Source organism: Halarchaeum grantii, assembly GCF_014647455.2.
Classification (GTDB): Archaea; Halobacteriota; Halobacteria; order Halobacteriales; family Halobacteriaceae; genus Halarchaeum; species Halarchaeum grantii.
Genome location: NZ_BMPF01000002.1, coordinates 107,374 through 325,665, shown reverse-complemented (window position 1 = coordinate 325,665; position 218,292 = coordinate 107,374). Strand labels below are relative to the sequence as shown.

Sequence of the window (218,292 nt, the reverse complement as noted above, 5' to 3'; positions counted from 1 at the left end):
ACCATCACCGACCCGACCACCACCGGCGTCGGCGGCAACGGCGGCAGTGGCGGTCTCGGTGGCGGTGGCGTCCTCGGCAGCGAGCAGAACGCGAGCGGTGCGTCCGGCGGCGGCCCGCCGCCGATTCCGGTCGGGACGTGCGTCCCCGCGCTCCTCACGTGGCAGTTCAAACTCGGCGTCCTCCTCGCCACGCTCCTCGTCGGCGCGCTCCTCGTCTATCGCTACGACTGGCTGACGCTGGTCGCCGTCTACGGCGTCCTCCTCCTCCCCGGCCTCGTCGCCTACGCGCTCCTCACGAACTGCGGCCCGCTCGACTACCCCACGCAGCAACCGCCGCCCGTCTCGACGAACGTCTCCAGCACCCCGCTCCCCTTCACCGGGAACGGCTCCGGCGGCGGCGGGGCCGTCGGCGCCGTCAGCACGCCGCCCGCGCTCGCGCTCCTCCTCGTCGGTGCCGTCCTCGTGCTCGCCGTCCTCCTCCTCCGCGCCAGCGGCGACACCGACGCGACCGCCGGGTCGGACGACCCCGCGACCACCGACGACGACGCGCCCGACGAGGAGACGCTCACGGACGTCGGCCGCGCCGCCGGCGCGGCCGCCGACCGCATCGACGACGCCGGCACCGACGCCGAGAACGAGGTCTACCGCGCGTGGCGCGAGATGACCGCCCTGCTCGACGTCCCCAACCCCGAGTCGAGCACGCCCGAGGAGTTCGCGGCCGCCGCCCGCGACGCCGGCATGGCCGCCGAACACGTCGACACCCTCACCGAGCTGTTCAACGACGTCCGCTACGGCGGCGCGGCGGTCGACGACGAGCGTGCTCGGCGCGCCCGCGACGCGCTGCGCGCCATCGAGGCCGCCTACGGCGACGACGGGGGTGATGGGGCGTGAACGGTCGCCGCCTCCTCCCGCTCGTCGGCGTCCTCGTCGCCCTCGGCGGCGCCGCGGCGGCGTTCGTCCCCGGCCTCGTCGCCGGTATCACCCTCACTACCGCCGCCATTACCGTCGTCGGCGGCGTCGCGCTCCTCGTCGCCTACCTCGTCTACCGGGACGCGCGCGCGACACGCGCCGCCGTCCGCCGCCCCACGACGCCCGACGTCGAGACCCGCCGAGCGGCCGACCGACCCGGCCGCGACTTCGACCGGACGTACGCCAACGCGCGCGCCGGCACCCGCGTCAGTGCCCGCACCACCGCCCGGGAGCGCCTCCGTCGCCTCGCCGTCGACACCCTCGTCACAGCCGACGGCCTCACCGAAGCCGACGCCGAGGCGCGCCTCGAGGCGGGGACATGGACGGACAACCCGCACGCCGCCGCGTTCTTCGCCGCCGACCCGCCCGCCCCGCCGCGACGCCTCCGCCTCCGCGAACTCCTCGGGCGCGCGTCCGTCTTCGACGTCCGCTTCCGCCACGCGCTCGCCGAAATCGAGCGCATCGCCGGCCTGCACGACGACGGGTCCGGCGCGAGCGCTGACGCCGCCGGCGACGCGTCCGACCGCACGGAGGTGGCGCCGTGAGCGACCCGCGACGCACCGAGCGCTGGACGGGCGTCACCGCGCTCGCGTTCGCCGCCGCCGGCCTCGCCGCGATACTGCGCTCGCCCGCCGTCCTCCTCGTCGGCGCGCTCGCGGTCGCCGTCGCCGGCTACGCCGACGCCGCCGACGCCCCCGACCCCGCGCTCACCCTCGAGCGCACGCTCTCCGAGACCGACCCCGACCCCGGCGAGGACGTGCGCGTCACCGTCACCGTCACGAACGACGGCGCGTTCCTCCCCGACCTCCGCGTCGTCGACGGCGTCCCCGACGCCCTCGACGTGGTCGACGGCTCGCCGCGCGCCGCGAGCGCGCTCCGCAGCGGCCGCACGCTCACCTTCACGTACACCGTCGAGGCGACGCGCGGCCGCCACGAGTTCGCCCCGCTCACCGCCTACGCGCGCAACCTCCCGGGGTCGCTCGAACGCGAGACGCGCGTCGCCACCGAGACGGCGCTCACCTGCGTGCCCCCGCTCACCGTGATCGACGCGCCGCCGCTCCGCCCGCAGACGCTCCGGCGCGTCGGCCGCGTCACCACCAGCTCCCCGGGCAGCGGCGTCGAGTTCAACGCCGTCCGCGAGTACCGCCCCGGCGACCCGCTCTCGCGCGTCGACTGGCGCCGCCTGGCGCGCACCGGCGACCTCTCGACCGTCCAGTTCAGCGAGGAGCGCGCCGCGAGCGTCGTCCTCGTCGTCGACGCCCGCGCGCACGCCTATGCCACCGACGCGGAGGGGGTCGCCGCGCTCGAGCACGAACTGCGCGGCGCCGGCGACGTCGCCGCCGCCCTCCTCGACGCCGGCGACCAGGTCGGCCTCGCCGCCTACGGGCCGACGTGGACGTGGCTCGCGCCGGGGAGCGGGCGCGACCACCGCCTCCGCCTCCGCGAGCGCCTCGCGCTCGACGACGCCTTCCCGCCGAGCGACCCCGACGTGTCGACGGCGGACGCGCTCGCGTTCCGCCGCCTCCGCAAGAACGTCCCCCGCGACGCGCAGATCGTCCTCGCCACGCCCCTCCTCGACGGCACGAGCGCGTTCACCGCGCGCCGCCTCGAGAGCCACGGCTACCCCGTCACCGTGCTCAGTCCCGACGTCACCGGCCGCGAGAGCGTCGGCGGGCGACTCGCCGCCGTCGAGCGTCGCGGCCGCGTCCGCGAGCTCCGGAGCGCCGGCGTCCGCGTCGTCGACTGGGACCCGGTGACCCCGCTCGCCGTCGCGCTCGCCCGGACGGCCACGAGGTGGTCGCGGTGAGCGACCCCGTCGCGCGCGCGCCGACGCGACTCGGCGCGACGCTCGCCGTCCTCGCTGGCGTCCTCGGCGTCGCCGTCGCTGCCGTCGGCGGCCTCTACCCCGTCACGGCAGCTATCGCCGGGACGGCGGCGCTCGCGGCCGGCGTGCGCCGTGGCCGCCGCCGCGACCTCGCGGTCGGCGCGGTCCTGCTCGCGCTCGCCGCCGTCCTCCTCGGGGCCTTCGACGCCGGGCCGCTCCCCGCGCTCGCCGTCGCGGCCGCCGCGCTCTTCGCGTGGGACGTCGGGGAGAACGCGCTCTCGCTCGGCGAGCAACTCGGCGTCGAGGCGCGGACGCGCGACGCCGAACTCGTTCACGCCGCCGCGAGCGCCGGCGTCCTCGCGCTCGCCGGGGCCGCCGTCTACGGCGTCGCGCTCGGCGGCTTCGGGGGCCGGCCGGTCGGCGCGCTCGTCGCGCTCCTCGTCGGCGCGCTCGTCCTCGCGTGGACGCTGCGCTAGTCGACGGTCGGTACCGCGACGCGCTCGAGGACCGAATCGACCACGGACGCCTTCTCCGTCCCGCTCACCGTCGCGTCCGGCGTCAGCACGAGGCGGTGGGCGAGCACGGGCGTCGCGACGCGCTTCACGTCGCTCGGCGTGACGTACTCGCGGCCCGCGACGACGGCGTAGGCGCGCGCCGCCTCGAAGAGCCGCTGGGTGCCCCGCGGGCTCACGCCGACCTCGACGCGGCGGTCCTCGCGGGTCGCGCGCGCCACGTCCGCGATGTAGTCGAGGACGTCGTCCTCGACGCGGACGGCTTCGGGGGTGGTCTGGAGGTCGCGGACCCCCTCGATGGAGAGGACGCGCTCGACGTCCGGCGACTGGCTCGTCCGGCCGGCGCGCCGGCGCAGTATCTCGCGCTCGCCCTCGAGGTCGGGATACCCCACCGAGGACTTCACGACGAAGCGGTCGAGCTGGGCTTCGGGGAGTTGGAAGGTTCCCTCCTGCTCGACGGGGTTCTGGGTGGCGACGACGAAGAAGGGGTCGGGGAGGGCGTGCGTCTCGCCGTCCACCGTCACTTGGCCCTCCTCCATGGCCTCGAGGAGCGCGGCCTGCGTCTTCGGCGGCGCGCGGTTGATCTCGTCGGCGAGCACGACGTTCCCGAAGATCGGCCCCTCGTTGAACTCGAACTCGCGTTCGGCCTCGTCGAAGACGTGCGTCCCGATGACGTCCGAGGGCAGGAGGTCGGGGGTGAACTGGATGCGCGAGAACTCGAGGCCGAGCGCGCGCGTCAGCGAGCGCGCGGTCAGCGTCTTCCCCGTCCCGGGGACGTCCTCGAGGAGGACGTGCCCGCGCGCGAGCAGTCCGACGGAAACCGTTTCGAGAAACGACCGGTCGGCGACCACGGCGTCCGCGACGGCGTCCAGCACCGATTCGACGTCCGCACTCGCCTCCTCGACGTTCATGGTCTATGCGGTGACACGTATCACCATAGGGTTGCCGGTCGTTCGGACACGTCGGGGTCGACCCCGCCGCGTCGCTCGCCCGCGAATCGAAACGGCTAAAGTCGAACCCCGAATAGGGGGAAGTGAGCCGAGGTAGCCTAGCCTGGCCAAGGCGGTTGCCTCGAAAGCAACTGTCCATACGGACTCGTGAGTTCAAATCTCACCCTCGGCGTCTTCTGACGAACCCGCACGCGATAGCGACGGGTCCCTCGCTCGCATCCGGATAGCGGTCGCTCCGTGCGGCGCCGCCGGCGTCACGTCGCGCCGTCGAGGACGTCACGGACGGCGATCGCGACCTCCTCGAAGCGCGCCGTCGAGAGCGGGTCGGTCGTGACGAAGACGCCCTCCTCGCCGAGGATGACGCGCGTCAACGCGCCGTCCGCGTGGCTGTGGATGGTGTAGTCGTACGGCCCCAACTCGGAGTTCGCGCCGGTCTCCCGGCGTTCGAAGCCGCTTCGCTCGTTCTCCACGAACGACGCCAGGTCCGCGCTTCGCTCCAAGTCGTCGCGGAGGTAGACCTGTTCGTAGTCGTCTTCGGTGAAGTAGACGACGCTGCGCAACGAGTCGCCGATGGCGCTTCGACACGCGCGCGTCAGTTTCTCACTCGGTGGGTCGCTCATCCTGCATCACCATGCAGGGTGTTGGCACGCGACACGTAAAGTCGGTCCGGCGGACCGAGGGTGCCCCGTGGCGAGTCACCGACGTGCGTCGCGACTCGCGTCAGTCGTCGGCGGGGACGGTCTCCTCGTTCTCGACCTCGGGGAGGAGGCGGTCGAGCGCGTCCAGCACCGCCGTGACGCTCGCGACCGTGATGTCGGCGTCGCTCGCGGAGACCGACACCGAGCGGTCGCCGCGCGAGACCTCGACGTCGACCGTGACCACGGCGTCCGTCCCGCCCGTGATCGCGTCCACGTGGTAGGACTCGAGGTGGAAGGAGAACTCGGAGCCGAGCGCCTGGCGCGTCGCGGAGAGCGCGGCGTCGACCGGGCCGCTCCCCGTCCCTGCGGCCGTGCGCTCGTCGCCGTCAACGCGCACGCGCACGCTCGCCGACGGCGTCCCCGACCCGCTCGCCGCCGTCAGGTCGAGGAGCTCGACGCGGCGCTCGCGCGAGCGCCCGCGGACGTCCTCCGCGATGGTGAGGAGGTCCGCGTCCGTGACGCGACGGCCCTTCTCGCCCAGCGTCTTCACGCGCTCGACGACCGCCGCGAGCGCCTCGTCGTCGAGGTCGACGTCGTGCTCGGCGAGCGCCGCGCGGACGCCGGCGCGCCCCGCGTGCTTCCCGAGGACGAGGCGGCGCTCCCGGCCGACGGCCTCCGGGGGATAGGGCTCGTACATCCGCTCGTCCTTCAGGGTGCCGTCCGTGTGGATGCCGGACTCGTGCGCGAACGCGTTCTCGCCCGACACCGCCTTGTTCGGCGGGAGCGGGATACCCGTCGCCTCCGCGACGTAGGACGCGACCTCGTAGAGGTGCTCGGTCTCCATCGGCTCGACGTCGTAGCAGTGCCAGAGCGCGATCGCCATCTCCTCCAGGGCGACGTTGCCCGCGCGCTCGCCGATGCCGTTGATGGTGCCGTGCACGAGGTCCGCGCCCGCCGCGATGCCCGCGAGCGCGTTCGTCACCGCGAGCCCGAGGTCGTCGTGCGTGTGCACGCCGACCGGGCCGTGCTCGGCGAGGCGACTGACGCCCTCGTAGACTTCCTCCGGGGAGGCGTGCCCGACCGTGTCCGCGAAGCAGAAGCGGTCCGCGCCCGCCTCGAAGGCGGCCTCGGCCTGCGCTTCGAGGTAGTCGTAATCGGCCCGGGACCCGTCCTCGCCGATGACCTCGACCCAGAGGTCGTTCTCCTTCGCGTACGCGACGAGCTCGCTCGTCTTCTCGACGACCTCCTCGCGCGTCGAGCCGACCTTCCCCTCGACGTGCCGGTCGCTCGCCGGAACGACGATGTGGACGCCGTCGACGCCGCAGTCCATCGCGAGGTCGACGTCGCGCTGGACGCCGCGACAGAAGCTCGTGATGCGCGCGTCGAGGCCGAGGCCCGTGACGCGCCGGATCGTCTCGCGCTCCGCCGCGCTCGTGCAGGCGCTCCCGGCCTCGATGGCCGCGACGCCCGCGTCGTCCAGTCGGCGGGCGATACCCGCCTTCTGGTCCGCGCTGAGGGAGACTCCGGGCGCCTGCTCGCCGTCCCGGAGCGTCGTGTCTAGGAACTGTACGTCGCCGTCGCTGAGGGTGTCGTTCGAGAAGAAGTCCATCGAGAACTCGCTGGTTGTGTTCGGGGTTTCGTTACCGTCGGATTTCACGGCCAGCCGCCTTGCGGCGACTTCCTCTATCCTCCGACGACTGTGGTGTCGTCATCGTGTCTGCACGAATACGCCCGAACTACATAAACCGGTCGGGTCCGACACGAACGACCGTCAGGGTTCGACGCGAACCCTGTCGCCGACGCGGACGCCGTCGGCCCGGCCGGCCGGGAGTTCGATCAGCCGGTCCGCCTCCGCGCTCGCGAGGCCCGTCCACGCCGCCAGCGTCTCCACGCGCTGGACCTCCTCATCGACGAGCCAGAGCACGTCGATGGCGAACGGGACGAAGACCATGTGGACGCCCCGGCGTTTTCGCCCCCCGAACTCGAAGACGAGCGCGTACCCGTGCGGTATCGAGCGCCGGAACATCAGCCCGCGCGCCCGCGAGAGGACGGAGTCCGCGACGTCGACGTCGCTCGCGAGGACCGACTCGCCGCCGCGCTCGTGGACGACTCGCACGTCCACCGAGAGGCGACGCGACGGCTTCACGCTTTCCGTCCGGCGCACGGGAAGCGCTTTTGGCGCCGCGACGCGAGGCGACGCGTGTGAAGAAGACGCCGACCGGGACCGCCGTGGGCGTCGACGACCCCTACGAACACGCCGGGGTCTGCGACCACGTCACGGGCGACGGAAAGTGCCGCTACGCCTTCGACTTCCCCCAGCACGACCCCGCGTTCGCCGACCGGCGCGCCGCCGACGACTACCGCTGTCCGGTCGCGGCCGACGACGCGGCGTGGCGCGACTGCCCGCACTACCGCTCGACGGCGAACGCGGGGCCGGGTGACACGGCCGAGAGCGACGGCCACGAGTGCGCGCGCTGCGGCCTCGCGGAACGCCGGAACGCCCACGACGACAGCCGCCCGCTCCTCGAAGAACACCATCTGGCGTATGCGGACGAGCGACGCGAGTCCGCAGACGAAGCGAGCGCTGGAGGCGCGAGCAACGCCGGCGAACGTAGTGAGCCGGCAGAACACGCGAACGGTGAAACCGTGAGCAGTACGGACGAGCGAAGCGAGTCCGCGGACGAAGCGAGCGGCGACGACGGCGTCAGCCACGAGATAACCGTCACGCTCTGTCGGTGGTGTCACAGCGCCGTCCACGACTCGTGGGCGCGCATCGACGACGACGCGAGCCCGTCCGCCGAGGCGCTCGCCGAAGCGGAGGGCCGACGCAGCGACGAACTCGACGAGCTCGGCTTCGAGACGGCGGCTACGCGGTTCCGAACGGAGTGAGGAACCGCGACGAGAGCGAGCGCTGAAAGCGCGAGCCACGCAGGCCGAACGGGGGGCGGCGACGCGTCGCGGGCCGCGAGAGCGACGATACCGACACGCGACTGACGCGGACGACGTATTGATGCCGCTTCGCTCCCGCCCTCCCCCCGAGCATGAGCCAGAGGCGCGACCGGTTCGAGCGCGGCGTCCGCGAACTCTACGGGCGGGCGGTGCGCGTCCCCCTGCCGGACCCCGAGGCCGAGCGGACGCACTACGAGAACATGACGCGCGTCGCCGACGGCCGGGACCGGCAGGCCGCGTTGCTCGCCGACCCGGACGCCCCGCTCTCGGCGGCGCTCGACTACCTCGTCGACGAGATGGGAAACGGCTTCGAGCACCGCCTCCGCCGGCTCGTCGGCGACGACTACGACGGCGTCGCGGACGCCTACGCCGCCGGCGAGCGCGACGACTGGGTCGGCGAACTCGCCGTCTATTACCGCGAGTGCCTCCACCGTATCGAGGAGCACACCGCCGTCGACGACCAGGTCTGCGTGCTCGTCGTCCTGCGCTATCCCGACTCGTTCACGGTGAACTTCTGCTTCGCCGAGGGCGCGCTCCCGGAGGGCGGCGTCCGCTTCGAGTCCCCGACCCACGCCGGCGTCGACGCCGACGACGAGTACGCCGAGCGCTACTACGCGGAGAGCCAGTACGCCCAGCGCGAGGCCGCCGACTACGTCCGCGAGGGCGGCGATGTCGTCCGGGAGCAGTTCCCCGACCCGGGGACGACGCCGCTCACGGAACGCGGATACGGTGGCTTCACCTACATGACCGGGCGGCGAGACGACGTCTTCGCCGACCTCCTCGAACCGGTCGCGCCCGACCCCGAGCGCTTCGCGGACGCCGTCGACGCGCCGTGTCTCGTCCCCGAAGGCCCCGAAGCACGGCGCGTCCGCGAGACTCACCTCCCGGACGCCGACGTCGTCGCCTAACTCCCGTCGGACGGTCGGCTTCCGCTCCGACGGGACTACGAGGACTTTTTAGGCCGACGCACTCTACCGTGAGCCATGACTCGAATCGCCGTCGTGGACAACCACGGCCAGTTCACGCATCTGGAACATCGCGCCCTCCGCGACCTCGGCGTCGACACCGACCTCGTCGACAACGACACCGCGCCGAGCGACCTCGCCGCGTACGACGGCCTCGTCCTCTCCGGCGGCCCCAGTATGGACCGGACGGGCCGCTGCGACGAGTACCTCGACCTCGACGTGCCGATCCTCGGTATCTGCCTCGGCATGCAGTTCATCGCCGCCGAATACGGCGGCGAGGTCGGCGGTGGCGAGTACGGCGGCTACGCCGACGTCACCGTCGAAATCGTCGAGGCGGACGACCCGCTCGTCGGCTCGCTCGCCCCCGAGACGCGCGTCTGGGCGAGCCACGCCGACGAAGTGAAAGCGGTCCCCGACGGCTTCACGCGCACCGCCACCAGCGACGTCTGCGACGTCGAGGCCATGAGCGACACCGAGCGCGAGCGCTACGGCGTCCAGTGGCACCCCGAAGTCGCCCACACCGAACGCGGCGACGTCGTCTTCGAGAACTTCCTCGCGCGCTGCGAGTAAGCGCCCATGACCGAGACGCAGGGCGACCTCGCGGCGCTCTCCCGGTTCATCTTCCGCGCCCCGAACTGGTACGTCAGCGTCGGCTTCAGCCTCCTCGTCGCCGCGCTCGCGGGTATCGGCGCCTTCGACGCCTCCTACATCCTCGAGGACGCCTGGCAGGGCGTCTTCTACATCGGCCTCCCCACCGTCGCCGCCAGCCTCCTCACCACGCCCGTGGACCGGTGGCTCGACGGCCAACTCACCTACAACCGCTCCTCCCTGCTCGCCCTCTGCTGTGAGCTCATCGTCATCGCGCTCCTCGCCGTCGCCAGCGTCATCGCCGTCCTCACGAGCCTCGGCCAGAACTTCGTCTTCGACGTCCTCATCGCCGCGCTCGCGCTCATCTTCGCGCTGCGTCTCCTCGTCGTGCTCGCCGTCTCGCGCAACAGCCTCCCGCTCGCCGCCATCCCCGCGAGCATCCAGACCGCCACCGCCGGCCTCCTGCTCTTCGTCTACAGCGGCGCGATGCGCTACGTCTACCAGGGCGGCGGCCCCCTCTTCACCGCCCTCCTCTCGCGCCCCCAGAGCGCGCCCTCCCGGCTCCTCCTCATCACGCCCGACGACCTCCTCCTCCTCGTCGGCATGAGCGCCCTCTACGCCCTCGTCGCGTACGGTTTCGTCCGCACCGTCGACCGCCCGTGGCGCCAGAGTCTCGGGGTGTCGGGTCTCGACTTCCTCCGCGGGTTCATCGGCCACATCGCCGAGGGCTCGCGCGAACTCGAGGACTTCTTCGAGCAGATCGGCGAGGACGCAATCGTCCCCGTCACCGTCCTCTCCTTTCGTCGCCTCGGCGGCGCTGAGAGCCAGCGAAGCGACGCCGAACGAGCGAGCGGAGCCAGCGGCGAGCCCGACGGCGACGAGAAAGCGCGCTTCGTCCTCCCGATGATCCACCCCGGGCCGATGGGCGAAATCGGCGGCGGCAACCTCCCCCAGCGCATCGCCGAGACCGCAGACGGCCTCGCCTTCCCCCCGCACGCCACCGCCGGCCACGACTTCAACCTCGTCACCGAGCGCGAAGTCGACACGCTCGTCGACGCCGCCGAGCGCGCCGCCGCGAACGTCGAGTACACCCGTGACGCCACGCGGAGCACGCGCGTCCAGCGCGGCGACGCGAGCCTCATCGGGCAGGGCTTCGGCGACGACGACGCGTTCATGGCCGTCACGTTCGCGCCCGCGTTCGCCGACGACATCGAGTACGCCGTCGGCCTCGCCGCCGCCGCCGAAGCGCGCTGCGCCGGCCTCGGTGACGTCCTCCTCGCGGACGCGCACAACTCCAACAACGGCCTACAAGGCGAGGACCTCGGTCACGTCGTCCCCGGCTCGCATCGCTCCTTCAACCTCATCGAGGGCGCCGGCGACCTCGGCGAGGCGCTCGCCGACGCCGACACCGCCCCGCTCGAACTCGGCACCGCGTGGGACCGCACCGTCTGGACGCCTACGGAAGGCATCGGGCCGCTCGGCGTCCGCGTCGCCGTCACCGCCGTCGACGGCCAGCGGACGTGCTACGTCCTCGTCGACGGCAACAACATGGAGCCCGGCCTCCGGGACGCGCTCGTCGACGCGCTCGTCGACGCCCACGGCTTCGCGCGCGACGCCGTCGAGATCATGACGACCGACACCCACATCGTCAACACCGTCAAGTCCGAGAACCAGGTCGGCGACGCCCTCGATCAGGACGCCCTCCGCGACGTCGTCCTCGACCTCGCCGGCGACGCCGTCGCCGACCGCGAACCCGTCGAGGCCGGCGTCGCCACCGAGCACGCCGAAGTTACCGTCTTCGGCAACGACCGCACCGAGACGCTCGCCAGCCACGCCAACGCCGTCATCGCCCTCGGGAGCGTCCTCGGCGCCGTCGTCGTCGCCGTCACCGTCCTCATCAGCGCGCTCATCTTCTTCCTGACGTAGGACTTTTTTGCCGTGATGACGAGAGAGCCCGCTCTCTCGAACCACACCGCTCGCGACAAAAACCTCCACTAAAAAGGCCGCGAGCGCCGGCGGCGCTCGCGGTGGATGCGTCGCAGTTCCGCACCCACTGCATCGCCCGCGTCCTGGAGTGAGGGTTCTTCAGCGATGACGGCACCACCCCCGTACGTGTAACCGAGCGACCGCGCGGCGGCCCCGCGAGACACCGCCGCGCGACCCACCGAGGCCGGCCGTTTCGCCACACCTCCGGCTACGCGGGCCGTGAGAACCGGAAGAACGGAGGGGCTACTCTTCCGCCGCGAAGAGGTCGTCGACCGCTTCTTGGCCGACGCGTGCCGCCTCGTCCGCGAGTTCGTCCGCCTCGACGTCCGCCTCCGGCGCGTTCAGGTAGACGTCCATCGTGAGGACGCCGTCCTCGAACGACACCGCGACGTCGAGGTCGCGAACGTCCGACTGTTTCACCCGCGAGAAGATGTAGCCCTCTGCGGCTTCCGCGGCGGTCTGAACGACTTCTTCGTCACTCGGCATGGGTGGCTTACGCGCCGCCCGCGCCGGGACCGCCCATCATGCCGCCCGCGCCGCCGAGCATGTCCTGAAGCTCCTCCTGGAGCTCCTCGAACTGGCTCTCCACGCGCTGCTCCTGCTTCTCGAGGGACTGCACGCGGATCTCGAGGTTGTCGACCTTGTCCTCGAGGTCGGCCTGCGCCTCCTCGTAGTCGGTCTCGACGAGCAGCTCGCCGACCTCGCGGTACATAACGGTGTCACCGTCGATGTCTTCGAGCTCCTCGAGCGCCGTCTCGGCCTCGGTGAGCTGGGTCTCGGCCTGCTGCTTCTGCGTCGCGACAGTCTGGGCCTTCTCCTGAAGGTCCTGCAGCTCCTCGAGCTTCTCCTGTGCCTCGGGCGGAAGGTTGCCCTGCATGCGTGGATGGTGCACGCCCGGAGGTAAAAACCCCCGCTTTGCGTTCCGTCGCGCCCCGTCAGCGGGCGGGCTCGTCGAGGCGCTGAGAGACGGCGTCGTCGGCTCGGGCTGTGGACTCGTGTCGTCGCGACGGACCCGACCCACGAGAGCCCACGACCTAGCTGTGTTGGGTCGCCGTGCGCCGCCCGGTCTCGTAGGTCGATTCGGCGACGCCGACGAGCGTCGTCCACGTGTTCACGCCCGCCCGGAGCGCCGTCAGGTCCGCGCCCTCGACGGTGACGCGGACGGTGTCGCCGTCGCGCTCGACGGCCGCGTCCGTCCGGTCGCCCTCGATGTCGCCGGCTTCCACGCGAACCGCGCCGTACACGGCTGCCGCTACGCGGGGCGTGTCGTAGGAGAAAACGAGGGACGTCCGATGTGTCATTGTCCCCCTCGTGTCGACTTACTGGACGTCGACTTCCTTGACGTCTCGGCTCCGCTCCTTCAGCAGGACGCGGTGCCCGCAGTAGGGGCACCGGACGCCGCCGTAGGCGTCGAGTTCGACGTCGCGCTTACAGCGGGAGCACTTGTAGGACATGCTTACGCCTCGGTCTCGTCCTCGGCGAGCGCGGTCCGGATGGAGCGCGTGACGGCCTCGCCACCGGGCGTGGAGGGGCGGTACGCGCCGCCGGCGTACTTGTAGCCGCACTTGCCGCACTGCCAGATGCCCGTGCCCTTGCGGTCGACGGCGTCCGTGCCGCAATCGGGACAGGTGTGGTCGTCGTTCGTGTCGCTCTCGATGTCGCTGACGCGGCGTCGGGCGACGCGACCGTAGCGTGCACCGAACCGGCCCGCGCTTCCGGTGTTACTGGAGCCCTTGCTGGCCATGATATCGACCACTAGCCCCAGCGCGCACATAAGCCCTGCGAGTCGCGTCTCCTATCGGTCGAGGTCCGCGTCCGCGAGCGCTTCGTTCAGGTCGTCGCGCACCCGCTCGCCGGTCTCGCGGTCCATCGCCGTCGTGACGACGCGGTTCTCCTGCACGCTCGACCCGTCGCGGATGAGGAGGCGGACGTTCCCGTTCGCGTCCGCGCGCGTCACCTTCGCGCGGACGCCGCCGCGAGCGCCCGAGCCGCCCGCCTCGATGGGGCCGGGAATCACCTTCTTCACGTGCGGGTGCGCGGCGACCTCGCGGATGGCGCGCTGGCCGACGCGCCCGCCGATGAGCGTGCTGTGCGTGCCGCCGATCTTCTCCGCTGGCGCCTTCTCCACGACGTCGAGCTCGCGCTCCCCGCGGCGTTCGAGGACGGCCGCCACGGGGTCGTCCTCGGGGACGCGGTAGACGGTGTAGTGGAGGTCGGCGCGCACCGCCTGCACGACCGACCGGTCGCCCGCGACGTACACCTCCTCGGGGCGCTTGCGGCGCACCTCGTCGGCGATCCGGCCCGCAAAGTTCCGCAGGCGTCGCCCCTCGAGGTCGGCGTCCTCCTCGGGTGTGGTGGCGATGTCCGTCCGGCCGACGACGTCGTCCTCGTCGAGGAACGTCAGCGTCGCGTGGTCGGGGTCGGCGTGCACGACGACGGTGTCCGCGTTGCGGGTCTCGCAGACCAGGCAGTAGTCGCCCGGTTTCTCGAGAGGCGTCCCGCAGCGCGAACACTCCATACCGCCGGGAAGGCGACTCGGACGTAAAACCCGTGTGGGTTCAGTGGGGGTCGGTGCGGGTGCGAGCGCTCAGAGGTCGAGCGGGCCGGCCTTGAGGTACTCGCGCAGGAGCACGGTCGCGTAGCTCCCCTTCGGGAGCGCGAAATCGAACGTCAGCGGGTCGCGCGTGACGTCGAGGTCCGTGGTGAGGAGGATCGCGCGCCGCGTCCCCGTGGAGTCGAACGCGCCCGGGAGGTCGAAATCGCCGGGCTCGACGCCGACCGTCTCGCAGACCCCGCGCTCGATCTCCCCGGGTTCGCCGTCGCCGAACTCGGTGTCGGTGCCGACGAGGGGCGCGGTGACGAACGCGCGCCCGCGCTCGACGTGGCGGTTCACGACGTCGACCCGCCGCCCGGTGACGCGCTGGCGGCGGTCCGTGTCGGGGAGGACGGGGTCGCCGTCGTCGTCGGCGAAGCAGACGACGTCGCCCTCGACCGCTCGGTCGAACGGCAGGCCGCGCTCGAGGCGCTCGGAGAGGATCAGGTTGAAGACGTAGGACTGGGCGGCGTGCACGAAGAGGCGCTGGAGGTTCGACGGGAACGTCTCGAGGGCCTCGCGGAAGTCCCCCGCACTCCTTCCGCCGTTCTCCGCGAGCGTGTTCAGGACGGCGCGCTCGTAGCGCAAGTGGCGCGGGAACGCCTCGATGGCCGCGCTCCAGTCGCGCTCTTCTTCGACGCGCGCGCGGGCCTCGCGGGTCTCCGGCGGTTCGTGCTCGGAGGGGTTCCCGACGTACGTCATCACGGCGTCCTCCCACTCCCCCCGGAGGACGTGGAGGCCGACCTCGTGGGTGATCGCGCGATAGCTCCCGAAGCGCTGCTGGCCGAAGTAGTTCGGGACGCCGACGGTCGTGCTCGTCCCGGCGTCGCCGTCACCGCAGTCACCGCCGAACGCCGCGAGTTCGTCGGTGACCGCCGCCACGGGCTCCGAGTCGGCGTCGCGGACGACGATGGTGAAGTCGTTCCCCCGGAGGTCGCCGAAGCGGATGGGGCGGCCGGCGCGCCCCACGACGTCGAGTTCCGCGTTCGAGACCTCGGGGAGGTCGTCGGCGGCGACGCCGCGCACGCTGAAGAGCTGTGTGGTGACGGCGTTGCGGTCCTTCGTCCCCGCCCACGAGACGCGCTCGCGGCTGATACCGAGCTTGTTCGAGAGGTCGCGCGCGAAGCCGTTCGTGTCCCAGTTCGTGAGCGTCGCGCGGAAGACGAGGTGCGGGTAGTCGCCGGTGTCGGCGTCCGCGGGTTCGGTGTCGAAGGCCTCGAGTTCGCGCACGCGGAAGTCGGCGGCCGACTCGCGCAGCGACCCGCCGGTGCCGGGCGCGTCGCTCGCGTAGTACTCCATGCCGACCGCGCGCTCGAGCGGGTGGGCCTCGCGCATCAGTAGAGCGAGAGGTCGCCCGTGACGGCGTCCACCTGATTGCCGGGCGCGGGGCCGACCGCGCACGTCGTCGCGGTGCCGGGTTCGAGCTCGGTGCGGCCGGCGTCCCGGACGATCGCGCTCGGGAGGCCGGCGCGCCGCGCCTCCTCCGCGACGCCGAGGAGTTCGTCCTCGGAGCCGACCTTCACGACGATCTTCGGCTGCCCGGCGTCCTTCCACGCGCGGACGGCGTCGGGGTCCGCTTTCTCGGCCGCCTGGAGGGCGGCGTGAGCGACCTGCGCGGCGAGCTTCCCCCGCCCCATCCCGAGGTCGGTCCGGGCGGCGATGACCTGCTTCATACCGAGAGACGGGGGTCGCGCGGACATAGGCGTGGCGACCCGCGCCCCGAGAGAGGGTCGTTTAACAGCCAGCGGCTCCTCGGGTCCGATATGATACTCTCCGACGCCGACCTCCTCGACCGGATGGAGGCCGGCGACCTCGTCGTCGAGCCGCTCGACGACCCCGAACTCCAGATACAGCCCGCGAGTATCGACGTCCGACTCGGCAAGCGCTTCCTCGAGTTCCAGCACGCGAACATCCCCTGCATCCACCCGACCGACGAGACCGAGGTCGAGGAGTACGTCGACGAGACCTACATCGAGGACGACGAGGAGTTCATCCTCCACCCCGGCGACTTCGTCCTCGGGACGACGAAGGAGCGCGTCGAAGTCCCGCCCGACCTCGTCGCGCAGGTCGAGGGGCGCTCCTCGCTCGGCCGACTCGCCATCGTCGTGCACGCGACCGCGGGCTTCATCGACCCCGGATTCCGCGGGAAGATCACGCTCGAACTCTCCAACCTCGGTACCGCGCCCGTCGCGCTCTCGCCCGGCATGCGCATCAGCCAACTCGTCTTCACGGAGCTCGCGACGCCCGCCGACCGGCCCTACGGGAGCGGGCGCGGCTCGAAGTATCAGGATCAGGACGGCCCGCAGGCCTCGCGCATCCAGGGCGACGAGGAGTTCGGCGGCGACCAGCACGACCGCAGGGGTGGGCGCTAGATGCGCTTCCTCGAAGAGGTCGTCGTCGAGGAGTTCCTCCCGACGTATCGCTCGCTGCTCGCGGCGGCGCTCCGCGAGCGCGGTCTCACGCAGCAGGCGGTCGCCGATCTTCTCGGTGTGAGCCAGAGCGCGGTCTCGAAGTACGCGAAGGGCGACGTCGGTGTTCGCGACGCCATCGCCGACGATGAGCGCGTGCAGGCGCACGTCGCGGAGGTCGCGGACGGCCTCGCGGACGGCACGCTCTCCCGGGTCGGCGCGCTCGCGGAGGCCGAAGCGCTCGTCCGCGACCTCGAAGCCCCCGGGGACGTCCTCGCGGACATCCACGCCGAGCAGATGCCGGAGCTCGCGGGGATGGACGTCGACTTCCGGGGGACGGGCGAGGACGCCCTCCGCGAGCGCGAGCACGTCCTCGCAGACGTCCGTCGCGGCGTCCGCCTCCTCGAGCGCACCTCGGGGTTCGCGACGCTCATCCCGGCGGTCGGCTCGAACCTCGTGGAGTGTCTCGCGGACGCCGAGACGCCGGAGGACGTCGCGGGCGTCCCGGGGCGCATCTTCGACGTGATGGGGCGCGCTGAGGTCCCCGCCGACCCCGAGTTCGGCGTCTCCGAGCACGTCGCGCTCGTCCTGCTCGCCGCCCGCGACGCGGGGAGCGACGCGCGAGCCGCGCTCAACGTCGCGTACTCCGAGGAGACGATAGCGGCGCTCGCCGAACGCGGGCTCTCACCCGTCGAGTTCCCGGCGGAGGCCGAGGACCTGCGCGCGGAGATACGCGCGGTCGTCGACGCGAACCCGGAAGCGCGCGTCCTCTACCAGACCGGCGGCTTCGGCGTCGAGCCGAACGTCTACGTGCTCGGCGACGACGCGCCCGACGCCGTCGCGGCCGTCCGCGACCTCCTCTAGGGCGCGGCGACGCGGAAGAGCCCGCGCGGCTGGTGGCGCGTGCGGTCGGCGAGCGCCACGCGGAACCCGGGGCGGTCGCCCTCCACCGGCGTGAACTGGACGTCCGTCCCCGGACGCCGCCGCAGGAGCTCGACGGCGACGGGGAGCGTCAGCACGTGCTCGCGCTGCCCGAGCGCGTAGCCGTCCAACTCGACCGTGTACGCGCCCGCGTCGTCGGCGTCGTCCTCGACGCGATAGTCCTCGATGAGCCCGGCGTCCGCGACGCTCGTGAGGCTACTCACGAGGGCGTCGTCACGCCCGCCGGTTGGTGTGAGTCGGCCGGCCGCGCGGTTCAGCACGACCTCCTGTTCGTGGTCATCGAGCGTCGCGTCCAGCACCGCGCCCATGCTTCGCAGGAGGAGCAGACAGAGGTCGTCCGGGTCGGTGACGGTCTCGGCGGCGTCGAGGTAGGCGTCCATGACGGCGCGCTCGGCGTCGCGAAACCCACCCCCGGAGAGCGTCTCGAAGACGGCGGCCGCGACCTCGTGACAGAACTCGCTCCGCGAGGGTGACGCGGGCGCGACGACGTCGCGCTCGGCCGCCGGCGCGGGGAGCTCGCGGACGATGACGTCGTAGTGCGGGAGTCGCGGATCGTACTGGCGGAGCTCGTCGCGGTAGGCGTCGACGAGGTCGGCGGCGCGCGCGGCGCTCTCCCGGTCGGGGAAGCGCCGGTCGCCCGACGGTACGGGGCGCTCGCCGGTCCGGGCGCACGCGAGATAGTAGCGCCCGTCGCGGGTCGCGTGCCCGTCGAGACGCTGCCGTATCTCGTCGAGCGTCCGTCCGACCATCTACGCCACCTCCCGGATGCTGCTCCGACGCATATCTTTTAGGCTGGCCTAAAACAACTTAGCGGTTGCGGTGTGCGACGGTATCCCGCAACCAGCGTGCTCGTCCACCGCACACACCGTCTCGCCCGCGACTCACTCCGCTCCGTCGCGTCCCGCCTCCCCGTCGCGGTCGAGCGACCCCTCACGCAAGCGACGCTCCGCCGCCGCTAAGGCGGCCTCGCGGTCGAACCCCTCCACGATCGCCTCCAGTTCCTCCCGGGACGCCCCCCGGAGGTCGCGGGCCTGCGCCGCGATGTTCGGAACCGCGCGCACGACGTTGTCGATGATCGGCACCGTCGCCGTCTGCGCGCTCCGCGAGAGCGGGTTCAGGTCGATCACGACCTCCGTCTTCCCCATCTCCCCGAGCGCCTCCGCGCGGTCGCCGTCCTCCAGCGGCACGAGCACCACGTCCGCGTCGTAGATGCCGTCGGAATCCACCTTCGCGCGCTCGTGCGACAGGCCGGGGATGCGCGCGTCCGCCGTCACGCCCTTCACGTCCTCTGCGCCGTGCTCGCGCAAGTGCTCGGCGATCGCCCGCACCCGCTCCTCCGTCCGCCCGAAGAGGTTCACCTCGACGTCCGCGCCCGTCGCCTCGGCGAGGTCGACGACCGCCTCGGGCACGAGCGCCGCGACGTTCCCGTTCACGCTGATGACCGGGTGCTCCGCGAGCAGGAAGTGGGCCGCCGCGACCCGCTCGGCCTCCTCGGCGCTCGGAATCGTCTCCTCGCCCAGCAGGTAATCGAAGGCCTCGCCGCGCCCCTCCGCGATCAACCCCTGCTGGCTCGTGATCCCCTTCTCCACGCCCGCCTCGATGCGGTGGCGCGTCAGCAGTGACTGATACCGCGGGTGGTCCTCCGGGACCTCGACCTCGTCGCTCATACCCTCACTCGACGCGCTCGCGCCAAAAACGCCGCGTCTCCACGCCCGTAGTCAACCTACTCGCCGCGCTCGCCTGCACCGTTCGCTCCGTCCGCCGCAGTCAACCCCGCACCACCCGGGTGGACGCGCGTCGCCGCCGCGTCGTAGCCCGCGTCCGTCAGGCCGTGCCCGAGCGCGAACACCGTGTGGCCGAGCATCGCCATCGACGCCTCGCCACCCGCCTCCACGACGTCGTCGACGATGCCCGACACCTCGTCCGTCAGCAAGCCCGCCTGCTCCGCGAACCAGCGCGAGCGCTCGACGAACGTCGCGAGCGTCGGCTCCTCGCGGACCTCCTCGAGGGCCTGTACGCCCGCCGTCGAGAGGCGCGCCGTCGACCCCTCGAGCACGTCCGCCGTCGAGAGCTCGCCCAGCGAGACGTACTCGACGCGCGCGGCCGCCGGCACGCCGTCGAGCTCGCCGTGCGGCGGCGCGCCCGGGTCGAGACGCAGCGGCACGCCGCCGCGCGCCTGCGCGACGACGTCGCCCAGCCCCGTCCCGGCCTCCACCTCGCCCTCGTGTGCGACCCGCACGAGGTCGTTCTCCGTGCGCGCCGCGCCGAACACCTCGTTCGCCGCGAGCGCCGTCCCGAGCGCCATCCCGCCCGAGACGCCGAACCCCGCGCCGACCGGGAGCGCCGTCTCCGCCGCGACCGCCGCCGTCACGTCCAGCGCATCGAGGACGTACTCGACCGCCGGCACGGACGTCTCCCGGCCGTTCAGCGTCACCCGTCGCTCGTCCGCCCGCTCGACGCGGACGTCCACGCCGTCCGTCAGCGTCAGCCCCCCGCCCCGCGACCCCGCCTTCGCGGGCGTCGCCGCGCGGTGTACGGAGAAGAACCCCGTCACGTGCCCGGGGACGAACGCCGTCGCCTCGTCACTCATTGCGCCACCCTTCCGCACCGTCGCGGTTAAACGATTCGAGAAGCAGTCGTCCGCGCCCACGCGGTCGGCGAAACGGTACGGCGACACCGCGCGACGTGCGGCGTGTCCCTACTGGCTCGTCGACGTTCTCGCCTACGGCGAGAGCCGTTGCCGATCACGGACGACGCTGGCGCGTCTTCCCCGTCCGGAAAGTCTTCCCCTTACGGGCTCAGACGCTGCCAATCACGTGAGACACGCTCCGCGTGCCTCACTCGCTCGTCAGCGTTCTCGCCTATGGCGAGAGCCGCTCCCGATCACGCGGGAACTCAGTCGTTCCGCTTCGCTTCACTCCTTGCTCCCACTCGCCGAACAGCGCCGTCGCCTTACGGCGACAGGCGCTGTCGGTCTCGCGGGAAGAGGACCGCTTCCCGGATGTTGTCGAGGTCGAGCATCGTCATCACGAGGCGCTCGACGCCGTACGCCCACCCCGCGTGGGGCGGCATCCCGTACTTGAACATCTTCGTGTAGTAGTCGAACTGGTCGGGGTCGAGGCCCTGCTGGCGGAACCCCTCGACGAGCGCGTCGTAGCGGTGCTCGCGCTGTCCGCCGGAGACGAGCTCCATGCGCGGATGCATCAGGTCGAAGCCCTTCGAGAGCTCCGGGTCGTCCTCGTAGTCCTGGATGTAGAAGGGCTTGATCTCGGAGGGCCAGTCCGTGATGAAGTAGTGCCCGCCGACGTCGTCGCCGAGCGCGCGCTCGGCCTCCGTCGAGAGGTCGTCGCCCCAGACGAGCTGCTCGTCGAGCTCGCCCGTCGCGTTGATGCGCTCGATGGCCTCCTCGTAGGTGAGACGCGGGAAGTCGTCGTCCGGCGACGCGAAGTCGTCGTAGCCGAGGAGTTCGAGCTCCGCCGCGCAGTTCTCCTCGACGGCCTCGTAGGCCGCCTTCAGGGTGCCCTCACAGACGTCCATCGCCTCCTCGTGGTCGATGAACGCGGACTCGAAGTCGATCATCGTCGCCTCGTTCAGGTGGCGGGGCGTGTTGTGCTCCTCCGCGCGGAAGATGGGCCCGACCTCGAAGACGCGCTCCAGCCCGCTCCCGACCATCAGCTGCTTGAAGAGCTGCGGGCTCTGGTTCATGAACGCCTCCTCGCCGAAGTACGTGATCGGGAAGAGCTCCGTGCCGCCCTCGGTCCCCGTGGCGACGATCTTCGGCGTGTTGATCTCCGTGCTCCCGATGCTGCGGAAGTAGTCGCGAACCGCGCGCAGGATCTCCGCGCGGATCTCGAAGACCGCCTGCACCTCCTCCTTGCGGAGGTCGAGCGTGCGGTTGTCGAGGCGCGTCGAGAGGTCGGCGTCGACCTTCCCGGAGGGGTCGAGCGGGAGCTCCGCGTCCGCCTCGTTCAGGACGTCCACCGACTCGGGGAGCATCTCGACGCCCGTGGGCGCGCGGTCCTCCTCCTCGACGTCGCCCGTCACCGCGATGACGGACTCGCGGTGGACGCCGAGGCCCGTCTCCACGAGCTCCTCGTCCATCTCGTCCTTCTCGAACTTCACCTGGATCTTCCCGGAGGTGTCCCGGAGGATGAGGAAAGCGATGCCGCCGAGGTCACGGACCTCGTGCACCCAGCCCGCGACCGTCACGTGGTCGCCCGGCTCGGCGTCGGCCGTGTACGTTCGGTTCTCCATGCGCGCCACTACCGGCGTCCCGCGCTTAAATTGCGGCCTTTCGCCGCGCGTGTGCGAGGCCGTCGCGCACCCGCGACGCTCGGCGCCCGACGGGCTACTGCTCCGCTTTGCCGTCGCGCGCGCCCTCCACCGTCTCGCGGACCGCCTCCACGCCCTCGTCGTGCAGGAGGTCGCCGACGACGACGACGTCCGAGCGCTGGCCCATCAGGTAGGCGTCGTCGTAGTCGTGGACGCCGCCGCCGTAGAACAGCGTCGCCTCCTCCAGAGCGTCGTGGGCGGCCGCGACCTTCTCCGGGTCGCCCAGCGTCCCCGAGTACTCCACGTAGACGACCTCCTGTCCGAGCATCCGCTCGGCGACTTTCGCATATGCCGCGACGTCATCCGCCGTCTGCTCGCAGTCCGCGTCCGTCAACTCCGCGACCGACGCCTCCTCGTTCAACACGATGTAGGCCTCCGTCGTCGTGCGCGACCAGTCGATGGTGTCGATGCGGACCCACTCCTTGTGCGCGCCCGTCACCCACGCCACGTCGCCCGCGTTCAACACCACCGGGACGAGATAGCCGTCGAGGGCGTCGTCGTCCACGACCACCGCCGGGTTCGACGGCTCCTGATAGAGCGGGACGTCGTGCGTCCGGCAGGCGTCGATGACGCGCCGCATCTTGTCGCTCGTCACGTCGAGCGTCCCGCCGATCTCGATGGCGTCCGTCCCGGTCTCGCAGACGTCGTCGAACGTCTCGTCGTCCACGAGGTCCTTGTCCGGGTCGACCTTGAGAACGTGATCCCAGTCGGCCCACGGGGAGTTCATGCCTCGGGGTATCACTCCGGGCGAGCAAAACCCCTTCGGACCGCCGCGAGCGCGACGCTCGCTCTTCGTTGGACTCCGGGTGCGTCCCCCCCCGATGGCGCCCGGCTGCCGCGCGGCTCGCGGCTTCGCCGCTCGCTCTGGGTGCGGCGCCCTCACGTTCGTTCGGTTGCCGCGTGACTCACGGCTTCGCCGCTCGCCGTATCGAGGCCTCGCTACGCTCGGCCTCGCACCGAACGACAACCCATTTACTCGCCGCCGCCCCACGATACACCGAATGCCGGTCATCGACTGCGACCCCGACGTCGCCCGCGAGCGCCTCGACGCGGCGGACGCGGACGTCACCGAGGGGAACACCGAGCACGAGCGCTGGCGCGCCACCGTCGGCGACGCCACCGTCGTCGCCTACGACGACCAAGTGGTCGTGCAGGGCGCGAGCCCGATGGACGCCCTCGCCGTCATCGAGGAGCACGGCGGGCGCGTTCACGGCTACTTCGACGGCGCGTCGCGCGGGAACCCGGGGCCGGCCGCCGTCGGCTGGGTGCTCGTCTCGCCCGGGGACGGCATCGTCGCCGAGGGCGGCGCGACCATCGGGACGATGACGAACAACCGCGCGGAGTACGAGGCCCTCCTCGCCGTCCTCGAAGCCGCCGTCGACTTCGGCTTCGACGAGATCGAACTGCGCGGTGACTCCCAACTCGTCGCCAAGCAGGTGACCGGCGAGTGGGACACGAACGACCCCGACCTCCGCGAGCGCCGCGTTCGCGCCCGCGAGCTCCTGTCCGAGTTCGACGACTGGTCGATAACGCACGTCCCGCGCGAAGTGAACGAGCGCGCGGACGAACTCGCCAACGATGCACTCGACGATGCTTGACCTGCCGGACGACACGGTCGAGGAGGCCGAACGGCTCACTCGGCTCGCGCGCCGCGCGACCGACGAGGACGAAGCGAGCGTCTACCGCGAGGAGCGCGCAACCCTCCTCGGCGAACACGGCTACGTCGCGCGCGAGCGCGAGGACGACGGCCACGTCACGCTCGTCTGCTACCCCGAGTCGTGGCTCGACGACTCCGGGACGATCCGCATGGACGCCGTCGACCCCACGGACGCCGTCGAGCGACCGCTCGGCGGCCCCGGCGACCCCGAGCGCTGGGACGACGTCGCCGAGCACAACCGCGAGATCGCCCGGCGCGTCCACGAGGCCCACGGGAGCCTCCACGGCGAGACGGCGACGGCGCTCGCGGCGTTCGCGAGCAACCACTACGCGAAAGCCGTCGAGGAACTCACCGCCGAGGAACTCGCGGAGTTCCGCGAGGACTACTTCGTGCGCAACGCGTGGCCGAGCGCGGACCAGCGCGACGCCGTCACGGAGTCGCTTCGCTACGCGTTCGAAGCGGCCGGAAAAGAACTGCCGACGTAGACGACGGCCCCGGCGTCGTCCACGCGTCGATACGTTACTGGTTCTCGGCGACGACGTCGCGGACCGTCGCGGCGCGCTCGTCGTTCACGATGAACTTCCCGAGCGCCCACGAGAGGTCGTCGAGGACGGCCTCGAGGCCGTCGTCGGTCAGCGCGTACTGGTTGGTGCGCTTGTCGAGTTCGCTCTTCTCGACGAGCCCCTTGTTGACGAGGTCGTCGAGGTTCGGGTAGAGCCGCCCGTGGTTGACCTCCTCGTCGTAATAGTCCTCGAGCTCGCGCTTGACGGCGAGCCCGTATCGCGGTTCTTCCGCGAGGACTACGAGGATGTTCTTCTGGAACGCTGTCAGATCACGGGCGACGGTGCGCACCGTGGGTTGTGCCTCTGACATACCTAATTTAATGACATGCAGTGTATTTAAACGCTTCTCAAGCGAACGGGAAGTTTTATCATGGCTCTGTAACCCGAAAGGCCCTTTACGGCGTCCGACACAGACAGAACCGCCATGGTCAATCTCTGGGAAGACCTCGAAACCGGGCCCGACGCGCCCGACACCGTCTACGCGGTCGTCGAGTGCCTGAAGGGCGAACGCAACAAGTACGAGTACGACAAGGACATCCCGGGCACGGTGCTCGACCGCGTCCTCCACAGCAACGTCCACTACCCCTCGGATTACGGCTTCATGCCGCAGACCTACTACGACGACGGGGACCCCTTCGACGTCCTCGTCCTCGTGAAGGACCAGACGTTCCCCGAGTGCGTCATCGAGGCTCGCCCCGTCGCACTCATGAAGATGGACGACGACGGCGAGCAGGACGACAAGGTCATCGCCGTCCCCGAGGAGGACCCGCGCTACGACCACATCGAGGACGTCGAGGACCTCACCGACCAGAAGAAGGCCGAGATCGCGGAGTTCTTCGAGACGTACAAGAACCTCGAAGAGGGCAAGGAGGTCTCCGTCGGCGACTGGGAGGACGCCCGATCCGCCAAGGACGCCATCGAACACGCCCAGGACCTCTACGAGGAGCACTTCGAGTAGTCCGACGCGGCGCGTCGGACGAGCTCGCGAGCGGGGAACGAAGTGACCCGCGAGTAACACGACTCCGGCGGTCCTCGGAACGCACGACCGCCGAGAAACGCCGAACCGTATGGTCCCGCTCTCACGTTTCTCCCGTCCCGATTACCGGTAGGAATCGCGCCGCCCCGACCGATTCGTTATGCGTATGGGTAATCTTTTGCCCGTATCCGCCCTTCGAACACGTATGTCCACGGAGCACGCCACGGCGGGTCTCGACCACCTCACCGTCGTCCCCGAGAACTTCGATCCCGACGCCGACGAGGACGGCGACCGCGAGGACGCGTAACGCCACCGGGGCCGGCGCGACACGCGCCGACGGGTTCTGTGCCCCGGTAGCGGTGTGGCGCGAGTCGTAGGCAGAGGCGAAACGTCGTCACGAACGAAGGTTCTTATGGCGCTCGGTGAAAGGAACCGTATGGGACTCTTCGACCGACTCCGTGGTGACGACGGGCCACGGGTCGCCTTCATCGGTATCGACGGCGTGCCGTACTCGCTCGTCGCGGACAACCCCGGGGTGTTCGAGAACCTCACCGAGATCGCCGAGAACGGTGCCGGCGGCGCCATCGAGAGCATCGTGCCCCCCGAATCGAGCGCCTGCTGGCCCTCCCTGACCACCGGCGTCAACCCCGGAAAGACCGGCGTCTACGGCTTTCAGGACCGCGAGACAGGAACCTACGACACCTACGTTCCGATGGGCCGCGACGTGCAGGCGACCCGGGTCTGGGACCGCGTCACCGACGCCGACCGCTCCGCGTCCGTCTTCAACGTCCCCGTCACCTTCCCGCCCCAGCGCAACGTCGACCGGATGGTCTCCGGGTTCCTCTCCCCCGGCGTGAAGAAGGCCTCCAACCCGAGCGACGTCGCCGACTACCTCGACGAGCAGGGCTACCGCATCGACGTCAACGCCAAACTCGGCCACAAGGAGGACAAATCGGAGTTCATCGACGACGCCCACCGCACCCTCGACAAACGCTACGAGGCCTTCGACCACTACCTCACCGGAGACGACTGGGACCTCTTCTTCGGGGTCTTCATGACCACCGACCGCGTGAACCACTTCCTCTTCGAGGACTACCAGCGCGACGGCGAGCACAAGGAGGAGTTCCTCGACTTCTACCGGCAGGTCGACGAGTACATCGGGAAGCTCCGCGACGCCGCGCCCGACGACGTCACCTTCGTCATCGCCTCCGACCACGGCTTCACCACGCTCGACTACGAAGTCCACCTCAACCAGTGGCTCGAGGACGAGGGATGGCTCTCCTTCGAGTCCGACGAGCACGACAGCCTCGGCGATATCGACAACGACACCCGCGCGTACGCCTTCGTCCCCGGGCGCTTCTACCTCAACCTCGAAGGGCGCGAACCCGACGGGAGCGTCCCCGAGGAGGACTACCACGAGGTCCGCGACGAACTCAAGGCGGCCATCGAATCCCTCGAAGGCCCGGACGGCGAACCGGTCGTCGAGCGCGTCGTCGAGAAGGAGGACGCCTTCGCGGGCGCGCACGACGAAATCGCGCCCGACCTCGTCGCCATCCCGAACCACGGCTTCGACCTGAAGGCCGGCTTCCGTGGGTCCGAGGAGATATTCGAGAAGGGCCCGCGTAACGGCATGCACTCCTTCGAGAACGCGACGCTCGTCACCGACGACCCCCGCGTCTCCATCGACGAGGCCAACCTCTTCGACCTGACGCCGACGATGCTCGACCTCATGGAGATCGACTTCGACGCCACCGAGTTCGACGGCGGCAGCCTCGTCCGGGGCTAACCTTCTTGTAGGGTCGCGGGCCCACCCCGGCGCATGCCGCCCGAGACACCCCGCCCCGAAACCGCCCACCGCGAGACCCGACGTGACGCCCGCGCTCCCGACGTCGCGTCGCTGGACGCGCGCCTCCGCGCCGTCGAACGCCTCGCGCACGACACCGACCCCGGCGGCGACACCCCGGCCGACGACATCGCCGCGCTCGCCGACCGCCTCGACACCGTCGAACGCCGCCTCGACGACCTCGACGCGGCGACGCAGGCCCTCCAGGGGTACGTCGGCGACTTTGAGGCGGTGAACGAGTCGGTCGAGCGCCGCGCGAACGCCGCGCTCGCCGCCGCCGAGCGGCCGCCCGCCGCCCACCCGATTCCCGACCTCCCCGACCCGGACCCCACGCCGGAACCGGCGCAGAATGCCGATAGCCGTGACGCCGGGTTCCTCGCACGTCTCCTCGGGAAGTGACGCCGCTCCGCGTCGCGCTCGCCGTCGTGCTCGCCGCCGCCCTCACCGTCGCCGCCGCCCCCGCCGTCGAGGACGCACGCGCGAGTAACGCCGCACACGCCGGCCAGACCGCCGCCGACGACGTCCGTGACGCCGTCGTCGCGCTCGCCGCGAGCACGCCCGCACCGCCCGGTGCGCCCGCCGCGACCCGCACCGTCACCGTCTCCGTCCCGCCCGCCGACGTCACGACGGCGCGCGCGGCGCTCCTCGTCGGGACCGGTCACGGTGACGCCGCGACGACCGACGTCCTCGTCGTCCGTGCCGGCACTCGGACGCACACTACTCCTCTGCCCGTCGACGTCCGCATCGTCGCGAACGGCACCGTCGCACCCGACGACACCGGCCTCGCCGTCACCGACCGCGCGACGCTCGGCCTCCGCTACGTCCGCTACGACGGCCGCCCGACCGTCCTCGTGACCGCGCAACGCGGCGCGCGGGTTTATACGTGAGGGCGCGCCCACGGCGACGCATGACGCTCCGCGACCTCCTCCCCACCACGGCCCCCGACACGCCGGCGTGTACGTGCGTCCCGACGTACGCCGACGGCGCCCTCCGCATCGACGCGAGCGACTGCCCCGGCCGTGGGTCGCTCGCCGAGGCCCCCGACTGCCGCGAGGCCGCCGTCACTGCCCTCGACGGCCGGCGCACCGACACCGTCCGCGTCGAATCCGCCGGCCTCGAACGCCGCTACGCCGACCGGACCGCCGCGCTCCTCGGCGCCGCCGGGTCGTTCGCCGCGCGGGTCGCCGCCACCGACCCCGGGCTCGCCGCGCACGCCCGCCGCGACCCGCTCGCCGCCGCCCGCGAAGCCGCCGGCCGCGTCGGTCCCGTCGCGTCGCTCCTCGACGAGAGCGGCCTCGCGGACGCCGCCGCCGTCGACGATCCCTACGCCGCCTACGTCGGGCCGGCCGTCGCGCTCGCGCGCGTCGATCCGTCGCCGCCCGGTGACGCCGCGCTCCGTGACGTGAGCGACGTCGCCACCGAGACGACCGTGCGCTGCTACGACCGGCCGGGCGCGCTCCCCGTCTACCACCTCGACCCGCCCGAGGCGCGGCTCACCGACGCCGACTACGGCGTCCTCGACGCCGCCACCGACCGACTCGTCGCCGGCGACGAACCCCGAGCCGACCGCGCCGTCGCCGCCGTCTGCGACGACCCGGCGCGCGTCCAGTCGCTCGCGCGCGTCCTCCGCAAGCACACGCAGGGCTACGGCGTCCTCGACGACCTCTTCGCCGACGAGCGCGTCACTGACGTCTTCGCGCCCGCGCCCGCCGACGCGACGCCGCTCTACGTCCGCTGCGCGGGCGAGCGCCACCGGACGAACGTTCGGCTCACCGCCGAGGGCGCCGCCGCGCTCGCCTCGCGCTTCCGCGCCGGGAGCGGCCGCGCGTTCTCCAGCGCCGACCCGACGCTCGACGCTGTCGCCGAGGACGTCGCGGGCCGCCGCGTCCGCGTCGCCGGCGTCACCGGCCCCGCCAGCGACGGACCCGGCTTCGCGTTCCGCGCACACGGCGACGACGCGTGGACGCTCGCCCGCCTCGTCGCCGCCGGCTCGCTCCCCGCCGAGGCGGCCGCGCTCTGCTCGCTCGCCGTCGAGCGCGGTGCCGCCGGCCTCGTCGCGGGCGCCCGTGGCGCCGGGAAGACCACCCTCCTCGCCGCGCTCCTCCGCGAGCTCCCGCGCGACGTCCGCACCGTCGTCGTCGAGGACACCCCCGAACTCCCGGTCACCGCACTCCAGCGCGACGGCCGCGACGTCCAGGGCCTCATGACCGACCTCGACGGCGACGGCCTCACGCCCGACGACGCCCTGCGCACCGCGCTCCGCCTCGGCGAGGGCGCACTCGTCGTCGGCGAAGTCCGGGGCACCGAAGCCGGGACGCTCTACGAGGCGATGCGTATCGGCGCACACGTCAGCGCGGTCCTCGGCACCATCCACGGCGAGAACGGCGACGCCGTCCGCGAGCGCGTCGTCTCCGACCTCGGCGTCGAGCCCTCGGCGTTCGCCGCGACTGACCTCGTCGTCACCGCCGGACTCGTCGACGGCGTCCACCGCGTCGTCAGCGTCGAGGAGTACACCGGTGAGGCGTTCCACGCGCTCTACGCCCTCGACGGCACGCGCCTCGCCCCGACCCGCCGGCTCGTTGATGGCCCGAGCCGGCTGCTCGAGTCGCTCGCCCATCCCGGCGAGACGGAGGCGGACGTCCGCGACGCGCTCGCGGCGCGCGAGGACGCGTTCGCGAACACGGTGGTCTCGTGACCCGCCCCTTCCCCGCCATCGACGACGCGCTCGGCCGTGCCGCCGCCCGACTTCCGGACTGGCCCGTCCCCGCCCCCGACGGCCTCGCCGCGACGCTCGACGACCTCGGCTGGCGGACGGCGCCCGAGGGCCTCGCTCGGCTCGCCGCCGCCTGCGGTCTCCTCGCCCTCCTCGCTTTCCCCGCGCTCGCCGTCGCCCCGCTCGTCGGCCTCGTCGCCGTGACGTACGCCGTCGCCGTCGGCTACGCCGTCCTCCGCGTCCCCGACCTCGCGCTCGCCCTCCACGGGAGCCGCGTCGTCGGCTCCGGGCCGGCGTTCGTCGCGCGCCTCGCGCTCCGCGTCCGCCTCGACCCGTCCGCCGAAGCCGCCGCCGCGTTCGCCGCCCGAACCGGCGACGGTCCGCTCGCGGAGGCGCTCGCCCGTCGGATTCGGGCCACGGCCGGCACGCCCGAGACGGCGCTCGACGCCGTCACCGACGACCTCTCGGACCCGGGACTCCGGCGCGCCGTCGCGCTCGTTCACGCCGCCGTCGAGACGCCCGCAGCCGACCGTGGGCGCGTCCTCGACCGGGCGCTCGCCGCCGCCCGCGACGCCACCGAACGCCACGTCCGCGAGGGGGTTCGCGCCGTCCGCGGCCCGGTGAACGCCGTCTACGCCTTCGGCGTCGTTCTGCCGCTCGCGCTCGTCGGCCTCGTTCCCGTCGCCCCCGCCGCCGGCGTCGCGCTCCCGCTCGGCACCGTCGCGCTCGTCTACGACGTCTTCCTGCCGCTCGCGCTCGTCGGCGCCGCCGCGTGGGTGCTCGCGCACCGCCCCGCCGTCTTCCCCGCCGGCCGCGCCGACACCGCCGCCGGCGTCGACCGACGCCGCGCCGCCGGACTCGGCCTCGGCGCCGCCCTCCTCGCCGCCGTCGGAACCCTCGTTCTCGACGTCGCGTGGGCGCTCCCCGTCGCCGCCCCCTGCTGCGGCGTCGGCGTCGCGCTCGCCGTCGCCGCCCGCCCGGCCGTGGACCTCGACGACCACGCGCGTGCCGTCTCCGTGGGTCTGCCGGACGCCGTCGCGGTCGTCGGCCGCCGCCTCGCCGGCGGCGATCCGCCCGAGACCGCCGTCGCCGCCGCCGGCACGACCATCCCCGGACCGACCGGCGAGCTGTTCGCCGCCGCCGACCGCACCCGCCGCGCGCTCGGCCGGCCGCTCGAGGACGCCTTCTTCGGCCGCCACGGCGTCGTCGGCCCCGAGCACGGCACGCGCGTCTCCGGGACGCTCGGTCTCCTCCTCGACGCCGCATCCGGCGGCCGAGCGGGCGGGCGCGTCCTCGCGGAAGTCGCGGACGGCCTCGACGCCGTCCAGCGCCTCGAAAACGACGCCCGCGCCGACCTCGCGGACCTCGCGGACACACTCGTCCGGACCGGCGGGCTGTTCGCGCCCGTCGTCGCCGGCGTCACCGTCACGCTCGCCGGCCACGTCGGCTCGCTCGAAGACGCGACCGGGAGCGTCCTCCCCGTCGCCTCGCTCGGCCTCGTCGTCGGCGTCTACGTCGCGTGGTCTGCCGTCGTCCTCACCGCGCTCGGCGTCTGCCTCGACGGCGGCGTCCGGCGCGCCCAACTCGCCTTTCGCGTCGGCACCGCGCTCGCCAGCGCCGGCGCGTGCTACGCGTGCGCCGCCGCGGCCGCCGCACTCCTCCTCTAGTTTATACGCGATGACCGCCCCACTCGGGTCCTATGACCGACACGTTCGGCGACACGCTCCCCGTTTGGATCGCTCTGACAGCCGTCGGTGCCGTCGCGCTCGGCGCCGTCCTCGCGATCCCCGGTACGCCGCCGCCCGACACGACTGCCGTCGCCAACGCCGTTAGCGTGGTCGCCGCCGGCGAGCACGCCGCCGCACGCACCATCCCCGTCGACGCGTCCGCCGTCCGCGTCCGGCCGACGAGTCTCGGCCTCCGGAACGACGCCGGCGCCGCGCACGCGTCGCTTCCGGGGGTCACGCCGGCGAGCACGCCCGCGCTCCGGCGCGTCCTCCACGGCGATCCGCCGCTCGCCGTCTATCCCTCGTCTGCGGCGTTCCGGGCCGCCGTCGCCGACGCCGGCGCGAACGCGACCGACGCCGACTGGCGATCCACTGACGGACCGCTGACTGTTCGCCACGTCGTCAACGGAGGTGTCGATGTCACGCTCCTCGGGTAGGGCACAGGTCGAGCCCACGGCCGCGCTCGCCGCCGTCCTCGCACTCACCGCCGCGCTCGGCGTCTATGGCGTCGCGTACGCGCAGGTCCCGCTCGACGCCGCCTCGCCCGCGCATGCCGACGCCGCGCTCGCGCACGTCGACGGCCACCTCGGCCCCGGCCCCGCCGACCCAGCGGGGCTGGCGGCCGCCGTTCGCGGGGTTCCCGGTACGTACTCGATGAACGCGACGCTCCGCACCGCGACCCGGACGTGGGCGGTCGGCCCGCCGCGTCCCGCCGCGCGCGCCGACACCGCCGCGACGGCGCTCCCGGTCCGCGTCTCGAACGCGACCGTCCGCCCCGGCCGGCTCTCCGTGGTGGTGTGGCGATGAGCGACGACCGCGGCCTCAGCACCGTCCTCGACGTCGCCGTCTGCGTCATCCTCGTCGCCGCCGGCGTCGTCGCGCTCACGACCGTCGTCCCCGACGACAGCGCGCCCGACACGACGGACCCGAGCGCGACGGCGCGGGCCGTCCTCGACAGCACGGCGTCCGTCACCGTCGCGAACCGAACCGTCCACGGCACGCTCGCCGCGCTCCTCGTCGACGCCGCCGTCGCCGACGGCCGCGACCGCGTGCCCGGCTACGCCGACGCCGTCTCGACCGCCGCGACGCGCTCCCTCGCGGACACCACGCGGACCGCCGCGCTCACCGCGACGTGGCGGCCCGAGGACCCCTGCCGCGCGGTCGACGTCACGGCCGGCCCGACCCCGCCCCGTGGCGTCGGCGTCGACGCCGTCACGCTCTCCGTTCCGACCGCTGACGACGCCTGCGGGGACGCGCCCGTCCACCTCACCGTCCGGACGTGGTCGCCGTGAGAGTCGATCCGTTCCCCGACCAGCGCGCTCGCATCCCGTTCGCGGTGATCGGCGCGCTCCTCCTCGTCACGAGCGCGACGCTCGCCACCGGCATCGCCGTGAAGCCGTCGCAGACGGGCTACGACGCCGGGCCCGCCATCGGCGCGTCGTGGAGCGCCGCCGGCGCCGCCGCCGAGCGCGCCGCCCTCACCGCGAGCGTCGACGCCGCGCGGTCGCCTGTCGTGGCGGTCGCGAACACGTCCTACGGGCGCGCCCTGAACGCGAGCCAGCCGTTCCGCGACGCGCTCCGCCTCCGCATCTACGTCGGTGTCCGGGACGCGCTCGCGGCGAGTCCCGTCACCGTCGAAGGCGTCCGCGCCGTCGCGTCGCTCCCGCCGATCGAGACGCCGGCCGACGCTCGTGCCGCCGTCGAGCGCGTCACGCTCGCCGGCGTCGACGACGGGAGCGCGCTCCGCGTTCACGTCCGGGACGTGACCGTCACCGCGACGCGGAACGGCGCCGTCATAGAGCGCATCGCCCGCCCGCTCGTCGTCACCGCTCCCACGCCCGTGCTCGCCGTCCACGGGCGCGTCGCGACGTTCGAGGAGCGCCTGAACACCGGCGTCTTCGCGGGGTCCGGACTCGCGCGCCGCGCCACCGCCTCGCTCACGGTTCTCGCGGAGACACGCGGCCTCGCCCAGTACGGCGGCGCGCCGGTCGACAACGTCGTCGCGAACCGCCACGTCGCGCTCGTGACGAACCGCGGCGTCGTCGCCCTCCAGCGAGCGGCGTTCGGCGCGGCGGACCCGGACGCCCGCGCCGCGACTCGGCGCGCGGCCGTCGCCACCGCCGGCCGCGACGCACTCGCCGGCGTCGGCGTCGCAGCGGCGAACGCGAACGTGACCGCGGCGAACGGTTCGTCCGCGGCCGCGACCGTCGCGGACGCGACTGCCGACCTCCACCCCGGCGCGGCGAGCCCCCAGCCGGTGCCGCTCGCACCGGTCGCGGACGACGCGTTCGTCGCGTCCGTCGACGGGGGCGGGTTCGACGCCGCGCTCTCGCGGGCGTACGCCGTCGACGTCCGCCTCGCGACGCGCGTCGGCGACGCGAACGCGAGCGTCGCCGCGCCCCCGACGCCCGCCGGCTACCGTCATCACGCGACGCTCCACCGCACCGTCTCGCGCGACAACCGGACCCGCGCGGTCGCCGTCACCGTCGGCGTCCGCCTCCACACGGACGCGGCCCTCCCGGTCGTCGGCGACGACTCGAGGTGGCTCGCGTCCGCTGCCGTCCGCCGCGCCGTCCGGAGCGCTCTTCCCGACTCGGTCGGCGAGCGCGCCCTCGACGGCGCACTCGACGACTCGTTCACGGTCGAGCCGACGGTCTCGGGCGCGCGGCGCGCGGCGGCGCTCGACGCGCTCGCGGAGACGCACGCGACGCTCCGGACCGTCACGAGCCACGTCGACCGGCGCTCGTTCCTCGACGGGGAGCCGCTCGCGTCGCTCACCACGGCCGTGGACGCGGCGGTCGACACCGACACGGCAGGCGCGACGACGCTGCGCGAGCGGGCGGCCGTCGCCGTCCGCGCGTCGTACGCCGACCGCGTGCGCGCGCTCGTCGAGGACCGGCGCTCCACGCTCGCGCGGGCCCAGTCCCGGATCGGTGACGCGCTCGCCGAGCGCGACGTCCCGACGACGCCGCCACCGGTCGCTGGACCGGCCGCGCCCCCGGTCGCGATGCGCGTGTCGAGTGAGCCCGCGTACCTCTCGCTCGCACGCGTCACGCCGACCGACGCGGCGGTCGAATCGGCGCACTACCCGCTCGGTGCGCGGAACACGAACCTCGCGACGATTCCCTCCGAGGACCTCGCGGACGCCGTGCTCGACATCGTCTTCGGGGACCGCCGCGAGCGGGTGGCGCTCGCGACCGCCGCCGGGACGCTCCGGGCGGCCGACGAGGTGCCCGTCGCGGACGCCGGCCTCCGTCGCGGCGTCTCCGCGTCCGTCGAGAGCGCACGCGACGGGCTCGACACCGCGCTCGATACCCACACCGCGCTCTCCGCGAACGAGCGCGAACAGGCGCTCGATGCGGGGTTCGGACAGTACGGAACGGTAGCGGCTCGCGGACTCGCCGTCGCGAACGGGTCGGTCGCCGAGTCGGTCGCGGCCGCCGCGAACGAGCGCGAGGGTGGCCGTTCCGGTGTCCTCGCCGCGCGCCTCCGCGTCGCGCTCCGCGACCTCGAGTCCTCGGGCGCGCTCTCCGTCGGCGAGTCGACCGTCTCGTCGGCGCGAGCGTCCGTCGAGTCCTCGGTTCGCGACGCTGCGCACCGCGCCGTCGCGGACGCCACCCAGAGTGCGGGCGAGCGCGCCGTCGAGCGCTCCGCGCTCCGATTGCTCCCGGCGGGGATACCGCTGCTCCCGCTCCCCGGCCAGTGGTACGTCACGGTGAACGCGTGGGACGTCGCCGCGCACGGCGGCTACGAGCGCTTCGAGGTGGCGGCGGCGCTCGGCCGCCCGGGCGTCGGCGACGGCTCACTGCGGTACGTCCGCGAGGACGCGCCGGTCGCCGTCGACGTGGACGGCGACGGCGTCCCCGAGACGCTCGGCCGGAACGCGCGACTCGACTTCGCGTACCGGACGGGCGTCGTGGTCGTCGTCCCGCCGGGCCCGCGCGGCGTCGGCGACGTGGGCGACGCGGACGAGCGCTCTGCCGGCTGGTAGCACGCGCCCCGATGGGGAAGCCCCTTTTAGCTCGACCCGCTAGTTCCGCACATGCTCACCGAGGAAATCGCGGACCCGGAGGCGACGTCGGCAACGGAGATCCGAACGCGGTATCTGGCGGCGCTGACGGCTGTCACCGAGGAGCGCGGCGTGGACGCCGTCGCGGGCGAAACGGACCTCTCCGCGGAGCGCGTCGAGGCCATCGTCGCGGGGGACGCCGACGACGTGACGCTCGAGGAGGCGGCAGCGCTGCTCGCCTGCTCGCCGGACTACCCGTCGGCCGAGGACTACCTCCTCGAGGTCCGCGACCACCTGATGCTCCAGATGAGCTCGGCGGTCGTCGACGTCGACTCGCTCCGTCGCGGCATCGAGACGGAGCTCGACGCGAAGGAACTCCAGCAGAAGGTCGAGGGCCGACGCGCGATGTCGCTCTCCGAGTACGCGCGCGTCACGCAGTATCTGGCGTCGGAGAACCCCTGGTAGATGCGCGTCGCGATACTGGGCTGTGGCTACGTCGGCATCGAGCTCGGCCGCCAGCTCCGCGAGTCGGGCCACGACCCCGTGGGCGTCCGGCGCTCCGAGTCGGGCGCCGCCGCTATCGAGGACGCGGGCTTCGAGGCCGTCCGCGCGGACGTGACGGACGCGGACGACCTGACGAGGGTCCCGGACGTCGACGCGGTGGTCTTCGCGGCGTCCTCGGGCGGGCGCGACGCGGCGGCCGCGCGCCGCGTCTACGTCGAGGGGCTGCGTACCGCCATCGACGCGTTCGGCGAACGCGACAGCCCGCCGGAACAGTTCGTCTACACGTCGAGCACGGGCGTCTACGGCGACCACGGCGGCGACTGGGTGGACGAGGAGACCGACCTCGAGCCGACGACGGCGAAGACGGAGGTGCTCGTCGAGGCCGAGCGCGTCGCCCGTGAGCGGGCGGCCGAGCACGGGATGGCCGGGCGCGTCGTCCGCTTCGCCGGCCTCTACGGGCCCGACAGATATCGGTTGGAGCGCTACCTCTCGGGGACGGTCGTCGAGGGCTACCTGAACATGCTGCACCGCGACGACGCGGCGGGCGTCGTCCGCTTCGCGCTGACGGAGACGGACGAACCCGTCCTGCTCGCGGTGGACGACGAGCCGGTGTCGCGGATCGCGCTCGCGGAGTGGCTCGCGGACGCCTGCGGGGTCGAGGCGCCGGAGACGGTGACGCGCGCGGAGCGCCTCGACGCCGACGACCTCTCGGAGGCGGCGCGGCGCCGCCTCACGACGAGCAAGCGCTGCTCGAACCGCCTCCTGCGCTCGCTGGGCTACGAGTTCGCGTATCCGACGTTCCGCGAGGGGTACGCGGACGCCGTCGCGGCCTACCGCGAGTCCGAGCGGTAGCGCGTCCTCGGTCGGTTCTCGGGACCGTCACCGTCCCCGCCGCCGAGCCGCCCGCCGGAGTCGTCCCGTTTTTGCCGGCCGCGTCCCATCGACGCGTATGGACTACACGCAGGAGCGGGTGGCGACGCTCCACGACTACGGGGACGCCCACCCGGACGCGCCGGTGGACCGGGCGACGGTGGTCGTCCCGATGACGGAGCGCGAGTACGCGGGGCTCGCCGCCGAGGGCGTGCTCTCGACGCTCGAGGACGTCGATCCGGGGCGCGTGCTCGTGGCGCTGCGCGCGCCCGCCGAGCGCGTGCCGGCGTTCTGCGAGTGGCTGGAGGGCTTCGACCTCTCGCTCGACGTGCTCTGGTGTACGGGGCCGCGCCTCTCCGCGCTCCTCGACGACGCGGGGCTCGCGGGCGAATCGGGGAAGGGCCGTGACGTCTGGTTGGCGCTCGGGCTCGCGGCGCGCTCGGAGTACGTCGCGCTCCACGACGCGGACGCCGCGAGCTACAGCGAGCGCGACGTGCCGAAGCTCCTCGCCCCCCTCTCGAACGACTTCGAGTTCGTGAAGGGCTACTACGCCCGTGTCGAGTCCGGGCGGCTCTACGGCCGGCTCTTCCGGCTGTTCTACGAGCCGCTGGTGGACGCACTCGCGGACGCGCACGACCACGACGTGCTCGACTACCTCGGGGCGTTCCGCTACGCGCTCGCGGGCGAGTGCGCGATGACGGCCGACGTCGCGCGGTCGCTGCGCGTCCAGCGGCGCTGGGGGCTCGAGGTCGGCACACTCGGGGAGGCGTATCGCCTCGCCGGTTTCTCGGGGTCGGCGCAGGTCGACCTCGGCTTCTACGAGCACGACCACCGCGCGGTGTCGGGGCCGACCGGCCTCGGCGACATGAGCGAGGGGGTCGGCGACGCGCTCCTGCGTGCGGTGGAGGCGGCGGGCGTCGACCCGGCGTACGACACGCTCGCCGAGCGATACGTCGAGGCGGCGCGGCGCTTCGAGCGCGGCTACGCGGCTGACGCGGCGTTCAACGACTTCACGCACGAGCCGGCGGCCGAACACGAGCAGGTCGAGACGTATCGCGAGGCCGTCTCGCCGCCCGGCCCGGACACGCGCCTGCCCGCGTGGGTGGACGCGCCGCTCGCGCCGGCGGACGTCCGGGAGGCCGCGGCGGCCGACTTGGACGCGGTACGCTGAAAGCCCCCGGCGGCGATACGCTACGCATGGACCTCGACCCGGACGAACTCGCGGGCGTCTGCGACCTCTTCGGCGCGCTCACGCGCGATGAACTGGCGGCGGCCGTCGAGGAACTCGCGTTCCGGCGCGGCGTCGATTTCGAGCGCGAGGCCCACGACGCGGCCGTCGAGTCGGCCCGCGAGGCGTACGTGCTCGTGGTGCTCGGGGAGTCGGTGGCGGACGCGCTCGCCGACGCCGGCGCGGACGTCGACCCGCCGCTCGTCGCCCCGGGGCCGCGCGCGTTCCCCGTGGTGCCCGACGGCGGGACCGACCTGCCCCACATCCTCGACGTGCCGCGCCGCGACGTCCCGGGCGCGGCGGTGGAGCGCGCCGTCCGCGCGCGCCTCGCCGCCGAGGTTGCGGCCCTCGACGACGACCCGGACGACGAGCGGGCCGCGCGCCTCCTCGACGTGACGTACGACGCGGAGTTGCTCACCGGCGGGGACTTCTCGCGGACGCGCGCGATGCTCGACGGGGGCGACGGTGGAGACGATGGGGATGGCGCCGCGTGAGCCCGCCGTGTTCGGGTCGCGCCCGGCCGCGACACGCGAGCCAATTAAGGGCGCGTGGCCTCTGCCTTCGCGTATGGACTTCGGTCGCATCGCCGCCCACGACCCCGTCGCGGTGACGGACGCGGAGCGCGACGCCGCCGTGCTCGTGCCCGTGATCGAGCGCGCGGACGGGCCGGCGCTGCTCTTCACGAAGCGGGCGTCCCACCTCGGCGAGCATCCGGGCCAGATGAGCTTCCCCGGCGGCGGGCGCGAGCCGAGCGACCGGGACCTGACGGCGACGGCGCTCCGCGAGGCCGAGGAGGAGATCGGCCTCCGCTCGGAGGAGGCGCGCGTCGTCGGGCGACTCGACGACATCCACACGGTCTCGCGCTATTCCATCACGCCGGTGGTGGCGCGCGTTCCGGACCGCGCGTACGATCCGGACGAGCGCGAGGTCGCGGAGATCGCGGTGCTCTCGGTCGCGGCCCTCACGGACCCGGGGAACTACGAGCTGGAGCGCCGCGAGCACCCGGAGTTCGGCGAGCTCGACGTCCACTTCTTCCACGTCGCCGGCTACACGGTCTGGGGGGCGACGGGGCGCATCCTCGCGCAGTTCCTCGAACTCGCGGCGGACTGGACGCCGCCGGAGCGCCCGGACTACGTCCTGGACCCGGACGCTGAGCCGTGACCGCTACGCTTTTGCCGCGCGCTCGGGTAACACGACCAAGCATGGTCGCAGAGACGAGTGGTCGAGTTCCGGCAGCGTTCTGAGAGTTCTCACGTGCACGTGACACGAGTCGCCGACCGGGGGGTATCGCGATGTTGACCGCCGAGGCGCGCGTCCGCGAGACCGGCATCGACGCGGTGGCGCTGAAGCCGATGGAGTGCGACGTCGCGGAGGCGGCGTCCCTCCCGTTCGAGACGGTGGTCGTGGACTACGAGGGCCGCGAGCACCTCCCCGAGACGGACGTCCTCCGGCGAATCGCAAGCGAGCGCGACCTCCGAGTGACGGTCCCGGTGCGCGCGTCGGGGTTCGACCCGCTCGGCGACGACGCGCTCGCGAGCGACCTCCCCGAGGAGGCGGGTCGCGTGTTCGTCGCCGGCCACAGCGCCTACCTCGACGAGGACGAGCGCGCGAAACGCGTCGCGCCGCGACTCGGGGCGGCGGTCGAGGACCACCCGGACGCGTGGGTGGGGACGGAGGGCGTCGAGCGGGTGGCGCTCGCGACGGGCGCCGGCCAGTTCGAGCTGCTCTCGCGCTCGACCGAACACGACCTGCGCGCGCTGCGCGCGGCGGGCTTCGACGGGCACGTCTCGCTCTACGCGCCCGTCGTGCTCACCGAGGACGAGGACGCGGTGCTCGACGCCGTCGGGGGCTACGCGGCGCGGCGCGGCCCCGTGGCGCGCGCGCTCCCGGAGGGCGCGGCGACGGACGGGTCGGCGTCCGGACGGGCGCGCGAGGTGCTCTCGGCGGCGGTCCGCGATTACGCCCTCGTCGGCGACGCGGCGGCGGTCGGCGAGCGCGTCGCGGAGCTGAAGGCGGCGGGCGCGGACACCGTCGTCGGCTATCCGGCGCGCGGCCCCGAGGATTTCCGCTAGTCGAGGACGAGGTAGGTCGTCTCCGTCGTCCGCTCGAAGTGGGCGTCGCGCTCGCGGACGAACGACCGCACCCACTCGAAGGAGACGTCGCTCACGTCGATGCGCGTCGGTTCGTGCTCGGTTCGCTCCCTCCCGGCGACGTCGATTCCGTCGGCGCTCATACGTGACCCGACGTGTCGTATCGTCTAATATCTCATCCGTGCGCAGTGAAAGTGAAAGTGGTAGCGTGAGCGCCCGAGACGCCTGCTTCCCTCGATCCGGGAGCGCCCACGCGCCTTGAAGTGGCTGCCCCGAGGAGGTGTCGGTATGCACGACCAGTGTCGAGCGACGGCGCGGTGGTCGCGGTGACGGGCGCACTACGCGTCGCCGTCGTCGGCGGCGGCGCGGTCGGTCTCACTGCGGCGTACGACCTCGCGGCGCGCGACGCGGACGTCACGGTGTTCGACCGTGGTGCGTTCGGTGCGGGGAGCACGGAGCGCGCGGCCGGCATCGTCTACGACGCGTACGCCGAGGACGTCGATGTCGGCGTCGCGGCGCGGGCGATCGAGCGCTTCCGCGCGTTCTCCGGCGAGCGCGGCTTCCGCTTCACGAGCGCGCCCTACCTCTGGTTCACGACGCAGGCCGGGGCGAGCGCGGCGGCGATCCGCGAGCAGGCCGAGCGCATGCAACACCACGACCGCGACGTCACCCTGCTCACGGCCGAGGAGATCAGACGCGAGTTCCCCGTCCTGCGCACCGAGGACATCGAGGTCGGGGCGCTCGCGCGGACGGCGGGCGTCGCGGACCCGCGCGGCTACGTCGACCTCCTCGTCGCGAAGGCCCGGGAGGCGGGCGCGGACCTCAGACCGGAGACGCCCGCAACCGTGGCGCTCGACCCGCCGCGGGTGAACGGCGAGCGCTACGACGCCGTCGTCGTGACCGCGGGCGCGTGGACGAAGCGCGTGCTCGCCGACGCCGGCGTCCGCGTGCCGCTGGAGCCGTATCGCGTGCAGGCGCTCGTCACCGGCGGGCCGAGCGTCCCCATCTTCTACGACGCGGACGAGGAGTACTACGCCCGCCCCCACCCCGAGGGCGTGCTCGCGGGCGACGGCGTGACGGAGGACGTCGACCCGGACGATTACGACGAGGACGCGGACGACGCGTTCCACGCGTCGATGCGCCGCCGGCTCGGCGAGCGCCTCGTGAACGCGGACGTGCCGCTCGCGCGCTCGTGGGCCGGCGTCTGCGCGGGCACGCCGGACAACGACCCGCTCCTCGGCGAACTCGCCGAGGGGCTCTACGTCGGCGCGGGCTGGGCGGGCCACGGCTTCATGCGCGCGCCCGCGCTCGGCGAGCGCCTCGCGTTACAGGTGCTCGGCGAGCGGGAGGGCATCGCGGCCTTCGACCCGACGCGGGACGCCGGCCACGACCGATAAGGAGCGGCCGAACGAGCGAACGCCGTCAGGCGTGAGAACCGACGGGGGCGCGTGACCGCAGGTGAGCGCGCTACTCGTCGGCCCGGATGTCGACCGGCTCGGCTTTCGGGACGAAGACGTAGAGGGTGCCGTCGTCGTTCAGCCGCGCCCTCGCGGCCTCGGGGTCGACGATGGCGTCCCGCGGGAGCTCCGCGCGCCCGTCGAGCGAGAGCGCGCGGCCGGGAAGCACCGTCTCGAAGCCCTCGCGGTAGTCCCGGAAACGGTCGAGGCTGACGCGCACCGCCGCGTCGCTCACCTCGACGTCGACGTCGCGCTCTTCGGCGCCGGGCGCGTCGAAGACGACGAGGTACTCCGCGTCGCTCTCGAGGACGTCGACGGCGAGCGGGGTGCGCGCTTGGAGGCGACTCGCGGCGCGGCCGACGCGCTTCAGGACGGCGCGCGTCGCCGCCGCACCGTACGTCCCGGGGTCGCTCACAGCTCGATCTCCTCCAAGCAGTCCGTTCCCCCGCAGTACGGGCACTGGAAGTCCGCCGCGCTGACGTCGTCGGGCATGTCGTAGGTGAAGTGGAGTTCGGCCATGTCCAGCTCGCACGCGTCGTCCGTGCACTTGAGTTCCATCGTGGCGGGCATACCCCGGTGTTCGGGTGCCCGCTCAATAAACACGCGGGCTACGGTGGTCTCGGCCGCGGCCGCATCACCGGGTCGGGCGGCCGGCGCGCGACGGCTGGCGCGTTCGGCGAGGGAGCCGCCCCGTTCGCGGGACGCGCCCGAGTCGGTAGAGCCGCGCTTTTACGCGTCGAGCCCGTTCTCGCCCGTATGACCGATCCTGCGGGACTCGACGTGACCATCGTGGACGGCTACGTCGACGAACCGGCACACTTCGGCGTGCCGCCCTACATCTCCACGTATCCGCGCTACACGGCGGGCGCGCTCCGTGCGGCTGGCGTCCCCGCCTCGCAGATCACCTACCACACCATCGACGCGCTCCGCGACGAGCGCGCGCGATGGCTGGACGTCGAGGAGGCGGACCTCATGATCTACCTCGGTGGGATGACCGTCCCCGGGAAGTACGTGGGGGGGACGCCAGCCGAACCAGACGAGGTGCGCGAGCTCGCGTGGACGGCGAACGGCACGTCGCTGATGGGCGGGCCAATCCGGTTCGGCGTCGGCGAGGAGAACGCGGGCGCGCAGGACATGGCGCGCGACGACCTCGACTTCGACTTCCTCGCGATGGCGGACGTCGAGGCGGCCGCCCACGACCTCGTCGCCAGCGGCCTCGAGGGCTTCGAGGACCGCTACCGCGACAACGACGAACTCGACCGGTGGGCGGAGGCGGGCGCGTTCGTCGTCGAGCAGCACCCGAACCATCCGGAGTACCTCATCGCGGAGCTCGAGACCTCCCGCGGGTGTGCGTACCGGTGTTCGTTCTGCACGGAGCCGATGTACGGCGACCCGGACTTCCGGACGCCCGACTCGGTCGTCTCCGAGGTCGCGGCGCTCGCTGACGCCGGCGTGAACGACTTCCGCATCGGCCGGCAGGCCGACATCCTCGCGTACGGCGGGGACGGCGAGGCGCCGAACCCCGAGGCCCTCCGCGAGCTCTACGGGGGCATTCGCTCGGTCGTCCCGGACCTCGGGACGCTCCACCTCGACAACATGAACCCGGTGACCATCGTGGACTACCCGGAGAAATCGAGGGAGGCCATCCGCGTCATCGCCGAGCACAACACGCCCGGCGACACGGCGGCGTTCGGCCTCGAGTCCGCCGACCCCGTCGTACAGGAGGAGAACCACCTCCTCGTGGACGCCGACGAGTGTCTCGAGGCCGTCCGCATCGTGAACGAGGAAGGGGGCTGGCGGCCCGGCGAATCGGAGAAAGTCGGCCCCTCGACGGGCGACGAAGTGAGTCGCCTCCCGAAGCTCCTCCCCGGGATCAACCTCCTGCACGGCCTGAAGGGCGAGCGCCCGGAGACCTACGAGCACAACCGGCGCTTCCTCGAGCGCGTCTATGAGGAGGGGCTGATGCTTCGGCGCATCAACATCCGGCAGGTGATGGCGTTCGAGGGGACGGAGATGGCGGAGACGGGCGCGGACGTCGCGAAGCAGAACAAGAAGCGCTTCAAGCAGTACAAGAGCGCGGTCCGCGAGGAGATCGACCAGCCGATGCTCGAACGGGTCTGCCCGCCCGGCACCGTGCTCGAGGACGTCCACTTCGAGTACCACCAGGACGGAAAGACGTTCGGGCGCTCCCTCGGCACCTACGCGCTCCTCGTCGCCGTCCCCGGCGAGCGCGAACTCGGCACCGTCACCGACGTCGCCATCACCGACCACGGCTATCGCTCCGTCACCGGCGTCCCCTACCCGCTTGACGTGAACGACGCGTCGATGGACGAACTCACCGCGATTCCCGGCGTCGGGAGCGGGACCGCGGGCGACATCGTCGTCAACCGCCCGTACGACCGCGCGGGCGACGCGCCGGGGGACGCGGACCTCGGGCGCTTCACGCGCGGCTGAGCGCGCCGGTGGGCTAGAATTATAACGGACGATACCGATACCTCCACAGAGGGATCTATAGTGGAAATCTCCGATAAACTCCTCTGTCTGTTCAACGCCGAAGTCACCGTCAGCGACGACGAGTACGTCGTCCGCGTCCCCACCAGCGAGGTCGAGAACGGGTCGGTCGAACCGGGCGACGTCTATCGTGTCGCGCTCATCGAACGCGGCGACGGCGACGACGAGAGCGGCGCGCCCGCGACCGAGTCGTCCCCGTCCACCGCCTCGGAGGGCCCGCAACCGCCCGTCGAGGAGGGCGAGATCCGCTACGTCGAGGTCGAGGACATCGGCAAGCAGGGCGACGGCATCGCGCGCGTCGAGCGCGGATACGTCATCATCGTCCCCGGCGCCGACGTCGGCGAGCGCGTGAAGATCGAGATCACCGAGGTGAAGTCGAACTTCGCGGTCGGCGAGATCATCGACGAGGACGACGAGGACGACGAGGAGTAACGCCTCGCGGCTCTTTCTTCGCGCCCGACTAGCCGCGATACGGCGTGCCGTCCGGGCGCTTCGCGCCTTCGGAGTCGTGGACGACCGCCTCGTCGGCCCCGGCGTCGACGGGTTCGTAGGCGTCCCGGACGCCGATCGCCTCCTCGAGCTCGGTGACGGCGCGCTCCTTCAGCGCCGCCGCCAACTCCTCGGCGTCCGAGCGGCTGATGTCGCGCCCGAGCCCCTCGCACTCGTGGGCGCGCACCATCCCCGCCTCGTCGACGGCCTCGCCCATCGGCTGACTCGTGCCGCCGAGGGCCACCGAGAACGGGTAGGTCCGACAGATGAGGGGTCGGCTCTCGTGGACGGTGCACGCGCCGCTCCCCCGCGTCTCCCCCTCCCCGCCGCCGTCACTCTCCTCGGGCGACTCCTCGCGGTCCTCGGTGTAGAAGGTGCAGTCGCCGCAGTCGTCGGTCTGGAGCGCCCACTCGAACGTCTCGCCGTGCCCCTCCTCGTCGAGGCCGAACGGCATCGGGCGCGCGACGTCGCGCCACTCGAGGTCCTCGGCGGCCGCGAGCTCGCGCACTTCGTCGGGGAAGACCGTCGCGGTGTGCGCCTCCTCGCCCGCGCTCTTACAGCAGCCGCCACAGCGCGTGCACTCGAAGCCGATGGCCTCGATGGCGTCCGCGAGGTCGCCGACGTCGAGGTCGCGCGCGCGGTCGAGTTCGTCCTCGAGGCGTTCCATACCCCCGATGCGTGCCGCGCGTGGAAAAAGCGAGCGACCGACTCCTCAGTCCGACCCGACCGGGGTCGCCCGCGCGCCGTCCCACTCGACGCGCCCCTCGACGGCGAGCTTCTCGAGGTGGGCGCTCGCGGTCGCCTTCGCCTGCTCGCGGACGCCGGAGAGGTCGGCGTCGTAGGCGGCGTCGACGACGGCGTCGAGCGTTCGCGCGCCCGACTCGACGGCGTGCAGGACGCACGTCTCGCGCTCGCGGCGGTGGGCGACGAGTTCGGCGAGGCGCTCGCGGGGCGCCTCGACCGGCGGGCCGTGCCCGGGGTAAAGGCGCTCGGGGGCCCGCGCGTGGAGGCGCCGGAGGCTCGTGAGGTAGGCGCGCATATCCCCATCAGTTCCGATGGCGACGCTCCCGTCCGCGCGACAGCAGTCGCCGACGAGGTAGCCGTCGCCGTGCGCGAACGCGACGTGGTCGGGGGCGTGCCCGGGGGTCGCGAGCGTGACGAGCGGGCCGATCGCGTCGCCCTCGCGGAACGTCCGGTCTGGCGCGACGCCGGTCGCGCGCTCGAAGCGGGCGGCGTGCGGGGCGTGCGCCCAGACGGTCGCGTCCGTCTCGGCGGTGTACTGCGCGAGCGCGCCGACGTGGTCCGGGTGGGTGTGCGTGCAGACGACGTGCGAGACGTCGGCGTCGGCGACGAGCGCGTCGAGCTCGGCGCTCCGTGCGGCGGGGTCAACGAGGACGTCACCGACGAGATAGGCGTTCGTCGCGCCGCCGGGCACCGACCCGGGAACGGGGACGCTCACGCGCTCGACCGTGGGCATACGTCCCCCGTGGGGAGACGTCACCGTAGCGGCTGTGGTTCGCTCCGGAACCCGCGACCGTCGGCGTCAGTGATCGAGGAAGTAGACTTGCTTGCGGGCGTCGCGGAAGCTGTATCGGGAGTCGACGAGGTCGGCCTCGTCGAGGCGGTTGAGCGCGTAGCGGACGGTCCGGTCCGGCAGCAGGGACTCCTCGGCGAGCTGGCCTTGGGAGAGCGGGGCGTCGGTTTCGAGGACTTTCGCGACGAGCTTCGCGCTCGGCGGGAGTTCGCGCAGTCGCTCGCGGAACTCCTCGTCGTTCTTGATGGGTGATTGACGCTGCTCTGCCGTCGTACTCATGCGAGAGAATCGCACACGGCTGTAGATAAAGGTTCGCCCTCCCTGTGAATATACACCTTATATGATAATAGGTCGAGTTGGTCCGAGGGGTGGCGGCCGGACGCGTCATCGGCGGGACGTATCCAGTATCGTTTTATCTCCCGGCCGAAGTAGAACAGGTAGACCGTGAAGGGACAGGAGTGGTATCAGGCCGCCGAGGTCGCCGAGGAGTACGAGGACAAACGCTTCTCCGGCGGCGGCCGCCTCATCGACCGACGTGAGAAACGCGCGGTCCTCGACGCCCTCGCACCGCTCGACGGGAAGCGCGTCCTCGAAGTGGCGTGTGGGACCGGCCGATTCACCGTCCTCTGCGCCCAGCAGGGCGCCGACATCACCGGGATGGACATCTCGGCGGCGATGCTTCAGGAGGGCCGCGCGAAGGCCCGGAGCGCCGGCGTCGCGGACACCCTCGAGTTCATGCGCGGCGACGCCGCGCGCCTCCCGTTCCCCGACGACTACTTCGACGCCGTCTTCGCGATGCGCTTCTTCCACCTTGCCGATACGCCCGCGAAGTTCCTCAGCGAGATGGCGCGCGTCTCGAAGGACCACGTCTTCTTCGACACGTTCAAGCGCTACAGCACGCGCGTCGCCTACAACTGGCTCCTCCCGATGGGCTCGCGACTCTACTCGAACGCCGAGGTCGAGGACCTCCTCGATAGCGCCGGCCTCACCCTCCGGAACGCCGAGCACGACTTCGTCCTCCCCTACGGCTTCTACCGGAAGCTCCCGAGTTGGCTCGCCGACCCGATCCGTGACGCCGACCTCGCCGTCGGCGAGACGCCGGTCGGCGACGCCGTCGCCTCCGTCTCCTACTGGCACGCGCACGTCTAACACCCGTCAGACGCGCGCTCGTCGGCTCCCGTGGTGTTTTTACGCACAGGCCCGCTCGGTGGTGCTATGCAGTTGTCGGTGGTCGTCCCCACGCTGAACGCGCGCCAGCGTCTCTCGCGCGCGCTCGACGCGCTCGGCGCGCGCCTCCCCGACGCCGAGGTGCTCGTCGTCAACGGCCCGTCGAGCGACGGTACCTCGGGGCTCGTCCGCGAGCACGCGGCCGCCGACGTCCTCCTCGAACTCCCGGAGCGGAACCTGAACGCCTCGCGGAACGCTGGGCTCGCGGCCGCGACCGGCGACGTCATCGCGTTCGTCAGCCACGGCTCCGTGGTCCGCGACGGCTGGCACGACGCCCTCGCGGACGCCATCGCGGAGGGCGGGGACGTCGTCGCGGGGCCGGTCCACCGCTCCGTCTCCGGCGGCGTCACTACCGAGGCCTGTGAGACCGACACCGTCGCCGGCCGCGACGTCACCTACTTCGACGGCGGGAACGTCGCGTTCCGCCGCGAGGTCGCCGAGGCGCTCGACGGCTTCGACGAGTACCTCCAGACGGGCGCGGCCCGCGACGCCGCCCACCGCCTCGCCGGGATGGAGTACGAGGTAGCGTGGCGGCCCGACTTCGCGGTGTTGCGCACGGACGGCGACGACGTCGCGGACCGGATGGCGGACGACTCGGACGTGCCCGCGTGGGGGCTGAAGTACCGCGCGCTCGGTTATCGCCTCGCGAAGAACTACGGGCTGCGGGCGAGCGTCGCGTGGCGCGCGCTCCGCAACGCGCTCGCGGACGCGAAGTCGGCGGCCGACCGCGTGTTCGGCGGCGACGAACGCCCGTCCGCGTGGGTGCGAAACGGCCGCGCCGTCGTCACCGGCGTCGTCGCGGGCGTCGAGGACGGCCTCGCGGCGCGCCGACGCGACCGCTCACCGCGCCGGAACCCGAACGGCGTCTCCACGCGCATGGACCGGGCGATGTCGCGCTACGAGCCCTGAACGCGCTCTTTCACAGCGTTCTCCGCGAAACCTATATGTAGAACCGCTGGCCTCCAGAGTAGCATGTCCTATCAGGGTACGAGTAACCCGATCTTCATCCTCGGCGACGACGCCCAGCGGACCCGTGGGCGCGACGCGCAGACGTCGAACATCGCCGCCGGGAAGGCCGTCGCGGAGGCCGTCCGCACGACGCTCGGTCCGCGGGGGATGGACAAGATGCTCGTCGACTCGACGGGTGAGGTCGTCATCACGAACGACGGCGTCACCATCCTCGAGGAGATGGACATCGAGCACCCCGCCGCGCAGATGCTCGTCGAAGTCGCCCAGACACAGGAGAGCGAGGTCGGCGACGGCACCACCACCGCGTCCGTCCTCGCCGGCCAACTCCTCGCGAAGGCCGAGGACCTCCTCGGACGGGACGTCCACCCGACCGCCGTCGTCGAGGGGTACGCCGCCGCGCGCGACATCGGCTACGAGGCCGTCCGCGACCTCGTCCTCGAGGGCGAACTCGACGACGACCTCCTCCGGACGGTCGCCGCCACCTCCATGACCGGCAAGGGGACCGGCGACGTGAACGCCGAGGCGCTCGCCGACCTCGTCGTCCGGGCCGTCCGTCACGTCGAGACCGACGCCGGCACGAACCGCGACGACGTCCGCGTCCACACGCAGGTCGGCGCCGCCTCCAGCGCCACCGAACTCGTCGAGGGAATCGTCACCGACACGGAACCCGTTCGCGACGACATGCCACGCGACCTCGCGGACGCCACCGTCGCCGTCATCGACACGAAACTCGAGACGCGTGAGACGAGCGCGGACGTCGAGTACAACGTCACGAGCGTCGACCAACTGAACGCCGCGCTCGACGCCGAGGAGTCCGAGCTCCGGCGCTACGCGGCGGCCGTCCGCGACGCCGGCGTCGACGTCCTCGTCTCCCAGAAGGGCATCGACGACCGCGTCGCCGCCTTCCTCGCCGACGCGGGCGTCCTCGCGTTCAAGAGCGTGAAGAAATCCGACGTCGTCGCCATCGCGAACGCCACCGGTGCCGCCGTCGTCGGCGACGTCGCCGACATCGAGGCCGCGGACCTCGGCGCCGCCGAGCGCGTGCACGTCGAGCGCTTCGGCGACGACGACCTCACCTTCATCGAGGGCGGCGCCGACGCCGCCGCCGTGACGCTCCTCGTCCGTGGCTCCACCGCGCACGTCCTCAGCGAACTCGAGCGCGCCATCGGCGACGCCGTCGACGTCGTCATCGTGGCGCTCGACGAGGAGGGAGTCGTCCCCGGCGCGGGCTGTGCGGAGATCGTCGTCGCCGACCGCATCCGCAGCGAGGCCGCGAGCATCGAGGGCCGCGCCCAGCTCGCCGCCGACGCGTTCGCGGACGCCCTCGACGCCCTCCCGCGCACCTTCGCCGAGAACACCGGCATGGACCCCATCGACGCGCTCGTCGACCTCCGCGCCGCGAACGAGTCCGGCCGCGCCGGCCTCATCACGAGCGGCGAGCGCGGCGAGATCGCCGACCCCGTCGCGCACGGCGTCATCGACCCCGCCGCCGTCAAGCGCGAGGCGCTCGCCTCCGCCACCGACGCCGCGACCATGATCGTCCGCATCGACGACATCATCGCCGTCGAATAGACGCACCCTCCCCGTTCTTTCGTCCACGTCGCGCGCTCTCGCGGACTCGGAACCGCCCGCATGACCTTTGGGCGCTCGACCCGCTACTCCCCACTGATGTCGGACCGACTCGGCCTGCCGTCCGCCGTCTCGATCGCGCTCGGGGGGATGATCGGGGGCGGCATCTTCAGCGTGCTCGGCGTCGTCGCGAAGCTCGCGGGCGCGCGGACGTGGCTCGCGTTCGTCGTCGCGGGCGTCGTCGCGCTCTGCGCGGGCTACTCGTACACCGCACTGAACGCGGTGTCCGGCCGCACCGGCGGGTCGGTGACGTTCGTCCAGCGCTACACGGACAACACGACCGTCGCGGGGATGGTCGGCTGGACTCTCCTCTTCGGCTACGTCGGCTCGATGGCGATGTACGCCTACGCCTTCGGCGAGTACACGGTCGGCGTGCTCGGCCTCCGGGACGTCCTCGGCGCGCTCGCCCGCCCGCTCGTCTCCGCGCTCGCCGTCGCGGGCTTCGTCGCGCTCAACCGCATGGGCGCGCGCGCCACCGGCACCGCCGAGAACGCGCTCGTCGCCGCGAAGATGCTCGTCCTCCTCGGATTCGGCGTTCTCGCGGCCGTCTACGGCTCCGCGCACGGCGGCCTCGACTACGGCGTCGGCGGGTCGCTCGGCACCGCGCCCGTCGTCGCCGCCGCCGTCTCCTTCGTCGCGTTCCAGGGCTGGCAGCTGCTCTTCTACGACCGCTCGAGTATCGCCGACCCCGACACCACCATCCCGCGCGCCGTCTACGTCGCGATCCCGGTCGCCGTCCTCACGTACGTCCTCGTCGGCGTCACGACGACGAGTCTCCTGACGCCCGCGCAGATCGCCCAGTACGGCGAGGTGGCGCTCGCGAAGGCCGCCGAACCGGTCCTCGGGTCGCTCGGCTACGGCGTCATCTCCGTGGCGGCCGTCGTCTCCACGGGCAGCGCGATCAACGCGACGCTCTTCTCCGCCGCGCACTTCGCGAACGGGATGACGGACGAGGATATCCTCCCGGACCGCATCGCCGACCACGCGGACGGCGACGGCGTCCCACAACGCACCGTCCTCCTGCTGGGCATCGTCACGCTCGGCCTCACCGTCTACGGGACGCTCGACGGCATCACGGCGCTCGCGTCGTTCGCCTTCCTCGTCGTCTTCGGCGCGATGAGCGCCATCGCGTTCACGGAGCGCGGGCGCGACTCCGTCTCGGGCGTCCCACCGCTCGTCGGCGCGCTCGGCGCGCTCGTCCTCCTCCCCCTCCTCTGCTACCACCTCGCCGCCCACGAGCCACGGACGTTCGGCTTCGTCGTGCTCACGCTCGCCGCCGTCTTCGTCGTCGAGCTCTCCTACTTCGAGCGCACCCGTCTCGCGCGCGCCGCCAAGCGCGCCGAGGACCGCTTCTGAAGACCTCCTGGGAACGTTGGGGAATCCGTCCGTTGCGGGGCCACAGAACGGATATGTGTGGCGGTCGACTCACTCGCCCATGGGAGACCGCGTGCGTCTCCGCGTGCTCGGGGTGAGTCGCGATGGCTGACCAGTTCGGGCTGACGGAGGCCGTCTCCATCGCGCTCGGGGGGATGATCGGGGGCGGCATCTACGCCGTGCTCGGCGTCGTCGCCGGCGTCGCGATGTACGCCACCTGGTTCGGGTTCGTCGCCGCCGGCGTCGTCGCGCTCTGCGCCGGCTACTCCTACAACGAACTCAACGCAGCGGGCGACCAGCGCGGCGGCTCCGTCTCCTTCGTCCAGGAGTTCGTCGGGAACGCCACGCTCGCGGGGATGGTCGGCTGGAGCCTCCTCTTCGGCTACGTCGGCTCGATGGCGATGTACGCGTTCGCGTTCGCGGAGTTCGCGATCGGGTTCGCTGCGGTTCCCGACAGCTACGCCGGCGTTCCGCTCCGACCCGTCATCTCCGTGCTCGCGGTGGCGCTGTTCGTCGTGCTCAACGTCGCCGGCGCCCGCGTCACCGGATCGGCCGAGAACGCCCTCGTCGCCGTGAAAGTCGGCATCCTCCTCGCCTTCGGCCTCTGGGGAATCGTCTACCTCGGGCCGGTCTCCGGGCAGTCCGTGCCGCTCGGGTTCGGACGGCTCACCGGCATCACGCCCGTCGTCGCCGCCGGCGTCTCCTTCGTCGCGTTCCAGGGCTGGCAGTTGCTCTTCTACGACCAGGGGAGCATCGAGAACCCCACGGAGACCATCCGGAAGGCGGTCTACGTCTCCATCCCCGCTGCGGTGGCTATCTACGTCCTCGTCGCCGTGGTGACGACGAACCTCGCGCCGGACGCGATTCAGCTCCACCCGCACGTCGCGCTCGCCGACGCCGCGTCCGCGATGCTCGGCTACTTCGGCCTCGCCTCCCTCGGCTTCCTCGTCATCTCCGTCTCCGCGCTGTTCTCCACCGGGTCGGCGATCAACGCCACCCTGTTCTCCGCCGGGCACTTCGCGAAGAACCTGATCGCGGGCGACCTCCTCCCCGACCAGATCGGCGACGGAGACGCCGACGGCGTTCCCGAGCGAACCGTGCTCGTCCTCGGCGTCGTCACCGCCGCGTTCACCGCAGTCGGCAGCCTCGGCGCCATCACGTCGTTCGCGAGCCTCGCGTTCATCGTGGTGTTCGGCGCGGTGAGCGTGCTCGCGTTCCGCCGACGCGACCGGGACGACATCAGTCCGGTCCCGCCGGCAGTCGGCGCCCTCGGCGCGTTCGCGTTCGCGCCCGTGATGCTCTGGAACCTCTCCCACCGCGAACCGCACACGTTCTGGATGGTGCTCGCCCTCACCGTCTTCGTCGTCGCCGTCGAACTCCTCTACTTCGAGCGCGGCGAACTCGAGGACCGCGTCCCCGGCGTCGACGCCGACGAGGACCACCTCTGAGTCCTACAGGAACGGCCCGAGCGCGCCCGCGACGGCGTGTTCGAGCGCGCTCGTCCGATCCACCCGCCCCGACGTGAGGACGCCCGCCGCGCCCTCGTTCTCCGCGACGTTCTCCATGTCGTAGGCCTCGTCCATCACCGGGCCGAGTTCCGCGCCCGCCTCGACGCGGTTCGCGACGCGCCCCGGGAGGCGGAGGCGGGGGCCCGCGCCGTACTCGACGCGCTCGCCGTCCGCGACGGCCGCCCACATCGTCAGGAAGAGCCCGTCCACCGACTCGACGCGCGCGACGCCGCCCTCGAGGCCGACGCCCAGCGCGTAGTCGCCCGCAGCGAGCGCGCGCTCCGCGCGATTGCGCGCGCCCGTGACGGTCTCGGTCTCGCCCCGTGGTTGCTCGGCGACCCCGGAGGCGACGGGTTCGGCGACCACGGTGTGGTCGTCGCCGAGCGCCCGCTCGGTCGCCGCGCGCTTCACCGGATTCCCGCTCCCGACCGCGACTCGCATACGCCCCCTCGCCGCCGCCGGGGATTAAGCGAACCGGTCGGGGTGGAGGCGCTCCGCGAGCGCCTCGATGCCGTCGAGGAGCGCGGGACTCGGCTGGTTCAGCAGGGCGTCGTCGAGGACGTGCACGTCGGCGTCGATGTCCCACCCGCGCGCGTCGAAGTCCGGCGTCGAGCGCTCGCCGCGACCCCCGCGCCCGCAGTAGTGCGCGACGACGTGGTCGGGGTCGGCGGCCTCGACGGCCGCACCCTCGACCTCGCGGGAGCGTTCGCCCGGCGGGACGAGCAGGTGCTCGCCGCCCGCCGCGCGCACGGCGTCCGGCACCCAGTTCCCCGCCGCCATCGGCGGGTCGTCCCACTCCTCGCAGTAGACGCGCGGACGCTCGGCGTCCGCGACGGCGGCCTCGACGGCGGCGACGCGCTCGCGTCCCGACGCCGCCAGCTCCGCGCCCGCCTCGGGGCACCCGACCGCCTCGCCGCGCGCCGCGAACCCCGCGAGCACGTCGTCGAGACGCGACGGCTCGTGGTGGTGGACCGCGTGGCCGCGCGCTCTGAGTTCGTCGCGGACATCGCGCTGGAGGGGGTCGCCCGTGAGCACGACGTCCGGGTCGAGGTCGTCGAGGCGGTCGTAGTCGGGGTTCAGCCAGCCGCCGACCGCCGGGGCGTCCACGTCGACGGTGGCGTTGTGCGTCACGCCCACGAGGTCGGGGTCGGCGCCGAGCGCGACGACGGTGGCGGTCGCGGCGGGTGCGAGCGAGCAGACTCTCACTATCGTTCGCACGTGTGCGCCGCTCGCACATGGCGTTGTCGCTCGATTACGGAACCGTTAAGTGCGATTTGGGACAACGAAAGTGCCACGACGATTCCGGGTTTTCCGGGGGCTATTCGCACCATGCAAAACGCACGAACCAGAGCACGACGACACGGCGAACGAGAGACCGAGGACGAAGAGGCGACCGAATCGACCGACGAGTGCCCCGAGTGTGGCGGTCTCGTCGTCGCCGACGAGGAGCACGGCGAGTCCGTCTGCATGGACTGTGGGCTCGTCGTCGAGGAGGACGACATCGACCGCGGCCCGGAGTGGCGGGCGTTCGACTCCCAGGAGAAGGACCAGAAATCGCGCGTCGGGGCCCCGACGACGAACACGATGCACGACAAGGGCCTCTCCACGAACATCGACTGGCGGGACAAGGACGCCTACGGCAACAGTCTCTCCTCGAACCAGCGCCAGAAGATGCAGCGCCTGCGCAAGTGGAACGAGCGCTTCCGCACCCGCGACGCCAAGGAGCGGAACCTGAAGCAGGCGCTCGGCGAGATCGACCGGATGGCGAGCGCGCTCGGCCTCCCCGACAACGTCCGCGAGACCGCATCCGTCATCTACCGGCGCGCCCTCGAGGAGGACCTCCTCCCGGGACGCTCCATCGAGGGCGTCTCCACCTCCTGCGTCTACGCGGCCGCCCGACAGGCCGGCGTCCCGCGCAGCCTCGACGAGATCACCGACGTCTCGCGCGTCGAGAAGGCCGAGATCGCCCGGACGTACCGCTACGTCATCCGGGAGCTCGGCCTCGAAGTCCGGCCCGCCGACCCCGAGAGCTACGTCCCGCGCTTCGCCTCCTCGCTCGGCCTCAGCGACGAGTCCGAACACCGCGCGCGCGAACTCCTGAAGACCGCGAAGGACAAGGGCGTCCACTCCGGGAAGTCGCCGGTCGGCCTCGCCGCCGCCGCCGTCTACGCCGCCGCGCTCCTCACGAACGAGAAGACGACGCAGGCGAAAGTGAGCGAAGTCGCGGACATCAGCGAAGTGACCATCCGCAACCGCTACCACGAACTCCTCGAAGCCGAGGACACCCTCCCCGCGTAATCGCCGTCCCCCGCGTCCGAGTACCGTTCTCCGCCGCGCTCGTGCCGACACCCGAAGCGACGCGGCCGTCCCTCCCGCCGACGCTGGCTTTTACCCGCCCGCGTCCGAACACCGACGCGTGAACGCGCCCTCGCTCCCCGTCCGCGCCGTCGTCTTCCTCGCCGGCGCCGCGCTCGCCGGCCTCGTCGCCGCCGGCGTCTCCACCGCCCTCCCCGACCCGTACCCGCTCGCCGCCGGGTTCGCCGTCGCCGTCCCCGTGATGGACGTCGCGCTCTACCCGCAGAACGTGCCCGAGGACCCGCGACGCGCGCTCTCGGTCGGCGTCGGCGCCGCGCTCCTCGGCGTGCTCGCCGGGTTCGCCGTCGCGTCCGCCGTGCGCGCGCTCTCGCTCTCCGAGTACGCGGCCGTCGGCCTCACCGCCGCCGCCGTCTTCGTCGCCGCCGAGTACGGCGGGCGCCTCCTCGCCGCCCGAATCCCGCGAACCTAAGTCGCGAGCGGGCGAAACGCCCGCATGCTCGCTTTCGACGATTTCACGCTCTGCGCGGCGACGGCGGACCTCGCTGATGAACCCGCCGCGCGCGACCACGCCGACGCCGTCGAGTTCTGCATGGACCGCGCGCGCCGACCCGCGGCGCAGCTCCGATCCTACGACGGCGCCCTCCCGCTCGTCGTCTCCAATCGCCCCGCCGCAGAGGGCGGCGAGGCCGCCGACGACGACGCGAGACTCGACGCGCTCGCGGACGCCGCTGAGCGCGACGCGGTGGCGGCGGTGGACGTCGAACTCACCGCGATGCTCGACGGTCGCGGCGAGCGCGTCCGCGAGGCCGCGCACGCGAACGACGCCGCCGTCATCGTCTCCGCGCACGACTTCGAGGGGACGCCGCTCCGGCAGGACCTCCGGGGCATCCTCGGGAACGCCCTCGAACACGGCGACGTCGCGAAGCTCGCGGTGACGGCGACGGACCGCACGGACGTCCTCGACCTCACCACCGTCACGCACGAGTACGACGTCGCGGGCGAGCGAGTCGCGACGATGGCGATGGGCGAGGCGGGGCGCCACTCCCGCGCCGTCCTTCCGGCGTACGGCTCGCGGATCGGCTACGCGCCCGTCGACCCGGTGGACGCCACCGCACCCGGCCAGTACGACCTCGCGACGCTCCGGCGGTTGGTGGACGACCTGCGCCGGGAGTGAGCGCCGATCTCCCGCCCGTGTCGGAGCGAAACGCACACAGCGGCAGGGCGAGGCGAAGCTTTATCCTTCGCTTCGCCGATGATTGACGCATGGTCCCACCCACCCCGCTGCAGTCGCTCGGCGGGAGCTTCCCGCTCACGGTCGTGGCGGTGCTCCTCGTCGCACTCGCGGCGGTCACGGTCTACCAGATGGTGGAGATCGTGGACGCCTACGAGAAGAAAGCCCTCACCGTCTTCGGGGAGTACCGAGGACTCCTCGAACCCGGTATCAACTTCGTCCCGCCGTTTGTCTCTCGAACCTACACGTTCGACATGCGGACGCAGACCATCGACGTGCCGCGTCAGGAAGCCATCACGCGCGACAACTCGCCCGTGACGGCCGACGCCGTCGTCTACATCCGCGTGATGGACGCCAAGCGCGCCTTCCTCGAAGTCGACGACTACAAGCGCGCCGTCTCCAACCTCGCGCAGACGACGCTGCGCGCCGTCATCGGCGACATGGAGCTCGACGACACGCTCAACAAGCGCCAGGAGATCAACGCGCGCATCCGCAAGGAACTCGACGAGCCCACCGACGAGTGGGGCATCCGCGTCGAGTCCGTCGAGGTGCGCGAGGTCAACCCCTCGAAGGACGTCCAGCAGGCGATGGAGCAGCAGACGTCCGCGGAGCGCAAACGCCGTGCGATGATCCTCGAAGCGCAGGGCGAACGCCAGTCCTCCATCGAGGAGGCGCAGGGGCAGAAGCAGTCCGACATCATCCGCGCACAGGGGCAGAAGCAGTCCCAGGTCCTCGAAGCGCAGGGTGACGCCGTCTCGACCGTCCTCCGCGCGAAGTCCGCCGAGTCGATGGGCGAGCGCGCCGTCATCGAGCGCGGGATGGAGGCCATCGAGCGGATGGGCGAGAGCGAGTCGACGACGTTCGTCCTCCCGCAGGAACTCACCTCCCTCGTCGGGCGCTACGGCAAGCACCTGACGGACAGCGACGTCGCGACGCCCACGGAGGGCCTCGACAGCCTCGACTTCGACGAGGAGACGCGCGAGCTCCTCGGCCTCGACAGCATCGACGAACTCCTGAACGAGATCACCGAGGAGGCCGACATCGACCCCGAGGAGCTCGAACAGCAGGCCGAGGAGGTCATGGCCGGCTCCGACACCGGCGCGCAGGAGACGGATCAGGTCATCGAGGAGATGGACGCCGAACTCCAGGGTGAGGGGGCGAGCGGAACCGGAGACCCCTCCGAAACGGCCGCGTCGCCGCCCGACGACGCCGAACCCGGGACGGAGAACGAGTAACCCAACATAAGCCTTTTGACTGCTGGTGCGGTAGAGGTACACGAATGGGAATCGACGAGGACAAGCGCGCCACGCTCCGCCGGTTCGCCGCCGTCGGCGCCGCCAGCCCGCTCGTCGGGCTCGCCGGCGCCTCCGAGGGCGAGAGCGAGGTCAGGGACGCCATCGCCGGCTACCTGACGACGACGCCGGGCGCGCATTTCTCGAAGCTCCGCGACGACCTCAAACTCGGCACCGGAGAGTCCCAACACCACCTCCGCCGCCTGCTCGACGACGGCGTCGTCGAGAGCTATCGGGACGGCGACTATCGGCGCTTCTACCCCGCCGGTGAGTTCTCCGACTTCCAGAAGGTCGTCCTCGGCTACCTCCGGCGCGCGACGCCGTCGGCGATGCTCGTCACGCTCCTTCGGGACCCCGACGCGACCGGTGGCGACCTCGCGGACGCCGCCGACGTCTCACGGGGCACGGTAAGCAAGTACGCCGCAGAACTCGAGAACGTCGGCCTCCTCTCTCGCGAGGACGGCTACGCGCTCACGCGCCCCGAGACCGTCCTCACGCTCGTCCTCCGCTACGCGGACTCCTTCGGCCCCGAGGCCGCCGCGCTCGCCCGCGAGGCCGACGGCCTCATCCGCTACGAGCCTAGCAGCTGACCTTCCACGTCGTCGAGGACGAGTAGCCCCACTTCTCGACGTCGAGGGCGAACTCTCCCTCCTGTATCGCCGCCATGTTCGCGCCGACCTCCTTCGCGGAGAGGCCGAGCGCGTCGCCGATGAGTCGCGACTTGAAGTAGGTCTGCGTGTCGGCGTTCTCGCGGAGGTACGCGAGGATGCGCTCCTGCTTCGGGGTGAGGGTGCTCGCCGCCGCCGCGCTCGTGCTCATACTCGTCACAACGGCGGAGTCCCACATAGGGGGTTTGGTACGGCCGGTAAAAACGGCTCTCTGAGTGCCCTAACCGACAGATACGGCACTTTCGTCGTGCCCACGGTGGGCCGTGGCGCGCCTCTGGGCCGACGACTGGTACGGACGGGGAACGGTCGGCTAGACGGCGGCGCCCGACCGCGAACGCACGCGCTCTCGCAGTCCAGAAAGGCTTTACCGAACAGCACCCTTTAGCCCGGCAATGAGTGGTGCGTCCGTCGAGGTGAGCGTCGTCCTCCCCGCCTACAACGAGGAGGACACCATCGAGCACACCGTTCGGAGGACGCGCGAGGCGCTCACGGCCTTCCTCGAACCGGGCACCTACGAGGTCGTCGTCGCCGAGGACGGCTGCGACGACCGGACCCCCGAAATCGCCGACGAACTCGAGGCCGAGTTCCCCGACGTCAGACACTTCCACAGCGACGAGCGCCTGGGTCGCGGCGGCGCGCTGAACGCCGCCTTCGAGTCCGCCGAGGGCGACGTCCTCGTCTACTTCGACACGGACCTCGCGACGGACATGCGCCACCTCGAACACCTCGTCGAGAGCGTTCGGAGCGGGGAGTACGACGTCGCGACGGGGTCGCGCTGGATGCCGGAGAACGTCGCCGACCGCCCCGCGAAGCGCGGCATCCCCTCGCGCGGCTTCAACCTCGCCGTGCGCACCCTGCTCGGCTCCGAGCTCCGCGACCACCAGTGCGGCTTCAAGGCAGTCTCCCGGGCGGCCTTTCGGGACCTCCGGCCCGCCGTCGAGGACGAACACTGGTTCTGGGACACCGAACTCCTCGTGCGCGCCCAGCGCCGTGGGTTTCGCGTCGAGGAGTTCGCCGTCGACTGGGAGCCGAAGGGCGACTCGAAGGTCGACCTCGTGCGCGACGTCCTCGGGATGGGCTCGCAGATACTGCGCTGCTGGTGGGAGTTCGCCGTCTCCCCGTACGTGAACCGGCGGACGGGCGCGGTCGCCGGCGCCGCGCTCACGCTCGTCGCGCTCGGCCTCATGTTCGTCTACCTCGACCCGAGCGCGGTTCTCGACGCCGCCGCCGGCGCCGACCCCGCGCTGATCGCCGTCGCCGGCGTCGTGTACGCGCTCTCGTGGCCGCTGCGCGGCGTGCGCTATCGCGACATCCTCGCCGAGTTAGGGTATCACGAGGACGCGACGTTCCTCACCGGTGCGGTGTTCGTCTCACAGACGGGGAACCTCGTCTTCCCGGCGCGCGGCGGCGACCTCATCCGGGCGTACGTCGTGAAGGCCCGCCGGCGCGTCCCCTACACCTCGGGGCTCGCGTCGCTCGCCGTCGAGCGCGTCTTCGACCTCCTCACCATCACGCTGCTCGCGGGGGGCGTCCTCCTCGGCCTCGCGGTCTTCGCGCCCGGCGAGGTGAGCACGCTCCTCGCCGCCATCACGGGCGAACGCGCGATCGCGGACGGCCACCAGCAGAGCGGCACGGTCGCGCTCGCCGTCGCCGGGTTCGTCGGGTTCGCCGCCGTCGCCGCCGTCGCCGTCATCGTCCTCTCCGCGCGCTCCGATGGGGGCTACGTCCGGCGCGTCGTCGAGTGGGCGAGCGACGACGGCTACGTCGAACTCGTCGCCACCACCGTCGAGGGGTTCGTCCGCGACGTCCAGACGGTCGCCGCCGACGGCCGCGCGTTCGCGCGCGTCGGCGCGACGAGCGTCCTCGTCTGGGTTATCGACGTGCTCACCGCGCTCTGCGTCTTCGCCGCGTTCGGCGTCGACCTCCCGCTCGCCGCGCTCCTCGCCACTGGCTTCTTCGCCGTCTCCGTCGGCAACCTCGCGAAAGTCCTCCCGCTCTCCCCGGGCGGCATCGGCCTCTACGAGGGCGCGTTCACGCTCCTCGTCGTTGCGCTCACGCCCGTCGCGGCGCCGGCGGCGCTCGCCATCGCGCTCGTCGACCACGCCGTGAAGAACGCCGTCACGGTCGCCGGCGGCGTCGTCAGCATGCTCACGCTGAACGTCTCGCTCACCGAGGCCGTCGACGGCGCGAGCGCGGAGGCCGACCCGACCGTCGAGGCGACGACCGACGACTAGGGGCGGTCGAGCACCACCCGACTACCGGGTCGGACGCCGAACGCTTCCTCACCCCGTCCCCGGTTCACCGCGAGCTCGACGGCGCCATGGCTCCCGACCGTGAGCAGGCGCTCGTCGGCGTCGACGGCGTCGTACGTCCGAGCGACCGGGACGCGGTCCCCGTTCACGCGGGCGTACTCGCCCCAGCGGCCGGCGAGTAGCGCCCCGTCGAGGTTCGTGATGGCGTTCCCGAAGCCGTCGACGACGAGGACCTCGCCGCGCGCTTCGCCGTCCGCGACGGACGGCTCGGGGAAGGAGAGGTCGACGGGGTCCTCGACTTCCGGATAGTCGAGCGCGTCGAGGCCGTCGTCGTGGACTGCGGCGGCGGCGGGCGCGAAGACGTCGCGGCCGTGGAACGTCGCGCTCTCCGGGTCCTCGACGGGAATCTCGTAGCACGCGAGCGGCGCGTCGCCGGCGAGTTCCCGCGCCGCCGGCATGAGGAGGCCGTTGTCCGGGCCGACGAGCGCGTGCTCGCCCGCCTCGATGGCGAGCGGCCGGCGGTCGGTGCCGACGCCCGGGTCGACGACGGCGAGGTGCGTCGCCGCCGGGAACGACGGGAGGAGTTCGCGAAGCCAGAACGCCGCCGCGCGGACGTCCTGTCGCGGGAAGTCGTGTGCGACGTCGACGAGGCGGGCGTCCGAGCGCGAGCAGAGGACGCCGCGCATCGCCGCCGGATACGGCGACCCGAAGTCTGATGCGAGCGTGATCACGGGCGGGCGAACGGGCGGGCGCGAGTAAAAGCGCACGGCCCCGCGCCGCCGCGTCGGCGCGACCGTGCCGGGTGGGCGCGCGTCAGTCGTTGGGCGAGTCGATGTCGGTGTCGCCCACCTGCCGGATTCGCTCGACGCCGTCGACCTCGTGGACGACGCGCTCGACGGGGTCGGGGACGAGGTCCGCCCAGTCGTCGCCGGCGACCATGCGCTCGCGGACCTCGGTGCCGCGCAGCACCTCGCGGTCGAACATCGGCGAGCCGCGCACCTCGATGCCGGCCTCCTCGAAGAGCCGAACGACGAGCGGGTTGTTCGAGTACGCGACGTCGAAGTTCGGGCTCATCGACTGGACGTGACTTACCCAGACGGCGTTCCGGTTGATGTCCTCGATGGGGACGGCGTACGTCACGAGGTCGACGTCGACGAGCGCCTTCGTGATCATCATGATGCGTTCGCCGCCCGTGAACGGGTTGCGGACGCTGTGCGACTGGTCGGCGCTCCCGATACCGAGAACGAGCTCGTCGACTTCCTCGGCGATCTCCTGGACGACGCGGTGGTGGCCCTGGTGATAGGGCTGGAACCGACCGATGTAGAACCCACGGGTCATAGTGTAGTGGCCGCGTTATCCCCACTCATCCTCCCCTCGCGCATAAGGGTGGCGAGTCGCCGTGGCTGGAACGCCGAATACGGGGCGCTCCCCGCCGGAGTCCGGCGTTTTCGTCGCTTACTGGAGGGAGAAAGTATATCAATCGCGCTCCCCTTCGTCCGACTAGCGATAAGGGTTCTATGAGCAACGACCGCACGACTAATACTCCCTTAGAGGGGGAGAACGACACCGACCCAGAGTCCGACCCCTCGTCCGACGGCGATCTCGACGAGGTCGACCCCGCTCCCGACGGTGACCTCGACGACCTCGGCAGTCAGGTCGACGTCGAGGGCGACGTCGAGATCGACGAGGAGAACGCCGGGGACGACCTCCTCGGCGGTCTCCAGGTCGACTCGACCGCGGACATCAAGGTGCCCGACCGCTTGGTCGATCAGGTCATCGGCCAAGAGGAGGCTCGCGACATCGTGATGCGCGCGGCCAAACAGCACCGCCACGTGATGATGATCGGCACTCCGGGGACGGGGAAGTCCATGCTCGCGAAGGCGATGAGCCAGCTCCTACCGCAGGAGAACCTGCAGGACGTCCTCGTCTACCACAACCCGGACGACTCGAACGAGCCGAAGGTCCGAACCGTCCCGGCCGGGAAGGGGAACCAGATCGTCGAGGCCCACCAGGAGGAAGTCCGCAAGCGCAACCAGATGCGCTCGTTCCTCATGTGGATCGTCCTCGCGGTCGTCGTCGGCTACGCCTTCCTCGTCGTCGGCCAGATCCTGATGGGGATCATCGCCGCGGCGGTCATCTACTTCGCGTTCCGCTACTCGAACCGCGGGAGCGACGCGATGATTCCGAAGCTCCTCATCAACAACGCCGAGCGGCAGACGGCGCCCTTCGAGGACGCGACGGGCGCGCACGCCGGCGCGCTCCTCGGCGACGTTCGCCACGACCCGTTCCAGAGCGGTGGAATGGAGACGCCGAGCCACGACCGCGTCGAGGCCGGCGAGATCCACAAGGCGAACAAGGGCGTGCTCTTCATCGACGAGATCAACACGCTCGACGTCCGCTCCCAGCAGCACCTGATGACGGCGATTCAGGAGGGCGAGTTCTCCATCACCGGCCAGTCCGAGCGCTCCTCGGGCGCGATGGTGCAGACCGAACCCGTCCCCTGTGACTTCATCATGGTCGCCGCGGGGAACATGGACGCGATGGAGAACATGCATCCGGCGCTTCGGAGCCGTATCAAGGGGTACGGCTACGAGGTGTACATGGACGACACCATCGACGACACGGCGGAGATGCGCCGCAAGTACGCGCGCTTCGTCGCACAGGAAGTCGAGAAGGACGGCCGCCTGCCGCACTTCACGCCGGACGCCGTCCGCGAGGTCATCCTCGAAGCGAAGCGCCGCGCCGGCCGGAAGGACCACCTCACGCTCGAACTGCGTAACCTCGGTGGGCTCGTCCGCGTCGCCGGCGACATCGCGCGCTCGAAGGACAAGGAGCAGACCGAGCGCTCGGACGTCCTCGAGGCGAAGAAGCGCTCGCGCTCTATCGAGCAGCAGGTCGCGGACAACTACATCGCCCGCCGGAAGGACTACGAGCTGAAGACCTCCGAGGGCGAAGCGGTCGGCCGCGTGAACGGCCTCGCCGTCATGGGCGGGGACTCCGGCATCATGATGCCCGTCATGGCCGAAGTGACCCCGCGACAGGGCGAGGGTGGCGAGATATTCGCCACCGGCAAACTGCAGGAGATCGCCCAGGAGGCCGTCGAGAACGTCTCCGCGATCATCAAGAAGTACAGCGGCGAGGGGATCGCGGACAAGGACATCCACATCCAGTTCGTGCAGTCCTACGAGGGCGTGGAGGGCGACTCGGCGTCGATCACGGTCGCCACCGCCGTCATCAGCGCGCTCGAAGGCATCCCCATCGCGCAGGACATCGCGATGACCGGCAGTCTCTCCGTGCGCGGCGACGTCCTCCCCGTCGGGGGCGTGACGCACAAGATCGAGGCCGCCGCGAAGGCGGGCTGTAAGCGCGTCATCATCCCGAAGGCGAACGAGCAGGACGTCATGATCGAGGACGAGTACAAGGACCAGATCGAGGTCATCCCGGTCAGCCACATCAGCGAAGTCCTCGACATCGCGCTCGTCGGCGAACCGGAGAAGGACTCGCTCGTCGACCGACTGAAGAACATCACGGGCGGCGCCCTCGAGCGCGGTGCGACTCCGCAGGGCGGTAGCGGTAGCCCGTCCCCGCAGTAGACGCCCTCTTTCCGTCTTTCTCGTCCGCGCCGTCGGCCCGGCCCGCCTTCGACGCGGGTCGTGACGGAAGGCGTGGCCTTAAGGCCGAGTATCCCCGATAGGTAGCTATCCGTGAGTGTCAATCGCAGGGGCGTCGTCGCTGCCGCCCTCTCGGTCGTCTATCCGGGCGTCGGCCACCTCTATCTCCGTGCGTGGCTCCGCGCGATCGGCTGGGTCGCGCTCTCGCTCGTGACGTCCTACGTGCTCGTTCCGGACGCGACGCTCGCCGCCTACGAGCAGGCGATCGTCGCCGGGAACTTCGGGGCGCTCGGGTCGGTCGCGGTCCCGCTCGAGGCCGCGGTCGGCGTGCTCGTCGTCCGCCTCTGTAACGTCGTGGACGCCTACGTGCTCGCCGTTCGGGAGGCGACGCCGTCGCAGACGCGCGACGGCGAACCGGCGTGTCCGGCCTGCGGGCGGAGTCTCGATACGGAGCTCGACTTCTGCCCGTGGTGTACGACCGAGATCGAGTGGCACTACCCGAGCGAGAGCGGGCGGGACGCGAACTGACTCTCCTCGAACAGTCTCTCCTCGCGGGGCGGCGGCGACGAGTCCCGCGCGCACCCGTCAACCTATATAGGCATCAATAGCGGTGGGGTTCGATAATAGACGATCAGAGCACGCTATTGCAGTCGGGACGGCTCTGATCGGTTCGTACCCCTATTATAAACCGGTTTAGTAGAGAACCGGGTGGTATCTGGTGATGACGCACGACGGAGATGACCTGTCGAGTCTGGTGTCGCGGCGTAACTTCCTCGTCACATCGGGCGCTGCGGGGGCGGCGGCACTCGCGGGCTGTGGGGGATCGAACTCGAGTGAATCGACGACCACGTCGTCCGGAACGACGGAGCAGACGACCACGAGTAGCGGTTCGAGCGCGAGCCAGAGTATCAGTCCGCTTGAGGCCGGCGGGTCCTCGACGGTCTACCCGATCGCGAACACGGCGGCGTCCTACTGGAACGCGAACCGTCCGGCGAGCGACACGGAGTACTGGCCCCACGGCGAGTACAACATCGACACGGAGAAAGCGCTCGCGGACTACTGGGCGGGCCTCTACGGCTTCGAAGCGAAGGAGAACGGCGACCCGCCGTTCACGGCTTCGGTCGCGCTCAGCCACTCCGGGACGGGCGTCGAGAAGGTGATGAACGGCCAGCTCGACATCGGGAACGCGAGCGGGAGCGTGCAGGACGAGCTCCCGGATCGGGACTCCTACGAGAGCTTCATCGACCACGTCGTCGGCGTCGACGGCCAGCCGCTCGTCGTCTCCAGCGAAATCGCGGAGGCGGGCGTCTCGAAGATCACCGGCCAGCAGCTCAAGGACCTCTACAAGGGCCGCATCACGAACTGGTCCGAACTCGGCGGCCCGGACAAGGAGATTCAGGTCCTCGGCCGCGTCAAGGGCTCCGGGACGCGGACGTCCTTCGTCTCGAACGTCTACGGCAACCCCGAGGAGGAGACGACGGTCGCGAACCGCTACGGGCAGAACCAGCGTCTCGCGCAGGCGATCGCGCAAGCGGACAACGCGATCAGCTACCTCGCGCTCGCGTTCCTCGACACCGAGGGCGTCACGCCGATCTCGCTCGAGTGGGAGGGGACGACGTACTCCTACGGCGACGACCAGAACGGCCTCGACTCGAAGTCCTACCCGCTCTCGCGCGACCTCCACATGTACACGTGGGAGGGCACCTCCGAGAAGGAGGGCGCCTTCATCAACATGATCCTCTCCGAGTTCGGGCAGGACACGTTCGTCGCGCCGAACAACTACTTCACGCTCGGCGAGCGACGCCTCGAAGAGGAGCGCGCGAAGCTCCCCGACCAGGTCTAGAGCGCTCGCCGCGGGCGCTCTCGGAGACCGCGTCGCCGTCCAATCGACCAGCGACACTCCTATTTAACACACCACTACATGTTCGAAGACGCACAGACGACGTTCCGTAAACTGGCGGTCGGCGAGGACGCCGGGTCGGGCGCGAACCTCCTCGTCGCGACGCTGGGCGTCCTGCTCGCGGCGCTGGCGGTCGTGTTCCTCTTCGTCCCCGCGTACGCCGTCCCGGTCCTCGGGGCGTTCGTGGCCGTCACCGCAATCGGGTGGGTCACCCACCAGGCCGCCGTCGCGCGGCTGCTGACGCTCGTCGCCACCGCTTCTACCGTGCTCACGGTCGGCTTCATCACCTACTTCCTGTTCGCGAGCGCGTTTCCCGCGTTCGTCGAGCACGGCACCGGCCTCCTCGTCATCCCCGTCGAGGACGGCCAGACGAGGTGGTTCTTCTGGCTCGACGCCGTCCTCCCGGCGAGCGACTCGACGTGGAACCCGAGCGCGGACGTCTACTCGCTCGTTCCGACGATTTGGGCGACGGTGATCGTGACGATAATCGCGGGCGCGGTCGCGGGACCGCTCGGGCTCTTCGGCGCGCTCTTCATCGCGGAGATCGCGAGTCCGCGCGTTCGTGAGGTCGTCAAGCCCGGGATCGAGGTGCTCGCGGGCATCCCATCCATCGTCTACGGCTTCATCGGCTTCCAGGTCCTGAACGGCTTCATCCAGACGTCCTTCCTCGACGACGGCGCGAGCTTCCTCATCGCGGGCATCGTCGTCGGCGTGATGGCGCTCCCGACGGTGGTCTCCGTCGCCGAGGACGCGCTCTCGAGCGTGCCGGAGTCGATGCGTGACGGCTCGATCGCGATGGGCGCGACGCGCTGGCAGACGATGAAGAGCATCTCCATCCCGGCGGCGTTCTCGGGGATCTCGGCGGGCATCATCCTCGGGCTCGGTCGCGCGATCGGCGAGACGATGGCGGTCGCCGCGATCATGGCGGCCGGCGTCGGCCTCGCGAACCCGCTCTTCGATATCTTCGACGCGGGGGCGACGCTGACGAGTCTCATCGCCACCCAGTACGGGAGCGCCTCGGAGAGCACGCTCGACGTCCTGTTCGTCGCGGGCGTCCTCCTCTTCGCCATCGTCGCGAGCATGAGCGTCGTCTCGCGCTACGTCGAACAGCGGATGAAGGAGCGCTTGGAGGGGAGCCAATGAGCGCCGCCCACGACGCGTCGGAGACCGCGCTCGTCGACGAGTCCTCGAGCGTCTACGACCGGGGGCTGGACGGCGTCATCGCGCTCGGCGTCGTGAGCTTCACGGTCGCGCTCTGCGCGCTCGTCGAACTCGTCGCGCTCGACGCGACCGGGGCGGCACTCACGCGGTTCCTCGGGGCGTTCGCGGCGGTCGTCGTCGGCGCGGTCGGCGCGCTCGCGCTCGCCTCGTGGACGAACGTCGCGCCCATCCGGTCGCGCCGCGTTCGCGGTATCGGAACCGCGGTCGCCGTCGCGGCGCTCGCGCTCACCGCTATCGCGGCCGTCACCGGGCTCTCGCTCGCCGTCATCCTCGGCGCGATCCTCCTCGTCGAAGCCGCCGGCGTCCTCGTCGCCGGCGTCGCCTCGCGCACCGGCGTCGTCACCACCACGCCGGATTCGAGCGCGGGCCTCCTCGCGGGTCTCGTCTTCGGCGTCCTCGGCCTGCTCGTCGGCGCCGCCGTCGGCGGGTCGCGCGTCGGCTTCGACACGCCGCTCTGGCTGGTCGTCGCGCTCCTCGCGGGCGTCGGTCTGCTCGTCCTCACCGTCGCGCCGCGCGAGGACCTCGGCTCGACGCTCCCGCCGGCGCTCCTCGTCGGCGCGCTCGGGGCGACGATCGCGACGGCGATGATCGGCGTCGGCTGGCAGTGGGACCCGCAGGCGGTCTCCGGTGGGTTCACCGGTGGCGCGGTCGTCCCGATATTCGTCGTCTTCGGCGCCATCGTCTCCGCGTGGGCGGCGGCGAAGTGCCGCGCGGGGTTCGGCGCGCAGGGCCGCGAGTTCGGCGCGTTCCTCGTCATCAACCTCAACGCCTCCCTGATGCTCGTCGTGATGGCTGCCGTCGTCGTGTTCGTCACGCTGAAGGGCGTCGGCTACGCCCTGCACGGCTTCACCATCAGCGCGCTCGCCGCGCTCGTCGTCCTCCTCCCCGCGATGGTGCTCGCCGTCGTCGCCGCCCGGACGCCCGCCGGGACGGAGGCGTGGCACGACGGCGCTCGCGCCCTCGTCCGCGTCCTCCCGCTCGCGGCCGTCGGCGCCGCCGTCGCGCTCCTCTGCTCCGTCCTCCTCACCCGCGCCCCGCTCGTCTACGCGTACACGTACACGGTGCAGGTGAACCGCGAGTCGCGCGTCCTCGACACCGCCGTCACCGTCACGCCCGAGTTCTCGGTCGGCTCGCTCCTCCTCGCGCTCGTCGCGCTCGCCCTCTTCGCGGCGTTCTATCGGCGCTACGGCTCGCTCCGTGGCGTCGGGAGCGCGAGCGCGACCGTCGAGCGCGCTCGCGCGGCCGTTCCGACCGTCATCGCCGCGCTCGTCTTCGTCGCGGCGCTGTTCGTGCTCGCCGGCCCGGCTCTCGCCGGCCTCCCGTTCGTCGGGACGCTCGGCGTCGCCGGCGCGCTCGCGGCGCTTGCGCTCCTCCTCGCGGCGCTCGTCGGCCTCCTCACCGGCCGCGGTGAACGCACGCTCGCCGCGCACGCGCAGGATCGCGCTCCACTGCTCTCGCTCGGCGTCTTCGGCGGCCTCGGCGTCCTGACGGCGGCGCTCGCTCTCGAGTGGGCGGCCGGCGTCGCACCCGGCGTCGGCGCCGTCGACGTCCTCCCGGCCGTCGCGTTCGTCGCCGCGCTCGCCTCCGCGGGCGTCGCAGTCGTGACGGCGCTCGCGCGTCGCCGCGCCGACGGGATCGGCCCGCTCCAACGCGCGGTCCTCGCGGACGAGACGACGCTCGGTGTCGCGGGAACCGCCGGGTTCGTCGCGCTCGCCGGCCTCCACGTCTGGACCACCGATTCGCCCTTCGGCGTCCTCGGCGTCACCGTCGCCGCCGGCGGGACGCTCTCGTGGCCGATGACGATGCAGGCGTACATCCCGCTCGGCGCGGAACCCGGCGGCATCATGCCGGCGGTCGTCGGCACCGTCTGGCTCGTCATCGGCTCGACGCTCTTCGCGGTGCCGCTGGGCGTCGGTGCCGCCGTCTTCCTCACCGAGTACGCCGAGCAGGGCCGCTTCACCGCGCTCGTCGAAGTCGCGACGAACGCGCTCTGGAGCACGCCGAGCGTCGTCTTCGGCCTCTTCGGCGCGGCGTTCCTCATTCCGCGCCTCGGCGGCGACACCTCACTGCTCGCCGGCCAGCTCGTCCTCGGGTTCATGCTCCTCCCGCTCGTCCTCATCACGAGTCGCGAGGCGATCAAGGCCGTCCCGGACGAGTACCGGGACGCGAGCGCCGCGCTCGGTGCGACCCGGTGGCAGACGATTCGGAGCGTCGTCCTCCCCGCCGCGATGCCCGGCGTCATCACCGGCGGCATCCTCGGTGTCGGGCGCGTCGCCGGCGAGACCGCGCCCCTCATCCTCGTCCTCGGCTCGACGCTCAACGCCACCGAATCCGTCGACGTCCTCGGCGGGTTCCGCTTCGTGACCCGCCCGCCGTTCGTCGTGAACGACCAGCTCGTCTCCGCCTCGGCCTCCCTGCCGACGCAGGTCTGGGCGGTCATCGCGGCGGGCGTCAGCGGCTCCCCCTCGATGGGGTGGGCGACCGCGTTCGTCCTCCTCGCGGTCGTTCTGACGTTCTACGCCGTCGGCATCAGTGCGCGCACGTACTTCCGGAGGAAGATCAGCCATGACTAACGCCATCAGCGAACACGACAGCGACGCGAGCACCGGCATCGAGACGGCCAGCCAGACGACCGACGGCGAGAGCGTGGAGGAGGTCGACCCGGAATGGACGGAGTACGACTTCGAGGGTGAAGCGAAGTTCACCGTCGAGGACCTGAACGTCTGGTACGGTGACGACCACGCGCTCACCGACATCTCCATGGAGATCCCCGAAAACTCCGTCACCGCTCTCATCGGTCCGTCCGGCTGTGGGAAGTCCACCTTCCTCCGGTGTCTCAACCGCATGAACGACCGCATCACGGCCGCCCGCGTTGAGGGCTCCGTCCGACTCGACGGCGACGAGGTCTACGACCCGAACACGAACCTCGTGGAACTCCGCAAGCGCATCGGGCAGGTGTTCCAGTCGCCGAACCCGTTCCCGAAGTCCATCCGCGACAACGTCGCCTACGGCCCGCGCAAGCACGGCGACATCGAGAAGGGGTTCCTCGCGCGCCTCCTCGGCCGCGACGACGCCGACCGCGAAGCCGAGCTGGTGGAGCGGTGCCTGCGTGGGGCGGCGCTCTGGGAGGAGGTGAGCGACCGCTTGGACGACAACGCGCTCGGGCTATCAGGCGGCCAACAGCAGCGCCTCTGCATCGCGCGCGCCCTCGCCGTCGACCCCGACGTCATCCTCATGGACGAACCCGCCAGCGCCCTCGACCCCATCGCCACCTCCAAAATCGAGGACCTCGTCGAGGACCTCGCCCAAGACTACACCGTCGTCATCGTCACCCACAACATGCAGCAGGCCGCCCGCATCAGCGACCAAACCGCCGTCTTCCTCACCGGCGGCGAACTCGTCGAGTACGGCGACACCGACCAGATCTTCGAAAACCCACGCAGCCAGCGCGTCGAAGACTACATCACCGGCAAGTTCGGGTGATTCGATGCCACGCGAAGAATACCAGTCGTCGCTCGAGGACCTAGAGGCCGACGTCGAGGCGATGGGCCGCGACGTCCTCTCCCAACTCGACGACGGCCTCGACGCGCTCGAGGCGGGCGACGACGACCTCGCGCGCGCTGTCATCGCGGGCGACGACGCGATCAACGACCGGTATCTCGACCTCGAACGGGAGTGCATCGACCTGTTCGCCCTCCAGCAGCCCGTCGCCGGCGACCTGCGATTCGTCGCGGCGTCGTTCAAGATCATCACCGACCTCGAACGCGTCGGCGACCTCGCCGTCAACCTCGGCGAGTACGCGCTCGCCACGACCGACGAGACGCCGCTGGACGTCGACGTCGCGGCGATCGGTGCGGACGCCCGCGAGATGGTCGCGGACGCGCTCGACGCGTACGCCGGCGCCGACACGGCCGCCTGCCACGCCATCGCCGAGCGCGACGACGAACTCGACGCGCACTGCCAGCGCGCGAACGAGCGCGTCGTCCGCGACCTCATCGAGCACGAGGCCGGCGAGGACGCGTGGGCGGTCGAGCGCCTGATGGACGGCGTCTCCCGAACGCTCCTGACGGTTCGCGACCTCGAACGCGTCGGCGACCACGCCGTGAACATCGCCGCGCGCACCCTCTACATGACCGAGAACGACCCCGAACTCATCTACTGATGGAGACGCGAAAACTCCAGAAGGTCGGCGGCGGGACCTACACGGTGTCGATACCGAAGGAGTGGGCGACCGACCACCACCTCGAAGCCGGCGCGCCGGTCCACGTCTACACGCACGACGACGGGACGCTCGTCGTCCGGAGCTCGCGCCGCGACGAGGAGCCGATCGAGTCGGTGACGCTCGACGTGTCGGCCGGCGACTCGGCCGACGTCGAGCGCGTCCTGCACGCCGCCTACACGGCCGGTTTCACGGACGTGACGCTCACCACGACCGAGTCGTTCACCGACGCCGACCGCCGCGCCGCCCGCTCCGTCGCGAGTACGCTCGCCGGCGCCGAACTGCTCGACGCGACCGAGGAGGAGATCGCGATGCGGAACTTCCTCGACTCCGGCGAGGTCTCGATGCGCCAAGCGGTCGGCCAACTGCGGTTCCTCACGCTCGCCATCCACCGCACCGCCACGGCCGACGTCGGCGCGGGCGTCGAGGAGCGCCGCGAGGGCCTCCGCCAGCGCGAGGGCGACGTGGAGCGCTTCTTCGGGCTGGTCACGCACCACTTCACGCGCGCGCTCGCGAGCCTGCAGGAGGTCGACGCGCTCGGGGTGAGCCGCCTCGACCTCTTCGCGTACTACCTGAGTGCGCGCCGGCTCACGGCGGTCGTGGCACACGCGCGCACCGTCATCGCGGAACTGGAGCGCGTCGACCGCCCGGTCCCGGAAGCGTTCGCCGACGAAGTGGACGCGCTCGCCGAGGCCGCACGCGACGTCATCGAGCGCGCGACGACCGCCGTGTTGAACGACGCGACGCTCGCCGACGCGAGCGACGTCCTCGTCGACGCCGAGAACGTGGCGGCGCGCGCCGCCGACGCTCGGCACGCGGTTCACGACGGCGAAACGGGCGCGCGAGCGGACGTGCGCGCGCTCGCTGGCGTCCTCGACGGCGTCGAACGCACCGCCGAGTGCGGCGCGGAGATCGCGGAAATAGCCGTCCACACCGCGATCCGAGCGGAACACGAACCCCAGCGCGGGTGCCCTGGAACGGGTTCCGGCGCTACTTCTCGATGATGCGCTCTTCGACCTTCTCGCCGAAGTGCCGGCCGCCCTCCTGCGTGAACACCTTCAGCTCGTCGCCGGGCTCGACCTCGGTGATGGGGGTGCGTCCGTCGGCGGTCTCGACCTTGATGGTCTCGGCGTTCTGGATGAGGGTGTCGAAGCGGTCGCCCGTATCGGTCTCGACGGTGACGCGGAACATCGGGCGGCGCTCGATCTTCGCGCGCCCGACGACGGCCTCCCGGGTGTGGCCCTCGGTGTCGACGATCTGCACTTCGTCGCCGCTCTCGACCTCCGCGAGGTATTTCGTGCCGCCACCGGGCGTGCGGACGTAGGCGTGGACGGCGCCGGCGTTCACGCGGAACGGCCGGGAGGCGACGTACGGCGACTCGGCGGTCTCCGCGTAGACGAAGAAGAGCCCCCGGGACATCGACCCGACGAGCATTCCCTCGTCGTCGTCCATGAGCGAGCCCGTGTCGACGCAGACGCGGTCGGCGGCGCCCGCCTCCTCGATCTCGACGACCTCCGCCCACTCGAGGTCGAGCGTCTCGCGCTCCGCGCGGTCGCGCACGCGGACGGTGTGGCGGATCTCGTCGGTGTCGTCGGTGTCGAGGAGGACGGCGTCCGCGCCGATGTCGAGCGTCTCGAAGGCGGTGTCGGCCTCTTCGGCGGTGGTGACGCCGGCGACGATGGTGGTCTCGTCGCCGATGCGCGCGATGAGGTTCTCGAGGGGAATGATCGTCCAGTCCTCGCCGACGATGAACGTGTAGTCGGCGTCGCTCGCGGCGGTCTCCGCGAACGACTCGTACTCCTTGCCGAGGATGCGGACGTAGGCGCCGCGCACGTCGTCGGTTCGTCGGAGCGTCGTGAGGTCCGCGCTCCCGGAGAAGTCGGCGGGGAGGTCGACGGTGCCGTCGCCCTCGCCGCCCTTCCCGACGACGTACGCGTCCGGTTCGGCGGTCTCCTCCTCGGCCTCGCCGATGACGTCGACGTCGTCACTGGTGAACGCGGCGACGTTCACCTGCCCGAGCTCGCGGACGCGCGCGACGTCCGCTTCGTCGACGAGCACCCAGTCGACGCCGGCTTCGAGGCCGGCGGTGATGCGTCGCTTGCGCGTCTCCCAGTCGCCGACGGAGTCGTCGGCCTTCAGCCAGACTTCGCGTGTCATTGGTTGCACCTCAGTACGCGACGGCTTGAACGTGGCGAATACCGCAGTCGAGGGAGAAGGGCGGCGGTGTCTTCAGGCGTCGAGTCCGGCCCGTTCGAGGGCGTCGTCGACGCTCGCGTCGTCGTGGACGACGGCGGAGACGGCCGTCGCGATGGCCTCGGGGTCGTCGTGCTGGAAGATGGAGCGCCCCATCGAGACGCCGGCGCCGCCCGCGTCCATCGCCCCGCGGACGTTCGCGAGCGTCGTCCGGTCGCCCTCGGGGCTGCCGCCGGCGATGATGACGGGTTTCGCGGTGGATTCGGTGACGTGCGCGAAGCTCTCGGCGTCGCCCGAATAGGCGGTCTTCACGACGTCGGCGCCGAGCTCTTCGGCGAGGCGGACGGCGTGGCCGAGCGACTCGGCGTCCTGCTCGTCGACGCCGGGGCCGCGCGCGTACGCCATCGCCAGCACCGGCATCCCGTAGCGCTCGGCCTCCTTCGTGACCTCCGAGAGCATCGTGAGCTGGTCGGGTTCGTGGTCGCTCCCGACGTTGATGTGGAAGCTGACTGCGTCCGCGCCGACGCGGACGGCCTCCTCGACGCTCCCGGTCATGCGCTTGTCGTTCTCGTCGGGGCCGATGACGGTGGAGCCGTTCAGGTGGACGATGTAGCCGGCGTCGTTCTTGTTCGGGTGGACGCGTCCCGCGATGCCCTTCTGGGTGAGGACGGCGTCCGCGCCGCCGCGAGTCACCGCGTCGATGGTGGATTCGATGTCCTTCAGCCCCTTCACGGGGCCGAGCGTGACCCCGTGGTCCATGGGGACCGTGAGGTAGTTGCCGTCGGTGCCGATGCGTTCGAGTCGCGCCCGTGTGCCCGCATTCATAGTGAGTGGTACGTGGTACCGTAGGGGTTACTTTGTGGTTTCCGGTTTGGCCGTTCCGTTGCGGTCGGCGTCGCGGATGCCCGCCTTCAGCTCGGCGGCCTTCTCGCGGAGCGCGTCCGCGGCGTCGGCGACGCGCTCGGCCTCGGCGATGCGGTCGACGAAGACGCTCCCGGCGACGACGCCGTCCGCGCCGCCCTCGACGATGGCTCTCGCGTGCTCGCGCTCGCTCACGCCGAAGCCGACCGCGTAGGGCAACTCGCTCGCCGGGAGGCGTTCGAGGCTCGCGTAGGTGTCCTCGGAGACGTCGGTGCGCGCGCCCGTCGTCCCCATGCGCGCCTGCACGTAGACGAAGCCGGACGCGCGCTCGAGGATACGCTCGACGCGCTCGGCGGTCGTGGTCGGCGCGACGATGAAGACGAGCGCGACGTCGTGTTTCTCGCAGGCCGCCTCGAGTTCGCCCGACTCCTCGACGGGCAGGTCGGGGATGATGAGCCCCGAGACGCCCGCCTCGGCGGCGTCGCGGACGAACGACTCCACCTCGTTCCCGTCGCCGTACTGGAGGAGGAGATTGTAGTAAGTCATGCAGACGATGGGGACGTCCACGTCGAGGTCGCGCACGAGGTCGAGGTATTTCGCGGGCGTCATCCCCGCGTCGAGCGCGCGCCGGATGGCCTCCTGGATGGTCGGGCCGTCCGCGATGGGCTCCGAGAAGGGGAGGCCGAGTTCGATGACGTCCGCGCCGCCCTCGACGAGCGCCTCGACGTACGCCTCGGTGGCCTCGGGGCTCGGGTCGCCCGCGACGACGTAGGGGACGAGCGCGGGTTCGGCGTCGAACGCGGCGGTGACGTCGTCCGCGCTCACGAGCGGAACACCTCCATGTCGGGGGCCTCGGGCAGGTCGCGCTCGGTGGACTCCTCGATGACGGTGTCGAGGTCCTTGTCGCCGCGCCCGGAGACGTTCACGATGACGGGGCCGTCACCGTCGTACTCCTCCAGATAGGCGACGGCGTGACTCGACTCGAGCGCGGGGATGATGCCTTCCTCGCGTGAGAGGCGGTGGAACGCGGCGAGCGCCGCGTCGTCGTCGACGTTCACGGGCGTCACCCTGCCCTCGTCGACGAGGTTGGCGAGCTCGGGGCCCACGCCGGCGTAGTCGAGGCCGGCGGAGACGGAGTGGGATTCGACGATCTGGCCCTCGCCCGTCTGGAGGAGCTTCGTCTTCGCGCCGTGGAGCACACCCACGGACCCGGTGCCGAGGCTCGCGGAGTTCGGCGCGTACTCCTCGCCCTCCTCGACGCCGAGGCCGGAGCCGCCGGCTTCGACGGCGTAGAGGGCGACGTCGTCGTCGCCGATGAACTCGTGGAACGCCCCCATCGTGTTCGACCCGCCGCCCGCGCAGGCGATGACGGCCTCGGGGAGGCGACCGAGTTGCTCTTCGGACTGCCGGCGCGCTTCCTCGCTGATGACGGACTGGAAGTCGCGCACCATCGTCGGGAACGGATGCGGGCCGACGACGGAGCCGATGACGTAATGGGTGTCCTCGACGGTGGTCGCCCAGTCGCGCATGGCCTCGTTCGTCGCCTCCTTCAAGGTACCAGAACCGACGTCGACGGGGTTGACTTCGGCGCCGTGCGTGCGCATGCGGAAGACGTTCGGGCGCTGGCGGTTGATGTCGGTGCGGCCCATGTAGATCTCGCAGGGCATGTCGAGGTAGGCCGCGGCCATCGCCGTCGCGGTGCCGTGCTGGCCGGCGCCGGTCTCCGCGATGATGCGCTCCTTACCCATGTACTTCGCGAGGAGGACCTGCCCGAGCGCGTTGTTCAGCTTGTGCGCGCCGCCGTGGAGGAGGTCCTCGCGTTTGAGGTAGACGTCGACGCCATACCTGGCAGAGAGGTTGTCCGCCCGCCCGAGCGGCGTCGGGCGCCCGCCGAAGTCCCGGAGGCGCGCGCGGAAGTCGTCCATGAAGCCGTCCTCGTTGTCGAGGACGTAGCGCTCGTAGGCGTCCTCGAGCTCCTCGACGGCGGGCATGAGGACTTCGGGGACGTACTGGCCGCCGTAGTCGCCGAACTTGCCGGCGTCGTCCGTGGAGCTCACGCCGACCCCTCCGATTCGGCGCGCGTCAGTGCCTCGGTGTTCTCGGTGACGTCCCCGTCCATGATGGCCGAGCCGACGAGGAGGCCGTCCGCGCCGGCCTCGCGCATCCGTCGGACGTCCGCTGGCGTGGAGACGCCGCTCTCCGCGATGAGTGTCACGTCCCCTGATGTGTGGGGCGCCACCCTCTCGAACGTTTCGAGGTCGACCTCCAGTTTCGCGAGGTCGCGGTTGTTCACGCCGACGTACTCCGCGCCGACGTCGAGCGCGCGCTCGAGTTCGTCGCGGTCGTGGACCTCGACGAGCACCTGGAAGCCGCGCTCCTCGGCGGCCCGCTTGAGGTCGGCGAGGTCGTCGCCGACGAAGCGCGCGATGAGGAGGACGACGTCGGCCGCGACGGCGTCGAGTTGCGCCTCGCGCACGACGAAGTCCTTGCGGAGGACGGGGACGTCCACGGCATCGCGGATGCGTTCGAGGTTCTCCGTGGAGCCGCCGAAGTGCTCGGGTTCGGTGAGCACGGAGAGAGCGGCGGCGCCGCCGGCGACCATCCCTTCGGCGAGTTCGACGGGGTCGTCGCGGCGCTCGCCCTCCGTGGTCGGGCTCGTCGGCTTCACTTCGGCGATAACCGGGACGCGTCCGTCGGATTCGGCGTCCGCGAACGCCGCCGAGAGCGACCGGGGCGAGACCGACACGCGGTCGTCGGCCGCGACGTCGCGCTCGCGCGCCGCCCGCAGGATGGAGCGCACCTGCGGTGCGAGTGTATCGTTCATCGTTGTACAATAATGGACTCATCTGTACAAGAATGTTTCCCCACGCCGCGTCGACCACGAACTTTCAAGTCCGACGTGTCCGAGGAGTAGGACATGGACGCCGGCATCTACGCGACGGAGTCGACGTATCTCGAACGCTACGTGCAACTCGGCGTCGCCGGCGACCGCGTCATCAGCGTCAGTTTCCCGAAAGACCCCGACGAGGACGCCGCGAGCGACCACCCGCTCTTCGAGCGCATCGACGCCTACCTCGAAGGCGTCGAGGACGACTTCGCGGACGTCCCCGTCGGCCTCACGCTCCCGACCGACCAGCGCGCCGTCCTCGAGAAGGTGCGCGAAATCGACTACGGCGAGCAGGTCGGCGTGGAAGCGCTCGCGCGCATGACGCCCGGCCTCGACGCCGACGAGGACCGCCAGCTCGTGCGCACCGCGCTCGCCGAGAACCCCGCGCCGCTCCTCATCCCCGACCACCGCGTCCGGGACGCGCCGAGCGGCGCGCCGCCGGAGGTTGAGCAGAAACTCCGCGGTATCGAAGGGATCTGACTCAGGCCGTCCAGTCCGAGAGCGACGTCTGGAGGCCGGCGACCATCGTCGACTTCCGCCGGAGTTCCGCGAGGCTCACCGGCAGGTGCTCCGACAGGTCCCGAACGGCCGCGTGGAGCGTCTCCGCCCCCGCGTGCTCGCGCTCGAAGGCGTGGCGCACGCTCTCGCGCACCTGCCAGACGCCGACGGGCGCCCAGTAGTCGTCGCTCACCTCGCGGAGGACGAGCGCCTTCGCCTGCCGACCCCGCTCCGCCAAGTGCTCGAGGACGCCGAGGCGCGCCGCGTAGTAGGCGCCCGCCGTCTCCTCGACGTAGCCCGAGCGCCCCTCGTAGCCCTCGCTCGCGGCCGCCATCCAGACGTCCCCCGCCGGGTCGGGGTTCCAGACGCTCCCCGGCGACTTCATCTCGACGAGCTCGAACTCCCACGTGCCGGGTGCGAGCACGACCCAGTAGCGGTTCCCCATGTACTCGTTCAGCCGGACCTCGACGCCGTTCACGCTCGGCGCGTCGCGGATCTGCCCCCGGAGGAACTGCCCGACCGTGTCGTCGACGGCGGTGATCGACCAGCGCGTCGGAACCAGCCTCCTGTTTTCGCCCTGCCCGAGCGCGCCGACGGAGAGCACGCGATTGACGTCGTAGACGTCGAGGCCGTGCGTGTAGAGGTAGGTCATCGCGCCCTGCGCGTTCCAGTCGTCGTCCTCGAGGGTCTTCTCGACCTGCCGGGGGACGTGCGGGTTCTCGGTGAGGTCGGCGGACTCCGCGCTCGCGCTCGGGCCGCTCGGGGCGTTCGCGCTCGGCTGGGCGTACGCCTCGGGGTCGAACTCGGGCGTCGAGGAGAGGCCGATTTCGACGTCGACCGGCCGGTCGGCGATGGCGACCTCGCGCTGCGTGCCGACGAAGCCGTCCCAGACGTCCTCGACGTTCACGGACGCCGAGCGCTGCGAGTTCAGTAATCCAGTGCGATACTGGAGGACGTTGTCGATGCCGAGGCCGCGCTCGTACCACGCGCCGCTCGTCGCGTACGCTTCGGCGTCGTCCTTCGACTCGACCGGGGAGAGAATGCCCGCGGAGACGTTCGGGTAGGAAGAGCGCCCGACGAAGACGGAGGGCGCGGTCGCGCCGTAGATCGAGTCGCCCTGCTGGACGGCCTCGAAGGAGGCGCGCGCGTCGTCGAGGTAGTCCGTGATCGCGTAGGACTTCTCCTCGGCGAGTTTCCGGCGCTCGTACTCCTCGTCGGGCTTCAGTCCCTCGACGTAGTCGTCGAGTCGCATCGCCACGGAGTTGGGCCGCACCGTGCTTAAGCGCACGGCTCGCTCCCCCGACGCCGGCGCGGGGTTCCCGAGTGGGGAATATAGCGGGGTATTTCTGCGGATATATTGCTACATAGTGCGATAGAGTGCGTCGAATGGGTGGAAATAGATACCATATCGCGACGACCGCCGATAGCTATTTAGTTCTGTGGTACATTGTACCACGCGTAGGACGATGCCCACGCTCACCCGCATCACGACGAAGCTCCTGTCCGACCCGACGGACCACCCGTTCGAGTGCGAGCTCTGCGGTCGGGGCTATGACGTGCAGCGGGACAACTGCCCAGCGTGTGGCTCCCTCAACGTCGAATCGAGCGGCAAGAAGCGAGTGTAGGGGTGTTCCAATAAGCAACCGCACACGTCCCCGCCGAGGGACTCACTACATAGACGACGAACGGCCGTCCTCCGCCCGTGCGAGGACGAGACGGACTGCGGTTACGGAGGTGACCATCGACCACGACCCACGGACACGACACGTCGCGCAGCCTCGCATCCCGTGCCGGGCGCTCCGATGACGCCCCTCTCCAGCCCTTCCACGGCGTCGCCGGTGCGACTCGCGCCGCCGGCCGCATATTCCCCCCTTCTCAATCCGCCTTCGCCTGCCAGTCGCGGACGCGCTCCGCACTGACGCCATCGACGTCGTCCGCGACCGCTTCGGCGTCCGCCTCGCGGAGGTCCGCGACGCTCTCGACGCCCGCCGCCGAGAGCTTCTCCTTCGTCTTCGAGCCGATGCCCTCGATGTCGTCGAGCCCCTGTCGGGCGCGATACTCCTCGTAGTTACAGATCGGGCAGCCGAGTTCCCACGGCTCCTCGCTGCCCTCGTCGTGGACGATTAGCTCCGGGAGGTCGTGCTCCTCGCAGTAGTCGTCCGTTATCTCGATATCGCCCCGTCGCGGGAGCGGGAGCGAGTACTCGCAGTCCGGATAGCGCGTGCAGCCGACGAGCCGCGAGCCCGACTGGAGCTTGCGGATCGCGAGCTCGCCACCGTGCGCTTCCCCACACTCGGGGCACGGCCCGATGACGCGGTCCTCCGTCTCGGCGGCCTCCTCGGCCGCGCAGAGCGGGCAGCCGTGGACGAACGTGCTCCGCCCCGCGAGCATCTTCACCTCGTTGAGCCCGTGCTCCTCGCACTCCGAGTCGAGGACGACCGGCTCGCCCGTCGACGGGAGCGGGAGCGTGAAGCGACACTCCGGATAGCCGTCACAGCCCACGAAGTACGACCCCTGACGGCTCCGCCTGACGAGCAGGTCCTCGCCGCAGTCGGGGCACGGCCCGAGGCGCTTGTCCGCCTTCAGCGACTCGCGCAGGTGCTCGCCGATCTCCTCGCGGGAGTCGCCCAGCTCCTCGAAGATGCGTTCGAGGATCTCCCGCGACTCCTCGGTCACCTCCTCGAGCGTCTTCTCGCCCTCGGCAATGGCCGTCATGTCCGCCTCCAAGTCGGCGGTCATCTCCTCGGAGACGACGAGGTCCGCGTACTCCTCCGCCGCCTCCACGACCGCCATCGCCAGCCGCGTCGGGCGCGGCGGGTCGTTCTCGATGTAGCCCCGGTCGTAGAGCTTCTCGATGGTGTTGTGTCTCGTCGACTTCGTCCCCACCCCCAGCGACTCCATGGTCTCGATGAGCCGCGACTGGCCGTACCTCCGAGGAGGCTGGGTCTGCTTCGCCTCCAGCCGGGGGTCGGAGACGGCGAGTTCCTCGCCCTCCTCGACGTCCGGGACGTGGTTCTCGTCCGCGCTGAAGTAGGGGTAGACGGCGTGGTACCCCTCCTCGAGCAGCCGCCGACCGTTCGCCTTCAGGCTCGCATCGTCGGCAGCTGCGACGACGCGCAAGTGCTCCCACTCGGCGGGTTCGGCGAGCGTCGCGAAGAAGCGCCGCACGACGAGTTCGTAGAGCTCCCACTCGTCCTCCGAGAGGTCGCTTTTGCTCGGCAAGTCCGACGTCGGGTGGATCGGCGGGTGGTCCGTCGTCTCCTCGTCGCCGCGCGTCGCCTCCAACTCGTCGAGTTCCTGCAGGAGCGACACCGAGTCGGCGAAGTCGCGCTGCGCGGAGAGCGCGTCCAGTAGCTCGGCCGGGTCGAGGTCCTCCGGGTAGACGGTGTTGTCCGTCCGCGGGTAGGTGATGTAGCCCGCCGTGTAGAGGTCCTCGGCGATGCTCATCGCGCGCCCCGCGCCGTACCCCAGCGAGCCGGCGGCACGGATGAACTGCGTCGTGTTGAACGGCGCGGGCGGGTCGTCCGTCCGCGTGCGCCGCCGCACCGACTCGACGACCGCGCTCGCGGCCTCGCGTAGCGTCGCGAACGCCGCCTCCGCGTCGCCCTCGTCCCAGACGCGCTCGGCCTCGGTGTCCTCCTCGTCGAGGTAGAAGTACTGCGCCTCGAACGCCGTCTCCTCCTTCGTGAGGTCCGCGAAGAGCTCCCAGTAGTCCTCGGGGTCGAACGCCTCGATCTCGCGCTCCTTGTCCACGATGAGCTTCAGGGTCGGGGACTGCACCCGACCGACGGAGATGAAGTCGTCGCCGACCTGTCGCGCGGAGAGCGAGAGGAAGCGCGTGAGCGCCGCCCCCCAGATGAGGTCGACGATCTGCCGGGCCTCGCCGGCGGCCGCGAGGTCGAAGTCGAGGTCGTCCGGGTCCGCGAACGCGGACTGCACCTCGTTCTCCGTGATCGAGGAGAAGCGCACGCGCGAGATCGGGACGTCGTCGTTCGCCTTCCGGACGAGCTCGTAGGCCTCCTTCCCGATGAGTTCGCCCTCGCGGTCGTAGTCGGTCGCGATGACCGCCGAGTCCGCGTCCGCCGCGAGACGCTTGAGGACGTTCACGATGGACTCCTGTGTCGGCGTCTTCGTCACCGGCGCGTGCGCGAGCTCGGCGGGCTCGACGTCGCGCCAGTCGCTGTACTCCGGCGGGAAGTCCACGCCCACGACGTGTCCGGAGAGGCCGATGCAGCGTCGGCCGCCCCACTCGTAGACGTTGACGCCCCCGCTCCGCTCGGTGGACGCGCCGCCCCCGCTGAGGATGTCGGCGATGCGCCGGGCGGCGTTGTCCTTCTCGGTGATGATGAGTTCCACGGTCGGATAGCCCGCCTCGCGGCGGTCGTTACCCCACGATAGGCCGGACGCCGTTCTAAAGCTTTCGGGGCCGAAACAGACGTTTTCGTGCGCGTAAGCGCCTGTGCGGGCGTCGGGTGCGTACCCGCGCGGCGCCTCGCGTGCGCGCTCGCAGGAGGTGAACTACTTGGGGCTGGCCCTCCGAGCGAGGACATGGCATTCACGTTCCGTCGCTTCGGCTACCTCGGCGCGTTCCTGCTCGTCCTCGCCGCGCTCTTCTTCGTGGCGTTCGGCGCCCCGCCGCTCGACAGCCTCACCGGCCTCCAGCTCGTCGTCTTCGTCGTCGCCGGCGTCTTCGAACTCCTCGGCGGCTTCGGGAACCCGATCCGCGAGCGCGTCGGCGCGCTCCGCCTCGTCGGCGTCGGCCACGTCGGTCTCGGCGTCTCGATGGGCCTCTCGGCGGCGAGCGAGTCGAGCCTCCTCTTTCAGGCGCTCTTCGGGCTCACCGGCCTCGCGCTCGTCGCGTTCGGCGTCGACTACGTCCTCGGCGGCCGGTACTTCGAGACGCCGACGGAGTAGGCCGTCCCGTCTTCGCGTCGAGCGTTAGGCGTCCAGCTCCTCGCGCAGGAGGCCGTTCACCTGCCCGGGGTCGGCGCTCCCGCCGGTCTTCTGCATCACCTGCCCGACGAGGAAGTTGAGCGCGCCCTCGTCGCCGCCCTCGTAGTCCGCGACGGCGTCCGGGTTCTCCGCGATGGCCTCCTCGACGGCGGCCTGCACCTCGCCGGCGCCCGTCTTCCCGAGGTCCTCGGCCTCGACGATTTCGTCCGGGGCCGCGCCGTCGTCGAGCATCTCGCGGAGGACGACCTCTCTCGCGTTTTTCTCCGTGATCTCGTCCTCGGCGACGAGTTCGACGAGGCGCGTGACCTCGTCGAAGCGCCCTTCGAGGTCCGTCACCGCCATGTCCCGGTAGTTCAGCTCGCCGAGGAGGTTGTCCGCGACCCACGTCGCCGCGAGACTCGGGTCGTACTCCTGTGCGATCTCCTCGAAGAAGTCCGCGACCTCCTTCGTGGAGGTGAGCTTGCTCGCCGCCTCCTCGCTGAGGTCGTACTCCTCGCGGAAGCGCTCGCGCCGGGCGTCCGGGAGCTCGGGGATGTCGAGTTCGTCTTTCCAGTCCGAGACCTCGAGCGGCGGGAGGTCGGCCTCGCGGAAGTAGCGGTAGTCCTTCTCCTCCTCCTTGGTGCGCATCGAGACCGTGATGCCCCGGGACTCGTCCCAGTGGCGCGTCTCCTGCTCGACCTCTCGCCCCCGCTTGATGGCGTTGCGCTGGCGCGTCACCTCGTAGGCGAGCGCCTGCTGGGCGCCCTTGTGACTCGAGATGTTCTTCACTTCGGTGCGGTTCGCCGCCGCGAGGACGGCGTCGTCGACCCCGCCTTCGAGGTCGCTCGCGGGCACCATCGAGATGTTCGCGTCGACGCGGAGGCTGCCGTCGCGCTGGCTGTCGTAGATACCGAGGTACTCGAGGACCTCCTCGAGCTTCGCGAGGAACGCCCGCGTCTCGTCGGGCGAGCGGAAGTCGGGTTCGGTGACGATCTCGACGAGCGGCGTGCCCGCGCGGTTGTAGTCGACCTTCGTGTAGTCGGCGGTGTCGATGCCGCCGCCGACGTGCTGGAGGCTCCCCGGGTCCTCCTCGAGGTGTGCGCGCGTGATGCCGATGTCGCGGCGCTCGTCCGCGACGCGCACCTCGAGCTCGCCGTCCTGACAGATGGGGGCGTCGTACTGGGTGAGCTGGAAGCCCTTCGGGAGGTCGGGATAGAAGTAGTTCTTCCGGTGGAAGCGCGTGCGCTCGGGGATGTCGGCGTGGAGGGCTTTGCCGAGGCGGACGGCGGCCTCGACGGCGCCCTCGTTGAGGACGGGGAGCGCGCCCGGGAGCCCGAGGCACGTCGGGCAGGTGTGCGTGTTCGGCTCCGCGCCCGCCGTGTCCGTCGAACACCCGCAGAAGATCTTGGTGTCCGTCTCGAGTTGCACGTGGACCTCGAGCCCGATGACGGCGGCGAGGTCCTCCGTGGCGGCCTGCGTGCTCATTTGCCGGGGATTCGACGCGCGGGCGCTTAGGCTTGACGAAGGTCCGAACGCGCCCGACGACGGCGAGCCCCGTGGAGCGCCGCCGGGATATCGTCAGCCGAGCGTCTGACGCACGGCCGCCACAGGCTTATGGTCGGCGAGGCTGTTCTCGTGGGTATGTCGAGCGATAGCGACCGGGTCTCCGAGCTCGAAAGCCGCGTGAAGGAACTCGAAGCCACCGTTCGCGGGCTCACCGAGGAGCTCGTGGACGCGAACGAGCGCATCCGCGAGCTCGAGGACTACCACGACGCCCACGAGAGCGCGGGTCGGCCCGCCTCCGAGCCGCTCGCCGCCGGCGCGCCCGAGGAGGACGCGTCCGCGGACGCGAGCCCGAGCGGGGCGGCCGCCGATGCCGACGCCGATGCCGCCGACGGCGACGGCGAAGGAGCTAAAGGCGCCGAGGGCGAGGATACGACGACGGAAGAGGAGTCCGGGATGGACGACATCATCGTCGCCTGAGGACTCCGGACACCCCCAGATGTACATCGACGAAATCGTTCTCGAGAACTTCAAGAGCTTCGGCCGGACGACGCGGATCCCGTTCTACGAGGACTTCACCACGATCAGCGGCCCGAACGGTAGCGGGAAGTCCAACATAATCGACGCCGTCCTCTTCGCGCTCGGTCTCGCGCGGACGCGCGGCATGCGCGCCGAGAAACTCACCGACCTCATCTACAACCCGAGCCACGACGGCGACGGCGAGACGGCGGGCCCGCGCGAGGCGAGCGTCGAGGTCGTCCTGAACAACTCCGACGGCGCGCTCGCGCGCTCGCAGGTCGTCAACGCGGCCGGGAGCGACGACGTCGGCGACGTCGAGACCATCACCGTGAAGCGCCGCGTGAAGCGCACCGAGGACAACTACTACTCCTACTACTACCTCAACGGGCGCTCGGTGAACCTCTCGGACGTGCAGGACCTGCTCGCGCAGGCCGGCGTCACCCCCGAGGGGTACAACGTCGTCATGCAGGGCGACGTCACCGGCATCATCAACATGACCGCCGGCGAGCGCCGCGAGATCATCGACGAGATCGCGGGCGTCGCCGAGTTCGACGCGAAGAAGGCCGACGCCTACGACGAGCTCGACGTCGTCGAGGACCGCATCGAGGAGGCCGACCTCCGCATCGAGGAGAAACGCGAGCGCCTCTCGCAGCTCGAGGACGAGCGCGAGACCGCCCTCGAGTATCAGGGCCTCAAGGAGGAGAAGGAGGAGTACGAATCCTACCGGAAGGCCGCCGAACTCGAGGAGAAGCGCGACGACCTCGCGAACACCGAGGCCGATATCGAGGAGCGCGAGGCGGAACTCGAGGACCTGCAGGCCGAACTCGACACGCGTCGCGGCCGCGTGGAGCGCCTGCAGGAGGACCTCGACGAGCTGAACGCCGAGATCGAGCGCAAGGGCGAGGACGAACAGCTCGCGCTCAAGCGCGAGATCGAGGAGGTGAAGGGCGACATCAGTCGCATCGAGGACAAGATCGAGGCCGCGGAGGAGCGCCGCGAGCAGGCGGAGAACGACCGCCGCGAGGCGTTCGTCGCCATCGACCGCAAGCAGGAGGAGCTCGACGAACTGGAGGCGGAGATCCGCGAGGTGAAGGTCGAGAAGGCCTCCGTGAAGGCGGACGTCCAGGACCGGAAGGCGGACCTCGCAGACGTCGAGGAGCGCATCGAGTCCGTCGACACCGAGTTCGACGAGGTGAAGGCGGAGCTCGCGGCGAAGAAGGACGCCCTCGAGGAGGCGAAGAGCGAGCGCAACGACCTCCAGCGCGAGAAGGACCGCCTGCTCGACGAGGCGCGCCGGCGCTCGAACGAGGTGCGCGAGGCCGAGGACGACATCGAGGCGGCGCGCGAGGAGCTCCCGGAACTCGACCGGAAGCTCGCGGACCTCCGCGACGAACTCGAGAAGGCCGAGCGGAACCGCGCGCAGATCGAGGACGTCGTCGAGGACCTGAAGTCCCAGAAGCAGGCCCACCAGCAGGAGCTGAACGACGTCGAGGACGACCTGCAGGCCGCACAGGAGGAGTACGCGCGCTTGGAGGCGAACGCCGAGCAGTCCGGTGACTCCTCCTACGGCCGTGCGGTCTCGACGATCCTGAACAGCGGGAAGGAGGGCGTGCACGGCACGGTCGCCCAACTCGGCGGCGTCGCGGGCGAGCACGCGACGGCGGCGGAGACCGCCGCCGGCGGCCGGATGGCGCACGTCGTCGTGGACGACGACGGCGTCGGCCAGTCCTGCATCGAGTACCTGAAGTCCCGGAACGCGGGCCGGGCGACCTTCCTCCCCATCACGGAGATGCAGAACCGCTCGCTCCCGCGCGAGCCGGACGACCCCGGCGTCGTGGGCTTCGCGTTCGACCTCGTGGAGTTCGACCGGCAGTACGCGCCCGTCTTCTCCTACGTCCTCGGCGACACGCTCGTCGTTGAGAACATGGAGACGGCGCGCGAGTTCATGGGCGACTATCGGCTCGTGACGCTCGATGGCGAACTCGTCGAGAAGAGCGGCGCGATGACCGGCGGCTCTCGCTCGGGGTCGCGCTACTCCTTCTCGAAGTCCGGAAAGGGCCAGCTCGAACGGGTCGCCTCGAAGATAAACGACCTCGAGGACGAGCGCCAGTCGATCCGGAGCGACATCCGGGACGTCGAGGAGCGCCTCGACGGCGCGCGCGACCGGAAGTCGGACGCCGCCGAGACGGTGCGCTCGCTCGAGGGCGACATCGAGCGCGTCGAGGCGGAGAAGGCGGACGCGAAGACGCGGATCTCGGACCTCGAGGAGCGCCTCGAGGAGCTCGAGGCCGAGCGCGCCGAGGTGGACGAGCGGATGGGCGAGCTCGACGAGGAAATCGCCGCCCAGTCCGAGCGCATCGAGTCCATCGAGGCCGACATCGAGGAGCTGGAGGCGGAGCTCGCGGACTCGGAGATCCCCGAACTCACCGCCGAGAAGGAGGCGATCCGGGACGACATCGCGGACCTCGAGGACCAGCTGTCCTCGCTCGATGGCGAGCTGAACGACCTCCAGCTCCAACAGCAGTACGCGGAGAACGAGATCGAGGACCTCCACGACGACGTGGAGGACGCACAGAACACGAAGGCCGAGCAGGCCGAGCGAATCGAGTCCTTCGAGGCGGAGATCGAGGCGAAACGCGAGACGCTTGCGGAGAAGGAGGCCGCCGTCGACGACCTCGAGGACGAGCTCGCGGAGCTGAAGGCCGAGCGCGAGGCGCTCAAGGAGGAGTTACAGGAGGCCCAGCGCGAGCGCGACGACCAACAGCAGAACGTCGAGTCCGTCCAGAGTCGCGTGGAGAGCCTGCGGCGGGCGGCCGAGCGACTCCGCGAGGAGGTCGCGGACCTCGAGGAGGCGGTCGGCGACTACGACGCCGCGGAGATCCCGGAGATCGACGAGGTGGAGGACGCCGTCGCGCGCCTCGAACGGCAGATGGAGGCCCTCGAGCCCGTGAACATGCTCGCGATAGAGGAGTACGACGAGGTCGAGGCGGAGCTCGACGACCTCGAGGAGAAGCGCGCGACGCTCGTCTCCGAGGCCGACGGCATCCGCGAGCGCATCGAGAGCTACGAGTCCCAGAAGCGCCAGACGTTCATGGACGCCTACGAGGCCATCGACGGGCACTTCCAGCGCATCTTCTCGCGGCTCTCCGCCGGTTCGGGCGAACTCGTCCTCGACGACGAGGACGACCCCTTCGACGGCGGGCTGACGATGAAGGCCCAGCCCGCGGACAAGCCCGTTCAGCGCCTCGACGCCATGTCCGGCGGGGAGAAGTCGCTGACGGCGCTCGCGTTCATCTTCGCGATCCAGCGACACAACCCCGCGCCGTTCTACGCGCTCGACGAGGTGGACGCGTTCCTCGACGCGGTGAACGCGGACCGCGTCGGCGAACTCGTGGACGAGCTCGCGGAGGACGCCCAGTTCGTCGTCGTCAGCCACCGCTCGGCGATGCTCGAGCGCTCCGAGCGCGCCATCGGCGTGACGATGCAGGGCGACAACGTGAGCAGCGTGACGGGCATCGACCTGACGAACGGCGAGGAGGCGCCGGCGGATGACTGACCGGCGGGGCCGAGCGGAGCGAGGGCCCGCCGAACGAGCGAGCGGGGAGCGGAGCGACCCGCGAGCAGACGGTCAGCCACGAAGCGGGTCACCAGAAACGCGAGCGCACGCACTTCGTGCGGACGGCGGCAACCCCGAGGATGCGTTCACGCTCTCCGGTCACGAGTCGGGCGAGGCCGACCTGCCGTTCGACGGCGCGGACGACGCGGACGACGCGAAGCCGGAGTCTGCGGACGCGAACGCCGAGGAGGAGGAGGTCGAGCCGGTCGAGTTGCTCGTGCAGTTGGCGAAGGACGGCGAGATCGAGCCGTGGGACATCGACATAGTGGACGTGACGGACGCGTTCCTCGAGCGACTCGACGAGGCGGATCTGCGGACGTCGGGGCGCGCGCTCTTCTACGCCTCGGTCCTCCTGCGGATGAAGTCGGACGCCCTCCTCGAACCGGACGCCGACGAGGAGCCCGAGGACGCCGAGGAGCCCGGCTGGGAGGACTGGGAGCCGGGGATGGAGCCGCCGGCGGACGCGCCGGACGTCGATCCGGTGGCGGCCTTGGAGGACGAGATGGACCGCCGCCTCGAACGCAAACCCCAGCGCGGGACGCCGGAGACGCTGGACGAGCTCGTGCGCTCGCTGCGCGAGGCCGAGCGCGGGTCGTGGTGGAAGGAGTCCCGGACGTACGACACCTCCGACAGCCCGAGCGGGTTCCAGCGCGGCGTGCAGGAACTCGACTACCGCTCGGGCGACGACTTCCGGATGGAGGAGGAGCCGTCGGCGGCGGACGTCACGGACACCGCACACTCCGAGGACATCGAGGAGGTCATCGCGGACGTGGAGGCGGCGCTCGCCGAGCAGTACGAGCGCGGCCGCGAGGAAGTACTGTTCGCGGAGGTGGCGGACGCGGGGTCGTCGCGCGTACAGTCGTTCCTCGCGCTCCTCTTTCTGGCGCATCGCGGGCGACTGACGCTCGAGCAGGACGAGCTGTTCGGCGACCTCTGGGTCGTCGACGCTTAAGCGAGTTCGAACCAGCCGGTCTCGATGTCGGCGTCGCGGAGCACCCAGCGCTGCTGGGTCGCGCCGTCGGGTCGCGTCTCGACGTAGACGGTGGCGTCGAAGAGCGGTTCGATGGCGTCGATGGTTTCGTCGTGGACGCCGGCGGAGGCGTGGACGTGACCCATGCCGCGCGCGTCCCGAACCGTGCTCGTGAGGAGGTGGAGGAAGCGGAAAAGGGACTCTTCGGGGACGGCGTCGGCGAGCGGGTCGAGGGAGTCGAGGCAGAACCGGAGCTCACCGGGCGCGCCCTGCTCGCCGTCGACGACGCGGTCGAGGTGGGAGCTGACGGTGGCGAAGAGCGCCTCGAGGTCGGTGGGGTCGTCGAGGTCGTCGTACCACTCGGGCTCGCCAGCGCCGAGTGAGGGGCCGACCGCGCCCGTCGGGGCGGCGGCGACGGCGGAGCGGGTGGTGTCGGAACCGGTGGCGTCGACGACGCCGAAGCGACTCGCGTCACGGTCGCGGGAGCCGTGGCGCGCGAGCACGTCGGCGAGGGGGACCGACGTGGACAGGAAGACGTGGTGGCGGTCGAGGTCGTGGCCGCCGAGCAGTCGCTCGCAGGCCGCGCGTTCCCCTCCCGGGTCGTCGACGACGAGTACGTTACAGCCCTCCCGCTTGAGTGCGGCCAGCTCACGCGAGAAGGCCGCCGCCTCGGAATCCGCCACTCCCATGATTCATTACTACTACCCGTGGATCCGTATTTAGTTTTTCTGGAAAATCCGGTGTATGTTTCGGGCCCCGGCGTCGCTAACGCGGGGGTTGCGGCAACGCTATCACGGCTCAGGAGCGTTCAAGACGCCCGGAGGTCTCACTGGTAGTAGTGCCCGGTCCCTCCGCTCCCAGTGACTCCTCTCGCTCGCTGACGAGCGGCCCGCTCGTCCGCCCGACGCTCCGCCTCGCGTGGCCGCTCGTCGTCGTCCAACTCCTCCAGGTCGTCTACAACCTCGTGGACACCATCTGGCTCGGCGCGTACTCGCCGGACGCGGTCGGCGCGCTCTCGCTCGCGTTCCCGATGGTCTTCCTCCTCATCTCGGTCGGCGGCGGGTTCACGGCCGCCGGGAGCATCCTCGTCGCCCAGCACACGGGCGCGGACAGCGAGGCGGGTGCGTCGAAGGCGGCGGGGCAGACAATCTGGTTCGTCTCCGTCATCGCGGTCGGCATCGGAATTCTCGGCTTCCTGCTCGCCAAGCCCCTGCTCTCCCTGCTGCCGGCGGACCCGGGGACGGCGGCGCGCGTCGTCCCGCTCGCCGGCGAGTACATGCAGACGTACTTCCTCGGCGTGCCGTTCGTCTTCGGCTTCTTCGTCTTCACGAGCCTCCTCCGTGGGTACGGGGACACGCGGACGCCGATGTACGTGATGTTGCTCACGGCGGGGCTGAACGTCGCGCTCGACCCGCTGTTCATCTTCGGCTACGCGGGCGTCCCCGAGCTCGGCGTGCAGGGCGCCGCGCTCGCGACGGTGCTCTCGCGCGTCGTCGCGGCGGCCGTCGGCTTCTACGTGCTCTTCTACACGGCTCGCGGCCCGGCCGTCGGCGCGGCGGACCTGCGGCCCGACTTCGAGGTGGTGCGCGACATCGTTCGCCTCGGCGTTCCGAGCGCCATCGAGCAGTCGACGTCGTCGCTCGCGATGGTCGTCCTGACGGCGATGATCGCGGCGTTCCCGCCCGCCGTCGTCACCGCGTACGGAATCGGGAACCGCCTGTCGTCGCTGGTCTTCCTGCCGGCGCTCGGCCTCGGGCAGGCGACGAACACGATGGTCGGGCAGAACCTCGGAGCGAACGAACCGGGGCGCGCGGAGCAGGCGGTCCACGTCGCGGGCGGCCTCGTCGTCGGGTCGATGGCGGTCGTGGCGGCGCTCGCGTTCTGCTTCCCGGAGGCGGCGGTCGCGCCGTTCCTGACGGCGGACGCGCCCGGCGTCGCGGCGACGCTCGCGCACGCGAGCGAGTACGTCCGCGTGATGAGCCTGATGTTCGTCTTCATGGGGCTCCTGCAGGTCATCCTCGGCGCGTTCCGTGGCGCGGGCGACACCCGGACGAGCATGGTGTTCTCGCTGGTGACGCTCTGGGTGGTGCGGGTGCCGGCGACGTACGTGCTCGCGTTCGCGCTCGGCTGGGGGTCGACGGGGCTCTGGTGGGCGGTGGCGCTCGGCGACATCGTGGGCTGTCTCGCGGCCGGCCTCTGGTTCACGCGCGGGACGTGGAAGGAGCACGTCGTCGCGTCGCGTGACGCGGAGCCGGCGGACTGAGTCGAGAACTAGGCCTCGTCGCGCAGCAGCCACTCGTCGTCGGCGCTCTTGACGAGGACGTCCCGGCGCACCATCTCCTCTAAGACTTCGTCGAGGCGGTTTGGCTGGGCGATCTCCATCTCGATGCGCTCGACGTCGTGGTAGGCGGAGAGGAGGTGGCGGATCTCCGCTTTCGTGTAGGGGCCGTCGTCGTCGGTCTCCATGACGCCGCTGATGAGGTCGGTCATGTCCTCGATGAAGTTCCACGGGTAGACGACCCACGCCCACTGTTCGAGGCGCTCGCCGACGAAGTCGGGGTCGAACTCGCTGGTGCCGAGCAACTGGAGGGTGGCGGTGCGGACGTCGTTGGCGTCGCGCTCCTCGACGTACTCGTGGGCGCGCTCGATGGAGCCGCCGGTGTCGGCGATGTCGTCGATGACGAGGACGTCCTTGCCCTCGACGGAGCCCTCGGGCATCGGGTAGCGAACTTCGGCCTCGCCGCTCTGTTGGGCGGTGCCCACGTAGTGTTCCATCTTCAGGCTCGTGAGGTCGTTGAGTCCGAGGAAGTCGCAGAGACAGCGCCCGGCGAACCAGCCGCCGCGAGCGAGCGCGACGATGACGTCGGGTTCGAACTCGGAGCGCTTGACCTGCGTGGCGACGTCCCGGCAGAGCCCGTAGATGTATTCCCAGTTAGTGATGGTGCACTTGAAGTCGTCCGGGAGCTCGGACATGTGGTATCTGTTCTGGCCCGAGGGTTCGGAGGACGTTAAGTGGTCGGATAGCCGCTCGCGGTGGGTCGGCCCCGGTTCGGCGCGTGAGACGGGGGAAAGGTTTATCATCGTAGTTTGTGTGTTATTGTTTAGCAAGGTGAGTGATGATGAGTGTCACACAGAGGACGGGGGAGTGGACCCTCGACGAGAAGGAGCCCGGCGTCTACCTCGTTAAGCGCCGCGGACACCTACAGGCGAAGGTCGTCACCGACGACTGCGAACCGAGCGAGACGGTCGAATACCTCCTCGAGGGCGGCGTCGCGGACGTCATCGAGGTGGAGACGGCGGCCGACGCCTACGAGCGCTTCCGAACCCTCATCGCGGAGCGCGCACGGTGAGCGCGTCGACGAAGCCGAGCGTTCAACAGGGTCGCGTCCGAGTACCGTGACGTGCACACAACTCGCGCTCTCCTCTGCGACGCGTTCACCGACCGCCCGCTCGCCGGCAACGCCGCCGGGGTCGTCCCCGACGCCGCGGGCCTGAGCGACGCCCAGATGCAGGCCGTCGCGCGCGAACTCGCCGTCAGCGAGACCGCGTTCGTCACCGACAGCGACGACGCCGACCGCCGTCTGCGCTACGTCACGCCGACCACCGAGGTCGACCTCTGCGGGCACGCGACCGTCGCGACCCACGCGCACCTCCACGAGGCCGGCGTCCTCGAGGCCGGCGCGCACACCGTCGAGACGAACGTCGGCGTCCTCGACGTCGAACTCACGGACGACGGCGTCGTCTGGATGACGCAGCGCGACCCGTCGGTCCGTCGCCTCCCGAACCTCGATGACGACGTCGTCGCGGACGCGCTCGGCGTCGATGCGATGTCGTTCGTCGACGAACTCCCGCTCGCCGTCGCGGACACCGGTCTCCCCTTCCTCGTCGTCGGCCTCGACTACCTCTCGACGCTCGGCGAGGTCGACCCCGAGGACGCCGCGGTCCGCGACCTCTGCGAGCGCGTCGGCGCGAAGGGCGTCTACGCGTTCACCTTCGACACGCTCGAGCGCGAGGCCTCCCTGCACGGCCGGGCGTTCTGCGCGCCCGTCGGCATCCACGAGGACCCCGTCACCGGCACCGCCTCGGGCGCCGTCGGCGCCTACCTCGACGAGGTCGCGGCGTTCGGCACCGACTTCCCAGACGAACTCGTCTGCGAGCAGGGCCACTACGTCGAGCGGCCCGGCGAGGTCCGCGTGCGCGTCGAGGACGACGTCCGCGTCGGCGGCACCGCCGCGACGGCCCTCGACGGCGAGATTCGGGTCCCCCCCGAGGACGACGAGGACGAGATACTCGAAGCTTAGAACGACCCGTCGCCGCCGCGCTCGCTCCTGCTCTCGACCCCGGTTTCGCTCTCGCGCTTCAACTCCCGCATCTCCCGGTTCACCGACTGGAGGTCCTGTTGCATGTCGCTCAGTCGGTCGTCGAGCACGCTCACGATGTCGCTCTTCACGCGCTGGGTGTCGTAGGTGTCCGCGACGTCCTCGCTGACCGCGCCGGTGAGCGTCCGGTAGAGCGCCCACGCCTTCCCGAAGCGGTAGACGGCGACGCCGGCGACGAGGAGCGCGAGGCCCGGGAGGCCGGCGCTCGTCGGCACGGGCACCGTCGCCGGGCCGACCGCCGTCGGCGTCGCGTTCGCGGCGAGGAGGTACGCGCCGCCGGCGACGAGCGCGACGCCGACGAGCGCGAACAGTACGGTCCAGACGAAGTACGCGCCCGCCCAGCGGAACGCGCGTTTCCAGTTCACACCACCTCCGTGTCGGCGGGCGACGTAAAACCCTGCGCCCCGGTGTCGGTGCGGAGCCGTCACGTGCGACGATTAACTCGGCTCCGAATACCGAAATACCCCTATATACCCTCCGAAACGACTATCTCCCGGGGTTCGTTCTGTCCAGACGCCTAATGCCAGTACGTTGGCTCGCAGACATCAGCGCCGAGGACGTTTCGAGCGTCGGCGGGAAGGGCGCCTCGCTCGGAGAGCTCACACAGGCCGGCCTCCCGGTGCCGTCCGCGTTCGTGGTGACGGCGGACACCTACCGGGCGTTCCTCGAAGAGACCGGGCTCGACGAGGAGCTCTCGCGCACGCTCGACGTGGACGTCGAGGACTCGGCGGCGCTCGCGGACGCCGCCAGCCACGCGAAGGAACTCGTGCTCGACGCCGAGTTCCCGGCGGAGGTGGCCGAGACGGTGCTCGCGGCCTACGACGACTTCGGCGACGAGCCGTTCGTCGCCGTTCGCTCCTCGGCGACCGCCGAGGACCAACCCGACGCGAGCTTCGCCGGCCAACAGGAGACCTTCCTGAACGTCGATCGAGAGGACCTCCTCGACCGCGTGAAGCGCTGTTGGGCGTCGCTGTTCACCCAGCGCGCCATCTACTACCGCGAGGAGCAGGGCTATCCGCACGACGGCGTCGACATCGCCGTCGTCGTCCAGCGGATGGTGGACGCCGAGAAGTCCGGCGTCATGTTCACCTCCCACCCCTCGACGGGCGCGCCGACCACCATCATCGAGGCGGCGTGGGGGCTCGGGGAGGGCGTCGTCTCCGGGAGCGTCTCCCCGGACAACTACGTCGTCGACCGGGGGAGCGGCGCGGTCGAGGACGTGACGGTCGCCGAGAAGAAGACGCTCATCACGCGCGACGCCGAGACGGGCGAGACGGTCGAGGTCGACGTCCCCGAGGCGAAGCGAACCGAGCGCGTCCTCTCCGAGGCCGAACTCGACGAACTCCGCACGCTCGGCGAGCGCGTGGAGGAACACTACGGCACCCCGCAGGACGTCGAGTGGGCGATCGTCGACGACGTGGTGTTCATGCTCCAGTCGCGCCCCATCACCACCATCGACGACGACGCCGCCATCGCCGAGACGGAGGCGAGCGACGGCGACGCGCTCGTCTCCGGGCTCGGCGCGAGCCCCGGCATCGCGAGCGGCGCGGCGCGCATCGTCCGGGGCCTCGACGAGCTCGACAAGGTCGGGCAGGGTGACGTCATCGTCACCGAGATGACGACGCCCGACATGGTGCCCGCGATGAAGCGCGCGTCGGGCATCGTCACCGACGAGGGCGGGATGACGAGTCACGCCGCCATCGTCTCGCGCGAACTCGGCGTCCCGGCGGTCCTCGGCGCGGGGAGCGCGACCGCCGTGCTCAGCGACGACCAACCCATCACCATCGACGGCGACCGCGGGACCGTCGAGTCGGGGCGCGCCGAACCCGACGAGGAGCGCGAACCCGTCGAGGACGCGCGCCCGACGACGCCCGTGAAGCCGATGACCGCGACGGAGGTGAAGGTGAACGTCTCCATCCCGGAGGCCGCCGAGCGCGCCGCCGCGACGGGCGCGGACGGCGTCGGCCTGCTCCGCACGGAGCACATGATCCTCTCCACGAACCAGACGCCCGAGCGCTACGTCGAGACGCACGGCGCCGAGGCGTACACGGACGAACTCGTGCAGGCGATTCGGAGCGTCGCCGACGAGTTCTACCCCCGCCCGGTCCGCGTGCGCACCCTCGACGCGCCCACCGACGAGTTCCGCCAGCTCGAGGGCGGCGAGAACGAGCCCCACGAGCACAACCCGATGCTGGGCTATCGCGGCATCCGGCGCTCGCTCGACGAGCGCGAGCTCTTCGAACTCGAACTCGCCGCGTTCGCCGAGCTCTACGAGATGGGGTACGACAACGTCGAGGTGATGTTCCCGCTCGTGACGGACGGCCGCGACGCCGAGGCCGCCCGCGACGCGCTCGCGGCGGCGGGCGTCGACACGGCGAAGCGCCGCTGGGGCGTGATGGTCGAGACGCCGGCCGCCGCGCTCTGCGCGGCCGAGTTCTGCGAGGCCGGCGCGGACTTCGTCTCCTTCGGGACGAACGACCTCACGCAGTACACGCTCGCGGTCGACCGGAACAACGAGCACGTCGCCGAGCGCTTCGACGAGCTCCACCCGAGCGTGCTCGCGCTCATCGAGGGCGTCATCGAGACGTGCCGCGAGCACGACGTCGCCACCTCCATCTGCGGGCAGGCCGGCTCGAAGCCCGAGATGGTCGACTTCCTCGTCGAGCAGGGCGTCTCCTCCATCAGCGCGAACGTCGACGCGGTCCGCGACGTCCAGCACGAGGCCAAGCGCGTCGAACAGCGCCTCATCCTCGACTCGGTCCGGTAAGTAGACGTCGACGCCGACCGTCTCCCGGTCGGTCTCGGTCGGCGTCGAACGGAACGTCTTAACCGGCCGCTACAGTATCAGGTGGGTATGGACGCGTCGCCCCAGGAGTTCGACCGCGTGCTCTCCTCGATGTGCACGCGCCCGCACCCGGAGGCGCGGGCGGCCGCCGAGCGGTTCCTCGCGGACAACCCGGGCGACCCCGCCACGTACCCGGCCATCGCCGACCTCGAGGACCGCGCCGTCGACACGCTCGCGGAGGTCACGGGCCTCGACGACCCCGCCGGCTACGTCGCGAGCGGCGGCACCGAGGCGAACATTCAGGCGGTGCGGGCCGCTCGCGAGGTCGCGGAGAGCGACACCCCGAATGTCGTCGCGCCCGAGAGCGCGCACTTCTCGTTCAACAAGGCCGCCGACCTGCTCGGCGTCGAGTTACGCCTCGTCCCCGTGGACGACGACTATCGCGCGGACGTCGACGCCGTCGGCGCCGCCGTGGACGACGACACCGCGCTCGTCGTCGGCGTCGCCGGCACCACCGAGTTCGGCCGCGTCGACCCCATCCCCGAACTCGGCCTCGTAGCCGACGAGGCGGACGCGTGCTTCCACGTCGACGCCGCGTGGGGCGGCTTCCACCTCCCGTTCACCGACCACGACTGGCACTTCGGGCACGCGCCCGTCGACACGCTCACCATCGACCCGCACAAGGTCGGGCGCGCGCCGATCCCGGCCGGGGGGTTCCTCGCGCGCGACGCGGACACTCTCGACCGGCTCGCCGTCGAGACGCCGTACCTCGAGTCGACGGCGCAGGCGACGCTCACGGGGACGCGGAGCGGCGCGGGCGTCGCGGGCGCGGCCGCCGCGCTCGACGCGCAGTGGTCCGCCGAGTACGAGGCGAACCACGAGCGCGCGAGCGGGAACGCCGCCTACCTCGCGGACGAACTCACCGACCGGGGGTACGACGTCGTCGACCCCGAACTCCCGCTCGTCGCGTTCTCGCTCCCCGAAGCGGAGTTCGAGGCCGCGCGCGACGCGGGCTGGCGGCTCTCCCGGACGGGGAGCGGCGAGGCCCGCATCGTCTGCATGCCCCACGTCACGCGCGAGATGCTCCGCACCTTCCTCGAGACGCTCGACGCCGCGCGCGTCGGCGCCGGCGTCTGAACCGCGGTCACGTCACCGGTCGCGCCGCTCGTCGGAATCGAACCCGTCGAAAACGAACGTGTGGCGGTCGCGCTCGCGGCGCTCGCGTGGACGGGGTCGCTCGACTCGTCGCCACCCGCCCGCGTCGGTCGGCTGGTGCCCGCCGTCCTCCGGCGGCGTCGCCGGTTACTCCTCGTCGTCGTCGCCGCCCTTCATCTCCTGCAGGCGGTCGACGAGCTCGCCGCTCGAGGCGCCGGTGTCGAAGCTGACCGAGCCGTCGTGGTCGTTCTCGTGGACGCTGACGGCGTCCTCGTCGTCGTAGTCGGTCCCCGAGTTCTGCTTCTCCTGCTCGGACTCGTCGTAGCTTCCGAAACCCATGCGACGTAACCGAGTGACCGCGCGGGCATAAGGCGCTCGTCCGCGACGCGGTGAGCATGGGGTTCACTCGCGCACCCCTGCTTAGCGGAGTCGGAATCCGCGGGATTTAGGCCGATACGGCGCGCGGTATCACGTATGTCTCACGAGGAGTTCCCCACAGAGAACCCCGCGCTGGTGACGTGCGGGCTCCCCTACGCGAACGGCGACCTGCACGTCGGCCACCTGCGGACGTACGTCAGCGGCGACGCGTTCACGCGCGGCCTCCGCACGCTCGGCCAGCAGGCGGCGCTCGTCTCCGGCTCCGACATGCACGGCACCCCCATCGCCGTGAACGCCGAGCAGGAGGGCGTGACGCCCGAGGAGTTCGCGCTGCGCCACCACGAGGAGTACGCCGAGACGTTCCCGAAGTTCAACGTCGACTTCGACAACTACGGCCACACCCACGAGGAGACGAACGTCGAACTCACGCAGGAGTTCGTGCGCGCGTGGGAGGCCAACGACCACGTCTACGAGCGCGAGATTCCGGTCGCCTACGACCCGGACGCCGACCAGTGGCTCCCCGACCGCTTCGTCGAGGGCGAGTGTCCGTACTGCGGCGAGCACGCGCGCGGCGACGAGTGCGACGAGGGCTGTCAGCGCCACCTCGAACCCGGCGAGATCGTCGACCCCGTCTCGACGCTCACCGGCAACCCCGCCGAGTACCACGAGCGCGCGCACAAGTTCCTCCGTCTCGAGGAGTTCCAGGAGTACCTCCAGGGGTTCATCAACCGCATGGAGGGGACGAGCAACGCGCAGAACCAGCCCCGCGAGTGGATCGAGGGCGAGTTGCAGGACCTCTGCATCACGCGCGACATGGACTGGGGCATCGACTATCCGGGCGAGGGGTCCGAGGACCTCGTGCTCTACGTCTGGGTGGACGCCCCCATCGAGTACGTCGCGTCCACGAAGCAGTACAGCGAGCGCGTCGGCACCGACGAGTACGACTGGGAGGAGGTCTGGAAGGACGGCGACTCCGAAATCGTCCACGTGATCGGCCGCGACATCATCCAGCACCACACGGTCTTCTGGCCGTCGATGCTGCGGGCGGCCGAGTACAACGAGCCGCGCGCGGTCTGCGCGACCGGCTTCGTCAACCTCGACGGGAAGGCGTTCAGCACCTCCCGAAACCGCGCTATCTGGGCGAACGAGTACTTGGAGGAGGGCTTCCACCCCGACCTCCTGCGCTACTACCTCGCGACGGCGGCGGGCTTCGAGCGCGACGTGAACTTCTCGTGGGAGCGCTTCCAGGAGCGTGTGAACACGGAGCTCGCGGACGTCGTCGGCAACTTCGTGAACCGCGCGCTCCTCTTCGCCGCGCGCAACTTCGACGGCACGCCGGACGCCGACCTCACCGACGAGACGGAGACGCGCATCGCGGCGGCGATGGACGACTACGAGGACGCCCTCAACGACTACGACGTCCGGAGCGCCGGCGAGACGGCGGTCGCGCTCGCGCGCTACGGCAACGAGTACATCCAGAACGCGGAGCCGTGGAAGCTCGACGCTGACGAGGCCGCGCCCGTCATCCGCGACTGCGTCCAGATCGTGAAGGCCGTGAGCGTCCTCCTCCAGCCGTTCACGCCCGAGAAGGCGGACCTCGCGTGGAGCCAGCTCGGCGAGGACGGCGACGCCGCGGACGCCACCGTCGCCGACTGCCTGCAAGCGCCGCCCGCGTCCTTCGACGAGCCGGACGCGCCGCTCTTCGAGAAGATCGACGACGAGCGCGTCGCGGAGCTCAACCGGAAGCTCGACGAGCGAGTCGAGGAGACTACGGGCGAGGAGAGCGAAGACGGAGACGTGAGCGACGACGACTCTGACGCGGAGACTGAGAGCGAGTTCGAGGACCTGCTCGAGGAGCGCATCGGTTTCGAGGACTTCGAGGCGCTCGACCTCCGCGTCGGGCGCATCGAGGCCGCCGAGGGCATCGAGGGCGCGGACAAGCTCGCGCGCCTCACCGTCGACATCGGCGTCGAGGAGCGCCAGATCGTCGCCGGCATCAAGCAGCTCCACGACCTCGACGACCTCCCCGGCACGAAGGTCGTCGTCGTCGCCAATCTGGAGCAGGCCGAACTGTTCGGCGTCGAGTCGAACGGCATGGTGCTCGCCGCCGGCGAGGACGCCGACCTCCTCACGACGCACGGCGACAGCGAACCGGGCACGAAGGTCCGCTAATCCCTCACGGTCGTTCCTAATCATTACTGGCGCTGAGTGGGCGCTGAACGCCCGCGACGGCCGTCTGCGTGCCGACCTATCACCGCCCTTTTTGCCGCGTCGGCGTCAAGGGCGCCCCAATGAGGAACGCGAAGATTATCTGCACGCTCGGTCCGGCGACGGACTCCCGGGCGGCGATTCAGGACCTCGCGGAGGCGGGGATGTCGGTCGCGCGGCTGAACGCCAGCCACGGAACGGTCGAGGACCGCCGCGAGCGCATCCACACCGTCCGGCAGGTCGACGACACGACGGAGGAACCGCTCGCCGTGATGCTCGACACGCAGGGCCCCGAGGTGCGGACCGCGGAAATCGACGACCCGATTCACGTCGAGACCGACACCACCGTCGAGTTCTACGTCGGCGACGAGGCCACGCCCGACCGCATCGGCCTCTCGAACAGCATCAGCGCCGTCGAAGCCGGCGACGTCGTCCTGCTCAACGACGGCCGCATCGAGACGCGCGTCGAGGGCGTCGAGGACGGCGTCGTCACCGCGTACGTCGTTAGCGGCGGCGAGCTCGGCTCCCGGAAGGGCGTGAACGTCCCCGGCGTCGAACTCGACCTCGACGTCGTCACGGAGAAGGACCGCCGCGACCTGAAGCTCGCCGCCGAGGAGGGCGTCGACCTCGTCGCGGCGTCGTTCGTCCGGAGCGCGGCGGACGTCTACGAGATCTCCTCGACGCTCGAGGAGTTCGGCGCCGAGATCCCGATCATCGCGAAGATCGAGCGCGCGGGCGCCGTCGAGAACCTCGACGAGATCGTCGAGGCCGCCTACGGCGTGATGGTCGCGCGCGGCGACCTCGGTGTCGAGTGCCCGATGGAGGACGTCCCCATCACCCAGAAGCGCATCATCCGCAAGTGCCGCGAGACCGGCTCGCCCGTCATCACCGCGACGGAGATGCTGGACTCGATGGTCCACTCCCGTCGACCCACGCGCGCGGAAGCGAGCGACGTCGCGAACGCCGTCCTCGACGGCACGGACGGCGTGATGCTCTCCGCGGAGACCGCCGTCGGGGACAACCCGACGCGCGTCGTCGAGACGATGGACCGCATCGTTCGCGAGGCCGAGTCGAGCGAGGAGTACGTCGAACTGCGCGAGCAGCGCGTCCCGAAGGCCGACGACGACTCGCGGACGGACGCGCTCGCGCGCTCGGCGCGCTACCTCGCGCGCGACGTGGACGCCACGGCCGTCGTCGTCGCCTCCGAGTCCGGCTACACCGCGCGGAAGGCCGCGAAGTTCCGCCCCGGCGTCCCCGTCGTCGCGACGACGCCGAACGACGATGTGCGCCGCCAGCTCGCGCTCTCCTGCGGCGTCGCGCCCCAGTACTCCGCCTACACCTCCGGCGGCACCTCGGCGGTCATCGAGAACGCGGTCTCCGCCGCCATCGACTCGGGCATCGTCGAGTCCGGCGACACGGTCGTCGTCGTCTCCGGGATGATGACCGAGCTCGACGGCTCGGACACGACGAACACCCTCAAAGTCCACGTCGCCGCCGAGACGGTGGCGACCGGGCGCTCCGTCGTCTCCGGGCGCGCGACCGGGCCCGCCCACCGCGTCGCCGACGGCGACCTCAGCGACCTCCCCGAGGGCGCGATTGCGGTCCTCCCGTCGACGTTCGACGGCGAGTTCGAGGGGGACGTCGAGAAGCTCGCGGGCATCGTCAGCGCCGACACCGGCATGACGGGCTACGCGGCGATGGTCGCGCGCGAACTCGACCTTCCGATGGTCGGGAGCGCGACCCTCGACGACGACGTCGCGGACGGCGAAACCGTCACCGTGGACGGCGAGCGCGGCGTCGTCTACGCCGGCGAGATCAGCGGGAGCCGATAGGATGAGTGAGCGCATCGACGGCGAGCAGGAGCGCGACGACGGCGAGTGGCGCTTCTCGCTCGCCGACCTCGAAGAGGACGCCGAGGAGGACCCGGTCGCCGAGGCCCGCCCCGTCGAACCCGGGTCGCCGAGCGCGGAGAACGTCGCCTTCTTCCTGCTCGGTGCGCTCGGCGCCGTCGGCGTTTTCGCGCTCCTGCTGGTCGGGTGACGCGGTTCTGAGCGCAGGCGAAGAACCGCGGAAACGCGAACGGTGAGCGACAGCGAGCCGTGAGCAAACACGGCAACCGAGCAGTTTGCGAGGGCGCCGCGAAGACGCGAACGGTGAGCGACAGCGAGCCGTGAGCAACCGCGGTTCCGGGCGCTGTGGTGAGGCTCGCGCTTCCCCACCGAGAGAACCGACGACCGGCCGGGGTTTTCCGGCCGCTCTGTTCGCGGACGCCGCTCGGCGTGGCTCGCGTATCGACCGGCGCGGCGGATGGACGACCGACGTACGTGTGTGAAGCCTCGCGTGTATGGAGACGGGAGACAGCGTCGAAGGAGCCCCGCAAAACGCGGTAGACCAGAGCGAAAGCAAAGAAGCGAGTGCTGGATTCGGGTCGCGCTGCAGCGAGTCGGGGTTTTGCCGGCGACCGGGGGGAGGCGCGGGAAACGCTCGCGGGTAACGTTCTTCCCGGTCCGTCACGGATGGACACGTATGGCGGACTTGCTCGACATCTCGTTGCCGCTCCTGCTCGTCGTCGCGGGCGTCGTCCTCTGCATCGCGGAGGCGTTCGCGCCGGGCGCACACTTCGTCGTCATCGGCGTCGCCCTCCTCGTCGCGGGGCTCGCGGGCGTCCTCCTCCCCGGGGTGGTCACCCCGCTCGTGCTCGCGGTCCTCGTCTTCGTCGTGGGCGCGCTCGCGCTCTGGGGCTACCGGCACCTCGAACTCTACGAGGGGACGGGGCGCGGGAAGACGGAGGGCTCGTCCTCCCTGCGCGGGGTTCGCGGCGTCGTCACGGAGCGCGTCACGGACTCCTCGGGGCAGATCCGTCTCGACGAGGGCGGCGGCTTCGACCCGACGTACGCCGCGCGAACCATCTCGGGCGCGGACGCCATCGACGAGGGCGCCGAGGTCGTCGTCGTCGACCCCGGTGGCGGGAACGTCCTCACCGTCGCGGCGGTCGACGGCCTGGACGACATCGACCGCGAACTCGAGCGCGGGCGCGAACGCGAGCGTGCGGACCGCGAGTCCGAGTCGGCCGACCGGGAGCGCGAGCGGGAGTGAGGGGCGTCGCGCCCGGCGGCGCGTCGCGTGAGCGGCGTGTACAAAGCTTACAACGCGGCGCGCACTACGCGAACGCATGCACACCCTCCACGACGCCGTCGCGCCCGCGTTCCTCGGTGGGATGCCGGGCGGGGTGGAGTTGCTCGTCATCCTCCTCGTCGCCGTCGTGCTCTTCGGTATCCCCGTCCTCCTCCTGCTCGGCGGCGGTGGCTACCTCCTCGCACGCGGCGCGACCGAGGACGAGCGCATCGCCGAGTTGGAGAGCGAGGTCGAGGCGCTCCGCGACCAACTGAGCGAATCCGACCGCGACCCGGCCGAACGCGACGGGACGGGACGCGGCGACGACACTGACGAGAACGACGGGGACGGAGAGCGATGACGCGCCCGCTCGACTCCGGCGGCCTCTTAGTGGCGCGGGAGCGAACGTCCGCGTGATGTCAGACAGCACCTTCGACGAGTGGGTCCTCCGCGTCACCACGCTCCTCCTCGCGCTCGGCGTCGGCGCCGGCGGCCTCGCGTTCGGCTTCGCCCTCACCCTCGGCGTCGGTCTTGGCCTCCGGTTCGCGGGCGTGACGCTCACGCCGTCGATCAGCATCGTCCTCTCGGTCGTCCTCCTGCAGGGCGTCGCGTTCGGCAGCGTGGCCTACGCGTACGCCCGCTACCGCGACGACACCGCGCGCTTCCTCACGTTCCGCTGGCCGTCGCTTCGCGAACTCGGACTCGCGTTCGGCGGGTGGGTCGGCGCGCTCGCCGCGCTCATCGTCATCGGCGTCCTCCTGCAGGCGACGAACGCGCCGACGGCGAGCAACCAGATCGCGAACTACGGGCTCGAACACCCCGAAGTCCTCCTCCTCCTGATCCCGCTCTCCTTCCTGCTCGTCGGCCCCGGCGAGGAACTGCTCTTCCGTGGCGTCGTTCAGGGGACGCTGCGCGAGCGCTTCGGGCCCGTGCCCGCCGTGTTGCTCGCGAGCCTCATCTTCGCGAGCGTCCACTTCACGTCGCTCTCGGGCGCCGTCGCGGGTCGCGTCGTGACGATCGCGGCGCTCTTCGTCATCTCGCTCTTCCTCGGCGCGCTCTACGAGTACACGGAGAACCTCACGGTGCCCGCGCTCGTCCACGGCGCCTACAACGCCACGCAGTTCCTCATCCTCTACGTCTCCATCGCGTACGGCGACCAGCTCCAGAACGCGGCCGCGCTCCTCGGCTGAGGCGCCTCACTCCTCGGACGTCGCGTCCCCGGAATCGCCGTCAGCGTCGTCCCCGCCGTCGTCGCCGTCGATTGCTTCCCCGTCCGTCTCCGCGCCCGTCGGCACGGGGCCGTCGCCGATCTGTTCGCGGACGGTGTCGACGAACTCGCGACGCGACTCGAAGTAGGGGACGTCCGTGTGCGCGAGGACGTCCGCGAGGCGGCGCGGGCCCTTCGGTGTCCGGATCCGCGTCTCCCCGTCCCGGCGGACGATCTCGCTGCGCTGGATGCCCCACGTGAACCGGGAGGCGACGCGCGCGAGCGGTGCGCCCTCGACGGCGACGCCCTCGCCGAGTTCGACCGCTGGAGCCTCCTCCTCCTCGCCTTCGTCGTCAGCCATACGTGCAGTGTCGTCGGGCCGCGCGATTAGACTTTTCGATGCCCCGAGCGAACGAACGGTGTCTGACGCACTACTTTTGGTGTTGCGCGCGTATGTGCGCCCATGACCAGCCTCGCGGACGCGTACGAACGAGACGCCAACGGCGCGAGTCAGCGCCGCGTCTACGCCGGCACGGCGCTGTTCGCGGCCGGCGCGCTACTCGTCGTCGGCGGGCTCCTCGCGGGGACGACCCACCTCGTCATGGGTGCGAACCCGTCGACCGCCGCGAAGTTCGGCGCGCGCCGCCTCGCGCTCACGCTCGTCTGCTTCGGCGTGCCGGCGATCCTCCTCGGCGTCTTCACCGTCCTCCCGGCGGCCCGCCTCTACCGGGTCGCCGCCGTCGGTGGCGCCGCGCTCGCGGCCGTCGGCACGCTCGTCCTCCGCGCGGCCTACCCCGGTCAGTGGTACGCGAGCGGCGCGAGCGTCCCCTCGACCATCGTCGTCGCGGGCGGCGTCGTCTACGCGCTCGGCCTGCTCACGACGCTCTGGTGTCTGTTCACCGCCGTCGCGACGTTCAAGACCCGTAACGCCCCCGGCGGTACCGTCTCGATGACGGTCACGCGCGACGGCGAGACCCGCACCGTCGAGGTGCCGCGCGAGGACCTCGACGACGCGCGCGCCGCGCTCTCCGGCGGCTCCTTCGGCGGCGTCGGCGTCCTCGGCGGCTCGACGGACGTCGAGGACACCTCCCCGCAGCCGACCTCCGACGGCGGGCAGGCGGCGACGGACGTCCGCGACCCCGGCACCGCCGAGTCGGACTCGAACGCGAGCGGCACCGATTCGGGTCCCGACCAGTACTGCGGGAGTTGTGCGCACTTCGACTACGTCCGCACGGACGACGACGCCATCCGGCCCTACTGTGGCTTCCACGACGAACTGATGGACGACATGGACGCCTGCGAGCAGTGGACGCGCAACGACGCGTGATACCGACACCGAGCCGTCACCGCCGACGACGCGCTGCTCCCCTCCGAGACCCACCAGATGGTCAGTAAATCGACGCGTGACGGGCTCGCGATGCTCGCGCTGACGGACGTCCGGCTCCGCCTCGCGCTCGCCGCCGGCGCATTCACCGGCCTCGCCGCCCTCGCTCTCCTCGCCACGCTCGACTACAGGGGACGCGCCGCGGTCGCGTTCATCGCTCTCTCGGGTGCTGCCGGCGCGCTCGCCGTCTGGCGTGTGATCCCCGGACCGGGCGACTAGAGTCCGGTCAGTCGCGTCTCCACGTCGTCCCAGTGACTCCCCTTCCAGTAGCGCTGGCCGCAGTTCGTACAGACCCACACCGCCTCGGCGTCGTTCGGGACGTACTCGGGGTGTGGCGGGTCCGCGCGCTCCAGCGGCCCGTTACAGCTCGCGCACCGACGCGGCTCCGCGGGAAGCGCGAGCTCGAACCCCGCGTCGGCGAGTTCGCGCAGTTGGTCGTCGACGTGTCGGGTGCGCAGCAGGACGCTCGCCGCGGTTCGGCGCGCGAGCTCCTCGTCGCGCGTGAGGAGGACGCGGCCCTCGCGGCGCGCGAGTTCGCGGAGGCGCTCGTCGTCCTCGACCCCCCTGTCGAGCGCGTACGCGGCGTCGTAGCCGCACATCCGGAGGAGGCGTGCGAGCTTGCCGCACATGACGTCCAGCAGGAGCGCGGTGTCCTCGGGCGCGCGCATCAGTGGAGGAACTCGCGCACCTCCCCGATGGGCCACGCGTTCAGGACGTCGTCGGCCTCGGCCCACCCGCGCCGGGCGGTGTGGACGCCGTAGGTGAGGTTGTCGAACTCGGCGGGCGAGTGCGCGTCCGTGTCGACGGCGATGGTCGCGCCCGCCTCGACGGCCGCCTGCACCGCGCTCCCCCAGAGGTCGAGGCGGTGGTAGTTCGCGTTCACCTCGAGCGCCGTGCCGGCGTCGGCGGCGGCCGCCGCGAGCGCGGCGGCGTCGAACTCCATCGCGGGGCGCTGGTTGATGAGGCGCCCCGAGGGGTGGCCGAGGACGTCGACGTGCGGGTGCTCGACGGCCGTGACGAGGCGCTCGGTCCGGTCGCCGCCGTCGTCGCCGAGCCCCGAGTGCGGGGACGCCACCACGAGGTCGAGGTCCGCGAGCACGTCGTCGCTCACGGCCACGACGTCCCCGTCCACGTCGACGTTCGCCTCGACGCCGTGCAGGACGTCGATGTCGGCGTCGTCGCGCACGGCCGCGACGCGCTCGGCCTGCTCGCGGAGCTCCGCGTCGCTCAACCCGGAGTCGCCGAAGACGCCGGGGCCGTCCGCGTGGTCGGTTATGCAGACGTAGTCGTGGCCGAACTCGGCGGCGGCCGCCACCATCTCCGCGAGGGAGGCGTCGCCGTCCGACCGCTCCGTGTGCGTGTGCAGGTCGCCCCGGACGTCGTCGAGGGTGAGGAGCTCGGGGAGCGCGCCCTCGCGCGCGGCGTCGATTTCGCCGCGGTCCTCGCGGAGCTCCGGCGGGATGTACGGCAGGCCGAGCGCGTCGTAGACGTCGCTCTCCGACTCGGCGGCGAGGCGCTCGCCGACGCGCTGACCGGACGCGTCCTCGGGCACGTCGCTCACGTCGAAGACGCCGTACTCGTTCACCTTCTTCCCCTGCTCGATGGCGTGGTTGCGGAGCGTGACGTTGTGGTCCTTCGACCCCGTGAAGTACTGGAGCGCGGCGCCGAACTCCTCGGGGACGACGACGCGGAGGTCGACGCGCATCCCGCCCGCGCGCACCGACGTCTTCGTCTCGCCCGTCTCGATGGTCTCCTCGGTGCGTTCCCACGCCGCGAGGGACTCGCCGACGGCCTCGCCGGCGTCGCTCGCGACGAGGACGTCCACGTCGCCGTTCGTCTCGCGCCACCGCCGCACGGACCCCGCCGCCTCGACGCGCTCGGCCTCCGCCGCGTCCGCGAGGTAGTCCACGATGTCGTCGGCGAGCGGGCGCGTGTCGCCGAGGAGTTCGCGTTCCTGTGCGCGCCGGACGAACGCGACGTGCTCGAGGATGTTCGCCTCCGTCTTCGCGCCGAACCCCTTCACCTCCTTAATCTCGCCGTTCTCAGCCGCTGATTCGAGGTCGTCGAGCGTCTCGACGCCGAGGGCGTCGTAGAGCTTCCGCACCGTTTTCGGCCCGACGCCCTCGACGCTCGTCAGCTCCGCCATCTCCACGGGAAGGGCCGCGCGGGCGTCCTCGAGCTCCTCGAACGTCCCCGTCTCGAGGTAGTCGACGACGTGCTCGGCGATCCCCTCGCCGACGCCGTCGATCCGCTGGACGGCCTCGGCCCCCTCGTCGGCGAGGGCAGCGACGTCCTCCGGGTAGTCCCGGACGTTCGAGGCGGCGCGCCGGTAGACGTTCGGCCGGTAGTCGTCGCCCTGCGCCTCCAGCAGGTCCGCGTACTCCTCCAGTACGGACGCCACCGCCGCGTTCCGACTCATCGGCTATCGCCCCCGGCCGGCGCTCCCGCCGCGACCGCGGCCGCGCGAGCTCTCGCTCTCGCGACCGAGCGCCTTCTGGAGGAAGTTGTACCAGCGCTTCTGGTCGGCCGTCTCCTTCGCCCGCATCTCGCGCTCGATGTCCGTCGTCGAGCCCAGCGACTCGAGGGCGTTCAGCGCGCGGTCGATGCCGATGATCTCCTCGGCGAGCGTCTCCCCCTCCGCGTAGTCGAGGGCGGCCTCCTCGAGGCGCTCCGCGCGCTCGCGGCGCGCGCGCCGCAGGTTGCGCTTCGCGTCCTCGACCTCCTCGCGGCGCTCCGGTGGAACGGCGTCGACGCGCTTCATCTCGAAGACGAACTCGCGGAGCGGGAACGCCTCGCCGTCGAGTGCCACCTCGTCCGGAATCGTCGCCCCGACCGTCGCCGACTCGCGGCCGATGCGCTCCAAGAGCTGCTTGCGCTCGTACTCCTTCATGCGTGAGTCCTCGCCCGCTGCGGCCTTGTAGCCTGCGCCCGACTCGGCGCGCCCGACCAAAGGCACTAACCCGCCAGCCCACGCACTCCCACCAATGGCGACGTGTGACCGGTGCGGGACACAAGTGGGGATGCCCTACCGCTGTCGGTTCTGCGGGGGGAGCTACTGCGAGGAGCACCGCCTCCCGGAGAGCCACGACTGCCCCGGCCTCGAGGAGTGGAACGACCCCTCGGGCGTCTTCGGGGAGTACGAGGAGGAGGAGCGCTCGCGCGTCGACCGCGCCGTCGACGCCGTGAGCGCGACCGGCGGGCCGCTGGGGTATCTCCGCGGGAACGCGACCTACGTCTTCCTCGGGCTGATGGCGCTGACGGCGCTCGCCCAGTACATCGTCGCGCCCCTCTTCGGCGTCGCGGTGAACTCGGGCCCGTGGGTCGACCTCTTCACGCTGAACACGTACAATCTCACGCACGTCTACCCGTGGTTCGTCTCCATCTTCGCGCACGGCGGCTTCGGCCACCTCCTGTTCAACGGCATCGCGCTCTACTTCTTCGGGCCGCCGGTCGAGCGCCGCATGGGCTCCGCGAAGTTCGCCGTGCTCTTCGTCGGCGCGGGCGTCCTCGCCGGCCTCGCACAGGTGCTCACCGCGGCCGCGCTCGGCGACGTCGCGGCCGTCTACGGCGCGAGCGGCGCGATCATGGCCGTCATGGGCGTCCTCACCGTGCTCAACCCCGGCCTTCGGGTCTACCTCTACTTCGTCATCCCGATGCCGCTCTGGGTTCTCACGCTCGGCTTCGCCACCTACTCGCTCTTCGTCACCGGCTTCTTCGGGCCGGGGAGCGGCGGCGTCGCCCAGGTCGCGCACCTCGCCGGCCTCGGTGTCGGCCTCCTCTACGGCGCCTACCTGAAGTCCCGGGGCGGTCGCGGGCCGAACCAGCTCCAGCTCGGCGGCGGCCGGCGCGGTCCCGGCGGCGGCCGGGGGCCGTTCTAGATGGAGCTCTCCGCCCCCGAGTTCCTCCCGGACCCGTCGCTCTCCGCCGCCGAGATGGAGGCGATGCAGCGCGACATCGCCGAGACCGCCGTCTTCGACGACGACCACGGCCTCGACCCGTCGGCGCTCGCGCTCGCCGACTCCATCAACGCCGCCGACGACGCGCAGGCGACGCTCGACGGTGACGGTCCCGTCGTCGTCGGCGTCGACCAGGCCTTCCGCGAGGACGACGCCGTCTCGGCGGCCGTCGCAATCCGGGACGGAGCCGTCGTCGAGCGCGCGTACGGCGCCGCCGACCTCGAAATCCCCTACATCCCCGGCCTCCTCGCGTTCCGCGAGGGGAGCGCCATCGTCGACGCGCTCCAGTCGCTCGCCGTCGACCCCGACCTCCTCGTTCTCGACGGGAGCGGGCGCATCCACTACCGGGAGGCCGGCCTCGCGACGCACGTCGGCGTCCTCTTCGACGCGCCCGCCGTCGGCGTCGCGAAGAACCTCCTCTGCGGGACACCCGTTGAGGACGTCGAGGACCGGCATCTCGCGGCGGGCGAGCGCGTCGCCATCGAGGCCGACGACGAGGTGGAGACCTGCGCGAACGGGACGACCATCGGCCACTACTACCAGTCGAAGCAGTACGACACCCCCGAGCGGCGCCACGTCAACCCGCTCGTCGTCAGCCCCGGCCACCGCGTGGGCGCCGAGACGACCGTCGAGTTCGTCGCCGCGACCTGCGCGGGCTACAAACTCCCGGAGCCCACGCGGCACGCGGACGCGCTCGTCGGCGAGCGGGCGCGCGGCGAGCGCTGAACGCGGGTCCGCGAAACGGCCATCCTTAACTCGGCGCCGCGCGACGCCTTCGAGTATGACGAGTGAGACGGTTCTCATCACGGGCGCGTCCTCGGGTATCGGCCACGCGACCGCCGAGGCGTTCCTCGACGCGGAGTGGTCGGTGTGGGCGACCGCGCGCGACGAATCGGACCTCCGGGAGCTCCGCGAGGCCGGCTGTACGACTGCCGAACTCGACGTGACGCGGCCCGCGCAGTGTCGCGACGTCGTCGAGGAACTCCTCACGGTAGAGGGCCGCCTCGACTGCCTCGTGAACAACGCGGGCTACGGACAGATGGGCGCCGTCGAGGACGTGACGACGCGCCGACTGAACAAGCAGTTCGACGTGAACGTCTACGGGCCGCATCGGCTGATCCGCGCCGCCCTCCCGCACATGCGCGAGCGCGGTGAGGGGACGATAATCAACCTCTCCAGTGTCTCCGGGCGCGTCAGCACGCCCGGCATGGGCATCTACTCGGCCTCGAAGTTCGCGCTCGAGGGCCTGAGCGACGCGCTCCGCGGTGAGCTGAAACCGCACGGCATCGACGTCGCGCTCGTCGAACCCGGTCCCGTCGAGACGGCGTTCTCCGCGCGCGCCGCCGACGAGCTCGAACCCGTCGAGGCCTCCGGCGCCTACGACCGCGTCTATCGCTTCTTCGAGGACTTCGACGCCGTCTCCGGCGGCTTCGCGTCCAGCCAGCCCGAGGACGTCGCCGCCGTCGTCCTCGAGGCCGCGAGCACGACCGACCCCGACCCGCGCTACCCCGTCGGCCCGGCGGCGCGCGCGATGCTCCTCGCGCGCTACGCCCCCGACCGAATCCGGGACCGCGTCGTCGACCTGCTCTACAAACTCGCCTGAGATGACGTCCGGGACCTCCGACGACGCCGACGCCGCACGCGACCGACGCGCGCTCGCTCGCGAGTGCGCCACCGCCGGCATCGACGCCGCGCACCCCGAGAGCGTCATCCGTGACGCCGTCTCCCTTGCGGGCGAGACGCTCCGTATCGGCGACGCGACGTTCGACCTCACCGACTACGAGTCGGTCGTGGTGCTCGGCGGCGGGAACGCCGCCTCGCAGGTCGCCGCCGCGCTCGAAGGCGTCCTCGGCGAGCGCCTCGACGGCGGCATCGTCGTCACCGACGACCCCGCCGAGACCGAGCGCGTCGCGGTGGTGCGCGGGGACCACCCCACGCCGAGCGAACGCGGTGTCGACGCCACGCGCCGCCTCCTCGACGAGGCCGACGGTCTCGACGACTCGACGCTCGTCCTCGCCGCGATAACGGGGGGCGCGAGCGCGCTCCTCGCCGCGCCCGCCGGTGACCTCACGCTCGCCGACCTCCGCGCGACGACGGACGCCCTGCTCGCGAGCGGCGCGACCATCGACGAACTGAACGCCGTCCGCAAACACCTCTCCGAACTCAAGGGCGGCCGCCTCGCCGCGCGCCTCGCGCCAGCGCGCGTCGTCACCCTCCTCTTCAGCGACGTCGTCGGCAACGACCCGTCGGTCATCGGGAGCGGCCCCACCGTCCCCGACCCGACGACGTACGCGGACGCGCTCGACGTCATCGAGGCGTACGCGCTCGACGTCCCGGACGCCGTCCGCACCCACCTCGAACGCGGCGCCGCCGGCGAGCACGCGGAGACGCCGACGGCGGGTGCTGCCGCCTTCGACTCGGTCTCGACGCACCTCCTCGCGGACAACCGCACCGCCGTCGACGCCGCCGCCGCCGTCGCCGAGGACGCCGGCTACGACGCCCTCGTGCTCTCCACGAGCGTGCGCGGGGAGGCCCGCGAGGCCGCGAAGACGCACGCCGCCGTCGCCGAGGAGGCCATCGCGAGCGGCGCCCCTCTCAGTCCGCCCTGCGTCGTCCTCTCCGGCGGCGAGTGCACCGTTACCGTTCGCGGCGACGGCGAGGGCGGCCCGAACCTCGAGTTCGCGCTCTCGGCCGCGCTCGAACTCCCGCCGGGGAGCGCGCTCTGCGCCGTCGACACGGACGGCATCGACGGCGCGACACACGCCGCGGGCGCCGTCGTCGACTCGGGGACGGTCACCGACCGCCGCGAGGCGCGCCGCGCGCTCCGCGTGAACGACGCGCTCCCCGCCCTCGACGCGCGCGGCGCGCTCGTGGAGACGGGCGCGACCGGGACGAACGTGAACGACCTCCGCGTGCTCGTCGTCGATGACTCTCAGAGCACGAAGCGGAACAGCGGGTAGGAACCGAGGACGGCGAGCGTCGGCGTGAGAACCCACAGGAACACGATTCGCTTGGCCGCGTTCGGATCGAAGAGCCCGTCGCGGTCCAGCTCCGCGGGGTCCGCCTCTCCGATGTCCGGGACGTCGGGCACCGACTCGGCGGGCGGCTCCACCGTCGCCTCGCCGCTCGCGATGTCGCCGACCGTCGCGCTCGTCGGGACGTCCGCGTCGCGCGAGGCGGCGAGCGCGCCGGTCGTTATCTCGATGTCGGGCTCGCCTCGGGGCGTGGGCGCCGCGAGCTCGGCGACGGTCGCCGCCCGACTCGCGCGACCCCACCCGAGGCCGATGATGCAGCAGGTGGTGCTCACCGCCAGACTCGCCGGGATGCCCAGCGCCGACAGCCCGGTGATGATGGTCGCGCCGACGACGGAGACGACGAGCGCCGCCAGTATCGGGAGTTCGGTGATGTCGTCGCCGACCGTCTCGAGCGTCCGGCGCGCGATGGTGAACCCGCCGAGACTGAACGCGAAGACCGCGAGGAGCACGCCTTGGTCGACGGTCAGCGGACCGCCCGCGGCGACGAGCGGCGCGACGGCGTTCGCGGCGTTCGAGGCGCCCGCCGAGAACGCCATGTAGCACGCGATGGCCACGACGGCGAGCGACCCGCCGATGTCGCGCAGCGACGCGTCGTCGTTGAACCGCAGTCGGGGGACGCCCCCCGTCCGCTCGACGCGTATCAGGTGCGAGTCGAAGCGGGTGAAGGCGATGCGCCGGTCGAGGTGGGGGTAGAGGTAGCGGCCGACGAGCGCGCCGACGGCGAACGCCACGAGCGGCGCGACGATCCACGCCGAGACGATGGTGAACATCAGCGCCTCGTTGAGCGTTCCCGTGGCGAGGCCGAGACCGACGATGGCGCCGACCGCCGTCATCGACGTGGAGGCGGGGACGCCGTAGAGGTTCGAGACGAGCAGCGACGCGCCGGTGAAGAAGAGGACGCCGACGCTCGCGACGGGCGTGAACTGCACGGCCGGCACGATGCCGCCGCTCATCGTCTCGATGACGGTCCGCCCCACCGTCCACGCGCCCACGAGCGCGAACACCGTGAACAGCGCCGCCGCGGTCGGTTTGCGAACGAGGCGGCTGCCGACGGACGGCCCGAACGCGACGCCCGTCGAGGAACCGCCGATGTTGAACCCGACGAAGACCGCGACGAGGATGCCGACAGCGGCGAGGAGCGTTATCACGGCTGCCCCCTATCGCTCGGCCACGTAAAGCGGTGTCCCACGCCGGCGTGCGCCCGCCGCCGCGTCCCCGGGCCAGTCCGGCGCGCTCAGCTCAGACACGCGCCGACGACGCGCAGCGCGCTCTCGCCGCGCACCTCCTCGGCGAGCAGGGGGACGCGCTTCACGTCGTGGCCGCGAAAGAGCTCTTGGGCCTCCGCGAGCGCGTCCTGCTGGACGTCCCAGCGGCGCTGGCAGAACTCGCACGCGTCGAGGTTCGGCGAGACGAACGTCTCGTCGGGGATGTCGGGCACGACGTCGACGAGCGGCTCCATCACCTTGTTCACGACGACGGTGCTCACGGGAATCCCGAACTCCTCGAGGCGCGCGCGAAGGCGCTTGGCCTCCATGACGCTCATCTCCTCGGGCACCGTGACGATGCGGAAGTCCGTCCGCGCGGGGTCGGTGAGCACCGCGCGCAGGCGCTCCACGCGCTCGCGGACCTCCTCCATGCCGTCCGCCCCCATCGCGTCCGCTTCGTCGTCGCCGCCGAACATCCCAGTGAGCGAGCCCATCATCCCGCTCATCTTCTCGCGGAACTGCAGCATCCGCCCCATCATCGAGTCCATGAGCTCCGGGAGTTCGAGGAGGCGGAGCGTGTGCCCCGTCGGCGCGGTGTCGACGACGACGCGCTCGAAGCGCTCGTCGTCGAGGTACTCGATGAGGAGCTGCATCGCCGCCGCCTCGTCCGCGCCCGGCATCGGCCCACCGAACGGGTTCGCCGCGCCCTCGTCTCCACCCATAAGCTCGCCGAGGCCGCCCATCGGTCCGCCCGCCGCGCCGTCCTCGCCACCGAACCCGAGCGCGCTCGCGCGCTCCATCGCCTCGTCCGGGTCGATCTCGACGCCCCAGAGCGGGACGTCCTCGCGGAGCCGCCCGGGCTGGCTCGGCACGTCCGTCTCGTACGTATCGGAGAGGCTGTGCGCGGGGTCCGTCGAGACGACGAGCGTCGGCGTCCCCTCGTGGGCGCTCGCCAGTCCCGTCGCCGCCGCCATCGTCGTCTTCCCGACGCCGCCCTTCCCGCCGTAGAGGACGTACTCCGCCGTGTCCGGTGCGACGCCCGCCGCCTCGACGTCCTCGACCGCCTCGACTTCGAGTTCGCTCATAGGTGACAGAGGGGGTTCCTCCGGGGTAGGTCCACCGTCTTTTTCCTCGTCGGGTTTCCTCGGGCCGCCGGCCCTGCGGGAACCACTCCTCGCAAAAACACGGGAGAAAAAGGCCGGTCGCCGAAGGCGACCGATGAAACTCGCGCTTCGCGCGAGCACGCCGGACCGCAGACCGCAGCGCAGACGTTCGATACAGTGGCTGTGCTGAACAATCCATGGTGCAAGCGTTCGGCGACCGAGCGGCTCGGAGAGCCCGGAAGGTCGCCGATTGACTCGCCGAAGGCGAGGCCGAGGAACCCCCGAAGGGGGTGACGACGGCTTTTGTCGTCAGAACGCGGAGCGTTCTGACTGAACGGTAGGAAGCGTTGCTTCCTACAGTGGTCGAGCTTTTGCCAAGGCGCGAAGCGCCTGCAGCAAAAGGTCGTTTAGAAGAACTCGGCGAGGCGCTCGGCGGCGGCGTCGACGCGCGGTGTGACGAGCGCGAAGCGGAGCCACTCGCTGCGGGCGTCGCCGAACGCCTCGCCGGGCATCCCCGCGACGCCGGCCTCGTCGACGAGGCGTTTCACGTTCGCCATCGTCCCCGGGTAGTCGGGGAACTTCGCGAGCACGTAGAAGGCGCCCTCGGGCGTCGAGTACTCCGCGCCGGCCTCGTCGAGGGCGGCCGTAAAGGAGTCGACGCGCTCGCGGAGGCGCTCGCGGTTCGCCTCGTGGTAGTCGGCGTCCGTCGTCTTCAAGGCGTGCAGGACGGCGGCCTGCGCGGGGCGACTCGTCGCGACGTTCGTCAGCATGTTCCGGGTGCGCGCCGCCGGCGCGTCGCGCTTCGGGAGGATCGCGTAGCCGACGCGAAAGCCCGTGATGGCGTACGTCTTCGAGAAGGAGTTGGTGACGACGACGTGCTCGGAGTCGATGGCGAGCGCCGACGTGAACTCGCCGGTGAAGTCGAAGTGGTCGTACACCTCGTCGCTGACGAGGAGCGCGTCGTGCGCCTCGGCGACCGCGGCGAGTTCGCGCAGCGTCTCCTCCCGATAGACGCGGCCGGTCGGGTTGTTCGGCGTGTTCACGACGATGCACGCGGTCTCGTCGCTCGCCGCCGCGCGGACGTCCGCTGGATCGAGCGCGCCCTCCTCGTCCACGGGGACGAAGCGCGTCGTCCCGTCGAGCATCTCTGCCTTCCCCGGGTAGTAAGGGTAGACGGGGTCCGTCAGGAGCACCTCGTCGCCCGACCTGCGTTCGAGCGCGCGCGCCATCCCGAGCGTGTTCGCCATCGCGCCGCCGTTCGTCACGACGACGCGCTCGGTGTCGACGCCGCGCCGCGTCGCGATGCGCTCGCGGAGCTCCCGGAGGCCGTCGCTCGGCGGGTACTGGAACGCCTCGCCGCCCGTCTCCGCGTAGTCGTGGAGGCCCTCGCCGACGCCGTCGGGCGCGCCCCAGTCCGGGTTCCCCGAGACCATGTCGACGACGTCGCGCTCCGCCGCCTCCGCGTACTGCATCACCGTGAAGAACAGCGGCTCCTCGTAGTTCACACGCGAGCGGAGGCGCGCTCGCGCAAAAAGCGACGCGCTAGAGGAAGGGGATGACGTCTTTCAGGCCGACCTTCACGATTTCCGTGTCGTCGCGCACGAAGTCCCGGAGGAGCGAGAGGTCCTCGCGGTGAAGGAGCTTCGCGATGGCGCGCGGGCTCCCGTTGTTCACGTTCGCGAGCGTGTCGAGGTCCATCGTGTTGATGTCGCGCATGAGCCGATCGTAGCGCTCGTTCGGCGCGTAGTAGAGCAGGTGCGTCATGAGGAGGCGGACGCCCGCGTCCGGCGCGACGTCGCGATGCCAGAGCTCGTCGTAGATCGCCATCTCCTCGGCGGACGTGTCCGTCCCCCCGGTGAGACAGCGGTCGGCGGTGACGGCGGCGGCGCGCGCGGACTTCATGCCCTTGTGGATGCCCTCGCCCCAGAGCGGGTCGATGGAGGGGACGGTGTCGCCGATGGCCATGAAACCGTCCGTCGAGAGGCTCCCCGGCGGCTGGATGTGTGCGCTCCCCCGGTGCTGCTTGCCCGCGATTTTCTCCGCGTCCGCGAAGCGGGGGTCGTTGTCCAGCCACTTCTCGAGGAAGCCGTCGATGCTGAGGCCCTCCTTGTTCGAGTGGTACTTCTCGTTCTGGATGTAGCAGAGACCGACCTTCGCGGTGTCGCCGCCCGTGTGGAAGATCCACGAGTAGCCACCGGGGGCGAGGTCGTGGTCGAGGCGGAGCATCATCGCGTCCGTCAGGTCCGCGTAGTCGGGGTGGTCCACCTCGACGCCCTCCATCTCCCACTCGATGCCGATGGCCTGGTTCTCGCGCTCGAGGTCGACGACGCCGAGTTGCTTCGCGAGCGGCGCCGCCGGCCCCGTCGCGTCCACGACGACGTCCGCGCGAACCTCCTCGTCGCCGTTGTAGCGGACGCCGACCACGCTGCCGTTCTCCGTGATGGGCGCGGTCGCGCGCGAGTCGAAGCGGTACTCCGCACCCGCCTCGCGCCCGTCGCGCACGAGGAAGCGCTTGAAGTCCCCGAACTCGAGGACGGCGCCCGGCTGCGTCTGCGCGAAGTGGTCGTTGGGCGACTCGATGACGACGCTGTCCGTGAAGTTCATCACGACGTCGTCGGGGACGCCGAACGCGCCCATCATCGAGGGGAAGGTCCCGGCGGTGGACTTGTTGCTCTGGCGCGGGAAGTCGTCCTCGTTCTCCGTCTCCAAGACGAGGACGTCGTAGTCGCGTTCAGCGAGGTCCCGGGCGCACTGCGCGCCGGCGGGACCTGCCCCGGCGATAACCACGTCGAAGTGGTCAGTCATACACAACCGAACCCACGACGCGCTAATCAGTCTTGCTGAATAGCCGCCTCACCGGCGCTATTCCGACGTTTCTCCGGGGACACTTATCGCCGGTCGTCAGACGCCCGGCGCTCGCGTCAGCCCGACAGTCGCGAGAGCGGTTGCGTCACCGTTACGACCGCCACGCGCCCCTCGACGGTCACCGACTCGAGCGTCGAGCTCTCGCTCCCCTCCGTGCTCGACGACACCCGGTCCCGAATCTCGGACTCGGGAACGCTCGCGTCGTCCTCGAAGCACAGCGCCGCGACCACACGCAGTTCGCCGTCCACGACCGTCATGCTCTGGCCGCGGAACCGCAGGCCTTCGAAGGTCGCGGTCGCGTTCGACCGCACGGGGCGAAGCGTCCGCAGGTGCGCGTCCGCGAGCGGCGCCGCCGTCTCCGCGTACATCGGGACGGCGTCCGCGTAGGAGTCGGCCTCACCGGCGCGCACGTCCGCGACCGTCCGAACGGTGTCGGCGTCCGACGCCGCGATGGCGACGCCGTCCCGCACCCCGAGCACGTTCTCGTTGCCGAGTCGGTGGACGGTGTACGAACCGACCGTCGTCGTCCCCTGCGTCTCCACGGACTCGAAGGACGTCCGGACGTCGGACGCCGCGAACGTCCCCGCGACCGCGAGGAACTGGTCGGTGCCGCTCGCCGCCGCCGCGCGCCCGACGGCCTCGATGCTGCTCGGGTCCGAGACGAGTCGGGTCGCCGCGCTCGCGCCCATGCGGCTCTCGACCACGCTCGTCGCGTCCACGGAGGAGGCGGCCGACCGGAGCGCAGCGACGTCACCGTACTGCGACCGGTAGGGTCCCGACGTGCCGAGCGCGTCCGGCGACGGGAACCACGAGCCCGACTGCTCCTCGCCGCCGTCGCTCCCGCCGGATCCGTCGCCCGAACTACCGCCCGTCGAACAGCCCGCGACGGCGACGCCCGTCACCGCGACGCCGACCCCTCGAAGGACGTCTCGTCGCGTGCTCGTCTCGGTCATCGGACTCCGCCCCCGCGTCGCGTCATCTGTCGTCGCGTCATCGTTCGTCCCGATGGCCGCGCACCATCCGCAAAATAGCTGTGGTTCACCGACCGCAGCGGCGGCGTCACCGCGTCCGGGGGCCGCTCAGTAGAACTCCCGGACGAGGTCGGTCGCGCCCTCGGGGGCGCCGGACTCGTCGATGTCCGCCATGTTGCCCTCGACGCCGTGGGCGGTGTTGTAGTCGACCGCGTCCTCGTCCTCCCAGAGCACGCCGATGTACTCCTTCTCGCTGTCGAGGATCTTCTCCTTCGCGGCGTCCCGGTCGGTCGGGTCGTGCTCCGTCTCGTCCAGGTCGACGATGGAGTCGCGGAAGTAGTCGTAGGTGTCGACGTCGTTGAAGGTCACGCAGGGGCTGAAGGTGTTGACGAGCGAGAAGCCGTCGTGCTCGATGGCCTTCTGGACGATCTCCTGGTGGCGCAGGGCGTTCGAGGAGAAGGACTGCGCGATGAAGCTCCCGCCGGCGGAGAGCGCGAGCGCGAGCGGGTTGACCGGCGGCTGCTTCGGGCCCTCCGGCGTCGTCGCGGTCTCGAAGTCCTCGCGGCTCGTCGGCGAGGCCTGCCCCTTCGTGAGCCCGTAGATGCGGTTGTCCATCACGACGTACGTGATGTCGATGTTCCGGCGGACGGCGTGGATGAAGTGGCCGGCACCGATGGAGTAGCCGTCACCGTCGCCGCCCGCGACGACGACCTCGATGTCGGGGTTGGCGATCTTCACGCCCGTGCCGACCGGCAGGGCGCGCCCGTGGACGCCGTGGAGGGCGTAGGAGCGCAGGTACGTGCCGATCTTCCCACTGCAGCCGATACCGGCGACGACGAACGTATCGTCGGGCGAATTGCCGGTCTCGGCGAGACCCTTCATGATGCCGTTCATCGTGCCGAAGTCACCGCACCCCGGACACCACGTCGGCTGCTTGTCGGATTTGAAGTCTGTGAAGCGAACGTCGGAGCTCATGCGAGAACCTCCTTGATGTCGTTTGCGAGCTCGTCCGCCTTGAAGCGGACGCCGTTGTACTTGTTGATGCGGTCGACGCGCTCGAGGACGTCCTTCTCGATGACGTCCGCGAACTGACCGGTGGCGTTACACTCGACGACGATGGTCGTCTCCGCGTCCTCGACGGCCGTCGAGAGGTCGGGACGCGGGAAGATGTAGGGGACGGAGAGGACGCGAACGTCCACGCCGTCCTCCTCGAGGAAGTCGAGGGCTTCGACGAGAGCGCCCTCGTTCGACCCCCACGAGATGACGAGCGTGTCCGCGTCCGAGTCGCCGTACTCGACCGGGCTCCAGTCCTCCTCCTCCCGTGCGGTCTCGACCTTCCGGTTGCGCTTGTCGACCTGCTCGATGCGCTCGTCGGTGTCCTCCGTCCGGCGGCCGAGATCGTCGTGCTCGAGGCCGGTGCTCATGTGGACGCCGCCCTCCGTGCCGGGGAAGGCGCGCGGGCTGACGCCGTCGGCGGTGACCGCGTGGGGCTTGAACTGGTCCTTCTCGTTCTGCCACTTGGAGATCTCGTCCTCGTCGACGACCTTCCCGCGGTCGATCTCCACCGCGTCCATATCGAACTCCTCGGGCGCGAACGTCTCCTCGGTGACGGCCATCGAGAGGTCGGCCGCGATGTAGACCGGGGTCTGGTACTTCTCCGCGAGGTTGAACGCCTCCACCGTCTTGTGGAAGCAGTCCGCGACGGTGGTGGGCGCGACGACGAACCGGGGAATCTCACCGTGGCCACCGTAGAGGAGCATGTTCAGGTCGCCCTGCTCCTGCTTCGTCGGCATCCCCGTGGAGGGACCCGAGCGCATGACGTCCGCGATGACGAGTGGCGTCTCCGAGGTGGCGACGAGGCCGAACGTCTCGCTCATCAGGTCGATACCCGGACCGCTCGTCGCGGTCATCGAGCGCGCACCGGCGCGCGCGGCGCCGAGCGCCATGTTGATGGCGGAGAGCTCGTCCTCGGCCTGAACGACGTGGCCGCCGAACTCCTCGATGCGGCCCTTCAGGTAGGTCATCACGTCCGTCGCGGGCGTGATGGGGTAGCCGGAGTAGAACTTACAGCCGGCGGCGATGGCGCCCATCCCGATGGCTTCGTCGCCGTTCAGGAGGACGTAGTCGTTGTCCGTCGTTTCCAGCTCGTAGTCGAGCGTGCCGACGTCGTCCGCGTAGTGCTCGTCGACGTAGTCGGCGCCGAGGCGCGCGGCCTCCTTGTTGTTCTCGACGATCTTCTCGCCCTTCGAGCCGAAGCGCTTGCGCAGCGACTCGTCGAGGTTCTCGATGGGGAACTCGGCGACCTCGCAGACGGCGCCGAGCGCGACGACGTTGCGCATCAGCGCGCCGCCGGCGTCCTCGGCCAGCGACTTCAGCGGGATGTCGAGGCCGACCATTCCCTCGGGGACCTCGAAGCCGCTGAACTCGGTGCGCTCACCGTCGTAGATGATGACGGAGCCCTCGTGGAGCTCGTCGAGGTTCTCCTCGACGGTGCGTTCGGTGAGCGCGATGAGGACGTCGAGGCGGTCGACGACGCTCTGTACTTTGTCGACCGACGTGCGAACCTTGTAGGCGGTGTAGCCACCTCGGATTCGGGACGCGAAGTCCTTGGAGGTGAAGACGTGGCGACCGGCGCGGGAGAGTGCCTGCGCGAACACTTTCCCGGTAGAGTCGATTCCATCGCCGGCTTCGCCGCCGATGGCCCAGTTCAGGTCGTCGTGCATGTGGGTGTCGCTTCTGAGCGGGCAAGCAAAAGACTTCTGAAGGAACGATACCCTCTGTGTGGCCGAATACGGTACTCTCTGCCGAGTTAATCGTCGATTCGACGGCGGACGCGGCGGGGGTCGCCGCCTCGCCGGTTGGCTGACATCAACCCAAATAGTTTTCGCCGTCGAAGCGCTTACCGCACACCGTATGTCGCGAGAGGGGAGCGCGACTGTCGAGACGACGCTCGACCAGTTGCGCGAGTCGTACGGTCGGTTCCCCGTCGTCGAAGAGGAGACCGTCGTGCCGGAGGAGGCCCTCGTCGAATGCATGGCGAGCGCGAGCGAGGGGCGCCTCGGCGGCACGCGCACGCTCCTCGAACGCGACGGGCGGGCGTTACTCGTCAGGTATCGGGACAACCCGGACGTCTGGGACCTGCCCGGCGGGGGGCTGTCCCGACACGAGACGCACGAACAGACCGCCAAACGCCACGTCGCCGACCAGCTCGGCATCGAGTGCGAGCTCACCGGCGCGTTCCACGCGCGCCGCCAGTCCTTCTCCCTCGTCGAGGCGGGCGACGGCACCGAGGGCCTCTGGGTCCACTTCGAGGGCGAACCGTTCGGCACGGACCTCGACCCAGCCCCGGAGATCGCCGAAGCGCGCTGGTTCGAAACCGCGCCTGACGCCGTCGCCGCGCCCATCCGCGAGCGGATCGGCGTTCGCGCCGCCGCCGACTGACCCCCCAACGGTATTGGCGTGCGGACCCACGCCTCCCGTATGGACCCGGAGACGCTCCGCGCCGACGTCCCGGCGCTCGACGACGCCGTCTACTTGAACACGGGCGCGAGCGGCCCGTCACCGCGCCGCGTCGTCGACGCCACCGAAACCGCGCTCGAACACCACGAGTACGAGGCGCACGCGAGCGACGACCCCTATCGGTCCGCGCACGCGCTCTACGACGACGTCCGCGAGCGCCTCGGCGACTTCGTGGGGACCGACCCCGCGAACGTCGCGCTCACCCAGTCCACCACCGACGGCGTGAACCGCATCGCCTCGGCGATCGACTGGGACCCGGGCGACGTCGTCGTCCGCACGGACGTCGAGCACTCCGCCGGCATCCTCCCGTGGCGACGCCTCCGCGACACCGAGGGCGTCCGGACGCGCGTCGTCCCCACCGAGGGCGGGCGACTCGACCGCGACGCCTACCGCGAGGCCGTCCGCGACGCCCGCCTCGTCTGCGTCTCCGCGCTCACGTGGACGCACGGCACCCGCCTCCCCGTCGCGGACCTCGTCGCCGAGGCGCACGACGCGGGCGCGGAGGTGCTCGTCGACGCCGTCCAGCTCCCGGGACAGGCCCCGATGCCGGTCGAGGCGTGGGGCGCGGACTACGTCGCCGCCGCCGGCCACAAGTGGCTCCTCGGGCCGTGGGGGGCGGGCTTCCTGTACGTCGCCCCCGAAGCCGCCGAGCGCCTCGGACCCGCCCACGTGGGCTACCGGAGCGTCCGCGAACCCGACGCCGCGGGCTACGAGTTTCACGCGGGCGCGCGCCGCCTCGAAGTCGGCACCGTCTCGCCCGCGCCCTACGCCGGCCTCCGCGAGGCGCTCGACGTCCACGCCGAACTCGGCCTCGGAACCATCCAAGAGCGCATCGACGCGCTTACCGAGCGCTTCGTCGACGGTATCGGCGCCGAGCGCGTCCTCGGTCCCGCATCGCCCGAGTCCGGTCTCGTCGCCTTCGAGAGCGACGACCCCGAGGCGCTCGTTTCGAACCTGAAAGAACGCGACGTCGTCGTGCGCGCGCTCCCGACGGGCGCCGTTCGGGCTTCCTTCCACGTCTTCAACACGCCCGGCGACGTCGACGCCCTCCTCGAGGGCATCGCGGACGCCGAGGCCTAGAACAGTTCCTCGGGGCGGTACACCCCCGCTTCCGGCGCGTCGCCGTCGCCGTCCGCGAGCGCCACCGTCCCGGTCGCCTCGGCGTCCGGCAGGAGCACCGTCGCGCCCGCGCGGAGCGCGCCGAGGACGCCGACGACCGTCCCCGGCCGCGTGAACGACGCCCGCACCGCGAGCGCGTCGTCGGCGTCGAGGCCGGCGGCCACGTCGGCGGCGGCGTCGAGGAGCGCGCGCTGACTCGGGCCGTCCTCGTCGTCGCCCGCACCCGTCCCGCCGGCGAGCGCCGGCACGTCGCCGCCGTATCGAACCGGCGGGAACGCCGGGTTCTCGCTCCAGACGCCGCCCTCGAAGTGGCCGTCCGCGGGGTCGGCGGGCTTCGCGCCGTAGCCGACGCGCTGGCCGCCCGGCCCGAGGTCGAAGCCGTCGAGCGACGCCGTGGGCACGACGACGGCGCGGCCGTCGAAGCGCCCGGGCGGAGCGAACGTCACGGGGGCCGCGAGGAGCGCCGACCCGAGGAACGCGAGGACGACCTTCGGGTCCGCGTCGTCCGCGACGCCGACGCGAGAGCCCTCGTGGACGCCGCGCGAGCGCAGGTAGTTCCCGACCTTGTACGCCGTCGCCCGGACGTCCCGCGACGAGAGTGACGCCGGTGGCGCCCGCAGGGCCGCCTCGTCCGGGAGGTCCGCGAGCAGCTCGTAGACCGTCTCCATGCCCGCCCCTTCGTCGCGGGGGCACAAAGCCGGCGCGCTCTCCGCCCGTGCCGATCGCTACTGTGGGACACGATTCGAGTGGCCGGTGTGGCTCGCCGACGCCCGAACGCCTTTTCCCGTGCCGCGCCACGTCTCCACCATGACGGAGCTCACCAGCGACGACGTCCCGCACGTCGACGGAATGCCGCGCTTCGGCCTCGGAACGTGGCAGAACGCCGACCCCGACGCCTGCGCGACCGCCGTCTCGAACGCGCTCGAGATGGGATATCGCCACGTCGACACCGCACAGGCCTACGACAACGAGGCCGCGGTCGGCGACGGCATCGCCGCCGCGGACGTCGACCGGGACGACGTCTTCCTCGCGACCAAGGTCTTCATCGACAGCCTCGCGTACGACGACGTCATCGCGTCCACCGAGGAGAGCCTCGAGAAGCTCGGCGTCGACTCCGTCGACCTCCTCTACGTCCACTGGCCCGCCCGGACGTACGACCCCGAGGAGACGCTGCCGGCCTTCGAGGAACTGAAAGCGCGGGGGAAGATCGAGCGCATCGGCGTCTCGAACTTCGGCCGCCGCCACCTCGAGCGCGCCCGCGACGTCCTCGACGAACCGATCTTCGCGAACCAAGTGGAGATGCACCCGTTCCTCCAGCAGCGCGAACTCCGCGCCGTCGCGGACGAGATGGACGTCGAGACCGTCGCCTACTCCCCGCTCGCGCGCGGCGCCGTCTTCGACGATCCCGTGCTCGGCGATATCGCGGAGACGTACGGTGTCAGCGAAGCGCAGGTGAGCCTGGCGTGGCTCCGCGAGAAGGGCGTCACCGCCATCCCGAAAGCCACCTCCGAGGCCCACATCCGCGACAACTTCCGGAGCCTCGAGTTCGAGCTCGACGCCGAGGACGTCCGGCGTATCGACGCCATCGAGCGCGTCGACCGGCGCGTCGACGCCGACTTCGCGCACTGGAACGCCCGCTGAGCGCGCGCTGAGCACAGTTCGAGGCCGATCGAACGGAGAACGAGTATCGAAACCGAACCGCGACCGCCCTCTAGAAGGGCGCGTCGAGTTCGTCGTCGTCGGAACCGCCGTCCGTGGCGGCCTCGACGTCCGCGTCGGCGTCCGCGGCGTTCAGCGTCGCCGCGAGGTCGCCCTCATCGTCGAGTTGCGCGAGGACGTCGCTTCCGCCGACGAACTCGCCCTCGACGAACGTCTGCGGGATCGTCTCCCAGCCCGAGTGCTCGTCGAGCGCCTCGCGGAACGCGCCGAGGTTCTGGAGGGTGTCGACCGTCTCGACGTCGTCGCGGTACTGGCTGACGAGGCCGACCGCACGCTTCGAGTAGCCACACTGGGGCATCTGCGGCGTCCCCTTCATGAAGAGGACGACTTCGTTGTTCGAGATCGCGTCGTCGACGATCTCGGGTACCTCCTCGTCGTCCAGCGCCTCGCCCATCGGGTCGAAGGTCATACTTCCGAGTTGGCGCTCGAAGTGGAAATGCGTTGTGCTGGTGGTCGTGCGCACCGCAAACGGCCACCGTGCGGGTGGGGAGAACCACCGCAGCCCGACCGTCAGTCGTCGTTCCCGACGCGGATGACCTGCATGAGCGCGTCCACGGGGACGCCGTTGACGTCGCCGACACCTTGCTTGTCGACGAGGACGGCGGCCGCGATGGCGTTCCCGCCGCTCTCCTCGATGGCCTCGACGGCCTCGCTGATGGTCGTGCCGGAGGTGATGGTGTCGTCGACGATGAAGCAGTCGCGTCCCTCGACCTGCGCGAAGTTCCGGCTGAAACTCCCGCCGAGGTCCTCGATGTCGCCCTCCTCCCACTGGTGCTTGCGGGGCGTGTACGTCCCGAGGTCGACACCGAGCTCGCGCGAGACGGCGGTCGCGAGCGGCACGCCCGCCTTCTCGACGCCGACGACGAGGTCGACGTCGTGGCTGTGCTCGCGCAGGAGGTCCGCGAGCGCGTCGCCGATCGAGGCGAGGCGCGCGCCCGCTTCCCCGATGGCGCTCCAGTCCACGTGGACGTCCTGCGGGCCGCCGGCACTCCCGTCTCCGGACTCCGACTCGACCGCGCTCGCGCTCCGGCCGGCGCGCTCGACGAGCCAGCTCGCCGTCTCGCGCGAGACGTTCAGTTCGTCCGCGATCTCCCCGCGCGAGAGGCCGCGCGCGGCGAGGTCGCCCGCGCTCTCGATGAGGTCGTCGACGTTCTTCATGTCGTGCGAGTTCGAGTCCCGTTTTTAAGGGCGTTTCGCTGGTGACACCGGCCCGGACGAAGATCGCTGTTTCGCGTCCCAGACCCGACTTCGGTCCCGCGGACCGCGCCCCGACCGGGATGCTTTATGGGCCGACGGCGACGACACCGCGTATGGAGCGGTACGACACGCTATACGCGCTGTACGAGGCGTTCGATGTGGACACGCTCCGCGCCTACCAGGACTTCGTCGACCTCTTTCCGCCAGTCGACTCCCGGGTCGCCCTCGAGTACTGGGAGGAAGCGAGCGACGAACTCGCCGAGCGGACCGACCGCGTCGCGGACGCCTACGGCGAGACGTACGCGGCGCTCGCCGCCCACGCGACCCGCGAGCAAGCGTTCACCGCGCTCGACCTCTACAGCAAACACGACCGGCCCGTGAACGTCCTCGTCCTCGACGTCGACGAGACGCTGCGCTCGGCCGGTGGGACGGACAACGAGATCCCGCGCGAGACACTCCACCTCCTCACTGTCTTCCACGAGAACGACGTCCCCATCGTCGTCTGCACCGGCCAGACCCTCGAGAACGTGAAGGGGTTCCTCATTCAGGGCCTCGGGAACGAACTCGTCCACTCCGGGGACGTCTCCGTCGTCTACGAAGCCGGCACCGGCGTCTTCACGCCCGGCCACGGCCCGGACACGAAGCGCCTCCTCTACGAGGAGCTCGACGACGACGTCCGCGACGTCTTCGACTACGTTCGCGGGCGCGTCCTCCCGGACGCCCCCGAGGACGTCAGGCGCGGCTGTCACCTGCAGGGCAACGAGTTCAACGTCACCCTGAAGCCGAACTACGAGACGGGGAGCGAGGACGCCGTCGCCGTCATCGACCACGCCACCGTCTACCTCACCGAACTGCTCGCGGACGCGATTCCCGCTGCGAGCACCGACGACGTCCGCGCGTACTTCGGGGCGCGCGACCCCGAAATCGCCGCCGTCCTCGACGCACGCGACGCGCGTCCCCCGGCGGACCACGACGTCGACTCCGCCGCCGAGGCCGTCCTCGACCGCGTCCAACTCGCCTACTACGAGGGCGACGCCGCCGAAGTCACCGCGAACGAACTCGACAAGGTCGCGGGCGTGACGGCCGCCCTCGACGTCCTCGGCGTCGCCGACCCGTTCGCGCTCGTCATGGGCGACTCGAAGAGCGACCTGCGCGTGATGGAGTGGGCCGAGGACAACGACGCCGGCATCGCCGCCGCGCCCGACCACGCGAGCGAGCGCGTCCGCGAACACGCCGAGTCCACGGACGGCCTCGTCTACGACCGCGGCGCGGCCGGTGACGTCCTGCGCACCGTCTACGCGCTCAACCGACTCGCTGACGGATCCTAGCGGAACAATCTCCAAAGGTTTACCCCGGGCCGAGTGAATCTCCCCCACATGGCGAAGGACTACCGACAGCTCCACGACCCGAACGCGGAGTACACGATGCGCGAACTCTCCGCTGAAACGATGGGCGTCGACGCGAAGCGCGGCGGCGGTCGCGACGTCGAGATCACGGACGTACAGACGACGATGGTCGACGGGAACTTCCCGTGGACGCTCGTCCGCATCTACACCGACGCCGGCGTCGTCGGCACCGGTGAGGCCTACTGGGGCGCCGGCGTCCCCGAACTCGTCGACCGGATGGCGCCGTTCATCATCGGCGAGAACCCGCTCGACATCGACCGCCTCTACGAGCACCTCATCCAGAAGATGAGCGGCGAGGGCTCCGTCGAGGGCGTCACCGTCACCGCAATCGCCGGCATCGAGGTCGCGCTCCACGACCTCGCTGGCAAGATCACCGAACTCCCCGCCTACCAGCTCCTCGGCGGGAAATACCGCGACGAAGTTCGGGTCTACTGCGACTGTCACACCGAGGACGAAGCCGACCCCGAGGCCTGTGCGGACGAGGCAGAGCGCGTCGTCGACGAACTCGGCTACGACGCCCTCAAGTTCGACCTCGACGTCCCCTCCGGCCACGAGAAGGACCGCGCGAACCGCCACCTCCGACCGGGCGAGATCCGCCACAAGGCCGAAATCGTCGAGAAGGTCACCGAGCGCGTGAAGGACAAGGCGGACGTCGCCTTCGACTGTCACTGGACGTTCAGCCCGAACAGCGCGAAGCGCCTCGCCGCCGAGATCGAGGAGTACGACGTCTGGTGGCTCGAAGACCCCGTCCCGCCGGAGAACCTCGACGTGCAGGAGGAGGTCACGAAGTCCACGCTCACGCCGATCACGGTCGGCGAGAACCGCTATCGCGTGACCGAGGAGCGCCGCCTCATCGAGAATCAGGCGGTCGACATCGTCGCGCCCGACCTCCCGAAGGTCGGTGGGATGCGCGAGACGCAGAAGATCGCGGACGTCGCGAACCAGTACTACATCCCGGTCGCGATGCACAACGTCTCCTCGCCCATCGGCACGATGGCCTCCGCGCACGTCGGCGCGGCCATCCCGAACGCACTCGCCGTCGAGTACCACTCCTACGAACTCGGCTGGTGGAGCGACCTCGTCGAGGAGGACGTCATCGACGGCGGCTCCATCGCGGTCCCCGAGAAGCCCGGCCTCGGCCTCACCCTCGACCTCGACGCCGTCGAGGACCACATGGTCGACGGCGAGACCCTCTTCGACGAGGCGTAGCCTCATCGAGTAAGCGACGCCTCGCGTCGCCTCGTTCGACGAAGCGTAGGCGCTCGTCGAGCACGCACCGACGCACCGAACGCTCTTCTTTCGGCGCCGGACGCAGAGCCACGGCTGGCTGACTGGCGACGAGTACGGGACGCGGGACGCGCGTCGCTCGCGGTGACACCGCTCGTCGTCGCGGTGTCGCCGGTGGTGGCGCACGCTCGGTGCGCTCCGGTCGTCGGCCGCGCGCGGCGTCACTCGCGCGTCGGCCGGCCGCGTCCCGTGGCAGTGAGTCAGGTCACGCGTCGCGGTGGTCGCGTCATCGCACGTGAAGGCTCGTTCACGGAGCGCGACGTCCGACCGAACGACGGGTAGCGTTCGCGCGACGCGCTCGGGACGAGAGACGACCGTAGGGAGGAACGATGGCTTTTGGTCGAGCTTTTACCGAGCGCGCCGGAGGCGAACGCAGCGTAAAAGGTCGTTTAGTAGATGAGCTCTTCGTCGTTCTCGACCATGTAGAGGGTGCGCGCGGCGATGTTCACCGCGTGATCGCCGACGCGTTCGAGGTCGCGCACCGTCAGGAGCATGCGGGAGACGTCCTGCATGAGTTCCTCGACGTGCTCGTCGGAGTCCTCGGGGTCGAGCTCGGTCTCGATGAGCTCGCGGACGATGGTCTGGGAGGCCTGCTCGCAGAGCGCGTCGAGTTCGTCGTCGCGCTCGGCGATGGCGTAGCAGGCCTCGGGGTCGCGCGCCTCGTAGGCGGCCATGGCGTCCTGCAGCATCTCGACGGTGTGGTCGCCGATGGTGTTGATGTCGACCTCGGGGAACATGTCCTGTTGGGAGTCGAGGGTGTACTCGCCGAGGTTGACGGCGAGGTCGCCGACGCGTTCGAGGTCGGTGATGATCTTGAACGAGGAGGCGATGAGGCGGAGGTCGCCGGCGACGGGCTGTTGGAGGGCGAGGAGGTCGATGCACTCCTGTTCGAGCTCGAGGTAGAGGTCGTTGACCTCGTCGTCGCCCGCGATGAGGTCGCGGGCGGCCTGCTCGTCCTTCTGCTCCATCGCGGCGAGCGCGCTCCGGAGGCGGTCGACGACGACCTCGCTCATGTAGAGGACGTCCTCCTGCATCGTCTCGAGTTGTGCTTGGTAGCTTTCGCGTGGCATGGGTAGTCTCTGAGGGTCGTGTAGTGGTTCGGCGCGACGGGTAAAACGTTCGGGGCTTATCCGAACTTGCCGGTGATGTAGTCTTCGACGCGCTGGCTGCGTGGGTTTTCGAAGATCTGGTCGGTGTCGCCGTACTCGACGAGTTCGCCGCCGGTGAGGAAGACGGCGGTTTGGTCGCTGATGCGGGCGGCCTGCTGCATGTTGTGAGTGACGATGACGACGGTGTAATCCTCGGCGAGGTCCTCGACGAGGTCCTCGATTTTGGAGGTGGCGATGGGGTCGAGGGCGCTGGCGGGTTCGTCCATGAGGATGACGTCGGGGTCGACGGCGAGGGCGCGCGCGATGCAGAGGCGCTGCTGTTGTCCACCGGAGAGCCCGAGCGCGTTGTCGTCCAAGCGGTCGCTCACCTCCTCCCAGAGCGCCGCCCCACGCAGGCATCGCTCCACCAGCTCGTCCTCCTTCTCTTGGTCGTCGCCGCCGAGGAGACGCGAGAGCAGGCCGGTCTGGATGTCGCCGTGCTTGCGCGGGCCGTAGGCGATGTTGTCGCGGATGGATTTCGGGAACGGGTTCGGCGACTGGAACACCTGCCCGACGCGCTTTCGCAGCTCCACGAGGTCGACGCCGTCCTGATAGATCTCGTCGCCGTCGAGTCGGACGGAGCCCTCAACGCGGGCGGCCTTGATGCGGTCGTTCATGCGGTTGAGGCACCGGAGGAAGGTGGACTTCCCACAGCCGGAGGGACCGATGAGCGCGGTCACGGAGTTTTCGGGGATCTCCATGGAGATGTCGGTGAGCGCGTGGTCGTCCCCGTACCAGACGTTCAGGTCCTCGACGGTGAACTTCGCTTCACCCTCGAAGTCGTACTCCGTCCACTCCGGGTCGACCTCCTCTACGCTCTCGCCGGCCGTGGTGGTGCTCGCGGGCTGTTCCTCCGTGGTGTCGGTGTCGTTGACGATGTGTTCGCTCATGGGTTAGGCCTCCAGGCGCTTGCGGAAGTAGATTCGCGAGGCGATACCGATCGCGTAGAACGAGAGGACGACGAGCAGGAGGACGAGTGCGGTCCCCCACGCGAGGCCGGCGTTCTCGTTGACGCCGGCGGTGATGACGGCGTAGAGCTGGTAGGGGAGTGCGCTCGTCGCCTGCAGGAGCGCGTCGTTCGTGACGAATGGCGGCGCCGTCGAGAGCTGGAAGGAGGAGAGGACGTTCGGAGCGTCGCTGGGGAAGGGCGCGCCGGCGGCGACGAGCAGGATGGGCGCGGTCTCGCCGGCGATGCGTCCGACGCCGAGGATGACGCCGGTGGTGACGCCGGGCATCGCGGCGGGGAGGACGACGCTCTTGATGGTCTCCCACTGGCCGACGCCGAGCGCGGCGCTCGCGTCCCGGTAGGCGTCGGGGACGCTCATCAGCGCCTCGCGGCTCGTGATGATGACGAGCGGGAGGAGCATGAACCCGAGGACGAGCTGACCGGCGAGGATGGACTGGTTGTTCCCGAGCCGCGGGACGAGGAACGCCCACCCGAAGAGGCCGTAGACGATGCTCGGCGTGCTCCAGAGGCCGTTCGTGGAGACCTCGACGAGCGCGGTGAAGCGGGACTGGCCGGCGTACTCGGTGAGGAAGACGGCGGCACCGACGCCCAGCGGCACCGCGAAGAGGACGGCGCCGAGGACGAGCCAGACGGTGCCGACGACCGCCGGCATGATGCCGTTGACGTCGTTCAACAGCGCGTAGCCGTTCATCACGAACGGCCAGTGGAACCAGAGGACGGGCCCGTCGATGATGACGTAGCGGTCGATCGGCGGGACGTAGAAGTACGTCCAGTTCGCCCAGAAGAGCCCCCACTTGACCCCCTCGGTCATCGGCGCCCAGCCGCGAACGACGATGTAGGAGACGAGGAGGACGAGCAGGAGGAGCATGCCGGCGGCGCTCGCGGAGACGAGCAGGTAGGCGCCGGACTGCTTGCCGTGCGTGCCGAAGCCGCCGTAGGCGCGCGAGGCCATCCACGCGACGAGGAAGCCGATGGCGATGGCGAGCAGCGGAACCGCGATGTCGGCGTTCAGCGTGAACGAGCCCTCGATCGGCGTCCACGACCAGCCGGGCGCGACGACGCCGCCGGCGACGACCGTGCCCGCGAGGAGCGCGAGCAGGCCGCTCGGCAGCGTCGCGCCGACGTCGCCGCGCGGGTAGACGGTCGCGACGACGGTGACGGCGGCGACGAGCACGGCGACGACCGGCCAGAGCGTGCCGAGGCCGAGCGTCTGCGAGGCGACGAGACCGCCGACGACGAAGCCGACGAGCCCGAAGACGGCGCCGGCGACCGGGCCGGCGGTCCGGTCGGGCTCGGAGCGCACGAGGCCGCTCCGCGAAGCGGCGCCGACGCCGAGCGTGCCGAGGCCGAGCGCGGCGAGCAGCACGCCGAACCAGCGCGCGACCGAAAGCCCGGCGACGGCGTCCGTGATGGCGAACACCTCGAAGAGCGCGAGCGCGCCGACCAGAGCACCGACGAGCGCGCCGCCGGAGAGGACGAGCGCCGCGACGTCGAGCGTGGAGTTCCCCTCCTTGACGAGTTCGTTCTGCGTGCTCATGCTTCACCTCCGAGCTTCTCGCGCATGCGCGCCTCGACCACCTGTGAGCCGATGCTGAGCGTGAGGACGGTGATGAAGAGCACGACGCCGGCGGCGAAGAGCGCGCTCATGTGGTCGCCCGAAGCGATGCCGTACTGGCTGGCGATGAGGCTGGTGAGCGTCTCCTGTCCCCCCGCTCCGAAGACGTCGTAGAGCGGGTCGGGGAGCGTCTGCGTGTGCGCGAGCATGACCGTGACAGCCATGGTCTCGCCGAGCGCGCGCCCGACGCCGAGGATGACGGCGGCGGAGATGCCGGAGAACGCGGAGGGGATCGTGACGTCCGTGATGGTCTGCCAGCCGGTCGCGCCGAGCGCGACGGAGCCGTCCTTCATCTCGTCGGGGACGGCGTCGAGCGCGTCCTCGGCGACGGAGACGATGGTCGGGAGCGCCATCAGGCCGATGACGACGCCCGCGCCGAAGAGGCTGCCGTAGATCGGGAGGGAGAGCTCGCGCATCATGTAGTCGTTGACGATGACGAAACCGAGGAAGCCGTAGACGATGGAGGGGATGCCGGCGAGCACCTCGATCGCGGGCTTGATGATCTCGCGCGCCCACCGGGGCGCCATCTCGCTCGTGAAGAGCGCGCCCGCGATGCCGAGCGGGCCGGCGACGCACATCGCGATGATGGTCGTGAGGAGGGTGCCCCACATCATCGGGACGAGCGAGAAGACGCCGGTGTTCGGCGACCACATGGTGTCGCCGACGCGCGTGAAGAGACTGAGTCCCATCTGTTCGAGGACGGGGAGGGACTGCCAGAGCAGGTAGACGGTGATGAGGCCGAGGATGATCACCGTGGAGGCGGTCATCAGCGACATCACGACCTTCGCGGTGGCCTCCTGATAGCGCCACCAGCCGTAGCCGACGACGGCGAGGAACCCGAGGAGCGGGAAGATGGTCGCGGCGGGGAGGACGAGGAACGCCGCGATGGTCGCGACGATCGTGAGGGCGCTTCCGACGCCGATGCGGCGCGTCCCCTCGTCGAGGCGCTCGAACCGCCCGGGGCGTGTGTCGTCGATCGCGCTCATTGGGTGTCCGGGAGCTTCGAGAGTTGGTTCTGCTGTCGTTCGTCCGTGAGCGCGGCGTAGCCCGTCGGCTTCACGAAGTTCTGCTGCCCGTAGTCGCTGATGATCATGCGGAGGAAGGCGGCCTCCTGCTTGGAGGTGCCGTCGTAGGTGTACATGTGGAGGTCCCGGGAGAGCGGGTAGTCCTTGTCCGCGAGGTTCTCACCGGGAATGAACTCCTTCCCGTCGAAGACGAGCGTGATGGCGGGGACGGAGTCGTCGACGAACGCGAGCGCCATGTACGCGATGGCGTTGTTCGAACTGGAGACGACGGTCTTGACCTGTTGGTTCTCGCCCTTCCGGAGGTCGACGCCGGAAATCGGGGCGTTCGGGTCGCCGAAGAGGTTCAGTCGGAACGCGGTGTCGGTCCCGGAGCCCTCCGCGCGCCCGATCACCTGGATGGACTTCTCGGGCCCCTCGTAGTCGGGGACCTCGCTCCAGTTCGTGATCTCGCCGGTGTAGATCGCCTTCAGCGTCTCGGCGGTGATCTTCGTGACGCCGGCGTCGTAGATTTCCTGTGAGACGACGATGGGCTGGGCGTCGACGCCGACGACGTGATCGGTGAACTCAGCGAGTTCCGCCTCGGTGGCGTCGGGGAGTTCGGCGGAGACGGGCGCGCTCGAGTTGCCGAGATCGAGTTGGCCCTTCCGGAGCTTCTCGATACCCGTCCCCGAGTGACTGAGGGTGACGGTCGCGGGGAAGGGGGCGTCGCCCCCGTTCCCGTTATCGAAGCCGTAGAGGCCGCCCCAGTAGTCGGCGAGGTTCTGGTCGGTGTCGATGCCGTACTTCTCGGGCCCCCAGTACTCCGTGTCGGAGGCGGGGCGGTTGGCGTTCCAGTACGCCTGCGCGTTGTTCGCGATCGGGTAGACCGTCGAGGACCCACCCGACTTCAGGATCCCGGGGCCGTCGCCCCCGTCGCCGCTCGACGACGTCGAGTCGGTAGCTGACCCACCGCTCCCCGGCGGTGTCTTACTCGTACTGATACAACCAGCGAACGATGCCGCGAGTCCTACCCCACCCGCGAGGACCGCACGCCGAGAAACCGGCTCGTCGGTCATCATCACGAACGTGGCCACATATGAATAAATACCCTACTATTATCGATATGTATGTCTATATAGATCGGCGGAGCCGGCGCGTCCCGGCCGCCGCTCAGTTCGGGTCCGGGAGCTTCTCGCGCTCCGCTTCCTGCCGCTCGTCCGTCAGCGGGACGTAGTTGTTGGGCTCGACGAAGTTCTGCTGTCCGAAGTCGCTGATGATCATGTCGAGGAAGGCGGCCTCCTGCTCGGAGGTGCCGCCGTAGGAGTACATGTGGAGGTCGCGCGCGAGCGGGTAGTCCTCGTCCGCGAGGTTCCGACCGTACTCGTAGGTCGTCCCGTCGATTTCGAGGCCGATGGGCGGCACGCCGCCGTCCGGCTCGACGAACGCGAGCGCCATGTACGCGATGGCGTTGTTCGAACTGGAGACGACGGTCTTGACCTGTTGGTTCTCGCCTTTCCGGAGGTCGACGCCGTCCATCGACGCGTCCGCGCCGCCGAGAACGTTCACTCGGAACGCGGTGTCGGTCCCGGAGCCCTCCGCGCGCCCGACCGCCTGAATCGTCGAGTCCGGGCCGCCGAGCTCGGACCAGTTCGTGATCTCGCCGCGATAGATCGCGCGCAGCTCCTCGATAGTGATTTCGGTGACGCCGGCGTCGTAGATTTCCTGTGAGACGACGATGGGCTGGGCGTCGACGCCGACGACGTGGTCGGTGAACTCAGCGAGTTCCGCCTCGGTGGCGTCGGGGAGTTCGGCGGAGACGGGCGCGCTCGAGTTGCCGAGGTCGAGTTGGCCCTTCCGGAGCTTCTCGATGCCAGTCCCCGAGTGACTCAGCCCGACCGCGACGGAGAAGGGGACGCCGGAGTCCCCCGGCTCGAAGCCGTAGCGGCCCGCCCAGTAGTCGGCGAGGTTTTGGTCGGTGTCGATGCCGTACTTCTCGGGCCCCCAGTACTCCGCGTCGGAGGCGGGGGCGTTGGCCGTCCAGTAGGACGCGGCCGTGTTCGCGATCGGGTAGACCGTCGAGGACCCACCCGCCCGGAGGGTCGACGGGCTCGACTCGCCCGAGTCGGTGCTCGTCTCGCCGTCCGGTTCGCCCCCGGACTGCCCGCCCGTACAGCCGGCGAGCGCGCCGAGGCCGGCGATGCCGACACCGGAGAGAACCTTCCTGCGCGAGACCGTGTTGGAACCGCTCGTCCGTGCCATCACGTGATCGAAGCCGCTGAGAGAGGTATGTACGCTTCTATGATGTATATACTGTAGAACGTACCACGGTAGATATGGCCATATAGATATAGACCACTACATAGGCCTCCATTCTGGAACGTATATATCGCCATAAACTGGCTGTAGAGAGTGCATGAACCACCAATAGGGAATATATAGATACGAAGATTAATATATGGTATCTGTTCATAGGTGACATATGGAACGCCGCAAGGTGCAGGTCACCGGTGGCTCGACGTTCACCGTCTCCATTCCGAAGGACTGGGCGCGCGAACACGATGTGGAAGCCGGCGACGAAATCGCCTTCCACCCGGACAGCGGGTCGTTACTGCTCTCGCCCGTCTCCGGCGACGAGGCCGAGCGCGGCGCGTTCGACATCTCCGGCATGGAGGGTGACGCGCTCACGCGTACCGTGATGACGATGTACGTCAGCGGCTTCGACGTCCTCGTCCTCGAGGCCGACCGCATCACGTCCGCACAGCGACGCGTCGTCCGCAACGCCACGCAGGGCCTCGTCGGCCTCGAGGTCCTGGAGGAGACCGGCGACCGCATCGTCGTTCAGGACCTGCTTGACTCCAGCGAGCTCTCCATCCACAACGCCGTCCGACGGATGCGCCTCATCGCCCTCTCGATGCTCGACGACGCCGTCACCGCGCTCTGCGAGAACGACCACGACATGGCCGAGGACGTCATCGAACGTGACGACGACGTCGACCGTCTCTGGTTCGTCGTCTCGCGCATCTTCCGGGGCGCCCTGCGCTCCCCCCGTACCGCCCAGGAGATCGGCGTCTCGCGCGAGACCTGCTTCGACTACCACTCGAGCGCGCGCCAGCTCGAACGTATCGGCGACCACGCCGCGAAGATCGCGAACGTCGCGCTCGAACTCGACGAGGCAGTCCCCGCAGAGGCCGCCGAGGCGCTCGCCGACCTCCACGCGGACGCCGCCGACATCGTCGACACCGCCATGGAGGCGCTGTTCACCGACGACCGCGAGGACGCCACCGACCTCGCGAATCAGGCGCACACGTCCGTCCTCGACATCGACGAGCACGCCCGCGCGCTCGACGACATCCTCCGCGACCTCGAACCCCACGAGGCCCAGCACCTCGGCCTCGTCGTCGACTCGCTCTCCCGCTGTGCCGACTACGGCGGGAACGTCGCCGAGACCGCCCTTCAGAAGGCCGCGCCCGCGCCCGACCTCTGAGAGCAGCGCAAAAAGGGAGTCAGTCGTCGTCCGCCGTCACGGGACCGGCGGCGTCCACCGCCTCCGTCTCGATGCTCGGCGGGTACTTCCCGCGGTCGAGCGTCAGGTCGGAGAGCGGGCGCGCCATACACGTCAGACAGTACTCTTCGGCCTCTTCCTCGCTGAGTCCGCGCGCCGCCGGCTGCGCCACGTCGCCCTCGACGATCTCGGCGGAGCACGCCAGACACATCCCGACGCGACAGGAGTACTCCTGTGCGATGCCCTCGCGCAGACAGGCCGTCAGGATGGTCTCCGTCTCGGAGACCTGAATGGTCTCCTCGCGGCCGACGAACTCGACGGTGTGTTCGGTCATGAGACGCCGTTTCGTGGAGCGGCGATAAAACTCTTTATCGCCCCGTGTCCCCGACGAAGCGACGGATTTTCCGTAAAGAGTTTTCACGGCCCGTCACATTCACCGCGATATGAGTACCCACGAGTTCGACTTCGTCGTCGTCGGCGCCGGCACCTCCGGTTGTTACGCCGCCGCCACCGCCGCCGCGGCCGGCTACGACGTCGTCGTCGTCGAACGAAAGGACGAGCAGGAGGCGGGCCACATCGCCTGCGGCGACGCCCTCAAGGGCGCCGCGAACTTCCCCGCCGCCATCCCGAAGTCCAAGCTCGAACCCGCCTTCACCAACATCGACGTCGACCACGGGCGCTTCGAGATCCCCCAAGAGGACACCGTCCTCGAGATTCCGATTCCCGGCGAGCTCGCCGTCATCGACCGCTGGAAGTACGGTCAGCTCATCATCGAGGGCGCGAAGGAACAGGGCGCCGAGTTCCACTACGACACCGTCGTGCAGGACGTCGAGCAGGACCGCTCGGGTCGGGTCACCGGCGTCACCGCCGAACGCAAGGGCGAGGACGTGGCGTACGAGGCCGACATCGTCGTCGACGCCGCCGGCTCGCTCTCGCTCCTCCAGGACAAGACGGACTTCAGCGAGTCGACCTTCGACACGAACGTCGACTACTCGCAGTTCTGCTCGGCCTACCGCGAGATCGTCGAGGTCCCCGAGGAAGTCGAGTGGCAGGACGCGCTCGTCTTCAAGCCCACCAAGCGGGCCGCGGGGTACCTCTGGTACTTCCCGCGCACCGGCACCGAGATCAACGCCGGCCTCGGCTTCCAGATGAACGAGGAGCCGATGCACATGATCGAGGACCTCAAGGACGACCTCCGCAACCGCGAGGAGTTCGAGGGCGCCGAGGTGAAGGACAAACTCGGCGCCGCCCTCCCGACACGGCGTCCCTACGACTCCGCCGTCCACCCCGGCTACGTCGCCGTCGGCGACGCCGCCGGCCACGTCAACCCCACGACCGGCGGCGGCATCGCGGGCGCCGCCTACGCCGGCAAGTACGCCGCCGAAGCCGCGATGGCGGGCATCGAGGACGGCGACCTCTCCGAGGACGCCCTCTGGGAGTACAACGAGCGCGTCATGGACCACTTCGGCGCGCGCTACGCCGCCCTCGACGTCTACAACATCCTCTCCACGGGCGTCGACGTCGACGACCTCATGAGCCTGCTGGCGAACCTCCCGGGCGAACAGCTCAGCGAGGCCCTCTACGCCGGGAGCGCGAGCTTCGGGCCCGCGCTCGCCGCCAAGGTCGCGGTCAAGAGCTTCGGCCACTGGGGCCAGATCTACCAGATGTACCAGACGAAGCAGGCCGCCGACCGCCTCCTCGCGCACTACGAGGACTACCCGAACTCCCCCGCCGAACTCGAACGCTGGCAGGCCCAGCGCGACGACATCATGGAGGACGTCTACGAGGTCACCGGGGCCGACCCGAAGTACTGAAGAACCTTTTGTCGTAAGCGAGACGCTTCGCGTCTCGCGGGATCAGGCGAACGCTTCGCGTTCGCAGACCTCGCGAATCTTCGATTCGCTCAGTGACGAGAGAGCTTCGCGCCTTCGGCGCTCCGTTCACTCGTCGGCCCGGCACTGCGTGCCGGTGAACCTCGCACCTACCGGGCTCTAACGAGCCACTCGGTGCGCGGACGCCACTCTCCTAAAACCGCTCTTTCTCGCCACGACCCCTCAAATACGAGCGCGTGACCAGCACCACGTATCCTCTGACAGCGACGGCAGTGGAGCCACGCGGGCGTGGGGCCGAACGAGAGTGCGGGCCCACGTTCACACGAGCGGTGGAAACCGCGCGTAGTGACGGCGCACTCCACCGCCGAGGGATGCGCGCCGTCCGTTCGCCCTAGTCGCGCGCCGCGAGCGTCTCCAGCACGCTCTCCGTGAGCACGCGCACGCCCACGTCGATGGTCTCCTCGTCCACGTCGAACGTCGGCGTGTGGTGGCCGCCCGGGTGGTCGGTGCCGACGATGGCGTAGCACGCCTCGCCGCCGCGCTCCTGCACGCGGCGCATCAGGTAGGTGGCGTCCTCGCTCCCGCCGAGCGCGTCCGTCCGCGTCGCCGTCCGCACGCCCGCATCGCGCTCGGCGACGCCGTGGACGACGTCGACAAGTCGGACGTCCGAGACCGCGCTCGGGGCCTCCCCCACCGTCTCGACGGCCACCTCGCAGTCGTGCGTCGCGGCCGCCCCGGAGAGCGCGCGCTCCGCGCGCTCGACCATGGCGTCCTTCAGGGCGGTCGTCTCACCGCGCACCTCGCCCTCGATTTCGGCGCGCTCGGGGACGACGTTCGTCGCGGTGCCCGCGTTCGCGGTGCCGACGTTCACGCGCGTCGCGCCCTCGGAGTGACGCGGGAGCCCGTAGAGCGCCTGAATCGCGCTCGCCATCGCCTGCATCGCGTTCCGGCCGTCCTCGGGCCTCGCGCCGGCGTGCGCGGACGCGCCCGAGAAGACCGCGTCGAAGTGGTGGACCGCGAGGAAGGAGTCGACGCCCGCGACGACCTCGCCCGTCGGGTGGTCGAGGCCGACGTGGAGCGCGTAGAGCGCGTCCACGTCGTCGAGGTGGCCGCTCTCGGCCAGCGCCCGTCCGCCGCCGACGACCTCCTCGGCCGGCTGGAGGCAGAGCTTGAACGTCCCCGAGAACTCGCTTCGCGCGACGGCCTCGAGGACGCCGATGCCGATTGCCGCGTGCGCGTCGTGCCCGCAGGCGTGCATGTAGCCCTCGGTCTCGGAGCGAAAGCCCTCGCGGGCGGGGACGTGGTCGTCGCCCGTGGCCTCCGTCACCGGGAGCGCGTCGACGTCCGCGCGAAGCGCGACCGTCGGGCCGTCGCCGTTCTCGACGACCGCGACGGCACCCGTGTGTCCGCCGTCGAGACGGTCGAGGACGTCGGGGTCAGCGCCCGCCGCGCGGGCGCGCTCACGCCACGAACTGATAGTCTCCGCGTCGGGGACGCCGAGACGCGCGTCGCCGCTGATCGCGTCGGGCCCGGCGTGAAGCGCGTCCACGCCGACGCGCTCGATGCGACCAGTCGCGCCGTCGTGTAGAACTCGCACCACGCGGGCTCCGGATGTCGATGGAGGTCGCGTCTGAGCGCGCGCAGGTCGATGTCAGCCATACGCTAGGGTAGCGCGGCCTCGGGTAAACGACATCGGTCACGCCGCCGCTCGCTCCCCGATGGTCCCGGTCCCCGGCTGTCCGCGCCGCGTGGTATCGTCGCTCGGGGCGCGTCCCGTGGATATTTGGCGACGGCGAACGGAGCGACACGGGTAATGAGTGAGTCGAACGACAGCGACGTATCCTCCGAGGTCGAGGCGGAGCTCGGGATGGCCGACTCCGCCGGCCCCGACCTCGAGTTCCACGGCGGGGCCGCCGCGAGCGCCATCCCGCTCGGGGTGTTCGTCGTCTGGGCGGTCGTACAGAGCGGGCTGTTCGGCATCGGCGACACCACCGGCCTCGTCGTCGGGATGCTGTTCGCGCTCGTCGTCGGGCTGTTCTTCGCGAAGGGCGACTGGAAGCACTACGCCAACACGATCTTCGAGGGGATGACCCAGCGGGTGGCCGCGACGGCCATCGTCGCGTGGCTGTGGGCGGGCATGTTCGCTCAGCTCCTGCAGGACGGCGGCTTCGTTCGTGGCCTCATCTGGACCGCACAGGCCCTCCCCGTCTCGCAGGGCGTGCTCGTGCAGATCCTCCCCGCCGTCACGTTCCTGCTCGCCGCGCTCCTCGCGACCGGCATCGGCACCGGCTACGGCACCGCCGTGACGTTCGTCACGACGTTCTTCCCGGCGACGGTGCTCCTCGGCGCGAACCCCGTGCTGATGTTCGGCGCGGTGCTCTCCGGGGCGGCGTTCGGCGACAACCTCGCGCCCGTCAGCGACACCACGATCGTGAGCGCCGTCACGCAGAACGCCGACATCGGCGGCGTCGTCGCGTCCCGGTTCAAGTACGCGATCACCGCCGCCTCGCTCGCGTTCGTCGCGTACCTCGTCGCTGGCGCGGCGATGCCGACGACCGCCGGGAGCGGCGGCCTCCCGACGGGGACGCCGGTCGGCCTCGTCCACCTCGTCTCGATGGGCGTCGTCATCTACACCGCGATCCGCGGCCGGCACATCGTCGAGGCGATCACGTGGGGGATGCTTGTCGCCATCGCGTGCAACCTCCTCCTGGGCCTCCAGTCGCTCTCGGGTATCGTATCGTTCGTCGCGCCGCAGAACGCGCCGTTCGCCGGCGCGTTCACGTGGCTCCCGTTCCTCTCCATCGCCGGCCCGGACACGACGGCGGGCGTCGGCGGCAGCCTCTACTCCGGCGCGGCCGGCTTCTTCCCGCTCATCGTCCTCACGCTCCTCATCGTCGCGGGCGCCCGCATCATGATTCAGGGCGGCGCCTTCCACGCGATCCAGGAGTTCCTGCTCTCGACGGTCGCGACCTCCGTGCGGCGCGCGGAGACGACGCTCGTCCTCGGGACGGCGCTCGTGAACGCCGCCATCACCATCAACACCGCCGCCGAGATCGCGATTTCGCCGTACGTCGCGCGCATCGGTGAATCCTTCAACATCAACGGCTACCGGCGCGCGAACATCCTCGACGCGAACACGTCCGCGCTCGGCTACATCTTCCCGTGGGCGGGCGGCGTCCTCGCCGGCTACTCCGCGATGCCGGCGCTCGTCGACCAGTACGGCGCGCAGATGCTCGTCAGCCCCGTTCGGGTGGTACCGTTCGTCTTCCACGGCTGGTTCCTCTTCGCCGTGTTCCTCGTCGCCGCGCTCACCGGCTTCGGCCTCGAGTACGTTCCGGACCGCGAGTCCGAGGAGGTGAGTCGCGTATGAACCTCCGGAAGTTCCGCGCCGGCTGGTCGTTCCGCACGACGACGCCGAGCTTCGAGGTCGGCGAGGAGTTCGCCGTCTACGTCTCCGACGTCGATGGCGGCGCCGTCCGCGCACGCGTCGGCGACACGATATTGACGGTTCACGGCGCGCCGGACGGCGTTCGGGAAGGCACGAAAATCGCGGTTCGCGTCACCGAGTTCGACGACGACGCGCACACCGGCGACGTCGACTACCTCCGGACGGTCGGCGAATCCGCGTACTGAGCCACGCCCTCGTTTTCCGAGCGCGCGTGCGGTCCGTAGTGCCGCCGCTCGTCGGCGCGAGCGGACGTGAAGTGAAGGAGAGTTACGCCGGCGAGCCGACGTGCTGGACGCGCTCGATGTCGGCCGTGACGTGAACGCTGTTCGGGAAGTCCCAGGTCATGATGTCGCGAGCGAGGTCGTCCGCGCCGCGGATCTCGACGCGCCGTCGATACACCGTGTAACTCCACGCGTCGTAGGTGTCGCCCTCGCCGTCGAGTTGCTTGTACTGCGAGACGAAATGTTGCTTCGGGGAGTCCGAGTGCGGTCCTTTGAGTTCGGCGCCCTTGCGGCGGACCGTGTCGCGGATTTCCCCGACGATGTCGTCGAGGGCCGCTCGGTCCCCGCTTTCGAGTGTGAGGCTGGTTACGAAGGTCATGGCTGGGAACTGCGTAACCATACCCGAGGACGTCCACCCTCAAAAATAGCGTGGTTGCGTTTGCGCCCTGTCACCCGCCGGCAGTCTCCGACATTCTCTTAATCCGCGCCCTATTTAGTGAAGCTAATGACGGTTGAAGCAACCAGCGCCGGCGCGATCCTCTTCCGGGACACCCGGGGCCGGCGTGAATACCTCCTCCTCAAGAGTCGCCCAGGGGACTGGGAATTCCCGAAGGGCGGTGTGGAGGGGGACGAGGAACTCCAACAGACAGCCATTCGGGAGGTGAAGGAAGAAGCCGGCATCGGGGACTTCAGACTCGTTGACGGCTTCCGCGACGACTACGACTACGTCTTCGAGGCGAACGGCAATCGCATCCACAAGACGGTCCACCTCTTCATCGCGAAGTCCTTCGAGGCGTCCGCCGAGCTCTCGAAGGAACACTCCGACCTCCAATGGCGTGACTATGAACAGGCGTTGAACACCATCACGCAGGACGGCCCGCGCGAAATCCTCGAGGACGCCCACGACTTCCTCGACGAGAAGGACCTCTGAGATGCCGGGCGCGGAGTTCGGCTTCGAACTCCGGGTCTGCGCGTGGGCCGAGCGGCACTGGACGCCCGCCGAACCGGACAGTCGCGTGCTCGTCGCGCGTCAACTCGGCACCCAGCGGCGGCGCTGGGACACCGTGATCGTCGAGGCCGACCCCGAGGGCGTGCGGACGCGCGCGGCCCTCGGCGAGCGCGAACTCGACCCCGAACTCCTCTCGCTCGCGCGCCACGCCCCCGCGGAGTGGACGTACTACCGGGACGCCCTTCCCGATCCGGGCTACGGGTGGCGCTACGTGCGCGAGGCCGTCCATCGGGCGAGCGCGCGCGGCGTCCTCGAGGAGCGAAAGCGCTCGAACCGCATCGAGATACGCCGCGTCGCGCCCTATCCCGACTGGGTGCGTCGGATCGTCGCCGTCGAGAACAAACCCGACCTCGACGCGTCGGCGGCGCGCGACCTCGCCGCCCAACTCGAACGCGACGTCGCGCTCGGCCTCGCCGACGAGGTGTGGGTGGCGACGCGCGCCGACGAGACGCGCGCGCTCGTCACGGAGATGCCGACGGCGGCCGGCGTCCTCACGGTCGGGGGCGAGATGGACGCGACGGTCGCGTGGCACCCCCGCTCGCTCGACCCCGACGCGACGGGCGTACGCGTCACCGCCCACGGCGACCCGACCGAGTTCGAGTACGTCCCGCCCGAGGAGAAGCGCGAGACGCGCCGCCGCATCGCCGAGCGCGCGTACGGCCGAGGGTGGCGCTCGTACGTCGAGACGATGCGCCCGGACTGTCGCGCCTTCGACCTCCGGCGCGCTGGCGAGGGCTACGTCCCGTTCTGCCGCGCGAAGGGGCGCGAGCAGACCGCCGCGGAGTGTGCGGGCTCGTGCGCCGAGTTCAGCCCGGAGCCGCCGGGATGGCGCCAGCGCGGGTGGCCCATCGAGGGCGGCCCGGGGCAGGCGGTTCAGCGCCTCCTCGCCGAGCGCCGGCGACGTCGGCGCACGGACGCGGGGGACTGAGCGGCGCGCGCGGCCGATACCTGTTTATCGACCGCGTTCGACGTTCCGCCGGGCCATGGAGGAATCAGAGAGCCGCGAGATCGAACTCACTGGTCACGAAGCGGAGATCGCCCGCGAGTCACTGGACCGCCACGAGGCGAAGGCGCCGGACGTCGAACGGGAGACGATTGCGGACCTCGAAGCGGCCTTCTCCGAGGCGAGCGACGACCGCCTCACGGTCTCGCTCACCCGAGCGGAGGCGCGCGTCGTCATCGCGGCGCTCGAGGAGCGCGAGGTGCGAGCGCGGGGCCGTGAGGAGGAGCGCGCGCTCGAACTCCGCGAGCGCTTCGCGACGGCGTTCGACTTCGAGCAGCGCGACGTCTCGATGGACGCCGAGGCACCGACGACGTATCCGGCGCGTCGCCCCTGAGCGCCCGGTTCAGTCCTCGGCGATCGCGACGCTGTCGCGCTCGACGGCGAGGCGGAACGTCGGCACCGTCCGGTAGACGAGTTCGACGACGCCCTTCCGCTTGAGCGTCTGGAGCGCCCGCCGGACGTCCTTCGCGGAGGGCTCCTCGCCGTCCTCGTCGCGCAGGTCGTCCCCGTACTCCTCGCGGAGTCGGTGGAGGACGCTCACCACGCTCTCGGACTCCGCGTCGGGGCCGGGGGCGACCGCGAACACCTTCTGCTCGAGGTCGGACATGTAGACCTCGGTGGGGCCCTCGGGCTCCTCGCCGGTGACGATGGCGCGCGCCTCGGCGGTCGCGCGAATGAGGCTGTCGTCGTCGCGGTAGTAGTACTCCTTCAGCTCGGACTCGAGGTACTGATGGACGTCGCTCCCCGACTCCATCTCCCAGCGGTCCTGCAGGGCGGAGTTCTTCGTCGGCTGGAGTTCGACGATGTCCGCGAGGCGTTCTTTCGCCTCCTCCGAGAGCGTCATGCCCTCGGGTATTCGGCGGCCCTATTTCGCCGTTTCCCCTCGCGACGCGCTTGCCCCCATCGTTATGGGGGTCGTCCGCCTTCCGCTACGCATGGACGAACCCGTCGCCCTCGACGTCACCGACGGCGTCGCCACGGTCACGATCGACCGCCCGGAGAGCCTGAACGCGCTGAACAGCGCCGCGCTCGACGCGCTCCTCGACGCCTTCGACGAGGCCGAGGAACGCGAGGCGCGCGTTCTCGTGCTCACCGGCGCGGGCGACACGGCGTTCGCCGCCGGCGCGGACATCGCGGAGATGGCCGACTTCTCGACGCCCGAAGCCCACGCGTACGCGAGTCTGGGCCACGACGTCACCCGCGCAATCGAGACGTTCCCGGCGCCCGCCATCGCCGCCATCAACGGCTACGCGCTCGGCGGCGGCCTCGAACTCGCGCTCGCGTGCGACCTCCGCGTCGCCTCCGAGCGCGCCGTCCTCGGGCAGACCGAGACCGACCTCGGTATCGTCCCGGGGTGGGGCGGCACGCAGCGCCTCCCGCGACTCGTCGGCGACGAGACGGCGCGTCGCCTCGTCTACTTCGGCGACCGCGTCGACGCGCAGGACGCCCACGAACTCGGTCTCGTCGGCGACGTCGTCGCGAACGACGAACTCGACGGCCACGTCGCGGAGCTCGCGTCCGACCTCGCCGCGCGCCCGCGCTTCGCGCTCGCCGCCGCGAAGGAAGCCATCACGCAGTCCCACGAGACGGACCTCGCCGCCGGCCTCGACTTCGAGCGCCGGACGTGGGCGTCGCTGTTCGGCACGCACGACCAGCGCGAGGGGATGGCGGCGTTCCTCGAGGAACGCGACCCCGCCTTCGAGTGAGTGGCCGCGTCGGAGCGCGGCCGGACCGGCCGCCAACAGTTAAGGCCCGTGCGTCGGTATCCCTTCGCATGACTGAGCGGGTGAAACTCAAGGACCTCGAGGAGGCGTTCGACGGGCTTCCGTACCCAATCACGAAGGAGAACGCCGTCGAGGAAGTGGAGGGGGTCGTGCTCGTCTACGCGGACGGGGAGGAAGCCGCGAGCGACGTCATCGCGCGCATCGAGGAGGAGGTGTTCGACGACCCGGCGTCGCTCGCGGCGTCGATTCGGAACAACCTCCCGGTCGACGCCGTCGGCGAACCCGGTCAGTCCGAGGGCGAGGGCGACTGAGAGCGAAGAGCCGCGCTTAAGGGTGGGGAGGATGTCGAGGGGGATAGCAATGGAATTCTGCGACGACTGCGGCTCGATGATGCGAGCCGAGGACGACTTCTGGGTCTGCACCTCCTGCGGGCACGAACAGCCCAAGGGCGACGCCGCCCAGTACACCGTCACCGAGGGCCAAGAGGAGACGGAAATCGTCGACGTCTCCGACGCCGAGGACCGCGGCCTCCCCTCCACGAAGACGTACTGCCCCGAGTGTGGGAACGACCGCGCCTACTACTACATGCAGCAGATCCGGAGCGCGGACGAGTCCGAGACGCGCTTCTTCATCTGCACCGAGTGTGAGAACCGCTGGCGCGAGGACGACAACTAGGCCCGCCGTGCGCTCTTCGGCGTTGCACACCGACACGCGTTAGTCGCTCGACCGGGAGGCGTTCGTATGTCCGACTCGCTCCGATTCGACGCCGCGAGCGCGCTCGCCCTCCTCGGCGCGCTCACGGCGACCGCCGTCTGGCTCTGGCTCCCCCCGGACGCCTCGCTGCCGGGGAGCACGGCGCTGTTCACCGCGTCGCTCTCGCTCGTCACGTGGGGTGGCGCGCTCGGCGTCGCCCTCGACCGTCGCGCGCTCGCGCTCGCCTGCGCGCTCGCGCTCGCCGTCGTCGGCGTCTGGCAGACGGCGCTCTGGACGGTCGTCTTCCCGCCCGCCGCCGCGTCCGTCGCCGCGCTCGAACTACGCGACCGACTCGGCGCGTAGAATACACGACGCGAGCGCCCGCGTCAGGCCTGCCGCGCGAACGTCAAGTAGCCCGTGTGCCCGACGCCCTTCGTCGTGGGGCGCGACCCGCGCTCGTCGAAGTCCATCCGCCGCTGGATGGTCTCCACCGTCTCGACGTCGAGCAGGCCGGCGTCCGCGGCGGCCTCGTGGCTCGCGCGTGCGTTCTCCACGAACGGCGAGTAGACGGCGACGTAGCCGCCGGGGACGAGGTGCTCGTCGATGCGCGCGACGACCTCCGGCGCGTCCGGCGTGTCGAGCGTCACGAGGTCGAACGCGCCCAGTCCGTCGAGTTCCTCGGTGATGTCGCCCGCGCGGACCTCGACCGTGTCGTCGACATCCGCGAGCGCCATGTTCTCGCGCGCGACCTCGGCGAACTCCGCGCGGGACTCGAACGTGAGGACGTCGGCGCCGAGGCGCCCGAGGTAGGCGGCGAGGACGCCCGTGCCCGTGCCCGCGTCGAGGACGCGGTCGGCCGTCGCGGCGCCCGTGTGGCCGATCACGACCCCGATGTCCTTCGGAATCATCGGCGCGCCCGTGCGCTCGAGGTGGTCGAAGAGGTCGGGCCCGCGAAGCGTCCGCACCGTGAACGCCTCGCCGAGATGCGACTCGACGGTCTCGCCGGGTTCGGGGTCGGCGGGCACCTCGACGACGCCGAGGTCGGTGTGGAGTTCCTCGCCGGGGTGGACGAGGAACTCGCGGCCGTCCCGGACGAGGAGTATCGCGCTCACTCCAGTACGTCGATGGCGGTCGCGAGGTCGCCGTCCGCGCCTTCGAGGGCGGCGCGCGCCTCCTCGGGCGTCGCGCCCGTGCGCTGGACGACGATTTCGACGTCGCTCTCGGGGATGGCGCCGGCGGCCTCCTCGTCGTCGGCGTCACCGCCGGACGCGGTGGCCTCGCGCTCCTCGGGGTCGCCGATGACCTGGTAGGTCTGCTGGCCGCGCGCGTCCATCTGGGTGACGTCCGCGTCGTCGAAGACGAGCTCCCGCCCGTCCGCCGTCTTGATGACGACCTCCTCGGCGTCGATCTCCTCGACGTCGATACCCATCTGCTTCATCATCTGCTTCATCTTCCGGGGGTTCATCCCGCCGCCTCCTCCAAACATACCTCTGCGTGCGGCCGCAGGAGGGAAAAACACTACGGGTCGCCGCCGCGCGCGCCGCGAAACGGGCGTCTCGGCCGCCACCGACCTCGCTCCGACCGCCTACTCGCGCGCTCCCGCGCCCTCCCGCACTTTGACCGCCATCCCCGTGTCGAAGTCTCGGATCGCGTCCGCGTCGAGCTCGGCGCGTCCCACGGCGATGGCGTGGCCGTCCTCGTGGACGACGACGACTTCGTCGTCCGGGCGGACCGCCGGGTCGACGGCCGAGACGAACTTCGCGAAGACGTTCTTCCCGTCGCGGACGAACGGCTCGCTCTCGTCGCCGACGACGACGCGGCAGGCCGGCGCCTCGAGCGCGTCGAGCAGGCGCTCGCCGCCCGCGAGCCCGAGCGTGAAGCGGCCGTCGGTGCCGAAAGAGACGAGGCGTCGTCCCGCCCGCGTCGAGACCTGTCGGGGGCGACCGGACTTCGAGCGGTCGACGTCATAGGCCTCGTCTGCCGGGAAGAGCGCGGCCCCGGCGCCGGCGCGGAACTGGTAGTCCGCGACGGTCCGTAGCTGGGTGCGTTCTGCGTCCTCCATCGTCCTACTCTGCGCGCGCGGCGGGGATGTACCCTTCGGACGATGGAGATGGGCTTATGTGGTGGGCTACCCAACGCCCGAGTAGTCATGGACACGAAGGTGCTCGCGGGCCTGCCGCTCCTCGCCATCGGGGCGATTCTGCTGCTGTGGACGACACTCTCGATGAAGAGCGTCGAACCGCTCCAACTCGGTATCGCCGCCGTCGCGGCGGTCGGGATGGCGGTCGGGTCGCTCCTCATCGGCACGTCCGAAGAGGGGCGCTCCGTCTAGTTACAGGAGGACTTCGTTCTCGCGCTCGGAGAGGTCGGTGAAGTCGTCGGCCGCCTCGATGAGTTCGTCGGCCGTCGAGGACGCGAACCCGAACACTTCGACGCGGACGCCCTCGTGGCGGAGGTGGTGACAGAGCCGCGAGAAGTCCCCGTCGCCCGTGCAGAGCGCGACCGCATCGACCTTCTCGGCGAGCGTGACGGCGTCGAGGCTGATGCCGACGTCCCAGTCCGCCTTCTTCGACCCGTCGCCGAACGTCTTGATGTCCTTTATCTTCGTCTCGAAGCCGATGTCGCGCAGCGCCTCGAAGAACGACTCCTCCTCGGGCGAGTCCGCGCGGATCACGTACGCGATGGCGCGCACGAGTTCGCGCCCGCGCACCGTCTCGTCGAGCAGCCCCGCGTAGTCGACGTTTTGCGAGTAGAGGCTGTGAGAGGAGTGGTAGAGGTTCTGCGAGTCGGCGAGGACGGCGACGCGCTGCGCGTCGTGGATTTCGACCATCTGATGCGTTCACTTGGTCGCACCGCCCTAAAGAGGCTACGCACGCCGACACCCGCGTCGATCCGACGACCCGACGCGCTCAGGCGTCGGGGGTGGCGTGGCGGTCGAGTGCGAGCGTCGACGGGTCGAGCGTGTAGTAGGACTCCCAGACGGGCGCGACGGTGACGACGCGGGTGTCGCCGTACGTCGACTCGGTGTGCTCGTGGTGGTGGCCGACGAGGCAGAGGTCGGGGTCGAGCGCGTCGAGGATGGCGTCGACGTGCTCGCAGCCGACGTCGTACTCCTCGTCGACGGGCGTGCCGTGGGGCGCCTGATGGGCGAGGAAGACGTCCACGTCACCGAGTCGCTTCGCCGCCTCGACGTCCGCTCGGACGAAGTGCCGGCGTCGCTCGCCCGCGAGCGCCGCGCGGGGTTTGTCGTACTGCGTCGGCGCGTAGTTCCCGGAGAGGCCGGCGACGCGGACGCCCTCGACGTCGGCGGCGTCGCTCGCGAGCAGGCGGGCGTTCGAGACGTCCTCGGAGCGGACGCGGCCGTGCCGGAGGGAGTCGATGACGTCGAAGTCCTCGTTGTTCCCCGCGACGAAGTACGTGGTGGCGGGGAGGTCGTAGTACATGAGGTCCCCGCACTGGAGGGCGCGCGCTTCGTCGGCGGCGCGATAGGCCGCGAAGAGCGCCCGACGTCGGTCGGCGGTGGTGGCGTGCGCGTCGCCGAGGACCAGCATCGTCTCGCCAGTCTCCGCCGCGCCCGCATAAAACTACGGCACTCCGCGAGGGCGAGGCTCGTACCGGCCGACCGGGCGGCGCGCGTGGCGATAAACCTATGCCGGTGGAACACGCGTGTCGAAACATGTTCGGCGCTCGCGCGACGGCGGAGTCGGTATCCGGCGCGAGCGGCGGCGTTTTCTCGACCGCGAAACCCGGTAAACGCGACCTGCGATAAGCGCTCGTTGCGGGCGTAGCGCCCCCGTCACGGGCCGTCGCAGGGCCGTACCGGCAGTTACAGTATCCCGAGACCCATCCCACACCACCAATGAGTCCACCACGAAACGTCACGACCGGCACGTTCGTCGCGATGACGACGCCGTTCGACGCCGAGGAACGCATCGACCACGACCAACTCGCCGCCGACGCCCAGCGCCTCGCCGAGGCGGGCGTCGACGGCCTCGTCCCCGTCGGTTCGACGGGCGAGTCCGCGACGCTCACGCACGACGAGCACGTCGCGGTCGTCGAGACCGTCGTCGAGGCCGTCGACGTCCCCGTCATCGCGGGCGCGGGGTCGAACTCCACGCACGAAGCCATCTCGCTCGCCGGGCGCGCGGCGGACGCGGGCGCGGACGCCCTGCTCCTCATCTCGCCGTACTACAACAAGCCCGAGCCCGAGGGGATGGAGCGCCACTATCGCCGCATCGCGGACGCCGTCGACGTCCCGCAGATCGTCTACAACGTCCCCTCGCGCACCGGGCGCTCCATCGACCCGGCGACGACCGCCGCGCTCGCCGAGCACGAGAACATCGTCGGCTACAAGGCCGCGAGCGGCGACCTCGGCCTCGTCTCCGAGGTCGTCGAGCGCACGCGCGACGAGGAGTTCGCGGTGCTCTCCGGCGACGACGGTCTCACGCTCCCGACCCTCTCGGTGGGCGGGACGGGCGTTATCAGCGTCGCGGCGAACGTCGAACCCGAGCGGATGAGCGCGCTCGTCCGCGACGCGCTCGACGACGAGTACGCGCTCGCCCGCGAGCGCCACCACGAGCTCGGCCCGCTCTTCCGCGCGCTCTTCGTGGAGACGAACCCGATTCCGGTGAAGGAGGCGATGGACGTCTGGGGCTACGGCCCCGCAGAGGTGCGCGACCCGCTCTCGCGGGCGACGCCGGAGACGCGCGCCGAACTCGAGGCCGTCCACGACGCCCTCGGCGAGCCCGACGTGGAGGGCGAGCGATGACGCTCTCGGTGGCCGTCACGGGCGCGACGGGCCGGATGGGTCGCACCGTCCTCGACGTCGCACGCGAGCGCGGCGTCGACGTGGCGTTCGCGGTGAACCGCGACGGGGACGGCCAGCACGTCGAGGGCGTCCCCGTCCGGCCGGCGGGCGAGTTCGCGGCCCTCCTCGACTCGGAGGCCCCCGACGCCGTCGTGGACTTCACCGGCCCTGAATCGACGGTCGAGTACGCCCGCGCGTGCGCCGAGACTGGCGTCCCGCTCGTCACCGGGACGACGGGGTTCTCGGAGGCCGACGTCGCGGCGCTCGAGGAGGCGAGCACAGAGACGCCGATTCTCGTCGGCGCGAACTTCTCGCGCGGGGTTCAGGCGCTCCTCGACGCCGTCGAGAGCGCGGTCACGGACCTCCCCGAGTACGACGTCGAACTGATGGAGACCCACCACAACGGGAAGCGCGACGCGCCCTCGGGCACCGCGAAGATCCTCCTCGACCGAATCGAGGGGGCCCGCGAGGGCGCGAGCGAGCGCGTTCACGGTCGCGAGGGCGAGGCGCCCCGTGACGAGGGAGAGATCGGCGTGCACGCGCGCCGTGCCGGCGACATCACGGGCGAGCACGACGTCCTCCTCGCGGGGAACCACGAGAGCCTCGAGCTCACGCATCGCGCGGGCTCCCGGAGCGTCTTCGCGGAGGGCGCGCTCGACGCGGCGGCGTGGCTCGCCGAGCAATCGGCGGACTATTACCGCTTCGAGACAATCGCCAGCCAACTGTGAGCCGAAGCTACGACGCGCTCGAATCCGACGTAGAGGACCTCTGGGAGCGCACGCAGAACGATTCGGTGTCCGCGAGCGACCTCACCGCCGACGACGCCGACACCATCGACGCCTTCCTCGAGGCGCTCGAGGAGGGCGCGGTGCGCGCCGCGGAGAAGGTCGAGGGCGAGTGGGAGGCCGTCGAGTGGGTGAAGCGCGGCGTCCTGCTGAACTTCTCGCTCCGCGAGACCGAGGCCCGCGAGTACGGCGGCGTCACCTACCACGACGTCCTCCCGCTGCGCGACACCGCCGACCTCGGCGAGCGCGGCACCCGGAACACGCCGGACGGCACGACCATCCGACGCGGCGCGTACGTCGGCAGTGATGCGATCCTGATGTCGCCCGCGTTCGTGAACATCGGCGCGCACGTCGGCGACGGAACGCTCGTCGACTCCTGCGATACGGTGGGGTCCTGCGCGCAGATCGGCGACGACGTGAAGCTCGGCGCGAACACGCTCATCGGCGGCGTCCTCGAACCGGTCGAGGACGCGCCCGTCGTCGTCGAGGACGGCGTCTCGCTGGGCGCGGGCTGTCGCGTCACCTCCGGCTTCGTCGTCGGGGAGAACTCCGTCGTCGGGGAGAACACGCTGCTGACGCCGCGCATCCCCGTCTACGACCTCGTCGAGGAGGAGGTCATCTACGGCCACCTCCCGCCGGAGCGCCGCGCGTTCACGCGCTTCGTCGAGTCCTCCATCGGCGAGCACGACCTCTTCGACGGCGGCGCGTACAAGCCGGCCGTCGTCGCCACCGACCTCGAAGCGAGCACGCTCGAAGCGAGCCAGCGCGAGGAGGCGCTCCGGGAGTGAGCGGGGACGGAGACGCGTCGGGCGCGTCCGTCCGCCGGCTCGCCGACTGGGACGCCGAGGACCTGCGCGCGCTCGCCGCCGAGTTCGGCACGCCGCTCTACGTGGACGACCTCGCGCGCGTCCGCCAGAACTACGCGCGACTCGCCGGCGCGTTCCCGGACGCCGAGGTGTTGTTCGCGGTGAAGGCGAACGCGGGCCGACACGTCCTGCGGACGCTCGCGGCGGCCGGTGCGGGCGCGGAGTGCGCGAGCGCCGGCGAACTCGCGCGTGCACTCGACGCCGGCTTCGACCCCGCTGACGTCCACTACACGGCCGTCAACCCGCCCGCCGAGGACCTCGACTACGCCTGCCGTATCGCCGCCGAGCACCCCGCGCTCACGGTGACGGCGGGCGCGCGCGACACCGTCGAGCGCCTCGCCGAGCGCGGCTTCGCGGGTCGGTTCTGCCTCCGCGTCCACCCGGGCGTCGGCGCCGGCCACAGCGAGTCGGTGTCGACCGGGAAGGACGCGAAGTTCGGGGTTCCCGCCGCGGACGCGACGGCGGTGCTCGCGGACGCCGCCGAGCGCGGCTTCGACGTCGTCGGCCTCCACGCGCACGCGGGCAGCGGCATCACGAACGACCAGATCGAGGAGCACGAGGCGGTCGTCTCGACGCTCGCGGACGTCGCGCGCGAGACCGACCTCGCCCTCGAGTTCGTGGACGTCGGGGGCGGCTTCGGCGTCCCGTATCGCGAGGACGAGGACGCCCTCGACCTCGAACGCGTCGCCGCGCGGACGCGCGCGGCACTGGACGGCGTGGACGCGACGCTCACCGTCGAACCGGGGCGCTACCTCGTCGCGGACGCGGGCGTCCTCCTCACCGAGGTGAACACAGTCAAGCGCGTCGGCGACACCACCATCGCCGGCGCGGACGCGGGGATGACGACGCTCGTCCGGCCCGCGATGTACGGCTCCTACCACCCGATCCGCTCGCTCGTCGCGGAGGAGCGGGCGACCGAGAACGTTTCCGTCGTCGGGCCCGTTTGTGAGAGCACGGACGTCCTCGGCGAGGACCGCGACCTGCCGGCGCCCGAGCGCGGCGACCTGCTCGCCGTCGGGAACGCGGGCGCGTACGGCGTCGAGATGGCCTCGCAGTACAACTCGCGCCCCCGACCGGCTGTCGTCGCGCTCGACGGCGACGACGCCGAGGTGGTGCGACGCCGCGAGACGCTCGCGGACGTGACGCTCGCCGAGGACACCGCTTCGGACCCCTATCCATGACGACCTACGACGTCTACCACGGCACCGGCAACGACTTCGCGGTCGTCGACGCCGCGGACGCGAGCGACCCCGACGCGCTCGGCGTCGCGCTCTGCGACGCGCTCGGCGTCGACGGCACGCTCTTCGTCGACATCGCGGCAACCGAAGGGCGCCGCGAGACCGCGAGCGGGGAGGGACGACCCGCGAGCGACGGGCAGGACACGACACCCGACGGAGAGCGAGAGCGCCGCGATACCGGGAGCGACGCTGAGAGCACCGCCGATACTGACGACGGCGTGCGCGCGACGATGACGCTCGTCCAACCGGACGGCTCGCGCGCCGCGATGTGCGGGAACGGCGCGCGCTGTGCGGCGCGCTGGGTCGCGGAGCGAACGGGCGCGTCGGTCGTCACGCTCGAGACGGGCGCGGGCCCGCGACGCTGTACGGTCGACGGCGAGACGGTGACCGTGGAGATGGGCGTCCCGTCGTTCGCGCCCGACGACGTCCCGCACGCCCGCGAGGGCGAACTCGTCGAGAGCGACCTCGCCGGGTGGTCGGTGACGGCGCTGAACACGGGCGTCCCGCACGTCGTCGTCTTCGTCGACGACGTCGATAGCGTCGACCTCGCGGCGATGGCGCCCCCGCTGCGCCACCACGACGTCTTCCCGGAGGGCGCGAACGTGAACCTCGCCGCCGAGGACGACGGGGGGTTCGCCCAGCGGACGTTCGAGCGCGGCGTCGAGGGCGAGACCGAGGCCTGCGGGACGGGCGCGGTCGCCATCGCCGTCGCCGCGGCGCGCCTCGGGATGGCCCCCGAGACCGGGACGGTGACGGTGTCGCCGCCCGGTGGCGACCTCGAGATCGGCCTGCGCGCGGACGGCGCGACGACGCTTCGCGGCCCGACGGCGTACGTCGAATCGGGCGAGACGGACGCGACGCTCGGCGAGCACGGCGTCGACGCCGACGCGGGGGCCGCCGATGAGTGACGTCGACTCCTTCGACCCCGTCGCGTTCCTCGAGCGCGCCGTCGGAACGCCGTCGCACGAGGACGTCGCGGCGATGCGCGAGCTGCTCGTCGACGCGCTGGCGACACACGGCGTCGAGGCGACCGTCGACGACGCGGGGAACACGCTCGCGTCGAAGGACGGGAGAGAGAGCGGCCCGCACGTCGTGCTGAACACGCACATCGACACGGTGGTGCCGCACATACCCCCAAAACGCGACGGCGACGTCCTGCGCGGGCGCGGGTCGTGCGACGCGAAGGGCCCGCTCGCGGTGTTGCTCGCGGCGTTCCTCGCCACCGACCCCGAGCGCGGCCGCGTGACGCTCGCGGTGACGCCGGACGAGGAGACGGCGTCGACGGGCGCACACTACCTCGACCTCGACGCGGACTGCTACGTCGTCGGCGAGCCCACCGAACTCGACGTCTGCACGGCCGCGCGCGGGCGCTTCCAGGGGACGGTGACGCTCACCGGGTCGGCAGCGCACGCCGCCGAACCCGAGTCCGGCGTCTCCGCGATTCAGGGCGCGGCGGCGGCGCTCCGCGCGCTCGACTCGTTCGACGATTCCCGTGGGCCGGGCGTCCACGACGCACTCGGCGCGCCGACGCTCACCGCGACGACCATCGAGGGCGGGGAGGCGACGAACCAGATCCCGGCCGAGTGCTCGTTCGTCGTCGACCGCCGCTCGGTGCCGCCGGAGACGGCGGACGGGTTCTTCGACGGCCTGCGCGCGCACCTCCGCGCTGCGGTGCCCGACGCGGTCGGCGTGACGGTCGACCCGCAGGAGCGCACGACGCCGTTCCTCGAGGCGTTCGCCACCTCCGAGGACAGCGACGTCGTGCACGCGCTCGCCGACGCGGGCGCGGGCGACGTGCGGCCCTTCGGCGCGGCGACGGAGGCGTCCTACTTCGCGCGCGAGGCGCCCACCGTGGTCTTCGGACCGGGGTCTCTCGCGGACGAGACGGGCGCGGTCGCGCACGCCGAGCGCGAGTACGTCGACCTCCCGGAGGTCGAGACGGGGGCGCGCATCGCGACGGCGGCGCTGCGCGAGTTGCTCGCTTAGCCGAAGAAGACGTCCGCGAGGTCGCTCCCCCTGTTTCCGACGTCCTTGTACAGCTCGGTGTAGCCACACGACGCGCAGGTGACGGTCTCGAACCTGTTCGTCTGGACGTCGAACATCTTCGAGAGGCCGGAGCCGGTCGTGGAGATGGAGCCGGTGGTCACTTCGTCGTGGCCGCACTTCGGGCAGCCCGATGCGTCGTCGCTGGAGGCGTCAGGGCGGTCGGACATCGCGTCCGTGCGTCCCGAGCGAGTGAGTAAAAGTCTTCTGTGCGTCCGCGCTCAGGCGTCGCGCGCGATGTCGGCGGCGACGCCCGTGTAGCTGGCGGGCGTGAGCGCGCGCAGTTCCTCGCGGACGTCCGCGGAGACGTCGAGGTCGTCGAAGAGGTCGCGGAAGTCCTCGAGGGTGACGCGCTCGCCGCGCGTGAGGGCCTTCACGCGCTCGTAGGCCTCGGTGTCGCCCTCGCGGCGGAGGACCGTCTGGACGGCCTCGCCGATGATCTCGGGCGTGGACTCGAGGTCGTCGCGCATCACCCGCTCGTTCGGGACGACCTTCGCGAGGCCGTCCTGCAGTTTCGTGTATCCGAGCAGGCAGTAGGCGAACGCGGCGCCGACGTTGCGCTTGACCGTGGAGTCCGAGAGGTCGCGCTGCAATCGGGAGGTGGGGAGGTAGTCGGCGAGGAAGGCGAGGTCGCTGTTGGCCTTCGAGAGGTTCCCCTCCGAGTTCTCGAAGTCGATGGGGTTGACCTTGTGCGGCATCGTCGAGCTCCCCGTCTCGCTCTTCGCGGCCTCTTGGCCGAGGTAGCGCTGGGAGACGTACGTCCAGACGTCCCGGTCGAGGTCGAGGAGGACGGTGTTCGTCTCGCGGAGCGCGTCGAAGAGTTCGGCGAGGTCGTCCGAGGGGTTCACTTGGGTGGTGGGCTCGGTGTACGCGAGGCCGAGGCCCGCGACGAACTCGCGGGCGAACGCGCGCCAGTCGACGTCGGGGTAGGCGGCGTGGTGGGCGGCGTAGGTGCCGGAGGCGCCCGCGAGCTTCCCCGCCAACCCGTCCGCGGCGGCTTCGACGCTCGCGAGCTTTCGGCCGAGGCGGGCGGCGTAGACCGCCATCTCCTTGCCGAACGTCGTGGGCGTCGCTGGCTGGCCGTGGGTGCGCGCGAGCATCGGCGTCTCCGCGTAGTCGTGCGCGAACCCGACGAGTTCGTCGCGGACCTCGCGGAGCTCGGGAACGAGCACCTCGGTGACGGCAGGCTTGAGGAGCAGGCGGTAGGCGAGGTTGTTGACGTCCTCGCTCGTGAGCGCGAAGTGGATCCACTGGTGGACGCGCTCGGGGGCGTGCTCGCGGACGAAGTACTCGACGGCCTTCACGTCGTGGTTCGTCGCCGCGTACTCCTCGGTTCCCTCCGTCTCGATGCGCTTGACGAGGGCGGCGGACTCCTCGTCGAAGGACTCGTAGGCGTCGCGGAGGGCGGCGCGCTCGGAGTCGGAAAGGGCGAGCGGCGTCGCCTCGAGGTCGGCGAGCGCGCAGAGGTACTCGACTTCGACGCGGACGCGAGCACGCATGAGCGCGGCCTCGCTCGCGTAGTCGGCGAGCGGGGCGGTCCGGGAGGCGTAGCGGCCGTCGAGGGGTGAAACCGCGTAGAGCGGGTCCGGCATACCCGCCAGTCCCGTCGCGCGGCCCAAAAGCGTGCCGGTCCGAATCGCCACGTGCGTGTATAGACGAAGCGCACCGGAGCGGAATACCCGCTGTATCTATGCTCGTCTGTGCATACTTCCCCTCGAAGAACCGCAATCCCTTTCGGCGTGCGGTGCGCGAGGCCGCGTATGAAGCTAGCCGGCATGGCCAGCAACCGTGGACGGAACCTGCTGCACATCGCCGACCGGGCGCCCGGCGACGCCGAGTTCTCGGTCGTCCTCACGAACGACGCGGACGCCCCCGTCTTGGAGGCGGTCGCCGAGCGCGACATCCCCACCGAAGCCGTCGAGCGCGAGGAGGGCGAGGCCCGCGAGGCCCACGAGGAGCGCGTCCTCGAACGCCTCGCGGACTACGACGTCGACCTCGTCGTCCTCGACGGCTACATGCGCGTGCTCACCGAGACGTTCCTCGACGAGGCGCCCACGACGCTGAACGTCCACCCGAGCCTCCTCCCCTCCTTCCCCGGCATGGACGCCCACGAGCAGGTCCTGAAGGCGGACGTGAGCGTGACGGGCGCGACCGTCCACGTCGTCACCGAGGCGGTGGACGCCGGCCCCATCGTCACGCAGGAGCCCGTCCCCGTCTACGCGGACGACGACGAGGCCGCGCTCAAGGACCGCGTTCTCTACGAGGCGGAGTTCGAGGCCTACCCGCGCGCGATCCGGTGGTTCGCGAACAACGACGTCGAGGTCGCGGACGACGAGGTCCGCGTCGAGGCCGACGCGAACGAGGAGTTCCCCGTCCGCCGCATCGACGGCGCCGACCGCGAGGCCGACCTCCGCTACGGCGAGAACCCCCACCAGGACGCCGCCGTCTACGGCGACCTCGGCAGTACGGAGCCGAGCGTCGTCCACGCCGACCAGCTCAACGAGGGTGCAAAGGCGCTCAGCTACAACAACTACAACGACGCCGACGGCGCGCTCAACCTCATCAAGGAGTTCGAGGAGCCCGCCGCCGCCGTCATCAAGCACACGAACCCCGCCGGCTGCGCGACCGCCGACACGCTCGCCGAGGCCTACGCGGACGCGCTCGCCACCGACCCGATGAGCGCCTTTGGGGGTATCGTCGCGCTCAACCGCCCCTGCGACGAGGCGACGGCGGAACTGATCGTCGACTCCTTCAAGGAGGTCGTCGTCGCGCCCGGCTACACCGACGCCGCCCTCGCCGTCCTCACCTCGAAGGACAACCTCCGCGTCCTCGACGTCGGCGGCGACGAACTCGGGCCCGACGTCGTCTCCGAGCGCTTCACCGAGCAGTCGCTCGTCGGCGGCAAACTCGTTCAGGAGCGCGACACGTGGGCCCCCACCCCGGACGACCTCGAGTTCGTCACCGAGGCCGAACCCGACGCCGAGCAGGTCGAGACGATGTGCTTCGCGTGGAAGGTGCTGAAGCACGTGAAGTCGAACGGCATCCTCTTCGCGAAGGGCACCGAGACCGTCGGCGTCGGCATGGGACAGGTCTCGCGCGTCGACGCCGTCCGCCTCGCCGCGATGAAAGCCGACGAGCACGCCGAGGGGAAGGGCGCGCAGGGCGCCGTCATGGCCTCCGACGCGTTCTTCCCGTTCCCGGACGGCATCGAGGAAGCCGCCGACGCCGGCATCGAGGCCGTCATCCAACCCGGCGGCTCCGTGAACGACGATGACGTCATCGAGGCCTGTGACGAACACGGCATCGCGATGGCGTTCACGGGCAACCGGACGTTCCGGCACTCGTAACTCCGAGCTTCCCCCGCCGGCGAACCTTCTTCACGGGGAACGCGTCCACCGCGTCGTATGCGCTGACACCGTGGTGAGCGGGCCTCGCGACGCGACGGCACACCCGCTCACTGGCTCGATCAGGTGCCGTCCGCTCGCTATCGCTCCGAGAGCCGTGGGTCCGAGAGTTCGCCGCGAACCTGCGGCGCTCGCGGGTCCGTGACGAACTCGACGCGGGTCCCGCCGTCCGCCGCGTCCGTCACCGCCACGTGCCAGCCCTGTCGGGCCGCGATTCGCGCGACCACCGGGAGGCCGTAGCCCGTCCCGCCCTCGACCGTCGTGCCGCCGAGTCTGAGGACGCGCTCGCGCTTCTCGCGCTCGATTCCGGGGCCGTCGTCGGCGACGTAGAACCCGGATTCGCCCCCGCGCTCGAAGGCGTCGACGGTCACCGCCACGTCCGGGCCGGCGTGCGTCAGCGCGTTCTCGAAGACGCGCTCGAGCGCGTCCCTGACGAGCGCGGCGTCCCCGGTGACCGTCCCGGGGTCGCGGACGTCGAGCGTCGCGTCGGCGGGCTCGACGGCGCTCCACGCCGTGTGTGCGAGCGCCGCGACGTCCACGGGTGCGACCGCGATGCCGGCGCGTCCGACGCGGAGGAACTCGACGGCGTCCACGACCGTCGCGTCCGCGCGGTCGATGGCGTTCGCGACGCGCTCCTTCGGGTTCGGGCCGTCGCCCTCGTCGTCCGGGAGCATGTCGAGCCAGCCGCTCGCGACCGTGAGGCGATTGCGGAGGTCGTGATTGAGCACGGCGGCGCTCGACCACAGCGCCTCGTCGCGCTCGCGCACCGCCGCCTCGGCGACGACCTGCTCGGTGACCGTCGCGTGTTCGGCGCGAACGTAGCGCTCACCGTCGGCATCGAACGCCGCCGCGCGGAAGCGATACCAGCGTCGCGTTCCGTCGGCCGCGCGCTCGTACTCGGCGTGCGCCGACTCGTCGCCGTCGAGTACCGCGCGGAGCGCGTCCGCGACGCGCGCGCCGGCCGCATCGGTGGCGGCCACGGCGCTCACGTAGTCGGTTCCGGCGTCCGCGGTGGCGCCGAAATGCGCGAACGACGCCCACTCGTCGTTTCCCGCGACGACGACGCCGTCGGCATCCAGCACCGCGAGCGCGTCGCTCGCCGCGTCGAGGGCGCCGGCGGCGACGGCGTGGGGGATGTCCATGCACGACCCGTTCGAGCGGTCGGGCCATAGGCGTTGGCCTGTCGGGACCGAGAGGGGCGAACCCACCGAGCGCGGTGCGCGCCGCGTCGTCCCACCTGTCCCGGTGGCGTGACGCCCGCTCCGGCATCCGACACGCCTTTGACCGCCCGAACGGAGGTGTCTGTATATGCGCTACGACGAGGCCGCGAACTTTCTCCTCGACCTCCAGCGGTTCCGCCCGCGCGCCGGCACCGAGGGGGTCGCGGACCTCCTCTCGGCCCTCGACGACCCCCAGCGAGGCCCGACGTACGTCCAGATCGCGGGGTCGAACGGGAAGGGGAGCACCGCTCGGATGGTCGAGTCCGCGCTCCGCGAAGCCGGCCTCGACGTCGGACTCTACACGTCGCCGCACTTCGACGACCTGCGCGAGCGCGTCCGCGTGAACGGCCGCAAGGTCTCCGAGGCGGCGGTCCGTGAGTACGTCTCCGAGATAGAGGAGTACGTGACGGAGCGCGCCGCGACGGGCGACTCGCCGACGTTCTTCGAGACGATAACGGGGCTGGCGCTCTGGCGCTTCGGGACCGCCGACGTCGACGTCGCCGTCCTCGAGGTCGGCATCGGCGGGAAATACGACGCGACGAGCGTCGTCGACCCGGCGGCGTCCTGCGTGACGAGCGTGACGCTCGAACACACCGGCATCATCGGCGATACGGTCGCCGAGATCGCGACCGATAAGGCCCACGTCGCGCCCGCCGACGCGCCGCTCGTCACGGGCGCGCGCGGCGACGCGCTCGACGCGGTCCGGGACGTCGCGGGCGACGTCGTGACGGTCGGTCCCGAGGCGGAGCGCGACGTCCGCGTCACGTACGAGGGCGCGGTTTCGCCCGCGGAGGCCGCCGTCTCCGTCGCGGACGCGTCAGGGACGCTGAACGCTCGCATTCCCTTGCTCGGCGAGCATCAGGCGTCGAACGCGGGCATCGCCGCGACGCTCGTCCGGCAGCTCGTCGACGTCGACGACGCGACGCTCGCGCGCGGCCTGCGGAAGGCCTACTGGCCGGGGCGCTTCGAGGTGATGGGCGAGGACCCGCTGGTCGTCCTCGACGGCGCGCACAACCCGGGCGCGTGCGAGGCGCTCGCGGACACCCTCGCCGAGTTCGACTACGACGACCTCCACCTCGTCGTCGGCGCGATGCACGACAAGGACCACGGCGGGATGGCGGGCGCGCTCCCCGACGCCGCGACGGTGCGGACGTGTCGCCCGGATTCCGGGCGCGCGGAGGACCAGGACGCGCTCGCCGTCGCGTTCCGCGAGGCGGGCGCGGGCGAGGTGACGGCGATGAGCTCCGTCGAGGCCGCCGTCGAGCGCGCGCTCGAGGCCGCCGAGGCGGGCGACGCCGTGCTCGTCACGGGGTCGCTGTTCACCGTCGCGGAGGCGCGCCAGCGCTGGACACGCACGACCGTCGAGAAGCGCGCGGACTCGCTGGCGGAGTCCCGCGAGCACCTCGAACGCGCGCACGTCACGCCGGCGGGCGCGTGGCGGATGCGCGGAAAGGGCGTCCACCGCGTCGTCCGCTCGCGCGTCCAGAAGCGCCAGGCGCAGTACCTCAAAGAGGAGCTGTTGAGCCTCGGCGGGGAGTGTGCAATCTCGGGACTGAACGACCAGACGCGTGGAATGCTCGACGTCGTGATGATGGGGACGCTCGCGCAGTTCAAGCGCCTGTGTGCCAAACTCGACGGCCAGCCCTACGGGCTCTCCGTCTACGCGGACGAGCTCCGGGAGACGCTCGACATCGAGACGTCGGACGAGGGGACGGAGTACCCGTGGAGCGGCGACTCGACGGCCGTGATGGGCATCCTGAACGTCACCCCGGACTCGTTCCACGACGGCGGCGAGTACGAGGCCGTCGAGGACGCCGTCGCGCGCGCCGAGGAGATGGTGGCGAACGGCGTCGACGTCATCGACGTCGGCGGCGAGTCCACTCGCCCCGGTGCCGACCCCGTCCCGGCCGCCGAGGAGCGCGCGCGCATCGTCCCCGTCATCGAGCGCATCGCCGACCTCGACTGCCTCGTCAGCGTGGACACGATGAAGGCGGAGGTCGCACGCGCCGCCCTCGAGGCCGGCGCGGACATCCTGAACGACGTGACGGGCCTCGAGGACCCGGAGATGCGCTTCGTCGCCGCCGAGCACGGCGCGCCGCTCGTCGTGATGCACTCGCTGAACGCGCCCGTCGAGCCGGGGGCGGACGTCCACTACGACGACGTCGTCGAGGACGTCATCGACGAACTCCGCGAGCGCGTCCTGCTCGCGGAGAAGGCGGGACTGCCCCGCGAGAAGATCATCGTCGACCCCGGCATCGGCTTCGCGAAGTCCGTCGGCCAGAACTTCGAGATACTGAAGCGCGTCGACGAGTTCCACGCGCTTGGCTGTCCGGTGCTCGTCGGCCACTCGCACAAGTCGATGTTCGGCGCTATCGACCGGTACCCTGATCGGGGCGGGCACGCCACCGTCGCGGGCACGGCGGTCGCCGCCGAGCGCGGCGCGGACGTGATCCGCGTCCACGACGTCGCGGAGAACGTCGCGGCGGTGCGGACCGTCGAGGCCGTCCGGTCGGGGACGCGACTCGACGGGGCGGACGACCCGGAGCCGGCCGGTGACGGCGCGACGAACGGGGGTGAGGGCGATGAGTGACGATCCGGACGACCGGACGGTGCGCGACGACGACTTCCCGGAGGCGGACGGTCGCGCCTCCTACCTGCACGCGGTCCGCGAGGGCTACGACGAACTCGCGCGCGTCCACCGCGAGGCCCGAACCGCCGTCGGCGAACCCGGTATCGACCACGTGGACGCCGTCGCGCGCGACCTGCCGGACGGCGCGCTCGTCCTCGACGCGGGGTGTGGCGCGGGCGTTCCCGTCCTCTCGCGTTTCGACCTCGCGTTCGACGTCGTCGGCCTCGACCTCTCGCGCGAGCAACTCGGGCGCGCGCACGAGCGCTCGCCGACGGCGGGGCTCGTGCAGGGCGACATGAGCGCGCTCCCGTTCCGCGACGGCGTCTTCGACGGGCTGGTCGCGCTCCACTCCATCATTCACGTCCCCCGCGAGGCCCACGCGTCGGTCTACGCGGAGTTCCATCGCGTGCTCGCGGACGGCGCGCCCGCGCTGGTCACCACGGGAACGGACGCCTACGAGGGCGGGACGCCGAACTGGCTCGGGAGCGGCGTCGAGATGCACTGGAGCTTCCCCGTCGCCGAGGAGACGCTCGCGAGCCTCCGGGACGCCGGGTTCACCGTCGAGGAGGAGACGCGGGTGCCGGACGAGCACGGCGGCGGCGAGTTCCTCTTCGTCCGCGTTCGGGCCTAGACGGCGCCGAGGTCGCGATAGAGGGAGAGGTAGCGTTCGAGGAACGCGCGCTCGTCGTGGGCGGCGTACGACTCGTCGATGTCGAGGCGCTCGACGTCGGTGGCGTCGCGCAGGCAGTCCACGAGCTCCTCGTCGCTCGTCGCGAGGAAGCCCCGCGCGTCGCCCTCGACGAGTTCGTGTGCCGCGGAGTCCGCGTGGTACTCGACGACGCCGACGCAGCCGCAGGCGAGCGCGCGCAGGAGGTCGGTCGGGAAGCTCGTCCGGTAGGCGGTCTGCGCGTAGACGTGTGCGCCCTTGAAGAGCGCGAGGCGGTCGTCGAGGGACTGCTCGCCGACGAAGGAGACACGGTCCGCGATGCCCATGTCGCGCGCTTGGCGCTCGTAGTTCGCGCGCTCCGGGCCGTCGCCGACGACGGTCGCCGACCAGTCGTAGTCGCGGAACTCCGCGAGCGCGAGCAGCACCGACTCGAGGTTGGCGTCCGCGTCGAGCGTCCGCGAGTAGACGACGTCACCGGCGTCCGGGTCGGCCGCGACGGCGCGGACGCGGTCCATCTCGACGGCGTTCGGAATCCGGTGGAGCGCCTCGTCGGGGACGCCGGCCTCCCGGAGGGCCGTGCCGACGAACGCCGAGGGGACGACGACGGCGTCGCTCGCAGCCGCCGCCCACCGCGTGAGGCGGTCGTCGGACGGCGGGTCGTAGTACTCGGTGACGACGGGCGCGCCGAACGCGCTCGCGAGTCGCGCGCCGAAGACGAACCCCGGGCGGGGGTCGGCGACGTGGACGACGTCCGGGTCGAACGACCGGAGCGCCGGGAGGAGCCGGAGCGGCGCCCACCGCTCCTCCGGTTCGGGTTCGAGGGCGCGATACGCGACGCCGTCGTGCTCGAAGGCGTCGTGGTCGCCGTCCCACCACTGCGCGCAGAAGACGGTGACGTCGTGGCCGCGTCCGGCGAGGAGGGCGCGAAGCGAGTCGAGGCGCTCGGCGGCCGGACCCGCGTCCGCGTGGTGGACGGTCCGGGCGGAGACGAGCGCCACGCGCATGTCTTCGGGTGAGTGTGACGCCGGCAAAAGCCTTCCTCCATCGCCCGCGCCGGGTCGCGGAGGCCGGCGCGCTACTCGACGGTGAGGGTGACGGTGGCGTCCGCGCCGGCGGCGAGGGCGTCGACGAGGCCGTCATCGAACCCCTCGGCGGCGAACTCGGCGTCGAGCATGACCGTGCGGTCGTCGACGTACGTGCTGGTGCGTCCGACCATCGAGCGCTCGCTCTCGTACGTGAGGTCGGGGTCGCCGCGTCCCGCGACCGACACCGTGTGGCCGTCGGCTTCGACGGTGAGAGTGACGGTGGCGTCGGCGTCCCGCACCGCCTCGACGAACGCGTCGTCGAAGTCGGCGGGCGCACGAGCGGCCTCGACGGCGAGGATGCAGTCGCCCGCCGGCGTGAGGTAGTCGTCGGTGGTGACTTCGAACGTGCTCGCGTGCGCGGCGCTGACGTTCTCGTGGCCGCGTGCGTGGACGACTTCCCGATGCATACCACGGCGTAGCTCGCGGCCGTATATGAGGCCGTCCGTTTCGCCGCCCGTTTAAGTCACTATGGGAACGAAACACATGGGCCGACGTGTGCGAATACGCGGGGTATGCTAACTGTTTACAGCGGTTTGGGTGGCGCAAAATTTAAATGTAGTACTCCCCTACGTTGAGTCACCAGAACGCTGCGGGCGTTCGCCAGCACCGCTCGAGAATGAACCGACGCTCTCCTTACGACGGGCAACAGGACACCACGAGCGGTCGCCGTACGCGACGCTCCGGCGGTATGGAACCGAGGATCAAACAATGGTAGAGGAAGCAACTCTCGAAGTATCCGAAGCGGACGAACTGATCACCGACGAAGAGCTCCAGGAGAAATCCAAGGGGCAGCTCATCAAGAAGGCGGGTCAGTTCCGCGACCGACGTAACGAACTCAACCAGCTCGCTTCTTCCCGCGCCTCCGACCGCGACGATCTCAACGCGAAGACGCGCGAGAAAGTCGACGAGGCCCAGGAACACCGCGAGAAGCGCGACGAGCTCAACGAGCGCGTTCAGGAGCACAAGGAACAGCGCAACGAGCTGAACGCGAAGGCCAACGAGCTCTTCGACGAGGTCGACGAGCGCAAGGGCGACCTCGAACTCGACGAGGGCAAGGACCTCGACGAGCTCAAGGAGGACATCGAGCAGCTCGAGTTCAAGCAGCAGACGGAGGTCCTGTCCCCCGAGGACGAGCGCGAGCTCATCGAGAAGATCGAGAACAAGCGCGAGGAGTACCAGCAACGCAAGGAAACCCTCGAGGACAACGACGACCTCGAGGGCCTCGTCGAGGAGGCCGAGGAGGTTCGGGCGGAAGCCTCGAACCACCACGAGAAGGTCACCGAGCTCGCCGACGAGGCGCAGCAGCACCACAATCAGATGATCGAGGCCTATCGCGAGGCCGACGACATCCGCGACGAAGCCGACGAGATGCACGAGAGCTTCGTCGAGGCCCAGGAGTCCGCTGACGCCCACCACGAGGCGTTCGTGCGCGTCCAGAAGCGCCTGCGCGAACTCGACAAGCAGGAGGAAGAGGAGCGCAAGGGCGAGCGCGCCGCGAAGCAGGAGGAGGCCCGCGAAGAGGCCGAGGAGATCTACGAGCGCTTCAAGGAGGGCGAGACGGTCGACACCGAGGACCTCCGCAAGCTCCAGAAGTCCGGTCTCCTGTAAACGGGCCGTCACCGACGGCCGGGCGGCCACGAGGCCGCGTCTTCTCTCTCTTCTCTTTGGTTTTCACGCCGCGTAGCCACCGCGCGATCGTGCGCTCGTCGTGCGCCCGAGCGTTTACGTAGCGGGCACCACCCTCTAGGGTATGGATACGCTCGGAAACCGACTCGGGCAGCTCGCAGTCGTCGTCCTCGCGGCGCTCGCCGCCGTCGTCGTCGGCTGGACGGTGTTCGTCCTGCTGCCGGGCGACACCGCAGAACTGCTCGGCGTGGTGCTCACGATCGCGTTCGCGATCGGCGCCGTTCGCGGCGCGGCGCGACTCGCGCGCGGGTGGTTCGCCGACTACAACGTCGCGGAGGTCGCCGTCGACGGCCCGATCACGCGCGACGGAGCCGGCGACGGGCTCGCGGGCGGCGTCGTGACGCCGCCGGCGGACGCCATCGTCGAGCAGATCGAGGCGGCGGACGGCGACCCGAACGTCGCGGGCCTGCTCGTGAAACTGAACACGCCGGGCGGCGAAATCGTCCCGAGCGACGACATCCGCCTCGCCGTCGAGCGCTTCGACGGCCCGGCGGTCGCGTACACGACCGACCAGTGCGCGAGCGGGGGGTACTGGATCGCCTCCACGTGCGACCGGCTGTTCGCCCGCGAGGGCAGCCTCGTCGGGAGCATCGGCGTCATCGGCTCGACGGTGAACGCGAAGGAGCTCGCGGAGGAACTCGGCGTCTCCTACGAGCGCTTCGCCGCCGGGAAGTACAAGGACGCCGGCCAGCCGCTGAAGGAGCTCGACGCGGACGACCGCGACTACCTCCAGGGGCTCATCGACGACTACTACGACGCCTTCGTCGAGCGCGTCGCGGCGGGCCGCGACCTCGACCCGGCGGCCGTCCGGGACACCGAGGCGCGCGTCTTCCTCGGCGAGGAGGCCGTCGAGCGCGGTCTCGTGGACGAGATCGGCACCGCGCGCGACGCCGAGGACGCCCTCTCGGAGTCGCTCGGCGTCGAGGTGGCCGTCGAGGAGTTCCGCCCGTCGCCCGGGCTGATGCGGCGGCTCCGCGTCGGCGCGCAGTCCGTCGCGTACGCGGCCGGCGCGGGCGTCGCACGGACGCTGGCGGGCGAGGACGGCGTGGACGTCGAGTTGCGCTGACGCGCCCCCGAGAGCGCAGTAGCGGGTCTTTTTACGCGCCGACCGCGACGGTAGGGACGTCCGATGCGTACGCTGGTCGTGTGTGTCGATCGCGCGGGTGACGTGGCGCGGAAGGCCGACGTCGACCCGCCGATCGCGGGCCGCGAGGCCGTCGAATCGCTCGTCGTCGCGCTCGGGATGGACGACCCCGAGGACTCGAGCGTCAACTGCCTCCTCGAGGTGCTCCGCCTCACGGACGACCTCCGCGCGGAGGGCGACGACGCGGTGCCGGCGGTCGTCTCCGGCGTCGCGGACACGGCCGTCGGCGCGGACCGCTCGGCCGCCGCGCAACTCGACGAGCTCGTCGCCGCACACGACCCCGACTCGGCAATCGTCGTCGTCGACACCGCCGAGGACGAACGCCTCGTTCCGGTCGTCGAGAGCCGCCTCCCCGTGGACGCCGTCGACCGCGTCGTCGTCCGGCAGGCGCGCGACATCGAGAGCACGTACTACCTCCTGAAGCAGTTCCTCGCGGACGAGGAACTCCGCGAGAGCGTGCTCGTCCCGCTCGGGGCGGTGCTCCTCGTCTTCCCGGTGTTGCTCACGGTGACGCGCAGTCTCGCCGCCGCCGTCGCCTCCATCACCGCCGTCATCGGCGTCTTCATCCTCTACAAGGGGCTGAGCGTCGACGAGTACCTCGCTGACCTCCCCGGGCAGGCGCGCGACGCGCTCTACTCGGGGCGCGTCTCCATCGTCACGTACGTCATCGCGGCCGGCCTCGCGCTCGTCGGGACGTTCGCGGGCGCGCTCGGCGTCTCCGCGCTCGGCGACCCGGGCGTGCTCGTCGCCGCGATGGCGTTCGGCTACCGCAGCGTCCCGTGGCTCGCGCTCGCGGCGCTCGCGGGCGCGACCGGCCGCCTCATCGACGAGTACATCCGCGACGAGACGCTCGGCGCCGCGCGCCTCAACCTCCCCTTCGGCGCGATCGCGGTCGGTCTCGTCGTCCGCGGGTTCACGGGCTACTTCGTGGAGCGCGCGGGCGTTCTCGCGCCGCTCCACACGCCGCCGCTCCCCCTCATCGGGGCGGCCGTCCTGACGCCGGAGGAGCGCCTCGCGTCGTTCGTCCTGCTGGGCGTGCTCGTCAGCCTCGTCGGCATCCGCGTCTCCAGTCACTTCGCGGCCGGCGACGAGAGCACGGACGCCGTCAGGCGCTAGCGCGGAGTCTTTAGCCGTCGGCGCCCACGGGCGTGTATGAGCGATTTCGACGCGGGCGAGGGACGGTGGGTGTCGCTGTTCTCCGGCGGGAAGGACTCGAGCTGGGCGCTCTACCGCGCGCTCGAATCCGACTTGGACGTCGCGTGCCTCCTCACCGTCCACCCCTCGGCGGACTCCTACATGTACCACGTGCCGGCGACGGAGCTCACGGGTCTCGCGGCCGAGAGCGTCGGCATCGAGCACGTGAACGTCGAGCCGGCGGACTTCGAGGCGGCGAACGCGACGGACGCGGGCGCGCAGGGCGACGCGGAACTCGAACCGATGGAGCGCGCGCTCGAACGCCTCGCCGACGACCTCGACGGCGGCCTCGCGGGCGTGACGGCGGGCGCGATCGAGAGCGAGTTCCAGACGTCGCGCATTCAGGCGATGGCCGACCGCCTCGGCTGCGAGGTCTTCGCGCCGCTCTGGCAGAAGGACCCGCTCGAACTCGGTGCGGCGATGCTCGATGCGGGCTTCGAGATAACCATCCTGCAGGTCGCGGCGTACGGCCTCGATGAGTCGTGGCTCGGGCGGACGCTCGACCGCGACGCTCTCGACGAGCTCGCGGCCCTGAGCGAGGAGTACGGCGTCCACCCGCTCGGCGAGGGCGGCGAGTTCGAGACGTTCGTCACCGACGGCCCGCACATGGCGCGCGCCATCGACCTCGACTACGAGCCGGTGTGGGAGGGTGACCGTGGGCGCGTCGAGATCACGGACGCGCGACTCGCCTGACGCGCCGTGCACTCCGCGCCCGACACCGCCTTCGAGGGTGTGTCCCGTCGGGGTCGTTCCGCACGGCCGGGACGAGGGCCGCGAGGCGAGAACGCTTAACCCGCCCGCTCGCCTAGTCTGCCGTAATGGGGAACGCCGCCGAGTTCGTTCGGAGCGGGGGGTCTCTGCGCGACGACGACGAGTTCCTGCGCGCGCTGATCGAGAACACGTCCGAGGGACTGCTCACGATCGACGAGGACAGCGTCATCGTCTTCGCGAACCCGGCGATGGAGCGCATCCTCGGCTACGCGCCCGAGGAACTCGTCGGGAGTTCGAAGATGAGCATCATTCCGGAGCGCTTCCGCTCCGCGCACGCGAACGGTCTCGACCAGTACCTGCAGAGCGGCGAGCGGCACATCGACTGGGACGGCGTCGAGCTGACCGCGCTGCACGCCGACGGCCACGAGGTCCCGGTGTCGGTGAGCCTGCGCGAGCACGAGTACGACGGCGAGCGCGTCTTCACCGGCATCATCACGGACATCACGGAGCGCAAGGCCCGCGAGGAGACGCTGCGCGAGCAGAAGGCCGAACTCGAGGAGTTCGCGGACGTCCTCTCGCACGACCTCCGCAACCCGCTCGCCGTCGCGAAGGCACAGCTCTCGCTCGAGCGCGATCGGCGAGACAGCGAGTACCTCCGCACCGTCGATGAGTCCATCGACCGCATCGACCAGATCATCGAGGACATGCTCGCGCGCGCTCGCCGCACGGACGACGCGGACGCCGTCGACACGCTGCTCGTCCACGCCGTCGCGCAGGCGGCGTGGGACACCGTCGCGACGGGCGACGCGACGCTCGACCTCCCGGACGGGGTGTGGCAGGTGCGCGCCAACCGGAGCCGCTTTCGCCAGCTCCTCGAGAACCTCTTCCGGAACGCCGTCGAGCACAGCGGCCGCTCGGACCCGACGGTGACGGTCGGCGTGGTCGGGGACGGGGACGGGTTCTACGTCGCGGACGACGGCACCGGGTTCTCGGACGAGGTCATCGCGCGCGACGTCGGCCGTTCGCTCGACACCGAGAGCGGCCACTACGGCCTCCACATCGTCGGGACGATCGCGTCCGAGCACGGCTGGTCGATGCGTCTCGAAGCGGGCGCGGACGGCGGGGCGCGCGTCGAGTTCCGCGACGTGACGCTCGTGGGGAAGGCGGACGCCGCCGTCAGTTCGTGATGCGGGTGTGCGCGCCGACGAGCGCGCCCGAGAAGTCGATGTCTTCGAGGTGGGTGTCCTCGTCGATGATGGAGTTGCGGACGTCGCACTCGTGGAGCGTCGCGTCCGGGAAGACGACCGCCCGGTCGAGGTTGGAGTCGACGACCTCGGCGCCCGCCATCACGTGGACGTCCTCACCGAGCGTCGTGTTCTCGACGGTGGCGTCCTCGTGGACGAGGTTCTCGCCGTCGAGCTGCCACGCGACGGCGTCGAGGTAGCTCTCCGGGGTGCCGATGTCGAACCACGCGCCCTCGAAGGTGTAGGCGTGGACCCCGGTCCGGGACTGGAGCCACTCGACGAACCAGCCGGGTTCGTCGGGGTTCTCGCCGGAGCCGAGGTACTCGTCGAAGCCGGACGTGACGACGTCCTCGGGGAAGGCGTAGCAGGCGATGGAGACGAGCGTGCTCTTCGGGTTCTCGGGCTTCTCCTGGAAGTTGATGACCTCGTCGCCGTCGAGCTCGACGAGACCGTAGGACTTCGCGCGCTCGTAGCTCCCGACGTCGTAGGCGGCGATGGTCGGGGTCTCCTTCGCCTCGAAGAAGTCGACGAACTCCGAGATGTCGAAGCTGATGAGGTTGTCGCCGGCGATGACGAGCGTGTCGTCCGTGACGCCCTCGCGCTCGAAGAGCTGGGCGAGCGCGCCGACGACGCCGAACTTCTCGTCCTCGGCGCTCGTGTCCTCGACGGAGAGCGTCGGCTTCTCGTAGTCGGACTCGCGGATGTGCTCGCGGAACGCGTCCGCGAAGCGCTCGTTCGTGGAGACGAAGACCTCGTCGATGCGTTCGTCCGCCTCGATCTCGGCGAAGATTCGGTCGATGACCGTGGAGTCACCGACGGGGAGAAACATCTTCGGCCGGTTCTTGGTGATGGGCCAGAGACGCGTCGCGTACCCACCAGCCAGCACGACGGCTTTCATACGTGAACCCTTCCCCGCAGTCCCTAAGTCCTTTTCCCCTCCGACGCCGGCGGGCGACACACCCCCGCAGTACGGGGCCACCGAGGGAGCTAAATCCCGAACAACCGTACGGGTGCGTATGGAGTCACGAACGACGCGCGAGCGCATCGCGGACGCCCTTCGGGAGGGACCGGAGACGCCGAGTTCGCTCGCCGAAACGTTCGAGGTGACGCCCCACGCCGCGCTCGGGCACGTCGAGCACGTCGCGGAGTCCGTCCGCGGGTCCCCGGAGGAGGAACTGCTCGTCCGGCCGCCCGCGTGCCGCGAGTGCGGCTTCGACGGCTACGACGACCCGTTGAACCTGCCGTCGCGCTGCCCGGAGTGCAAGCACGAGGGTATCGAGGAACCCGCGTTCGTCGTGGAGTCCTAGAAGCCGAGGCGCTCGCCGGGGTTCGTCGAGCGGTCGCGCTCCGTCTCGGCCGCCCCGACGCGCACGAACTCGTAGTCCTCGTCCACGAGGTAGACGCCGCCGTCGCGAACGGCGACGTCGACGCCGGTGAGCGACGACCCCTCGGGCGGGCCGAAGTCGCAGTCGCCGCTCTCACAGCCGAACGTCGCGCCGTGCTTGGTGCAGACGAGGTCGCCGTTTCTGACCTCCGCGCCGCTCCCCGAGTCGAAGCGGACGTCCGTCCAGTGCGGGCAGACGTTGTGCCACGCCCGAACCTCCTCCTCCGCGCCCTCGCTATCGCCGCCGTCGGCGCGCACGAGGACGAACTCGACGTCCTCGCCGGCCTCGTCGCGGAGGGTGACGAGCAGGCTCGACGCGTCGGGGACGTCCGCGAGTGGCGCCATCCGCGTCCCGGAATCCATGCTGTTCCGGTATCGGCCCCGGCGAGTTGAACGCGTCGCTTCCTCAGTAGTGCGTCGCCTCGACGCGCCGGTCGAACGCGTCGCGGAGGCGCTCGGTGACGGGACCGACCGGGAGCGCGGCGTCGCCGACGGCGACGAGCGGGCGGACCTCCCACGTCGTGTTCGTCAGGAACGCCTCGTCGGCGTGTCGGAGCGCCCCGGGCTCGTAGACGCCCGTCTCGACGTCGATTCCCGCGTCGGCCGCGAGTTCGAGGACGACGCGACGCGTCACGCCCGGGAGGACGTCCCCCGCCAGACTCGGCGTGTGGAGGGTGCCGTCGCGCACCCAGAAGACGTTGCTCGTCGCGCCCTCCGCGAGGTGGCCGTCCGTGTCGCGGAGGAGCGCTTCGTCCTCGCCGTCGAGTTCGGTCCGGGCGAGCACGCCGTTCAGGTAGTTGTGCGTCTTCGCGCTCGCGGGGAGTGCGTCGCTCGGGACGCGGCGCGTTTCGATGACGCGCGCGCTCGCGGGCGCGTCCCAGACGTCCTCGCCCGCGACCCCTCCTCGCGGGAGCGGCTTCGCGACGACGACGACGGTGGGGTCCGCCGGGCCGGGCGTGAGCTTCCCCCCCTGTGCGCCGCGCGTGACGGAGACGCGGACGTAGGCGTCCGCGAGCTCGTTCGCGGCGAGCGTCTCGCGGACGCGCTCGCGGAGGTCCGCCGCGTCCGGGTACCGGTCGAAGCCGAGCGCGTCGAGCGTGCCCGCGAGCCGGTCGGCGTGGTCGTCCCACCGGAAGACGCCGCCGCCGTACGCGCGCAGCGTCTCGAACCCGGCGTCGCCGTAACGGAACCCCCGGTCAGCGACGCTCACGGTGGCGTCGGCGGCGTCCACGAGCTCGCCGGCTACGTGATAGCGCATCCGGCCACCTCCGTGAGGAAGTTCGCGACGAGCGCCCGGCCGAGGTCGAGGTCGGCGGGGTCCTCCGGGCGGCCCGTGAGGACGCTCTCGGGGTGGAACTGGACGCCGACGTGCGGGCGCTCCGTGTCCCGAACCGCCATCACGATCTCGGCGTCGCCGTCCGCGTCGCCGGCGACGGTGTGCGCGCTCTCCACCAGCCGCGCGGGGAGCGTCCCCTGCTCGACGGCGAGCGAGTGATAGCGCCCGACCGAAATCGTCTCCGGGAGGCCCGCGAAGACGCCCGCGCCGTCGTGCGTGACCGTCGAGGGCTTCCCGTGGATGACCGCGGGCGCGCGCACGACATCGGCGCCGCGCGCCGCACAGAGCGCCTGATGGCCGAGACACACCCCGAGTATCGGGTACTCCGTCTCCGCGAACAGCGCCGTCGAGACGCCGGCGTCGGCGGGCGTCCCGGGACCGGGCGACACCACGATGGCGTCCGGGTCGAGCGCGCGGACGTCCGCGACGGTGATGGCGTCGTTGCGCTCGACGGCGACGGCCTCGCGGCCGACGTGCGCGGCGACGTAGTCGACGAGGTTGTAGACGAACGAGTCGTAGTTGTCCACGACGAGCACGCGCGCGCTCATCGCTCGACCTCCAGATCGGCGTCCGCGAGTGCGCGGTCCACCGCGTCCACGAGCGCTTGGGCCTTCGCGAGCGTCTCGTCGTACTCCGATTCGGGGTCGGAATCGTGGACGACGCCCGCGCCCACGCGCAGGCCGTACTCCGCGCCCGTGCGGACAAGCGTCCGGATGACGATGTTGAGCGTGGCGTCGCCGTCGAAGCCGATGGCGGCCATACTCCCCGTGTAGGGGCCGCGTCGCGTCGCCTCAACCTCGTCGACGAGCGCCATCGTTCGCGGCTTCGGCGCGCCCGTGATCGTTCCCCCGGGGAAGAGCGCGCGGACGGCCTCGCCGAGCGTCGCGCCCTCGCGGAGCGTCCCGGAGACGAGTGAGACGAGGTGCATCACGCGCGAGTAGCGGTCGATTCGCCTGTACTCCTCGACGGCGACGCTCCCCGCCGTCGAGACCTTCGCGAGGTCGTTGCGCTCGAGGTCGACGAGCATCGCGTGCTCCGCGCGCTCCTTCTCGTCGCTCGTCAGCTCCGCCTCGTAGGCGGCGTCCGCGGCCTCGGTCTCGCCGCGCGGCCGCGTGCCCGCGATTGGCTCCGTGAGCAACTCGTCGCCACGACGCTCGAGCAGGAGTTCGGGGCTCGCGGAGACGAGGTCACAGCCCGGGAACTCGAGGAGGCCCGCGTACGGCGCGGGGTTCACCTCGCGAAGCGCCGCGTACGCCCGCACGGGGTGGACGGCGGCGGGCGCGCGCAGGCGCTGGCTGACGTTCGTCTGGAACGTCTCGCCCGCGCGTATCTCGGCCTTGATGCGCGCGACGCGCTCGGCGAACGCCTCCCGCCCCGCGTCGCTCTCGAAGGTCGCGTCCGTGCCGGGCGCGGGCGGCGTCTCGTCGCCGTACGCGCCCTCGGTCGCGCGCTCCGCGAGGGCGAGCGCCCGCTCGCGCGCGTCGGCGTACGCGGCCTCAACGCTCGCGTAGCCCTCGAGTCGCGGCGTCGCGACGACGCGGAGGTCGTCACCGGCCGCGAAGGGGTCGCGCCACGCCGCGAGCACCTCGAACGTCGCGAGTTCGAGGCGCGGAACGCCACGGTCGTCCGTCGTCGTCTCCGGGATGGCCTCCGTCTCGCGCGCGGCGTCGTAGGAGAGGTAGCCGAAGAACCCGCCGGGGTAGGGGACGTCACAGCCCGCGCGCACGAGCGTCTCGCCCTCGAAGAGGCGGTCGATGGCGTCGAAGACGCCGGTCTCGTCGGGGCCGACGGTCGTGGTCGCTACCGGGTCGACGCCGAAGTAGCCCCAGCCGTCGCGGCCGCCGCCCGTCTCGTAGAAGACCGCCGCTTCGTCGTGCGCCTCGGGGGCGTCGTCGGAACGCCCCGTACCGCGCGCGCGACGATAGGCGTCGAAGGGGTCGTCGACGGCCACCCGGACTTCGACGGGGACGCGCGCGCCGGGCGGGGCGTCACGCGCCGCAGCCACGAAGGCCGCGCGCTCCGTTCGCACGTCTGCGTCGCTCATAGCCGTGAAAGGGCGCCCGACCGGGAAACGCGTTTCGGGGCCGGCGGCGGACGAACCGGACGCCACCGCGCCGCCCCGGTCGCCCTACGCCGCGCTCACTCCTCGCGCTCGTTCGCGCGGTCGATCCAGCGCTGGACGCGCTTCGGGGAGAGGTCGATCCGCTCCGCGAGGTCGTCCGCGTCCGCGCTCGCGAGGTCGTCCACCGTCTCGACGCCGGCGTCGCGGAGGCGCTCGGCGTACGCCGGGCCGACGCCCTTGATTATCTCGACGTCCTCGGCGCCCTCGGTGTCGGCGACGGCGTCCTCGTCGGCGTCGGGTTCGACGTCGGCGACGTCCGTCGTCACGTCCGCCTCGCTCGGCCCCGCCGCCTCCGCCGGCTCGGCGGCGTCCGCGCTCGACTCCGGTTCGGCCTCCTCGACGGCGTCGTCGACGAGCGATTCGGTGGAGGCGGCGGCCTCCGTCTCGGTCGCGACCGGTTCGTCGACGGCCGTCTCGTCGGCGTCGTCCGACACGTCGATGTCCGTCTCCATGTCCGCCTCGTCCGGGCCGGCGGCTTCGGCGGGTTCGGCGGCCTCCGCCGGCGAGTCGGCGTCGCCCTCCTCGACGGCGTCGTCGACGAGCGATTCGGTGGAGGCGGCGGCCTCCGTCTCGGTCGCGACCGGTTCGTCGACGTCGCCTTCACGCTCTGTGCCGCGTTCGCGCTCGACCGTGACGCTGGCGTCGCGCTCGCGTCCGCTCCGGTTCGACTCCATGCCGAGAAGCGACTTCAGTTTCGAGATGAGACCCATTGGACGGCGTAACGACCGCGAGGGTCTTAAAGCCCCTCGCGGAGCGCCGCGTTCATCGCGTCCACGGGCGCGTCCGAGCCGGTCCAGCGCTCGAAGGCGACCACGCCCTGATAGAGGAGCATCCACGCGCCGTCGATGGTGGTCGCGCCCGCCTCGGCGGCCTCGCGGAGGAGTCGCGTCTCGAGCGGCGAGTAGACGGCGTCCAGCACCGCGAGGTCCGCGTGGAGGGCGTCCGCCGGCACCGGCGAGACGTCCTCCTCCATGCCGACGCTCGTCGCGTTCACGAGCACGTCCGCGCCCACGAGTAGGTCGGGGAGCGCGTCCAGCCCGAACGCATCCGCGCCCACGTCGGCGGCGAGCGCCCGCGCGCGCTCGACGGTGCGGTTCGCGACGGCGACGTCCGCGCCGGCCGTGACGAGCGCGACGGCCGCCGCCCGCGCCGCGCCGCCCGCGCCGACGATCACGGCGTCCGCGCCCGCGAGCGGGACGTCGAAGCGCTCGAAGGCGCGCTGGACGCCCGCGACGTCCGTGTTGTGGCCCGTCGGGACGTCGCCCGAGAAGTCCACGGTGTTGACGGCGCCGACGCGGCGCGCGAGGTCGTCCGGCTCGACCGCATCGAGCACGTCCTCCTTGAAGGGGATCGTGACGTTCAGACCGGCGATACCGAGCGTCTCTGCGGCCTCGACCGCCGCCGCGCCGTCCGACGCGTCCGGTTCGAAGGTGACGTAGCGCGCGTCCATGTCGAGCGCCGCGTAGGCGGCCTCGTGCATCGGCGGGGAGAGCGAGTGGCCCACCGGGTTCCCGAGGAGTCCGTAGACGTCCATACAGGGCGAGGCACGCCGTCGAGCAAAAATCCCCTGTTCGGTGCGTCAGTGCGCGCCCGCGTCGATGCCGAGGACGACGACGAAGTAGACGAGGAGGGCGATGAACGCCGCGTAGAAGACGCCGCCGACGAGGAAGGGCTTCGGGTCCATCGGCTCCTCGTGCGCGGAGCGCGCGCGCAGGTAGAGGATGCCCCCGGAGAGGACGGCGAGGACGACGGAGACGGCGTTCAGGAAGCCCGTGGTCCCCCACGCGAGCGAGAGGTCCCAGTCCGTGAAGACGATGCCGAGCGTGACGGGGAGTGTGCCCTGGAACGCCATCGCGCCCGTGATGTTCCCGAGCGCGAGCGTGTCCTTGTCGCGGCTGATCCACAGCACGGAGTTGAACTTCTCCGGGAGCTCGGTCGCGAGCGGCGCGATGAGGAGCGCGACGATGGCGATCGGGATGCCGAGCACCTCCTTGGAGAGCCACTGGACCTCGCTGACGAAGAGGTGCGCGCCGCCGATGATGAGGCCGAGCGCGAACAGGGTCTGGAGGGCGACGAAGACGAACCGCGGGTTGTCGCCGTACGAACGCGGGTCGTAGCCGGCGCGCGCGGCGACGCGCTCGATGAGGAGGCCGAGGTGGAGCGCCTCGATGCCCTCGCTCTCCGCGAGCTCGCCGCTCTGCAGGGAGCGCACGAGGTAGAGGAGGTAGAGGCCGACGAGCAGGGCCGCCATCGCGTACTCGAGGAGGCGGTTGTGGGCGAACGCGGCGGCGAACGCGATGACGTAGCCGACGAGGAAGAAGGAGAGGTCGCGGCGGGTCGCCATCTCGTTGAAGTGCATCTCGTCGCCGAACACCCGCCGGTCGCGGAAGTGGTAGACGCTGACGCCGACGAGGAACATCGCGATGGTGGCGAGCATGAACGGCGCGCCGAGGATCGCGCCGACGCCGACGTGCGCCGATTCCGCCCCGCCCTGCAGGATGGCGATGACGGGGATGAGCGTCTCCGGGAGCGCGGTGCCGACGGCGGCGAGGATGCTTCCGGTCGCCGACTCGCTGACGCCGAGGCGATGTCCGAGCCACTCCACGCCGTTCGTGAACACTTCCGCGCCGGCGAGCAGGAGAGCGAACGACCCGAGGAGGAGGAGCGTCCGGTCCGCCGCCGGAGAGAGGAGTGCCGGTGCGAGGCCGTCCATACCACGGCTGTCTCCCACGATACTTGTAAGCGCACCCATTCGGTCACGGGGCGTCGACTCGGCGCTCTCCGACACCTCGGCGGCGCGTCCGGCGACGGTCGCGCCTTCCGACGGCTTTTAGCGGCGAGAGGGGCGACTGCGAGTATGACCGTCGGAATCGTCGTGAGCCGCGCCGACTCCGCGTCGCGCGCCATCGGCGAGCGACTGCTCGCCTTACGGGACTGGGAGCGCGCGGACGACGACGCGAGCGCCGCGCGCTATCGGTGTGGTGGCTTCGAGCTCCGCGAGTTCGAGGACTGGCACCTCGAACTCGAGGGGGTCGCGTCGGCGTTCGACGACCCCGCGTTCGTCGTCTTCGCCTCGCGGCACGCCGGCTCGAGCGGCCCGCTGCTCACCGCGCACTTCACGGGGAACTTCGGGGCCGCCGAGCACGGCGGTGCCGACCGCGACCTCGCCGAGGCCTGCCCGAACGCCCACCGCGCCGTCGTCTCCGCGTTCGCCGAACACGCGCCCGAGGACTACGACGTCGGGATGGAGTGCACGCACCACGGCCCGACGGCCGTCGGCACGCCCTCGATGTTCGTCGAGCTCGGCTCCTCGGAGTCGGAGTGGGCGGACGAGTCGGCGGCCGAGACGGTCGCGCGCGCCATCCTCGACCTGCGCGGCGTCGACGCGCACGCCGAGCGCACCGTCGTCGCGTTCGGCGGCGGCCACTACGCCCCGCGTCCCACCCGAATCGTCGAGACGACCGACTGGGCGGTCGGGCACGTCGGCGCGGACTGGTGTCTCGACGACCTCGGTGACCCCCGCGAGCACCGCGACGTGGTCGCGCAGGCCTTCGCGGAGAGCGGCGCGACGCGCGCCGTCGTCGACGGCGAGCAACCGCGCCTCCGCGAGGTGGTCGCCGACCTCGGCCACGACGTCGTGAGCGAGACGTGGCTCCGCGAGACCACGGGCGTCGACCTCGGTCTCGCGACCGACCTCGAAGCCGAACTCGGGCGCGTGGCCGACGGTCTCCGCTTCGGCGACGCCGCCCGCGAGGGCGCGCCCCGCGAGTACGTCGTCGTCGACCACCCGGACGGCCTCTGGGCGGACGCGCACAGCGTCGACGCGGACGCCGCGCTCGCCGCCGCGAGCGAGCACGCGCTCGCCTACACCACCGAGGAGAACGGGAACCGGGTCGCGGGCGACATCGCGTTCCCGGACGCGAACGCCCACGACGCGTACGTCGCCGCGCTCGCGAGCCTCCTCGACGAGAAGTACGACGCGGTCGAGCGCGACGCCGACGCCGTCCGCGTCACCGACGAGTCCTTCGACCCCGGGAAAGCCAACGCGCGCGGCGTCCCCGAGGGCCCGAAGTTCGGGCGGCTCGCGAGCGGCCACACCGTCGAGGTCGACGGGGAGGAAATCCGACCCGAGGACGTCGCGAGCGAGCGCGCCGAGGCCTATCCGCGCGGGGCGCGTGAGACGGTCGTCCGACGCGAGGGGGAAAGGTAATTAAACGACTCTCGTATAGAGTATAGGCAACATGGACTCCATCGTGCAGGACGCTATCGACGAGGCCGAGGAGGGCGCCGAGCCCTCCGAGGGCGTCTCCCCCGACAGCGGCGGGGGGACCGCCAGCTCCGGCCGGATGTCTGACGAGGAGCTACTCGGCGTTCTCGAGGACCTGCAGACGAACATCACCGTCGTCGGCTGTGGCGGCGCGGGCTCGAACACCGTCAACCGGATGCACGAGGAGGGCATCCACGGCGCGAAACTCGTCGCCGCGAACACCGACGTCCAGCACCTCGTCGACATCGAGGCGGACACGAAGATCCTCATCGGGCAGGAGAAGACGCGCGGCCGGGGCGCCGGCTCGCTCCCGCAGGTCGGCGAGGAGGCCGCTCTCGAGTCCCAGGAGGAGATCCGCGAGGCCATCTCCGGCTCCGACATGGTCTTCGTCACCGCCGGTCTCGGCGGCGGCACCGGCACGGGGAGCGCCCCCGTCGTCGCCAAGGCCGCCCGCGAGGCGGGCGCGCTCACCATCAGCATCGTCACGACGCCGTTCACTGCGGAGGGCGAGGTCCGGCGGAACAACGCGGAAGCCGGCCTCGAGCGCCTGCGCGACGTCTCCGACACCGTCATCGTCGTCCCGAACGACCGCCTGCTCGACTCCGTGGGGAAACTCCCCGTCCGGCAGGCGTTCAAGGTCTCCGACGAAGTCCTCATGCGCTCCGTGAAGGGGATCACCGAACTCATCACGAAACCCGGCCTCGTCAACCTCGACTTCGCCGACGTGCGGACCGTCATGGAGAAGGGCGGCGTCGCCATGATCGGCCTCGGCGAGTCCGACAGCGACTCCAAGGCCGTCGACTCCGTCAAGAGCGCCCTGCGAAGTCCGCTCCTCGACGTCGACATCGGACAGGCGAACTCCGCGCTCGTGAACGTCACGGGCGGCCCGGACATGAGCATCGAGGAGGCCGAGGGCGTCGTCGAGGAGATCTACAACCGCATCGACCCCGACGCGCGCATCATCTGGGGGACCTCCGTCGACGAGGACCTCGACGGCGAGATGCGCACGATGGTCGTCGTCACCGGCGTCGAATCCCCGCAGATCTACGGGCAGAACGGCGACGAACAACCAGAGACGAGCGCAGAGCGCGACATCGACTACGTCGAGTAACTCGCTCTTCGTTCTCGCTCCGTAGAAGCCTCTATAGTCCTCGCGTCGAAAGCGACGGCCATGACCGACGTGCTGTGTCCGCTCGTCACGCCGTTCGACGCCGAGGGCGACGTCGACCTCGCCGCGCTCGACGCCGTCGTCGACGGCGTGCTCGAGGCGGGCCTCGACGGCCTCGTCCCCTGTGGCACCACCGGCGAGTTCGCGAGCATGACCCGCGCGGAGAACCGCGCCGTCCTCGACCGCGTCCGCACACGCGCCGGCGACGACACCACCGTCATCGCGGGCGCGGGCGCCACCTCCGTCGCCGACACCCTCGACGCCCTCGCGTTCGCCGACGACGCCGGCGCGGATGCCGGCCTCATCGTCCTCCCCTACTTCCACACCGCGAACGCGCCCGCCGGCGCCGAGCGCTTCCTCCAGCGGGTCGCCGACGACAGCCCGCTCCCGCTCTACCTCTACAACATCCCGGCGTGCACGGGCGCCGAAATCCCCGTCGACGTCGTCGCCGACCTCGCCGCACACGACGCCGTCGTCGGCCTGAAGGACTCCGGCGGCGACTTCGGCTACTTCACGGACGTCCTCGCCGCCGTCCCCGACGACTTCGCGGTCTACCAGGGCGTCGACGGCCAGCTCGTTCCCGCCGGCTTGATGGACGCGAGCGGCGGCATCAACGCGCTCTCGAACGCCGTCCCCGAGGTGTTCGCGGCGGTCCGCGACGCCCTCGACGCCGGTGACGACGAGCGAGCGCGCGACCTCCACCGCGAGTGCCTCACGCCCCTGTTCGCTCACTGCGCGGAGCACGGTTTCGCGCCCGCGACGAAGGCCGCGCTCGCCGCGCGCGGGCGCCTCCCGAACGCGGCGGTGCGCCCGCCGCTCGTCGAACTCGACGCCGACGCCCGTGCGGACGTCGCGGCCGCCGTCGACGCCGCCCTCGAACGCGTCGCGTAGCCCGGCCGTCGCCGCCCCCGACCGGCGGTGCGAAAGACAGAAAAGGAGCGGTGTCGAAAGCACGCTATGGACGTTCCCCTAGAGCTTTCAGCGTACACGCGGGTGCTGAAACTGGCCAGCACCCCCGGATGGGAGGAGTTCTCCCAGATCGCGCTCATCGCCGGCGCCGGCATCCTCCTCGTCGGCCTGATGGGCTTCATCATCTTCCTAGTCATGGGCGTCGTTCCGGGCACGGGGATCTGAGATGAGTGTGTACGCCGTCAAGACGACCGCGAGTCAGGAGCAGACGGTCGCGAGCATGATCGCGAACCGCGAGGAGAACGAGATCCACGCCGTCCTCGCGCCGGACGCGCTCACGAGCTACGTGATGGTGGAGGCGGACAACGACGCCGTCATCTCGCGTGTGCTCGAGGAGATTCCGCACGCCCGCAGCATGGTGCCGGGCGAGTCCTCGATCAGCGAGGTCGAGCACTTCCTCAGCCCGAAACCGGACGTCGAGGGCATCGCGGAGGGCGACATCGTCGAACTCATCGCCGGCCCGTTCAAGGGCGAGAAGGCGCAGGTCCAGCGCATCGACGAGGGCAAGGACCAGGTCACCGTCGAACTCTACGAGGCCACCGTCCCGATCCCGGTCACCGTTCGCGGCGACCAGATCCGGGTGCTGGATTCCGAGGAACGCTAACGCGCGTCTCTGGCCTCCCGTTCGTATCGCTCACGCGGACACCGAGGAGCGATCGCTCCTCGTCAGTCGAACGGCGCACTGTGCCGTGAGACGACTCGAAGAGCGATAGCGGAAGGCGGTTCTTCTACGCGATTCAGCGCGCCCCGCGACGCCCGACGCACCGTCGGAACGTGCTGGGGTCGCTACGCGACGACGCCGTCCGCAGTGACGACTTCGCTCCCGTTGTGGCGGACGGTGACCTCGAAGGGCGCGCCGCTCTCGACGCCGGAGAAGTCGAAGGTCGCCTCGAACGACCCGCCCTCGGTGACGTTCGCGGTGTCGGTCTTGAGGAAGGGCGACTCGCCGCCCGAGGACTGCACGCGGACGGTGACGTTCTCACCGGCGTCGAGCGTCGTCACCCCGCTGATGGTCTGTTCTGCGGCGGACTGGACGGTGACGTTTTCGCCGTCGTGCGCAACGTATGGTGGCGTCGGCGTCGTGTCGCCGCTCGGCCCGCCGAGTCCCGCACAGCCCGCGGTGGCGACGAGGCCGACGGCGAGGAGGGCGAGCGCGACCGGTCGCCACCTCATCGGGGTCCCTCCGTCGTGTCGGCTGTCGGTGAACGGATGCGTCGCGGTACTCTCGTGGTGGAGGGTGGTCGGGGTTCGGTCGAGACCATGCGCTCGCGTCTAGCCGGTGCAGCGAGATAATCGCACGCCACGGTGAAGTGCCGATTTCACCGTCCGGCGGCGGGGTCGCATCCCGTCAGTGCTCGTGTGGAACGAGCGACGCGCGCGTAATCTCGCGGGCGTCGGACTGCTCGAGTGCGGTCTGTGTGTCCACGAGGTCGAACTCGGCGTCGATGAGGTCGTCGTAGGGGTATTTCTCGACGGTGCGCGAGAGGAATTCGAGGCCCTTCTTCAGGTACCACGGGTCGTAGCGCATCGTCGGCGTCACCTCGATGTTCTTCCGGGTGAAGAGCGCGGGGTCGATTTCGGCGGTCCGACCGGGCGTGATGTTGCCGATTTCGAGGTAGCGCGCGCCGTCGCGGAGGAGGTGTGGCCCCTCCGCGAAGGCGTCCGGGACGCCCGCGACCTCGACGCCGACGTCCGCGCCGCGCCCGTCCGTGAGCTCGGCGACGCGCTCGCCGCGCGCCTCCACGGTGTCGTACTCGCGGAAGTCCACGACGTGGTCGACGCCGAACGACCGGGCGCGCTCGATGCGCTCGTCGACGCCCTCGACGAGGATGGTCTCCGCGCCGTACTCGTTCGCGACGGCGATGGCGTTCTGCCCGAGGCCGCCGCCGCCCTGAATCACGACCGTCTCGCCGTAGGAGAGGCCGACCTCGTCGAGGCCGAAGAGCACCTGCGTGAGCGCGCAGTTCGCCGCCGCCGCGACGCCGTCCGGGATGTTCTCGGGGACCTTGTAGAAGTGCTGCTCGGGGTGGACGTAGTAGTGCGTCGCGAACGTCCCGTGGAAGTGCGGGAACTCGTCGGGGTGCTCGAGCCAGTGCTGGAGGGCGTTCTCGCAGGAGCGGAACTCCCCGCGCCCGCAGTACTCGCACTTCCCGCAGGCGACGAAGTACGTCGGGGCGATGAGGTCGCCCTCTTCGATGGGCTCGCCCGCGTAGTCGGTCTCGACGCCGTCGCCGACGTCGGTGACGCGACAGAGCGCTTCGTGGCCGAGGACCATCCGGTCGAGGACGGGGTGGATCCCCTTCCAGATGTGGAGCTCGGAGCCGCAGACGTTCGCCTGCACGACCTCGGTGACGAGCGCGCCCGGTTCGGGGTCGGGCACCGGATACTCCCGAATCTCGACGGACTGCTCGTCCCGGAGGTAGGCGAGGCGTCCCGTAGTGGACGTCATCGTGTGCGTTCAGGACGCCCACGGACCATAGGCGTTCGCGTCGCGGACCCCATCAGTCGATGTAGCCGAAGACGTCGTCGCCGAACTCGGCCGTCGCGTACTCGCGGCCGCGCTCGGTGAGGCGGTAGTAGTCGCCCGCGTCGAGCGACTTCACCATGTTCCGGTCGGCCAGTCGTTCGAGCGCGTCCTCGACGGCCGCGACGTCGACGTCCTCCCGGAGGAGCCGCTCGATGTTCGCGGCGATACCGCCCGGGGAGACGCCGAGCCCGGTCTGTGCGAGGACGCGCAGGACAGCCTCGACGGCCTCCGTCCGCCACTCCTCGGTCATACTCGACGGGTGCGGCGCCGAGCCGGAAAAACCGTCCGGCCGATTACGCGTCCGTCACGCCATCCGTCCCGTCCGTGTCGTCGGCGTCGTTCGTCCCGTCCGTGTCGACCACTCCGTCCGTGTCGTCCGCTTCGTCGGCCTCAACCGCTTCCCCGGTGCCGTCCTCGCGCGCGTCGAGGTCGAGGCGCTCGCGGACGGCGGCGACGTCGACGGCGTCCTCGACCGCGCCCTTCACGTCCTCGCGAACGCGGATGTCGTCCGCGTCCGCGTCGTACGCGCGCACGTAGTCCGCTCGCGTGTGCGCGTCGAAGGCGTGCGCGATGGCGAAGAACCCCTCGGGGACGACGGCGTTACAGACGCGACACTCGTGGCGACCGTGGCCCTCCACCTGATGGGCGAGCAGGTCCGTCACGTCGTCGTACGTCGCCGCACAGTCGCCGATGGCGCACTCCCAGCCGGGCATACGCGTCCGGTACCGCGAGCGCCCCGATAAAGCTTGTCCGGGTACGCCCGTCGCGGCGCGCGAAACTGCAACCGCTAAAACCCCGCCGCGCCTATCGCGGGGCGTGACGGAGACACGGGTCGACCCCCACGTGAAGATACTCGATCAGGGCGTCGCCGAGCGCGCGAAGGCGCGCGGCATCGACGTCCTCGTGTATGCGCCGCATTTCGTGCGTCTCCCCGAGATACGCGAGCGCGCGGCGGCGTTCAGCGACGACGAGTTGCTCGTCGTGCCCGCCCGCGAGGTGTTCACCGGCCCGTGGCGGGAGCGCAGGCACGTCCTCGCGCTCGGCCTCACCGAGCCCGTCCCGGACTTCATCACGCTCGAGGGCGCCTTCGCGGAGTTCGCCAGACAGGACGCCACCGTGCTCGCGCCGCACCCGGAGTTCGCGACGGTGAGTCTCGGCGCACCGGAGTTCGAGCGCTACGGCGACCAGCTCGCCGGCGGCGAGGTCTACAACCCGAAACACCTCCCGTGGCAGAACGAGCGCGCGCGCGAGCTCGTCGAGGCCTACGGCCTCCCGCCGTTCGGGTCGAGTTACGCTCACCGGCGCGCGACCATCGGGGAGGTGTGGACGACGTTCGAGCGCGACATCGGGAGCGAGGCCGACCTCCTCGACGCGCTCGGATCCGGCGCGCCTCGGCGCGTCGAGCATCGACGCGGGTGGCGCCACACGCTGCGCTGTCGCCTCGAAACGCTCGACCTCGCCTACGAGAACACGTACAAGAAACTCGACCGCGTGCTCCTCTCGGGCATGGAGCCCACGCACCCCCGGCACATCGCCTACGAGGGGCGCTTCGAGGACGTCCGCGTCTACTAGCCCACGAGCGTCTGGAGGCCCTGCACCTGCGAGGCGACGTCCACGTTCGGGATGACGCCCGGCAGGTAGTGGATGAGCGCGTAGATCGCGACGAGCTCGACGAGCGTGATGACGACGGTGATGACCGTCGCGTACTGCGATGACGTCGTGACGCCGACGGGCGTGCCGAACTCCTTGTCCCAGAGCGGGTAGAAGAGCGCGATGCCGCGCTTCGAGCCGAGGACGTCGAGGACGAAGTGCGTGAGGACGCCGATCCACACCCAGTAGAGGTTGCCGAGGAAGTAGGTGTAGCCGTAGAGGAGCGCGACGACGAAGACGTTGTGCAGGGTCTTGCGGTGCTTGCCGAACTCGGTGTCGATGTCCGGGAACAGCGCGCCGAGAACGACCGGCACGAGGACGGCGGCGACCGTGACGAGCGTCTGCACGCTCCCCTCGGGGTGGAGGACGAAGCCGAGGCCGATTCCCAACAGCAGACCGTTCAGGATGTGGTCCTTCTTGTTCATTCGCGTGCCTCCATCGCCGCGAGGGCGTCGACGAGCGCCTGCCGCGCGATCTGCTCCTTTATCTCGTGGCGGTCGCCGTCGAAGACGTAGCGCTCGACGGTCGTGTAGGTGTCGTCGGCATCCCACGCACCGGCGTGCGCGACGCCGATGTAGACGGTGCCGACTGGTTTCGCCTCGCTCCCGCCGGTCGGGCCGGCAATCCCCGTCGTCGAGACTCCCCACGTCGTCCCCGCGGCGTCGCGGACCGCGCGCGCCATCTCGCGCGCGACGGGTTCGCTCACCGCACCGTGGGCGTCGAGGGCCTCACGGGAGACGCCGGTGTCGAGCTTGGCGTCGTACGTGTACGTGACGTACGTCCGGTCGAAGTAGTCCGAGGAGCCGGGGACGTCCGTGAGGAGCGACCCGACGAGCCCGCCCGTACAGGACTCCGTCGTCGCGATGGTCTCGCCCGCCTCCCGGAGCGCGTCACCGATGCGTTCCTCCACGGGCGGATCGTCGGCGTACTCTCGCATGCCGTGTCGTAGAAGCGGCGGCGGTATTGCGTTTGTGGGTCCGCCGCGTCGCGACGCTCAGACCGTGTCGCGGTCCGTGTAGGTGTGTCGGTGGATGATGAAGCCCTCGTCGTCGAACTCGTGGAAGTCCGCGAAGCCGAAGGCGACGCGCTCGCCGTCCTGCACGCCCTCGAAGGAGCCACGGACCGCGACGGTATCGCCCTCCGCGACGACCGTGTGAACGGTGTGCTCGCCCTCCGAGAGCGGTCGGCCCGTCTCGTAGAACGCCCGGAGCTCCGAGAGCCCCTCGATGGGGGGCTGGCCGGGACGCTCGTAGACGACGTCGGGGCTGAAGAGGCCGACGAGGCCGTCGTAGTCCTCGTCGTCGACGAGCTCATAGTAGCGACGCGCCGCCTCGGGGTCCGCGTTTCCGACCATACGTCGAGTGGGTGGCGCCGCCGACGTAAGCCGTTCGGCTCCACACCCTGCCCGCTCGCGGGACGACCGCTAGAGGAAGCGGAAGGTCTCGAGGTTCTTCGGGGCGAACGTCCGCATGTTGTAGTCGTGGTAGAGCGCGCTCGAGAGGTCCTGCGTGGAGCGCTCGTCGCCGTGGACGCACAGCACTTTCTCGGGGCGCGGGTTCATGGTACGCACGAAGTTCTCGAGGCCCTGACGGTCGGCGTGACCGGAGAAGCCGTCGACGGTCGCGACGTCCATGTTGAGCTCGAGGTGCTGGGTGCGCCCGCCGGAGCCGCCGACGGGAATCTCGTCCCAGCCGGACTGGATGCGCCGGCCGAGGGTACCCTGTGCCTGGTAGCCGACGAAGATCATCTGGTTGTCCTCCTGCGGGCCGAGATGTTCGAGCCACGACATGATGGGGCCGCCGGTGACCATCCCGGACGTGGAGAGGATGATGCACTCCTCGCCCTCGGCGACGTCCATGCGCTCGTCCTCGCCGCCGTCGATGTGGTTGAACTGCTCGGCGAGGAAGGGGTTCTCGTCCTCGTGGAAGATCCGGTCGCGGAGCTCGTCCCGGAGGTACTCGGGGTAGGTGGTGTGGATGGCGGTGGCCTCCCAGATCATACCATCAAGATGGATGGGCATGGTCGGGATCTTGTCGTTGCGCATCGCCTCCTCGAGAACGAGCATGAGTTCCTGCGAGCGCCCGACGGCGAACGCCGGGATGACGACCTTGCCGCCGCGCTCGTAGGCCTCGTTGATGACCTCGATGAGTCTGCGCTCGGAGTCCTCTTGGTCGGTCTGGTAGTCGTTGCGACCGCCGTAGGTGGACTCGAGGACGAGCGTCTCGACGCGCGGGAAGTCGTTGACGGCGCCGTTGAACAGGCGGGTGTCCTCGTAGTGGATGTCGCCGCTGAAGGCGACGTTGTAGAGGCCGTCGCCGATGTGGAAGTGCGAGACGGCGCTCCCGAGGATGTGCCCGGCGTTGTGGAACGTGAGCTTGACGTCGGGCGCGATGTCGGTGACGTCGCCGTACTCGAGGGTGATGCAGTGCTTGATGGCCTCCCGAACCATCTCGGAGTCGTAGGGCGGCGCTCGGCCCTCCTTCGAGGCGACGTTGAGGTAGTCGAGGGTGAGCAGGCCCATCAGGTCGCGGGTGGGTTCCGTGCAGTAGATGGGGCCGTCGTAGCCGTACTTGAAGAGGAGCGGGATGAGCGCGGAGTGGTCGAGGTGGGCGTGCGTGAGGACGACGGCGTCGATGGTGTTCGCGCCGGCGCCGAGCGCCTCGGAGACCTGGAGGTAGGGCACCTCGTCCTCGCTCCCGGGCTTGTCCCCACAGTCGATGAGGATGCGCGTCTCGGGCGTGCTGAGGATGAAGCTCGCGCGCCCGACCTCGCGACAGCAGCCGAGCGTGGTGATGCGGACGTACTCGTCGTCGGTCATCTCCTCTCGGTGGATCTGCCGGCCCACTTTTTCCAGTATATCGCGGCGGTCCTCGCGCTCGGTCTTCAGGAAGTTTCGGACGTTTCGGACGGTGGAGGACTCGATGGGGGGCGTGCGGACGACTTCGGGCGTCCAGCCGGCGCGCTGCGTGATCTCGCGCAGCGTCGAGCCGTGGCGGCCGATGACCATGCCCGGCTTGCTGGCCTCGATGACGACTTCGCCGGTGTCCTCGTGGAAGTCGAGGTCGCTGACGCCGGCGTCCTCGGGGACGACGTCCATGATCTCCTCGCGGGCGTCGCGCGGCGGCGAGAGGACGTCCGGGTCGGGCCGGACGGTGATGCGTTTGCGGAGTTTGGAGGCGAGGCGTCGGATGAGGTCGCCGTTCTCCGCGAACTTCTTCGGATCGCGGGTGTAGACGACGAGTTCCGGGCCCTCGTACTTGACCTCGGTAACGGAGATGTCGGGCGGTACTTCGTCTGTGATCGTCTCTTGGAGTTCCTCGAGTTGTTTGTCTACGGAGCTCATAGTGGAACGTGGCGGGCTTCGTCGGAACGTCCCGTGGCGTCGACGTCGCGGAACGCACTACCGGCCGCGCGTCGAGTCGTCAGGGACTGGCCGAGGGATGTCATCGTAGTGAGAGCGGAGGGTCGTCGGGCGGTGTCCGGCGACTCCGCGGGGTAGCAGTCGTGGAAAACCCGCTTACTCGCCACTATACCCGTCCGGTTATAAAAGACCTTCGCAAGGTAGACGGCGTTGGGCCGCGCGAGACGACCGTATGGACGTGACGCCGGCGACGGTACGCGAGGAGCACGACCGCCTCCGAGAGCGCGCGGACGCCGTGGTACCGGTGGTGAACGCGGTGCGCGCGGAGCTCGGCGCGGCCTTCGACACGGAGGTGGCATCGATCACGGTCGGGGAGTACCGGGACGCCATCGACGCCGTCTTCGCGGACGGCGACCGCGCGGTGAACGTCGCGGGCCTCGCGATGTGCTTGCGCGAACTCGACGTCCACGAGGACTACCCGGGGTTCGTGGTGGACGAGCTACTGGGCCGCGAACTCGCTGGGGTGCTCGCGGGCGAGCAACCCCTCCGGCTGCTCGCGGAGGCGACGTTCCACTACGCGGACGTAGCGGCGGTCGCGGACACCCGCGAGCGGGCGGGCCTCGACGACTTGGACGCGGCGCTGGCGGCTGGCGTCCAGACGCGACTCCCGGGGTGGGAGTGGCGTGAGCGACCGAACCCCTTCGAGGAGGGATGAGAAGCAGGGCCGTAGCGGTCGGGACTAGTCGCCGATCGAGAGTTCCGCGCTCTCGGGCTCCGGCGGCTCTTCGTCCGCCCGGAGCTCACGGTACACTTCACGCTCGCGACGCTGCTGACGCTTGCCCGTCCCTTTCCGCTCGCGACCGCGTTTCGTGTCTCCCATTACATCATGGTATGGGGTCGCATGCCACTTAAGCCTGTCTTCCACGGATAGCCTTTGTGTTCGTGGCAGAATATCGGGCGCCCTTCAGGAGATTTAAGGCCGCTGTCGGCCTCGTTCGGGGCATGAGCGAGGACCAGGAGCTCGGCATCACCGAGCAGAAGGAGTACAACCCCGGCGAGTGGTACGCCGAGGTCGTCGAGAAGGCCGAACTCGCGAGCTACGGCCCCGAGGGGATGGGCGGGTTCATCGTCACGCGCCCGCGCGGGTACAGCCTCTGGGAGAGCGTGCAGGAGAACCTCGACGGCTGGTTCGACGAGACCGGCGTCGACAACGCCTACTTCCCGCTGTTCATCCCGGAGAGCTACCTCGAACGCGAGAAGGACGTCGTCGAGGGCTTCGACCCCGAGGTCGCGTGGGTGACGCAGGGCGGCCACGACGAGCTCGAGGAGCGCCTCGCCGTCCGGCCGACCTCCGAGTCGATCATCGCGCCCTACATGGCGCAGTGGGTGCGCTCGCACCGCGACCTGCCCCTCAGACTCAACCAGTGGTGTAGCGTCGTCCGCTGGGAGGCGACGGACACGAAGCCGTTCTTCCGCACGAAGGAGTTCCTCTGGCAGGAGGGCCACACCGCCCACGAGAGCGAGGACGAGGCGTGGGAGGAGACGCTGACGCGCCTCGACCAGTACCAGCGCCTCTACGAGGAGGTCTTCGCGATGCCGGTGATGCGCGGCGCGAAGCCCGACCACGACAAGTTCCCGGGCGCGGACACCACGACGACGGTCGAGGCGCTGATGCCGGACGGCAAGAGCGTGCAGGGCGGGACCTCCCACTACCTCGGCCAGTCGTTCGCGGAGGCCTTCGACCTCACCTTCAGCGACGAGGACGAGGAGGAGCGCGTCGCGCACACGACGTCGTGGGGGCTCTCGTGGCGCGCGCTCGGCGCGCTCATCATGACGCACTCCGACGACCAGGGGCTCGTGCTGCCGCCGACGGTCGCGCCCGAGCAGGTCGTCATCGTCCCCATCTGGCAGGAGGAGACGAAGGAGGACGTCCTCCAGTACTCGGCCGAAATCGCCGCCGAACTCGAGGAGGCGGGGGTTCGCGTCCACCTCGACGACCGCGACGGGCGCAACCCCGGGTTCAAGTACAACGAGTGGGAGCTGAAGGGTGTCCCCCTCCGCCTCGAAATCGGCCCGAACGAGGTCGAAGACGAGGAGGTCACGGCCGTCCACCGCCCCGACGGCGAGCAGGAGACGACGGACCGGGCGACGCTCGTCGAGGACGTCGAGGACCACCTCGATACGGTGTTCGCGAAGCTCTACGCGGCCGCCGAGGAGACCCTCGAGGAGAACGTTCGGGAGGCCGACAGCCCCGAGGAGATCATGGGGACCATCGGCCAGCACGGCGGCTACGTTCGCACGCCGTGGTGTGGCGACGAGGCCTGCGAGGAGGCGATCAAGGAGAAGGTCCACGCGGAGATCGTCGCGGTCCCGCTCGAGGAGTCCGACGCGGCGGGCGAGCACCGCGCGAACGACCACCGCGCGGAGGCGATTCACGAGGCGGGTGACGACTGTACGGTCTGTGGTGAACCGGCGGTCGAGACGGCCTACTTCGCGCAGTCGTACTGACGGCGAACCCGCACGTTTTCTCCGTTCGTTTCCCCCGCCGAGATCTGAGAGCGGCGCCACCGCACGGGCAGACGTTTTCAGCAGTAATACATCCTTATATTGACTAAGGCTGTGGTAATATGGCCTAAGGCTTTGATGGAAGGTGTTTTATGCACCGAGGTGTGTCTTCCAGTCACAATGACTGAGTACGACGCACGGAGCGGCGGCCGGCGCCTCGCGGACCCGGCCGAGGCACGCTCGAACTGCGGTGTCGGGGTCGTGATGGACCTCGACGATCAGGGCGGCCACGACGTCGTGTCCGACGGTCTCGACCTCCTCGCGAACCTCGAACACCGCGGCACGACCGGTGCGGAGAAGAAGACCGGCGACGGCGCGGGCATCCTCCTGCAGACGCCGCGATCCTTCTTCGAGGACGAACTCGATCTCCCCGAGACGTACGCCGTCGGCTCGCTCTTCCTCCCACAGGACGCCGACGAGCGTGCCGGGTGCAAGGACGCGGTCGCGGACACCCTCGGCGAGCACGGCCTCGATGTCGTCGCGTGGCGCGACGTCCCGACCGACAACTCCGACCTCGGACAGACCGCGCTCGACTCCGAACCCCACGTCGCGCAGGTCTTCGTCACCCCCGAGGAACCGATCGGTGACGAGGAGTTCGACCGCGCGCTCTACGTCGGGCGACGAGCCATCGAGAAGGCCGTCGACAACGAGCGCTTCTACGTCTGCTCCCTCGACCGCCAGACCCTCGTCTACAAGGGCCTCCTGAAGGGCGATCAGGTCCGGGATTACTACCTCGACCTGCAGGACGAGCGCCTCGCCTCGACGTTCGTCCTCGTGCACGCGCGCTTCTCCACGAACACCCTCGGCGCGTGGCACCTCGCACACCCCTACCGGAACATCGTCCACAACGGCGAGTTCAACACCATCAAGGGGAACGTCAACTGGATGCGCGCCCGCGAGGGCGACATCGAGAGCGAGCGGTTCAGCGAGGACGAACTCGACACGGTCCGCCCGGTCATCCCCGACCCCGACCAGTCGGACACCGCGAGCGTCGACAACGCCCTCGAACTCCTCATGCAGGGCGGCCGCGACCTCCCCCACGCCCTCCGGATGCTCGTCCCCGAAGCGTGGCAGGGCGATGAGGCGATGGCCGACGAGCGACGCGACTGGTACGACTACCACGCCTCGCTCGTCGAGCCGTGGGACGGCCCCGCCCTCGTCGTTGGCACCGACGGCGACCGCGTCGGCGCCGCCCTCGACCGCAACGGCCTGCGCCCGTGTCGCTACGAGGTCACGACGGACAACACGCTCGTCATGGGCAGCGAGGCCGGCGCGATCGAGACCGACGCGGAGAACGTCGCGAAGCGCGGGCGCCTCCAGCCGGGCCAGCTCTTCCTCGCCGACCCCGAGGAGGGCCGCGTCATCCCGGACGACGAGGTGTTCGACGACCTCACCGACGAGAAGTACGGCGAGTGGGTCGACGAGCAACAGACGCGCTATCAGGGTCACGCCGACGACCCGCTCCCGTCCGGTGACGGGGACGCGCTCCGCGCGCGACAGGCCGCCTTCGGCTACACGCAGGACGACCTGAACGACGTCCTCGAACCGATGGTCGAGGCCGGGAAGGACCCCGTCGGCTCGATGGGCGACGACACCCCGCTCGCGGTGCTCTCGAAGTTCAACCTGCCGCTGTTCAGCTACTTCCGACAGCTCTTCGCGCAGGTGACGAACCCGCCGATCGACTACATCCGCGAGGACGTCGTCACCTCGCTGGAGACCCGCCTCGGTCGCGAGCGCAACCTCCTCGACGAGTCCCCCGAGCACGCCGCGCAGGTCGTCCTCGACTCGCCCGTCCTCACGGACGAGGACCTCGGACGCGTGCGGGACACGGACGTCCCGGACGTCACGGTCGACATCACCTACGACCCCGAGACGGACCTCGAATCCGCCGTCGAGCGCGTTCGGGCGGACGTCGAGGCCGCGATCCGCGACGGCGCGGAGATCGTCGTCCTCTCCGACCGGGCGGTCGGCGCCGAGCGACTCGCCATCCCGAGCCTGCTCGCGACGAGCGCCGTCCACCATCACCTCGTCCGGGAGGGCCTGCGCACGCGAGCCGGCCTCGTCGTCGAGTCCGGCGACCCCCGCACCGTCCACCAGCTCTCGACGCTCGTCGGCTACGGCGCGGGCGCGGTCAACCCCTACCTCGCGATGGAGACGGTGACGGACATCACCGCCGGCCCCGACGGCATGGACGACACGGAGGCCGTCGAAACGTACGTCGACGCCCTCGAACAGGGCCTGCTGAAGGTCATGTCGAAGATGGGCATCTCCACGGTGGAGTCCTACCGTGGCGCGCAGATCTTCGAGGCGGTCGGCCTCGACACCGACCTCGTCGACGAGTACTTCTCGGGCACCCCGAACAAGACGAGCGGCATCGGCCTCGCGGAGATCGAGGAAGACCTCCGCGAGCGCCACGAGCAGGGCTTCGGCGAGGGCGAGGAGGAGCCGAGCCTGGAGCGACAGGGCGAGTTCACGAACACCTCGAACGGCCGCTTCCACCAGTGGAACCCGCAGACGGTGAACGCCCTGCAGGCCGCCGTCCGCGCGGACGACTACGAGCAGTTCGGCGAGTTCTCCGAGCTCATCGACGACCAGACGAAGCAGCTCCAGACGCTGCGCGGCCTCATCGACATCGAGACCGAGGAGCGCGAGAGCGTTCCTCTGGAAGAGGTCGAACCCGTCGAGGAGATCGTCGAGCGCTTCTCGACGGCCGCGATGAGCCTCGGGAGCCTGAGCCCCGAGGCCCACGAGAACAACGCGGAGGCGATGAACTCCATCGGCGCGAAGGCGAACACCGGCGAGGGCGGCGAGCCGCCCGAGCGCTTCAACACCGAGCGCGAGTGCAAGATCAAGCAGGTCGCCTCCGGGCGCTTCGGCGTCACCTCCGAGTACCTCTCGGAGGCCGAGGACCTCCAGATCAAGATGGCGCAGGGGTCCAAGCCCGGCGAGGGCGGCCACCTCCCCGGCTCGAAGGTGAACGAGATGATCGCGGGCGTCCGGTGCTCGACGCCGGGCGTCGGCCTCATCAGCCCGCCGCCCCAGCACGACATCTACTCCATCGAGGACCTGAAGCAGCTCATCTACGACCTGCGCTCGGGCAACCCGGACGCCCGCGTTCACGTGAAACTCGTCTCCGAGGCGGGCATCGGCACCATCGCGGCGGGCGTCGCGAAGGCGAAGGCGGACTGCGTCCACATCTCCGGGCACTCCGGGGGGACGGGCGCGTCGCCGAAGACGTCCATCAAGCACGCGGGCCTCCCGTGGGAGCTCGGTCTCGCGGAGGCGAACCAGCTCCTCCGCGAGACGGGGCTGCGCTCGCGCGTCACCCTCCGCGTGGACGGCGGCCTGAAGACGGGCCGCGACGTCGCGGTCGGCGCCCTCCTCGGCGCCGAGGAGTTCGCGTTCGGCACCGCGAGCCTCGTCACCTCCGGCTGTGTGATGGCCCGGCAGTGCCACGCGAACACCTGCCCGGTCGGCGTCGCGACGCAGGCGGAGAAGCTCCGCGAGCGCTTCCCCGGCCAGCCGGAGCACGTCGTGAACTTCGTGACGTTCATCGCGATGGAGCTCCGCGAGATCATGGCGGAACTCGGCTTCACCAGCGTGGACGAGATGGTCGGGCGCACCGACCTGCTCGGCCAGCGCGAGGTCGACCACCCGAAGGCCCGCAGCGTCGACCTCGACCGCGTCATCGCGGACCCCGTCCCGAACGACGACCGCTACCGGACGCGCGAGCAGGACACCGAGCACGACGAGCACTTCGACTGGGACGTCCTCGAGGAGGTCGGCGACGAGATCGAGGCCGGCGAGGACGTCTCCCTCTCGATGGACGTGACGAACGTGGACCGCGCGGTCGGCGGCGTGCTCTCGAACGCGGTCTCGAACGCGCACGGCGGCGACGGTCTCCCGGACGACACGGTGTCGCTCGACCTCGAGGGCATCGCCGGGCAGTCCTTCGGCGCGTGGCTCGCGTCCGGCGTCTCGCTGAACATCACGGGCGCGGCGAACGACTACGTCGGGAAGGGCCTCTCCGGCGGCAAGATCGTCGTGAACACGCCGAGCGATGCGCCCTTCGACCCCTCGGCGAACACGCTCATCGGGAACGTCGCGCTCTACGGCGCGACCGACGGCGAGCTCTACGTGAACGGCGTCGCCGGCGAGCGCTTCGGCGTCCGGAACTCGGGCGCGAAGGCGGTCGTCGAGGGCGTCGGCGACCACGGCTGTGAGTACATGACGGGCGGCGTCGTCGCGGTGCTCGGCGAGGTAGGGCGGAACTTCGCGGCCGGGATGAGCGGGGGCGTCGCGTACGTCTACGACCCCGAGGACGAGCTCGCGGACAAGGCAAACACCGGCATGGTGACGCTCGAGTCCGAACTCACCGAGCAGGACGAGGCGATGCTCCGGCGGCTCGTCTCGAACCACCGCAGCTACACGGACTCCAGTCGGGCCGAGGAGCTCCTCGAGACGTGGAGCGCGGCGCGCTCGGACTTCGTGAAGGTGATGCCCGACGCGTACGCGGCCGCCATCGAGGAGCGGCCGGAGAGCGACGCGCGCAAGTCGCTCCCCGCGCCCGCCGCCCGCGAGGCCGAGGCGGACGCCCGGGCCGACTGAAACGCGCGTTTTCGTCCACCGAACCCCTTTCTTCTCGCGTCGCGTCTCCCGGAGTATGAAGCAGACGCGACGCCGCGTGCTCGCCGCGCTCGGCTTCGGTGTCGTGGGCTCGCTCGCCGGCTGTACGGGTGCGTCGAGTGCGCCCGACGAGGTGACGACGGACGAGACGACCACGACGCCCCCGGACTTCTCGGGCTGTCCGTCGCTCCGCGAGACCGCGGACGAGACGGTGTGTGCGGCGACGGCGCCCGCAGACGCGCCCGTCGTGCTCGCACCCTCACGCGCCGATGTCGCCGCGCCGGGCACGCTGCGCTTCACGCTGACGAACGACTCGGAGGCGTCGCTCGGGTTGAACCCCTACGACTGGGCGCTCCACCGCGAGACCGACGGTGGCTGGGAGCGCGTCGCGCCGGACGCGGTGATACAGCCCTGGTTCACGCTCGCGCCCGGCGAGTCGCGGACGTGGGAGCTACAGATCGGCGGGGGACACTCGGCGCCGCAGAACGACTCGACCGTCGTCGCGGGGCCGCTCGACCTCGAACCCGGTACGTACGCGTTCAGCGTCGTCGCCGTCGGCGAGGCGCGGACGGCGTACGTCGCGCGCTTTCGGGTGCGCTGACCCGCTACTTCTTTCGGTGCGTGGCGAATCAGAGCGGATATGCAGAGCGCACTCGTCGTTGGGGGCACGCGGTTCATCGGCCGCCACACCGTCGCGGAACTCCTCGAGCACGACTACCGGGTGACCGTGTTCAATCGCGGGGAGCACGCGAACCCGTTCAGCGACCACCCGGACGTCCACCACTACGAGGGCGACCGCGCGAACGACCGCGAGCTACTCGCGGCGAAACGCGAGGTCGAACCGGCCGTCGTCATCGACTGCGTCGCCTATCAGCCCCGCGACGTGCGGAAGGCGACGGAGATATTCGCGGACGTCGAGGCCTACGTCTACGTCTCCTCGGGCGCGTCGTACGCGGTGGACGACGTCCCGAAGCGTGAGGGCGTGACGCCGCTTCGGGAGTGCTCGGCCGATCAGGCGGCGGACGATTCGCCGGAGACCTACGGGAACCGGAAGGCGGAGGGCGACCGGATGGTGTTCCGGGCGGCCGAGCGCGGCGCGCCCGCGATGGCCGTCCGTCCGACGGTCGTCTACGGCCCGCACGACTACTCGGAGCGCCTCGACTACTGGCTCCACCGCGTGAGCGAGTACGACGAGGTGGTGGTGCCGGGCGACGGGACGAACCTCTGGCAGCGCGTCTACGTCGAGGACGTCGCGTCCGCGCTCCGCGTCGTCGCGGAGGAGGGGACGCCCGGCGAGGCGTACAACGTCGGCGACCGGAACGCGCTCACGCTCGAGGACACCGTCGAACTCGCCGCCGACTGCCTCGACACCGACGTCGACATCGTCCACGCGAGCGACCGCGAGCTCTCGACGGCCGGCCTCTCGCTCGGCTCGTTCCCGCTCTATCGGCCGGCACCGCACCTCCTCGACACGCACAAGCTCGAAGCGCTCGGCTGGGAGTCCACGCCCGTCGAGGAGGCGATGGCGCGGACCGCGGCGGACCACCGCGACGCCGAGCGCACGGGCGAGTCGGAGGGCCCGGAGCGCGCGGCCGAGGAGACGGTGATCGGCGTCCTCGAGACGATCTAGCGCTCGGCCGCGCCGTCGCGGTCGGCGTCGCGGAGGACAACCGCTTTGTCGCCCGACGCCGACACGCCGATATGTTCACGAAGACGTCATGGATCAAGCTCCCGCGGAACGTCGTCGTCGGCCACGACGTCCTCGGGGACGTCCGCGAGGTGGTGGCGGACACGCACCTCCGCGGGCGGCCGCTCGTCGTCACGAGCCCGACGCCGCGCGAGGTGGCGGCCGCCGAGATCGTCGCGCAGTACGAGGACGCGGGCGTCGACCCCGCGCTCGTCGAGGTGGCCGAAGCGAGCTTCGACGCGGTCGAGACCGTCATCGACGCCGCCGAGTCCGCCGGGGCGGACTACCTCGTCGGCGTCGGCGGCGGGAAGGCCATCGACATCGCGAAGATGGCGAGCGACCACTGCGAACTCGGGTTCGTCTCCGTCCCGACGGCCGCGAGCCACGACGGCATCGTCTCCGGGCGCGGCTCCGTCCCGGAGGGCGACACCCGCCACAGCGTCGCGGCGGACCCGCCGCTCGCCGTCATCGCGGACACGAGCGTGCTCGCGCAGGCGCCGTGGGAGCTCACGACGGCGGGCTGTGCGGACATCATATCGAACTACACCGCCGTGAAGGACTGGCGGCTCGCGAACCGCCTGAAGAACGTCGAGTACAGCGAGTACGCGGCCGCGCTCTCGGAGATGACGGCGGAGCTGCTCGTCGAGCGCGCGGACAGCATCCGGCCCGGCCTCGAGGAGTCCTCGTGGATGGTGGTGAAGGCGCTCGTCTCCTCCGGCGTCGCGATGAGCATCGCGGGCTCCTCGCGGCCCGCGTCGGGCGCCGAGCACCTCATCAGCCACCAGCTCGACCGCATCGCGCCCGGGAAGGCCCTCCACGGCCACCAGGTCGGCGTCGCCGCCATCGTCACGGAGTACCTGCACAGCGGCGAGCGCGGCGACTGGACGGCGGTGCGGGACGCGCTCGCGTCGCTCGACGCGCCGACGACCGCCGCCGACCTCGGGGTGGGCGAGGACGAGCTGCTGGAGGCGCTCACGACCGCACACGAGATCCGCGACCGCTACACCATACTCGGCGACGGCCTGAGTCGCGAGGCCGCCGTCGAGGCCGCGACGAAGACGGGCGTGCTCTGAGGGAAAGACTCACAACGACCGCGCGGCGACGGGACGCATGGTCACGCCACTCCTCGAATCGCTTCCCGAACTGCTCGAAGTCGCCGTCTTCGGTATCGGAAGCCTCCTCCTCTCGGTCGGCGGCCTCGCCCTCGAACGCTTCGCCCTCGTGGCCGCCGAGAGCGGCCGCCTCCCGATCGGCGTCTGGGCGACGGTGCTCGGTCTCGTCGCCATCACCGTCGCGTACCTCGTCGCTCGCGACCGGGTCCGGCCGCGCGTCGCGGCGCTGCGCTGACGCCCGTTCGTCGGCCACCAACGGACCGAAGTGCGCTTGGGCGTCGCCCGCCTCCCGCCGGTATGAGCGACGTGAGACTCCGCCTCGCCGAGGCGTCGGACGCGACCGCGGTCCGGCGGATCTACGCCCCGTACGTCGAGGAGACCGCCATCACGTTCGACGCGGACCCGCCGTCGGTCGCCGCCCTCCGCGAGCGCATCCGCTCGAAACTCGACGACTACCCGTGGGTCGTCGCCGAGGCGGACGGCGACGTCGTCGGCTACGCGTACGCCGGCCCGGTCCGCGAGCGCGTCGCCTACCAGTGGTCGGTCGAGAGCTCGCTCTACGTCGAGCGCGACGCCCACCGCTCCGGGATCGGGAGCGCGCTCTACGAGGCCCTGCTCGCGCTCTTGGAACGCCAGGGCTACGTGACCGTCTACGGCGTCGTGACGCTCCCGAACCCGGCGAGCGCCGCGATTCACGAGGCGTTCGGCTTCGAGCGCGAGGGCACCTTCGAGCGGATGGGGTACAAGCACGGCGAGTGGCACGACGTCGGCTGGTGGTCGCTCGCGCTCCGCGAGCACCCCGCGGAGCCCGAGGAACCGACGCCGCTCTTCGAGCTCCGCGAGCGCGCGGCGTGGAACGACGCGCTCGCGGCGGGCGACCTCTCGATGGGGTGACGGACGACGCTCGCCGCCCACGCGTCACGGTGGTCTCTCCCGCCCGCCTCAGACGTGCTCGTCGAGGAACTCGACGACCGTCCGGTAGGCGGTGATGCGGTTCTCGAGCTTGGAGAAGCCGTGGCCCTCGTCCTCGAAGACGAGTTTCTCGACGGGGACGTGTTCGGCGGCCTCCTCGGCGATCTGCTCGGCCTCGCCCACGGGCACGCGCGGGTCGTTCGCGCCGTGCAGCACGAGGAGGGGCGCTCTGATCGAGTCGATGTTGTTGATGGGTGAGATCTCCTCGAGGAATTCTCTATCGTCTTCGAGGCTCCCGTACTCGGCCTCCCGGTGCTCGCGGCGCCACTCCCCGGTGTTCTCGAGGAAGGTGACGAAGTTCGCGATGCCGACGACGTCGACGCCCGCCGCCCAGCGCTCGGGGTACTCGGTGAGCGCGGCGAGCACCATGAACCCTCCGTAGGAACCCCCGTAGGCGACGATGCGCTCGGGGTCGACGTCGTCGCGTGCGGTGAGCCACTCGACGCCCCGATCGACGTCGGCCACCGAATCCATGCGCTTCTCCACGTCGTCGAGGTTCATGTAGCGCTTCCCGTAGCCCGAGGACCCCCGGACGTTCGGCTCGAAGACCGCGTAGCCGTTCGCGACGAAGTACTGGCGGAGGGCGAGGAAGTAGGGGCGGCGCTGTGACTCCGGGCCGCCGTGGATGTCGACGATGACGGGGTGTGGTCCCTCGTCCTCGGGGAGCGTGAGGAACGCCGGAATCCGTTCCCCGTCGACGCTCTCGTAGTGGACGAGGTCGGGTTCGCGGAAGGTCTCCGCCGGGATACCCGCGGTGGAGGCGTCCGTCCAGCGCTCGCTCGCCCCGCTCTCCACGTCGAAGACGTGGACGTTCGTGTTCTCGGTCGGCGCGGAGACGGCGGCGGCGACGCGCTCGCCGTCGGGACCGACGGAGAGGCCCATGAGGACGCCCTCCGGGAGGTCGGGGTCGGCGAGTTCGCGTCGCCCGCCGTCGGCGTCGAGGTCGTAGAGCGTGAGGTCGCTGTACCCCTCGACGTTCCGAACCACGGCCATCGTCCCCGAGTCGGCGTCTACCGCGACCGAGGAGACGTTCCACTCGCCGCCCTCCTCAACGACGGAGAGCGCGCCCGTCACGGGGTCGAGTTCGAAGAGCGCGAGCGTGTCGCGTCCGTGGTCGCTCGTCACGTAGAGCGTCTCGCCGTCGGGCGCCCACGCGACGGAGCCGTAGCGGACCTCGCCGTCGTGGTCGGCGCTGAGGTGCGTGACGTCGCCGGAGTCGAGGTGGCAGACGTAGAGGTCGTGGTCGCGATTCGAGTGCATCTCGTGGAAGACCAGCCGGTCGTCGGCGGGACTCCACCCCGCGACGGTGAGCCAGTCCTTCTCCCGACCGTCGAAGACCAACTCGGCGGCCCCACCGGGCTCGTCCCGGCGCTGGACGTAGCCGTCGAAGCTCCCCTCCTCGCGGCGGTTCGCGGTGTAGGCGATCCGCTCGCCGTCGTGGCTCCAGCCGCCCCACTGGTGAATGCTCTCGGGGTCGTCGGTGAGCGCGACCTCCTCGCTCCCGTCTCCGGCGAGCCGGAAGAGCTGGGTCTTCTCGTTCCCGCCCCGGTCCATCCCGAAGGCGAGCTCGTCGCGCGTCGGCGAGTAGGAGGCGAAGCCGATGGACTCCTCGTGAAAGGAGAGCTGTGCCGGCCACTCGCGCGGACCGTCGAGGCGCCAGACCTGTCGGACGCCCGTCGTGTCCATCGAGAACGCGAGCTGGCCGTCGGGACCGAAGGAGGGGCCGCCGGCGCTCCGGACGTTCAGGTACCGCTCGATGTCGTAGGCCATACTCGCTGGTGTGCGGGCGCGTCGAAAGAGCTTCCGGCGGAGGCCTCGCACGCCGCCTCGCGCGCTCGGGCGCGTCGCGGACGCCCCCCTACAGCCACTCGTCCGCCCACGACTCGATCTCGTCGAAGACCGGGCAGAGGGCTTCGCCCTTCTCGGTGAGCGTGTAGTAGGTGGCGACCGGGGCGTCCTCCTCGACGCGCCGGGAGACGAGGCCGGCCTCGCCGAGGTCGTCGACGACGCGCGAGAGCGTGCGGGCGTTCGCGTCCGTCGAGCGCTTCAGCTCGTTGAACCGCTTCTCGCCCTCCTGGAGGTCGTGGAGGACGAGGAGGCGCCACTGCGAGCCGACGAGTTGGAGGGAGTCGACGACCGCGCACGCCTCGCCGACCTGCGCGTCCGCCTCTGTGTCTACTGACATGAGTGTTACCTACTGACGCCTACGTCCGCGAGCCGTTAAGTAGTTCACTATCGTACCAGGTATCGTGACACAACCAGATGTCCTCGCAGCGACGGACGACCCGAGTACCAGTGCCGCCGACGAGGTGTCGGCCTGATGGCGTTCGAGACGCCGCTCGCCGCCGAGTTCTTCCTCGTCGGCCGCGTCCTCTTCGGACTCGTCCTCGCCTACATGGGGCTCAACCACTTCCAGGCCGCCGACTACCTCGCGGACTACGCCGGTTCGAAGGGCGTCCCCGCCCCGAAGGCGGGCGTCCTCGCCTCCGGCGGACTGCTCGTCCTCGGCGGCCTCGCCGTCGTCGTCGGCGCGTTCCCCGTCCTCGCGTCGGGCGGCCTCGCGCTCTTCCTGCTCGTCTCCGCGGTCACCATCCACGACTTCTGGGCCGCGCCCGCCGAGCAGGCGCAGGACGAACAGACGTCGTTCCTGAAGAACGTCGGCCTCGCCGGCGGCGCGCTCCTCCTCCTCTCCGTCGGCGGCACCGCGTGGCCGTACGCCCTCGGCGTGGGGGTGTTCTGAGATGAGCGCCGACGACCCGCACGCGGACGCCGGGTTCGCGACCGCGGGCGTCGACCCCGAGGACGCCGACGTCGGCGCCGTCCTGATCCACGGGCGCGGCGCCACCGCGCAGAGCGTCCTCGGCCTCGCCGAGGAGTTCGAGCGCGACGACGTCGCCTACCTCGCCCCGCAGGCCGCGAACCGAACGTGGTACCCGCAGTCCTTCCTGGCCGCGACCGACGCGAACCAGCCCCATCTCGACTCCGCGCTCGGCGTCCTCTCTCGCGCGCTCGACCGCCTCGCGGACGCTGGCATCGACGCCGAGAACGTCCTCCTGCTCGGCTTCAGTCAGGGGGCCTGCCTCACCACCGAGTACGCCGCCCGACACGCCCAGCGCTACGGCGGGCTCGCCGCCTTCTCGGGCGGTCTCATCGGCGAGGCCGTCGAGCGCGAGCGCTACGGCGGCGACTTCGACGGCACGCCCGCGTTCGTCGGCTGCAGTGACTCCGACCCCCACATCCCCGAGGAGCGCGTGCACGCGACCACCGACGTCCTCCGCGACCTCGGCGCGGACGTCGACGAACGCATCTACCCGGACGCCCCGCACGGCATCTTCGAGGACGAAGTCGATGCCGTGAACGGTATCGTGAACGGCCTCGGCGAGTAACGAGCGCCGGGCCGCCCCGCTTTTACCGTCGGCCGGCCAACCCCCGCGCATGAGCGACGACGAACCCGCCGAGAACATCTTCGGCGGCGCGGCCGGCGGCGGCACCGAGCGCGCCTTCGCGTCCGGCGACCACCCGGAGACCCCGCTCGTCGAGCGCGTCGTCGACCGCCTCGGCGAGCGCTACTGGCAGAAGACCTACGGCGGCCGGGACGCCTTCGAGTGCCTCGTCCGCACGGTCCTCTCACAGAACACCTCCGACAAGGCCAGTCAGCCCGCCCACGACTCGCTGATGGCGCGCTACGGCGAGGGGGACGGCGACCTCGCGGACGCGCTCGCGGACGCCCACCAGCCCGACCTCGCCGAGACCATCTCGGCCGCCGGCCTCTACAACCAGAAGTCGGAGACGCTAATCAGGCTCGCCGAGCGCGTCCGCACGGAGTACGGCGGCGCCGACGCGTTCGACGAGTTCGTCCGGGACGCCGACTACGAGGAGGTTCGCGCCGCCCTCCTCGACATGAAGGGCGTCGGGCCGAAGACCGCCGACTGCGTCCTCCTCTTCGCCGGCGGGCGCGACGGCGTCTTCCCCGTCGACACGCACGTCCACCGAATCGCGCGCCGCATGGGGTTCGCGCCGCCGGACGCCGACCACGAGGGCGTCCGCGAAGCCATCGAAGCCGACCTCCCGGCCGAGAAATGCGGCTTCGGACACACGGCGATGATCCAGTTCGGCCGCGACTTCTGCACGGCGCGCGCGCCTGCGTGCCTCGACGACCCCGAGGCCTGCCCGATGGCCGACTGCTGCGAGCAGGTCGGCGTCTACCCCGCCACCGGCGACGTCGTCGACCCGAGCGAGGCCGCGGACTGACGCGGCGCCGTCACTTCGCTCGGGCCGCGCCGCTCGCGGGTCGCTCCTCACGGTTCCACCGTTCGGTTCGCGGCCCCATCCCGTCGGGACCGCGTACACCCCGTTCGCCTCCTCGCGGTTCCTCGTGTCGCTCGGAACCGCGTTTACTCACGGGTCGTCCCTCCCCGTTCGTCTCGCCGTGGTTCTTCGCCACGCTCAGAACCACGTTACTCGTCCGCGCCGATCTCGGCGGCGAGGCCGTCGATGACGTGCTCGGCGGACGCGATGTTCGTCGCGAGCGGGATGTCGTGGACGTCGCAGATGCGCAACAGCGCGGAGATGTCGGGTTCGTGGGGCTGGGCAGTGAGGACGTCGCGGATGAAGATGATGGCCTCGCAGTCGCCCTCCGCGACCTCCGCGCCGATCATCATGTCGCCGCCGAGCGGCCCGGAGGCCTTGCGCTCCACTTCGAGGTCCGTCTCCTGCATGATGCGCTTGCCCGTCGTGCCGGTGCCGATGAGGTCGAACTGCCGCAGGCGCTCCTCGTGGCTCTGCGCGAAGTCGATGAGGTCCGGCTTCTTCTCGTCGTGTGCGATGAGTGCGATACGCATACGCACAGTCCACGGAGGACGCCCAAGAAGCTAGCGGACGCGCGGACGCCCGCGCCGCCGCGTTTTTTCACCCCGCGCGTCGAAGACCGCAGTATGCATTCTGTGCGCGTGGCCGGGGTCGGATCGACGCAGTTCGGGAAGCAACCCGAGCGGGCGAGTCGCGACCTCTTCGCGGAGGCCGGCGCGGGCGCGCTCGCGGACGCCGGCGTCCCGCACGCGGACGTCGAGTTCGTCGCGTACGGGAACTTCGCGGGCGAGGCGGTCGAAGGGCAGGGCCACGCGGGCCCGCTCGCCGCCGACGCCCTCGGTGTGGACGCGCCGGCGACGCGCTACGAGGCCGCGTGCGCGTCGAGCGGCGTGGCGTTCCGCGAGGGCGTCCGCGCGGTCCGCGCCGGCGACGCCGACGTCGTCGTCGCGGGCGGTGCCGAGCGCCTCTCACACCTCGACACCGCGCACACAACCGAGGCGCTCGCGTCGGCCGCCGACGAACTCTGGGAGGGCCGCGCCGGCGCGACGTTCCCCGGCGTCTACGCGCTGATGGCGGACGCCTACTTCGGCGAGTACGGCGGGACGCGCGAGGACCTCGCGCACGTCGCCGTGAAGAACCACGCGAACGCGATGGGGAACCCGCACGCGCAGTTCCAGCGCGAGGTCACCGTCGCGGACGTGCTCGACGCCCCACCGGTCGCGGACCCGCTCGGTCTGCTCGACGCCTGTCCCATCACGGACGGCGCGAGCGCGGTCGTCCTCGCGAGCGAGGCGTACGTCGCCGAACACGACGTCGACGCGCCCGTCGCGGTGACGGGGTCCGGACAGGGCGGGGACCGCCTCGCGCTCGCGGACCGCGCGCACCTCGCGCGGACGCCCGCCGCGAGCGCGGCCGCCGACGCCGCCTACGCCGACGCGGGCGTCACGCCCGCCGACGTGGACGTCGCGGAGGTCCACGACTGCTTCACCATCGCGGAGGTGCTCGCGCTCGAAGCGCTCGGCTTCTACGGGCACGGCGACGCCATCGGCGCGGCGCGCGCGGGCGAGACGACGCGCGACGGGCGCCTCCCCGTCAACCTCTCCGGCGGCCTGAAGGCGAAGGGCCACCCGGTCGGCGCGACGGGGACGAGTCAGATCGCCGAACTCACGGCGCTCCTGCGCGGCGACCACCACAACGCCGACGCGGTGCCCGACGCGGAGGTCGCCCTCGCGCACAACGCCGGCGGGACGGTGGCGAGCGCCGTCGTCCACGTCCTGGAGGTGGCGGAATGACCGACGCGGCCACGTCCGCCGACGTCCTCGACGCCGTCGAGAACGGCGCGGGGTTCTGCCTCGTCTGCGCGAACGGCCACGGTTCGCTCCCGCCGCGAACGGTCTGTCCGGCGTGCGGGTCGCGCGCCCTCGAACGCGAGGCTCTCCCGGAGACGGGGACGGTTCGCGCCGTCACGACCGTCCACGTCGGGCCGCCCGCGTTCGCCGACGAGACGCCGTACGGCCTCGCCATCGCGCGCTTCGGGCCGGTTCGACTCACCGGCCACGTGCGCGCGGACGCCCTCGACGGCCTCGCTCGCGGCGACGACGTGACGCTCGGCGTCGGGACGGCCGGCGACGAGCGCCACCTCCGCTTCGAGTAGTCAGGGGAGGTCGGCCGCGACCGCCTCCCGGAACCGCTCGGGGTGGTCGTCGTGCGGGAGGAGTTTCGCGTCGTCGAGGACGACGAGGCGGGCGTCCGCCGCCGCCGCGAGTTCGCGTCCCCGCGAGAGCGGAGTGGTCGTCGCCTCGCGACCCCAGACGAGCGTCACCGGGACGTCGCGCGCACCGAGCTCCGCGCCGAGGTCGACCGCCGGGTCGAGGAGTCCGCCGACGAAGGACGCGGGTGCGAAGCGCGCGTTCCGCTGGTGTGCGCTCGTCCACTGGTAGTCGACGACGCCGTCCGGGACGGGGCCGGCGTACGCCTCGCGCGCGTCGAAGTACCGGAGCGACGGCTTCGAGACGAGGCAGTCGAAGGCCGCCTGCCCGACGACGGGCGCGCGGAAGAGGTCGCACAGCCACTCGCGTCGCGCCGCGGTATCGGCGGTCGGGCAGACGAGGAGGAGACGCGACACGTCCGCGTCCCCGGCCGCGATCGCGGCGTACGACCCCGTGAGCGAGGACGCGATGACCGCCGGGTCGTCGAGGCGCTCGATGGCCGCAGCGACGAACGCCTCGTAGAGTGCGGCCGTGTACGTGACCTGCGGGCGGTCGCTGCGGCCGAACCCGGGGAGGTCGGGCGCGACGACGTGGTACTCCTCGGCGAGCGCCTCCCACACACCGCGGAACTCGCGCGACGAGGCGGCGGCGTGGACGCCGTGGAGCAAGAGGACGTCCGGGTCGTCGGGGTCGCCCACCTCCGCGTACGCGACATCGAAGCCGCGCCAGCGAACCGTCTCCTGTCGCCCGGGGAGGGCGGGCCCGAGCGGTCCGGCGAGCGCGGAGAGCAGTCCGTCGGCGGCGACCGTCGCCCCGCCCGCACCGATGAGGCCGGCGACCGTCTTCCGAAGGCTCATGCCTCTCGCGTCGCCCGCCGACCGGTTAGGCGTTGTGCCGGCGCACCCCCCAATCGCACACCATAAGGGCCGGGCGCGGGAACGGACGCGTATGACCATTCGCGGCTACGCCCACGCACACCCGCGCCGCGTCACCGCCGTCGTCTCCGCCGTCGGGTACGCGCTCGTCCTCGGGACGTTCGCCGGCGTCCTCCCGATCTTCCCCGCCATCGGCGAGCGGACCGTCCTCCTGCTCTCCGACGCCATCGCCGTCATCAACACGTGCGCGCTCAGCGCACTCCTCCTCGGCTACTACTTCGTGAAGCGCGGGCGGATACGCGCCCACCGCGCCGCGATGCTCACCGCGTTCGCGCTCATCCTTCTCTTCCTCGTCGCCTACCTCTGGAAGGTCGGGGGCGGCTTCGAGAAGGAGATCGTCATCGAGCAGGGCCAGTTCCTCGCCGCGTACGCCGACGTCGTCTACCCGCTCTACCTCGCGATGCTTGCCATCCACATCCTCCTCAGCGCGCTCGCCGTCCCCGTCGTCGTCCACGCCGTCGTCCTCGGCCTCTCGCACGACGTCGCCGAACTCCCCGACACCGACCACCCGCTCGCCGGCAAACTCGCCGTCGCGTCCTGGTCGCTCAGCCTCGCGTTCGGTGTCGTCACCTACTGGCTCCTGAACCACGTCTACTCGTGGGTGCCCCGCTGATCACTCCGTCCACGGGATGAGCCACGCGCCGACTGCGAACGCGACGACCGCGAGGACGAACAGGACGGCGTAGTTCGCCGCGACCGACCCCGGCCACCCCGCGTGGCTCCCCGGGTAGGTCGCCGCGCGCACCCCGTACGCGAAGTAGCTGAGCGGCGAGAGGTCCGTGACCGGCCGGAACCACGACGGGAGCGATGCGGGGGAGAGGAAGGTGTTCGAGAGGAACAGCAGGGGGAGCGCGACGCCGTTCGACGCGGTTATCGCGCCGTCCTGGCTGTCCGCGAGCGACCCGAGCATCGCACCCACGCCACAGAAGAGCACCGACGCCGTCGGGACGAAGAGGACGAGCCACGGCGAGAGCCGGAACGACGCGCCCGTCGCGGCGAGCAGGCCGAGGAGGACGGCGCACGCGAGCGCGATGAGCGCAGCGTTCACGAGCGTCTGCGCGAGCAGCCACTCCCAGCGCGTCATCGGCGACGCCGAGAGCTTCTCGAAGCGGTTGCCCTCGCGGAAGCGCGCGACCTCGCTCCCGAGTCGCGAGAGCGGCGTGAACAGCACGACGACGGCGAGATACCCCGGAACGTAGTAGCCCGGCGGCTGGCTGAAGAGGCCGGTGCCGCCCCCGCCGGTCCGCACGAGGCCCGCGAAGATGGCGATGAGCAGGACCGGGAAGAAGAACGTGAAGAAGACCGCGACGCGCCGACGGACGAACGACCTGTAGGCCGCGCCGACCTCCGCCGCGATACGCCCGGAGCGACTCACGCGAGCCACCCCCAGTGGCGAGTGTGAGCCAGTCGGACCGCAGGTCCGACGCGGCTCGCGTGTCGCTCACGGTCGTTCGCTCCCGCTCGTCTGGGCGCGGTGCCCTCCCTGCGGTCAGTTACCGCGTAACTCACGCCACCACCTCCTCGTCGGCCTCGACGACGCCCGGGTCGTCCGCGAGACGGAGGTAGACGTCCTCGAGGTCCGGCTCGCTCCACGAGAGCGCGTCGAAGGCGACGCCGCGCGCGTCGAGGGCGGCGGCGACGTCCCCGATGGCTTCCGGCGCGACGTCGAGGACGCGCACCTCGCCGTCCGCGCGCTCGACGTCGTAGCCGATGCCGTCGAACGCATCGGGGTCGGCGGCCGTCTCGACGGCGAGGTACTGCGTGCCGCCGTAGGCCGCGACGAGCTCCTCGGGCGTGCCCGTCGCGACGAGCTCGCCGTCCGCGAGCAGGCCGACGCGGTCCGCGAGCCGCTCGGCCTCCGCCATGTAGTGCGTCGTGAGGAACACGGTCGTCCCCGCGTCGGCGAGCGCCTCGAAGACGTCCCAGAGCGCGCGCCGGCCAGCCGGGTCGATTCCCGTCGTCGGCTCGTCCACGAAGAGGACGTCCGGCTCGTTCGCGAGCGACGCCGCGACACAGGTCCGGCGCTTCTCCCCGCCGCTCAGCGACTCGTACCGGGTGTCGACGGCGGGGTCCATCCCGACCTCGCGGAGGAGGGCGGCGGGGTCGCGCGCGTCGTCGTAGAGCCCGGCGTAGTAGGCGACGAGTTCGCGCGGCGTCAAGCGCTCCGGGGGCGTGAAGTCCTGCGGGAGCAAGCCGAGGCGCTCGCGCGCGGACTCGCCCGGCGGCTCGCCGAGGAGGGAGACGCGCCCGTCGTCCGGCGTGCGCGTGCCCGTGAGACAGCGCGTGAGCGTCGTCTTCCCGGCACCGTTCGGCCCGATGAGCGCGAACACCTCGCCCGCCTCGACGGCGAGCGACACCCCATCGAGCGCGACGGTGTCGCCGTAGCTCTCGTACACGTCGTCGGCGACGATGACCGGCGCCATGTACAGCCGTCCGCGACGGTGCTCGGTAACGCTTCCGCTTCCGGGACGAGGCGAGTCGCACAACTGTATCGAGCCCGCGCGCAGTCAGCGCGTCGGTCGCCACGAGAGCGCGAGTACCGAGACGACGAAGACGACCGTCGAGATGCCGTACGCGCGCGTCATCGCGACCGACGTGAGCGCCGACGCGCTCCCGAAGAGCCCCGTGGCGACCGTCGCGAGGACCGGCCACGTACAGGAGACACAGGAGACGAGACCGAGGACGCCCGAGAGCGCGGACGCCGAGGCGTCGCGCACCGTCACGGAGACGAGGTAGGCGAGCGCCGCGTACCCGCCGAGCTTGAACGGCATCGCCACCACCGTCGCCGCCGCCGTGCTGTAGACGAGCGTCGGCCCCCAGCCCGGCGGGAGCCAGTGGACGGAGAGCCCGAGCCCCGCCCCCGAGAGGTGGTAGAGCCCGCCCGCGTAGGCGACGACGAGGAAGTACGCGACGCCGATAGCGGCCGCGAGCCAGCGCACCCGCCGCGACGTCGGCGTCGGGCGCGCCCGCACGACCGCCCACCCCGCGACGTTCAGCCACACCCACGGGTAGACGTAGGTGAGCGGGTTCGTCGGCGTCCCCGAGGAGAGCACGACGTAGACGAGCGTGAGGAGTATCTCCGCGTTCAGTATCGCCGCCCACGCGAGGAGCGTCCCGGTGTCCGGCGACGGGAGGCGGCGCGTGACGGTCGCCATCTCAGATCACGAGCGCGTCGAGGACGACCGCGAGGAGCGTCGCCCCGAGGAAGGCGTTCGACGCGTGGAACGAGCGCATCGCCGCCGGGCGGTCGCGCTCGTAGTGGAGGCGGACGACCGCCCAGAGGAAGACCGCGCCGACGGCGACGACGGTCACCGCGTAGAGCCAGCCGAGGTCCGTGACGCCCGCGAGCGCCGCCGCGCCGACGAGCGTCGCGCCGAGCCAGCCGACGATGTGCTTTCGCGTCACCGCCGCGCCCCGCACGACGGGCATCATCGGGAAGCCGCCGCGCTCGTAGTCGTCGCGGTAGGCGAGCGCGAGGTTGTAGAAGTGCGCGGGCGTCCAGAGGAAGATGACGCCGGCGAGCGCGAGCGCGGGCACCCCGAGCGTCCCCGTCACCGCCGCCCAACCGATGAGCGCGGGGAGCGCGCCGGCCGCGCCGCCGATGACGGTGTTCTGGACGGTGTTCGGCTTCAGGACGAGCGTGTACACCACCGAGTAGAAGATGATCGCGACGAGACCCAGCCCGGCCGCGAGCATGCCGACTTGGAGGAACGACGCGACCGACGCGGCCGCGAGCAGGCCGCCGAAGGCGAGCGCGTTCCGCTTCGGGATCGTCTCCGTGGCGAGCGGCCGGTCGCTCGTCCGGTTCATCTTCTTGTCCACGTCGCGCTCGAGGACGTGGTTGAACGTGCCGCTCGCGCCGATGGAGAGCACGCCGCCGAGCAGCGTGAACCCGACCGTGCGCGCCGAGAGGTCGGGGCCGGCCGCGAGCGCCATCCCCGCCGACGCGACGAGGCAGAGCAGCCACATCAGCCGCGGCTTCATCATGCGGAAGTAGGCGTGGGCGGTCGCGAGCGGGCGGGAGCGCGACGCGCTATCGGCGTCCGACCCCCCGCTCGACCCCTTCGGGTCGCCCGCCCACTCCGCCGACGGCTCGTTCGCGGTCTGCGCTTCGAGCGTCCACGCGAGCGCGAGCACGAGACCAGCGAAGATGACGACGCCGAGACCGAGGTGGAGCGCCGGGACGTACGTGATCGAACCGATCGCGGCGAGCGCGCCGACGCCGACTTGGACGGGATAGAGCGCGAGCGAGACGCAGATCGACGCGACGACGCGTCTGTCGGCGTCCGAGACGACGGCCAGCACGGCCGTCGCGAGGACGAGCAGGCCGACGACGGCGGCGGCGATGCGGTGCGCCCAGACCACCTCGAGTGCGAACGAGGAGAGCGCGAACCACCGGCCGTTACAGGCCGGCCACGTCTGGCAGGCCGACGCGGCGCCCGTGAGCGCCGTCGTCGCACCGACGACGAGGAGCGCGTAGACGCCGAGCGCCGTGGCGACGAGTGCGTGCGTGAGTCGGGGGCGTGTCGTGCGCACGAGGGTACCTCTTAGCGGCGGTTAGGGCGGGGCGTACTTATCCTGTCCGACTCGCCCGCAGACCCCGAGTCGGTACTTATTTGCCCGCCACCTCCCAACCGTCGCGTAGCAATGTTCCGGAAGCGGCTCGCGTCCGTCCTGGCGATGGGGCTGGTAGGGCTGGTGGTATTCGCCGTCGATCCGGCCGCCGCGGCGAGTTCGATCACCGACCAGTACATCGGCAACGTCAGCAACCTGCTGCTCGCCGTCGCACTCCCCATCACCATCATCGTCGAGGGAATCCTCTTCTACGCCATCTGGAAGTTCCGGAAGGCCGACGAAGCGAAACCCACTCAGGAGAATCGCCGCCTCGAGATCACGTGGACCGCCGCGACCGCGGTCGTCCTGCTGTTCGTCGGTCTCGCCGCCTACGGCGCGATGGGGTCGCCGTACGTCATGGCCTCCGACCAGCAGTACCAGCAGATGATGGAGGAGCCGAACACCGAAGTCGTCCACGTCGACTCCTACCAGTGGTCGTGGCAGTTCCACTACCAGCACGAGGGGACGAACTTCACCGCGAACAAGCTCGTGCTCCCCGCCGACCAGCAGGTCGTCCTGAAGATCACGTCGCGAGACGTGCTCCACGCCGTCCACATCCCCGCGCTCGGACTGAAGAAGGACGCCTTCCCCGGACACGCCACCTACCTCGCGACCGAGATCGACCCGAGCACCGTTCAGGACGAGCCCTACGTCCTCTACTGTGCGGAGTTCTGTGGCGCCGGCCACTCGAACATGCTCGCCGACGTCGTCGTGATGGACCAGAGCGAGTACGACCAGTGGGCGAGCGAGCAGGCCCAGCAAGCCAGCCAGTCGGAGAGTTCGAGCAGTGGCTCGGATGAGGGCACGAACGCGACCGAGACGAACACCACCGACGCGAACGCGACCGCCGAGTCCGTCGCGGCCCCCGCGCTCGCCGCGTAACCCCTCTCTTCTCGTCTCCCTCGACGCCCGTGGAGCGACGGCGCCGCCGCCGAGGCGCGACCGCAGTTGGGAGGTTTTTTAGTCTGTCCCGCGCTACCCGCGAGTATATGGCTACGGAGGAAAGCGAAGACCACGGGCATCACTTCCTGCCCGCCGTCCGCGACTGGCCGCGCGGCTACGGCGAGGCGAGCTGGTGGCCGTTCTTCACGGCACTCGGGCTGACGCTAGTGTATCTCGGCGCGACGCTGTTCGTCGTCGCGCGGACGACCGACCTCGTCGCGTCGCCGACGATCGGCGTCGGCGTCTTCGTCGGCGGATGGGTCGTCAGCATCGCCGGCATGATCGGGTGGATCTATCAGGCGTTTATCGTCGACTTCTGGGACCGGGGCTCGCACAACGGCGGGGCGTCGCTCCGCCTCGGGATGCTCCTGTTCCTCGCGACCGACATCGCCACCTTCGCCGTCGGCTTCGTGTACTACTTCTTCATCCGCACGGGCGGGTGGAGCGGGGAGTACCTCCCACACAGCGGCATTCTCACCGGCGTCCTCGTGCTGAACACGCTCCTGCTGGTCGCCTCCAGTTTCACCATCCACTGGGCGGAACACGAGCTCCAGAAGGGCAACCACCAGCGCTTCGTGCAGGGTCTCGTCGTAACGCTCCTGCTCGGCGTCGTGTTCATGGGCGGGCAGGTCTACGAGTACTACGAGTTCATCGTCCACGAGGGCTTCACGCTCACCTCCGGCATCTTCGCGAGCGGGTTCTTCGGACTCACCGGCCTCCACGGGATGCACGTGAGCTTCGGGGCGATACTCATCGGCATCCTCGTCGTCCGCGCCCTCCGCGGCCAGTACGACCAGGACCGCCACGTCTCCGTCACCACCGTCTCCTGGTACTGGCACTTCGTCGACGCCGTCTGGCTGTTCCTCGTCGCCGTCGTCTACATCGGGTCCGTCTACGGCACCGAGTTCAGTCCCTTCTAGGCGTCCTCGGAGCGATACGCTTCTTATCCCCGCGTCCCAACTGGTGAGCATGGAAGAGCAACCCGGCCTCAGCGAGCGATACGTGACCGCGAGCCCATGGCCGCTGTTCGTCGCGCTCGGTCTCGTTCTCACCGAGACCGGCGTGTTCCTCGGCGGCGCCGCCCTCCCGATCGGCGTTGGCGGCGTCCTCCTGCTGGAGGCGAGCATCGTCGGCATCATGCGCGAGTCGGGCTACGTGCGTACGCTCTGGGGCACGTCGTTCGGCGTCGGCGCCATCGCCGGCACCGCCGGGACGGCACTCCTCGTTTTCACGCCGTACACGGCGCGCGCGCTGACGATCGCCGGCGGGGGTCTCGTCGCCGTGCTCGGTGCCGTCGCGCTCTTCCTCTACGAGTCCGGCTACCTCTAAGGCGGAAACCCTCAACATATATTTGGGCGCGGACCGCACACTCCCACAATGAAATCACACTCCAGCGTCTTCGAGAAGGACGTCCTCTTCGACATCGCGGTGAACATCATCCCGCTCGCCATCATGGTCGCGTTCGCGGCCGTCTTCTGGGTCGTCGACCCGTGGGCGGGCGACACGCTGTTCAGTCGCGTCCTCCAGTACGCGCTCATCGTCGTGCCGTTCATCGGCCTCGCCATCCTGACCTACGTCGCCGCCAACCGAATCGAAGTCGTTGAGGACGTCGAAGTCGGTCCATAACCTAACCGGCGGCGGACGAACCCGTACCTTTCTTTACGGTGGGTCCCCCACCATCGGACATGGCAGTCTCCCCCGAACTCATACTCTCGGTGCTGATGGGGCTGCTGCTCCTCGTCGTGGCGGGATGGCTGACCCGCCTCGAAGACTGGCAGGCGTACGCGCCTGTCGGTGGGGGCGGCTACGGCGAAAGCACCGGGCACGGACACGAAGAGAAACCGGCAGGATTGACTCGCTGGCTGACGACCGTCGACCACAAGGACCTCGGTATCCTCTACCTCGTGTTCGGCGTCGTCGCGTTCGCGTGGGGTGGCATCACCGCGCTGCTGATGCGTCTCGAGCTCACCACGCCGTCGATGGACCTCCTCTCCAGCTACGGCGGGTTCGGGCTCTACAACGCCCTCCTGACGACGCACGGCATCACGATGCTGTTCCTGTTCGCGGCGCCGATGATCTTCGCCGTCGGGAACTACATGGTGCCGCTCCTCGTCGACGCCGACGACATGGCGTTCCCGCGCATCAACGCGATCGCGTTCTGGATCCTCCCGTTCTCCACGATCCTGATGTGGGCGGGCTTCTTCCTCCCGGTCGTCGGGATCGACATTCAGGCCGCGAAGACCGCGTGGACGCTCTACACGCCGCTCTCGACGTCGATAGAGGGCGTCGGTGTCGACGTCTTCCTCCTCGGTTTCCACCTCTCCGGGTTCTCCACGACGATGGGTGCGATCAACTTCATCGCCACCATCGTCGCCGAACGGAACACGGAGAAGGTGCCGTGGTCGAAGCTCGACATCTTCAGCTGGACGATGCTCACGCAGGGCGGGCTCATCCTCTTCGCGTTCCCCATCCTCAGCGGCGCCGTCCTCATGCTCCTCCTCGACCGGAACTTCGGCACGATGTTCTTCGCCGCCGAGGGCGGTGGTGCGCTCCTCTTCCAACACCTCTTCTGGTTCTTCGGCCACCCCGAGGTCTACATCCTCGTGCTGCCGCCGATGGGGCTGGTGAGCCTCATCCTCCCGAAGTTCGCGGGCCGCAAGCTCTTCGGGTTCAAGTTCATCGTCTACTCGACGCTCGCCATCGGTATCCTGAGCTTCGGCGTGTGGGCTCACCACATGTTCACGACGGGTATCAACCCGCGACTCACCGCCTCCTTCATGGCGATCTCACTCGCTATCGGCGTGCCGTCCGCCGTGAAGGTGTTCAACTGGATCACGACGCTCTGGAACGGGAAGCTGCGCATGACGGCGCCGATGCTGTTCGCCGTCGGCTTCGTGCAGAACTTCATCATCGGCGGCGTCACCGGCGTCTTCCTCGCCGCGATCCCGTTCGACCTCGTGATGCAGGACACCTACTACGTGGTCGGCCACTTCCACTTCATCGTCTTCGGTGCGATCGGCTTCGCGCTCTTCGCCGGCCTCTACTACTGGTTCCCGATGATGACCGGTCGGATGTACGACCGTCGCCTCGCGCTGTGGCACTTCTGGCTCTCCATCATCGGCGGGAACGTGACGTTCATCGCGATGCTCATCCTCGGCTACGGCGGGATGCCGCGTCGCTACGCCACCTACCTCCCGCAGTTCATGACGTGGCACGCGGTCGCGACGCTCGGCGCGCTCGTCATGACGGTCGCGCAGCTCGCGTTCCTCTGGAACTTCTGGCAGTCCGCGAAGTACGGCAAGCGCATCGACTCCGGCGACCCGTGGGACCTCAAGGAGATCGACCAGTTCACCCACGAGTGGGACTGGTACGAGCAGAAGCGTGAGCGCCTCCTCGCCGACGGCGGCGAGGAAGAGGACGGGGCCGAGACGG

The 218,292-nt window shown here is 70.8% G+C and carries 227 protein-coding genes, 1 tRNA gene and 3 pseudogenes (2 of these 231 cut by a window edge); 131 read left to right on the top strand and 100 right to left on the bottom strand.

Going from position 1 to position 218,292, the window contains the following annotated elements; genetic code table 11:
• The 4 genes in view from IEY12_RS07920 to IEY12_RS07905 are tightly spaced (each overlapping or abutting the next) and all read left to right on the top strand, a layout consistent with a single transcriptional unit that may run on beyond the window.
• Nucleotides 1-891: the 3' portion of a DUF4129 domain-containing protein gene (locus IEY12_RS07920; protein ID WP_188882135.1), read on the top strand. 69 nt of this gene lie to the left of the window's left edge; only the last 891 of its 960 coding nucleotides appear in the window; the start codon falls outside the window, past its left edge; its stop codon occupies nucleotides 889-891.
• Entirely contained in the window at nucleotides 888-1,514 is a 627-nt protein-coding gene (locus tag IEY12_RS07915; RefSeq protein ID WP_188882133.1) for a DUF7269 family protein, read from the top strand. Before IEY12_RS07920 ends, IEY12_RS07915 begins: the two co-directional genes overlap by 4 nt.
• On the top strand, nucleotides 1,511-2,776 hold the full coding sequence (locus IEY12_RS07910; RefSeq protein ID WP_188882125.1) for a DUF58 domain-containing protein: 1,266 nt from the start codon (nucleotides 1,511-1,513) through the stop codon (nucleotides 2,774-2,776). Before IEY12_RS07915 ends, IEY12_RS07910 begins: the two co-directional genes overlap by 4 nt.
• Nucleotides 2,773-3,270: a DUF7519 family protein gene (locus IEY12_RS07905; protein WP_188882123.1), complete on the top strand. Its 498-nt coding sequence runs from the start codon at nucleotides 2,773-2,775 to the stop codon at nucleotides 3,268-3,270. Before IEY12_RS07910 ends, IEY12_RS07905 begins: the two co-directional genes overlap by 4 nt.
• Here the strand turns inward: IEY12_RS07905 and IEY12_RS07900 are convergent.
• On the bottom strand, nucleotides 3,267-4,217 hold the full coding sequence (locus IEY12_RS07900; RefSeq protein WP_188882121.1) for an AAA family ATPase: 951 nt from the start codon (nucleotides 4,215-4,217) through the stop codon (nucleotides 3,267-3,269). The genes IEY12_RS07905 and IEY12_RS07900 overlap by 4 nt on opposite strands.
• Before the next feature lie 126 nt (nucleotides 4,218-4,343).
• Between IEY12_RS07900 and IEY12_RS07895 the strand changes: the two genes are divergently transcribed.
• Nucleotides 4,344-4,428: transfer RNA gene (locus IEY12_RS07895), tRNA-Ser, on the top strand.
• A gap of 82 nt (nucleotides 4,429-4,510) precedes the next feature.
• On the opposite strand, the gene IEY12_RS07890 is transcribed toward IEY12_RS07895, so the two are convergent.
• From IEY12_RS07890 to IEY12_RS07880, 3 genes are all read right to left on the bottom strand, one after another.
• A complete protein-coding gene (locus IEY12_RS07890) occupies nucleotides 4,511-4,876 on the bottom strand; it encodes a DUF7522 family protein (RefSeq protein WP_188882111.1) in 366 nt (121 codons plus the stop codon).
• Nucleotides 4,877-4,976: 100 nt separating this feature from the next.
• The gene (locus IEY12_RS07885) at nucleotides 4,977-6,503 is read right to left on the bottom strand and encodes a 2-isopropylmalate synthase (protein ID WP_188882108.1); all 1,527 of its coding nucleotides are present in this window, start codon (nucleotides 6,501-6,503) and stop codon (nucleotides 4,977-4,979) included.
• A 162-nt stretch (nucleotides 6,504-6,665) separates the two neighbouring features.
• Nucleotides 6,666-7,010 (bottom strand): DUF192 domain-containing protein, encoded by a 345-nt coding sequence (locus IEY12_RS07880; RefSeq protein WP_188882106.1) that lies wholly within the window; start codon nucleotides 7,008-7,010, stop codon nucleotides 6,666-6,668.
• Between the two features lie 86 nt (nucleotides 7,011-7,096).
• Here IEY12_RS07880 and IEY12_RS07875 point away from each other — a divergent pair, with 86 nt between their 5' ends.
• From IEY12_RS07875 to IEY12_RS07860, 4 genes are all read left to right on the top strand, one after another.
• Nucleotides 7,097-7,783 (top strand): DUF7097 family protein, encoded by a 687-nt coding sequence (locus tag IEY12_RS07875; RefSeq protein WP_188882104.1) that lies wholly within the window; start codon nucleotides 7,097-7,099, stop codon nucleotides 7,781-7,783.
• A 152-nt stretch (nucleotides 7,784-7,935) separates the two neighbouring features.
• Complete coding sequence (locus IEY12_RS07870; protein WP_188882102.1) at nucleotides 7,936-8,751, top strand: hypothetical protein; 816 nt, start codon at nucleotides 7,936-7,938, stop codon at nucleotides 8,749-8,751.
• 75 nt (nucleotides 8,752-8,826) lie between these two features.
• A complete protein-coding gene (locus IEY12_RS07865) occupies nucleotides 8,827-9,378 on the top strand; it encodes a GMP synthase subunit A (RefSeq protein WP_188882100.1) in 552 nt (183 codons plus the stop codon).
• A 6-nt stretch (nucleotides 9,379-9,384) separates the two neighbouring features.
• The gene (locus IEY12_RS07860) at nucleotides 9,385-11,322 is read left to right on the top strand and encodes a DUF2070 family protein (RefSeq protein ID WP_188882097.1); all 1,938 of its coding nucleotides are present in this window, start codon (nucleotides 9,385-9,387) and stop codon (nucleotides 11,320-11,322) included.
• Between the two features lie 303 nt (nucleotides 11,323-11,625).
• Here the strand turns inward: IEY12_RS07860 and IEY12_RS07855 are convergent, their stop codons facing one another.
• The 8 genes from IEY12_RS07855 to pth2 all read right to left on the bottom strand — a co-directional run bounded on the left by IEY12_RS07855 (nucleotide 11,626) and on the right by pth2 (nucleotide 15,648).
• Nucleotides 11,626-11,868, bottom strand: coding sequence for a DUF3194 domain-containing protein (locus IEY12_RS07855; protein WP_123074204.1), 243 nt, complete (start codon nucleotides 11,866-11,868; stop codon nucleotides 11,626-11,628).
• A gap of 7 nt (nucleotides 11,869-11,875) precedes the next feature.
• Nucleotides 11,876-12,259 carry a prefoldin subunit beta gene (locus IEY12_RS07850; protein WP_123074203.1) on the bottom strand — a complete coding sequence of 128 codons (384 nt, stop codon included), beginning with the start codon at nucleotides 12,257-12,259 and terminating at the stop codon, nucleotides 11,876-11,878.
• 157 nt (nucleotides 12,260-12,416) lie between these two features.
• A complete protein-coding gene (locus IEY12_RS07845; RefSeq protein ID WP_188882094.1) occupies nucleotides 12,417-12,683 on the bottom strand; it encodes a KEOPS complex subunit Pcc1 in 267 nt (88 codons plus the stop codon).
• A gap of 18 nt (nucleotides 12,684-12,701) precedes the next feature.
• Nucleotides 12,702-12,836 carry a DNA-directed RNA polymerase subunit P gene (locus IEY12_RS07840; protein WP_123074201.1) on the bottom strand — a complete coding sequence of 45 codons (135 nt, stop codon included), beginning with the start codon at nucleotides 12,834-12,836 and terminating at the stop codon, nucleotides 12,702-12,704.
• Nucleotides 12,837-12,838: 2 nt separating this feature from the next.
• Nucleotides 12,839-13,126: a 50S ribosomal protein L37ae gene (locus IEY12_RS07835; protein ID WP_188882091.1), complete on the bottom strand. Its 288-nt coding sequence runs from the start codon at nucleotides 13,124-13,126 to the stop codon at nucleotides 12,839-12,841.
• A gap of 51 nt (nucleotides 13,127-13,177) precedes the next feature.
• Nucleotides 13,178-13,900: a DUF2103 domain-containing protein gene (locus tag IEY12_RS07830; RefSeq protein WP_188882086.1), complete on the bottom strand. Its 723-nt coding sequence runs from the start codon at nucleotides 13,898-13,900 to the stop codon at nucleotides 13,178-13,180.
• Nucleotides 13,901-13,969: 69 nt separating this feature from the next.
• A complete protein-coding gene (gene truD, locus IEY12_RS07825) occupies nucleotides 13,970-15,310 on the bottom strand; it encodes a tRNA pseudouridine(13) synthase TruD (RefSeq protein WP_188882083.1) in 1,341 nt (446 codons plus the stop codon).
• Nucleotides 15,310-15,648: a peptidyl-tRNA hydrolase Pth2 gene (pth2, locus tag IEY12_RS07820; RefSeq protein WP_188882081.1), complete on the bottom strand. Its 339-nt coding sequence runs from the start codon at nucleotides 15,646-15,648 to the stop codon at nucleotides 15,310-15,312. Before pth2 ends, truD begins: the two co-directional genes overlap by 1 nt.
• Before the next feature lie 90 nt (nucleotides 15,649-15,738).
• Between pth2 and dcd the strand changes: the two genes are divergently transcribed.
• Together dcd and IEY12_RS07810 are read left to right on the top strand one after the other, a co-directional pair.
• Nucleotides 15,739-16,347: a dCTP deaminase gene (gene dcd, locus IEY12_RS07815; RefSeq protein WP_188882079.1), complete on the top strand. Its 609-nt coding sequence runs from the start codon at nucleotides 15,739-15,741 to the stop codon at nucleotides 16,345-16,347.
• Nucleotides 16,348-17,247 carry a thiamine-phosphate synthase family protein gene (locus IEY12_RS07810; protein ID WP_188882068.1) on the top strand — a complete coding sequence of 300 codons (900 nt, stop codon included), beginning with the start codon at nucleotides 16,348-16,350 and terminating at the stop codon, nucleotides 17,245-17,247.
• On the opposite strand, the gene IEY12_RS07805 is transcribed toward IEY12_RS07810, so the two are convergent.
• The 5 genes from IEY12_RS07805 to IEY12_RS07785 all read right to left on the bottom strand — a co-directional run bounded on the left by IEY12_RS07805 (nucleotide 17,244) and on the right by IEY12_RS07785 (nucleotide 22,384).
• Nucleotides 17,244-18,074, bottom strand: coding sequence for a DUF7551 domain-containing protein (locus IEY12_RS07805; protein ID WP_188882064.1), 831 nt, complete (start codon nucleotides 18,072-18,074; stop codon nucleotides 17,244-17,246). The genes IEY12_RS07810 and IEY12_RS07805 overlap by 4 nt on opposite strands.
• A gap of 132 nt (nucleotides 18,075-18,206) precedes the next feature.
• On the bottom strand, nucleotides 18,207-18,992 hold the full coding sequence (locus IEY12_RS07800; protein ID WP_188882062.1) for a 4-phosphopantoate--beta-alanine ligase: 786 nt from the start codon (nucleotides 18,990-18,992) through the stop codon (nucleotides 18,207-18,209).
• A gap of 56 nt (nucleotides 18,993-19,048) precedes the next feature.
• Complete coding sequence (locus IEY12_RS07795) at nucleotides 19,049-19,915, bottom strand: pantoate kinase (protein WP_188882060.1); 867 nt, start codon at nucleotides 19,913-19,915, stop codon at nucleotides 19,049-19,051.
• A 362-nt stretch (nucleotides 19,916-20,277) separates the two neighbouring features.
• Nucleotides 20,278-21,579 (bottom strand): aspartate--tRNA(Asn) ligase, encoded by a 1,302-nt coding sequence (aspS, locus tag IEY12_RS07790; RefSeq protein WP_188882057.1) that lies wholly within the window; start codon nucleotides 21,577-21,579, stop codon nucleotides 20,278-20,280.
• 94 nt (nucleotides 21,580-21,673) lie between these two features.
• Nucleotides 21,674-22,384 carry a phosphoglycerol geranylgeranyltransferase gene (locus tag IEY12_RS07785; RefSeq protein ID WP_188882055.1) on the bottom strand — a complete coding sequence of 237 codons (711 nt, stop codon included), beginning with the start codon at nucleotides 22,382-22,384 and terminating at the stop codon, nucleotides 21,674-21,676.
• Between the two features lie 274 nt (nucleotides 22,385-22,658).
• Here IEY12_RS07785 and rnhA point away from each other — a divergent pair, with 274 nt between their 5' ends.
• Both rnhA and IEY12_RS07775 read left to right on the top strand, forming a co-directional pair.
• On the top strand, nucleotides 22,659-23,255 hold the full coding sequence (rnhA, locus tag IEY12_RS07780) for a ribonuclease HI (protein ID WP_188882052.1): 597 nt from the start codon (nucleotides 22,659-22,661) through the stop codon (nucleotides 23,253-23,255).
• Complete coding sequence (locus IEY12_RS07775; RefSeq protein WP_425433164.1) at nucleotides 23,236-23,799, top strand: DUF7108 family protein; 564 nt, start codon at nucleotides 23,236-23,238, stop codon at nucleotides 23,797-23,799. The genes rnhA and IEY12_RS07775 overlap by 20 nt, the downstream gene beginning before the upstream one ends.
• A 34-nt stretch (nucleotides 23,800-23,833) precedes the next feature.
• On the opposite strand, the gene IEY12_RS07770 is transcribed toward IEY12_RS07775, so the two are convergent.
• Entirely contained in the window at nucleotides 23,834-24,187 is a 354-nt protein-coding gene (locus tag IEY12_RS07770; protein WP_188882049.1) for a PadR family transcriptional regulator, read from the bottom strand.
• A gap of 114 nt (nucleotides 24,188-24,301) precedes the next feature.
• On the opposite strand from IEY12_RS07770, the gene IEY12_RS07765 reads away from it, so the two are divergent.
• From IEY12_RS07765 to IEY12_RS07690, 16 genes are all read left to right on the top strand, one after another.
• A complete protein-coding gene (locus IEY12_RS07765) occupies nucleotides 24,302-24,835 on the top strand; it encodes an inorganic diphosphatase (protein ID WP_188882047.1) in 534 nt (177 codons plus the stop codon).
• Nucleotides 24,836-25,289: 454 nt separating this feature from the next.
• The gene (locus IEY12_RS07760) at nucleotides 25,290-26,639 is read left to right on the top strand and encodes an alkaline phosphatase family protein (protein ID WP_188882041.1); all 1,350 of its coding nucleotides are present in this window, start codon (nucleotides 25,290-25,292) and stop codon (nucleotides 26,637-26,639) included.
• Between the two features lie 33 nt (nucleotides 26,640-26,672).
• Nucleotides 26,673-27,095, top strand: coding sequence for a DUF7310 family coiled-coil domain-containing protein (locus IEY12_RS07755; protein WP_188882027.1), 423 nt, complete (start codon nucleotides 26,673-26,675; stop codon nucleotides 27,093-27,095).
• A complete protein-coding gene (locus IEY12_RS07750) occupies nucleotides 27,092-27,583 on the top strand; it encodes a DUF7311 family protein (protein ID WP_188882020.1) in 492 nt (163 codons plus the stop codon). The genes IEY12_RS07755 and IEY12_RS07750 overlap by 4 nt, the downstream gene beginning before the upstream one ends.
• Nucleotides 27,584-27,603: 20 nt before the next feature.
• A complete protein-coding gene (locus tag IEY12_RS07745; RefSeq protein WP_188882018.1) occupies nucleotides 27,604-29,391 on the top strand; it encodes an ATPase, T2SS/T4P/T4SS family in 1,788 nt (595 codons plus the stop codon).
• Nucleotides 29,388-31,076 carry a pilus assembly protein gene (locus IEY12_RS07740; RefSeq protein ID WP_188882011.1) on the top strand — a complete coding sequence of 563 codons (1,689 nt, stop codon included), beginning with the start codon at nucleotides 29,388-29,390 and terminating at the stop codon, nucleotides 31,074-31,076. The genes IEY12_RS07745 and IEY12_RS07740 overlap by 4 nt, the downstream gene beginning before the upstream one ends.
• Before the next feature lie 32 nt (nucleotides 31,077-31,108).
• Nucleotides 31,109-31,573: a DUF7283 family protein gene (locus IEY12_RS07735; protein ID WP_188882009.1), complete on the top strand. Its 465-nt coding sequence runs from the start codon at nucleotides 31,109-31,111 to the stop codon at nucleotides 31,571-31,573.
• Complete coding sequence (locus IEY12_RS07730) at nucleotides 31,554-31,943, top strand: DUF7285 family protein (RefSeq protein ID WP_188883409.1); 390 nt, start codon at nucleotides 31,554-31,556, stop codon at nucleotides 31,941-31,943. Before IEY12_RS07735 ends, IEY12_RS07730 begins: the two co-directional genes overlap by 20 nt.
• Entirely contained in the window at nucleotides 31,940-32,428 is a 489-nt protein-coding gene (locus tag IEY12_RS07725) for a DUF7284 family protein (protein WP_188882006.1), read from the top strand. Before IEY12_RS07730 ends, IEY12_RS07725 begins: the two co-directional genes overlap by 4 nt.
• A complete protein-coding gene (locus tag IEY12_RS07720) occupies nucleotides 32,425-35,127 on the top strand; it encodes a DUF7286 family protein (protein WP_188882004.1) in 2,703 nt (900 codons plus the stop codon). The genes IEY12_RS07725 and IEY12_RS07720 overlap by 4 nt, the downstream gene beginning before the upstream one ends.
• Nucleotides 35,128-35,178: 51 nt before the next feature.
• Complete coding sequence (locus tag IEY12_RS07715) at nucleotides 35,179-35,610, top strand: DUF5791 family protein (RefSeq protein WP_188882002.1); 432 nt, start codon at nucleotides 35,179-35,181, stop codon at nucleotides 35,608-35,610.
• Complete coding sequence (locus IEY12_RS07710; RefSeq protein WP_188881998.1) at nucleotides 35,611-36,501, top strand: SDR family oxidoreductase; 891 nt, start codon at nucleotides 35,611-35,613, stop codon at nucleotides 36,499-36,501. It begins immediately after the preceding gene.
• Between the two features lie 97 nt (nucleotides 36,502-36,598).
• The gene (locus IEY12_RS07705; protein ID WP_188881996.1) at nucleotides 36,599-37,690 is read left to right on the top strand and encodes a glycosyltransferase family protein; all 1,092 of its coding nucleotides are present in this window, start codon (nucleotides 36,599-36,601) and stop codon (nucleotides 37,688-37,690) included.
• A gap of 26 nt (nucleotides 37,691-37,716) precedes the next feature.
• A complete protein-coding gene (locus IEY12_RS07700; RefSeq protein ID WP_229871036.1) occupies nucleotides 37,717-38,241 on the top strand; it encodes a DUF7109 family protein in 525 nt (174 codons plus the stop codon).
• A gap of 73 nt (nucleotides 38,242-38,314) precedes the next feature.
• Nucleotides 38,315-38,908 (top strand): NUDIX hydrolase, encoded by a 594-nt coding sequence (locus IEY12_RS07695; protein ID WP_188881994.1) that lies wholly within the window; start codon nucleotides 38,315-38,317, stop codon nucleotides 38,906-38,908.
• A 131-nt stretch (nucleotides 38,909-39,039) separates the two neighbouring features.
• Nucleotides 39,040-39,819: a DUF7388 family protein gene (locus IEY12_RS07690; RefSeq protein ID WP_188881984.1), complete on the top strand. Its 780-nt coding sequence runs from the start codon at nucleotides 39,040-39,042 to the stop codon at nucleotides 39,817-39,819.
• Here IEY12_RS07690 and IEY12_RS07685 read toward each other — a convergent pair.
• Nucleotides 39,816-39,980, bottom strand: a complete 165-nt coding sequence (locus tag IEY12_RS07685) for a hypothetical protein (protein WP_158604236.1) — start codon at nucleotides 39,978-39,980, stop codon at nucleotides 39,816-39,818. The two genes, IEY12_RS07690 and IEY12_RS07685, sit on opposite strands and share 4 nt — an antisense overlap.
• Before the next feature lie 156 nt (nucleotides 39,981-40,136).
• Between IEY12_RS07685 and IEY12_RS07680 the strand changes: the two genes are divergently transcribed.
• Complete coding sequence (locus IEY12_RS07680; RefSeq protein WP_229871035.1) at nucleotides 40,137-41,234, top strand: NAD(P)/FAD-dependent oxidoreductase; 1,098 nt, start codon at nucleotides 40,137-40,139, stop codon at nucleotides 41,232-41,234.
• A 70-nt stretch (nucleotides 41,235-41,304) separates the two neighbouring features.
• Here IEY12_RS07680 and IEY12_RS07675 read toward each other — a convergent pair whose 3' ends face one another.
• Nucleotides 41,305-41,709: an Hsp20/alpha crystallin family protein gene (locus IEY12_RS07675; RefSeq protein WP_188881979.1), complete on the bottom strand. Its 405-nt coding sequence runs from the start codon at nucleotides 41,707-41,709 to the stop codon at nucleotides 41,305-41,307.
• Entirely contained in the window at nucleotides 41,706-41,864 is a 159-nt protein-coding gene (locus IEY12_RS07670) for a DUF7559 family protein (RefSeq protein ID WP_188881977.1), read from the bottom strand. Before IEY12_RS07670 ends, IEY12_RS07675 begins: the two co-directional genes overlap by 4 nt.
• A gap of 186 nt (nucleotides 41,865-42,050) precedes the next feature.
• On the opposite strand from IEY12_RS07670, the gene IEY12_RS07665 reads away from it, so the two are divergent.
• Both IEY12_RS07665 and IEY12_RS07660 read left to right on the top strand, forming a co-directional pair.
• Complete coding sequence (locus IEY12_RS07665) at nucleotides 42,051-43,748, top strand: radical SAM protein (protein ID WP_188881974.1); 1,698 nt, start codon at nucleotides 42,051-42,053, stop codon at nucleotides 43,746-43,748.
• Nucleotides 43,749-43,808: 60 nt separating this feature from the next.
• Nucleotides 43,809-44,237, top strand: a complete 429-nt coding sequence (locus IEY12_RS07660) for a TRAM domain-containing protein (RefSeq protein ID WP_188881942.1) — start codon at nucleotides 43,809-43,811, stop codon at nucleotides 44,235-44,237.
• A gap of 28 nt (nucleotides 44,238-44,265) precedes the next feature.
• Here IEY12_RS07660 and IEY12_RS07655 read toward each other — a convergent pair whose 3' ends face one another.
• The 3 genes from IEY12_RS07655 to IEY12_RS07645 form a co-directional block, all read right to left on the bottom strand.
• Nucleotides 44,266-44,961, bottom strand: a complete 696-nt coding sequence (locus IEY12_RS07655) for a YkgJ family cysteine cluster protein (protein WP_188881935.1) — start codon at nucleotides 44,959-44,961, stop codon at nucleotides 44,266-44,268.
• A gap of 45 nt (nucleotides 44,962-45,006) precedes the next feature.
• Nucleotides 45,007-45,771 carry an MBL fold metallo-hydrolase gene (locus IEY12_RS07650; protein ID WP_188881927.1) on the bottom strand — a complete coding sequence of 255 codons (765 nt, stop codon included), beginning with the start codon at nucleotides 45,769-45,771 and terminating at the stop codon, nucleotides 45,007-45,009.
• A gap of 66 nt (nucleotides 45,772-45,837) precedes the next feature.
• Nucleotides 45,838-46,107, bottom strand: coding sequence for a MarR family transcriptional regulator (locus tag IEY12_RS07645; protein WP_123074166.1), 270 nt, complete (start codon nucleotides 46,105-46,107; stop codon nucleotides 45,838-45,840).
• A 165-nt stretch (nucleotides 46,108-46,272) separates the two neighbouring features.
• Here IEY12_RS07645 and IEY12_RS07640 point away from each other — a divergent pair, with 165 nt between their 5' ends.
• From IEY12_RS07640 to IEY12_RS07620, 5 genes are all read left to right on the top strand, one after another.
• Nucleotides 46,273-46,977, top strand: a complete 705-nt coding sequence (locus IEY12_RS07640) for a class I SAM-dependent methyltransferase (RefSeq protein WP_188881922.1) — start codon at nucleotides 46,273-46,275, stop codon at nucleotides 46,975-46,977.
• Nucleotides 46,978-47,043: 66 nt separating this feature from the next.
• A complete protein-coding gene (locus IEY12_RS07635) occupies nucleotides 47,044-47,964 on the top strand; it encodes a glycosyltransferase family 2 protein (protein WP_188881912.1) in 921 nt (306 codons plus the stop codon).
• 63 nt (nucleotides 47,965-48,027) lie between these two features.
• A complete protein-coding gene (gene thsA, locus IEY12_RS07630) occupies nucleotides 48,028-49,596 on the top strand; it encodes a thermosome subunit alpha (protein ID WP_188881910.1) in 1,569 nt (522 codons plus the stop codon).
• Nucleotides 49,597-49,692: 96 nt separating this feature from the next.
• Complete coding sequence (locus IEY12_RS07625; RefSeq protein ID WP_188881894.1) at nucleotides 49,693-51,009, top strand: APC family permease; 1,317 nt, start codon at nucleotides 49,693-49,695, stop codon at nucleotides 51,007-51,009.
• A gap of 122 nt (nucleotides 51,010-51,131) precedes the next feature.
• On the top strand, nucleotides 51,132-52,475 hold the full coding sequence (locus IEY12_RS07620) for an APC family permease (protein WP_188881892.1): 1,344 nt from the start codon (nucleotides 51,132-51,134) through the stop codon (nucleotides 52,473-52,475).
• A gap of 3 nt (nucleotides 52,476-52,478) precedes the next feature.
• On the opposite strand, the gene IEY12_RS07615 is transcribed toward IEY12_RS07620, so the two are convergent.
• Both IEY12_RS07615 and IEY12_RS07610 read right to left on the bottom strand, forming a co-directional pair.
• Nucleotides 52,479-52,976, bottom strand: a complete 498-nt coding sequence (locus IEY12_RS07615; protein ID WP_188881879.1) for a DUF84 family protein — start codon at nucleotides 52,974-52,976, stop codon at nucleotides 52,479-52,481.
• A 24-nt stretch (nucleotides 52,977-53,000) separates the two neighbouring features.
• A complete protein-coding gene (locus tag IEY12_RS07610) occupies nucleotides 53,001-53,741 on the bottom strand; it encodes a helical backbone metal receptor (protein ID WP_188881869.1) in 741 nt (246 codons plus the stop codon).
• Nucleotides 53,742-53,864: 123 nt separating this feature from the next.
• On the opposite strand from IEY12_RS07610, the gene IEY12_RS07605 reads away from it, so the two are divergent.
• The 5 genes from IEY12_RS07605 to IEY12_RS07585 all read left to right on the top strand — a co-directional run bounded on the left by IEY12_RS07605 (nucleotide 53,865) and on the right by IEY12_RS07585 (nucleotide 57,964).
• The gene (locus IEY12_RS07605) at nucleotides 53,865-54,833 is read left to right on the top strand and encodes a transcription initiation factor IIB (RefSeq protein ID WP_123074158.1); all 969 of its coding nucleotides are present in this window, start codon (nucleotides 53,865-53,867) and stop codon (nucleotides 54,831-54,833) included.
• A gap of 118 nt (nucleotides 54,834-54,951) precedes the next feature.
• Nucleotides 54,952-55,320 carry a hypothetical protein gene (locus IEY12_RS07600; RefSeq protein WP_188881857.1) on the top strand — a complete coding sequence of 123 codons (369 nt, stop codon included), beginning with the start codon at nucleotides 54,952-54,954 and terminating at the stop codon, nucleotides 55,318-55,320.
• 24 nt (nucleotides 55,321-55,344) lie between these two features.
• Nucleotides 55,345-56,025 (top strand): type I 3-dehydroquinate dehydratase, encoded by a 681-nt coding sequence (locus tag IEY12_RS07595; RefSeq protein WP_188881856.1) that lies wholly within the window; start codon nucleotides 55,345-55,347, stop codon nucleotides 56,023-56,025.
• A gap of 89 nt (nucleotides 56,026-56,114) precedes the next feature.
• Nucleotides 56,115-57,317 (top strand): SPFH domain-containing protein, encoded by a 1,203-nt coding sequence (locus tag IEY12_RS07590; protein ID WP_188881855.1) that lies wholly within the window; start codon nucleotides 56,115-56,117, stop codon nucleotides 57,315-57,317.
• Between the two features lie 44 nt (nucleotides 57,318-57,361).
• Nucleotides 57,362-57,964, top strand: coding sequence for a winged helix-turn-helix transcriptional regulator (locus IEY12_RS07585; RefSeq protein ID WP_188881854.1), 603 nt, complete (start codon nucleotides 57,362-57,364; stop codon nucleotides 57,962-57,964).
• Here the strand turns inward: IEY12_RS07585 and IEY12_RS07580 are convergent.
• Nucleotides 57,954-58,193 carry a DUF7123 family protein gene (locus IEY12_RS07580; RefSeq protein ID WP_188881850.1) on the bottom strand — a complete coding sequence of 80 codons (240 nt, stop codon included), beginning with the start codon at nucleotides 58,191-58,193 and terminating at the stop codon, nucleotides 57,954-57,956. The genes IEY12_RS07585 and IEY12_RS07580 overlap by 11 nt on opposite strands.
• Before the next feature lie 241 nt (nucleotides 58,194-58,434).
• Between IEY12_RS07580 and IEY12_RS07575 the strand changes: the two genes are divergently transcribed.
• Nucleotides 58,435-60,276, top strand: a complete 1,842-nt coding sequence (locus IEY12_RS07575) for a flippase-like domain-containing protein (protein ID WP_188881847.1) — start codon at nucleotides 58,435-58,437, stop codon at nucleotides 60,274-60,276.
• On the opposite strand, the gene IEY12_RS07570 is transcribed toward IEY12_RS07575, so the two are convergent.
• Both IEY12_RS07570 and IEY12_RS07565 read right to left on the bottom strand, forming a co-directional pair.
• Complete coding sequence (locus IEY12_RS07570) at nucleotides 60,273-61,025, bottom strand: SAM hydrolase/SAM-dependent halogenase family protein (RefSeq protein ID WP_188881844.1); 753 nt, start codon at nucleotides 61,023-61,025, stop codon at nucleotides 60,273-60,275. The genes IEY12_RS07575 and IEY12_RS07570 overlap by 4 nt on opposite strands.
• 82 nt (nucleotides 61,026-61,107) lie before the next feature.
• Nucleotides 61,108-61,632: a nicotinamide-nucleotide adenylyltransferase gene (locus IEY12_RS07565; protein WP_188881843.1), complete on the bottom strand. Its 525-nt coding sequence runs from the start codon at nucleotides 61,630-61,632 to the stop codon at nucleotides 61,108-61,110.
• A gap of 179 nt (nucleotides 61,633-61,811) precedes the next feature.
• Here IEY12_RS07565 and lonB point away from each other — a divergent pair, with 179 nt between their 5' ends.
• The 8 genes from lonB (at nucleotide 61,812) to IEY12_RS07525 (ending at nucleotide 72,249) form a co-directional block, all read left to right on the top strand.
• Entirely contained in the window at nucleotides 61,812-63,887 is a 2,076-nt protein-coding gene (gene lonB, locus IEY12_RS07560) for an ATP-dependent protease LonB (protein WP_188881839.1), read from the top strand.
• Nucleotides 63,888-63,998: 111 nt separating this feature from the next.
• Nucleotides 63,999-64,433: a DUF7575 domain-containing protein gene (locus tag IEY12_RS07555; protein ID WP_188881833.1), complete on the top strand. Its 435-nt coding sequence runs from the start codon at nucleotides 63,999-64,001 to the stop codon at nucleotides 64,431-64,433.
• A gap of 193 nt (nucleotides 64,434-64,626) precedes the next feature.
• Entirely contained in the window at nucleotides 64,627-65,748 is a 1,122-nt protein-coding gene (locus IEY12_RS07550) for a substrate-binding domain-containing protein (protein ID WP_188881830.1), read from the top strand.
• Nucleotides 65,749-65,826: 78 nt separating this feature from the next.
• The gene (pstC, locus tag IEY12_RS07545) at nucleotides 65,827-66,948 is read left to right on the top strand and encodes a phosphate ABC transporter permease subunit PstC (protein ID WP_188881828.1); all 1,122 of its coding nucleotides are present in this window, start codon (nucleotides 65,827-65,829) and stop codon (nucleotides 66,946-66,948) included.
• Nucleotides 66,945-69,599: a phosphate ABC transporter permease PstA gene (gene pstA / locus IEY12_RS07540; RefSeq protein ID WP_188881826.1), complete on the top strand. Its 2,655-nt coding sequence runs from the start codon at nucleotides 66,945-66,947 to the stop codon at nucleotides 69,597-69,599. The genes pstC (IEY12_RS07545) and pstA (IEY12_RS07540) overlap by 4 nt, the downstream gene beginning before the upstream one ends.
• Complete coding sequence (gene pstB / locus IEY12_RS07535; RefSeq protein ID WP_188881824.1) at nucleotides 69,592-70,509, top strand: phosphate ABC transporter ATP-binding protein PstB; 918 nt, start codon at nucleotides 69,592-69,594, stop codon at nucleotides 70,507-70,509. The genes pstA (IEY12_RS07540) and pstB (IEY12_RS07535) overlap by 8 nt, the downstream gene beginning before the upstream one ends.
• A 4-nt stretch (nucleotides 70,510-70,513) precedes the next feature.
• Entirely contained in the window at nucleotides 70,514-71,188 is a 675-nt protein-coding gene (gene phoU, locus IEY12_RS07530) for a phosphate signaling complex protein PhoU (protein ID WP_188881822.1), read from the top strand.
• Nucleotides 71,188-72,249, top strand: coding sequence for an AbrB/MazE/SpoVT family DNA-binding domain-containing protein (locus IEY12_RS07525; RefSeq protein WP_188881814.1), 1,062 nt, complete (start codon nucleotides 71,188-71,190; stop codon nucleotides 72,247-72,249). Before phoU (IEY12_RS07530) ends, IEY12_RS07525 begins: the two co-directional genes overlap by 1 nt.
• Here IEY12_RS07525 and IEY12_RS07520 read toward each other — a convergent pair.
• From IEY12_RS07520 to trpC, 5 genes are all read right to left on the bottom strand, one after another.
• Nucleotides 72,236-73,402: a 3-dehydroquinate synthase II gene (locus IEY12_RS07520; RefSeq protein WP_188881812.1), complete on the bottom strand. Its 1,167-nt coding sequence runs from the start codon at nucleotides 73,400-73,402 to the stop codon at nucleotides 72,236-72,238. The genes IEY12_RS07525 and IEY12_RS07520 overlap by 14 nt on opposite strands.
• A gap of 72 nt (nucleotides 73,403-73,474) precedes the next feature.
• Entirely contained in the window at nucleotides 73,475-74,263 is a 789-nt protein-coding gene (locus IEY12_RS07515; protein ID WP_188881811.1) for a 2-amino-3,7-dideoxy-D-threo-hept-6-ulosonate synthase, read from the bottom strand.
• Between the two features lie 27 nt (nucleotides 74,264-74,290).
• On the bottom strand, nucleotides 74,291-75,124 hold the full coding sequence (trpA, locus tag IEY12_RS07510; RefSeq protein WP_188881809.1) for a tryptophan synthase subunit alpha: 834 nt from the start codon (nucleotides 75,122-75,124) through the stop codon (nucleotides 74,291-74,293).
• Nucleotides 75,121-76,356, bottom strand: a complete 1,236-nt coding sequence (gene trpB / locus IEY12_RS07505) for a tryptophan synthase subunit beta (RefSeq protein ID WP_188881807.1) — start codon at nucleotides 76,354-76,356, stop codon at nucleotides 75,121-75,123. The genes trpA and trpB overlap by 4 nt, the downstream gene beginning before the upstream one ends.
• Nucleotides 76,353-77,123, bottom strand: a complete 771-nt coding sequence (trpC, locus tag IEY12_RS07500; protein WP_188881804.1) for an indole-3-glycerol phosphate synthase — start codon at nucleotides 77,121-77,123, stop codon at nucleotides 76,353-76,355. The genes trpB and trpC overlap by 4 nt, the downstream gene beginning before the upstream one ends.
• 93 nt (nucleotides 77,124-77,216) lie before the next feature.
• On the opposite strand from trpC, the gene IEY12_RS07495 reads away from it, so the two are divergent.
• Nucleotides 77,217-77,666 carry an MGMT family protein gene (locus tag IEY12_RS07495; RefSeq protein WP_188881801.1) on the top strand — a complete coding sequence of 150 codons (450 nt, stop codon included), beginning with the start codon at nucleotides 77,217-77,219 and terminating at the stop codon, nucleotides 77,664-77,666.
• A 1-nt stretch (nucleotide 77,667) separates the two neighbouring features.
• On the opposite strand, the gene nreA is transcribed toward IEY12_RS07495, so the two are convergent.
• Nucleotides 77,668-78,936, bottom strand: a complete 1,269-nt coding sequence (gene nreA / locus IEY12_RS07490; protein WP_123074135.1) for a DNA repair protein NreA — start codon at nucleotides 78,934-78,936, stop codon at nucleotides 77,668-77,670.
• A 214-nt stretch (nucleotides 78,937-79,150) separates the two neighbouring features.
• Here nreA and IEY12_RS07485 point away from each other — a divergent pair, with 214 nt between their 5' ends.
• Entirely contained in the window at nucleotides 79,151-79,309 is a 159-nt protein-coding gene (locus IEY12_RS07485) for a hypothetical protein (RefSeq protein ID WP_188881799.1), read from the top strand.
• Nucleotides 79,310-79,559: 250 nt separating this feature from the next.
• Here the strand turns inward: IEY12_RS07485 and IEY12_RS07480 are convergent, their stop codons facing one another.
• Nucleotides 79,560-82,040, bottom strand: a complete 2,481-nt coding sequence (locus IEY12_RS07480) for a DNA topoisomerase I (RefSeq protein WP_188881796.1) — start codon at nucleotides 82,038-82,040, stop codon at nucleotides 79,560-79,562.
• A gap of 192 nt (nucleotides 82,041-82,232) precedes the next feature.
• On the opposite strand from IEY12_RS07480, the gene IEY12_RS07475 reads away from it, so the two are divergent.
• The gene (locus tag IEY12_RS07475; RefSeq protein ID WP_188881793.1) at nucleotides 82,233-82,598 is read left to right on the top strand and encodes a DUF7994 family protein; all 366 of its coding nucleotides are present in this window, start codon (nucleotides 82,233-82,235) and stop codon (nucleotides 82,596-82,598) included.
• Nucleotides 82,599-82,622: 24 nt separating this feature from the next.
• Here the strand turns inward: IEY12_RS07475 and gatB are convergent, their stop codons facing one another.
• A complete protein-coding gene (gene gatB, locus IEY12_RS07470) occupies nucleotides 82,623-84,101 on the bottom strand; it encodes an Asp-tRNA(Asn)/Glu-tRNA(Gln) amidotransferase subunit GatB (protein ID WP_188881791.1) in 1,479 nt (492 codons plus the stop codon).
• 156 nt (nucleotides 84,102-84,257) lie between these two features.
• Between gatB and IEY12_RS07465 the strand changes: the two genes are divergently transcribed.
• From IEY12_RS07465 to IEY12_RS07455, 3 genes are read left to right on the top strand one after another with little or no spacing between them, the layout of a single operon-like run.
• Nucleotides 84,258-84,599, top strand: a complete 342-nt coding sequence (locus IEY12_RS07465; protein WP_188881789.1) for a DUF7518 family protein — start codon at nucleotides 84,258-84,260, stop codon at nucleotides 84,597-84,599.
• A gap of 19 nt (nucleotides 84,600-84,618) precedes the next feature.
• Complete coding sequence (gene smc, locus IEY12_RS07460) at nucleotides 84,619-88,194, top strand: chromosome segregation protein SMC (protein WP_188881787.1); 3,576 nt, start codon at nucleotides 84,619-84,621, stop codon at nucleotides 88,192-88,194.
• A complete protein-coding gene (locus IEY12_RS07455; protein WP_188881785.1) occupies nucleotides 88,187-89,206 on the top strand; it encodes a segregation and condensation protein A in 1,020 nt (339 codons plus the stop codon). The genes smc and IEY12_RS07455 overlap by 8 nt, the downstream gene beginning before the upstream one ends.
• Here the strand turns inward: IEY12_RS07455 and IEY12_RS07450 are convergent.
• Nucleotides 89,203-89,913, bottom strand: coding sequence for a DUF7504 family protein (locus IEY12_RS07450; protein WP_188881783.1), 711 nt, complete (start codon nucleotides 89,911-89,913; stop codon nucleotides 89,203-89,205). The genes IEY12_RS07455 and IEY12_RS07450 overlap by 4 nt on opposite strands.
• Nucleotides 89,914-90,062: 149 nt before the next feature.
• On the opposite strand from IEY12_RS07450, the gene IEY12_RS07445 reads away from it, so the two are divergent.
• Nucleotides 90,063-91,487, top strand: a complete 1,425-nt coding sequence (locus IEY12_RS07445; protein WP_188881777.1) for an MATE family efflux transporter — start codon at nucleotides 90,063-90,065, stop codon at nucleotides 91,485-91,487.
• A gap of 8 nt (nucleotides 91,488-91,495) precedes the next feature.
• Here IEY12_RS07445 and IEY12_RS07440 read toward each other — a convergent pair whose 3' ends face one another.
• Nucleotides 91,496-92,197 (bottom strand): phosphoribosyltransferase, encoded by a 702-nt coding sequence (locus IEY12_RS07440; protein ID WP_188881774.1) that lies wholly within the window; start codon nucleotides 92,195-92,197, stop codon nucleotides 91,496-91,498.
• A gap of 146 nt (nucleotides 92,198-92,343) precedes the next feature.
• Between IEY12_RS07440 and IEY12_RS07435 the strand changes: the two genes are divergently transcribed.
• A complete protein-coding gene (locus IEY12_RS07435) occupies nucleotides 92,344-92,574 on the top strand; it encodes a hypothetical protein (protein WP_188881772.1) in 231 nt (76 codons plus the stop codon).
• Nucleotides 92,575-92,625: 51 nt separating this feature from the next.
• Entirely contained in the window at nucleotides 92,626-93,525 is a 900-nt protein-coding gene (locus IEY12_RS07430) for a PhzF family phenazine biosynthesis protein (protein WP_188881769.1), read from the top strand.
• On the opposite strand, the gene IEY12_RS07425 is transcribed toward IEY12_RS07430, so the two are convergent.
• The gene (locus IEY12_RS07425) at nucleotides 93,522-93,968 is read right to left on the bottom strand and encodes a hypothetical protein (protein WP_188881764.1); all 447 of its coding nucleotides are present in this window, start codon (nucleotides 93,966-93,968) and stop codon (nucleotides 93,522-93,524) included. The two genes, IEY12_RS07430 and IEY12_RS07425, sit on opposite strands and share 4 nt — an antisense overlap.
• 155 nt (nucleotides 93,969-94,123) lie before the next feature.
• Between IEY12_RS07425 and ppsA the strand changes: the two genes are divergently transcribed.
• On the top strand, nucleotides 94,124-96,370 hold the full coding sequence (gene ppsA, locus IEY12_RS07420; protein WP_188881762.1) for a phosphoenolpyruvate synthase: 2,247 nt from the start codon (nucleotides 94,124-94,126) through the stop codon (nucleotides 96,368-96,370).
• 87 nt (nucleotides 96,371-96,457) lie between these two features.
• Nucleotides 96,458-97,525 (top strand): tyrosine decarboxylase MfnA, encoded by a 1,068-nt coding sequence (gene mfnA, locus IEY12_RS07415; RefSeq protein ID WP_188881751.1) that lies wholly within the window; start codon nucleotides 96,458-96,460, stop codon nucleotides 97,523-97,525.
• Nucleotides 97,526-97,690: 165 nt separating this feature from the next.
• On the opposite strand, the gene IEY12_RS07410 is transcribed toward mfnA, so the two are convergent.
• Nucleotides 97,691-97,882, bottom strand: a complete 192-nt coding sequence (locus IEY12_RS07410) for a DUF5786 family protein (protein ID WP_188881748.1) — start codon at nucleotides 97,880-97,882, stop codon at nucleotides 97,691-97,693.
• 135 nt (nucleotides 97,883-98,017) lie between these two features.
• On the opposite strand from IEY12_RS07410, the gene metG reads away from it, so the two are divergent.
• The 6 genes from metG to IEY12_RS07380 all read left to right on the top strand — a co-directional run bounded on the left by metG (nucleotide 98,018) and on the right by IEY12_RS07380 (nucleotide 104,433).
• Nucleotides 98,018-100,093, top strand: coding sequence for a methionine--tRNA ligase (gene metG / locus IEY12_RS07405; RefSeq protein WP_188881744.1), 2,076 nt, complete (start codon nucleotides 98,018-98,020; stop codon nucleotides 100,091-100,093).
• Nucleotides 100,094-100,212: 119 nt separating this feature from the next.
• Nucleotides 100,213-101,961 carry a pyruvate kinase gene (gene pyk, locus IEY12_RS07400; protein ID WP_188881735.1) on the top strand — a complete coding sequence of 583 codons (1,749 nt, stop codon included), beginning with the start codon at nucleotides 100,213-100,215 and terminating at the stop codon, nucleotides 101,959-101,961.
• 1 nt (nucleotide 101,962) lies between these two features.
• Complete coding sequence (locus tag IEY12_RS07395) at nucleotides 101,963-102,169, top strand: DUF7312 domain-containing protein (protein ID WP_188881730.1); 207 nt, start codon at nucleotides 101,963-101,965, stop codon at nucleotides 102,167-102,169.
• Nucleotides 102,170-102,655: 486 nt separating this feature from the next.
• A complete protein-coding gene (locus tag IEY12_RS07390; protein ID WP_188881723.1) occupies nucleotides 102,656-103,225 on the top strand; it encodes an NfeD family protein in 570 nt (189 codons plus the stop codon).
• A 76-nt stretch (nucleotides 103,226-103,301) separates the two neighbouring features.
• Nucleotides 103,302-103,604 carry a preprotein translocase subunit TatA gene (locus IEY12_RS07385; RefSeq protein WP_188881721.1) on the top strand — a complete coding sequence of 101 codons (303 nt, stop codon included), beginning with the start codon at nucleotides 103,302-103,304 and terminating at the stop codon, nucleotides 103,602-103,604.
• Between the two features lie 55 nt (nucleotides 103,605-103,659).
• Nucleotides 103,660-104,433, top strand: a complete 774-nt coding sequence (locus IEY12_RS07380; RefSeq protein WP_188881714.1) for a CPBP family intramembrane glutamic endopeptidase — start codon at nucleotides 103,660-103,662, stop codon at nucleotides 104,431-104,433.
• A gap of 6 nt (nucleotides 104,434-104,439) precedes the next feature.
• Here IEY12_RS07380 and IEY12_RS07375 read toward each other — a convergent pair whose 3' ends face one another.
• On the bottom strand, nucleotides 104,440-104,811 hold the full coding sequence (locus IEY12_RS07375) for a DUF5789 family protein (protein ID WP_229871027.1): 372 nt from the start codon (nucleotides 104,809-104,811) through the stop codon (nucleotides 104,440-104,442).
• A gap of 102 nt (nucleotides 104,812-104,913) precedes the next feature.
• On the opposite strand from IEY12_RS07375, the gene IEY12_RS07370 reads away from it, so the two are divergent.
• Together IEY12_RS07370 and IEY12_RS07365 are read left to right on the top strand one after the other, a co-directional pair.
• On the top strand, nucleotides 104,914-105,777 hold the full coding sequence (locus IEY12_RS07370; RefSeq protein WP_188881711.1) for a cell division protein CdpA domain-containing protein: 864 nt from the start codon (nucleotides 104,914-104,916) through the stop codon (nucleotides 105,775-105,777).
• Between the two features lie 57 nt (nucleotides 105,778-105,834).
• Complete coding sequence (locus tag IEY12_RS07365) at nucleotides 105,835-106,053, top strand: hypothetical protein (protein WP_188881709.1); 219 nt, start codon at nucleotides 105,835-105,837, stop codon at nucleotides 106,051-106,053.
• On the opposite strand, the gene IEY12_RS07360 is transcribed toward IEY12_RS07365, so the two are convergent.
• The 3 genes from IEY12_RS07360 to IEY12_RS07350 are packed head-to-tail and all read right to left on the bottom strand — an operon-like array spanning nucleotide 106,050 to nucleotide 108,724.
• A complete protein-coding gene (locus IEY12_RS07360; protein ID WP_188881705.1) occupies nucleotides 106,050-106,502 on the bottom strand; it encodes a Mut7-C RNAse domain-containing protein in 453 nt (150 codons plus the stop codon). The two genes, IEY12_RS07365 and IEY12_RS07360, sit on opposite strands and share 4 nt — an antisense overlap.
• A complete protein-coding gene (gene polX, locus IEY12_RS07355) occupies nucleotides 106,502-108,253 on the bottom strand; it encodes a DNA polymerase/3'-5' exonuclease PolX (protein ID WP_188881703.1) in 1,752 nt (583 codons plus the stop codon). The genes IEY12_RS07360 and polX overlap by 1 nt, the downstream gene beginning before the upstream one ends.
• A 3-nt stretch (nucleotides 108,254-108,256) precedes the next feature.
• Complete coding sequence (locus IEY12_RS07350) at nucleotides 108,257-108,724, bottom strand: DUF5788 family protein (RefSeq protein ID WP_188881702.1); 468 nt, start codon at nucleotides 108,722-108,724, stop codon at nucleotides 108,257-108,259.
• Between the two features lie 94 nt (nucleotides 108,725-108,818).
• On the opposite strand from IEY12_RS07350, the gene IEY12_RS07345 reads away from it, so the two are divergent.
• Genes IEY12_RS07345 through IEY12_RS07330 form a run of 4 tightly spaced genes read left to right on the top strand, consistent with a single transcriptional unit; the run spans nucleotide 108,819 to nucleotide 112,750 of the window.
• Entirely contained in the window at nucleotides 108,819-109,712 is an 894-nt protein-coding gene (locus tag IEY12_RS07345) for a rhomboid family intramembrane serine protease (RefSeq protein ID WP_188881700.1), read from the top strand.
• Nucleotides 109,713-110,516: an endonuclease V gene (locus IEY12_RS07340; protein ID WP_188881684.1), complete on the top strand. Its 804-nt coding sequence runs from the start codon at nucleotides 109,713-109,715 to the stop codon at nucleotides 110,514-110,516.
• Between the two features lie 55 nt (nucleotides 110,517-110,571).
• Nucleotides 110,572-111,393, top strand: coding sequence for an SDR family oxidoreductase (locus tag IEY12_RS07335; protein ID WP_188881682.1), 822 nt, complete (start codon nucleotides 110,572-110,574; stop codon nucleotides 111,391-111,393).
• 1 nt (nucleotide 111,394) lies between these two features.
• Nucleotides 111,395-112,750, top strand: coding sequence for a glycerate kinase type-2 family protein (locus IEY12_RS07330; protein WP_188881679.1), 1,356 nt, complete (start codon nucleotides 111,395-111,397; stop codon nucleotides 112,748-112,750).
• Here the strand turns inward: IEY12_RS07330 and IEY12_RS07325 are convergent.
• The 7 genes from IEY12_RS07325 to IEY12_RS07295 form a co-directional block, all read right to left on the bottom strand.
• Complete coding sequence (locus tag IEY12_RS07325; protein WP_188881677.1) at nucleotides 112,723-113,973, bottom strand: inorganic phosphate transporter; 1,251 nt, start codon at nucleotides 113,971-113,973, stop codon at nucleotides 112,723-112,725. The genes IEY12_RS07330 and IEY12_RS07325 overlap by 28 nt on opposite strands.
• An 86-nt stretch (nucleotides 113,974-114,059) precedes the next feature.
• Nucleotides 114,060-115,115: an ArsA family ATPase gene (locus IEY12_RS07320; RefSeq protein ID WP_188881669.1), complete on the bottom strand. Its 1,056-nt coding sequence runs from the start codon at nucleotides 115,113-115,115 to the stop codon at nucleotides 114,060-114,062.
• A 425-nt stretch (nucleotides 115,116-115,540) separates the two neighbouring features.
• Nucleotides 115,541-116,638: a pyridoxal phosphate-dependent aminotransferase gene (locus IEY12_RS07315; RefSeq protein WP_188881664.1), complete on the bottom strand. Its 1,098-nt coding sequence runs from the start codon at nucleotides 116,636-116,638 to the stop codon at nucleotides 115,541-115,543.
• 37 nt (nucleotides 116,639-116,675) lie between these two features.
• The gene (locus IEY12_RS07310; protein WP_188881654.1) at nucleotides 116,676-117,938 is read right to left on the bottom strand and encodes a digeranylgeranylglycerophospholipid reductase; all 1,263 of its coding nucleotides are present in this window, start codon (nucleotides 117,936-117,938) and stop codon (nucleotides 116,676-116,678) included.
• A 116-nt stretch (nucleotides 117,939-118,054) separates the two neighbouring features.
• Nucleotides 118,055-118,951 (bottom strand): hypothetical protein, encoded by an 897-nt coding sequence (locus IEY12_RS07305; RefSeq protein ID WP_188881643.1) that lies wholly within the window; start codon nucleotides 118,949-118,951, stop codon nucleotides 118,055-118,057.
• A gap of 126 nt (nucleotides 118,952-119,077) precedes the next feature.
• Nucleotides 119,078-119,944 (bottom strand): 2-oxoacid:ferredoxin oxidoreductase subunit beta, encoded by an 867-nt coding sequence (locus IEY12_RS07300; RefSeq protein ID WP_188881640.1) that lies wholly within the window; start codon nucleotides 119,942-119,944, stop codon nucleotides 119,078-119,080.
• The gene (locus IEY12_RS07295) at nucleotides 119,941-121,692 is read right to left on the bottom strand and encodes a 2-oxoacid:acceptor oxidoreductase subunit alpha (RefSeq protein ID WP_188881637.1); all 1,752 of its coding nucleotides are present in this window, start codon (nucleotides 121,690-121,692) and stop codon (nucleotides 119,941-119,943) included. Before IEY12_RS07295 ends, IEY12_RS07300 begins: the two co-directional genes overlap by 4 nt.
• A gap of 190 nt (nucleotides 121,693-121,882) precedes the next feature.
• Between IEY12_RS07295 and IEY12_RS07290 the strand changes: the two genes are divergently transcribed.
• Both IEY12_RS07290 and IEY12_RS07285 read left to right on the top strand, forming a co-directional pair.
• Nucleotides 121,883-122,410, top strand: coding sequence for an NUDIX hydrolase (locus IEY12_RS07290; RefSeq protein ID WP_188881636.1), 528 nt, complete (start codon nucleotides 121,883-121,885; stop codon nucleotides 122,408-122,410).
• 39 nt (nucleotides 122,411-122,449) lie between these two features.
• Nucleotides 122,450-123,568 carry an aminotransferase class V-fold PLP-dependent enzyme gene (locus IEY12_RS07285; RefSeq protein ID WP_188881632.1) on the top strand — a complete coding sequence of 373 codons (1,119 nt, stop codon included), beginning with the start codon at nucleotides 122,450-122,452 and terminating at the stop codon, nucleotides 123,566-123,568.
• On the opposite strand, the gene IEY12_RS07280 is transcribed toward IEY12_RS07285, so the two are convergent.
• Nucleotides 123,565-124,275, bottom strand: a complete 711-nt coding sequence (locus tag IEY12_RS07280) for a hypothetical protein (protein WP_188881630.1) — start codon at nucleotides 124,273-124,275, stop codon at nucleotides 123,565-123,567. The genes IEY12_RS07285 and IEY12_RS07280 overlap by 4 nt on opposite strands.
• Before the next feature lie 139 nt (nucleotides 124,276-124,414).
• Between IEY12_RS07280 and IEY12_RS07275 the strand changes: the two genes are divergently transcribed.
• The gene (locus IEY12_RS07275) at nucleotides 124,415-125,248 is read left to right on the top strand and encodes an aldo/keto reductase (RefSeq protein ID WP_188881628.1); all 834 of its coding nucleotides are present in this window, start codon (nucleotides 124,415-124,417) and stop codon (nucleotides 125,246-125,248) included.
• Between the two features lie 70 nt (nucleotides 125,249-125,318).
• Here the strand turns inward: IEY12_RS07275 and IEY12_RS07270 are convergent, their stop codons facing one another.
• Both IEY12_RS07270 and gfcR read right to left on the bottom strand, forming a co-directional pair.
• The gene (locus IEY12_RS07270; RefSeq protein ID WP_188881627.1) at nucleotides 125,319-125,735 is read right to left on the bottom strand and encodes a glutaredoxin family protein; all 417 of its coding nucleotides are present in this window, start codon (nucleotides 125,733-125,735) and stop codon (nucleotides 125,319-125,321) included.
• A 101-nt stretch (nucleotides 125,736-125,836) separates the two neighbouring features.
• A complete protein-coding gene (gfcR, locus tag IEY12_RS07265) occupies nucleotides 125,837-126,484 on the bottom strand; it encodes a transcriptional regulator GfcR (protein WP_188881625.1) in 648 nt (215 codons plus the stop codon).
• A 152-nt stretch (nucleotides 126,485-126,636) separates the two neighbouring features.
• On the opposite strand from gfcR, the gene IEY12_RS07260 reads away from it, so the two are divergent.
• Nucleotides 126,637-127,851, top strand: a complete 1,215-nt coding sequence (locus IEY12_RS07260) for an HAD family hydrolase (RefSeq protein WP_188881622.1) — start codon at nucleotides 126,637-126,639, stop codon at nucleotides 127,849-127,851.
• A gap of 48 nt (nucleotides 127,852-127,899) precedes the next feature.
• Complete coding sequence (locus IEY12_RS07255) at nucleotides 127,900-129,138, top strand: mandelate racemase/muconate lactonizing enzyme family protein (RefSeq protein ID WP_188881620.1); 1,239 nt, start codon at nucleotides 127,900-127,902, stop codon at nucleotides 129,136-129,138.
• 467 nt (nucleotides 129,139-129,605) lie between these two features.
• On the opposite strand, the gene phoU (IEY12_RS07250) is transcribed toward IEY12_RS07255, so the two are convergent.
• From phoU (IEY12_RS07250) to IEY12_RS07225, 6 genes are all read right to left on the bottom strand, one after another.
• The gene (gene phoU / locus IEY12_RS07250; protein ID WP_188881618.1) at nucleotides 129,606-130,286 is read right to left on the bottom strand and encodes a phosphate signaling complex protein PhoU; all 681 of its coding nucleotides are present in this window, start codon (nucleotides 130,284-130,286) and stop codon (nucleotides 129,606-129,608) included.
• Between the two features lie 56 nt (nucleotides 130,287-130,342).
• Nucleotides 130,343-131,254, bottom strand: coding sequence for a phosphate ABC transporter ATP-binding protein PstB (gene pstB / locus IEY12_RS07245; RefSeq protein WP_188881615.1), 912 nt, complete (start codon nucleotides 131,252-131,254; stop codon nucleotides 130,343-130,345).
• A gap of 3 nt (nucleotides 131,255-131,257) precedes the next feature.
• Nucleotides 131,258-132,868, bottom strand: coding sequence for a phosphate ABC transporter permease PstA (gene pstA, locus IEY12_RS07240; protein ID WP_188881611.1), 1,611 nt, complete (start codon nucleotides 132,866-132,868; stop codon nucleotides 131,258-131,260).
• Nucleotides 132,865-133,932: a phosphate ABC transporter permease subunit PstC gene (gene pstC / locus IEY12_RS07235; RefSeq protein ID WP_188881598.1), complete on the bottom strand. Its 1,068-nt coding sequence runs from the start codon at nucleotides 133,930-133,932 to the stop codon at nucleotides 132,865-132,867. Before pstC (IEY12_RS07235) ends, pstA (IEY12_RS07240) begins: the two co-directional genes overlap by 4 nt.
• Nucleotides 133,929-135,026, bottom strand: coding sequence for a PstS family phosphate ABC transporter substrate-binding protein (locus IEY12_RS07230; protein WP_188881595.1), 1,098 nt, complete (start codon nucleotides 135,024-135,026; stop codon nucleotides 133,929-133,931). Before IEY12_RS07230 ends, pstC (IEY12_RS07235) begins: the two co-directional genes overlap by 4 nt.
• 94 nt (nucleotides 135,027-135,120) lie before the next feature.
• Nucleotides 135,121-136,209: a PstS family phosphate ABC transporter substrate-binding protein gene (locus tag IEY12_RS07225; protein WP_188881579.1), complete on the bottom strand. Its 1,089-nt coding sequence runs from the start codon at nucleotides 136,207-136,209 to the stop codon at nucleotides 135,121-135,123.
• Nucleotides 136,210-136,429: 220 nt separating this feature from the next.
• Here IEY12_RS07225 and IEY12_RS07220 point away from each other — a divergent pair, with 220 nt between their 5' ends.
• A complete protein-coding gene (locus IEY12_RS07220; protein ID WP_188881577.1) occupies nucleotides 136,430-137,434 on the top strand; it encodes a phosphate signaling complex PhoU family protein in 1,005 nt (334 codons plus the stop codon).
• A gap of 19 nt (nucleotides 137,435-137,453) precedes the next feature.
• Here IEY12_RS07220 and IEY12_RS07215 read toward each other — a convergent pair whose 3' ends face one another.
• Nucleotides 137,454-137,786: a 2Fe-2S iron-sulfur cluster-binding protein gene (locus tag IEY12_RS07215; RefSeq protein ID WP_188881570.1), complete on the bottom strand. Its 333-nt coding sequence runs from the start codon at nucleotides 137,784-137,786 to the stop codon at nucleotides 137,454-137,456.
• Between the two features lie 109 nt (nucleotides 137,787-137,895).
• On the opposite strand from IEY12_RS07215, the gene IEY12_RS07210 reads away from it, so the two are divergent.
• Nucleotides 137,896-139,266, top strand: a complete 1,371-nt coding sequence (locus tag IEY12_RS07210) for a geranylgeranyl reductase family protein (RefSeq protein ID WP_188881562.1) — start codon at nucleotides 137,896-137,898, stop codon at nucleotides 139,264-139,266.
• A 409-nt stretch (nucleotides 139,267-139,675) separates the two neighbouring features.
• Here IEY12_RS07210 and IEY12_RS07205 read toward each other — a convergent pair.
• Nucleotides 139,676-140,943, bottom strand: a pseudogene (locus IEY12_RS07205) (amidohydrolase).
• Nucleotides 140,944-141,097: 154 nt separating this feature from the next.
• On the opposite strand from IEY12_RS07205, the gene IEY12_RS07200 reads away from it, so the two are divergent.
• Both IEY12_RS07200 and IEY12_RS07195 read left to right on the top strand, forming a co-directional pair.
• The gene (locus tag IEY12_RS07200; RefSeq protein ID WP_188881555.1) at nucleotides 141,098-142,654 is read left to right on the top strand and encodes a Na+/H+ antiporter NhaC family protein; all 1,557 of its coding nucleotides are present in this window, start codon (nucleotides 141,098-141,100) and stop codon (nucleotides 142,652-142,654) included.
• Entirely contained in the window at nucleotides 142,651-142,917 is a 267-nt protein-coding gene (locus IEY12_RS07195; protein WP_188881552.1) for a DUF7513 family protein, read from the top strand. The genes IEY12_RS07200 and IEY12_RS07195 overlap by 4 nt, the downstream gene beginning before the upstream one ends.
• Before the next feature lie 82 nt (nucleotides 142,918-142,999).
• On the opposite strand, the gene IEY12_RS07190 is transcribed toward IEY12_RS07195, so the two are convergent.
• Nucleotides 143,000-143,332: an uS10/mL48 family ribosomal protein gene (locus tag IEY12_RS07190; protein WP_123077236.1), complete on the bottom strand. Its 333-nt coding sequence runs from the start codon at nucleotides 143,330-143,332 to the stop codon at nucleotides 143,000-143,002.
• Nucleotides 143,333-143,458: 126 nt separating this feature from the next.
• Between IEY12_RS07190 and IEY12_RS07185 the strand changes: the two genes are divergently transcribed.
• Genes IEY12_RS07185 through IEY12_RS07175 form a run of 3 tightly spaced genes read left to right on the top strand, consistent with a single transcriptional unit; the run spans nucleotide 143,459 to nucleotide 145,299 of the window.
• Nucleotides 143,459-143,884 (top strand): bis(5'-nucleosyl)-tetraphosphatase, encoded by a 426-nt coding sequence (locus IEY12_RS07185; RefSeq protein ID WP_188881550.1) that lies wholly within the window; start codon nucleotides 143,459-143,461, stop codon nucleotides 143,882-143,884.
• Between the two features lies 1 nt (nucleotide 143,885).
• On the top strand, nucleotides 143,886-144,890 hold the full coding sequence (locus IEY12_RS07180) for a DUF5787 family protein (RefSeq protein WP_188881548.1): 1,005 nt from the start codon (nucleotides 143,886-143,888) through the stop codon (nucleotides 144,888-144,890).
• Between the two features lie 55 nt (nucleotides 144,891-144,945).
• The gene (locus IEY12_RS07175; RefSeq protein WP_188881545.1) at nucleotides 144,946-145,299 is read left to right on the top strand and encodes a hypothetical protein; all 354 of its coding nucleotides are present in this window, start codon (nucleotides 144,946-144,948) and stop codon (nucleotides 145,297-145,299) included.
• Between the two features lie 9 nt (nucleotides 145,300-145,308).
• Here the strand turns inward: IEY12_RS07175 and IEY12_RS07170 are convergent, their stop codons facing one another.
• On the bottom strand, nucleotides 145,309-145,809 hold the full coding sequence (locus IEY12_RS07170) for a DUF5797 family protein (RefSeq protein WP_188881543.1): 501 nt from the start codon (nucleotides 145,807-145,809) through the stop codon (nucleotides 145,309-145,311).
• 91 nt (nucleotides 145,810-145,900) lie between these two features.
• Here IEY12_RS07170 and IEY12_RS07165 point away from each other — a divergent pair, with 91 nt between their 5' ends.
• From IEY12_RS07165 to IEY12_RS07150, 4 genes are all read left to right on the top strand, one after another.
• On the top strand, nucleotides 145,901-146,671 hold the full coding sequence (locus tag IEY12_RS07165; RefSeq protein ID WP_188881540.1) for an enoyl-CoA hydratase/isomerase family protein: 771 nt from the start codon (nucleotides 145,901-145,903) through the stop codon (nucleotides 146,669-146,671).
• Between the two features lie 68 nt (nucleotides 146,672-146,739).
• Entirely contained in the window at nucleotides 146,740-147,000 is a 261-nt protein-coding gene (locus IEY12_RS07160) for a DUF5789 family protein (protein WP_188881538.1), read from the top strand.
• Nucleotides 147,001-147,049: 49 nt separating this feature from the next.
• On the top strand, nucleotides 147,050-147,364 hold the full coding sequence (locus IEY12_RS07155) for a transcription factor S (RefSeq protein WP_188881536.1): 315 nt from the start codon (nucleotides 147,050-147,052) through the stop codon (nucleotides 147,362-147,364).
• 66 nt (nucleotides 147,365-147,430) lie between these two features.
• Nucleotides 147,431-147,745 carry a hypothetical protein gene (locus IEY12_RS07150; protein WP_188881512.1) on the top strand — a complete coding sequence of 105 codons (315 nt, stop codon included), beginning with the start codon at nucleotides 147,431-147,433 and terminating at the stop codon, nucleotides 147,743-147,745.
• A gap of 23 nt (nucleotides 147,746-147,768) precedes the next feature.
• Here the strand turns inward: IEY12_RS07150 and IEY12_RS07145 are convergent, their stop codons facing one another.
• The 3 genes from IEY12_RS07145 to IEY12_RS07135 form a co-directional block, all read right to left on the bottom strand.
• Nucleotides 147,769-148,494, bottom strand: a complete 726-nt coding sequence (locus tag IEY12_RS07145) for a tRNA (adenine-N1)-methyltransferase (RefSeq protein ID WP_188881509.1) — start codon at nucleotides 148,492-148,494, stop codon at nucleotides 147,769-147,771.
• Complete coding sequence (locus IEY12_RS07140; protein WP_188881503.1) at nucleotides 148,491-148,868, bottom strand: nascent polypeptide-associated complex protein; 378 nt, start codon at nucleotides 148,866-148,868, stop codon at nucleotides 148,491-148,493. Before IEY12_RS07140 ends, IEY12_RS07145 begins: the two co-directional genes overlap by 4 nt.
• A 99-nt stretch (nucleotides 148,869-148,967) precedes the next feature.
• On the bottom strand, nucleotides 148,968-149,444 hold the full coding sequence (locus tag IEY12_RS07135; protein WP_188881500.1) for a PUA domain-containing protein: 477 nt from the start codon (nucleotides 149,442-149,444) through the stop codon (nucleotides 148,968-148,970).
• An 87-nt stretch (nucleotides 149,445-149,531) separates the two neighbouring features.
• On the opposite strand from IEY12_RS07135, the gene IEY12_RS07130 reads away from it, so the two are divergent.
• Nucleotides 149,532-149,714 carry a hypothetical protein gene (locus IEY12_RS07130; protein WP_176969843.1) on the top strand — a complete coding sequence of 61 codons (183 nt, stop codon included), beginning with the start codon at nucleotides 149,532-149,534 and terminating at the stop codon, nucleotides 149,712-149,714.
• On the opposite strand, the gene IEY12_RS07125 is transcribed toward IEY12_RS07130, so the two are convergent.
• Both IEY12_RS07125 and IEY12_RS07120 read right to left on the bottom strand, forming a co-directional pair.
• Nucleotides 149,715-150,212 carry a LabA-like NYN domain-containing protein gene (locus IEY12_RS07125; RefSeq protein WP_188881498.1) on the bottom strand — a complete coding sequence of 166 codons (498 nt, stop codon included), beginning with the start codon at nucleotides 150,210-150,212 and terminating at the stop codon, nucleotides 149,715-149,717.
• 79 nt (nucleotides 150,213-150,291) lie between these two features.
• Nucleotides 150,292-150,933: a metallophosphoesterase family protein gene (locus tag IEY12_RS07120; protein WP_188881493.1), complete on the bottom strand. Its 642-nt coding sequence runs from the start codon at nucleotides 150,931-150,933 to the stop codon at nucleotides 150,292-150,294.
• Nucleotides 150,934-151,241: 308 nt separating this feature from the next.
• On the opposite strand from IEY12_RS07120, the gene dapA reads away from it, so the two are divergent.
• The 6 genes from dapA to IEY12_RS07090 are packed head-to-tail and all read left to right on the top strand — an operon-like array spanning nucleotide 151,242 to nucleotide 157,064.
• Nucleotides 151,242-152,150 (top strand): 4-hydroxy-tetrahydrodipicolinate synthase, encoded by a 909-nt coding sequence (gene dapA / locus IEY12_RS07115; RefSeq protein WP_188881486.1) that lies wholly within the window; start codon nucleotides 151,242-151,244, stop codon nucleotides 152,148-152,150.
• Nucleotides 152,147-152,917: a 4-hydroxy-tetrahydrodipicolinate reductase gene (gene dapB, locus IEY12_RS07110; protein ID WP_188881484.1), complete on the top strand. Its 771-nt coding sequence runs from the start codon at nucleotides 152,147-152,149 to the stop codon at nucleotides 152,915-152,917. Before dapA ends, dapB begins: the two co-directional genes overlap by 4 nt.
• Nucleotides 152,914-153,762, top strand: coding sequence for a 2,3,4,5-tetrahydropyridine-2,6-dicarboxylate N-succinyltransferase (locus IEY12_RS07105; RefSeq protein WP_188881482.1), 849 nt, complete (start codon nucleotides 152,914-152,916; stop codon nucleotides 153,760-153,762). Before dapB ends, IEY12_RS07105 begins: the two co-directional genes overlap by 4 nt.
• Nucleotides 153,759-155,021, top strand: coding sequence for a diaminopimelate decarboxylase (lysA, locus tag IEY12_RS07100; RefSeq protein ID WP_188881480.1), 1,263 nt, complete (start codon nucleotides 153,759-153,761; stop codon nucleotides 155,019-155,021). Before IEY12_RS07105 ends, lysA begins: the two co-directional genes overlap by 4 nt.
• Nucleotides 155,018-155,986 carry a diaminopimelate epimerase gene (gene dapF / locus IEY12_RS07095; protein WP_188881478.1) on the top strand — a complete coding sequence of 323 codons (969 nt, stop codon included), beginning with the start codon at nucleotides 155,018-155,020 and terminating at the stop codon, nucleotides 155,984-155,986. Before lysA ends, dapF begins: the two co-directional genes overlap by 4 nt.
• The gene (locus IEY12_RS07090) at nucleotides 155,979-157,064 is read left to right on the top strand and encodes a M20/M25/M40 family metallo-hydrolase (protein ID WP_188881474.1); all 1,086 of its coding nucleotides are present in this window, start codon (nucleotides 155,979-155,981) and stop codon (nucleotides 157,062-157,064) included. The genes dapF and IEY12_RS07090 overlap by 8 nt, the downstream gene beginning before the upstream one ends.
• Here the strand turns inward: IEY12_RS07090 and IEY12_RS07085 are convergent.
• Both IEY12_RS07085 and purB read right to left on the bottom strand, forming a co-directional pair.
• Nucleotides 157,061-157,291, bottom strand: coding sequence for a zinc ribbon domain-containing protein (locus tag IEY12_RS07085; RefSeq protein ID WP_123074059.1), 231 nt, complete (start codon nucleotides 157,289-157,291; stop codon nucleotides 157,061-157,063). The two genes, IEY12_RS07090 and IEY12_RS07085, sit on opposite strands and share 4 nt — an antisense overlap.
• Before the next feature lie 51 nt (nucleotides 157,292-157,342).
• Entirely contained in the window at nucleotides 157,343-158,713 is a 1,371-nt protein-coding gene (gene purB, locus IEY12_RS07080) for an adenylosuccinate lyase (RefSeq protein WP_188881462.1), read from the bottom strand.
• Nucleotides 158,714-158,881: 168 nt separating this feature from the next.
• Here purB and purH point away from each other — a divergent pair, with 168 nt between their 5' ends.
• Nucleotides 158,882-160,468, top strand: a complete 1,587-nt coding sequence (purH, locus tag IEY12_RS07075) for a bifunctional phosphoribosylaminoimidazolecarboxamide formyltransferase/IMP cyclohydrolase (protein ID WP_188881458.1) — start codon at nucleotides 158,882-158,884, stop codon at nucleotides 160,466-160,468.
• 137 nt (nucleotides 160,469-160,605) lie between these two features.
• On the opposite strand, the gene IEY12_RS07070 is transcribed toward purH, so the two are convergent.
• A complete protein-coding gene (locus tag IEY12_RS07070) occupies nucleotides 160,606-161,667 on the bottom strand; it encodes a sensor histidine kinase (RefSeq protein ID WP_188881444.1) in 1,062 nt (353 codons plus the stop codon).
• Nucleotides 161,668-161,833: 166 nt separating this feature from the next.
• Between IEY12_RS07070 and folP the strand changes: the two genes are divergently transcribed.
• Together folP and IEY12_RS07060 are read left to right on the top strand one after the other, a co-directional pair.
• Entirely contained in the window at nucleotides 161,834-164,335 is a 2,502-nt protein-coding gene (gene folP, locus IEY12_RS07065) for a dihydropteroate synthase (RefSeq protein ID WP_188881435.1), read from the top strand.
• The gene (locus tag IEY12_RS07060) at nucleotides 164,328-165,005 is read left to right on the top strand and encodes a class I SAM-dependent methyltransferase (RefSeq protein WP_188881429.1); all 678 of its coding nucleotides are present in this window, start codon (nucleotides 164,328-164,330) and stop codon (nucleotides 165,003-165,005) included. The genes folP and IEY12_RS07060 overlap by 8 nt, the downstream gene beginning before the upstream one ends.
• Here the strand turns inward: IEY12_RS07060 and IEY12_RS07055 are convergent.
• Both IEY12_RS07055 and IEY12_RS07050 read right to left on the bottom strand, forming a co-directional pair.
• Nucleotides 165,002-166,045 carry a glycosyltransferase gene (locus IEY12_RS07055; RefSeq protein WP_188881423.1) on the bottom strand — a complete coding sequence of 348 codons (1,044 nt, stop codon included), beginning with the start codon at nucleotides 166,043-166,045 and terminating at the stop codon, nucleotides 165,002-165,004. The genes IEY12_RS07060 and IEY12_RS07055 overlap by 4 nt on opposite strands.
• Before the next feature lie 71 nt (nucleotides 166,046-166,116).
• Nucleotides 166,117-166,533, bottom strand: coding sequence for a DUF371 domain-containing protein (locus tag IEY12_RS07050; protein ID WP_188881411.1), 417 nt, complete (start codon nucleotides 166,531-166,533; stop codon nucleotides 166,117-166,119).
• 301 nt (nucleotides 166,534-166,834) lie between these two features.
• Here IEY12_RS07050 and IEY12_RS07045 point away from each other — a divergent pair, with 301 nt between their 5' ends.
• From IEY12_RS07045 to IEY12_RS07025, 5 genes are all read left to right on the top strand, one after another.
• Nucleotides 166,835-167,734, top strand: a complete 900-nt coding sequence (locus IEY12_RS07045) for a coiled-coil protein (RefSeq protein WP_188881405.1) — start codon at nucleotides 166,835-166,837, stop codon at nucleotides 167,732-167,734.
• 142 nt (nucleotides 167,735-167,876) lie between these two features.
• On the top strand, nucleotides 167,877-168,878 hold the full coding sequence (gene sppA, locus IEY12_RS07040; protein ID WP_188881401.1) for a signal peptide peptidase SppA: 1,002 nt from the start codon (nucleotides 167,877-167,879) through the stop codon (nucleotides 168,876-168,878).
• A 63-nt stretch (nucleotides 168,879-168,941) separates the two neighbouring features.
• Entirely contained in the window at nucleotides 168,942-170,072 is a 1,131-nt protein-coding gene (locus IEY12_RS07035) for a DUF373 family protein (protein WP_188881399.1), read from the top strand.
• Between the two features lie 36 nt (nucleotides 170,073-170,108).
• Complete coding sequence (locus IEY12_RS07030) at nucleotides 170,109-170,843, top strand: diphthine--ammonia ligase (RefSeq protein WP_188881388.1); 735 nt, start codon at nucleotides 170,109-170,111, stop codon at nucleotides 170,841-170,843.
• A 125-nt stretch (nucleotides 170,844-170,968) separates the two neighbouring features.
• Nucleotides 170,969-172,048: a PAS domain S-box protein gene (locus tag IEY12_RS07025; RefSeq protein WP_188881383.1), complete on the top strand. Its 1,080-nt coding sequence runs from the start codon at nucleotides 170,969-170,971 to the stop codon at nucleotides 172,046-172,048.
• Here the strand turns inward: IEY12_RS07025 and IEY12_RS07020 are convergent.
• A complete protein-coding gene (locus IEY12_RS07020) occupies nucleotides 172,038-173,003 on the bottom strand; it encodes a nucleotidyltransferase family protein (RefSeq protein ID WP_188881369.1) in 966 nt (321 codons plus the stop codon). The genes IEY12_RS07025 and IEY12_RS07020 overlap by 11 nt on opposite strands.
• A gap of 118 nt (nucleotides 173,004-173,121) precedes the next feature.
• Here IEY12_RS07020 and IEY12_RS07015 point away from each other — a divergent pair, with 118 nt between their 5' ends.
• A complete protein-coding gene (locus IEY12_RS07015) occupies nucleotides 173,122-173,412 on the top strand; it encodes a transcriptional regulator (protein ID WP_188881363.1) in 291 nt (96 codons plus the stop codon).
• Here the strand turns inward: IEY12_RS07015 and IEY12_RS07010 are convergent.
• The 7 genes from IEY12_RS07010 to IEY12_RS06980 all read right to left on the bottom strand — a co-directional run bounded on the left by IEY12_RS07010 (nucleotide 173,409) and on the right by IEY12_RS06980 (nucleotide 179,660).
• Nucleotides 173,409-173,852 (bottom strand): Rieske (2Fe-2S) protein, encoded by a 444-nt coding sequence (locus tag IEY12_RS07010; protein ID WP_188881344.1) that lies wholly within the window; start codon nucleotides 173,850-173,852, stop codon nucleotides 173,409-173,411. The genes IEY12_RS07015 and IEY12_RS07010 overlap by 4 nt on opposite strands.
• Before the next feature lie 43 nt (nucleotides 173,853-173,895).
• Nucleotides 173,896-174,747: an aminotransferase class IV gene (locus IEY12_RS07005; RefSeq protein WP_188881312.1), complete on the bottom strand. Its 852-nt coding sequence runs from the start codon at nucleotides 174,745-174,747 to the stop codon at nucleotides 173,896-173,898.
• Nucleotides 174,732-175,373 (bottom strand): anthranilate synthase component II, encoded by a 642-nt coding sequence (locus IEY12_RS07000; RefSeq protein ID WP_188881304.1) that lies wholly within the window; start codon nucleotides 175,371-175,373, stop codon nucleotides 174,732-174,734. Before IEY12_RS07000 ends, IEY12_RS07005 begins: the two co-directional genes overlap by 16 nt.
• Complete coding sequence (pabB, locus tag IEY12_RS06995; RefSeq protein ID WP_188881301.1) at nucleotides 175,370-176,869, bottom strand: aminodeoxychorismate synthase, component I; 1,500 nt, start codon at nucleotides 176,867-176,869, stop codon at nucleotides 175,370-175,372. Before pabB ends, IEY12_RS07000 begins: the two co-directional genes overlap by 4 nt.
• Before the next feature lie 95 nt (nucleotides 176,870-176,964).
• Nucleotides 176,965-177,657 carry a helix-hairpin-helix domain-containing protein gene (locus IEY12_RS06990; protein ID WP_188881299.1) on the bottom strand — a complete coding sequence of 231 codons (693 nt, stop codon included), beginning with the start codon at nucleotides 177,655-177,657 and terminating at the stop codon, nucleotides 176,965-176,967.
• 26 nt (nucleotides 177,658-177,683) lie between these two features.
• Complete coding sequence (locus tag IEY12_RS06985; protein WP_188881297.1) at nucleotides 177,684-178,481, bottom strand: shikimate dehydrogenase; 798 nt, start codon at nucleotides 178,479-178,481, stop codon at nucleotides 177,684-177,686.
• Nucleotides 178,482-178,526: 45 nt separating this feature from the next.
• Entirely contained in the window at nucleotides 178,527-179,660 is a 1,134-nt protein-coding gene (locus IEY12_RS06980; protein ID WP_188881287.1) for a sodium:calcium antiporter, read from the bottom strand.
• 144 nt (nucleotides 179,661-179,804) lie between these two features.
• On the opposite strand from IEY12_RS06980, the gene IEY12_RS06975 reads away from it, so the two are divergent.
• From IEY12_RS06975 to IEY12_RS06955, 5 genes are all read left to right on the top strand, one after another.
• Nucleotides 179,805-181,157: a D-aminoacyl-tRNA deacylase gene (locus IEY12_RS06975; RefSeq protein WP_188881281.1), complete on the top strand. Its 1,353-nt coding sequence runs from the start codon at nucleotides 179,805-179,807 to the stop codon at nucleotides 181,155-181,157.
• A gap of 31 nt (nucleotides 181,158-181,188) precedes the next feature.
• Complete coding sequence (gene ftsZ, locus IEY12_RS06970) at nucleotides 181,189-182,325, top strand: cell division protein FtsZ (protein WP_188881280.1); 1,137 nt, start codon at nucleotides 181,189-181,191, stop codon at nucleotides 182,323-182,325.
• A 60-nt stretch (nucleotides 182,326-182,385) separates the two neighbouring features.
• Nucleotides 182,386-183,273, top strand: a complete 888-nt coding sequence (locus IEY12_RS06965; RefSeq protein ID WP_188881275.1) for a dihydrodipicolinate synthase family protein — start codon at nucleotides 182,386-182,388, stop codon at nucleotides 183,271-183,273.
• A 66-nt stretch (nucleotides 183,274-183,339) separates the two neighbouring features.
• On the top strand, nucleotides 183,340-183,516 hold the full coding sequence (locus tag IEY12_RS06960) for a protein translocase SEC61 complex subunit gamma (protein WP_123074035.1): 177 nt from the start codon (nucleotides 183,340-183,342) through the stop codon (nucleotides 183,514-183,516).
• 1 nt (nucleotide 183,517) lies between these two features.
• Nucleotides 183,518-183,955, top strand: a complete 438-nt coding sequence (locus IEY12_RS06955) for a transcription elongation factor Spt5 (RefSeq protein WP_123074034.1) — start codon at nucleotides 183,518-183,520, stop codon at nucleotides 183,953-183,955.
• Nucleotides 183,956-184,137: 182 nt separating this feature from the next.
• On the opposite strand, the gene IEY12_RS06950 is transcribed toward IEY12_RS06955, so the two are convergent.
• The 4 genes and pseudogenes from IEY12_RS06950 to IEY12_RS06935 form a co-directional block, all read right to left on the bottom strand.
• A complete protein-coding gene (locus tag IEY12_RS06950; protein ID WP_188881272.1) occupies nucleotides 184,138-184,524 on the bottom strand; it encodes a BGTF surface domain-containing protein in 387 nt (128 codons plus the stop codon).
• Between the two features lie 175 nt (nucleotides 184,525-184,699).
• Nucleotides 184,700-185,800: a zinc-binding dehydrogenase gene (locus tag IEY12_RS06945; protein ID WP_188881270.1), complete on the bottom strand. Its 1,101-nt coding sequence runs from the start codon at nucleotides 185,798-185,800 to the stop codon at nucleotides 184,700-184,702.
• Nucleotides 185,801-185,852: 52 nt separating this feature from the next.
• Nucleotides 185,853-186,128, bottom strand: coding sequence for a helix-turn-helix domain-containing protein (locus IEY12_RS06940; protein ID WP_188881252.1), 276 nt, complete (start codon nucleotides 186,126-186,128; stop codon nucleotides 185,853-185,855).
• 178 nt (nucleotides 186,129-186,306) lie between these two features.
• Nucleotides 186,307-186,591, bottom strand: a pseudogene (locus IEY12_RS06935) (DUF7565 family protein); the annotation flags it as partial.
• Between the two features lie 103 nt (nucleotides 186,592-186,694).
• On the opposite strand from IEY12_RS06935, the gene IEY12_RS06930 reads away from it, so the two are divergent.
• Nucleotides 186,695-187,450 (top strand): PHP-associated domain-containing protein, encoded by a 756-nt coding sequence (locus IEY12_RS06930; RefSeq protein WP_229871021.1) that lies wholly within the window; start codon nucleotides 186,695-186,697, stop codon nucleotides 187,448-187,450.
• Here IEY12_RS06930 and IEY12_RS06925 read toward each other — a convergent pair.
• The 4 genes from IEY12_RS06925 to IEY12_RS06910 form a co-directional block, all read right to left on the bottom strand.
• Complete coding sequence (locus tag IEY12_RS06925; protein ID WP_188881246.1) at nucleotides 187,447-187,953, bottom strand: metal-dependent hydrolase; 507 nt, start codon at nucleotides 187,951-187,953, stop codon at nucleotides 187,447-187,449. The two genes, IEY12_RS06930 and IEY12_RS06925, sit on opposite strands and share 4 nt — an antisense overlap.
• Nucleotides 187,950-188,465: a CinA family protein gene (locus tag IEY12_RS06920; protein WP_188881243.1), complete on the bottom strand. Its 516-nt coding sequence runs from the start codon at nucleotides 188,463-188,465 to the stop codon at nucleotides 187,950-187,952. The genes IEY12_RS06925 and IEY12_RS06920 overlap by 4 nt, the downstream gene beginning before the upstream one ends.
• A gap of 57 nt (nucleotides 188,466-188,522) precedes the next feature.
• Entirely contained in the window at nucleotides 188,523-188,882 is a 360-nt protein-coding gene (locus IEY12_RS06915; protein WP_188881241.1) for a nuclear transport factor 2 family protein, read from the bottom strand.
• Between the two features lie 69 nt (nucleotides 188,883-188,951).
• Complete coding sequence (locus tag IEY12_RS06910; RefSeq protein ID WP_188881240.1) at nucleotides 188,952-190,871, bottom strand: beta-CASP ribonuclease aCPSF1; 1,920 nt, start codon at nucleotides 190,869-190,871, stop codon at nucleotides 188,952-188,954.
• Between the two features lie 250 nt (nucleotides 190,872-191,121).
• Between IEY12_RS06910 and IEY12_RS06905 the strand changes: the two genes are divergently transcribed.
• Nucleotides 191,122-191,604 carry a DUF7984 family protein gene (locus IEY12_RS06905; RefSeq protein WP_188881220.1) on the top strand — a complete coding sequence of 161 codons (483 nt, stop codon included), beginning with the start codon at nucleotides 191,122-191,124 and terminating at the stop codon, nucleotides 191,602-191,604.
• A gap of 24 nt (nucleotides 191,605-191,628) precedes the next feature.
• On the opposite strand, the gene IEY12_RS06900 is transcribed toward IEY12_RS06905, so the two are convergent.
• A complete protein-coding gene (locus IEY12_RS06900) occupies nucleotides 191,629-191,769 on the bottom strand; it encodes a hypothetical protein (RefSeq protein WP_176969844.1) in 141 nt (46 codons plus the stop codon).
• Between the two features lie 122 nt (nucleotides 191,770-191,891).
• On the opposite strand from IEY12_RS06900, the gene proS reads away from it, so the two are divergent.
• From proS to IEY12_RS06865, 7 genes are all read left to right on the top strand, one after another.
• The gene (gene proS / locus IEY12_RS06895; protein WP_123074024.1) at nucleotides 191,892-193,397 is read left to right on the top strand and encodes a proline--tRNA ligase; all 1,506 of its coding nucleotides are present in this window, start codon (nucleotides 191,892-191,894) and stop codon (nucleotides 193,395-193,397) included.
• 177 nt (nucleotides 193,398-193,574) lie between these two features.
• A complete protein-coding gene (gene gltB, locus IEY12_RS06890; RefSeq protein ID WP_188881217.1) occupies nucleotides 193,575-198,062 on the top strand; it encodes a glutamate synthase large subunit in 4,488 nt (1,495 codons plus the stop codon).
• Between the two features lie 55 nt (nucleotides 198,063-198,117).
• Complete coding sequence (locus IEY12_RS06885; protein WP_188881191.1) at nucleotides 198,118-198,681, top strand: hypothetical protein; 564 nt, start codon at nucleotides 198,118-198,120, stop codon at nucleotides 198,679-198,681.
• Nucleotides 198,682-198,720: 39 nt separating this feature from the next.
• Nucleotides 198,721-199,710 (top strand): NAD-dependent epimerase/dehydratase family protein, encoded by a 990-nt coding sequence (locus IEY12_RS06880; protein ID WP_188881188.1) that lies wholly within the window; start codon nucleotides 198,721-198,723, stop codon nucleotides 199,708-199,710.
• Nucleotides 199,711-199,781: 71 nt separating this feature from the next.
• The gene (locus tag IEY12_RS06875) at nucleotides 199,782-200,840 is read left to right on the top strand and encodes an NAD(P)-dependent glycerol-1-phosphate dehydrogenase (protein WP_188881170.1); all 1,059 of its coding nucleotides are present in this window, start codon (nucleotides 199,782-199,784) and stop codon (nucleotides 200,838-200,840) included.
• A gap of 37 nt (nucleotides 200,841-200,877) precedes the next feature.
• Nucleotides 200,878-201,114, top strand: coding sequence for a DUF8151 family protein (locus tag IEY12_RS06870; protein ID WP_188881150.1), 237 nt, complete (start codon nucleotides 200,878-200,880; stop codon nucleotides 201,112-201,114).
• A gap of 62 nt (nucleotides 201,115-201,176) precedes the next feature.
• The gene (locus tag IEY12_RS06865) at nucleotides 201,177-201,773 is read left to right on the top strand and encodes an arsinothricin resistance N-acetyltransferase ArsN1 family B (RefSeq protein WP_188881147.1); all 597 of its coding nucleotides are present in this window, start codon (nucleotides 201,177-201,179) and stop codon (nucleotides 201,771-201,773) included.
• Between the two features lie 48 nt (nucleotides 201,774-201,821).
• Here IEY12_RS06865 and IEY12_RS06860 read toward each other — a convergent pair whose 3' ends face one another.
• Together IEY12_RS06860 and IEY12_RS06855 are read right to left on the bottom strand one after the other, a co-directional pair.
• Entirely contained in the window at nucleotides 201,822-203,621 is a 1,800-nt protein-coding gene (locus IEY12_RS06860; RefSeq protein WP_188881145.1) for a S9 family peptidase, read from the bottom strand.
• 88 nt (nucleotides 203,622-203,709) lie between these two features.
• Complete coding sequence (locus IEY12_RS06855; protein WP_188881139.1) at nucleotides 203,710-204,036, bottom strand: winged helix-turn-helix transcriptional regulator; 327 nt, start codon at nucleotides 204,034-204,036, stop codon at nucleotides 203,710-203,712.
• A gap of 135 nt (nucleotides 204,037-204,171) precedes the next feature.
• Here IEY12_RS06855 and IEY12_RS06850 point away from each other — a divergent pair, with 135 nt between their 5' ends.
• From IEY12_RS06850 to IEY12_RS06840, 3 genes are read left to right on the top strand one after another with little or no spacing between them, the layout of a single operon-like run.
• Nucleotides 204,172-204,591 (top strand): DoxX family membrane protein, encoded by a 420-nt coding sequence (locus IEY12_RS06850; protein WP_123074015.1) that lies wholly within the window; start codon nucleotides 204,172-204,174, stop codon nucleotides 204,589-204,591.
• 1 nt (nucleotide 204,592) lies between these two features.
• Complete coding sequence (locus IEY12_RS06845; protein WP_188881127.1) at nucleotides 204,593-205,237, top strand: alpha/beta hydrolase; 645 nt, start codon at nucleotides 204,593-204,595, stop codon at nucleotides 205,235-205,237.
• Between the two features lie 49 nt (nucleotides 205,238-205,286).
• Nucleotides 205,287-206,102, top strand: a complete 816-nt coding sequence (locus tag IEY12_RS06840; RefSeq protein WP_188881116.1) for an endonuclease III domain-containing protein — start codon at nucleotides 205,287-205,289, stop codon at nucleotides 206,100-206,102.
• A 206-nt stretch (nucleotides 206,103-206,308) separates the two neighbouring features.
• On the opposite strand, the gene IEY12_RS06835 is transcribed toward IEY12_RS06840, so the two are convergent.
• Entirely contained in the window at nucleotides 206,309-206,692 is a 384-nt protein-coding gene (locus tag IEY12_RS06835) for a methylglyoxal synthase (protein WP_188881113.1), read from the bottom strand.
• A gap of 93 nt (nucleotides 206,693-206,785) precedes the next feature.
• On the opposite strand from IEY12_RS06835, the gene IEY12_RS06830 reads away from it, so the two are divergent.
• Nucleotides 206,786-207,952 carry a thiolase domain-containing protein gene (locus IEY12_RS06830; RefSeq protein ID WP_188881104.1) on the top strand — a complete coding sequence of 389 codons (1,167 nt, stop codon included), beginning with the start codon at nucleotides 206,786-206,788 and terminating at the stop codon, nucleotides 207,950-207,952.
• Nucleotides 207,949-208,314 (top strand): Zn-ribbon domain-containing OB-fold protein, encoded by a 366-nt coding sequence (locus IEY12_RS06825; RefSeq protein WP_188881097.1) that lies wholly within the window; start codon nucleotides 207,949-207,951, stop codon nucleotides 208,312-208,314. Before IEY12_RS06830 ends, IEY12_RS06825 begins: the two co-directional genes overlap by 4 nt.
• On the opposite strand, the gene IEY12_RS06820 is transcribed toward IEY12_RS06825, so the two are convergent.
• Entirely contained in the window at nucleotides 208,315-209,226 is a 912-nt protein-coding gene (locus tag IEY12_RS06820) for an alpha/beta fold hydrolase (RefSeq protein WP_188881091.1), read from the bottom strand.
• Between the two features lie 91 nt (nucleotides 209,227-209,317).
• Here IEY12_RS06820 and IEY12_RS06815 point away from each other — a divergent pair, with 91 nt between their 5' ends.
• Nucleotides 209,318-209,917, top strand: a complete 600-nt coding sequence (locus tag IEY12_RS06815; RefSeq protein ID WP_188881089.1) for a DUF420 domain-containing protein — start codon at nucleotides 209,318-209,320, stop codon at nucleotides 209,915-209,917.
• On the opposite strand, the gene IEY12_RS06810 is transcribed toward IEY12_RS06815, so the two are convergent.
• From IEY12_RS06810 to IEY12_RS06795, 4 genes are all read right to left on the bottom strand, one after another.
• Entirely contained in the window at nucleotides 209,918-210,679 is a 762-nt protein-coding gene (locus IEY12_RS06810) for an ABC transporter permease (RefSeq protein WP_188881086.1), read from the bottom strand.
• Between the two features lie 130 nt (nucleotides 210,680-210,809).
• Nucleotides 210,810-211,727, bottom strand: coding sequence for an ABC transporter ATP-binding protein (locus IEY12_RS06805; RefSeq protein WP_188881084.1), 918 nt, complete (start codon nucleotides 211,725-211,727; stop codon nucleotides 210,810-210,812).
• A gap of 84 nt (nucleotides 211,728-211,811) precedes the next feature.
• Nucleotides 211,812-212,459, bottom strand: coding sequence for a DUF7546 family protein (locus IEY12_RS06800; protein WP_188881080.1), 648 nt, complete (start codon nucleotides 212,457-212,459; stop codon nucleotides 211,812-211,814).
• 1 nt (nucleotide 212,460) lies between these two features.
• The gene (locus IEY12_RS06795) at nucleotides 212,461-213,840 is read right to left on the bottom strand and encodes a heme o synthase (protein ID WP_188881079.1); all 1,380 of its coding nucleotides are present in this window, start codon (nucleotides 213,838-213,840) and stop codon (nucleotides 212,461-212,463) included.
• A 111-nt stretch (nucleotides 213,841-213,951) separates the two neighbouring features.
• Between IEY12_RS06795 and coxB the strand changes: the two genes are divergently transcribed.
• The 5 genes and pseudogenes from coxB to IEY12_RS06770 form a co-directional block, all read left to right on the top strand.
• On the top strand, nucleotides 213,952-214,800 hold the full coding sequence (coxB, locus tag IEY12_RS06790; protein ID WP_188881078.1) for a cytochrome c oxidase subunit II: 849 nt from the start codon (nucleotides 213,952-213,954) through the stop codon (nucleotides 214,798-214,800).
• A 107-nt stretch (nucleotides 214,801-214,907) separates the two neighbouring features.
• Entirely contained in the window at nucleotides 214,908-215,780 is an 873-nt protein-coding gene (locus IEY12_RS06785; protein WP_123074003.1) for a cytochrome c oxidase subunit 3, read from the top strand.
• 49 nt (nucleotides 215,781-215,829) lie between these two features.
• On the top strand, nucleotides 215,830-216,189 hold the full coding sequence (locus tag IEY12_RS06780) for a DUF7541 family protein (RefSeq protein ID WP_188881071.1): 360 nt from the start codon (nucleotides 215,830-215,832) through the stop codon (nucleotides 216,187-216,189).
• Nucleotides 216,190-216,237: 48 nt separating this feature from the next.
• On the top strand, nucleotides 216,238-216,486 hold the full coding sequence (locus tag IEY12_RS06775; protein ID WP_188881067.1) for a DUF6684 family protein: 249 nt from the start codon (nucleotides 216,238-216,240) through the stop codon (nucleotides 216,484-216,486).
• Between the two features lie 59 nt (nucleotides 216,487-216,545).
• Nucleotides 216,546-218,292, top strand: a pseudogene (locus tag IEY12_RS06770) (cbb3-type cytochrome c oxidase subunit I) (its annotated part continues 91 nt past the right edge of the window); the annotation flags it as partial.

Excerpts from the sequence above, each read along its gene's own strand:
- IEY12_RS06885 (WP_188881191.1), top strand. The coding sequence starts at position 198,118 with ATGAAGCAGACGCGACGCCGCGTGCTCGCCGCGCTCGGCTTCGGTGTC.
- IEY12_RS07190 (WP_123077236.1), bottom strand. The coding sequence starts at position 143,332 with ATGACCTTCGTAACCAGCCTCACACTCGAAAGCGGGGACCGAGCGGCC.
- IEY12_RS06845 (WP_188881127.1), top strand. The coding sequence starts at position 204,593 with ATGAGCGCCGACGACCCGCACGCGGACGCCGGGTTCGCGACCGCGGGC.
- IEY12_RS07725 (WP_188882006.1), top strand. The coding sequence starts at position 31,940 with ATGAGCGACGACCGCGGCCTCAGCACCGTCCTCGACGTCGCCGTCTGC.
- IEY12_RS07135 (WP_188881500.1), bottom strand. The coding sequence starts at position 149,444 with ATGGAGGACGCAGAACGCACCCAGCTACGGACCGTCGCGGACTACCAG.
- trpC (WP_188881804.1), bottom strand. The coding sequence starts at position 77,123 with ATGAACGATACACTCGCACCGCAGGTGCGCTCCATCCTGCGGGCGGCG.
- IEY12_RS07020 (WP_188881369.1), bottom strand. The coding sequence starts at position 173,003 with ATGAAAGCCGTCGTGCTGGCTGGTGGGTACGCGACGCGTCTCTGGCCC.
- pth2 (WP_188882081.1), bottom strand. The coding sequence starts at position 15,648 with ATGAAGCAGGTCATCGCCGCCCGGACCGACCTCGGGATGGGGCGGGGG.
- IEY12_RS07130 (WP_176969843.1), top strand. The coding sequence starts at position 149,532 with ATGGACACGAAGGTGCTCGCGGGCCTGCCGCTCCTCGCCATCGGGGCG.
- IEY12_RS06870 (WP_188881150.1), top strand. The coding sequence starts at position 200,878 with ATGGTCACGCCACTCCTCGAATCGCTTCCCGAACTGCTCGAAGTCGCC.
- IEY12_RS07120 (WP_188881493.1), bottom strand. The coding sequence starts at position 150,933 with ATGCTGGTCCTCGGCGACGCGCACGCCACCACCGCCGACCGACGTCGG.
- IEY12_RS07785 (WP_188882055.1), bottom strand. The coding sequence starts at position 22,384 with ATGAACTCCCCGTGGGCCGACTGGGATCACGTTCTCAAGGTCGACCCG.
- dapA (WP_188881486.1), top strand. The coding sequence starts at position 151,242 with ATGAGTCCACCACGAAACGTCACGACCGGCACGTTCGTCGCGATGACG.
- IEY12_RS07320 (WP_188881669.1), bottom strand. The coding sequence starts at position 115,115 with ATGAGCGAACTCGAAGTCGAGGCGGTCGAGGACGTCGAGGCGGCGGGC.
- IEY12_RS06825 (WP_188881097.1), top strand. The coding sequence starts at position 207,949 with ATGACCGACGCGGCCACGTCCGCCGACGTCCTCGACGCCGTCGAGAAC.
- IEY12_RS07285 (WP_188881632.1), top strand. The coding sequence starts at position 122,450 with ATGGACCCGGAGACGCTCCGCGCCGACGTCCCGGCGCTCGACGACGCC.
- IEY12_RS07550 (WP_188881830.1), top strand. The coding sequence starts at position 64,627 with ATGACGCACGACGGAGATGACCTGTCGAGTCTGGTGTCGCGGCGTAAC.
- IEY12_RS07380 (WP_188881714.1), top strand. The coding sequence starts at position 103,660 with ATGTCAGACAGCACCTTCGACGAGTGGGTCCTCCGCGTCACCACGCTC.
- IEY12_RS07765 (WP_188882047.1), top strand. The coding sequence starts at position 24,302 with ATGGTCAATCTCTGGGAAGACCTCGAAACCGGGCCCGACGCGCCCGAC.
- IEY12_RS06855 (WP_188881139.1), bottom strand. The coding sequence starts at position 204,036 with ATGTCAGTAGACACAGAGGCGGACGCGCAGGTCGGCGAGGCGTGCGCG.
- truD (WP_188882083.1), bottom strand. The coding sequence starts at position 15,310 with ATGCGCGAGGCCCACCCGCTCGAGCGCGCGGTCGGCATGGAGTACTAC.
- IEY12_RS07435 (WP_188881772.1), top strand. The coding sequence starts at position 92,344 with ATGAGTGTCACACAGAGGACGGGGGAGTGGACCCTCGACGAGAAGGAG.
- IEY12_RS07290 (WP_188881636.1), top strand. The coding sequence starts at position 121,883 with ATGTCGCGAGAGGGGAGCGCGACTGTCGAGACGACGCTCGACCAGTTG.
- IEY12_RS06960 (WP_123074035.1), top strand. The coding sequence starts at position 183,340 with ATGGACGTTCCCCTAGAGCTTTCAGCGTACACGCGGGTGCTGAAACTG.
- IEY12_RS07830 (WP_188882086.1), bottom strand. The coding sequence starts at position 13,900 with ATGGAGTGTTCGCGCTGCGGGACGCCTCTCGAGAAACCGGGCGACTAC.
- IEY12_RS07635 (WP_188881912.1), top strand. The coding sequence starts at position 47,044 with ATGCAGTTGTCGGTGGTCGTCCCCACGCTGAACGCGCGCCAGCGTCTC.
- IEY12_RS07090 (WP_188881474.1), top strand. The coding sequence starts at position 155,979 with ATGAGTGACGTCGACTCCTTCGACCCCGTCGCGTTCCTCGAGCGCGCC.
- IEY12_RS07055 (WP_188881423.1), bottom strand. The coding sequence starts at position 166,045 with ATGCGCGTGGCGCTCGTCTCCGCCCGGACCGTCCACCACGCGGACGCG.
- IEY12_RS07805 (WP_188882064.1), bottom strand. The coding sequence starts at position 18,074 with ATGGTCGGACGGACGCTCGACGAGATACGGCAGCGTCTCGACGGGCAC.
- metG (WP_188881744.1), top strand. The coding sequence starts at position 98,018 with ATGTCTCACGAGGAGTTCCCCACAGAGAACCCCGCGCTGGTGACGTGC.
- IEY12_RS07865 (WP_188882100.1), top strand. The coding sequence starts at position 8,827 with ATGACTCGAATCGCCGTCGTGGACAACCACGGCCAGTTCACGCATCTG.
- IEY12_RS07620 (WP_188881892.1), top strand. The coding sequence starts at position 51,132 with ATGGCTGACCAGTTCGGGCTGACGGAGGCCGTCTCCATCGCGCTCGGG.
- IEY12_RS07155 (WP_188881536.1), top strand. The coding sequence starts at position 147,050 with ATGGAATTCTGCGACGACTGCGGCTCGATGATGCGAGCCGAGGACGAC.
- IEY12_RS07010 (WP_188881344.1), bottom strand. The coding sequence starts at position 173,852 with ATGGATTCCGGGACGCGGATGGCGCCACTCGCGGACGTCCCCGACGCG.
- IEY12_RS06945 (WP_188881270.1), bottom strand. The coding sequence starts at position 185,800 with ATGACGTCCACTACGGGACGCCTCGCCTACCTCCGGGACGAGCAGTCC.
- IEY12_RS06830 (WP_188881104.1), top strand. The coding sequence starts at position 206,786 with ATGCATTCTGTGCGCGTGGCCGGGGTCGGATCGACGCAGTTCGGGAAG.
- IEY12_RS06900 (WP_176969844.1), bottom strand. The coding sequence starts at position 191,769 with ATGGGAGACACGAAACGCGGTCGCGAGCGGAAAGGGACGGGCAAGCGT.
- IEY12_RS06850 (WP_123074015.1), top strand. The coding sequence starts at position 204,172 with ATGGCGTTCGAGACGCCGCTCGCCGCCGAGTTCTTCCTCGTCGGCCGC.
- IEY12_RS07150 (WP_188881512.1), top strand. The coding sequence starts at position 147,431 with ATGTCCGACTCGCTCCGATTCGACGCCGCGAGCGCGCTCGCCCTCCTC.
- coxB (WP_188881078.1), top strand. The coding sequence starts at position 213,952 with ATGTTCCGGAAGCGGCTCGCGTCCGTCCTGGCGATGGGGCTGGTAGGG.
- IEY12_RS06905 (WP_188881220.1), top strand. The coding sequence starts at position 191,122 with ATGGACGTGACGCCGGCGACGGTACGCGAGGAGCACGACCGCCTCCGA.
- IEY12_RS07140 (WP_188881503.1), bottom strand. The coding sequence starts at position 148,868 with ATGTTTGGAGGAGGCGGCGGGATGAACCCCCGGAAGATGAAGCAGATG.
- IEY12_RS07125 (WP_188881498.1), bottom strand. The coding sequence starts at position 150,212 with ATGGTCGAAATCCACGACGCGCAGCGCGTCGCCGTCCTCGCCGACTCG.
- IEY12_RS07800 (WP_188882062.1), bottom strand. The coding sequence starts at position 18,992 with ATGAGCGACGAGGTCGAGGTCCCGGAGGACCACCCGCGGTATCAGTCA.
- ppsA (WP_188881762.1), top strand. The coding sequence starts at position 94,124 with ATGCCAGTACGTTGGCTCGCAGACATCAGCGCCGAGGACGTTTCGAGC.
- IEY12_RS07185 (WP_188881550.1), top strand. The coding sequence starts at position 143,459 with ATGACGGTTGAAGCAACCAGCGCCGGCGCGATCCTCTTCCGGGACACC.
- IEY12_RS07515 (WP_188881811.1), bottom strand. The coding sequence starts at position 74,263 with ATGAATGCGGGCACACGGGCGCGACTCGAACGCATCGGCACCGACGGC.
- IEY12_RS07585 (WP_188881854.1), top strand. The coding sequence starts at position 57,362 with ATGGGAATCGACGAGGACAAGCGCGCCACGCTCCGCCGGTTCGCCGCC.
- IEY12_RS07755 (WP_188882027.1), top strand. The coding sequence starts at position 26,673 with ATGCCGCCCGAGACACCCCGCCCCGAAACCGCCCACCGCGAGACCCGA.
- IEY12_RS07230 (WP_188881595.1), bottom strand. The coding sequence starts at position 135,026 with ATGACCGACGAGCCGGTTTCTCGGCGTGCGGTCCTCGCGGGTGGGGTA.
- IEY12_RS07450 (WP_188881783.1), bottom strand. The coding sequence starts at position 89,913 with ATGGGAGTGGCGGATTCCGAGGCGGCGGCCTTCTCGCGTGAGCTGGCC.
- IEY12_RS06980 (WP_188881287.1), bottom strand. The coding sequence starts at position 179,660 with ATGGACGGCCTCGCACCGGCACTCCTCTCTCCGGCGGCGGACCGGACG.
- IEY12_RS07370 (WP_188881711.1), top strand. The coding sequence starts at position 104,914 with ATGACCAGCCTCGCGGACGCGTACGAACGAGACGCCAACGGCGCGAGT.
- IEY12_RS07255 (WP_188881620.1), top strand. The coding sequence starts at position 127,900 with ATGGCGAAGGACTACCGACAGCTCCACGACCCGAACGCGGAGTACACG.
- IEY12_RS07885 (WP_188882108.1), bottom strand. The coding sequence starts at position 6,503 with ATGGACTTCTTCTCGAACGACACCCTCAGCGACGGCGACGTACAGTTC.
- IEY12_RS07160 (WP_188881538.1), top strand. The coding sequence starts at position 146,740 with ATGACTGAGCGGGTGAAACTCAAGGACCTCGAGGAGGCGTTCGACGGG.
- IEY12_RS07225 (WP_188881579.1), bottom strand. The coding sequence starts at position 136,209 with ATGGCACGGACGAGCGGTTCCAACACGGTCTCGCGCAGGAAGGTTCTC.
- pstC (WP_188881598.1), bottom strand. The coding sequence starts at position 133,932 with ATGAGCGCGATCGACGACACACGCCCCGGGCGGTTCGAGCGCCTCGAC.
- dapB (WP_188881484.1), top strand. The coding sequence starts at position 152,147 with ATGACGCTCTCGGTGGCCGTCACGGGCGCGACGGGCCGGATGGGTCGC.
- pabB (WP_188881301.1), bottom strand. The coding sequence starts at position 176,869 with ATGAGCGACGCAGACGTGCGAACGGAGCGCGCGGCCTTCGTGGCTGCG.
- IEY12_RS06840 (WP_188881116.1), top strand. The coding sequence starts at position 205,287 with ATGAGCGACGACGAACCCGCCGAGAACATCTTCGGCGGCGCGGCCGGC.
- thsA (WP_188881910.1), top strand. The coding sequence starts at position 48,028 with ATGTCCTATCAGGGTACGAGTAACCCGATCTTCATCCTCGGCGACGAC.
- IEY12_RS07270 (WP_188881627.1), bottom strand. The coding sequence starts at position 125,735 with ATGACCTTCGACCCGATGGGCGAGGCGCTGGACGACGAGGAGGTACCC.
- IEY12_RS07390 (WP_188881723.1), top strand. The coding sequence starts at position 102,656 with ATGGCGGACTTGCTCGACATCTCGTTGCCGCTCCTGCTCGTCGTCGCG.
- IEY12_RS07670 (WP_188881977.1), bottom strand. The coding sequence starts at position 41,864 with ATGCCCGCCACGATGGAACTCAAGTGCACGGACGACGCGTGCGAGCTG.
- purB (WP_188881462.1), bottom strand. The coding sequence starts at position 158,713 with ATGCCGGACCCGCTCTACGCGGTTTCACCCCTCGACGGCCGCTACGCC.
- IEY12_RS07305 (WP_188881643.1), bottom strand. The coding sequence starts at position 118,951 with ATGACCGAGACGAGCACGCGACGAGACGTCCTTCGAGGGGTCGGCGTC.
- IEY12_RS07770 (WP_188882049.1), bottom strand. The coding sequence starts at position 24,187 with ATGTCAGAGGCACAACCCACGGTGCGCACCGTCGCCCGTGATCTGACA.
- IEY12_RS07605 (WP_123074158.1), top strand. The coding sequence starts at position 53,865 with ATGCAAAACGCACGAACCAGAGCACGACGACACGGCGAACGAGAGACC.
- gatB (WP_188881791.1), bottom strand. The coding sequence starts at position 84,101 with ATGAGCACGCAGGCCGCCACGGAGGACCTCGCCGCCGTCATCGGGCTC.
- IEY12_RS07520 (WP_188881812.1), bottom strand. The coding sequence starts at position 73,402 with ATGACACGCGAAGTCTGGCTGAAGGCCGACGACTCCGTCGGCGACTGG.
- IEY12_RS07840 (WP_123074201.1), bottom strand. The coding sequence starts at position 12,836 with ATGTCCTACAAGTGCTCCCGCTGTAAGCGCGACGTCGAACTCGACGCC.
- IEY12_RS06835 (WP_188881113.1), bottom strand. The coding sequence starts at position 206,692 with ATGCGTATCGCACTCATCGCACACGACGAGAAGAAGCCGGACCTCATC.
- pstB (WP_188881615.1), bottom strand. The coding sequence starts at position 131,254 with ATGAGCGAACACATCGTCAACGACACCGACACCACGGAGGAACAGCCC.
- IEY12_RS06965 (WP_188881275.1), top strand. The coding sequence starts at position 182,386 with ATGACCGACGTGCTGTGTCCGCTCGTCACGCCGTTCGACGCCGAGGGC.
- IEY12_RS07180 (WP_188881548.1), top strand. The coding sequence starts at position 143,886 with ATGCCGGGCGCGGAGTTCGGCTTCGAACTCCGGGTCTGCGCGTGGGCC.
- dcd (WP_188882079.1), top strand. The coding sequence starts at position 15,739 with ATGATACTCTCCGACGCCGACCTCCTCGACCGGATGGAGGCCGGCGAC.
- pstA (WP_188881611.1), bottom strand. The coding sequence starts at position 132,868 with ATGAGCACGCAGAACGAACTCGTCAAGGAGGGGAACTCCACGCTCGAC.
- IEY12_RS07365 (WP_188881709.1), top strand. The coding sequence starts at position 105,835 with ATGGTCAGTAAATCGACGCGTGACGGGCTCGCGATGCTCGCGCTGACG.
- IEY12_RS07495 (WP_188881801.1), top strand. The coding sequence starts at position 77,217 with ATGGACGCCGGCATCTACGCGACGGAGTCGACGTATCTCGAACGCTAC.
- mfnA (WP_188881751.1), top strand. The coding sequence starts at position 96,458 with ATGGACGCGTCGCCCCAGGAGTTCGACCGCGTGCTCTCCTCGATGTGC.
- IEY12_RS06775 (WP_188881067.1), top strand. The coding sequence starts at position 216,238 with ATGAAATCACACTCCAGCGTCTTCGAGAAGGACGTCCTCTTCGACATC.
- pyk (WP_188881735.1), top strand. The coding sequence starts at position 100,213 with ATGAGGAACGCGAAGATTATCTGCACGCTCGGTCCGGCGACGGACTCC.
- pstC (WP_188881828.1), top strand. The coding sequence starts at position 65,827 with ATGTTCGAAGACGCACAGACGACGTTCCGTAAACTGGCGGTCGGCGAG.
- IEY12_RS07340 (WP_188881684.1), top strand. The coding sequence starts at position 109,713 with ATGGAGCTCTCCGCCCCCGAGTTCCTCCCGGACCCGTCGCTCTCCGCC.
- IEY12_RS07575 (WP_188881847.1), top strand. The coding sequence starts at position 58,435 with ATGAGTGGTGCGTCCGTCGAGGTGAGCGTCGTCCTCCCCGCCTACAAC.
- IEY12_RS07655 (WP_188881935.1), bottom strand. The coding sequence starts at position 44,961 with ATGGAACGCCTCGAGGACGAACTCGACCGCGCGCGCGACCTCGACGTC.
- IEY12_RS07300 (WP_188881640.1), bottom strand. The coding sequence starts at position 119,944 with ATGAGCTCCGACGTTCGCTTCACAGACTTCAAATCCGACAAGCAGCCG.
- IEY12_RS07410 (WP_188881748.1), bottom strand. The coding sequence starts at position 97,882 with ATGGGTTTCGGAAGCTACGACGAGTCCGAGCAGGAGAAGCAGAACTCG.
- IEY12_RS06920 (WP_188881243.1), bottom strand. The coding sequence starts at position 188,465 with ATGCGAGAGTACGCCGACGATCCGCCCGTGGAGGAACGCATCGGTGAC.
- lonB (WP_188881839.1), top strand. The coding sequence starts at position 61,812 with ATGAGCAACGACCGCACGACTAATACTCCCTTAGAGGGGGAGAACGAC.
- IEY12_RS07175 (WP_188881545.1), top strand. The coding sequence starts at position 144,946 with ATGGAGGAATCAGAGAGCCGCGAGATCGAACTCACTGGTCACGAAGCG.
- IEY12_RS07690 (WP_188881984.1), top strand. The coding sequence starts at position 39,040 with ATGTTGACCGCCGAGGCGCGCGTCCGCGAGACCGGCATCGACGCGGTG.
- IEY12_RS07700 (WP_229871036.1), top strand. The coding sequence starts at position 37,717 with ATGGACCTCGACCCGGACGAACTCGCGGGCGTCTGCGACCTCTTCGGC.
- IEY12_RS07625 (WP_188881894.1), top strand. The coding sequence starts at position 49,693 with ATGTCGGACCGACTCGGCCTGCCGTCCGCCGTCTCGATCGCGCTCGGG.
- IEY12_RS06915 (WP_188881241.1), bottom strand. The coding sequence starts at position 188,882 with ATGGTCGGAAACGCGGACCCCGAGGCGGCGCGTCGCTACTATGAGCTC.
- IEY12_RS07845 (WP_188882094.1), bottom strand. The coding sequence starts at position 12,683 with ATGACACATCGGACGTCCCTCGTTTTCTCCTACGACACGCCCCGCGTA.
- IEY12_RS07580 (WP_188881850.1), bottom strand. The coding sequence starts at position 58,193 with ATGAGCACGAGCGCGGCGGCGGCGAGCACCCTCACCCCGAAGCAGGAG.
- IEY12_RS07745 (WP_188882018.1), top strand. The coding sequence starts at position 27,604 with ATGACGCTCCGCGACCTCCTCCCCACCACGGCCCCCGACACGCCGGCG.
- IEY12_RS07070 (WP_188881444.1), bottom strand. The coding sequence starts at position 161,667 with ATGGACATCCCCCACGCCGTCGCCGCCGGCGCCCTCGACGCGGCGAGC.
- IEY12_RS06875 (WP_188881170.1), top strand. The coding sequence starts at position 199,782 with ATGTTCACGAAGACGTCATGGATCAAGCTCCCGCGGAACGTCGTCGTC.
- phoU (WP_188881618.1), bottom strand. The coding sequence starts at position 130,286 with ATGCCACGCGAAAGCTACCAAGCACAACTCGAGACGATGCAGGAGGAC.
- gltB (WP_188881217.1), top strand. The coding sequence starts at position 193,575 with ATGACTGAGTACGACGCACGGAGCGGCGGCCGGCGCCTCGCGGACCCG.
- IEY12_RS07860 (WP_188882097.1), top strand. The coding sequence starts at position 9,385 with ATGACCGAGACGCAGGGCGACCTCGCGGCGCTCTCCCGGTTCATCTTC.
- sppA (WP_188881401.1), top strand. The coding sequence starts at position 167,877 with ATGGATACGCTCGGAAACCGACTCGGGCAGCTCGCAGTCGTCGTCCTC.
- pstA (WP_188881826.1), top strand. The coding sequence starts at position 66,945 with ATGAGCGCCGCCCACGACGCGTCGGAGACCGCGCTCGTCGACGAGTCC.
- IEY12_RS07455 (WP_188881785.1), top strand. The coding sequence starts at position 88,187 with ATGACTGACCGGCGGGGCCGAGCGGAGCGAGGGCCCGCCGAACGAGCG.
- IEY12_RS07710 (WP_188881998.1), top strand. The coding sequence starts at position 35,611 with ATGCGCGTCGCGATACTGGGCTGTGGCTACGTCGGCATCGAGCTCGGC.
- IEY12_RS06975 (WP_188881281.1), top strand. The coding sequence starts at position 179,805 with ATGACCGTCGGAATCGTCGTGAGCCGCGCCGACTCCGCGTCGCGCGCC.
- IEY12_RS07715 (WP_188882002.1), top strand. The coding sequence starts at position 35,179 with ATGCTCACCGAGGAAATCGCGGACCCGGAGGCGACGTCGGCAACGGAG.
- IEY12_RS07260 (WP_188881622.1), top strand. The coding sequence starts at position 126,637 with ATGGAGCGGTACGACACGCTATACGCGCTGTACGAGGCGTTCGATGTG.
- IEY12_RS07210 (WP_188881562.1), top strand. The coding sequence starts at position 137,896 with ATGAGTACCCACGAGTTCGACTTCGTCGTCGTCGGCGCCGGCACCTCC.
- IEY12_RS06880 (WP_188881188.1), top strand. The coding sequence starts at position 198,721 with ATGCAGAGCGCACTCGTCGTTGGGGGCACGCGGTTCATCGGCCGCCAC.
- IEY12_RS07685 (WP_158604236.1), bottom strand. The coding sequence starts at position 39,980 with ATGAGCGCCGACGGAATCGACGTCGCCGGGAGGGAGCGAACCGAGCAC.
- IEY12_RS07730 (WP_188883409.1), top strand. The coding sequence starts at position 31,554 with ATGTCACGCTCCTCGGGTAGGGCACAGGTCGAGCCCACGGCCGCGCTC.
- IEY12_RS06820 (WP_188881091.1), bottom strand. The coding sequence starts at position 209,226 with ATGAGCCTTCGGAAGACGGTCGCCGGCCTCATCGGTGCGGGCGGGGCG.
- IEY12_RS07850 (WP_123074203.1), bottom strand. The coding sequence starts at position 12,259 with ATGCAGGGCAACCTTCCGCCCGAGGCACAGGAGAAGCTCGAGGAGCTG.
- IEY12_RS07475 (WP_188881793.1), top strand. The coding sequence starts at position 82,233 with ATGGCATTCACGTTCCGTCGCTTCGGCTACCTCGGCGCGTTCCTGCTC.
- folP (WP_188881435.1), top strand. The coding sequence starts at position 161,834 with ATGCGCTACGACGAGGCCGCGAACTTTCTCCTCGACCTCCAGCGGTTC.
- IEY12_RS07890 (WP_188882111.1), bottom strand. The coding sequence starts at position 4,876 with ATGAGCGACCCACCGAGTGAGAAACTGACGCGCGCGTGTCGAAGCGCC.
- IEY12_RS06950 (WP_188881272.1), bottom strand. The coding sequence starts at position 184,524 with ATGAGGTGGCGACCGGTCGCGCTCGCCCTCCTCGCCGTCGGCCTCGTC.
- IEY12_RS07220 (WP_188881577.1), top strand. The coding sequence starts at position 136,430 with ATGGAACGCCGCAAGGTGCAGGTCACCGGTGGCTCGACGTTCACCGTC.
- proS (WP_123074024.1), top strand. The coding sequence starts at position 191,892 with ATGAGCGAGGACCAGGAGCTCGGCATCACCGAGCAGAAGGAGTACAAC.
- IEY12_RS06955 (WP_123074034.1), top strand. The coding sequence starts at position 183,518 with ATGAGTGTGTACGCCGTCAAGACGACCGCGAGTCAGGAGCAGACGGTC.
- IEY12_RS07615 (WP_188881879.1), bottom strand. The coding sequence starts at position 52,976 with ATGCGAGTCGCGGTCGGGAGCGGGAATCCGGTGAAGCGCGCGGCGACC.
- IEY12_RS07035 (WP_188881399.1), top strand. The coding sequence starts at position 168,942 with ATGCGTACGCTGGTCGTGTGTGTCGATCGCGCGGGTGACGTGGCGCGG.
- polX (WP_188881703.1), bottom strand. The coding sequence starts at position 108,253 with ATGAGTCGGAACGCGGCGGTGGCGTCCGTACTGGAGGAGTACGCGGAC.
- nreA (WP_123074135.1), bottom strand. The coding sequence starts at position 78,936 with ATGCGACTCGACGACTACGTCGAGGGACTGAAGCCCGACGAGGAGTAC.
- phoU (WP_188881822.1), top strand. The coding sequence starts at position 70,514 with ATGCCACGCGAAGAATACCAGTCGTCGCTCGAGGACCTAGAGGCCGAC.
- IEY12_RS07465 (WP_188881789.1), top strand. The coding sequence starts at position 84,258 with ATGTCGAGCGATAGCGACCGGGTCTCCGAGCTCGAAAGCCGCGTGAAG.
- IEY12_RS07165 (WP_188881540.1), top strand. The coding sequence starts at position 145,901 with ATGGACGAACCCGTCGCCCTCGACGTCACCGACGGCGTCGCCACGGTC.
- IEY12_RS07295 (WP_188881637.1), bottom strand. The coding sequence starts at position 121,692 with ATGCACGACGACCTGAACTGGGCCATCGGCGGCGAAGCCGGCGATGGA.
- IEY12_RS07360 (WP_188881705.1), bottom strand. The coding sequence starts at position 106,502 with ATGCGCGCGCCCGAGGACACCGCGCTCCTGCTGGACGTCATGTGCGGC.
- IEY12_RS07645 (WP_123074166.1), bottom strand. The coding sequence starts at position 46,107 with ATGAGTACGACGGCAGAGCAGCGTCAATCACCCATCAAGAACGACGAG.
- IEY12_RS07810 (WP_188882068.1), top strand. The coding sequence starts at position 16,348 with ATGCGCTTCCTCGAAGAGGTCGTCGTCGAGGAGTTCCTCCCGACGTAT.
- IEY12_RS06785 (WP_123074003.1), top strand. The coding sequence starts at position 214,908 with ATGGCTACGGAGGAAAGCGAAGACCACGGGCATCACTTCCTGCCCGCC.
- IEY12_RS06780 (WP_188881071.1), top strand. The coding sequence starts at position 215,830 with ATGGAAGAGCAACCCGGCCTCAGCGAGCGATACGTGACCGCGAGCCCA.
- gfcR (WP_188881625.1), bottom strand. The coding sequence starts at position 126,484 with ATGAAGAACGTCGACGACCTCATCGAGAGCGCGGGCGACCTCGCCGCG.
- pstB (WP_188881824.1), top strand. The coding sequence starts at position 69,592 with ATGACTAACGCCATCAGCGAACACGACAGCGACGCGAGCACCGGCATC.
- IEY12_RS07705 (WP_188881996.1), top strand. The coding sequence starts at position 36,599 with ATGGACTACACGCAGGAGCGGGTGGCGACGCTCCACGACTACGGGGAC.
- IEY12_RS07050 (WP_188881411.1), bottom strand. The coding sequence starts at position 166,533 with ATGCATCGGGAAGTCGTCCACGCACGCGGCCACGAGAACGTCAGCGCC.
- IEY12_RS06925 (WP_188881246.1), bottom strand. The coding sequence starts at position 187,953 with ATGAACAAGAAGGACCACATCCTGAACGGTCTGCTGTTGGGAATCGGC.
- aspS (WP_188882057.1), bottom strand. The coding sequence starts at position 21,579 with ATGGAGAACCGAACGTACACGGCCGACGCCGAGCCGGGCGACCACGTG.
- IEY12_RS06800 (WP_188881080.1), bottom strand. The coding sequence starts at position 212,459 with ATGGCGACCGTCACGCGCCGCCTCCCGTCGCCGGACACCGGGACGCTC.
- smc (WP_188881787.1), top strand. The coding sequence starts at position 84,619 with ATGTACATCGACGAAATCGTTCTCGAGAACTTCAAGAGCTTCGGCCGG.
- IEY12_RS07275 (WP_188881628.1), top strand. The coding sequence starts at position 124,415 with ATGACGGAGCTCACCAGCGACGACGTCCCGCACGTCGACGGAATGCCG.
- IEY12_RS07590 (WP_188881855.1), top strand. The coding sequence starts at position 56,115 with ATGGTCCCACCCACCCCGCTGCAGTCGCTCGGCGGGAGCTTCCCGCTC.
- IEY12_RS07855 (WP_123074204.1), bottom strand. The coding sequence starts at position 11,868 with ATGCCGAGTGACGAAGAAGTCGTTCAGACCGCCGCGGAAGCCGCAGAG.
- IEY12_RS06910 (WP_188881240.1), bottom strand. The coding sequence starts at position 190,871 with ATGAGCTCCGTAGACAAACAACTCGAGGAACTCCAAGAGACGATCACA.
- IEY12_RS07735 (WP_188882009.1), top strand. The coding sequence starts at position 31,109 with ATGACCGACACGTTCGGCGACACGCTCCCCGTTTGGATCGCTCTGACA.
- IEY12_RS07085 (WP_123074059.1), bottom strand. The coding sequence starts at position 157,291 with ATGTCCGACCGCCCTGACGCCTCCAGCGACGACGCATCGGGCTGCCCG.
- IEY12_RS07760 (WP_188882041.1), top strand. The coding sequence starts at position 25,290 with ATGGGACTCTTCGACCGACTCCGTGGTGACGACGGGCCACGGGTCGCC.
- IEY12_RS07345 (WP_188881700.1), top strand. The coding sequence starts at position 108,819 with ATGGCGACGTGTGACCGGTGCGGGACACAAGTGGGGATGCCCTACCGC.
- IEY12_RS06865 (WP_188881147.1), top strand. The coding sequence starts at position 201,177 with ATGAGCGACGTGAGACTCCGCCTCGCCGAGGCGTCGGACGCGACCGCG.
- IEY12_RS07695 (WP_188881994.1), top strand. The coding sequence starts at position 38,315 with ATGGACTTCGGTCGCATCGCCGCCCACGACCCCGTCGCGGTGACGGAC.
- IEY12_RS06985 (WP_188881297.1), bottom strand. The coding sequence starts at position 178,481 with ATGGACGTCTACGGACTCCTCGGGAACCCGGTGGGCCACTCGCTCTCC.
- IEY12_RS07395 (WP_188881730.1), top strand. The coding sequence starts at position 101,963 with ATGAGTGAGCGCATCGACGGCGAGCAGGAGCGCGACGACGGCGAGTGG.
- IEY12_RS07060 (WP_188881429.1), top strand. The coding sequence starts at position 164,328 with ATGAGTGACGATCCGGACGACCGGACGGTGCGCGACGACGACTTCCCG.
- IEY12_RS07170 (WP_188881543.1), bottom strand. The coding sequence starts at position 145,809 with ATGACGCTCTCGGAGGAGGCGAAAGAACGCCTCGCGGACATCGTCGAA.
- IEY12_RS07440 (WP_188881774.1), bottom strand. The coding sequence starts at position 92,197 with ATGTCCGAGCTCCCGGACGACTTCAAGTGCACCATCACTAACTGGGAA.
- IEY12_RS07650 (WP_188881927.1), bottom strand. The coding sequence starts at position 45,771 with ATGCCCACGGTCGAGCGCGTGAGCGTCCCCGTTCCCGGGTCGGTGCCC.
- IEY12_RS07195 (WP_188881552.1), top strand. The coding sequence starts at position 142,651 with ATGAACCTCCGGAAGTTCCGCGCCGGCTGGTCGTTCCGCACGACGACG.
- IEY12_RS07900 (WP_188882121.1), bottom strand. The coding sequence starts at position 4,217 with ATGAACGTCGAGGAGGCGAGTGCGGACGTCGAATCGGTGCTGGACGCC.
- IEY12_RS07045 (WP_188881405.1), top strand. The coding sequence starts at position 166,835 with ATGGTAGAGGAAGCAACTCTCGAAGTATCCGAAGCGGACGAACTGATC.
- IEY12_RS07015 (WP_188881363.1), top strand. The coding sequence starts at position 173,122 with ATGGAGTCACGAACGACGCGCGAGCGCATCGCGGACGCCCTTCGGGAG.
- IEY12_RS07280 (WP_188881630.1), bottom strand. The coding sequence starts at position 124,275 with ATGGAGACGGTCTACGAGCTGCTCGCGGACCTCCCGGACGAGGCGGCC.
- IEY12_RS07000 (WP_188881304.1), bottom strand. The coding sequence starts at position 175,373 with ATGAGCGCGCGCGTGCTCGTCGTGGACAACTACGACTCGTTCGTCTAC.
- purH (WP_188881458.1), top strand. The coding sequence starts at position 158,882 with ATGAAGCTAGCCGGCATGGCCAGCAACCGTGGACGGAACCTGCTGCAC.
- IEY12_RS06990 (WP_188881299.1), bottom strand. The coding sequence starts at position 177,657 with ATGGGTCTCATCTCGAAACTGAAGTCGCTTCTCGGCATGGAGTCGAAC.
- IEY12_RS07330 (WP_188881679.1), top strand. The coding sequence starts at position 111,395 with ATGACGTCCGGGACCTCCGACGACGCCGACGCCGCACGCGACCGACGC.
- dapF (WP_188881478.1), top strand. The coding sequence starts at position 155,018 with ATGACGACCTACGACGTCTACCACGGCACCGGCAACGACTTCGCGGTC.
- IEY12_RS07025 (WP_188881383.1), top strand. The coding sequence starts at position 170,969 with ATGGGGAACGCCGCCGAGTTCGTTCGGAGCGGGGGGTCTCTGCGCGAC.
- IEY12_RS07565 (WP_188881843.1), bottom strand. The coding sequence starts at position 61,632 with ATGACCCGTGGGTTCTACATCGGTCGGTTCCAGCCCTATCACCAGGGC.
- IEY12_RS07835 (WP_188882091.1), bottom strand. The coding sequence starts at position 13,126 with ATGGCCAGCAAGGGCTCCAGTAACACCGGAAGCGCGGGCCGGTTCGGT.
- IEY12_RS06815 (WP_188881089.1), top strand. The coding sequence starts at position 209,318 with ATGACCATTCGCGGCTACGCCCACGCACACCCGCGCCGCGTCACCGCC.
- IEY12_RS07215 (WP_188881570.1), bottom strand. The coding sequence starts at position 137,786 with ATGACCGAACACACCGTCGAGTTCGTCGGCCGCGAGGAGACCATTCAG.
- IEY12_RS07350 (WP_188881702.1), bottom strand. The coding sequence starts at position 108,724 with ATGAAGGAGTACGAGCGCAAGCAGCTCTTGGAGCGCATCGGCCGCGAG.
- IEY12_RS07595 (WP_188881856.1), top strand. The coding sequence starts at position 55,345 with ATGCTCGCTTTCGACGATTTCACGCTCTGCGCGGCGACGGCGGACCTC.
- IEY12_RS07525 (WP_188881814.1), top strand. The coding sequence starts at position 71,188 with ATGGAGACGCGAAAACTCCAGAAGGTCGGCGGCGGGACCTACACGGTG.
- IEY12_RS07030 (WP_188881388.1), top strand. The coding sequence starts at position 170,109 with ATGAGCGATTTCGACGCGGGCGAGGGACGGTGGGTGTCGCTGTTCTCC.
- ftsZ (WP_188881280.1), top strand. The coding sequence starts at position 181,189 with ATGGACTCCATCGTGCAGGACGCTATCGACGAGGCCGAGGAGGGCGCC.
- IEY12_RS07385 (WP_188881721.1), top strand. The coding sequence starts at position 103,302 with ATGCACACCCTCCACGACGCCGTCGCGCCCGCGTTCCTCGGTGGGATG.
- IEY12_RS07005 (WP_188881312.1), bottom strand. The coding sequence starts at position 174,747 with ATGCGCTATCACGTAGCCGGCGAGCTCGTGGACGCCGCCGACGCCACC.
- IEY12_RS07775 (WP_425433164.1), top strand. The coding sequence starts at position 23,236 with ATGCACTCGACGATGCTTGACCTGCCGGACGACACGGTCGAGGAGGCC.
- IEY12_RS06860 (WP_188881145.1), bottom strand. The coding sequence starts at position 203,621 with ATGGCCTACGACATCGAGCGGTACCTGAACGTCCGGAGCGCCGGCGGC.
- IEY12_RS06805 (WP_188881084.1), bottom strand. The coding sequence starts at position 211,727 with ATGGCGCCGGTCATCGTCGCCGACGACGTGTACGAGAGCTACGGCGAC.
- IEY12_RS06940 (WP_188881252.1), bottom strand. The coding sequence starts at position 186,128 with ATGACCGAGGAGTGGCGGACGGAGGCCGTCGAGGCTGTCCTGCGCGTC.
- IEY12_RS07665 (WP_188881974.1), top strand. The coding sequence starts at position 42,051 with ATGACCGATCCTGCGGGACTCGACGTGACCATCGTGGACGGCTACGTC.
- IEY12_RS07200 (WP_188881555.1), top strand. The coding sequence starts at position 141,098 with ATGAGTGAGTCGAACGACAGCGACGTATCCTCCGAGGTCGAGGCGGAG.
- IEY12_RS07375 (WP_229871027.1), bottom strand. The coding sequence starts at position 104,811 with ATGGCTGACGACGAAGGCGAGGAGGAGGAGGCTCCAGCGGTCGAACTC.
- IEY12_RS07795 (WP_188882060.1), bottom strand. The coding sequence starts at position 19,915 with ATGAGTGACGAGGCGACGGCGTTCGTCCCCGGGCACGTGACGGGGTTC.
- IEY12_RS07310 (WP_188881654.1), bottom strand. The coding sequence starts at position 117,938 with ATGACTGACCACTTCGACGTGGTTATCGCCGGGGCAGGTCCCGCCGGC.
- IEY12_RS07335 (WP_188881682.1), top strand. The coding sequence starts at position 110,572 with ATGACGAGTGAGACGGTTCTCATCACGGGCGCGTCCTCGGGTATCGGC.
- IEY12_RS07870 (WP_188882102.1), top strand. The coding sequence starts at position 7,936 with ATGAGCCAGAGGCGCGACCGGTTCGAGCGCGGCGTCCGCGAACTCTAC.
- IEY12_RS07485 (WP_188881799.1), top strand. The coding sequence starts at position 79,151 with ATGCCCACGCTCACCCGCATCACGACGAAGCTCCTGTCCGACCCGACG.
- rnhA (WP_188882052.1), top strand. The coding sequence starts at position 22,659 with ATGCCGGTCATCGACTGCGACCCCGACGTCGCCCGCGAGCGCCTCGAC.